The organism is Muricaecibacterium torontonense (assembly GCF_004793925.1).
In the GTDB taxonomy this organism is placed as follows: Bacteria; Actinomycetota; Coriobacteriia; order Coriobacteriales; family Atopobiaceae; genus Leptogranulimonas; species Leptogranulimonas caecicola.
This window is the reverse complement of sequence record NZ_SRYE01000003.1, coordinates 1-229,870: the sequence shown is the minus strand read 5'-3', so window position 1 is coordinate 229,870 and position 229,870 is coordinate 1. Positions and strand designations below refer to the sequence as shown.

General features: G+C 57.9%; 216 protein-coding genes, 14 tRNA genes and 2 pseudogenes (1 of these 232 cut by a window edge). 53 read left to right on the top strand and 179 right to left on the bottom strand.

The window, feature by feature from the left end; genetic code table 11:
- The 6 genes from E5334_RS06155 to rpsA form a co-directional block, all read right to left on the bottom strand.
- A protein-coding gene (locus tag E5334_RS06155) for an ABC transporter ATP-binding protein (protein ID WP_136012701.1) crosses the window boundary here: on the bottom strand, positions 1 to 367 show its start. 683 nt of this gene lie to the left of the window's left edge; the window shows 367 of its 1,050 coding nt (coding positions 1-367); its start codon is at positions 365 to 367; its stop codon lies beyond the left edge, outside the window.
- Positions 368 to 373: 6 nt separating this feature from the next.
- Positions 374 to 1,396 carry an ABC transporter ATP-binding protein gene (locus E5334_RS06150; protein ID WP_275438955.1) on the bottom strand — a complete coding sequence of 341 codons (1,023 nt, stop codon included), beginning with the start codon at positions 1,394 to 1,396 and terminating at the stop codon, positions 374 to 376.
- 13 nt (positions 1,397 to 1,409) lie between these two features.
- A complete protein-coding gene (locus E5334_RS06145; RefSeq protein ID WP_265591160.1) occupies positions 1,410 to 2,534 on the bottom strand; it encodes an ABC transporter permease in 1,125 nt (374 codons plus the stop codon).
- Positions 2,534 to 3,469 carry an ABC transporter permease gene (locus E5334_RS06140; protein ID WP_136012699.1) on the bottom strand — a complete coding sequence of 312 codons (936 nt, stop codon included), beginning with the start codon at positions 3,467 to 3,469 and terminating at the stop codon, positions 2,534 to 2,536. Before E5334_RS06140 ends, E5334_RS06145 begins: the two co-directional genes overlap by 1 nt.
- A 104-nt stretch (positions 3,470 to 3,573) precedes the next feature.
- Positions 3,574 to 5,193, bottom strand: coding sequence for an ABC transporter substrate-binding protein (locus E5334_RS06135; protein WP_136012698.1), 1,620 nt, complete (start codon positions 5,191 to 5,193; stop codon positions 3,574 to 3,576).
- Between the two features lie 294 nt (positions 5,194 to 5,487).
- A complete protein-coding gene (gene rpsA / locus E5334_RS06130) occupies positions 5,488 to 6,690 on the bottom strand; it encodes a 30S ribosomal protein S1 (protein ID WP_136012697.1) in 1,203 nt (400 codons plus the stop codon).
- 320 nt (positions 6,691 to 7,010) lie between these two features.
- On the opposite strand from rpsA, the gene E5334_RS06125 reads away from it, so the two are divergent.
- Positions 7,011 to 7,565, top strand: coding sequence for a LacI family DNA-binding transcriptional regulator (locus E5334_RS06125; protein ID WP_136012696.1), 555 nt, complete (start codon positions 7,011 to 7,013; stop codon positions 7,563 to 7,565).
- A gap of 117 nt (positions 7,566 to 7,682) precedes the next feature.
- Here the strand turns inward: E5334_RS06125 and E5334_RS06120 are convergent, their stop codons facing one another.
- The 8 genes from E5334_RS06120 to tig all read right to left on the bottom strand — a co-directional run bounded on the left by E5334_RS06120 (position 7,683) and on the right by tig (position 15,650).
- Positions 7,683 to 8,009 (bottom strand): PTS sugar transporter subunit IIA, encoded by a 327-nt coding sequence (locus E5334_RS06120; protein WP_136012695.1) that lies wholly within the window; start codon positions 8,007 to 8,009, stop codon positions 7,683 to 7,685.
- Positions 8,010 to 8,086: 77 nt separating this feature from the next.
- A complete protein-coding gene (locus E5334_RS06115) occupies positions 8,087 to 8,374 on the bottom strand; it encodes a DUF3284 domain-containing protein (RefSeq protein WP_275438963.1) in 288 nt (95 codons plus the stop codon).
- A 25-nt stretch (positions 8,375 to 8,399) separates the two neighbouring features.
- A complete protein-coding gene (rnhA, locus tag E5334_RS06110; protein ID WP_136012693.1) occupies positions 8,400 to 8,879 on the bottom strand; it encodes a ribonuclease HI in 480 nt (159 codons plus the stop codon).
- A complete protein-coding gene (locus E5334_RS06105) occupies positions 8,879 to 10,696 on the bottom strand; it encodes an ABC transporter ATP-binding protein (protein ID WP_275438954.1) in 1,818 nt (605 codons plus the stop codon). Before E5334_RS06105 ends, rnhA begins: the two co-directional genes overlap by 1 nt.
- Positions 10,697 to 10,829: 133 nt before the next feature.
- Complete coding sequence (locus tag E5334_RS06100; protein WP_136012692.1) at positions 10,830 to 12,233, bottom strand: aminopeptidase; 1,404 nt, start codon at positions 12,231 to 12,233, stop codon at positions 10,830 to 10,832.
- Positions 12,234 to 12,327: 94 nt separating this feature from the next.
- Positions 12,328 to 13,656: an ATP-dependent Clp protease ATP-binding subunit ClpX gene (clpX, locus tag E5334_RS06095; protein WP_136012691.1), complete on the bottom strand. Its 1,329-nt coding sequence runs from the start codon at positions 13,654 to 13,656 to the stop codon at positions 12,328 to 12,330.
- A gap of 4 nt (positions 13,657 to 13,660) precedes the next feature.
- Positions 13,661 to 14,278: an ATP-dependent Clp protease proteolytic subunit gene (locus E5334_RS06090; RefSeq protein WP_136012690.1), complete on the bottom strand. Its 618-nt coding sequence runs from the start codon at positions 14,276 to 14,278 to the stop codon at positions 13,661 to 13,663.
- A 64-nt stretch (positions 14,279 to 14,342) separates the two neighbouring features.
- Positions 14,343 to 15,650: a trigger factor gene (gene tig / locus E5334_RS06085; RefSeq protein ID WP_167604321.1), complete on the bottom strand. Its 1,308-nt coding sequence runs from the start codon at positions 15,648 to 15,650 to the stop codon at positions 14,343 to 14,345.
- 228 nt (positions 15,651 to 15,878) lie between these two features.
- On the opposite strand from tig, the gene E5334_RS06080 reads away from it, so the two are divergent.
- The 3 genes from E5334_RS06080 (at position 15,879) to E5334_RS06070 (ending at position 17,489) form a co-directional block, all read left to right on the top strand.
- Positions 15,879 to 16,958 (top strand): phage minor capsid protein, encoded by a 1,080-nt coding sequence (locus E5334_RS06080; RefSeq protein ID WP_136012688.1) that lies wholly within the window; start codon positions 15,879 to 15,881, stop codon positions 16,956 to 16,958.
- Positions 16,942 to 17,151, top strand: coding sequence for a hypothetical protein (locus tag E5334_RS06075; protein ID WP_136012687.1), 210 nt, complete (start codon positions 16,942 to 16,944; stop codon positions 17,149 to 17,151). The genes E5334_RS06080 and E5334_RS06075 overlap by 17 nt, the downstream gene beginning before the upstream one ends.
- Before the next feature lie 143 nt (positions 17,152 to 17,294).
- Complete coding sequence (locus E5334_RS06070; RefSeq protein ID WP_136012686.1) at positions 17,295 to 17,489, top strand: hypothetical protein; 195 nt, start codon at positions 17,295 to 17,297, stop codon at positions 17,487 to 17,489.
- 92 nt (positions 17,490 to 17,581) lie between these two features.
- Here E5334_RS06070 and E5334_RS06065 read toward each other — a convergent pair.
- Together E5334_RS06065 and gdhA are read right to left on the bottom strand one after the other, a co-directional pair.
- Positions 17,582 to 17,668 (bottom strand) — tRNA-Leu (locus tag E5334_RS06065).
- Between the two features lie 90 nt (positions 17,669 to 17,758).
- Positions 17,759 to 19,090, bottom strand: a complete 1,332-nt coding sequence (gene gdhA / locus E5334_RS06060; RefSeq protein WP_136012685.1) for an NADP-specific glutamate dehydrogenase — start codon at positions 19,088 to 19,090, stop codon at positions 17,759 to 17,761.
- Positions 19,091 to 19,350: 260 nt separating this feature from the next.
- On the opposite strand from gdhA, the gene E5334_RS06055 reads away from it, so the two are divergent.
- The 3 genes from E5334_RS06055 to E5334_RS06045 all read left to right on the top strand — a co-directional run bounded on the left by E5334_RS06055 (position 19,351) and on the right by E5334_RS06045 (position 20,631).
- Positions 19,351 to 19,427: transfer RNA gene (locus E5334_RS06055), tRNA-Pro, on the top strand.
- A gap of 7 nt (positions 19,428 to 19,434) precedes the next feature.
- Positions 19,435 to 19,508: transfer RNA gene (locus tag E5334_RS06050), tRNA-Gly, on the top strand.
- Positions 19,509 to 19,602: 94 nt separating this feature from the next.
- Positions 19,603 to 20,631, top strand: coding sequence for a diacylglycerol/lipid kinase family protein (locus E5334_RS06045; RefSeq protein ID WP_136012684.1), 1,029 nt, complete (start codon positions 19,603 to 19,605; stop codon positions 20,629 to 20,631).
- A gap of 138 nt (positions 20,632 to 20,769) precedes the next feature.
- On the opposite strand, the gene E5334_RS06040 is transcribed toward E5334_RS06045, so the two are convergent.
- The 8 genes from E5334_RS06040 to polA all read right to left on the bottom strand — a co-directional run bounded on the left by E5334_RS06040 (position 20,770) and on the right by polA (position 29,152).
- Positions 20,770 to 21,519 carry a sugar transferase gene (locus tag E5334_RS06040; RefSeq protein WP_167604319.1) on the bottom strand — a complete coding sequence of 250 codons (750 nt, stop codon included), beginning with the start codon at positions 21,517 to 21,519 and terminating at the stop codon, positions 20,770 to 20,772.
- A 458-nt stretch (positions 21,520 to 21,977) separates the two neighbouring features.
- Positions 21,978 to 23,681: a phosphoenolpyruvate--protein phosphotransferase gene (gene ptsP / locus E5334_RS06035; protein WP_136012682.1), complete on the bottom strand. Its 1,704-nt coding sequence runs from the start codon at positions 23,679 to 23,681 to the stop codon at positions 21,978 to 21,980.
- 125 nt (positions 23,682 to 23,806) lie between these two features.
- A complete protein-coding gene (locus E5334_RS06030) occupies positions 23,807 to 24,070 on the bottom strand; it encodes an HPr family phosphocarrier protein (protein WP_136012681.1) in 264 nt (87 codons plus the stop codon).
- 112 nt (positions 24,071 to 24,182) lie between these two features.
- The gene (gene pfkB, locus E5334_RS06025; protein ID WP_136012680.1) at positions 24,183 to 25,181 is read right to left on the bottom strand and encodes a 1-phosphofructokinase; all 999 of its coding nucleotides are present in this window, start codon (positions 25,179 to 25,181) and stop codon (positions 24,183 to 24,185) included.
- A 71-nt stretch (positions 25,182 to 25,252) separates the two neighbouring features.
- A complete protein-coding gene (locus E5334_RS06020) occupies positions 25,253 to 25,702 on the bottom strand; it encodes a PTS sugar transporter subunit IIA (protein WP_167604318.1) in 450 nt (149 codons plus the stop codon).
- A gap of 421 nt (positions 25,703 to 26,123) precedes the next feature.
- Positions 26,124 to 26,199, bottom strand: a tRNA-Lys gene (locus E5334_RS06015).
- A 26-nt stretch (positions 26,200 to 26,225) separates the two neighbouring features.
- A tRNA-His gene (locus E5334_RS06010) sits at positions 26,226 to 26,301 on the bottom strand.
- A 133-nt stretch (positions 26,302 to 26,434) separates the two neighbouring features.
- Positions 26,435 to 29,152, bottom strand: coding sequence for a DNA polymerase I (gene polA, locus E5334_RS06005; protein WP_136012678.1), 2,718 nt, complete (start codon positions 29,150 to 29,152; stop codon positions 26,435 to 26,437).
- Positions 29,153 to 29,409: 257 nt separating this feature from the next.
- Here polA and E5334_RS06000 point away from each other — a divergent pair, with 257 nt between their 5' ends.
- From E5334_RS06000 to E5334_RS05980, 5 genes are all read left to right on the top strand, one after another.
- A complete protein-coding gene (locus tag E5334_RS06000) occupies positions 29,410 to 31,497 on the top strand; it encodes a glutamine synthetase III family protein (protein ID WP_136012677.1) in 2,088 nt (695 codons plus the stop codon).
- A gap of 199 nt (positions 31,498 to 31,696) precedes the next feature.
- Positions 31,697 to 32,683, top strand: a complete 987-nt coding sequence (locus E5334_RS05995) for an ABC transporter substrate-binding protein (RefSeq protein ID WP_136012676.1) — start codon at positions 31,697 to 31,699, stop codon at positions 32,681 to 32,683.
- Between the two features lie 96 nt (positions 32,684 to 32,779).
- A complete protein-coding gene (locus E5334_RS05990) occupies positions 32,780 to 33,700 on the top strand; it encodes an ABC transporter permease (RefSeq protein ID WP_136012675.1) in 921 nt (306 codons plus the stop codon).
- Positions 33,700 to 34,515: an ABC transporter ATP-binding protein gene (locus tag E5334_RS05985; RefSeq protein WP_338041725.1), complete on the top strand. Its 816-nt coding sequence runs from the start codon at positions 33,700 to 33,702 to the stop codon at positions 34,513 to 34,515. The genes E5334_RS05990 and E5334_RS05985 overlap by 1 nt, the downstream gene beginning before the upstream one ends.
- 222 nt (positions 34,516 to 34,737) lie before the next feature.
- Positions 34,738 to 36,300, top strand: coding sequence for an L-lactate permease (locus E5334_RS05980; RefSeq protein WP_275438953.1), 1,563 nt, complete (start codon positions 34,738 to 34,740; stop codon positions 36,298 to 36,300).
- 265 nt (positions 36,301 to 36,565) lie between these two features.
- Here the strand turns inward: E5334_RS05980 and E5334_RS05975 are convergent, their stop codons facing one another.
- The 3 genes from E5334_RS05975 to E5334_RS05965 form a co-directional block, all read right to left on the bottom strand.
- Entirely contained in the window at positions 36,566 to 37,090 is a 525-nt protein-coding gene (locus E5334_RS05975; RefSeq protein WP_167604317.1) for an HdeD family acid-resistance protein, read from the bottom strand.
- A gap of 183 nt (positions 37,091 to 37,273) precedes the next feature.
- Entirely contained in the window at positions 37,274 to 37,846 is a 573-nt protein-coding gene (locus E5334_RS05970) for a manganese efflux pump MntP (RefSeq protein WP_136012673.1), read from the bottom strand.
- A gap of 135 nt (positions 37,847 to 37,981) precedes the next feature.
- The gene (locus E5334_RS05965; RefSeq protein ID WP_136012759.1) at positions 37,982 to 39,208 is read right to left on the bottom strand and encodes an MFS transporter; all 1,227 of its coding nucleotides are present in this window, start codon (positions 39,206 to 39,208) and stop codon (positions 37,982 to 37,984) included.
- A 352-nt stretch (positions 39,209 to 39,560) separates the two neighbouring features.
- On the opposite strand from E5334_RS05965, the gene E5334_RS05960 reads away from it, so the two are divergent.
- Positions 39,561 to 40,487: a zinc dependent phospholipase C family protein gene (locus E5334_RS05960; protein WP_136012672.1), complete on the top strand. Its 927-nt coding sequence runs from the start codon at positions 39,561 to 39,563 to the stop codon at positions 40,485 to 40,487.
- 100 nt (positions 40,488 to 40,587) lie between these two features.
- On the opposite strand, the gene E5334_RS05955 is transcribed toward E5334_RS05960, so the two are convergent.
- Positions 40,588 to 41,226: a DUF1287 domain-containing protein gene (locus E5334_RS05955; protein ID WP_167604316.1), complete on the bottom strand. Its 639-nt coding sequence runs from the start codon at positions 41,224 to 41,226 to the stop codon at positions 40,588 to 40,590.
- A gap of 269 nt (positions 41,227 to 41,495) precedes the next feature.
- Here E5334_RS05955 and E5334_RS05950 point away from each other — a divergent pair, with 269 nt between their 5' ends.
- Positions 41,496 to 41,783, top strand: a complete 288-nt coding sequence (locus tag E5334_RS05950; protein WP_136012670.1) for a hypothetical protein — start codon at positions 41,496 to 41,498, stop codon at positions 41,781 to 41,783.
- A 66-nt stretch (positions 41,784 to 41,849) separates the two neighbouring features.
- Positions 41,850 to 42,059: pseudogene (locus E5334_RS08915) on the top strand (B3/B4 domain-containing protein); the annotation flags it as partial.
- A 12-nt stretch (positions 42,060 to 42,071) separates the two neighbouring features.
- Here the strand turns inward: E5334_RS08915 and E5334_RS05940 are convergent.
- Positions 42,072 to 42,611 carry a HEAT repeat domain-containing protein gene (locus E5334_RS05940; RefSeq protein ID WP_136012669.1) on the bottom strand — a complete coding sequence of 180 codons (540 nt, stop codon included), beginning with the start codon at positions 42,609 to 42,611 and terminating at the stop codon, positions 42,072 to 42,074.
- A 110-nt stretch (positions 42,612 to 42,721) separates the two neighbouring features.
- On the opposite strand from E5334_RS05940, the gene E5334_RS05935 reads away from it, so the two are divergent.
- The 13 genes from E5334_RS05935 (at position 42,722) to E5334_RS05875 (ending at position 59,585) form a co-directional block, all read left to right on the top strand.
- Positions 42,722 to 44,095: a hypothetical protein gene (locus tag E5334_RS05935; protein WP_275438951.1), complete on the top strand. Its 1,374-nt coding sequence runs from the start codon at positions 42,722 to 42,724 to the stop codon at positions 44,093 to 44,095.
- Positions 44,071 to 44,205, top strand: a complete 135-nt coding sequence (locus E5334_RS08815) for a hypothetical protein (protein WP_275438950.1) — start codon at positions 44,071 to 44,073, stop codon at positions 44,203 to 44,205. The genes E5334_RS05935 and E5334_RS08815 overlap by 25 nt, the downstream gene beginning before the upstream one ends.
- Positions 44,206 to 44,786: 581 nt before the next feature.
- Positions 44,787 to 44,999: a hypothetical protein gene (locus tag E5334_RS05930; protein ID WP_136012668.1), complete on the top strand. Its 213-nt coding sequence runs from the start codon at positions 44,787 to 44,789 to the stop codon at positions 44,997 to 44,999.
- Positions 44,996 to 45,970, top strand: coding sequence for an HTH domain-containing protein (locus E5334_RS05925; protein ID WP_136012667.1), 975 nt, complete (start codon positions 44,996 to 44,998; stop codon positions 45,968 to 45,970). The genes E5334_RS05930 and E5334_RS05925 overlap by 4 nt, the downstream gene beginning before the upstream one ends.
- Complete coding sequence (locus tag E5334_RS05920; RefSeq protein ID WP_136012666.1) at positions 45,971 to 49,219, top strand: helicase-related protein; 3,249 nt, start codon at positions 45,971 to 45,973, stop codon at positions 49,217 to 49,219.
- 5 nt (positions 49,220 to 49,224) lie between these two features.
- Entirely contained in the window at positions 49,225 to 49,989 is a 765-nt protein-coding gene (locus E5334_RS05915; protein WP_136012665.1) for a DUF4391 domain-containing protein, read from the top strand.
- Positions 49,982 to 51,811: a site-specific DNA-methyltransferase gene (locus E5334_RS05910; RefSeq protein ID WP_136012664.1), complete on the top strand. Its 1,830-nt coding sequence runs from the start codon at positions 49,982 to 49,984 to the stop codon at positions 51,809 to 51,811. The genes E5334_RS05915 and E5334_RS05910 overlap by 8 nt, the downstream gene beginning before the upstream one ends.
- A gap of 2 nt (positions 51,812 to 51,813) precedes the next feature.
- Positions 51,814 to 54,846 carry a restriction endonuclease gene (locus E5334_RS05905; RefSeq protein WP_136012663.1) on the top strand — a complete coding sequence of 1,011 codons (3,033 nt, stop codon included), beginning with the start codon at positions 51,814 to 51,816 and terminating at the stop codon, positions 54,844 to 54,846.
- A gap of 61 nt (positions 54,847 to 54,907) precedes the next feature.
- Positions 54,908 to 56,911, top strand: a complete 2,004-nt coding sequence (locus tag E5334_RS05900) for an ATP-binding protein (RefSeq protein ID WP_136012662.1) — start codon at positions 54,908 to 54,910, stop codon at positions 56,909 to 56,911.
- Between the two features lie 200 nt (positions 56,912 to 57,111).
- Positions 57,112 to 57,498 carry a hypothetical protein gene (locus tag E5334_RS05895; protein WP_275438949.1) on the top strand — a complete coding sequence of 129 codons (387 nt, stop codon included), beginning with the start codon at positions 57,112 to 57,114 and terminating at the stop codon, positions 57,496 to 57,498.
- Positions 57,499 to 57,510: 12 nt separating this feature from the next.
- Entirely contained in the window at positions 57,511 to 58,524 is a 1,014-nt protein-coding gene (locus E5334_RS05890; protein WP_136012661.1) for a hypothetical protein, read from the top strand.
- Positions 58,525 to 59,004: 480 nt separating this feature from the next.
- Positions 59,005 to 59,199, top strand: a complete 195-nt coding sequence (locus tag E5334_RS08810) for a hypothetical protein (protein WP_275438948.1) — start codon at positions 59,005 to 59,007, stop codon at positions 59,197 to 59,199.
- Positions 59,196 to 59,585, top strand: coding sequence for a hypothetical protein (locus E5334_RS05875; RefSeq protein ID WP_136012660.1), 390 nt, complete (start codon positions 59,196 to 59,198; stop codon positions 59,583 to 59,585). Before E5334_RS08810 ends, E5334_RS05875 begins: the two co-directional genes overlap by 4 nt.
- A gap of 302 nt (positions 59,586 to 59,887) precedes the next feature.
- Here E5334_RS05875 and E5334_RS05870 read toward each other — a convergent pair.
- A tRNA-Val gene (locus E5334_RS05870) sits at positions 59,888 to 59,962 on the bottom strand.
- Positions 59,963 to 60,010: 48 nt separating this feature from the next.
- On the opposite strand from E5334_RS05870, the gene E5334_RS08650 reads away from it, so the two are divergent.
- Together E5334_RS08650 and E5334_RS05865 are read left to right on the top strand one after the other, a co-directional pair.
- Positions 60,011 to 60,289 (top strand): hypothetical protein, encoded by a 279-nt coding sequence (locus E5334_RS08650; protein ID WP_167604315.1) that lies wholly within the window; start codon positions 60,011 to 60,013, stop codon positions 60,287 to 60,289.
- An 82-nt stretch (positions 60,290 to 60,371) separates the two neighbouring features.
- Entirely contained in the window at positions 60,372 to 61,586 is a 1,215-nt protein-coding gene (locus E5334_RS05865; protein WP_167604314.1) for an aminotransferase class I/II-fold pyridoxal phosphate-dependent enzyme, read from the top strand.
- Between the two features lie 80 nt (positions 61,587 to 61,666).
- Here E5334_RS05865 and E5334_RS05860 read toward each other — a convergent pair whose 3' ends face one another.
- The 9 genes from E5334_RS05860 to nrdR all read right to left on the bottom strand — a co-directional run bounded on the left by E5334_RS05860 (position 61,667) and on the right by nrdR (position 68,662).
- Entirely contained in the window at positions 61,667 to 62,686 is a 1,020-nt protein-coding gene (locus E5334_RS05860) for a tyrosine-protein phosphatase (RefSeq protein ID WP_136012658.1), read from the bottom strand.
- 91 nt (positions 62,687 to 62,777) lie between these two features.
- Positions 62,778 to 63,815 carry a putative ABC transporter permease gene (locus tag E5334_RS05855; protein ID WP_136012657.1) on the bottom strand — a complete coding sequence of 346 codons (1,038 nt, stop codon included), beginning with the start codon at positions 63,813 to 63,815 and terminating at the stop codon, positions 62,778 to 62,780.
- Between the two features lie 488 nt (positions 63,816 to 64,303).
- A tRNA-Gly gene (locus E5334_RS05850) sits at positions 64,304 to 64,379 on the bottom strand.
- 259 nt (positions 64,380 to 64,638) lie between these two features.
- Positions 64,639 to 64,712, bottom strand: a tRNA-Cys gene (locus E5334_RS05845).
- A 44-nt stretch (positions 64,713 to 64,756) separates the two neighbouring features.
- Positions 64,757 to 64,832, bottom strand: a tRNA-Gly gene (locus E5334_RS05840).
- Between the two features lie 101 nt (positions 64,833 to 64,933).
- Positions 64,934 to 66,220 carry a solute carrier family 23 protein gene (locus E5334_RS05835; RefSeq protein ID WP_136012656.1) on the bottom strand — a complete coding sequence of 429 codons (1,287 nt, stop codon included), beginning with the start codon at positions 66,218 to 66,220 and terminating at the stop codon, positions 64,934 to 64,936.
- A 102-nt stretch (positions 66,221 to 66,322) separates the two neighbouring features.
- A complete protein-coding gene (locus tag E5334_RS05830; RefSeq protein ID WP_136012757.1) occupies positions 66,323 to 67,636 on the bottom strand; it encodes an NCS2 family permease in 1,314 nt (437 codons plus the stop codon).
- 134 nt (positions 67,637 to 67,770) lie between these two features.
- Positions 67,771 to 68,217: a dUTP diphosphatase gene (dut, locus tag E5334_RS05825; protein ID WP_136012655.1), complete on the bottom strand. Its 447-nt coding sequence runs from the start codon at positions 68,215 to 68,217 to the stop codon at positions 67,771 to 67,773.
- The gene (nrdR, locus tag E5334_RS05820; RefSeq protein ID WP_136012654.1) at positions 68,210 to 68,662 is read right to left on the bottom strand and encodes a transcriptional regulator NrdR; all 453 of its coding nucleotides are present in this window, start codon (positions 68,660 to 68,662) and stop codon (positions 68,210 to 68,212) included. The genes dut (E5334_RS05825) and nrdR overlap by 8 nt, the downstream gene beginning before the upstream one ends.
- A gap of 326 nt (positions 68,663 to 68,988) precedes the next feature.
- Between nrdR and lexA the strand changes: the two genes are divergently transcribed.
- Both lexA and E5334_RS05810 read left to right on the top strand, forming a co-directional pair.
- Positions 68,989 to 69,663, top strand: a complete 675-nt coding sequence (gene lexA, locus E5334_RS05815) for a transcriptional repressor LexA (RefSeq protein ID WP_136012653.1) — start codon at positions 68,989 to 68,991, stop codon at positions 69,661 to 69,663.
- The gene (locus tag E5334_RS05810; RefSeq protein ID WP_136012652.1) at positions 69,663 to 70,475 is read left to right on the top strand and encodes a heparan-alpha-glucosaminide N-acetyltransferase; all 813 of its coding nucleotides are present in this window, start codon (positions 69,663 to 69,665) and stop codon (positions 70,473 to 70,475) included. Before lexA ends, E5334_RS05810 begins: the two co-directional genes overlap by 1 nt.
- Positions 70,476 to 70,479: 4 nt before the next feature.
- Here E5334_RS05810 and hflX read toward each other — a convergent pair whose 3' ends face one another.
- The 26 genes from hflX to E5334_RS05680 form a co-directional block, all read right to left on the bottom strand.
- Entirely contained in the window at positions 70,480 to 71,850 is a 1,371-nt protein-coding gene (gene hflX / locus E5334_RS05805; protein ID WP_136012651.1) for a GTPase HflX, read from the bottom strand.
- A gap of 54 nt (positions 71,851 to 71,904) precedes the next feature.
- Positions 71,905 to 72,873, bottom strand: a complete 969-nt coding sequence (gene miaA, locus E5334_RS05800; RefSeq protein ID WP_136012650.1) for a tRNA (adenosine(37)-N6)-dimethylallyltransferase MiaA — start codon at positions 72,871 to 72,873, stop codon at positions 71,905 to 71,907.
- On the bottom strand, positions 72,873 to 74,180 hold the full coding sequence (gene miaB, locus E5334_RS05795) for a tRNA (N6-isopentenyl adenosine(37)-C2)-methylthiotransferase MiaB (protein WP_275438962.1): 1,308 nt from the start codon (positions 74,178 to 74,180) through the stop codon (positions 72,873 to 72,875). Before miaB ends, miaA begins: the two co-directional genes overlap by 1 nt.
- Positions 74,181 to 74,254: 74 nt before the next feature.
- The gene (locus tag E5334_RS05790; RefSeq protein WP_136012648.1) at positions 74,255 to 74,572 is read right to left on the bottom strand and encodes a stage V sporulation protein S; all 318 of its coding nucleotides are present in this window, start codon (positions 74,570 to 74,572) and stop codon (positions 74,255 to 74,257) included.
- A 145-nt stretch (positions 74,573 to 74,717) separates the two neighbouring features.
- A complete protein-coding gene (locus tag E5334_RS05785; protein WP_136012647.1) occupies positions 74,718 to 75,794 on the bottom strand; it encodes an ATP-binding protein in 1,077 nt (358 codons plus the stop codon).
- A 3-nt stretch (positions 75,795 to 75,797) separates the two neighbouring features.
- Complete coding sequence (gene rny / locus E5334_RS05780; RefSeq protein WP_136012646.1) at positions 75,798 to 77,360, bottom strand: ribonuclease Y; 1,563 nt, start codon at positions 77,358 to 77,360, stop codon at positions 75,798 to 75,800.
- Between the two features lie 308 nt (positions 77,361 to 77,668).
- Positions 77,669 to 78,409, bottom strand: a complete 741-nt coding sequence (locus E5334_RS05775; protein WP_136012645.1) for a regulatory protein RecX — start codon at positions 78,407 to 78,409, stop codon at positions 77,669 to 77,671.
- 3 nt (positions 78,410 to 78,412) lie between these two features.
- Positions 78,413 to 79,516 (bottom strand): recombinase RecA, encoded by a 1,104-nt coding sequence (gene recA / locus E5334_RS05770; RefSeq protein ID WP_136012644.1) that lies wholly within the window; start codon positions 79,514 to 79,516, stop codon positions 78,413 to 78,415.
- Between the two features lie 361 nt (positions 79,517 to 79,877).
- Positions 79,878 to 80,453: a CinA family protein gene (locus tag E5334_RS05765; RefSeq protein ID WP_136012643.1), complete on the bottom strand. Its 576-nt coding sequence runs from the start codon at positions 80,451 to 80,453 to the stop codon at positions 79,878 to 79,880.
- Between the two features lie 9 nt (positions 80,454 to 80,462).
- On the bottom strand, positions 80,463 to 81,077 hold the full coding sequence (gene pgsA, locus E5334_RS05760) for a CDP-diacylglycerol--glycerol-3-phosphate 3-phosphatidyltransferase (RefSeq protein ID WP_136012642.1): 615 nt from the start codon (positions 81,075 to 81,077) through the stop codon (positions 80,463 to 80,465).
- Positions 81,078 to 81,079: 2 nt separating this feature from the next.
- Positions 81,080 to 82,483, bottom strand: a complete 1,404-nt coding sequence (rimO, locus tag E5334_RS05755; RefSeq protein ID WP_136012756.1) for a 30S ribosomal protein S12 methylthiotransferase RimO — start codon at positions 82,481 to 82,483, stop codon at positions 81,080 to 81,082.
- A 75-nt stretch (positions 82,484 to 82,558) separates the two neighbouring features.
- Positions 82,559 to 83,056 carry a YajQ family cyclic di-GMP-binding protein gene (locus E5334_RS05750; RefSeq protein ID WP_136012641.1) on the bottom strand — a complete coding sequence of 166 codons (498 nt, stop codon included), beginning with the start codon at positions 83,054 to 83,056 and terminating at the stop codon, positions 82,559 to 82,561.
- A 16-nt stretch (positions 83,057 to 83,072) separates the two neighbouring features.
- The gene (locus E5334_RS05745) at positions 83,073 to 84,674 is read right to left on the bottom strand and encodes a helix-turn-helix domain-containing protein (RefSeq protein WP_136012640.1); all 1,602 of its coding nucleotides are present in this window, start codon (positions 84,672 to 84,674) and stop codon (positions 83,073 to 83,075) included.
- Positions 84,675 to 84,677: 3 nt separating this feature from the next.
- Positions 84,678 to 87,392: an FtsK/SpoIIIE family DNA translocase gene (locus E5334_RS05740; RefSeq protein WP_136012639.1), complete on the bottom strand. Its 2,715-nt coding sequence runs from the start codon at positions 87,390 to 87,392 to the stop codon at positions 84,678 to 84,680.
- A 4-nt stretch (positions 87,393 to 87,396) separates the two neighbouring features.
- Positions 87,397 to 89,061, bottom strand: a complete 1,665-nt coding sequence (locus tag E5334_RS05735; RefSeq protein WP_136012638.1) for a ribonuclease J — start codon at positions 89,059 to 89,061, stop codon at positions 87,397 to 87,399.
- A 261-nt stretch (positions 89,062 to 89,322) separates the two neighbouring features.
- Positions 89,323 to 91,566, bottom strand: a complete 2,244-nt coding sequence (locus tag E5334_RS05730) for a polyribonucleotide nucleotidyltransferase (protein WP_136012637.1) — start codon at positions 91,564 to 91,566, stop codon at positions 89,323 to 89,325.
- 137 nt (positions 91,567 to 91,703) lie between these two features.
- Positions 91,704 to 91,982, bottom strand: a complete 279-nt coding sequence (gene rpsO, locus E5334_RS05725; RefSeq protein WP_136012636.1) for a 30S ribosomal protein S15 — start codon at positions 91,980 to 91,982, stop codon at positions 91,704 to 91,706.
- A gap of 240 nt (positions 91,983 to 92,222) precedes the next feature.
- The gene (gene recO, locus E5334_RS05720; protein WP_136012635.1) at positions 92,223 to 92,993 is read right to left on the bottom strand and encodes a DNA repair protein RecO; all 771 of its coding nucleotides are present in this window, start codon (positions 92,991 to 92,993) and stop codon (positions 92,223 to 92,225) included.
- Entirely contained in the window at positions 92,994 to 93,929 is a 936-nt protein-coding gene (gene era, locus E5334_RS05715) for a GTPase Era (RefSeq protein ID WP_275438961.1), read from the bottom strand.
- A 287-nt stretch (positions 93,930 to 94,216) separates the two neighbouring features.
- A complete protein-coding gene (locus E5334_RS05710) occupies positions 94,217 to 94,600 on the bottom strand; it encodes a diacylglycerol kinase family protein (protein ID WP_136012634.1) in 384 nt (127 codons plus the stop codon).
- Positions 94,597 to 95,160, bottom strand: coding sequence for an rRNA maturation RNase YbeY (gene ybeY, locus E5334_RS05705; RefSeq protein ID WP_136012633.1), 564 nt, complete (start codon positions 95,158 to 95,160; stop codon positions 94,597 to 94,599). Before ybeY ends, E5334_RS05710 begins: the two co-directional genes overlap by 4 nt.
- Positions 95,161 to 95,167: 7 nt before the next feature.
- Entirely contained in the window at positions 95,168 to 96,112 is a 945-nt protein-coding gene (locus tag E5334_RS05700) for a PhoH family protein (RefSeq protein WP_136012632.1), read from the bottom strand.
- 222 nt (positions 96,113 to 96,334) lie between these two features.
- Positions 96,335 to 97,735 carry a MiaB/RimO family radical SAM methylthiotransferase gene (locus E5334_RS05695; protein WP_275438947.1) on the bottom strand — a complete coding sequence of 467 codons (1,401 nt, stop codon included), beginning with the start codon at positions 97,733 to 97,735 and terminating at the stop codon, positions 96,335 to 96,337.
- Positions 97,732 to 99,048, bottom strand: a complete 1,317-nt coding sequence (locus tag E5334_RS05690; RefSeq protein ID WP_275438946.1) for a DnaJ C-terminal domain-containing protein — start codon at positions 99,046 to 99,048, stop codon at positions 97,732 to 97,734. The genes E5334_RS05695 and E5334_RS05690 overlap by 4 nt, the downstream gene beginning before the upstream one ends.
- Before the next feature lie 143 nt (positions 99,049 to 99,191).
- Positions 99,192 to 100,304, bottom strand: coding sequence for a DnaJ domain-containing protein (locus E5334_RS05685; RefSeq protein ID WP_136012630.1), 1,113 nt, complete (start codon positions 100,302 to 100,304; stop codon positions 99,192 to 99,194).
- A gap of 182 nt (positions 100,305 to 100,486) precedes the next feature.
- Positions 100,487 to 101,032 (bottom strand): glutathione peroxidase, encoded by a 546-nt coding sequence (locus E5334_RS05680; RefSeq protein WP_136012629.1) that lies wholly within the window; start codon positions 101,030 to 101,032, stop codon positions 100,487 to 100,489.
- 361 nt (positions 101,033 to 101,393) lie between these two features.
- On the opposite strand from E5334_RS05680, the gene E5334_RS05675 reads away from it, so the two are divergent.
- The 3 genes from E5334_RS05675 (at position 101,394) to E5334_RS05665 (ending at position 104,178) form a co-directional block, all read left to right on the top strand.
- Positions 101,394 to 102,572 carry a WYL domain-containing protein gene (locus E5334_RS05675; RefSeq protein ID WP_136012628.1) on the top strand — a complete coding sequence of 393 codons (1,179 nt, stop codon included), beginning with the start codon at positions 101,394 to 101,396 and terminating at the stop codon, positions 102,570 to 102,572.
- Positions 102,573 to 103,444: 872 nt separating this feature from the next.
- The gene (locus tag E5334_RS05670) at positions 103,445 to 103,801 is read left to right on the top strand and encodes a hypothetical protein (protein WP_136012627.1); all 357 of its coding nucleotides are present in this window, start codon (positions 103,445 to 103,447) and stop codon (positions 103,799 to 103,801) included.
- Complete coding sequence (locus E5334_RS05665) at positions 103,798 to 104,178, top strand: hypothetical protein (protein WP_136012626.1); 381 nt, start codon at positions 103,798 to 103,800, stop codon at positions 104,176 to 104,178. Before E5334_RS05670 ends, E5334_RS05665 begins: the two co-directional genes overlap by 4 nt.
- 506 nt (positions 104,179 to 104,684) lie before the next feature.
- On the opposite strand, the gene hemW is transcribed toward E5334_RS05665, so the two are convergent.
- Genes hemW through lepA form a run of 3 tightly spaced genes read right to left on the bottom strand, consistent with a single transcriptional unit; the run spans position 104,685 to position 108,971 of the window.
- Positions 104,685 to 105,962, bottom strand: coding sequence for a radical SAM family heme chaperone HemW (gene hemW, locus E5334_RS05660; protein WP_136012625.1), 1,278 nt, complete (start codon positions 105,960 to 105,962; stop codon positions 104,685 to 104,687).
- Positions 105,955 to 107,163 carry a tRNA dihydrouridine synthase gene (locus E5334_RS05655; protein WP_136012624.1) on the bottom strand — a complete coding sequence of 403 codons (1,209 nt, stop codon included), beginning with the start codon at positions 107,161 to 107,163 and terminating at the stop codon, positions 105,955 to 105,957. The genes hemW and E5334_RS05655 overlap by 8 nt, the downstream gene beginning before the upstream one ends.
- Positions 107,163 to 108,971, bottom strand: a complete 1,809-nt coding sequence (gene lepA / locus E5334_RS05650; protein ID WP_136012623.1) for a translation elongation factor 4 — start codon at positions 108,969 to 108,971, stop codon at positions 107,163 to 107,165. Before lepA ends, E5334_RS05655 begins: the two co-directional genes overlap by 1 nt.
- 175 nt (positions 108,972 to 109,146) lie before the next feature.
- Between lepA and rpsT the strand changes: the two genes are divergently transcribed.
- Positions 109,147 to 109,410 carry a 30S ribosomal protein S20 gene (gene rpsT, locus E5334_RS05645; protein ID WP_136012622.1) on the top strand — a complete coding sequence of 88 codons (264 nt, stop codon included), beginning with the start codon at positions 109,147 to 109,149 and terminating at the stop codon, positions 109,408 to 109,410.
- A 636-nt stretch (positions 109,411 to 110,046) separates the two neighbouring features.
- Positions 110,047 to 110,661 (top strand): hypothetical protein, encoded by a 615-nt coding sequence (locus E5334_RS05640; RefSeq protein WP_136012621.1) that lies wholly within the window; start codon positions 110,047 to 110,049, stop codon positions 110,659 to 110,661.
- 125 nt (positions 110,662 to 110,786) lie between these two features.
- Here the strand turns inward: E5334_RS05640 and E5334_RS05635 are convergent.
- The 49 genes and pseudogenes from E5334_RS05635 to E5334_RS05405 form a co-directional block, all read right to left on the bottom strand.
- Positions 110,787 to 110,861: transfer RNA gene (locus E5334_RS05635), tRNA-Val, on the bottom strand.
- Between the two features lie 138 nt (positions 110,862 to 110,999).
- Positions 111,000 to 111,419, bottom strand: coding sequence for a hypothetical protein (locus tag E5334_RS05630; protein WP_136012620.1), 420 nt, complete (start codon positions 111,417 to 111,419; stop codon positions 111,000 to 111,002).
- A gap of 271 nt (positions 111,420 to 111,690) precedes the next feature.
- A complete protein-coding gene (locus tag E5334_RS05625; protein ID WP_136012619.1) occupies positions 111,691 to 112,743 on the bottom strand; it encodes a hypothetical protein in 1,053 nt (350 codons plus the stop codon).
- A 121-nt stretch (positions 112,744 to 112,864) separates the two neighbouring features.
- Positions 112,865 to 113,479 carry a hypothetical protein gene (locus E5334_RS05620; protein ID WP_136012618.1) on the bottom strand — a complete coding sequence of 205 codons (615 nt, stop codon included), beginning with the start codon at positions 113,477 to 113,479 and terminating at the stop codon, positions 112,865 to 112,867.
- A gap of 45 nt (positions 113,480 to 113,524) precedes the next feature.
- Positions 113,525 to 114,412: a hypothetical protein gene (locus E5334_RS05615; protein ID WP_136012617.1), complete on the bottom strand. Its 888-nt coding sequence runs from the start codon at positions 114,410 to 114,412 to the stop codon at positions 113,525 to 113,527.
- 19 nt (positions 114,413 to 114,431) lie between these two features.
- A complete protein-coding gene (locus tag E5334_RS05610; RefSeq protein WP_136012616.1) occupies positions 114,432 to 116,147 on the bottom strand; it encodes a 1-deoxy-D-xylulose-5-phosphate synthase in 1,716 nt (571 codons plus the stop codon).
- A gap of 436 nt (positions 116,148 to 116,583) precedes the next feature.
- The gene (locus E5334_RS05605; RefSeq protein ID WP_136012615.1) at positions 116,584 to 117,630 is read right to left on the bottom strand and encodes a GH25 family lysozyme; all 1,047 of its coding nucleotides are present in this window, start codon (positions 117,628 to 117,630) and stop codon (positions 116,584 to 116,586) included.
- Complete coding sequence (locus tag E5334_RS05600; RefSeq protein WP_136012614.1) at positions 117,611 to 118,315, bottom strand: C39 family peptidase; 705 nt, start codon at positions 118,313 to 118,315, stop codon at positions 117,611 to 117,613. Before E5334_RS05600 ends, E5334_RS05605 begins: the two co-directional genes overlap by 20 nt.
- Positions 118,302 to 118,586 carry a phage holin gene (locus E5334_RS05595; protein ID WP_114538742.1) on the bottom strand — a complete coding sequence of 95 codons (285 nt, stop codon included), beginning with the start codon at positions 118,584 to 118,586 and terminating at the stop codon, positions 118,302 to 118,304. The genes E5334_RS05600 and E5334_RS05595 overlap by 14 nt, the downstream gene beginning before the upstream one ends.
- Before the next feature lie 10 nt (positions 118,587 to 118,596).
- Positions 118,597 to 118,917 carry a hypothetical protein gene (locus E5334_RS05590; protein WP_136012613.1) on the bottom strand — a complete coding sequence of 107 codons (321 nt, stop codon included), beginning with the start codon at positions 118,915 to 118,917 and terminating at the stop codon, positions 118,597 to 118,599.
- Positions 118,914 to 119,354, bottom strand: a complete 441-nt coding sequence (locus E5334_RS05585; RefSeq protein WP_114538740.1) for a carbohydrate-binding protein — start codon at positions 119,352 to 119,354, stop codon at positions 118,914 to 118,916. The genes E5334_RS05590 and E5334_RS05585 overlap by 4 nt, the downstream gene beginning before the upstream one ends.
- A 70-nt stretch (positions 119,355 to 119,424) precedes the next feature.
- A complete protein-coding gene (locus E5334_RS05580) occupies positions 119,425 to 120,534 on the bottom strand; it encodes an RNA-directed DNA polymerase (RefSeq protein WP_136012612.1) in 1,110 nt (369 codons plus the stop codon).
- Positions 120,535 to 120,744: 210 nt separating this feature from the next.
- Positions 120,745 to 120,852: pseudogene (locus E5334_RS08805) on the bottom strand (DUF6273 domain-containing protein); the annotation flags it as partial.
- A gap of 42 nt (positions 120,853 to 120,894) precedes the next feature.
- Positions 120,895 to 121,302, bottom strand: a complete 408-nt coding sequence (locus E5334_RS05575) for a hypothetical protein (protein WP_114538739.1) — start codon at positions 121,300 to 121,302, stop codon at positions 120,895 to 120,897.
- Between the two features lie 63 nt (positions 121,303 to 121,365).
- Positions 121,366 to 122,271 carry a DUF6273 domain-containing protein gene (locus tag E5334_RS05570; protein ID WP_136012611.1) on the bottom strand — a complete coding sequence of 302 codons (906 nt, stop codon included), beginning with the start codon at positions 122,269 to 122,271 and terminating at the stop codon, positions 121,366 to 121,368.
- Positions 122,272 to 122,282: 11 nt separating this feature from the next.
- Positions 122,283 to 123,383, bottom strand: a complete 1,101-nt coding sequence (locus E5334_RS05565; RefSeq protein ID WP_136012610.1) for a BppU family phage baseplate upper protein — start codon at positions 123,381 to 123,383, stop codon at positions 122,283 to 122,285.
- Positions 123,380 to 123,778 (bottom strand): hypothetical protein, encoded by a 399-nt coding sequence (locus E5334_RS05560; protein WP_136012609.1) that lies wholly within the window; start codon positions 123,776 to 123,778, stop codon positions 123,380 to 123,382. Before E5334_RS05560 ends, E5334_RS05565 begins: the two co-directional genes overlap by 4 nt.
- Before the next feature lie 10 nt (positions 123,779 to 123,788).
- Positions 123,789 to 125,717, bottom strand: coding sequence for a phage tail protein (locus tag E5334_RS05555; protein ID WP_167604312.1), 1,929 nt, complete (start codon positions 125,715 to 125,717; stop codon positions 123,789 to 123,791).
- A complete protein-coding gene (locus tag E5334_RS05550; RefSeq protein ID WP_136012607.1) occupies positions 125,708 to 126,433 on the bottom strand; it encodes a distal tail protein Dit in 726 nt (241 codons plus the stop codon). The genes E5334_RS05555 and E5334_RS05550 overlap by 10 nt, the downstream gene beginning before the upstream one ends.
- Before the next feature lies 1 nt (position 126,434).
- Positions 126,435 to 128,990, bottom strand: a complete 2,556-nt coding sequence (locus E5334_RS05545; RefSeq protein WP_136012606.1) for a phage tail tape measure protein — start codon at positions 128,988 to 128,990, stop codon at positions 126,435 to 126,437.
- A gap of 280 nt (positions 128,991 to 129,270) precedes the next feature.
- The gene (locus tag E5334_RS05540; protein WP_136012605.1) at positions 129,271 to 129,678 is read right to left on the bottom strand and encodes a hypothetical protein; all 408 of its coding nucleotides are present in this window, start codon (positions 129,676 to 129,678) and stop codon (positions 129,271 to 129,273) included.
- The gene (locus tag E5334_RS05535; protein WP_136012604.1) at positions 129,678 to 130,316 is read right to left on the bottom strand and encodes a major tail protein; all 639 of its coding nucleotides are present in this window, start codon (positions 130,314 to 130,316) and stop codon (positions 129,678 to 129,680) included. The genes E5334_RS05540 and E5334_RS05535 overlap by 1 nt, the downstream gene beginning before the upstream one ends.
- Before the next feature lie 15 nt (positions 130,317 to 130,331).
- Positions 130,332 to 130,658, bottom strand: a complete 327-nt coding sequence (locus E5334_RS05530) for a hypothetical protein (RefSeq protein ID WP_136012603.1) — start codon at positions 130,656 to 130,658, stop codon at positions 130,332 to 130,334.
- Positions 130,655 to 131,035, bottom strand: a complete 381-nt coding sequence (locus tag E5334_RS05525) for an HK97 gp10 family phage protein (RefSeq protein WP_136012602.1) — start codon at positions 131,033 to 131,035, stop codon at positions 130,655 to 130,657. The genes E5334_RS05530 and E5334_RS05525 overlap by 4 nt, the downstream gene beginning before the upstream one ends.
- On the bottom strand, positions 131,022 to 131,330 hold the full coding sequence (locus tag E5334_RS05520; RefSeq protein WP_114538728.1) for a hypothetical protein: 309 nt from the start codon (positions 131,328 to 131,330) through the stop codon (positions 131,022 to 131,024). The genes E5334_RS05525 and E5334_RS05520 overlap by 14 nt, the downstream gene beginning before the upstream one ends.
- Before the next feature lie 2 nt (positions 131,331 to 131,332).
- Positions 131,333 to 131,656, bottom strand: a complete 324-nt coding sequence (locus E5334_RS05515; RefSeq protein WP_114538727.1) for a phage head-tail connector protein — start codon at positions 131,654 to 131,656, stop codon at positions 131,333 to 131,335.
- 22 nt (positions 131,657 to 131,678) lie between these two features.
- Complete coding sequence (locus E5334_RS05510) at positions 131,679 to 132,914, bottom strand: phage major capsid protein (RefSeq protein ID WP_114538726.1); 1,236 nt, start codon at positions 132,912 to 132,914, stop codon at positions 131,679 to 131,681.
- A gap of 4 nt (positions 132,915 to 132,918) precedes the next feature.
- On the bottom strand, positions 132,919 to 133,569 hold the full coding sequence (locus E5334_RS05505) for an HK97 family phage prohead protease (RefSeq protein ID WP_114538725.1): 651 nt from the start codon (positions 133,567 to 133,569) through the stop codon (positions 132,919 to 132,921).
- Entirely contained in the window at positions 133,550 to 134,830 is a 1,281-nt protein-coding gene (locus E5334_RS05500; RefSeq protein ID WP_136012601.1) for a phage portal protein, read from the bottom strand. Before E5334_RS05500 ends, E5334_RS05505 begins: the two co-directional genes overlap by 20 nt.
- A 4-nt stretch (positions 134,831 to 134,834) precedes the next feature.
- Positions 134,835 to 136,427, bottom strand: coding sequence for a terminase large subunit (locus E5334_RS05495; RefSeq protein ID WP_275438945.1), 1,593 nt, complete (start codon positions 136,425 to 136,427; stop codon positions 134,835 to 134,837).
- A gap of 118 nt (positions 136,428 to 136,545) precedes the next feature.
- On the bottom strand, positions 136,546 to 136,971 hold the full coding sequence (locus E5334_RS05490; RefSeq protein ID WP_114538722.1) for a hypothetical protein: 426 nt from the start codon (positions 136,969 to 136,971) through the stop codon (positions 136,546 to 136,548).
- Positions 136,972 to 137,137: 166 nt separating this feature from the next.
- On the bottom strand, positions 137,138 to 137,455 hold the full coding sequence (locus tag E5334_RS05485) for an HNH endonuclease (protein WP_136012599.1): 318 nt from the start codon (positions 137,453 to 137,455) through the stop codon (positions 137,138 to 137,140).
- A 117-nt stretch (positions 137,456 to 137,572) separates the two neighbouring features.
- Positions 137,573 to 138,019 carry a hypothetical protein gene (locus tag E5334_RS05480; protein ID WP_136012598.1) on the bottom strand — a complete coding sequence of 149 codons (447 nt, stop codon included), beginning with the start codon at positions 138,017 to 138,019 and terminating at the stop codon, positions 137,573 to 137,575.
- An 8-nt stretch (positions 138,020 to 138,027) separates the two neighbouring features.
- Positions 138,028 to 138,450 (bottom strand): dUTP diphosphatase, encoded by a 423-nt coding sequence (gene dut, locus E5334_RS05475; RefSeq protein WP_275438944.1) that lies wholly within the window; start codon positions 138,448 to 138,450, stop codon positions 138,028 to 138,030.
- 11 nt (positions 138,451 to 138,461) lie between these two features.
- The gene (locus E5334_RS08645; protein ID WP_167604310.1) at positions 138,462 to 138,632 is read right to left on the bottom strand and encodes a hypothetical protein; all 171 of its coding nucleotides are present in this window, start codon (positions 138,630 to 138,632) and stop codon (positions 138,462 to 138,464) included.
- On the bottom strand, positions 138,629 to 138,988 hold the full coding sequence (locus E5334_RS05470) for a hypothetical protein (protein WP_136012596.1): 360 nt from the start codon (positions 138,986 to 138,988) through the stop codon (positions 138,629 to 138,631). The genes E5334_RS08645 and E5334_RS05470 overlap by 4 nt, the downstream gene beginning before the upstream one ends.
- 24 nt (positions 138,989 to 139,012) lie before the next feature.
- A complete protein-coding gene (locus E5334_RS05465; protein WP_136012595.1) occupies positions 139,013 to 139,417 on the bottom strand; it encodes a single-stranded DNA-binding protein in 405 nt (134 codons plus the stop codon).
- Positions 139,414 to 139,737 carry an integration host factor, actinobacterial type gene (gene mihF / locus E5334_RS05460; protein WP_136012594.1) on the bottom strand — a complete coding sequence of 108 codons (324 nt, stop codon included), beginning with the start codon at positions 139,735 to 139,737 and terminating at the stop codon, positions 139,414 to 139,416. The genes E5334_RS05465 and mihF overlap by 4 nt, the downstream gene beginning before the upstream one ends.
- A gap of 140 nt (positions 139,738 to 139,877) precedes the next feature.
- Positions 139,878 to 141,080: a tyrosine-type recombinase/integrase gene (locus E5334_RS05455; RefSeq protein WP_136012593.1), complete on the bottom strand. Its 1,203-nt coding sequence runs from the start codon at positions 141,078 to 141,080 to the stop codon at positions 139,878 to 139,880.
- 1 nt (position 141,081) lies between these two features.
- Positions 141,082 to 141,795 carry a DUF2786 domain-containing protein gene (locus E5334_RS05450; protein ID WP_114538715.1) on the bottom strand — a complete coding sequence of 238 codons (714 nt, stop codon included), beginning with the start codon at positions 141,793 to 141,795 and terminating at the stop codon, positions 141,082 to 141,084.
- A gap of 1 nt (position 141,796) precedes the next feature.
- Entirely contained in the window at positions 141,797 to 142,120 is a 324-nt protein-coding gene (locus E5334_RS05445; RefSeq protein ID WP_136012592.1) for a DUF3310 domain-containing protein, read from the bottom strand.
- Positions 142,117 to 142,494, bottom strand: coding sequence for a hypothetical protein (locus E5334_RS05440; protein WP_136012591.1), 378 nt, complete (start codon positions 142,492 to 142,494; stop codon positions 142,117 to 142,119). Before E5334_RS05440 ends, E5334_RS05445 begins: the two co-directional genes overlap by 4 nt.
- 87 nt (positions 142,495 to 142,581) lie before the next feature.
- Positions 142,582 to 143,157 (bottom strand): hypothetical protein, encoded by a 576-nt coding sequence (locus E5334_RS05435; RefSeq protein ID WP_136012590.1) that lies wholly within the window; start codon positions 143,155 to 143,157, stop codon positions 142,582 to 142,584.
- A 14-nt stretch (positions 143,158 to 143,171) separates the two neighbouring features.
- On the bottom strand, positions 143,172 to 143,618 hold the full coding sequence (locus E5334_RS05430) for a hypothetical protein (protein WP_114538711.1): 447 nt from the start codon (positions 143,616 to 143,618) through the stop codon (positions 143,172 to 143,174).
- A gap of 522 nt (positions 143,619 to 144,140) precedes the next feature.
- Positions 144,141 to 144,578, bottom strand: coding sequence for a Lin1244/Lin1753 domain-containing protein (locus E5334_RS05425; RefSeq protein ID WP_136012589.1), 438 nt, complete (start codon positions 144,576 to 144,578; stop codon positions 144,141 to 144,143).
- Entirely contained in the window at positions 144,571 to 144,909 is a 339-nt protein-coding gene (locus tag E5334_RS05420) for a hypothetical protein (protein ID WP_136012588.1), read from the bottom strand. Before E5334_RS05420 ends, E5334_RS05425 begins: the two co-directional genes overlap by 8 nt.
- Entirely contained in the window at positions 144,906 to 145,304 is a 399-nt protein-coding gene (locus tag E5334_RS05415) for a hypothetical protein (RefSeq protein WP_114538708.1), read from the bottom strand. Before E5334_RS05415 ends, E5334_RS05420 begins: the two co-directional genes overlap by 4 nt.
- Before the next feature lie 186 nt (positions 145,305 to 145,490).
- Positions 145,491 to 145,883 carry a hypothetical protein gene (locus E5334_RS05410; RefSeq protein WP_136012587.1) on the bottom strand — a complete coding sequence of 131 codons (393 nt, stop codon included), beginning with the start codon at positions 145,881 to 145,883 and terminating at the stop codon, positions 145,491 to 145,493.
- A gap of 82 nt (positions 145,884 to 145,965) precedes the next feature.
- Entirely contained in the window at positions 145,966 to 146,169 is a 204-nt protein-coding gene (locus E5334_RS05405) for a helix-turn-helix domain-containing protein (protein WP_114538707.1), read from the bottom strand.
- Positions 146,170 to 146,331: 162 nt separating this feature from the next.
- Here E5334_RS05405 and E5334_RS05400 point away from each other — a divergent pair, with 162 nt between their 5' ends.
- Positions 146,332 to 146,574, top strand: coding sequence for a helix-turn-helix domain-containing protein (locus E5334_RS05400; protein WP_114538706.1), 243 nt, complete (start codon positions 146,332 to 146,334; stop codon positions 146,572 to 146,574).
- Positions 146,575 to 146,638: 64 nt separating this feature from the next.
- Entirely contained in the window at positions 146,639 to 148,108 is a 1,470-nt protein-coding gene (locus tag E5334_RS05395; RefSeq protein WP_136012753.1) for a recombinase family protein, read from the top strand.
- Here E5334_RS05395 and E5334_RS05390 read toward each other — a convergent pair.
- From E5334_RS05390 to E5334_RS08640, 6 genes are all read right to left on the bottom strand, one after another.
- A tRNA-Ala gene (locus E5334_RS05390) sits at positions 148,071 to 148,146 on the bottom strand. The genes E5334_RS05395 and E5334_RS05390 overlap by 38 nt on opposite strands.
- A gap of 153 nt (positions 148,147 to 148,299) precedes the next feature.
- Entirely contained in the window at positions 148,300 to 148,527 is a 228-nt protein-coding gene (locus tag E5334_RS05385) for a hypothetical protein (protein ID WP_275438942.1), read from the bottom strand.
- Between the two features lie 672 nt (positions 148,528 to 149,199).
- Entirely contained in the window at positions 149,200 to 149,697 is a 498-nt protein-coding gene (locus E5334_RS05380; protein ID WP_136012586.1) for a hypothetical protein, read from the bottom strand.
- A gap of 368 nt (positions 149,698 to 150,065) precedes the next feature.
- Positions 150,066 to 150,560, bottom strand: a complete 495-nt coding sequence (locus E5334_RS05375) for a hypothetical protein (RefSeq protein WP_136012585.1) — start codon at positions 150,558 to 150,560, stop codon at positions 150,066 to 150,068.
- A gap of 69 nt (positions 150,561 to 150,629) precedes the next feature.
- The gene (locus E5334_RS05370; protein ID WP_136012584.1) at positions 150,630 to 151,211 is read right to left on the bottom strand and encodes a hypothetical protein; all 582 of its coding nucleotides are present in this window, start codon (positions 151,209 to 151,211) and stop codon (positions 150,630 to 150,632) included.
- 3 nt (positions 151,212 to 151,214) lie between these two features.
- The gene (locus tag E5334_RS08640) at positions 151,215 to 151,379 is read right to left on the bottom strand and encodes a hypothetical protein (protein ID WP_167604309.1); all 165 of its coding nucleotides are present in this window, start codon (positions 151,377 to 151,379) and stop codon (positions 151,215 to 151,217) included.
- A gap of 528 nt (positions 151,380 to 151,907) precedes the next feature.
- On the opposite strand from E5334_RS08640, the gene E5334_RS05365 reads away from it, so the two are divergent.
- Both E5334_RS05365 and E5334_RS05360 read left to right on the top strand, forming a co-directional pair.
- Positions 151,908 to 151,983 (top strand) — tRNA-Ala (locus E5334_RS05365).
- 43 nt (positions 151,984 to 152,026) lie between these two features.
- Positions 152,027 to 152,102, top strand: a tRNA-Ile gene (locus E5334_RS05360).
- Positions 152,103 to 152,466: 364 nt separating this feature from the next.
- Here E5334_RS05360 and E5334_RS05355 read toward each other — a convergent pair.
- The 27 genes from E5334_RS05355 to rpsP all read right to left on the bottom strand — a co-directional run bounded on the left by E5334_RS05355 (position 152,467) and on the right by rpsP (position 180,732).
- Positions 152,467 to 152,844 carry a hypothetical protein gene (locus tag E5334_RS05355; protein WP_136012583.1) on the bottom strand — a complete coding sequence of 126 codons (378 nt, stop codon included), beginning with the start codon at positions 152,842 to 152,844 and terminating at the stop codon, positions 152,467 to 152,469.
- A gap of 141 nt (positions 152,845 to 152,985) precedes the next feature.
- The gene (locus tag E5334_RS05350) at positions 152,986 to 154,689 is read right to left on the bottom strand and encodes a proline--tRNA ligase (RefSeq protein ID WP_136012751.1); all 1,704 of its coding nucleotides are present in this window, start codon (positions 154,687 to 154,689) and stop codon (positions 152,986 to 152,988) included.
- Positions 154,690 to 154,788: 99 nt separating this feature from the next.
- Positions 154,789 to 155,973, bottom strand: coding sequence for a flavodoxin-dependent (E)-4-hydroxy-3-methylbut-2-enyl-diphosphate synthase (ispG, locus tag E5334_RS05345; RefSeq protein ID WP_275438941.1), 1,185 nt, complete (start codon positions 155,971 to 155,973; stop codon positions 154,789 to 154,791).
- A gap of 1 nt (position 155,974) precedes the next feature.
- A complete protein-coding gene (locus E5334_RS05340) occupies positions 155,975 to 157,384 on the bottom strand; it encodes a site-2 protease family protein (protein ID WP_136012582.1) in 1,410 nt (469 codons plus the stop codon).
- Positions 157,378 to 158,574 carry a 1-deoxy-D-xylulose-5-phosphate reductoisomerase gene (gene dxr / locus E5334_RS05335; protein ID WP_275438940.1) on the bottom strand — a complete coding sequence of 399 codons (1,197 nt, stop codon included), beginning with the start codon at positions 158,572 to 158,574 and terminating at the stop codon, positions 157,378 to 157,380. Before dxr ends, E5334_RS05340 begins: the two co-directional genes overlap by 7 nt.
- Positions 158,571 to 159,557 (bottom strand): phosphatidate cytidylyltransferase, encoded by a 987-nt coding sequence (locus tag E5334_RS05330; protein ID WP_265591233.1) that lies wholly within the window; start codon positions 159,555 to 159,557, stop codon positions 158,571 to 158,573. Before E5334_RS05330 ends, dxr begins: the two co-directional genes overlap by 4 nt.
- Positions 159,554 to 160,339, bottom strand: a complete 786-nt coding sequence (locus E5334_RS05325) for an isoprenyl transferase (protein WP_136012581.1) — start codon at positions 160,337 to 160,339, stop codon at positions 159,554 to 159,556. Before E5334_RS05325 ends, E5334_RS05330 begins: the two co-directional genes overlap by 4 nt.
- A 2-nt stretch (positions 160,340 to 160,341) precedes the next feature.
- Complete coding sequence (frr, locus tag E5334_RS05320; protein WP_136012580.1) at positions 160,342 to 160,887, bottom strand: ribosome recycling factor; 546 nt, start codon at positions 160,885 to 160,887, stop codon at positions 160,342 to 160,344.
- Positions 160,887 to 161,645 (bottom strand): UMP kinase, encoded by a 759-nt coding sequence (gene pyrH, locus E5334_RS05315; protein WP_265591234.1) that lies wholly within the window; start codon positions 161,643 to 161,645, stop codon positions 160,887 to 160,889. Before pyrH ends, frr begins: the two co-directional genes overlap by 1 nt.
- A gap of 153 nt (positions 161,646 to 161,798) precedes the next feature.
- Positions 161,799 to 162,671, bottom strand: coding sequence for a translation elongation factor Ts (gene tsf, locus E5334_RS05310; RefSeq protein WP_136012578.1), 873 nt, complete (start codon positions 162,669 to 162,671; stop codon positions 161,799 to 161,801).
- A 177-nt stretch (positions 162,672 to 162,848) separates the two neighbouring features.
- Complete coding sequence (gene rpsB, locus E5334_RS05305; protein WP_136012577.1) at positions 162,849 to 163,706, bottom strand: 30S ribosomal protein S2; 858 nt, start codon at positions 163,704 to 163,706, stop codon at positions 162,849 to 162,851.
- 295 nt (positions 163,707 to 164,001) lie between these two features.
- Complete coding sequence (locus E5334_RS05300) at positions 164,002 to 165,006, bottom strand: tyrosine recombinase (RefSeq protein ID WP_136012576.1); 1,005 nt, start codon at positions 165,004 to 165,006, stop codon at positions 164,002 to 164,004.
- A 14-nt stretch (positions 165,007 to 165,020) separates the two neighbouring features.
- Positions 165,021 to 166,370 (bottom strand): methylenetetrahydrofolate--tRNA-(uracil(54)-C(5))-methyltransferase (FADH(2)-oxidizing) TrmFO, encoded by a 1,350-nt coding sequence (gene trmFO, locus E5334_RS05295; RefSeq protein ID WP_136012575.1) that lies wholly within the window; start codon positions 166,368 to 166,370, stop codon positions 165,021 to 165,023.
- A 91-nt stretch (positions 166,371 to 166,461) separates the two neighbouring features.
- Positions 166,462 to 167,349, bottom strand: a complete 888-nt coding sequence (locus E5334_RS05290) for a DNA-processing protein DprA (protein WP_136012574.1) — start codon at positions 167,347 to 167,349, stop codon at positions 166,462 to 166,464.
- A 1-nt stretch (position 167,350) separates the two neighbouring features.
- Positions 167,351 to 168,853 (bottom strand): YifB family Mg chelatase-like AAA ATPase, encoded by a 1,503-nt coding sequence (locus E5334_RS05285; RefSeq protein WP_136012573.1) that lies wholly within the window; start codon positions 168,851 to 168,853, stop codon positions 167,351 to 167,353.
- Positions 168,853 to 169,347: a YraN family protein gene (locus E5334_RS05280; RefSeq protein ID WP_136012572.1), complete on the bottom strand. Its 495-nt coding sequence runs from the start codon at positions 169,345 to 169,347 to the stop codon at positions 168,853 to 168,855. Before E5334_RS05280 ends, E5334_RS05285 begins: the two co-directional genes overlap by 1 nt.
- 241 nt (positions 169,348 to 169,588) lie before the next feature.
- Entirely contained in the window at positions 169,589 to 170,347 is a 759-nt protein-coding gene (locus E5334_RS05275) for a ribonuclease HII (RefSeq protein WP_136012571.1), read from the bottom strand.
- A gap of 78 nt (positions 170,348 to 170,425) precedes the next feature.
- Positions 170,426 to 170,767 carry a 50S ribosomal protein L19 gene (gene rplS, locus E5334_RS05270; protein WP_136012570.1) on the bottom strand — a complete coding sequence of 114 codons (342 nt, stop codon included), beginning with the start codon at positions 170,765 to 170,767 and terminating at the stop codon, positions 170,426 to 170,428.
- Between the two features lie 194 nt (positions 170,768 to 170,961).
- Positions 170,962 to 173,724, bottom strand: a complete 2,763-nt coding sequence (ppdK, locus tag E5334_RS05265; protein ID WP_136012569.1) for a pyruvate, phosphate dikinase — start codon at positions 173,722 to 173,724, stop codon at positions 170,962 to 170,964.
- A gap of 338 nt (positions 173,725 to 174,062) precedes the next feature.
- Positions 174,063 to 174,968: a pyruvate, water dikinase regulatory protein gene (locus E5334_RS05260; protein ID WP_275438939.1), complete on the bottom strand. Its 906-nt coding sequence runs from the start codon at positions 174,966 to 174,968 to the stop codon at positions 174,063 to 174,065.
- Positions 174,969 to 175,158: 190 nt separating this feature from the next.
- Positions 175,159 to 177,240: a glycine--tRNA ligase subunit beta gene (glyS, locus tag E5334_RS05255; protein WP_136012567.1), complete on the bottom strand. Its 2,082-nt coding sequence runs from the start codon at positions 177,238 to 177,240 to the stop codon at positions 175,159 to 175,161.
- Positions 177,241 to 177,243: 3 nt separating this feature from the next.
- Entirely contained in the window at positions 177,244 to 178,131 is an 888-nt protein-coding gene (locus tag E5334_RS05250; protein ID WP_136012566.1) for a glycine--tRNA ligase subunit alpha, read from the bottom strand.
- 96 nt (positions 178,132 to 178,227) lie between these two features.
- On the bottom strand, positions 178,228 to 178,827 hold the full coding sequence (gene lepB / locus E5334_RS05245; RefSeq protein ID WP_136012565.1) for a signal peptidase I: 600 nt from the start codon (positions 178,825 to 178,827) through the stop codon (positions 178,228 to 178,230).
- 13 nt (positions 178,828 to 178,840) lie between these two features.
- A complete protein-coding gene (gene trmD / locus E5334_RS05240) occupies positions 178,841 to 179,584 on the bottom strand; it encodes a tRNA (guanosine(37)-N1)-methyltransferase TrmD (protein ID WP_136012564.1) in 744 nt (247 codons plus the stop codon).
- Entirely contained in the window at positions 179,581 to 180,093 is a 513-nt protein-coding gene (locus E5334_RS05235; protein WP_136012563.1) for a ribosome maturation factor RimM, read from the bottom strand. Before E5334_RS05235 ends, trmD begins: the two co-directional genes overlap by 4 nt.
- A 2-nt stretch (positions 180,094 to 180,095) precedes the next feature.
- Positions 180,096 to 180,383 carry a KH domain-containing protein gene (locus tag E5334_RS05230; RefSeq protein WP_136012562.1) on the bottom strand — a complete coding sequence of 96 codons (288 nt, stop codon included), beginning with the start codon at positions 180,381 to 180,383 and terminating at the stop codon, positions 180,096 to 180,098.
- 1 nt (position 180,384) lies between these two features.
- Complete coding sequence (rpsP, locus tag E5334_RS05225; protein WP_136012561.1) at positions 180,385 to 180,732, bottom strand: 30S ribosomal protein S16; 348 nt, start codon at positions 180,730 to 180,732, stop codon at positions 180,385 to 180,387.
- Positions 180,733 to 181,141: 409 nt separating this feature from the next.
- Here rpsP and E5334_RS05220 point away from each other — a divergent pair, with 409 nt between their 5' ends.
- The 3 genes from E5334_RS05220 to dinB all read left to right on the top strand — a co-directional run bounded on the left by E5334_RS05220 (position 181,142) and on the right by dinB (position 184,630).
- Positions 181,142 to 181,816 carry a response regulator transcription factor gene (locus E5334_RS05220; RefSeq protein ID WP_136012560.1) on the top strand — a complete coding sequence of 225 codons (675 nt, stop codon included), beginning with the start codon at positions 181,142 to 181,144 and terminating at the stop codon, positions 181,814 to 181,816.
- A 146-nt stretch (positions 181,817 to 181,962) separates the two neighbouring features.
- On the top strand, positions 181,963 to 183,219 hold the full coding sequence (locus E5334_RS05215) for a sensor histidine kinase (protein ID WP_167604308.1): 1,257 nt from the start codon (positions 181,963 to 181,965) through the stop codon (positions 183,217 to 183,219).
- A 13-nt stretch (positions 183,220 to 183,232) separates the two neighbouring features.
- Positions 183,233 to 184,630 carry a DNA polymerase IV gene (dinB, locus tag E5334_RS05210; RefSeq protein WP_275438938.1) on the top strand — a complete coding sequence of 466 codons (1,398 nt, stop codon included), beginning with the start codon at positions 183,233 to 183,235 and terminating at the stop codon, positions 184,628 to 184,630.
- A 90-nt stretch (positions 184,631 to 184,720) separates the two neighbouring features.
- Here the strand turns inward: dinB and rsfS are convergent, their stop codons facing one another.
- The 22 genes from rsfS to E5334_RS05100 all read right to left on the bottom strand — a co-directional run bounded on the left by rsfS (position 184,721) and on the right by E5334_RS05100 (position 209,878).
- Positions 184,721 to 185,119: a ribosome silencing factor gene (gene rsfS, locus E5334_RS05205; RefSeq protein ID WP_136012558.1), complete on the bottom strand. Its 399-nt coding sequence runs from the start codon at positions 185,117 to 185,119 to the stop codon at positions 184,721 to 184,723.
- The gene (gene yqeK / locus E5334_RS05200; RefSeq protein ID WP_275438937.1) at positions 185,116 to 185,805 is read right to left on the bottom strand and encodes a bis(5'-nucleosyl)-tetraphosphatase (symmetrical) YqeK; all 690 of its coding nucleotides are present in this window, start codon (positions 185,803 to 185,805) and stop codon (positions 185,116 to 185,118) included. The genes rsfS and yqeK overlap by 4 nt, the downstream gene beginning before the upstream one ends.
- Complete coding sequence (gene nadD / locus E5334_RS05195; RefSeq protein ID WP_136012557.1) at positions 185,802 to 186,650, bottom strand: nicotinate-nucleotide adenylyltransferase; 849 nt, start codon at positions 186,648 to 186,650, stop codon at positions 185,802 to 185,804. Before nadD ends, yqeK begins: the two co-directional genes overlap by 4 nt.
- The gene (locus E5334_RS05190; RefSeq protein WP_136012556.1) at positions 186,647 to 187,945 is read right to left on the bottom strand and encodes a glutamate-5-semialdehyde dehydrogenase; all 1,299 of its coding nucleotides are present in this window, start codon (positions 187,943 to 187,945) and stop codon (positions 186,647 to 186,649) included. The genes nadD and E5334_RS05190 overlap by 4 nt, the downstream gene beginning before the upstream one ends.
- Positions 187,946 to 187,979: 34 nt before the next feature.
- The gene (gene proB, locus E5334_RS05185) at positions 187,980 to 189,101 is read right to left on the bottom strand and encodes a glutamate 5-kinase (protein ID WP_136012555.1); all 1,122 of its coding nucleotides are present in this window, start codon (positions 189,099 to 189,101) and stop codon (positions 187,980 to 187,982) included.
- Positions 189,101 to 190,498, bottom strand: a complete 1,398-nt coding sequence (gene obgE, locus E5334_RS05180; RefSeq protein ID WP_136012554.1) for a GTPase ObgE — start codon at positions 190,496 to 190,498, stop codon at positions 189,101 to 189,103. Before obgE ends, proB begins: the two co-directional genes overlap by 1 nt.
- Before the next feature lie 138 nt (positions 190,499 to 190,636).
- Positions 190,637 to 190,891 carry a 50S ribosomal protein L27 gene (gene rpmA, locus E5334_RS05175; protein WP_136012553.1) on the bottom strand — a complete coding sequence of 85 codons (255 nt, stop codon included), beginning with the start codon at positions 190,889 to 190,891 and terminating at the stop codon, positions 190,637 to 190,639.
- A gap of 35 nt (positions 190,892 to 190,926) precedes the next feature.
- Positions 190,927 to 191,271 (bottom strand): 50S ribosomal protein L21, encoded by a 345-nt coding sequence (rplU, locus tag E5334_RS05170; protein WP_136012552.1) that lies wholly within the window; start codon positions 191,269 to 191,271, stop codon positions 190,927 to 190,929.
- Between the two features lie 165 nt (positions 191,272 to 191,436).
- A complete protein-coding gene (locus E5334_RS05165; RefSeq protein WP_167604307.1) occupies positions 191,437 to 192,138 on the bottom strand; it encodes a TIGR03936 family radical SAM-associated protein in 702 nt (233 codons plus the stop codon).
- On the bottom strand, positions 192,138 to 194,012 hold the full coding sequence (locus E5334_RS05160; protein WP_136012550.1) for a TIGR03960 family B12-binding radical SAM protein: 1,875 nt from the start codon (positions 194,010 to 194,012) through the stop codon (positions 192,138 to 192,140). The genes E5334_RS05165 and E5334_RS05160 overlap by 1 nt, the downstream gene beginning before the upstream one ends.
- Entirely contained in the window at positions 194,012 to 195,064 is a 1,053-nt protein-coding gene (locus tag E5334_RS05155) for a hypothetical protein (RefSeq protein WP_136012549.1), read from the bottom strand. Before E5334_RS05155 ends, E5334_RS05160 begins: the two co-directional genes overlap by 1 nt.
- An 82-nt stretch (positions 195,065 to 195,146) precedes the next feature.
- Positions 195,147 to 196,403 (bottom strand): FtsW/RodA/SpoVE family cell cycle protein, encoded by a 1,257-nt coding sequence (locus E5334_RS05150; RefSeq protein WP_275438936.1) that lies wholly within the window; start codon positions 196,401 to 196,403, stop codon positions 195,147 to 195,149.
- Positions 196,404 to 196,416: 13 nt separating this feature from the next.
- Positions 196,417 to 198,444 carry a penicillin-binding protein 2 gene (gene mrdA, locus E5334_RS05145; protein ID WP_136012548.1) on the bottom strand — a complete coding sequence of 676 codons (2,028 nt, stop codon included), beginning with the start codon at positions 198,442 to 198,444 and terminating at the stop codon, positions 196,417 to 196,419.
- A 35-nt stretch (positions 198,445 to 198,479) separates the two neighbouring features.
- Complete coding sequence (mreD, locus tag E5334_RS05140) at positions 198,480 to 199,043, bottom strand: rod shape-determining protein MreD (RefSeq protein WP_136012547.1); 564 nt, start codon at positions 199,041 to 199,043, stop codon at positions 198,480 to 198,482.
- Positions 199,044 to 199,051: 8 nt separating this feature from the next.
- Positions 199,052 to 200,122 carry a rod shape-determining protein MreC gene (gene mreC, locus E5334_RS05135; RefSeq protein WP_136012546.1) on the bottom strand — a complete coding sequence of 357 codons (1,071 nt, stop codon included), beginning with the start codon at positions 200,120 to 200,122 and terminating at the stop codon, positions 199,052 to 199,054.
- A gap of 8 nt (positions 200,123 to 200,130) precedes the next feature.
- Positions 200,131 to 201,174, bottom strand: coding sequence for a rod shape-determining protein (gene mreB, locus E5334_RS05130; protein WP_136012545.1), 1,044 nt, complete (start codon positions 201,172 to 201,174; stop codon positions 200,131 to 200,133).
- 107 nt (positions 201,175 to 201,281) lie between these two features.
- The gene (locus E5334_RS05125) at positions 201,282 to 202,700 is read right to left on the bottom strand and encodes a tetratricopeptide repeat protein (RefSeq protein WP_136012544.1); all 1,419 of its coding nucleotides are present in this window, start codon (positions 202,698 to 202,700) and stop codon (positions 201,282 to 201,284) included.
- Positions 202,701 to 202,739: 39 nt separating this feature from the next.
- Entirely contained in the window at positions 202,740 to 203,288 is a 549-nt protein-coding gene (locus E5334_RS05120; RefSeq protein ID WP_136012543.1) for a peptidylprolyl isomerase, read from the bottom strand.
- Positions 203,289 to 203,392: 104 nt separating this feature from the next.
- Entirely contained in the window at positions 203,393 to 204,397 is a 1,005-nt protein-coding gene (locus tag E5334_RS05115) for a zinc ribbon domain-containing protein (protein ID WP_136012542.1), read from the bottom strand.
- Positions 204,398 to 204,572: 175 nt separating this feature from the next.
- Entirely contained in the window at positions 204,573 to 207,254 is a 2,682-nt protein-coding gene (gene acnA, locus E5334_RS05110) for an aconitate hydratase AcnA (protein ID WP_136012541.1), read from the bottom strand.
- A complete protein-coding gene (locus E5334_RS05105) occupies positions 207,241 to 209,712 on the bottom strand; it encodes an HAD-IC family P-type ATPase (RefSeq protein WP_167604306.1) in 2,472 nt (823 codons plus the stop codon). Before E5334_RS05105 ends, acnA begins: the two co-directional genes overlap by 14 nt.
- Positions 209,713 to 209,801: 89 nt before the next feature.
- Positions 209,802 to 209,878 (bottom strand) — tRNA-Arg (locus E5334_RS05100).
- A 216-nt stretch (positions 209,879 to 210,094) separates the two neighbouring features.
- On the opposite strand from E5334_RS05100, the gene aroF reads away from it, so the two are divergent.
- The 8 genes from aroF to E5334_RS05060 all read left to right on the top strand — a co-directional run bounded on the left by aroF (position 210,095) and on the right by E5334_RS05060 (position 219,454).
- Entirely contained in the window at positions 210,095 to 211,114 is a 1,020-nt protein-coding gene (gene aroF, locus E5334_RS05095) for a 3-deoxy-7-phosphoheptulonate synthase (RefSeq protein WP_136012539.1), read from the top strand.
- Positions 211,111 to 211,962: a prephenate dehydrogenase gene (locus tag E5334_RS05090; RefSeq protein WP_136012538.1), complete on the top strand. Its 852-nt coding sequence runs from the start codon at positions 211,111 to 211,113 to the stop codon at positions 211,960 to 211,962. Before aroF ends, E5334_RS05090 begins: the two co-directional genes overlap by 4 nt.
- Positions 211,959 to 213,107 (top strand): 3-dehydroquinate synthase, encoded by a 1,149-nt coding sequence (gene aroB / locus E5334_RS05085; RefSeq protein WP_136012537.1) that lies wholly within the window; start codon positions 211,959 to 211,961, stop codon positions 213,105 to 213,107. Before E5334_RS05090 ends, aroB begins: the two co-directional genes overlap by 4 nt.
- Positions 213,108 to 213,127: 20 nt before the next feature.
- Positions 213,128 to 214,438 (top strand): 3-phosphoshikimate 1-carboxyvinyltransferase, encoded by a 1,311-nt coding sequence (aroA, locus tag E5334_RS05080; RefSeq protein ID WP_136012536.1) that lies wholly within the window; start codon positions 213,128 to 213,130, stop codon positions 214,436 to 214,438.
- Positions 214,435 to 215,553: a chorismate synthase gene (gene aroC, locus E5334_RS05075; RefSeq protein ID WP_136012535.1), complete on the top strand. Its 1,119-nt coding sequence runs from the start codon at positions 214,435 to 214,437 to the stop codon at positions 215,551 to 215,553. Before aroA ends, aroC begins: the two co-directional genes overlap by 4 nt.
- A gap of 8 nt (positions 215,554 to 215,561) precedes the next feature.
- On the top strand, positions 215,562 to 216,707 hold the full coding sequence (locus E5334_RS05070; RefSeq protein ID WP_136012534.1) for a bifunctional chorismate mutase/prephenate dehydratase: 1,146 nt from the start codon (positions 215,562 to 215,564) through the stop codon (positions 216,705 to 216,707).
- Positions 216,708 to 218,108: a shikimate kinase gene (locus E5334_RS05065; protein ID WP_136012533.1), complete on the top strand. Its 1,401-nt coding sequence runs from the start codon at positions 216,708 to 216,710 to the stop codon at positions 218,106 to 218,108. It begins immediately after the preceding gene.
- Between the two features lie 368 nt (positions 218,109 to 218,476).
- A complete protein-coding gene (locus tag E5334_RS05060; RefSeq protein ID WP_136012532.1) occupies positions 218,477 to 219,454 on the top strand; it encodes a type II 3-dehydroquinate dehydratase in 978 nt (325 codons plus the stop codon).
- A gap of 109 nt (positions 219,455 to 219,563) precedes the next feature.
- On the opposite strand, the gene E5334_RS05055 is transcribed toward E5334_RS05060, so the two are convergent.
- The gene (locus E5334_RS05055; RefSeq protein ID WP_136012531.1) at positions 219,564 to 219,773 is read right to left on the bottom strand and encodes a hypothetical protein; all 210 of its coding nucleotides are present in this window, start codon (positions 219,771 to 219,773) and stop codon (positions 219,564 to 219,566) included.
- 581 nt (positions 219,774 to 220,354) lie between these two features.
- Here E5334_RS05055 and E5334_RS05050 point away from each other — a divergent pair.
- Positions 220,355 to 221,188, top strand: coding sequence for a M48 family metallopeptidase (locus E5334_RS05050; protein WP_136012530.1), 834 nt, complete (start codon positions 220,355 to 220,357; stop codon positions 221,186 to 221,188).
- 19 nt (positions 221,189 to 221,207) lie between these two features.
- On the opposite strand, the gene nrdG is transcribed toward E5334_RS05050, so the two are convergent.
- From nrdG to E5334_RS05020, 6 genes are all read right to left on the bottom strand, one after another.
- The gene (nrdG, locus tag E5334_RS05045; protein ID WP_136012529.1) at positions 221,208 to 221,792 is read right to left on the bottom strand and encodes an anaerobic ribonucleoside-triphosphate reductase activating protein; all 585 of its coding nucleotides are present in this window, start codon (positions 221,790 to 221,792) and stop codon (positions 221,208 to 221,210) included.
- Positions 221,793 to 221,878: 86 nt separating this feature from the next.
- A complete protein-coding gene (nrdD, locus tag E5334_RS05040; RefSeq protein ID WP_136012528.1) occupies positions 221,879 to 224,101 on the bottom strand; it encodes an anaerobic ribonucleoside-triphosphate reductase in 2,223 nt (740 codons plus the stop codon).
- A gap of 557 nt (positions 224,102 to 224,658) precedes the next feature.
- The gene (gene trpS / locus E5334_RS05035) at positions 224,659 to 225,708 is read right to left on the bottom strand and encodes a tryptophan--tRNA ligase (RefSeq protein WP_136012527.1); all 1,050 of its coding nucleotides are present in this window, start codon (positions 225,706 to 225,708) and stop codon (positions 224,659 to 224,661) included.
- Positions 225,709 to 225,941: 233 nt separating this feature from the next.
- Positions 225,942 to 227,531, bottom strand: coding sequence for a YfcC family protein (locus tag E5334_RS05030; protein WP_136012526.1), 1,590 nt, complete (start codon positions 227,529 to 227,531; stop codon positions 225,942 to 225,944).
- 513 nt (positions 227,532 to 228,044) lie between these two features.
- Positions 228,045 to 229,172, bottom strand: coding sequence for an aminotransferase class I/II-fold pyridoxal phosphate-dependent enzyme (locus E5334_RS05025; protein WP_136012525.1), 1,128 nt, complete (start codon positions 229,170 to 229,172; stop codon positions 228,045 to 228,047).
- Positions 229,173 to 229,295: 123 nt separating this feature from the next.
- A partial coding sequence (locus E5334_RS05020; RefSeq protein WP_136012524.1) for an amino acid permease occupies positions 229,296 to 229,870 on the bottom strand: 575 nt, incomplete at its 5' end.

The window sequence follows — 229,870 nt, the reverse complement described above, 5'->3', positions numbered from 1 at the left end:
CGGCAATGATGTCTGCCACCGTCATGCGAGGATTCAAAGAGCTATAGGGGTCCTGGAAGATGAGCTTGAGCTTTTTGCGAGCTTCTGTGAGCTCATTGCCTTTAAGCTGGGTGAACTCCTGGCCATCAAGCAACACAGAGCCAGAGGTGGGCTCGGTGAGACGCAAGACGCACTTGCCGCAGGTGGATTTGCCGCAGCCGGATTCGCCCACGATGGCGAAGGTCTCGCCGCGATGGACGTCGAAGGAAACGTTTTCCAATGCGTGGACTACAGACTCAGAAGTGCCAAAGACGCCCTTCTTGATGGGATAGTGCTTGGTCAAGCCGCGCACTTTTAGAACTATGTCTTTCTCGTCAAAGGAAGCCATGGCTTTTTACGCCTCCTTCCAGGCATCGGTGTACATCCAACAAGCTACCTGGTGGTTCTCGTCGCCCTCAACCGGAGTGAAGCGGGGGCACTGCTTGGTGCAGATGCCTTTGGCATGAGGGCAGCGAGGATGGAAGAGACATCCCGAGGGAAGGTCTGAGAGCATAGGCACATTGCCAGGTATGGCATAGAGCTCGCCACCAGAGGACTCCATAGAGGGAATGGAGTCGATGAGGCCTTGGGTATAGGGATGCGCCGGATGCTTGAAGAGCACTGGGGAACGGGTGTATTCCACTTGGCGGCCTGCATACATGACCAAAACCCAATCAGCCATCTCGGAGACTACACCCATGTCATGGGTGATAAGCATGACGGCAGTGTTTGTCTCCTCGCGCATCTTGTCGATGAGCTGGAGCACCTGGGCCTGAATGGTGACGTCCAAAGCGGTGGTGGGCTCGTCGCAGATAAGCATGGCAGGGCTGCAAGCGAGAGCCATAGCGATCATGATACGCTGGCGCATGCCGCCGGAAAGCTCAAAGGGATAGCTGTGGGCAACCTTCTCGGGAGCAGGAATGCCCACGAATTTGATCATCTCAAGAGCGCGCTCATCAGCCTCTTGCTTGGACATCTCCTTGTTGTGCACCAGGAGTCCCTCGGCGATCTGCTTGCCACAGAGCATCACGGGGTTAAGCGAGGTCATAGGCTCTTGGAAGATCATGGAGATGGCGTTGCCGCGATAGCTGCGCATCTGCTCTTCGCTGAGCTGCACCAAGTCAGTGCCCTCAAAGCGTATGGCGCCGCCCACTATCTTTGCAGGAGGCTTGGGAATGAGATTCATGATGGAGAGGGCGGTCATGGATTTGCCGCAACCAGACTCCCCCACCACGGCCAACGTCTCTCCACGGCGCATCACAAAGGAGAGGTTCTGGATGCAGGGAAGCTCGCCTGCATCGGTGAAAAGAGTGACGCAGAGGTCATCCACCTCTAAGAGGTTCTCGCCCTGCGCGCCTCGCAAAGTGCTTTCTGCCACAGATCCTCCCTCCTTAGGAACGCAGCTTGGGGTCAAGGGCGTCACGCATGGCGTCGCCCAACAGATTGAAAGCCATTACCGTGATGATGATGGCAATACCAGGAATCACAGAGAAGTAGGTAGAACTTTGAATATAAGGCTGAGAAGCGCTAATCATCTGACCCCAGCTGGACATGGGAGGCTGCACGCCCAAACCCAGGAAGGAAAGGGATGCCTCGCTCATAATGGCACCAGGAATGCCCAAGGTAGCCATAACGATGATGGTTGAAACGCAGTTGGGCAGCAGATGGCGCATGATAATACGCAGAGGCTTTCCTCCAGAGATGATGCACGCCTGGATATACTCTGACCCCTTGAGGCGCTTAACGTCGCCACGCACCAATCGTGCCATAGAAGTCCAGCCCAAAAGACCCAGTGCTACATAGAGGTTGGCAAGGCCCGGGCCCATAACGAACATGACAATAATGGCGAAGAGCAGGAAGGGGAAGCTGGAAAAGACTTGGATGATAAAGGAGATCACCGAGTCGACTTTGCCACCAAAGTAACCTGCAGCCACACCGGCGAAGAAGCCGATGGCCAATGCCAGAAGCTGAGAGACCACGCCTACAGAAAGAGATACGCGGCATCCGTAGATCACACGGGAGAACAGATCGCGCCCGTAATTGTCGGTGCCAAACCAGTGCTCCGCCGAGGGCGGCTGCAACATGGCTTGGAGGTTTTGGGTGTCTGGATCATAGGGTGCCAGAAGCGGGGCGCAGAGGGCAATGAGCACCAGCAGGCATACCACCACGAGGCACACCATGCCCAGCTTGTCCTTACGGAAGATATTCCAGGAGACGGCCCAGTAGTTTTGAGCGACTTTCTTCTTTTTGCCGTGGGCCTCCGCCTTGAGAGAGGCGTCTAGGTTCTGGCGCGAGATTTCTGCGGAGAGCTTCTCGGCTTTTTGACGCTTGGTCTCAGGCACCCGATCGATATCGGGGTTAGCGTCATCAAGCATCTCAGGATAGCTTTCGCTATTGATGGGATTGGTCTCAGAGTTATAGCCATCGAACGAGCTGGGGGGCACGGCGACACCGTTATCCTCTAGCACTTCTTTATCTATGGCCTCTTCGAACTTCTTTGGATCATTGACGCTCATCAGTTTGCTCCCTCCTCTCCCAGACGAATGCGGGGATCGACCACGGCATAGAGCACGTCTACTACGAAATAGACCACCACGCAGATAAGGGCGATGTACATCACGCCGCCCTGAATGAGAGGAAGGTCGCGAGCATTGATGGCATCCAGCATCATCTTGCCCATGCCCGGCATCGAGAAGATAGACTCGATGAGTATGGAGCCAGTGAAGATATCGCCGAGCTGGGTGCCGGCAATGGTAATGATGGGGATCAATGCGTTGCGCATGGCATGGCGGATCACGATGACCCAGTAGGCCAGACCTTTGGCCTCCGCCGTCCTCATGAAGTCTTGGGAGAGCACTTCCAGCATGGAGGTGCGGGTCACGCGAGCGATGGATGCCGCATAGCGCACTCCCAATGCCACTGTGGGTAGCACAAAGTAGACAGGCGTTTTGATGCCTGAGAGCGGGAACAGGTGTAGATGCAGGGCAAAGATGATCTGTAAAATGATGGCCACCCAAAAAACCGGCGCCGAGATGCCAAAGATGGAAAGGCTCATGAGGGTTTTATCCACCCAGGTACCGCGTTTGGCAGCAGACACCACGCCTATGATAAGGCCCAACACAAGGGCGAACACATAGGCAGCAAGTGCCAAGGCTGCCGTCACTTGGAAAGCCTGGCCCATGAGCATGCCCACAGGTTTGCGCTGGGTATAGGAGCTTCCAAAATCTCCGGTGAGCATTCCTCCAAGCCAGGAGAAGTACTGCTCCACTACGGGACGATCAAGACCCATATTATGACGTACAGTCTCGATGGTAGCCTCGTCCGCCATATCGCCCATCATGATGCGCACTGGGTCGCCAGGCACAATGTTGAGCATAAAGAAGGTAATGGCGGAGATGCACAGGATAATGCCAATGGCCTGTAGCAGGCGCTTGACCAAGTAATCCCGCATGGTTCTCCTTCCCCCATGGAAAACAAGCCGGGCGCCGAAACCTGTGGGATCGGCACCCGGCCTGCAACGTTGGAGCTCAGACCTCAGCCCTTATCACTTTGGCCTTACTGCTCAGCATCCATATCGATATCACGGAAGTGATAGATCAGATTACCAAGCTTAGCATTCTTTACATTAGGTTTGGTCACAAACATGAGCTGCGGGTAGAACAGCGGCAAGCAAGCGTAATCGGTACGAGACATGATGTTGTCAGCCTCGCGATAGAGCTCTGCGCGGTGCTCCTCGTCAGCAGAGCGACGAGCCTCATCCATGAGTGCGTCAAACTCTGGATTGTTGTAGAAGCTGCCCTTGCCAGAAGCATTGGAGCTGTGGAAGTAGGTGTACATCTGGTTGTCGGCATCGGCATAGAGGGGATACCACGCCAGAGCGGTGACCTCATACTCGCCGGCCACCCAGTCGCTGGCCCACACGCCGTTGTCCACCGTCTGAACGTCCATGTCGATGCCTACCTCTTTGAGATAGTTCTGGACAGCCACCATGATGGACTCGTACTGGCCGGTGCGCACAACGCAAGAGAGCTTGACGTTGGAGGCACCGGCCTCAGCCAGCAATGCCTTGGCCTTATCGGGGTCATAGGGGAACGCCTCGGCAGAGGAATCAAAGCCGGGCACGCCCTGGTTAAGGAAGCCAGAGGCAGGTACGCCGGCACCGGAGAGCATGTTGTCGATGATGGCCTGACGGTCGATGGCCAAGCTCATGGCCTGACGCACGCGCACATCCTGGAGAGCAGGGGTATTGAGGTTGAGGTTTACAAACCAAGTGCCTAATCCGGTGGAGTAATTGATGCAATCCTTCACATCGGGGTCCTGCTGATAAGTAGGCAGAAGGTCGATGGTGAGATCGCACATGTCGATGTCACCGTTCTTGAACTTCATGAGCTTGGTGTTGTTGTCATCCTCGAAGGTGACGTCGATTCCGTCCAGATGGATCTCGTCGGCCAGGTGATACTCAGGGAAACGCTCGAAGACCATGTGGGTGGAATCGTCGTTCTCAACCAGCTTGAAGGGGCCGGAACCTACATAGTTGAGCTCATAGCCCCACTTGTCGCCCGCCTCCTCGCAGGCCTTCTGAGGGAAGACATTGGCATAGTTGATGCCAAGGTTCTTCACGAAGGTTGCCATGGGATATTGCAGGGTGATGGTGAAGTGGGTGTCATCCTCAACCGTCACACCAGCGAGATCGGTAGTGGTGCCGTCCATGACCTCCTGTGCACCCACGATCATGTCATACATATAAGTGGAAAGGCCGGCAGTCTGAGGCAGGAACATACGGGTGAAGGAATACTTCACGTCATTGGCAGTGAGGATGGAGCCATCGTGGCACTTGATGCCCTCTTTAAGGGTGCAGTGATAGGTCACCCCGTCATCTTCGACGGTAGGAATCTCGGTAAGCAGGCAAGGCACAAGCTCGTTGTCCTCGGTGAAGCGCAGAGGGGCTTCGACCACAGGGTCGGACACCGCGCTCATGCCGGAGTTGGTGCTCTTTTGCATGTCCAAGCCCTGCTTGGCGTTGGACTGAGCCCAACGAAGGACCTTTTTGGCCTCGTCTGCCTCTGCAGCAGGTGCTCCCCCGCAACCAGACAAAACCGCAGAAGCAGCAGCACCGCAGGATAGCAGCCCGGCGCCCTTTACAAAGGAACGACGGGAAAGGTTGGTGAATGCCATGAGTTTCTCCTTGTCTCTCCCCTTCGGGTGATGCAAAAACTATGCTTGAAGCCACCTGAATATGGGGCCTTTCACTCCACTGCGTTACAGAGGATTAACAGCTTATAAGTACCTGAGAAATCTCTGTCCTAAGAAATGCTATTTTGCCTTCTACCTGCGTTGCATTGCTGAAATTTACGGTCATTCCCATTGATAGATGCAAATGAATTCGCATTCATTACAGCAAAAGGCTCCAGAGATACGGATCTCTGGAGCCTTTCAAAGCTCGCTTAGCTATGCAGATGTCGACAAGAGCTACTCGGCGTCCTCAGAGGTTTCAGGACCATCCTCGACCTCTACAACCTCAGCCTCTTTGGCCTCAGGAGTGTCGAGAGGAGTGACCTCTACGTCGAAGCCCAGCGTCTCTGCAGCAGCCTTCATGGAGAGGGAGATGCGACGGCGGTCCAGATCGATCTCCATAACCTTGACCTGCACCTCATTGCCCACAGAAGTGACCTGTGCGGGAGCGTCGACGTGTTGGCGCGCCATCTCGGAGATGTGCACCAGGCCCTCGATGCCGTCGCCCAGATCCACGAATGCGCCAAAGGGAACCAGCTTGGTTACGCGACCCTCGACGATAGCGCCCACAGGGTACTTCTTGACCAGGGTGCGCCAAGGATCCTCGGTGGTCTGCTTGAGGCCCAGGGAGATGCGCTCGCGGTTGAGATCGACATCGAGCACCAGCACCTCGACCTCCTGACCCACCTTGACCACCTCAGAGGGATGATTGACGTGGTTCCAAGAGAGCTCGGAGATGTGGATGAGGCCGTCGATGCCGCCCAGGTCCACGAAGGCGCCAAAGTCCACGATGGAGGAGACGGTGCCCTTGAGGCGCATGCCAGGCTGCAGCTTGGAGAGGATCTCAGAGCGCTCGGCCTTGCGGGCCTCCTCGAGCACTACGCGGCGGGAGAGCACCACGTTGTTGCGATTGCGATCCATCTCGATGACGCGGGCCTCGATGCGGGTGCCCAGGTAGGCATTGAGATCCTTGACGCGACGGAGGTCGACCAAGGATGCGGGCAAAAAGCCGCGCAGGCCGATGTCCAGGATCAGGCCGCCCTTAACGACCTCGATGACCTCGCCCTCGACGTTCTGGCCATTGTTGAAGTCTTCCTCAACACGGTTCCAGGCACGCTCGTACTCGGCACGCTTCTTGGAGAGGATGAGACGGCCGTCCTTGTCCTCCTTCTGGAGCACCAAAGCCTCGATGGTCTCGCCCATCACCACGATATCGGAAGGATTGGCATCCTTGCGGATGGACAGCTCGCGCACAGGGATGACGCCCTCGGACTTGAATCCGATGTCGAGCAGCACCTCATCGCGCTCGATCTTAACGACGGTACCAGTGACCAGGTCGCCCTCGTCGAAGTCGGTGATGGTGCCGTCGATGAGGCTGTTCATTTCCTCATCAGAGACATCATCGAAGGAAAAGACGGACGAGTTTTGAATCTCACTCAAGAGTGGACCCCTTTCAGAACACGGGGCCCCGATGGTCATGGTCATCGAATTGCAAAGCTCACGGGGTGGGATGCGCCCATAGCTCGACGTCTGAATTGCATGCTCGGGGGCCGACAGATACTATGCATGAGCATCCGGCTCATGCACCCACTAGATTATCGTTACTCCCCACAGATTTTCAAGCCCAGATCAACAATCATGTATTGAATTCACGGTCTTGTCGGCACTATTGGCGTTGCCAGCGGGTTTCTTGACCTTCAAGGCCAAAAGCTCGCCTAAAAAACAGGGGAATTGAACCGATTCTACCGAGAAGAGACCCCATGGCCACCATTCAGCAGGCTGCCGCCCTGGCAGGCGTGTCGACAGGCACAGTGTCGCGCTATCTCAACGGAGCGAAAATCAAAGAGAGCAACCGCCAGCGCATCGATGCCGCCGTAGCCGAGCTGGGTTATCACCGCAATCTTTTGGCCGGAAGCCTGAGGAGTCGAAAGAGCCGCTCGGTAGGCTTGCTGGTCAACAACATGCTCAACCACTTCGCCACCAGCGCCATCGCTGCCATCGAGCGCGAGATGGAGCTGGACAACTACATCATCTTGCTGGCTGGTTTTCGAAACGACCCTGAGGTCTTCGAGCAAAAGTTAGAGTTGCTCTTGGATCGCCAGGTGGATGGGCTGGTGCTTTTTGAAGGCGATGCTTCCTGGTCGCCCTCTAAAATCCTCGAGCGCTCAGGGGTGCCGGTGGTCTCGATCTCTGCGCTCTACGACTCCCCTTGCGTCGACTCTGTGCTGGCCGACAGCCGCACCAGCGCCAAACGCGTAGCCACCGAGATGCTTCGCGCAGGCCATTGGCACCTATGTGGCCTCGCATCTGCTTGAGCTGATCGAGGCCGGAACTCCTGCTTCGGGACAGGTGGCCGCCTTCCCCGATCTCATCACTTGGCAGCCCTCTTTTACAGGCCTCGATCCAAGGCTGTTGGGAGAAAGTGAAAAAGCCTAGCGCTTGGCGCAGGCTTGTCGTGCCATGTTGATGAAGCGCTCGGTCAAAATCTTGAATTCCTCGGCGCTCATGAGCTGATCCTCTGCATGCACTAACAGGATGTCTACTGGCACCGGCTCGCCTTGAGCTGCCTGGGTGATCAGTTGGGCATGAACCGTATGGCCTGCCGAGAAGAACCCGTCCCCTTCTGCAGCTTTTGTTCGAACCTGCTCGATATCTCCTGCAGAGGCCAAGTCCATGGCCTCTATGTAGCAACTTCTGGCCATTCCCACTTGAGAGATGATCTCGAAACAGGACAGATGCAGCTGTTCGTTTACTTCCATGGAGAGCTTTTCAATCTTTTGTGTCAGGGTTTCTCGGTACCTAGGCGATGAGGCAGAAGGCACGGGATGCAGCTCTCTTAGGGGCGCTGGGACGATTTGAGCTGAGCTTCGAGCGCACCCAGCTGAGCGCACATGCGTCTCTTGGAGCTTCGGGACAGAAGGCTTTGCATGAGCTTCTGGTTGAAGGCGCCTGGGGTGGAGGGAGTGCTAAACGTCTCTTCGTAGGCCACGAGCGATCCTTGGGGGCAAGGGGTGATCTCATAGCGAATTGTGTTGGCGCCCTTGGTGCTTTCGAACAAGGCTTGGTAGAGCTGGGGCTCCTCGTAGGCATCGATGCACACCGTCACCATACGGGTTGCGCCCAGCTTGGTACACAGGGTTTTGGCGTCGCTAAGAGTTAAACCCCGCGTCTTCTTCGAGATGGCCTCCTAGGGCTGCCTCTACTGCCAGCTCATCGCAGCGCTCGTTGAGCTCTTCTCCCGCATGGCCCTTGACCCATACATAGTGCACGTCGTGTGGGGCTTCGGCAGCTATGAGCCGCTGCCAGAGATCGGTGTTTTTCACAGGCTGCTTGGAAGCAGTCTTCCAGCCATTCCTTTGCCAGCCCTTGATCCAACCCTTTTCATGAGCGTTGACTAGATATTGCGAATCGCTGTGAAGCTCTACCTTGCAAGGGCGCTTGAGTGCTTCGAGCGCTGCGGCGGCAGCCATCATCTCCATGCGATTGTTGGTGGTGCAGCGAAATCCCTGGAACAGCTCCAAGCGATGTTCACGGCCTGTCGCATCCACAAAGAGCAGCACGGCGCCATAGCCGCCTGGGCCAGGGTTTCCACGGCTGGAGCCGTCTGTGTATATGGTCACCTGGTCCACTAGTCTTCGCCTTTCTCGTCCAGGAATGCACCGGTTTGCCGATCCCACAGTTTCTCATAGGGGCCGCCTGCTGTCACCAGCTGACTATGGGTGCCATCTTCAACAATAGCGCCGTCTTGGAGCACCACAATGCGATCCAGGCTCGCTACCGTAGAGAGCCTGTGGGCGATCACGATGGCCGTGCGCCCCTCCATAAGCGAGGCCAACGCCTCCTGAATCAGCCGCTCGCTCTCAGAATCCAGCGCACTGGTGGCCTCGTCCAATACCAGAATAGGAGCGTTGGTGAGGATGGCGCGAGCAATGGCCACACGTTGGCGCTGACCTCCCGAGAGCTTGACCCCTCGCTCCCCCACCATGGTGTCAAACCCCTGCGGCAGCTGCTGGATAAACTCCAGCGCGTTGGCCTTTTTGGCTGCCTCGATGATCTCTTCCTCTGTGGCCTCGGGCCTGCCGTAGGCGATATTGTCCCTGATAGACCTATGGAACAGCAGCGGCTCTTGAGGCACATAGGCGATGGAGCGCCGCAGGCTCTTTTGAGTGGCGTCGGCGATGTTTTGCCCATCCACCAAGATCTCGCCGGCTTGCAGGTCAGCCAAACGCAAAAGCAACGTGGTAAGGGTGGTTTTACCCGATCCGCTCCTGCCCACCAGACCCACTCGCTGCCCTGCAGGAACCGAGAAGTTCAAACCCTCAAACACCCTGTCGTTGTCCTGGGCGTCAGGATAGTGGAAGGACACGTCCTTGAACTCCAGGGCACCACCGTCCACGTGCAAGTCAGGGGCGTTGGGTTTATCGGCAACCAACAACGGCTCTCCTAAGGCAACCGTGAGGTCGTAGGCATCGCCAAATGATCGGTTGAGGGTGGAGAAAGTCGAGGAGAGTCGGTTGAACTGCATGGTGAGGCTATAGGTGTAGTTAAACATCATCACCAGCACGCCGGGCGTGACCCCAAACCAGGCGTTCCCGCCAGCCACAAAGATGGTGCAGGCACTCATGATGAGCACGATGATGGAGCTGGTGGCCGCTCCACAGCGGATGTTGGCCCGCATGCGCTCGGAGTCGGCGGAGCGCACCTCTTGGCTCGCTTTATCAAACCGAGCACGCTCAAAATCCTCGCGGCCTGTGGTTTTGACCGCCAAAATGTTGGTGATGGAGTCTGCCAGCTGACCTGAGAGCCTATTGCCCGCCGCCGCAGCCTTGGCGTTGGCCGGAAGTATTTTGCTGTAGAGCTTATAGACCACCACCACGTAGATCACCAAAAAGATGGAGAGCACCGCCACATAGACAGGCACTTGAGCAGCCAAAAGGGCGATGGTGAAGATCACCGAGGAGCAAATGGGGATCACGGCATACTGCACGCAATCCATCAAGGTGGAGTAGGCGCCGCAAAAGCGCTGCACCTGGGAGACCAGCGATCCACCGAACCTATTGGCATAGAAGGTCATAGATTGGCAGGACAGCGTGTCGAATGCCTGGGTGGTGAGGTCATAAGTAGTAAGGATCTCGATCTTTGCGGTGAAGTAGTCCTGGAGCTTTGAGCAGACCTGCCCTAGCGCATTGACCGCCACCAGAGCCACAATAATGGGCCCAAAGACGTTCATGACCTGATTGGCCGCAGTGCTCCCCTCGCTTACCCGGTCGATGACCAAACCCATGAGATAGGGGTTCATATAGGACAAGAAGAATACGAAGCCTAAACTAGAAAGTACGGCCCCTAGAAACCATGGCCAATGTCTCTTGGTGGCCGCCCAATAATAGCGAAGCGTCTGAGCAGTCACCTTTGCCGAACCCTTTTGATTTGAAGACACACCGCGCACTGGCGCCTCCTCCTTCTCGCCGTTGCGTGACCCAATGTTGAGAGCTCTTCCTATACCCTTGCATACCGAGAAAAGACCCCATCGGCCAGGGCAGCCGATGAGGTCTTGCCAAATTCTTATAACTGTAAAGTCTCTAGGCCTCAGGAGAGCTCAAGAAGGCTTTGTAGCCCTTGAACGCCTCGAAGACATCGGCCTTATTCACCACTTCCCAGAGGGAGTGCATGGAGAGCACCGCCACGCCAGAATCGATGACCTTCATGCCGTAGCGAGCGAGGATGAAGGCGATGGTGCCACCACCACCCGCATTTACACGGCCCAGCTCACAGGTTTGGAAGGCTACCTGGGCGTTGTCCATGATGGCACGAATTTGAGCAACGTACTCGGCATCAGCATCGTTTGACCCGGTCTTACCGCGTGAGCCGGTGAACTTGTTAAAGCAAAGGCCGCGGCCCAAGAAAGCCGAGTTCTTCTCCTCAAAGCGATCGGCATAGGCAGGGTCGAAGCCCGCAGAGACGTCGCTGGAGAGCATACGGGAATTAGCCAGGGCACGGTGCAGCTTGAGAGAGCCGCCCTCCCCTGCCAGCTCCATGAGCTCCGCCAGGGCATTCTCAAAATAAAGTGCCTGCATGCCGGTGGCGCCTACAGAACCGATCTCCTCTTTGTCTACCAGCAGGCAGGCACTGGTGCGAGAAGGAGCCTCCACTGCCAGCATTGCTTCCAGCGAGGTATAGGCACATACGCGGTCATCCTGGCCATAGCCTAGGATCATCGAGCGGTCAAAGCCCATTTCGCGTGCCGGGCCAGCAGGAACCACTTCGAGTTCTGCAGAAAGCAGATCCTCTTCTGCGATGTCGTAGCGCTCCCCAAGAATGGAAAGCAGCAAATTTTTGACAGCTTCGCCCTTCTCGGCATCTTTGTCGCCCTCTTCCACCAGAGGACGACCGCCTACGATGATGTCAAGGTTCTCGTGATCCACAGCTTCGGCATGGGTCTTTTTCATTTGATCTTGGGCTAGATGGATGAGGATGTCGGAGATGCAAAAGACCGGGTCCTGAGGATCCTCTCCCACGCATACATTCACTACCGAGCCATCTTTTTTGGCCACCACGCCATGGATGGCCAGAGGGGTTGCCACCCAAAGGCTGCTCTTGAGGCCACCATAGTAATGGGTGTCCATAAAGGCCAGATCTGCCTTCTCATAGACGGGGTTTTGCTTGATGTCCAAGCGAGGAGAATCCACATGGGCGCCCAGGATATTGAGGCCAGACTCTAAAGGCTCTGTGCCGAGACAAAAGAGCGTGAGGGCCTTGCCGCGAGTGTTCACATAGAACTTGTCTCCGGCCGCTACTGGCTGGCCTGCTGCTACCGCCTCAGCCAAATCTTTATAACCGGCATCCTTGGCCATTTTCACTGCAGCAGCAACACACTCACGCTCAGTCTTGTTTTCAGAGATAAACCTGCGATAGCGCTCGTTAAGAGCCTCGAGACACGCAAGACTATCTGTGTCGTAGGAATTCCACGCGCAAGGACGTTCCATAGGATGGTTCCTTTCTCTGGAATCGTGCTCACAAAAAGCAATGGGACGGCTCTAGGATAAGAACCGTCCCTTAAATGTACCTCACTTCGCTGGCTTAACTGGCCAGGTGATGGGCTTCTTTTGCCGTTATTCTGCGGGGCTGCTCAAGGCCGTCCACTGCCTCTTTGGTCACCACTACCTTGATTACGTTTTCCTCTGAAGGAATATCGAACATGGTTTGCTCTAACGTGGTCTCCAGAATGGCACGAAGGCCACGGGCGCCAGTGTCACGTTCGAGGGTCTTGGCCGCAATCTCTCGCAGCGCGTCCTCCTCGAACTCCAGCTCCACGCCCTCCAGCTCGAACATGCGCTTGTACTGCTTGATCAAGGCATTCTTGGGGCGTGTGAGGATGTCGATGAGGTCGTCTTCTGTGAGCTCCTTGGTGGAAGTGATCACAGGGATACGGCCAATGAACTCGGGGATGAGGCCAAACTTGTGCAGGTCTTGAGGGGCTACCTGGCTCATTAGTTCATCTTCGGAATCCTCGATGCGGGCGCCAAGGTCATTGCCAAAGCCAATACCCTTCTTGCCAATGCGGTCGGCGATGATCTTATCGAGCCCCACAAAGGCGCCGCCACAAATAAAGAGGATGTTGGTGGTGTCTATATGGATAAGCTCCTGTTGAGGATGCTTGCGGCCACCCTGCTGAGGCACTGCGGCATCGGTGCCCTCGAGAATCTTCAAGAGGGCTTGTTGCACGCCTTCGCCTGAGACGTCACGGGTAATAGAGACGTTCTCTGCTTTGCGGGCGATCTTGTCGATCTCATCCACATAGATGATGCCGGTTTGGGCACGCTCCACATCGCCGTCTGCAGCATTGATAAGCTTAAGCAGGATGTTTTCCACATCCTCACCCACATAGCCAGCTTCAGTAAGCGTGGTGGCATCTGCGATGGCAAATGGCACCTGCAAGAAACGCGCCAGCGTTTGAGCCAAAAGCGTCTTGCCGGTACCCGTGGGGCCTAAAAGCAGAATGTTGCTCTTGGCAAGTTCCACGTCGTCAGTGTCATCCCCCGAAGGCTCCTGAGGCATCTGCAGCTCGTGGATGTCATTGTCGTCATTGTCGTTTTGGCATTGGACGCGGCGATAGTGGTTGTAGACCGCCACTGACATGGCACGTTTGGCCGCCTCTTGCCCCATGACATACTGGCCCAGCTCCTCATAGATCTCATGGGGAGTAGGCAGCTCGTCAAAGATGGGATTGTTCTCAGAAGGGCCTTCTGACTGCTCTGCCTCATTGATGATGTCTGCGCAGGTCTCTACGCACTCATCGCAGATGTAGATGTCATCGGGTCCCTGGATTAGTTTGTTCACCTGATCGCGCGTCTTCCCACAGAAGGAGCAGCGCAGATCGTCAGAGTGAATGTCGTCGAATCGGCTCATAGCATTAGGCCTCGTTGACGTTGGCGCGGGCAGAGATGACCTTGTCTACCAAGCCGTACTCCAGAGCTTCCTGGGCGCGCATATAGTTGTCGCGCTCGGTATCTTGCTGGATGCGATCGAAGGATTGCCCAGTGGCATCTGCAAGCATCTGATTGAGGTGCTCGCGCAGGTAGGTGGTCTCTTTGGCCACGATGTTGATGTCTGTTTGCTGACCCTGGACGCCGCTCGAGGGCTGATGGATAAGCACCATGGAGTTAGGCAGTGCCAAACGCTTGCCCTTGGCGCCCGAGGCCAGAATCATGGCGCCCATGGAGGCTGCCATACCCACGCAGATGGTGGAGACATCGGGTTTGATGTAGTTCATGGTGTCGATGATGCCCAGGCCAGAATAGACATCGCCTCCGGGTGAGTTGATGTAAAGGGAGATGTCCTTATCGGGATCTTGGCTCTCCAAGTGCAGCAGCTGGGCGATGACCAGGTTGGCAGAGTTGGAATCTACCTGCTCGCCCAAAAAGACGATGCGGTCATTGAGCAGACGGCTATAGATGTCGTAGGAACGCTCGCCACGAGGGGTCTGCTCGATGACGTAGGGAATATTAGGGATGTTAGTGGGATTGTGCATGCCCACTCCTTTCGTGCTTAAGAAAATGGCCGGATGTTTGAGGTCCGGCCATTTCCATCAAAGGTTACTCAGCGGAGTCGTTTTTCTCCGCCACTTCGTCGACCTCAGTAACATGGGCGTTATCCAGCAGCCACTGAAGCGCCTTGGTGCGCTTGACCGTCTCGCGCACGGCAGGCATTTGGCCGGACTCTGTAAACTCTTTAAGCGCCTTGTCGAGATGCTTCTCGTCGTAGACGTTCTCGAACTCAGCGCGCACGTCCTCCTGAGTAGCCTCGACATTGAGGTGGCGTGCGAGGGCATCCAGAGCGATGGACTGACGAGCGTGCTCCACAGCCTGTGCCTGGAGGTCAGCCAGAAGCTGATCCATGGTGACGCGACGAGCTTTGAGGAAGGAATCCACCGTCTGGCCGGAAGCCTGGAGATCTTGAAGGAAAGAACGGGTGATCTCGCCGTTGATCTGCTTGACATAGTCCTCAGGAACGGTCTCAAGCTCCAGGCGCTTCTCCAGCGCAGCCACAGCGCGATCCTCTTTGAGGGCAGGGAGGTTCTGATCCTTGTCCTGCTGGATCTCCTTCTTGAGGGCTTCCTTCAAGGCATCGATGTTGTCGAAGCCAAAGACGTCGCTCACATACTCATCGGTGAGCTCGGGCACGGTCTTGACTTTGACGTCGTTGACCTTGACCTTCATCTTGATCTGGCTGCCGTCGGCGCCTTCGTACTCCACCTCTTTCTCGCCGGCGGGCTTCATGCCCACCAAGGCCTCTTCGAGAGCCTGAGGAAGCATGCCGGAACCAGTGGGGAGCATACGGCCTTCGCCTGCAAGCTCAGAGGCGTTCTCGATATCCTCAATGTCTACGTTCACAAAGTCGCCAGAGGCAACCTGGGTGTTCTCGTCGCCGTCCTCAAAACGAGCCTGGTAGCTCATGAGAAGATCCAGCTGAGAGGCCACCTCTGCATCCGTAGCCTCTGCAGGAGGCATCTGGATGTCTACGGGATCATAGGAGGAGAGCTCAGCGGTGGGAATGAGGGTGACGGTGACCTCTACCTCATAATCCTGCTTGTCGACCACAGGCTGGAGATCCTCGCCAAAATCCAGCTCGCCCACAGGCACAACGCCCAACTCATTGATGATGAAGGGCTCAGCCTTGGACAGAAGCTCATTGGTGGCATCTGCCATCACGGCCTCTTTGCCCACAGCAGAGTCAATGACAGGACGAGGGGCGCGACCTTTGCGGAAGCCAGGGAAATTGTAGCGACCGGCAATCTCCTTATAGGTGGCAGCCACGGCTTTCTTAACCTCGTCTGCGGGGATAGCGACACGGGCAACCAGCTTAGAATCCGCGGGCTCACCAGCGGTAACGGTGATATCCAACATTCCTCCTGTTAATCTATGAGCCGCCCCTATGGCGGCGTTAGGGAACACAAGGCACCTAACTTTACGAACGTACATTCTGATACTAAAGCGCGTTCAGGTCAAAGCAAAGTTGCTCAATGCGTGCACGCATCGTGTAGCTACCTAGAAGCCCTTCCATCGCGCACTGCTCAACAATGTCGTGCGTCCCGGCTTTTACCCTTTTCACATTAGATCGCTTCTTGAGATATCCTCACCGGCTACGGCACGGTGACGGGTCTCGCCGGCGCCAACTGCCGCCACACCATGACGCCCTACGTGCCCGGTCTCTCCAAGCTCCCACGCACCGACTTCTCAGAGGAAGAGAAGCTCTTCGGCAAGACATCCGAAGAGTACTACGAGGCCACCCAGGTGCAGCGCCGCCTGGAACGCAACGTGCGCAAGTACAAGCGCCGCATCGCCCTAGGCCAGGAGCAGGGCTTGGACATGACAGGCGACCGGGCCCGTCTCGGCCAGGCTCAGAAGCGCGTCAATGCCTGGTGCAAGCAGAACAAGCTGCCACGCCAGTACGAGCGGGAGAAGGCCTACGGGGTGGCCAAACAGCCGAGAGCACTTGGCAAGCTGCAGCGCGACATAACCTACCGCGAGAGCGGCTCTGAGCGCAGGAAACGCCTGGCTGCAAACGAGAAAAAGAAGCTAACCGACCCCCAACACGCTACCGACAACAAGCGCCGCCCAGAAAACCGAGGCCTTGAGTATCAGCGAGACTGCGCGGTGGATTTCGACAAGGTGGACAGCAAGGGCTACCTGAATGCCCTGCGTAAAGCAAGGATAGAAGCTGACGGCGGTGCTCAAATTAGCAGCATGGCCGATACGATCTACGAGGATGTCAAGCGGATCCTGAAGGCCACTGACAAGACTCCCTATGAGCAGCTCTTCTACTACGATCTCACCGCACAGAAGCGCATCACGTCGGTAGTGGGCCAGAAAACCAAGTTCGGGGTTACCCCGGGAGCGAAGCAGAAAAAGAAGGTGCAAGAGGCGCTAGAGGAAGGCCATGTGGTTGTGAGCCTACACAACCACCCAAAAGGATCGCCGCCATCCGCCGCAGACATCCGGAGCGGGATCGCCAATGGGCAAACATCGGGCTTCATCTGTGGGCATGACGGGTCAATCTACCAGTACACCGTTGTCCATAAGCCCATCGCAGGGTATGATCTGAGTGATGACAGCTGGGAGGATGCGTTGCTTGAAATTGCAACCAATCCAGATGCGGCAACAGAGTCAGTACTTATGAAATGGGGTGTTCTCGTTGACCGTCTATTCTAGAGTTACCAAGGCCGTTGAAAGAACGGGCGCCACTGGTGACGAGCGTGCCGCCATCCTCATAAAGGTCATTGAAGGTCTCTCTGAGGATGACCGCAAGCTTCTCGGAGAACAAACTCACCTGGTCGTAGAGCTTACGGGTGAATATAAGGACCGTAAGCAAGCCATCGCCGTCATGGAAGAGCTCTACGCCTAGCCCCTCAAATCAGCGCGCAAAAATTAACCGGATCCCAAAGGCATCGGAATCGATGCCTTTTCTTTTGCCGTTACAGCTCCCCCATCATCTCGGCTCAGAAGGGCACAGGATAGGCCCGTGCCCCAAACGGTCGGGAGGTATCCATGACTCTGAACGGTGCGCAACAGCAGGCCCCAGGCGAGAGCGGCCAGCTCCAAGACCCTAAGGGCGGCGAGGGCAACAAGCCCCAAGACCCCAAGCCCGGCGAGGGTGATCCCCAAGAGCCCAAGGTCGACCACAAGCTGGAGGCCGACAACCGCCGCCTGCCAAGTTATCTACATTCAGTTGTTTATGTTTAAAGGCAGATCATCTGTCACGATCTGTCGCAGAAGGCCAAAATGCATAATAAAAAAAGGCAAACGACACAAGGTCGTTTGCCCAGCTAGATGACTGGTGCGGGCAAGAGGGCTCGAACCTCCACGGACAAAAGTCCACAAGAACCTAAATCTTGCGCGTCTGCCAATTCCGCCATGCCCGCGTCAAGAGTTTCTATCTTAGCGCTTGAACGCCTTCAAGAAAACCCATCCCTCCCAGAAGGAAGGATGGGGTTTCTCGGCAGACAGAAGGATTAGACGATGCCCTGGGCATACATGGCCTCGGCCACCTTGGCAAAGCCGGCAAGGTTGGCGCCCACTACCAGGTTGCCTTCAAAGCCTGCAGAGGCGGCAGCGCTGGAAGCAGCAGTGTAGATGTTTTCCATGATGGTCTTTAGGCGAGCGTCAACCTCGTCAAAGGTCCAAGAGAGGCGCTCGGAGTTTTGGCTCATCTCAAGGCCAGAGACGGCCACTCCACCGGCGTTGGCAGCTTTGCCGGGGCAGAAGGCCACCTTCTTATCGATGAGATACTCGGTAGCGTCGCGAGTTGTAGGCATATTGGCGCCCTCGGCTACCACCTTGCAGCCGTTCTCCACGAGCGCCTTAGCGTCGTCCAAGGAGAGCTCGTTTTGGGTGGCGCAGGGCAGCGCCACGTCGCAGGGCACAGACCAGACGCCGCGACCCTCATGATATTGAGCAGAAGGACGTGCTTCAGCATAGGCGGTAAGGCGAGCGCGCTTGACCTCTTTGACCTCTTTGAGCAGGGCTACGTCGATGCCCTCGGGATCATAGATCCAACCGGTGGAATCGGAGCAGGTAACCGCCTTGGCACCTAGCTGCTGGGCTTTTTCGATGGCGTATATAGCCACGTTACCGGCACCAGAAACCACCACGGTCTTGCCTTCTAGGGAATCCTTATGATCCTCCAGCAGAGTGGCCACAAAGTAGACTAAGCCGTAGCCCGTGGCCTGAGTGCGGCAAAGGGAGCCGCCAAAGGAGAGGCCCTTGCCAGTGAGGACGCCGGTGAACTCGTCGCGGATACGCTTGTACTGGCCAAACATATAGCCAATCTCGCGACCACCTACGCCAATATCGCCAGCGGGAACATCAGTGTCCGGTCCAATGTAGCGCTGGAGCTCGGTCATGAAAGATTGGCAGAAGGCCATTACCTCGCGATCGCTCTTGCCCTTGGGGTCAAAGTCGCTGCCACCCTTGCCGCCGCCCATAGGCAGGCCGGTCAAGGAGTTCTTAAAGATCTGCTCGAAGCCCAAGAATTTGAGGATGCCCAGATTTACCGAGGGATGGAAGCGCAAGCCTCCCTTGTAGGGGCCTATAGCACTGTTGTACTCCACGCGATAGCCGCGGTTCACCTGCACCTGACCCTTGTCATCCACCCAAGGCACGCGGAACATGACGATACGCTCAGGCTCTACCAAGCGCTCCAGCAAGCCAGCAGCCTCATATTCAGGATGGGCGGCTAGAGCGGGTTCTATGGAATCCAGAACCTCAGTAGCAGCCTGCACAAACTCCGGTTGGTCTGCATAGCGAGCCTTGAGCTCCTCTGCCACTCGTTGGGTATAACTCATAGCGCTCCTCTCAAAAAACCAAGCTCACCTTGGTAAAAACTCTGACAGTGTGTCTTTAGGCCAAAGCGTTTTCATAGACGCTTAAGCTCGTCGAGCACCAGTCTATAAAGCGTGCACGAAGAGCTTTTGCTTGAAAGGTGGGCGGTAACAATATGGACACCGGGGATGATACTAATCGCACTATCACTCAAAATTGGCTTGTGGCTTTTGCACACAAGGGTAGATATGTCGTCAGATTTCGCTATACTTTCTACCTACCTCGGGGCGTAGCGCAGCTTGGTAGCGCATCTGCTTTGGGAGCAGAGGGTCGCTGGTTCGAATCCAGTCGCCCCGACCAGGGTCTTGCGGGTGTAGTTCATCGGTAGAACCACAGCCTTCCAAGCTGTTGAGGCGGGTTCGACTCCCGTCACCCGCTCCATCACACGTAAAGGGCCCAGGCCGCAGTGCCTGGGCTTTTTTCGGCCGATTTTTGGGTATCTTCGCACCGTCAGCATATCTTTAGAAGGAGCCGCATGGCTACAAGCAAGTTGGGGCGCACGCTGGTGATTTGCAATCCCGCCGCCCAAAGTGGCAAGGGTGCGCAAGGTGGCGCCTTTGTAAAGCGCACATTGGATGCCTATTCCAGCGCCGTATCTGGTTACAGCTATTATGAAACCACCTCGCCTGGCGACGGCCTGCGCAAAGCCAAGGCTGCCAAAAACTACGATACTGTGATCGCTGTGGGTGGCGATGGCCTCATCCACGAGATCGTCAACGGCTTGATGGCCATCCCTGCCGAGAAACGCCCACGCCTAGGCTTGGTGCCTATGGGTTCTGGCAACGACTATGCGCGCACCATGCATCTGGCATTGAACGACCCCATGGCAAGCCTGGGCCAGACCATCAACGGCACTCCCGTAAAGCTTGACTTGGGCCTTGTGAACGGCGTCTATTTTTGTGAGACCTGCTCTTTTGGCCTGGATGCCGCCATTGCCCTCGACACCATGAAAATCCGTGTTCCCGGAGGCCCCCACGGCACCCGCCTCTTCGCTCAAAGCGGCTACCGCATCTTCAAGAACTTCACTCACGGCTACAAATATAAGGCCACGGTGGATGGCACGTCCTTCTCGGGTGAAGAGATCGCGTTCGCCTGTCAAGTGGGCCCCACCTATGGGGGCGGTTACCATATCTGCCCCAAGGCCTCCCCGGTAGATGGACTACTGGACCTGTGCTACAACACCAAGATTCCTTCCAAACCAGCCATTTTGGCGCTTTTCACAGGTGCGCGCATGGGTCTCCACGCCAAGAGCTCTGCTATCGCCTTCAAGCAGTTCAAGAAGCTCAAGGTCACCTTTGAAAAACAGCCGCCTTGCCAGGTAGACGGCGAGCTGCTTGAGGGCAGCACCTTTGAGATCACCTCAGTGCCTGCCGTCCTCGAAGTGCTGGTGCCAAATTCCAGCCAATGGAATCCCAACCCCACCAAGGTGGATCGTCCTTCTGTGACAGACGGTCTTTTGGGCACCAAGCTTGCCGATAAACTCCGCAACTCCAACCAGGGATAACTGCAAAGCTCATATCCTGACTTTGCTGCACCGAGCACGCCTTGACTGCCGCGCCTAAACACTTCCCTCTCATGGATATGCCACCTGAACAACTACAGGCTCAGGTGGCATTTTTTCTTAAGAGCTATGTCTGAAAGATTAGCGTCCAGTTTTATTTTTGAACATGACGCCAAAGGTGGCCAGAAAGATCTCCACGTCAACCTTTAAACTGGCATGCTCTGCATAGCCAAGCTCTGCAAGCTGACGTTGGCCATTTTGGAACGTAGCCTCATTGCGAGGTCCCACCTGCCAAGCCCCAGTTATCCCCTGAGGCACCGAAAGCAGCTTGTAGACATCGCTGCCAAAGTTGGGGAGCTCTTCTCGGGTGATAGCGCGAGGTCCAATAACGCTTATCTGCCCCAGCAGCACATTCACGAATTGAGGGATCTCATCCAGGCTAGTCTTGCGGAGCACGCTCCCCAACCGGGTGATACGGGGGTCGTTGGTCACCTTATGCTCGAGACGCCATTCCTCCAGCTGCTCCCGGTTGAGATACTTCTCCACATCGTCAGCGTCTGCCACCATGGTGCGAAATTTATAAAACGGCAGCGACTTGCCCAGGCGTCCGACGCGTTCTTGGGAGTAGATGGGAAACCCCTTGGTGTCTACAGCAATTACAATTGCGAGGAGTATGCATGGAACCAGGGCTACTGCGATCACAATGAGACTGAACACAATATCAAAGGCACGCTTGAAGGCTCGATAGCCCAAGTTGCGAGTATCCTGCGCCCTGCAGGCCTCAGCAAGCTCCGGTGTATCGATCTCATCCACGATGTTCTTAGTCACAGGGAGCGCTGTGACTTCCATGGATGCTGGCCTAATTGGGTCCCCCATTGTGTTCTCGAACAATCTCCAGTCTCCTTGGGTGAGTCTCAAGCGCATACTCTCGAATCAGGGCCAAGTTGCAAGTTAACCCGCCTGCATACCCAAATTAGACATGCAGTGCTATCAATTCATTATTGATAATAACACCACCGTAAGGTACATCTTACGTTAAGCCTAGTTTTATTTTACTGAAACTATCAATGGAGCAATCAACCATACGCTCGTCATTCCTAAGTCTTTCTTGCCGATAAGAACCTGCACCCACTTTATGGGCTTATCCTCGCATTATATCGATTACCATTCATGTGTTAGGCATCATATTTGATACCGCCTACTCTTTCATCTATGTGCAGATTGTCTTGCGCTCTTTAATAGATGCAGGAGCTAATAGGTACAGAACCTATCCCTCTTTTATAAAAGAGGTCCCCGCTTTTGATGCGAGGACCTCTTAAATTGAGTGCATGGCTTCAAAGGGAAAAGACTTACTTGGCAGCCTTTGCCAATGCGTCTTTCACTTCGCCGGCAGTCTTGAGTTTCATGACCTTCTCGGCCAGCTCATCTGCCTCAGCCTTGGACCACTCGGAGATGATCTTGCGGGTACGTAACACCGAGGGGGCGGACACGGAGTACTCGCCCAAGCCAAAGGAGATCAGCAGAGGGATGAGCAGGGGGTCGGCAGCAGCCTCGCCGCACATACCCACCATGATGCCAGCCTCGTTGCCGCACTCGATGACGCGCTTGATGGAGCGAAGCACGGCAGGGTTGTAGACGCTGTAGAGGTAAGCAATGCGGTCGTTGCCGCGGTCGGCACACATGGTGTAGCCAATGAGGTCGTTGGTGCCAATGGAGAAGAAGTCGCACTCGGCAGCTAGATCGTCTGCGATAAGGGAGGCGGCGGGGGTCTCGATCATAGTGCCAACCTCGATGTTGGGGTTGTACTTGATGCCCTCTGCGTCCAGCTCCTTCTTGCACTCCTCCACCAGAGCCTTTACGTCGCGGATCTCCTCAAGGGAGGTGACCAGCGGCACCATGATCTTGATGTCGCCAAAGGCGCTGGCGCGAAGGAGGGCGCGCAACTGCACCTTGTACTGATCAGGATTGGCCAGGCAGTAGCGCACAGCGCGATAGCCCATGAAGGGGTTCTCTTCCTTTTGGAGGTCGAGGTAGGGGATCTCCTTGTCGCCGCCCACATCCAAGGTGCGGATGATGACAGGCTGATCCTTCATGCGCAGAGCCACCTTCTGATAGGCAGCGAACTGCTCCTCCTCAGAAGGAAGCTCCTTGGAGTCCATGAACAGGAACTCGGAGCGGAAGAGGCCTACACCCTCAGCGTCGTGCTCGATGGCGGCAGTGGCGTCATCGGGGTTGCCAATGTTGGCCACCAGCAACACCTTTTCGCCGTCAGCAGTCTCCGTGGGCTTACCACGATAGGCGTTAAGGGCGGCCTTGGCCTCAGCAGCGGCCTTGGCCTCAGCCTCGAAGTGAGCCAGGTCCTCCTCACTGGGGTTCACAAAGACCTCGCCACGGGTGCCGTCTACCACCACAGTGTCTCCAGAGCGGCAGATGGTGCAGGCATTGGGCACAGAGAGCACGGCGGGGATCTCCAGAGCACGGGCGATAATGGCAGAGTGGGAAGTACGGCCACCGGTCTCGGTCACGATGCCGGCCACGTTCTCCTTGTCGATGTCAGCGGTCATCGAGGGAGTAAGATCCTTTACCACCACGATGGAGCCCGCAGGCAGCACGGAGAGGTCGACGACCTCTTTACCCAGCAGGTTGGCCAGAAGACCCACACGGATGTCCTGAACGTCTGCAGCGCGCTCGCGCATGAGAGGATCATCCATGCCGTCGAACATGCCATAGAACATGTCGCAGACCTCATCCACGGCCTGCTCGGCGCTCATGCCGTTGTTGATGCGGTTGGTGATCTCGTCGATCATGAAGGGGTCGCGGGCCATGTTGATGTGGCCGATCATGATTTGCGACTCTTCCTCGCCCACGGTCACGGCCATGCGATCGGCCTGAGCCTGGGTGTGATCGCAGAATGCGTCAAGAGCGCTGTTGTAGCGCTCGCGCTCTGCTTCAGGGTTATTGTGGGCCGTGGGGGTATAACTCAGGTCAGGCTCGATAGCAACCTGTGCCTGGCCAATACCGATGCCATCGGACCCGTTAATGCCCTGGAACATGTAAGCCTCCTCTTAAGAGGGGACCTTGCCCCTCTAAATAAAAAGGGCGTGCCCAGCCTTGGCTTTCTGCGCACGCCCTTATGGTCATAAACTCTATTTATGGCACTAAAGAAACCAGGCGCCGTTTACTCGCCAAGACCAGACTCAACCAGGTCCACGGCGGCCTTCAGGGCCTCTTCCTCGTCAGCGCCGTCGCACACGATCTCGATCTCAGTGCCAGCACCGAGGCCACCGGCCATGATGGCCATGGGGGACTTGCCGTTGATCTCCTTGCCATTGCCCTTGATGGTGACGTTGGAGGAGAACTTGCCCATGGTAGAGGCAAAGAGGCCGGCGGGACGCATGTGCAGGCCGGTGGGGTTAATGATAGTAACAGTCTGAGAAACCATAATCTTCTCCTTTGGGCGAGGGGCCTTGGGACAAGGCCCCGATTTTCTATGCCTTGGGAACAGTACGCTCCCTAAAAGCCGTAATGATTGTACCAGTTAGCTTACAGGTGACTTAAGACTCCTGGTCGTCCTCATCGTTCTCATCGAGAGTCTCCACGACCTCGACAACTTCCTGACCCACCTTGTTCTTCTCGTCTGCCAGCAGGTGGTTGAGCGCGGCGTAGAAGCGCTCGATGGTGGAGCGGTTGGCCAAGCCATTGGAAGCGGCAGTGGCAGAGCCGCAGGCAGAGGCAAAGTTCAAAGCCTCCCCGTAGCTCATGCCGCGATCCAGAGCAGCCAAAAAGCCAGCAACCATGGAGTCGCCGGCACCGGTAGCATTGACCAGACGGCAAGGCGGGACCTTGGTGGTGTGCTCGTTGCCCTCAGCATCTACCAAAGCAGCGCCGTAACCGCCGCAGGACACCAGCACGTTTTGAGCACCCTGCTCGTGGAGCTTGTGGGCGTAGGGCAACACTTCCTCTGGAGTCTCAGGGTTAGCGCCAAAGATGCGGCCCACCTCGTGATTGTTGGGCTTGATGAAGAAGGGGTGCGCTGCCAGCGCGTTCATGAGCAGGTTGCCGGGAGCGTCCACCACGAAGCGGATGCCGCGGTTCTCGAAGCGGCTCATCATGATGTCGTACATATCCTCAGGCAGGCAGCTGGGGATGGAACCGGTGAGCACCAGGGTGCTCCCCTCTTGAATGCGGTCGATACGACGGAACAGCTCATCCACCTTGGAGATGGGGATGTTGGGACCCATGCCATTGATGATGGTCATGATGATGCCGTTGAGCTTCACGTTGATACGGGTATTGCCCTTGTCTAGGAACACGAAGTTGGTGTTGATGCCCTGAGACTGCAGAGTCTGCAGCACAAACTCACCGGTGAATCCGCCAAGGATGCCCATGGCCACGTTGTCGATATCAAGCTCGGTAAGAATGGTAGACACATTGATGCCGTTGCCGCCAGCATAGACCTCCTCGCTGGTAGAACGGTTGGTGTAGCCCATGTCCAAAGTAGACGGATGCATCACATAGTCTACGGACGGATTGAAAGTGACGGTGTAGATCAACGGGCTCCCCTTTCCCTAGGGTGGCTCATACTGCAAGGGGCCTCAAGACCCCAGAATTCCTAATACAGCGACTAAAGACGTTCGTCGATGGTGTCTGCGATCTTCTCGGCATCATCGCTGGTGAGAAGCACCTCACAAAAGTCCGAAGACATGAGAGCCACCGCGAGCTTGGAGAGCAGGCGCAGATAAGGCTCGCCGGCGCTGGAATCAGGGATGAGAAGGGCGATGGCGCAGGTGACCGGCTGCTTATCCATGGTCTCCCAGTCAATGGGATGAGTGAAGCGTAGTACCATGACCAGCGGCTTCTGTACTGCCGAAGACTTGGCATGAGGAATGGCGATGCCGCTCACCATGCCCGTGGAACCCTCTGCTTCACGGGTGTTGAGCGCCTGCACAAGCAACGGGGCATCGGTGGCATAGCCCAGCGAAACGGCCTCTCGAGCAATGAACTCCATAACCTCTTCCTGCGTGGTCGCAGGATTATGAAGAAAGACGTGATCTGCCGTAATGAAGTCGCTCATGCCCGAATGCATCCCTTCTTAGCGTGGCTCAAGAGGGAGCCACTCCAACTCACTCCTCCTATCCTACTCGCCACAAACTTTTAATCCGACCAAGATAGGACCTGCCAAGCCAAGCGGCGCAAATATCCCAAAATCTGTGAATAAATGGCCAGCAATGCGTAGTCATGTTTGGAGATTATGCCAATGCTCGCAGGGCCTTCTCAGTGCAACCCTGCTGCCGATAAAATCCCACGCCTTCATGGAGGTAAGAGATTGCAGTCATCGGCAGCCCGATCTGGCTGCCGTCGCTGGTTGCGGATCTTGGGGCATCACATGGCATCAGGAGGGGTGATTATGCATAAAAGAGGTCACCCATTTTGCAGCACAAGCGCGACATAAACGAAAAAAGGTAGAAGCCTTAGAGCTTCTACCTGGGATTTCATGGTGGACCGGCAGGGGTTCGAACCCTGGACCTTGGGATTAAGAGTCCCCTGCTCTACCAGCTGAGCTACCGGTCCGTGCTATGTCATGGCACCAAAAAGAATGGGGTGGGCGAAGGGGCTCGAACCCTCGACCTACGGAGCCACAGTCCGTCGCTCTGCCAACTGAGCTACACCCACCGTCTCCCACCTCGCGGTGCGTTGAATATTGTGCAACGAGCGCCCACGGGATGCAAGACCCAATTTTGGACAGGTTGTTTACAGGTATCCCATAGAGGTCGTCGCACTATGCAAGGGGCGCTTGCACTCGGCTTTACTTGGCTTCGGCCCAAGTGTTGCCCCAAGAAACGTCGGCTACCAAAGGAACCCGCAGGTCAACCACCGATTCCATAGTGGCTTTCACCAATGCCGCAACCTCCTCGAGCTCTGTCTCGGGCACCTGCAAATCCAGCTCGTCGTGGATTTGCATAATGAGTTCGCTTTGGTAATTGCCCTGGTTAAGCGCCTGTTCCACGCGACTCATAGCTATTTTGATGATATCGGCGGCACTCCCCTGCATAGGATGGTTCATAGCAGTGCGTTCGGCGGCCGATCTCACCATGGCATTGTGCGCCCCAATGTCCGGCACCAGGCGCCTACGACCCCACATGGTGCTTACAAACCCCAGCTTACGAGCCTCTTCCACCGTTTCATCCAAATAAGCGCGAACCCCTGGATAGGCACGGTAATAGGAGTCGATGATCTCCTGAGCTTCCTTCTGAGGAATGTGAAGGGTTTGTGCCAAGCCATAGCCCTGCTGCCCGTAGACAATGCCAAAGTTCACTGCTTTGGCCCTAGACCGCAGCGCGGGAGTCACCTCAGACACAGGCACGCCAAAGACGCGAGCCGCAGTCTCTGCGTGGAAATCCTCCCCTTCCACAAAAGCCTTTATAAGGTGCTCGTCGCCCGAGAGATGCGCCAGCAGACGCAGTTCGATTTGCGAGTAGTCCACCGCCAGGAACTTCCAGCCCTGAGGCACGGTGAAGGCGGAGCGCACGCGTCGGCCCTCTTCAGACTTCACGGGAATGTTCTGCAAGTTGGGATCTGAGCTGGAGATGCGCCCCGTAGCCGTCACCGTCTGGTTGAAAGTGGTATGGATGCGCCCGTCAGCCCGAATCTCTTGGGGCAATGCCGCCAGATACGTGCGTGCAATCTTGGATTTCTCACGCCACTCGATGACCTGAGCCACTACCGGATAGGTTTGCGCCAGCTCCTCAAGCACCTTGGCATTGGTGGAATAGTACCCGCGCTTGGTTTTCTTAAGCCCTGCCGTAGGCAACCCCAGACCATCAAACAGCACATTAGACAATTGCGAGGGAGAGCCGATGTTGAACTCTTGACCCGCAGTCTCGTAAATCTGCTGGGCCAGGATTGATAGTTGGGCCTGCAGTTGTGCGTCCTGCTCGGCAAAGACGGAAGCGTCTGCATGCATGCCAGTACGCTCCATCTGTGCCAAGACGGGCAACAGGGGCATCTCGATCTCAAAGAAGCAGGGCTTGGACCCCGTTTTGTCCAAAGCTACCGATAAGGGCTCCACGCAGCGCTGGGCCACCAATGCCGAGAAGGGCGCATCCTTCACATCCTGAGGGCGGGAGAGCTCCAGCCACTCTTGGGCGAGGTCGTCGGGGGTGTATTCGGTCTTGGTGGAGTCTAGCAGGTAAGCAGCCACCCCGCAGTCGAAGATGGCATCGGGAGCCACCCGGTCGATGTCTAGAGCGGCTGGCTGCGAGGAGTCCACAGGATAGACCTGGTGAATGAGATCTTTTAGGGCGCAGGAAGCCACCCGGTGAGAGCTCAGGGCATCCACCAGGCGATCGGCGGCCTCGGCGCCCTCGAAGCGCAGCAGATGAGTGGGCGTAGCCACCCAGAGGCGCGAAGAAGGCTCAAAGAGACTCTGGGTCTCTGGCACTTCCAGCGCACAGCCTAACCAGGCACCCTCAGTTATCGCCTTTTGCCACGCCTCCTGGGCAGCCTCGCCCTCCAGAGTCTCAGGGACCTCCAGGGTCAGGGAGGCCTCAGAGACCTGCCCGCCGTCGGCCAAGCTCAGAAGGCGCGTGGCAATGGACGTGAAGCCCAAGGCAGTCAGCGCCTCTTTGGCAGTTGACACATCAAAGGTGGGAAATCTGGTCTCTGCAAGGTCCACATCCAGAGGGGCGTCGGTGCGGATGGTCGCCACCTTGCGCGAGAGCAACGCGTCCTCTTTGTGGGCTCGCAAGTTCTCGCCCATCTTACCCTTGACCTCGTCTGCATGAGCCAGAACCTCGTCAAGAGTGCCATAGGTGGCCAGCAGCTGCTGGGCCTTCTTGGGACCAATGCCGGGTACGCCTGGGATATTGTCTGAACTATCACCTTTAAGGCCATAGAAGTCCGGCACCAGCTCTGGTGTCACGCCGCCATACAAATCTTCTACTGCGGCGGGAGTCATTATCTGCACATCGCTCATGCCCTTGCGGGTGGAGACTATCTGCACGTGCTCATTGGAGAGCTGGTACATGTCGCGGTCGCCGGTGACCAGAAGCATGTCATAACCTTCGGCAGCTCCTTGGCGAGCCAGCGTACCCAGAAGGTCGTCGCCCTCCCAGCCTTCCAGCTCGAAGACCGGCACGCTTAAAGCAGCCAGCACATCTTTGATCTCGCCAAACTGAGGCGCCAGATCGGGGTCCATGGGCGGTCTCTGGGCTTTATAGCTGGGGAGCATCTCCATACGCACTTTGGGCTTGCCCTTGTCAAAGCACACCGCGACGCCCCAGGGTTTGAAGTCCTCCACCAGCTTGAGAAACATGGAGAGAAAGCCAAAGACGGCGTTGGTGGGCACCCCTTGAGGAGAGGTCATCTGGGCAGATATGGCGTGAAAGGCCCTATGCATAAGGGAGTTGCCGTCCACCACCGCCACTTTGGGGCGACCGTCTTGAGGAAGCGAAGAGGAGCCTGCAGGAGCTGCGTGGCTTGAAGTCTGAGTAGAGCTGGTGCTACCCGTGTTTGATCCAGTCATCAGGGCACCTTTCTTGTGAGAAGGTGTGTAGGTGCAAGCTTCATGCTATCAGGGCCTGCAAGAGTTTGGTGCTCTTTTGGCAAGCTATTGGTGTTAATTCGGCAAGCTTCCGTTGCCAATTTGGCAAGCTGTTGGTGCGTTTATGGCCCCAAAAACGTGCTCAGTTGGAAAACGAGGGGAAACAGAGGGTGCGTAGGCTTCTTAACTATGAGTTGTGCCTAACCCCTAAAACCTCCTAAGAGAAATGAGGGAATCCCATGGCATCTAAGGTGAGTCAAGAGTACGGGACCTTGGTGTTTAACGACGCCGTCATGCGCGAGCGTTTGCCCAGGCCTACGTATAAAGAACTGGAGAAGGTAATCAAAGAGGGCCGCCGCCTCGATCTGGACATCGCCAACGAGGTGGCCCATGCCATGAAAGAGTGGGCTTTGGAGCAGGGCGCCACCCACTATGCCCACTGGTTCCAACCCCTTACGGGCATCACCTCCGAGAAACACGACTCCTTCCTGGCGCCCCAAAAAGACGGCACTGCGCTCATGACCTTCTCGGGCAAAGAGCTGGTCCAGGGCGAGCCTGATGCCTCCAGCTTCCCCAACGGCGGTCTTCGCGCCACCTTCGAGGCTCGCGGCTACACCGCCTGGGACCCCACAAGCCCCGCATTCATCAAAGACGAGGTTCTGTGCATTCCCACCGCCTTTATCGCCTACACAGGTGAGGCCCTGGATAAAAAGACCCCCTTCCTGCGCTCCACGGTGGCCTTGAACGACCAAGCCAAGCGTGTGTTGGCGCTCTTTGGCAAGCGCCCCAAGTCCGTCGAGTGCACCGTAGGCCCTGAGCAGGAGTACTTCCTCATTCAGGAGAATGACTTCGCCTCTCGTCCCGACCTCATCATGTGCGGCCGCACGCTCTTTGGCTGCGAGCCGGTGAAGGGCCAGGAGCTCGAGGAGCATTACTTTGGCGCCATCCGCCCCACGGTCAATGAATACATGAAAGAGCTGGATGACGAGCTCTGGAAGCTGGGCATCCCTGCAACCACCAAGCACAACGAGGTGGCTCCCTGCCAACATGAGCTGGCGCCGGTGTTCGAGCGCGCCTCCATGGCCATCGACCACAACCTGCTCACCATGGAGAAGATGAAGGTCATCGCCAGCCACCACGGCCTCACCTGCCTACAGCACGAGAAGCCCTTTGACTACGTGAACGGCTCTGGCAAGCATGACAACTGGTCCATCGCCGCAGACGGCAAAAACCTGCTGGACCCCTCGGACACCCCTGAGGAGAACCTCCAGTTCCTGGTCTTTTTGACCGCTGTCATCGCTGCGGTGGACAAGCACCAGGACCTCATGCGCTGCTCGGTGGCTTCTGCGGGCAACGACCACCGTCTGGGCGCCAACGAGGCTCCTCCCGCCATCATCTCCATCTTCCTAGGCGACGATCTGGCCGGCGTGGTGAACGCCCTTATCAACGGCGAGTCCTATACGAGCCACGGCCATGAGATCTTTGATGTTGGTGTGCCGCAGCTGGCAGACGTGGTGCTCGACACCACCGACCGCAACCGCACCTCCCCCTTCGCCTTCACCGGCAACAAGTTCGAGTTCCGCATGTGCGGCTCCCAGCAAAACCTCTCCGACCCCAACATGGTGCTCAATACCGCCGTGGCCGAGATGCTCGATGAGTTTGCCACCCTCATGGAGCAAGTGCCTGAGGAGGAGTTTGCCAGCAGCGCCTTGGCCTGGATCAAAGACACCCTCACCGCTCACCAGCGCATCATCTTCAACGGCAACGGCTACTCTGAGGAATGGCCCAAAGAAGCCGAGAAACGCGGCCTCCTCAACCTGCGTACCACTGCAGACGCCCTGCCTGCCATCACCAAGCCTGAAAACCTGGCTTTCTTTAGCAAGTACGGCGTGCTCGACGAGGCAGAGTCCACGGCCCGCTATGTTGCCAAGGCCGAGCAGTATGCCAAGCTCTTGAACATCGAGGCAAACACCATGGTCTACATGGTGCGCCACTACTACCTGCCCGCCCTCTATGACTACTCCGGCGACCTGGCTCAGACGGTGGCTACCAAGGAAGCCATTGGAATCCAGTCCCCGGCAGAGCGCGGGCTTTTGGCTGAGCTTACCGATGGCATCACCCTCATCACCCAGCTGGCCGACAGCCTGGAGGTCAAAAACAAGGAGGCTCAGGCCATCGAGGATCCCGGCCTTCTGGACGACGCCTATCGCGACGTGGTGATTCCTGCCATGGAAGCCCTGCGCGCTCCTGTGGACGCCATGGAGCAAGTGGTAGGTCATGAATATTGGCCCTTCCCCAGCTACAACCGCATGCTCTTCTACGTCTAAGGTTGCTTGCATCCTGTAGCCCCTTCATCGGTCTATGTACCAAGGCCAATGAAGGGGCTTTTTCATTTATCCCTTAATTTTCTTTTATTAAGGCGCCGTGACAGATGTACCAATGTTGGCGATAACCACTTGTGGGTGCTGTAAAAAAGCTGAATATGTATACGCTCCCTCCCCGAGGGACACACCATTAGGGGGACCTATGAAACCCATCAAGACCCTTGGCGCCACCTTGGTGGCTTGCGTCTTGGCACTCACCTTGGGTGCCTGCGGCTCGCAGCCTGCCGCCACTCCTGAAGCAGAGGCTTCTCAAGCCCATAGCGGCTCTTACAAGATTGGTGTTATCCAGCTTACCGAGCACCCGGCACTGGACGCTGCCAACGAGGGCTTTGTGGCCGCGCTGAACGACTCTGGCTTGGACTACACCATCGACCAGCAAAATGCTCAGGGCGACCAGTCTGCCTGCCAGACCATCGCTTCCAAGCTGGTAAACGATCATGACGACCTCATCCTGGCCATCGCCACCCCCGCTGCCCAGGCAGTGGCCGGCTCCACCACCGATATCCCCATTGTGGGCACAGCCATCACCGACTTCGCCGAGGCCGGCCTGGTAGAGTCCAACGATGCCCCCGGCGGCAACCTCACCGGCTCCAGCGACCTCAATCCCGTAGACGAGCAGATCGACCTGCTCAAACAGCTGGTCCCTGATGCCAAGACCGTGGGTATCCTCTTCTGCTCTGCTGAGGCTAACTCCGAGATCCAGGCTCGCATGGCAGAGGAGGCCTGCAAGAAGGCCGGCCTGGCCACCGAGCGCTACACCGTCTCCAGCTCCAACGAGATCCAGCAGGTAGTAGAGTCCATGGCCGGCAAGGTGGACGCCGTCTACGCTCCCACCGACAACGTCATTGCCGCAGGCATCGCCACCGTCTCCATGGTAGCCAACGAGAACAACCTGCCGGTGATCTGCGGCGAGGAGAACATGGTGACCGGCGGCGGTCTTGCTACCTACAGCCTCAACTACTACGACCTGGGTTACCGTGCCGGCGAGATGGCAGTGAAGATCCTCAAGGGCGAAGCCAAGCCGGCCGACATGCCCATCGAGTACCTCTCCGGCGACGATCTCAAGCTGGTCGTGAATGAGGAGACCGCCAAGACCCTGTGCATCGACGTCTCTGGCCTTCAGAGCTAAAGGCCTTAAGGCCCAAGTGCGCGTTTCATTTTGACCGTAGTTTTGGGCGTCTTGACCTCTTGCGTCAAGGCGCTCATTTACCATGAAAGGGGCTCTATGGCCGCCGCTCTTTTCAGCGCCATCAACCAGGGCGTCCTCTGGGGCGTAATGGTGTTGGGTGTCTATATCACCTATAAGTTGTTAAACATCGCTGACCTCTCTGTGGACGGCACCTTCGCCCTAGGCGGCTGCGTCGCGGCAACAGCCATGGTGACCGGCGGCATGGATCCCTGGCTGGCTGTGCTTTTGGCCTTTTTGGCAGGCGCCGTAGCCGGTGGCTGCACTGGCCTCATGCATGCGCTGCTCAACATCCCAGCTATCCTGGCGGGCATTCTCACCATGATTGGCCTGTGGTCTGTGAACCTGCGCATCATGGGCAAGTCCAACACTCCCCTGCTCAACACCCGCACAATCTATAGCGATGTGGCAGACCTCACCGGCCTTCCCCGCGACGTGGTGGTGCTCCTGGTGGCTGTGGCCATCGCCGCCGCTCTGGTAGGCCTTCTCTACTGGTTCTTTGGCACCGAGATTGGCAGCTCGCTGCGTGCGACCGGCGACAATCCCGACATGGCAAAAGCCCTCGGCGTGGACACTCGCTTCACCATCCTTTTGGCCCTCATGCTCTCCAACGGCCTGGTCTCCATGTCTGGCGCGCTGGTGTGCCAGAGCCAAAAGTACGCCGACGTAGGTATGGGCACCGGCGCCATCGTCATTGGCCTTGCCGCCATTGTCATAGGCGAAGCCCTGGGGCGTCTGACCCCTGGCAAGCTGCGCTCCTTTGGCAGCCGTCTCATCGCGGCTGTAGTGGGTTCTGCTGCCTATTTCCTCATTCGCGCCATCGTGCTCCAGCTTGGCCTGGACGCCAACGACATGAAGCTGCTCACCGCCCTTATCGTGGTCATCGCCCTGGGAATCCCTTATCTGGCTGGCCGGGTCAAGCAGCGCAGCTCCTACCAGCGGGAAGGGGTGGATGACTAATGACCGCTCAAAACCAACCCATGCTTCAGCTCAAGAACGTCTCCAAGACCTTCAACCGCCATACGGTGACCGAGAAACGCGCCCTCCACAAATGCGACCTCACCGTGGATCGTGGCGACTTCATCACCATCATCGGCGGCAACGGCGCCGGCAAGTCCACGCTCCTCAATATCATCGCCGGCATGTTCTTGCCTGACGGCGGCACCATCACCCTGGATGGCCAAGACGTCACCTTGCTCTCAGAGCCCCAACGAGCCAAGTACCTGGGCCGCGTCTTCCAAGACCCCATGCGCGGCACCGCAGCCGACATGCAGATCGCCGAGAACCTGGCCATGGCCTACCGCCGTGGCAAGCGCCGCACCCTGGCCTGGGGCGTCACCAAAAGCGAGCGCGCCCTCTTCCAAGAACGCCTCGCCGGTTTAGGCTTGGGACTGGAGAACCGTCTCAGCGACAAGGCGGGGCTCTTGTCGGGAGGCCAACGCCAGGCGTTGACCCTGCTCATGGCAACCCTCCAAAAGCCCGATCTGCTGCTCTTGGACGAGCCCACCGCCGCTTTGGACCCCTCCACCGCCACCAAGGTGTTAGGGCTTATCCGCACCATCGTGGACTCCGAGCAGCTCACCACCTTCATGGTGACCCACAACATGTCCGACGCCCTCTCCATGGGCAACCGTCTCATCATGATGTGGGAAGGCAAGATCATCTACGACGTCAGAGGTGCCGAGAAGGACGCCCTCACTGTGGAGGACCTGCTCAAGAAGTTCGAAGAGGAGTCCGGCAGCGCCTTGGACAACGACCGCATGCTTCTGGGCTAGTTCGCCTTGAGGACCTATAGTACCCATCCCTAAAGCCGGCCCTCGATGAATTCCCGCAGCTATTCCATCAAGTATATGAGAGCTTAAGGGTTCCGCGAGGACTTGGCGTAGGCTTTGGCGTACTACAATTCCTTAGGCGAGCAGCGCGAATCATCATCACAAGCACTCCAATGGCTTGCTGTCATTGGAGTGCTTTTTTGAGCTTCGCACCTACCTTGGGAGATGGTTACGATTTTTGGAATGTTCCTTCTGGCGCTTCTGCCCATCATCGTGCTCATAGTGGCACTTACTGCCCTTAAATGGGAAGCCTATGCCGCAGCCTTGAGCGCGTTGGCCGTGACCCTTATAGAAGCGCTCTTCATCTGGCACATGCCGGTGGTCAATGCGGCCACCGCTACTGCCGAAGGCTTTGCCATGGCCCTCTGGCCCATTTCCATCGTCATCATTGCGGCGGTGTGGGTCTACAACCTCACTGTGCATTCGGGAGCCATGGAAATCATCAAGGCCCAACTCATGGGCGTGTCTTCTGACCAGCGTGTGTTGGTGATTCTTATCGCCTGGTGCTTTGGCGGCTTTTTGGAGGGCATGGCCGGCTTTGGCTCGGCAGTGGCTATTCCTGCATCCATGCTGGTGGCGCTGGGACTCAATCCTGTCACCGCCATTTTAGCCTGTCTGCTTTCCAATGGCGTGCCTACTATGTTTGGCTCTATTGGCATTCCCACCAATACCTTGGCTTCCATCACCGGGCTCGATGTGATTCAACTCTCCCAAGTCCAGGTGATCCAGGTGGCACCCTTTGTGATCCTCACCCCCTTCCTGGTATGCATCGTGGCCGGTGGCGGTCCCAAGGCTCTCAAGGGAATGGTGCCTCTGCTGCTGGTGACCTCCCTCTCCTTTTTAGGCGCCGAGTTTGTCACCGCCTCTTTCATCGGCGCCGACTTAGCGGTAGTGGTGGGTGCGGTGGCCGCCCTTATCTGCACCATTGGCTATGCGCTCTCCCAAAAGAAGAAGCCTGTGCCCCAGGAATACGCTATCGACGCACTCCCCCAGGGAGACGATGGCGAGCCAATCGATGCCACCAGCGCCCTTATCGCCTGGTCTCCCTTTGTGCTGATCTTTGTGGTGCTGTTGCTTACCTCGCCGCTCTTCCCGGGGATCTCGGTGCCTTTGAGCTCGCTCTCTTCCACCGTGAACATTTATGCAGGCGATCCAGAAGCCACTCTCACCTTCAAGTGGCTCAACACTCCTGGCGTCCTCATCTTCTTTTGCGGCATTGCAGGCGGCTTGATTCAAAAAGTGAGTTTCAAAGACATGATGGGCGTCCTTGGCGCCACCGCAAAGCAGATGAGCAAGACCGTGATCACTATGCTCTCTGTGCTGGCAGTGGCAAAGCTCATGGGCTATTCTGGCATGACCAGCGCCATATCCGCCTTCTTTGTGGGCACGCTGGGTGGCCTCTATCCGCTCATCGCCCCTGTGCTGGGCGCCCTGGGCACCTTTGTCACCGGCTCCGGCACAAGCTCCTCAACCCTCTTTGGCAACGTGCAGCTGGAAGCCGCCCAAGCCATTGGCGCGAACCCCTATTGGCTGGCTGCCGCCAACTCCGTGGGCGTGTCTGCCGGCAAGATGCTCGCCCCGCAATCCATCGCCATCGGTTCTGCCGCCTGCGACTGCAACGGGGAAGACTCCACTATCTTCTCCCGCATCCTTCCCTACTTCGTCCTCTACGTGGTGCTCATGATGGTCTGGTGCTATCTGGGATCGTTCCTGTTCCCTGCTGCCTAGCGGCTCCACAGATACCCTTGCTTGCAAGCCCCAGCGCCTACGTCATCGCCCACTTCGCTGGGGCTTTTTGCTGCCGAGAATACCGTGCCCCAAGACTTCTAACGTATACCTAGCTTCCCTGGGCAATTGCATCACAAAAGCGCCGGAGCTCCTCGTTTCTTAGAGGAGCTCCGGCGCTTTTGCATTGACAGGGAGCCTGCCGTTCTTTATGCCTGCCGCTCAGAACTTGCCGATTGGAGGGGCAACGGTTTCTCGGCAAAAAGGGTTAAAGGGCGATGCCCAGGCAGATCTCGGTGACGCCGTCGAAGATCAGGCAGATGCCGCCGACGAGCATGATGGCCTCGGCCATGGAGAACGGGGTGATGAAGGTGAGGATGCCGCAAAAGACGGTAAGGATGCCAAGCACCAGCCAGAGGCCCCAGCGAGAACCCTCGATGTGACGGATGCTGAAGGCGTCGAAGATATCCCACACGCCGGTCATGAAGATGACGCAGCCCAGAAGGATGACCAGGTACATCATGGACCAGCCGGGCCAAACCATGATGAAGATTCCCAACACGATCTCGACCACGGCAAGGACGATGTTGGCAGCGCCGCGATCGGCAGGGTCATGACGGAAATAGCCCACAATGGTGCCGATGCCGGCGAAGATGAACGCCCACCCACATACGTAGACGAGGAAGAGAGCCGAGGCGGCCGGAGCAATAAAGAAGCCCATGCCCAACAGGGTGAGAGCCACGCCCAAAATAATGATGGACGCTTTAGTGCGCTTGAAAAGCGACTGATTCATGGTTACCTCCCATGGAATAAAGCCATTGATGTCTTCACTTGTGCCCATTAGGGACATACATCAATACCCATAATTCACGACTGAGGTACCAGTGGTATCCAAATGCCCTTTTCGCGCTGCTCAAAGTCCTTGCCGATAAACCCTGCCGCCTATTCTGCGAGCCGTCCTTAAATTCGATCCCCTCTAGCCCGGGAAAACGCAGGCTTTAAGGCCAATGCAAATAAGCACGATTCCACCTAGGATCTCGGCCTTGTCGCCCATGGCAGAGCCTACGCGCTTGCCCAGCGCAAGTCCGACAATGCACACGCCAAAGGTAGAGAGGGCAATGACCAACGAGGAGATCCAGATGTTGGCACCCATGGCACGCAGCGACACGCCCACTGCAAACGCGTCGATGGCGGTAGCCACTGCCTCGAAGAGCAGCTGGGTCACGCTTAAGTGCTCGCTGGCAGGCTTCGACTCCTCAGGCTCGCCCACTCTGAGCGCTGCAACCCCTTCGCGCACCATGTTACCGCCGATGATGCCAAGGATGATAAGGGCCACAATGCCCGAGTAGGTCTCGATGAGATCGCCGCAGACGCCGCCCAAGAAGTAGCCCAGCAATGGCATGAGCCCCTGGAAGAGGCCAAAGAGCACGGGCATCATAACGAGGCGCCGCCTGGGCTCGCTTGCAAAAGCGATGGAGTTGGAGATGGTCACTGCAAAGGCATCCATAGCAAGCGCGATGCCCAATACCAGCATGGCCGACACATTCATGCATTCTCCCTGCTCACTACCAAAGTCCTCCTAAGATGCCCCATGCCACGCCAAAGCGCAACCCGCCCCGGACACCTTCACGTGCCAGGCAGGTTGCGCCCCAGCTCAAGCCTATGAAAGCGACGGCTGCTTGATTTAAGCAGCGGCCACTGGATGCTCTGGCTCACCCTTAGGCATGATGAGAAGCATCACCAGGCCCACTACCAGCAAGATGCCGATGGAAAGCACACCCAAGTTGGCATTGCCCGTCATCGTGGTGATGACCGACACCAACAGGGTTCCCATTACGCTGGCATAGCGACCAAAAATGTCGTAGAAGCCAAAATACTCGTTTGAGCGGTCTTTGGGGATGATCTTTCCAAAATAGGAGCGAGAAAGCGCCTGGATCCCGCCCTGGAAGAGGCCCACCAAAATGGCCAGGATCCAAAACTCGGTAGCGGTGCGAAGAGCTGCAGCCGCAAAGAGCACAATGCCGCAATAGGCCACCACGGCCACGATGATCATGGTGAGGGTGCCAAAGCGGTCGGCCAGCTTGCCGTAGATGATGGCCGAGGGAAACGCCACAAACTGCGTCACCAGCAACGCCATGATGAGGTGCGTGTTGTCGATACCCAGGGCGCTGCCATAACTGGTGGCCATGGAGATGACGGTGTGCACGCCGTCGATGTAGAAGAAGAACGCCACCAAAAAGAGGAACAGGCGCTTGTCGCGGGCGATGTCTTTCAACGTGCGGCCCAGGTTGGCAAAGGTGGCAGCCACCTCGGCACGGACGTCATGGGACTCCTTGTAGTACTTCTGCTTGTAGGAGCGCACCAAGGGGACAGTGAACGCCAGCCACCAGATGCCCGTGATCACGAAGGCGATCTGAGCGCAAAGGCCCGTGGGGAGCCCCAAAAGCGCCGGGCCCCCAAAGATCAGCGCGATGCAGGCGATGAAGGGGATGGTGGAGCCAATGTAGCCCCATGCAAAACCTGCCGAGGACACGTCGTCCATCCGCGCGTCATCGGTGACGTCGATGAGCATGGCGTCATAGAAGGTCATCGACGAGTTAAGGCCGACGGTGGCCACTACATAGATGCCGAGAAACACCGCCGCCGACACCGGCAATGCCTGAGCGAAGCAAGCTACCAAACCGGTGAGGAAGAACCCCAAGAAGAACTTGATCTTGTTGCCCTTGAAGTCTGCCAACGACCCCAGGATGGGCATGAGCAGCGCCACGATGAGCGAAGCGACGGTCTGAGCCATGCCCCACTGAGCCACAAGCCCTGCGGCATCGGTGGTCTCTGCTGCCAGCGCGTTGAAATAGATGGGCGTCACCGTGGTGCTCAGCAGGACCAAGGCCGAGTTTCCCACGTCGTACATGATCCAATCGCGTTCTTGCCGGGTATGGCCGCCGATGAGCTTCACGCGGTCTCCTTTCGAGGAGGATAGCGAACATCAAGGTAAATGATGCTTCGTAAGATTGCTGACGATAACCTTAGAGCACCAAGGCACCCATATTTGTTCTATCTGTGAACCATCACTTAATTCCCCCATGACCACACATTCTTAAAAAGTTGTCCTTTATTTCTTACATGGATGAAAGGGGTAGGTACCTGCTGTTGTGCGCTACACTTTTATCTCACCGAGAAACCCTCGCCATCGGTGCTCGTCTATCTAATGTGACAGTTGAACCTTTATGTTCAACGGGTCTTCTTCTAAAAAGGAGTCAGCTATGCCCGCTCTCATCACCCACCATTTGTTTGGGGAGAAATGCGTCTCTGAGCTCCCCGATTCCATTATCGAAGATCAAGAGCAGCTCCTGGCCTTTCTGCTGGGAAACCAGGGGCCCGACCCCTTCTTCTTCCGCTTTCGCGGCCTGCCTCAAGACCTCTCTGCCTGTCACGAGCTGGCCAAGCGCATGCATTGCGAGCGTGTGGCGCTGGCCTTCAACTCCCTGCGCGACTCTGTAGGCCGCCTGCCTTTGCCAGACCAAAAGGTAGGCCGCGCCTTTGCCCTAGGCATGCTGGGCCATTACACGCTCGACCGCACCACGCATCCCTTCATCTTCGCCGAGCAAATAGAGATCATCGCCCAATCCAACGGCGAGCTTGACGGCCTTGACAGCCAGGTCCACGCCATCATAGAGGGCCGCCTGGACTCCTGGCTCCTCTGGCGCGAACGCCACTCCACCGTCCTCGACTGCCCTCCCGCCTACGAGCTCTGCCGCACCCCGCGCATCGACCGCGTCGCCGGCGCCCTCTTCTCCCAGATCGCCTGGCAGATCTACGGCATCTCTTTGCCTGTTGAGGCCTACGGCGCCTGCGTCAACGACATGCAGACGGTCTACAAGCTCATCGAGCCCGCCGGCTCCCCCAAGGGCGAAGTCCTCGCCGTCATTGAGGAGTCTCTGCGTGGCACCACCTCACAAATCCAAGCCATGGCCCACGAGGTGCTCCAGACAGACGACTGCCCCCTGGCCAACCCCGGCCACCTGCCTTGGAAGAGTCCTGCCACCGGCAAGGAATCCACCGCGAGCTTCCTGGACCTCTTCAACCTGGCCGTCACCGACTACGGCGTCCTCGCCCAGGCCTTCGTCAAGGGCGGCGACGACATGGAAGCCGCCATCGACCGCCTCAACTACAGCGGAGAGACCTACTGATCCTTCAGCTCTCCCCCACTCATTTCCTTGCCCAGAAGATCGTGCAACCAAAGGGGCCCCGCACATTCCTTATTGGGATATGTACGGGGCCCTCGTCTAATCACTGCATCCTGTAATGGCCTACCAAGTCAGAACGTGCAGTAAGGATGTCTTCTTCAAAAGCTCTTTGGAGAGGACCTTCGTGGTGGATGAGATACGGCACTCCATCTGGACGCCTTACGTCAGAGACCACGGCCACATGATCCCTGAATACCGCTATGTCACCTGCACGCCAGGCGGCCGCATCATGAAGATCCAGCGATAGCGAAGTGGTATGCCGCTCAAGGTACACCGCCACATTGCGCACCCGACGATAGTCGATATTGGGATCTGGCACATCTACTTCATAAGCCTCTGGATCGGCTTTAATGTCCTCATCTACCAGAGCTTGCAGATCCCATCCCGCCCCTTTTAGTGCAGCTGCTAGAAGATCGGTGCATACACCTCGACCATCGGTAGGCACTCCGCCTTCATAGTAGGCGCTGCCATACCGAGGTCGCGTAGCAGTATACGCACGAGCCGAAACCACAATGTCCCGCGGATCAAGAATGCCATCGCCGTCATGGTCGAGGATCTTTGCAGAGATGTCTATGAACTCCGACTCTGGCATGCCTGAGACCGGACTAGGATCTGGGCCAAACATCAGGGGCCAAAACAACCAAACTGCGATCACAAGCACGTATGCAGTGACAACTGCCACCACAAGCGCTCGCCTTTTATAGGTGTTTTGGGTCTCCCTCATGGCTACCTCGATTTCCTACATGCAAAAGTTTGGCTAATGCTTGCACGCCTCCTGCTAAGGTTACATTGTGCTTGATCTTTTAACTATCTCTCATAGACCTGAACCCTCCTTACCAAACTTCGTTTTCATCGTAACAAGACGCCCAATGGATCTTTTATAGAGACACAATGGTCTCTAGAGTTAGGCGATTTAGAGCTTATTGGAACAGTAGAGATCAGGGATTAATAATGAAACGTCTTGTAGTTGAAGATTCTTTTTGGCAGCTTTACCCCACTGCACAAATAGCCTTTGCGGCGGGCTGCGACATGAAAACTGCCTCAGAAGTGTCCCCTGAAGATGCTGCGAAGATTGCCGCGCTCCTTGAAGAGACCAATGCCTTGGCAAAGAACCGCTATCAAGATGAGATATTTGCCACAATTTCTGAGATTACCATCTGGAGGCAAGCCTTTAGCAAGTTTAAGCGCAAAAAAGGTGCCCGAAGCACTGTGGAAAACCTTATCAAACGCGCAATCTAAGGAAACCCGGCCCCCTCTATCGAGCCTCTAGTAGACACCTCTAACACCATCGGCATCAAGTACACCATGCCCGTAGGCGCAGAAGTTATTGACGCCATTGAGGGTGATCTGCACCTGGGCGTCGATTTAGAAGGCGGTAAAGAATATATAGGCATCGGATCAGATAAGAATGATCCCACTCTGCCTGGAGAGGTCTGTTATTGGGACGACAAGGGTGCCGTGAGTCGCTGCTGGAACTGGCGAGACACTATACGCACCACGGTTCAGAGCAATACTCGGGCCTCCACCCTATCTATTGAGAACCTTGATCCTGCTCGTGCTAAAGAACTCGAGCAGGCTTTCCATGAATTCTGCGATCTGGCAGAGCGCTATCTGGATGCCAATATTGTCTCCCGTGATATCGCCACCAAAGACCATCCAGTTATCCCATTGGGACGTTGATGTTCGTGTTGATTGTGCGGATGAGGAAGCCCGTACAAGAACAGCGAGCCTTAACTTCGCATTCTCATCGTCGGCGAAGCGGAACAGGTCTTCGAAATATGACTCGATGGCACTGAAGTCGGCGCGGCCGATTCTGCCCAGGGCGTTCGCCGCGCGTTCGCGCAGGAGAGGTTCCGGGTTGCTGATGAATGCGGCTATCGCGGGAATGGTGTCATGAACGGATTCGGGATGCGCGAAGCCCATTTCACCGAGAAGCCAGAGCGCCTTCGCCCTTATCTTCACCGAATCATGGGAAAGGAGCGACGAGACGTACGGGGTCTTCTCTCCCCACCTGCTCTTGTCTTTGGACAGCTGGCCAAGCTCTCTGTAGAGTTCCGTTTCCCCCAAGACCGTTTCCCCTTCGCCTCGTTCTTTTTGGCATTTTAAGGCACGGGCGAGGTTGTGACGATGTCGGAAACTTCACCGTGAACATCAGCGTTGTTTACGGAGGTGTCCGCATGAGCGTCAACAGCTTGGATGAGTATTGGGTGCCCGAGCACGTGAAGGAGTACCTGCGGGGGCTCGGGTTTATTCTTCCCCTGGACGACATGGAGCCTTGGATTCGCAGCTGGGACGACTGGATGGGGGCTCGCGGGGATTTTTATGACTATCACGACCGCGACGGACTTGGGCGTGTGTACGAGGTGCATCGGCGTAGCATTCATCCGGCAATGCGCATATGCAAAGAATGGGGCTCTCTTCTTCTCAACGAGGATGTCAAGGTTGTCTGCGACGACCAGAAGGCGACCGACTGGATCGGGTCGTTCTTCTCCTCTACGAACTTCATGGCACAGGCGCAAGCAACCGTGGTAAGGGCGTTCGGGCTTGGGACTGGTGCCTGGGCGCTGTGGGTGAACCTCGACAGGAAGAAGGTTCGCATCCGGCATTACGACGCTAGGATGGTGATACCGCTCACGTGGGACGAGGACGGAGTGACCGAGTGCGCCTTCGTCACTCGGGCGTTCTATCGCGGTAAGACCGTCGACCAGCTGCAGATGCACCTCAAGGGTGACACGGGTTTCTCGGCAGGCTCTTCCTCACCTTCCAAATCTTCGCCTGAACACCCAGACGGTCTTCTCGCCATGAACGACGAGGAGACCTATCGGATCGTAACCGTGTGCTTCGACCATGAGGGGAACGAGCTCGCGCCCGTGGGCGTCGCGCCATTCTTCGACACGGGCTGTGCTTTCCCCACCTTCGGTATCGTGAAGCCAGCGATGACGAACACGCGCGTGGACATGTCGCCGTACGGGCAATCGGTGTTCGCGGATGCGGTGGATGCGGTACAAGCGGTGGACCTCACCTTCGACGCCCTCACCAACGAGGTCGACGTGAGCAAGATGCGCGTGTTCCTCTCAGACGTGCTGTTCGACCGTGAGAAGACTGGGGACAAGGCCATCTCCATACCGTTCGACAAGCAGGATTGCACCGTATTCCGCAAGGTCATGTCGACCGAAGACACGATTCAGGAGTTCGCGCCGGCGCTGCGCACGGCCTCACAGTCAGAGGCTTTCCGAATCGCCCTGCAGATGCTCGGCGATTTGACGGATTTCGGCATCGGCTACTTCGACTTCGACGAGTCTCATGGATATGTCCGCACGGCGACCGAGGTCTCCTCTGACAACTCCGCCCTGATGCGCAATATCCGAAGGCATGAGAACGCGCTCGAGGGGCTATTACGGGCATCGCTAGGGCTGTCATGGGTGTCTCACGCGGCTTTGGGGAGAGCATCCCTGACGAGGGCACGATGTGCGTCATGTTCGACGACTCCATCATCTAGGACGTGGCGGCCGAGAAGGCGCAGGACATGGCAGAGGTGGGCGTTACCATGAACGCCTGGGAGTATCGCACCAAGTGGTATGGCGAGGACGAGGCTACCGCCCGAAAGCTCGCTGCCGAGATTGGAGCTAGCGGTACCGTCGGCGACAAAGGGTCTTCGTAGGCGCTCTCGGGTCGCTGGGACAGGTTTCTGGTGGGGTTTCGTCGCAGGTTGACAATTTGGTTTCGAGCCGGGTGTCGCGAGCCGGATACGGCCGCATGTGAGGTTGTCAGGAGCCCGTTTTCGGTTTCTGGTGGAGCAGGTGCGGTTTGGGTTTCGAGCGGGGCTGTCACGGCCCTGTAGCGGCCTCCTGTGGAGCTGCAGTGGTGACGGGTGCGGGACGTGGGAGAGGCCGCTGGTGGCTTGCGGTGACTGTCGGAGTGACGCCCGTGGTGTGCCTTTGCCGCCCGCGCTGGCTGATGGACTGGACGTGTGCGGACATCCCGGCCAGCGGCGCACACCCTTCGCGTGGGCGGCCGGGCTGCGGACAACCCGAGGTTGGTAGCGCACGGCCAGGTCAGCAGCCAGGGATGGCGGCAAATAATTCTGAAGAGTCACAAGCACAGAAGCGTTGTGCGTGAGCTAAGCACTGTTATCGACCTAAGCGAACGACTCATAGAGACGTTGCGGGCTGGAATAGTGGCTACCCCTGTTGGTGATAGAATGTATTCATTTGTAACGCACATGGCTTTAAGGAGGTTCCCTTGACGTATCGCGAGCTTGTCGATCGTGGCGCTGACCGAACCGAAATCCAGACGTTCCTTTCGGGCGGTGACATGCATTCGACCACCATACGGATTCCCGACAACCTGCGCGACGCAGCTGCCGAGGAGGCGAAGCTGTCCGGCATGAGCTTCTCCGCATACTTGCGCATGTGCCTTATGGACAAGCTTTCCAGCGAAGGGAGCGCACGATGATCGGATACAGCTTCCGCGATTTGGCTCGTGACGTCCTGAAATCGACCGAGAGGCCGATGAGTGCAGAACAGATATGGGATGAGGCGAATGCCCTCGGTATCGCGGCGAAGGTCGGCTCGAAGGGAAAGACTCCCTGGCGCTCCATCCAAGCACAGCTCTACACGGACATAAAGGACGGTTCTAACTCCGCGTTCGTACAGCTCAGCAAGCATCCTGTCCTCTTCGGGCTCAAGTCGTTGAGCTACGGCGACGTTCAGCTGGAGCTGGCGAGCGAAGACGTGAGCGACGGTGACGACAAACCGGCGACTACGGCGAAGGCATCCAAACCGCAGTGGGGAGAGCGGGACCTTCATCCGCTTCTTGCGACCTACGTTCGCAGCGACCCGCATTTCCGCTGCTACGCCAAGACCATCTACCAGGAGAAGTCGTCGAAGAAGCCCAAGAACGCCGACATGTGGACGCATCCGGATATGGTGGGCGTCTACTTCCCATTCAAGGACTTCGAAGCGAGCACCATCCAGCTGCAGGACACCCTCCGCGTGAACCCGTACCGCATCTTCTCCTTTGAGCTGAAGAAGAGTCTGACGACTAGCCACCTTCGCGAGTACTTCTTCCAGGCGGTCTCTAACTCGAGCTGGGCGAACGAGGGGTATCTTGTGGCACCATTGATATCGAGCGACTCGGACTTCCTCGACGACCTGCAACGGCTCTCCAACGCCTTCGGCATCGGCGTCATCCGGCTCGACATAGAGCACGCCGAGCAGAGCGAGATCCTCTTCCAGGCGCAGACCCACGACGCGCTCGACTGGTCGACCGTGGACAGGCTTTCGAGCATCAACCCGGACTTCAGGGACTTCCTCACGGGAATAAGCAACACTGCCAAGATCCATACGGTGAGCGGCAGCTACGACAAGATACTTGAGGGCGATGCATACGACGCCTACCTGAAGAAGCATGGGATGGCGTTGTAGATGGAGTTTCTTAGCAACGAAGGCGTAAACGCGCTGGGAGACAAGCTTCGTGCGGCACTTTCCGCAGGCGACAGGCTTTCCATTATCAGCTCGTATTTCACCGTGTTCGCTTTCGGCGAGCTGAAGGACGAGCTCCTAAAGGTTGACGAGCTTCGCTTCCTCTTCGACGAGCCGACTTTCGTGGAGCAGATGGCCGAGTTAAAGGACCCGAAGGAGTTCGTGCTCTCGAAGCGCGGGCGCGAGCGTGGCATCGGCGGCACGGGGCTTGAGCTTACGCTTCGCAATAACCTGAACCAGCGGGCTCTCGCTCATGAATGCGCCGAGTGGGTTCGAGCTAAGGCGTCCTTCCGTTCCGCACGCTCGCGCGGCATGGTGCAATCTGGCTCCGTCTACCACCTTTCGCATGCTGATGGCTCCGCTGACGGCTTCCAGGGATTCAACCTTCCCTTCACGCTTGAGGGACTGGGCTACGAGCGCAAGGCGGGCGTCGTTGGCGGCTATGGCTCGTATTCGGGAGCTGCCGAGGCGCAAGGTTTCAAGGTGATGTTCGACGGCATCTGGGACAACCCCTCCATGGTGGCCGACGTGACCGAGCAGGTCGCCGAGCAGATCGGCACGCTCTACCGCGAGAACGCGCCCGAGTTCGTGTACTTCCTGACGCTCTACCACGTGTTCCGCGACTTCATGGCGGACATGGAGGAGACCGACCCCATCAAGCCGGGGCTTTCCTTCACCGACTCGGCGGTGTGGAACAAGCTCTACGACTTCCAACGCGACGCCGTCGTCGGCGCTATCCGCAAGCTGGAGAAGTACAAGGGATGCATCATCGCCGACTCGGTCGGCCTGGGCAAGACCTTCGAGGCGCTGGCAGTCATCAAGTACTACCAGGAGCGCAACGACCGCGTGCTGGTGCTGTGCCCGAAGCGCCTGCGCGAGAACTGGACGCTCTACACCGGCAACGACGAGCGCAACCCGCTCGTGGACGACCGGCTCAACTTCGACGTGCTGAACCACACCGACCTTTCCCGCTACACGGGGTTCTCGGGCGACATCAACCTGGAGACGCTCCGCTGGGGCAACTACGACCTCATCGTCATCGACGAGAGCCACAACTTCCGCAACAAGCCGACCGACCGCACGCAGCATAGCCGCTACGACCGTTTGATGCAGGACATCATCCGCGCGGGCGTGCGCACCAAGGTGCTGATGCTCTCGGCGACGCCGGTGAACAACAAGCTCCTCGACCTGCGTAACCAGATCGAGATTATCACCGAAGGCGACGACGCCTACTTGGCCGAGACCGACGGCATCGGCTCCGTCACGGCGGTGTGCCGCCTGGCACAGCAGCGGTTCGGGGAATGGAGCGAGCTCCCCGACGAGCTTCGCACGACCGAGCGGTTCGTGTCCATGGTGAACGCCGACTACTTCAAGCTGCTCGATATCCTGACCATCGCACGCAGCCGCAAGCACATCGCTAAGTACTACCGGGACGAGACGGCAACGTTCCCGACGCGCCTCAAGCCGATATCGCTGCACCCTCGCTTCGACACGCAGGACGAGCTGCCGAGCATCGCCGATATGAACGACCTGATTGCATCGCTCTCATTCGCGCAGTACCAGCTGCTCTCCTATGTGATGCCGGGCAAGCAGAAGAAATACGCCGACCGCTACGCCGACACGTGGGGCAACGACTTCGAGAGCCAGGTGAACCGCACGCACGCTGTGGCGAACCTGATGCGAGTGAATCTGCTAAAGCGCATGGAAAGCTCCATCAACAGCTTCCGGATAACGCTCGAGCGCGTACTGGGTGGCGCTCGGTCGCTGCTCGATCAGCTGGACAACCTGAGCATGAACGCGGCATACGTGGCAGACGAGCTGGCCGAGGGCTTTGACGACGACGATGACGCCGAGGAGTTTGAGGCCGGCGGCAAGGTGCGCGTGGACCTGCGTGACGTGGACGCCATCCGCGTTCGCCAGGAGCTGGACTACGACATCCGAACGCTCGAGGAGCTGCTGTACTACGCCAACGAGGTGACTCCCGAGCGCGACGAGAAGCTGGCCGAGCTCCGCCGCTTCATCGATCAGAAGGTGGCGCACCCGTACAACCCCGGCAACCGCAAGCTTCTCATCTTCAGCGCGTTCGCCGACACGGCCCGCTACCTCTACGAGCAGCTGAATCCGTACCTCAAGAAGACGTACGGCATGGAGTCGGCGCTCGTCACCGGCGCGAAGGGAACTGCCGCCACCGTCAAGCTCAAGCACACGACCTTCGACGCCGTCCTGGGACGGTTCTCGCCGAAGAGCAAGGAGATATCGGAGCGCGAGCGCAAACAGGGCGAGATAGACGTCGTGTTCGCAACCGACTGCATCTCCGAAGGCCAGAACCTGCAGGACTGCGACTGCCTGGTGAACTACGACATCCACTGGAACCCGGTGCGCATCATCCAGCGTTTCGGGCGCGTCGACCGACTCGGTTCCGACAACACGTGCGTTCAGCTCGTGAACTTCTGGCCCGACATCGAGCTCGACGAGTACATCCAGCTGGAGGGTCGCGTCAAGGGCCGCATGGTGCTCCTGGACACGTCGGCCACCGGCGAGGAGAACGTCCTTGAGAGCAAGGCCGCCGACGAGATGAACGACCTGAAGTACCGCCGCAGCCAGCTCGAGCAGCTGCAACGCGAAGTCATGGACCTTGAGGACATATCGGGTGGCATATCCATCACCGATTTGGCGTACGACGACTTCCGCGTGGAGCTGGAACGCTACGCCAAGGCGCACCCCGGACTGCTCGAAGGCAGCCCGTGCGGCCTGCATGCGGTAGCTGAGATACCGAACACGCTAACGGACAGCGTGGAGCCCGGCGTCGTCTTCTGCCTGAAGGCGAACGACGAGGGGGCGAATCCGAAGGACGGCAACCCGACCTGGCCGTTCCACCTGGTCTACGTGACCAATACAGGCGAGGTACGCGGCACCCACACCAACCCGAAGTCGGCGCTCGACATCATACGGGCGGCGTGCGCGGGCGTGACCGAGCCCGTGATGGATCTCTGCCGGCAGTTCAACAAAGAGACACGCGACGGCACGAACATGGGCGCATACACCAAGCTGCTCGATGCGGCGGTGAGTCAGGTGTCCGGCGTTCAGGCGCAGAAGGGCATGGAATCGCTCTTCAGTCTCGGCGAGGTCGGCTCCGGCACGACGCTCGCTTTCGACGACTACTCGCTCATGAGCTTCGTGGTTCTGAGGTGACAGGCATGGACTGGGCCACAACGCTAAACCTACCAAGCGCCACGCTTGCTGGCGGCAAGACCATACCGAAGACGGTGCTCACGTCGCGGGGCGGCCTCACCAAGGCGGAAGAGAAGCTGCTCAAGCAGTACTCGCGCTTGACACACTTTGCTACCATTCAACGGGGGACGGCGCATATAGCCCCCGTCTCCAACGATGAGCACGAGATCGGCAGCGTGATATACCTGAACTGTGAGCTGGTGCGCCCTAGCGGATTCGGAGGGCTTGCAGCCGTACTGCACAAGACGTTCCCCAACCCGGTCGTGCTGCTATTCGAGGAGCCGGGCGGCAAGGTTGGTGTATCCGTGTCGCTCAAGCGCAAGAGCCATGCGGAGAAAGGCGCGGTGGTGATCGAGCGCACCGAGACGGCGCGCCTGTTCGACCCGGCCGAGCAAGCGTATGCCGACTACCTGGCCGACATCCGCCACGCGGCGCTGCCGCAGTCGGACCTGCTGTCCTATGTGACCGCTCTCTGCGACCGCACGGCGAAAGCAGCGGCAATCGTCAGCATCGGAGAGTACCCGCGCTGCAAGGACGCCGACACGTCGCAGCTGATGGCGCTTCTGGCCCATCTGAGGGACTCGCAAAGCGAGATTAATGTCCTACGCTCGCAGTATCGTGACAAGGAGGCGACCCTTGCCGAGTCGTCGCGGCTGCGCATGGCGCTGAAGAAGAAGGAACGCGAGCACGACAGGCTCGCAACCGAGATAAAGGAGCTATGCCATGGCTGAGTTCGAGAAGATGGACCTTACGTCTGCCAACCTGGTGGCGGAGCGCATTGAACAGTTGAAGCAATTGCTGCCAGAGATTGCCACCGAGGGTGGCATCGACTTCGACAAGCTGCGCCTGGTGCTGGGCGACGAAGTTGACGAGGGCACAGAGCGATACGCCTTCACCTGGCCCGGCAAGACCGATGCCGTCCGCCAGAGCCAGACCCCTAGCACGGCAACGTTGCGTCCTTGTCCTGAAGAAAGCGTGGATTGGGATGAAACGGAGAATCTCTGCATTGAAGGTGACAATCTAGAGGTACTTAAACTTCTACAGCATTCATACCACGGCCGCATTAAGTGTATTTTTATTGACCCCCCATATAACACTGGTACGGATTTTATATACCCAGACAGCTTTGGCGACACAATTGAGCATTACCGTGAACAGCTGAATCTAGGGAAACAATCAAACGCTGATACCAGCGGGCGCTTTCATGCAAACTGGTGCTCACTCTTATATCCGAGGCTACGACTTGCTCGAGAGCTCCTGTCAGAAGATGGCGTAATACTGATAACCATTGACCATGTTGAGTTTGCGAACCTAAAGAAGCTCTGCGACGAAATCTTTGGAGAAAACTGCTTTGCAGCGCATCTTGCATGGCGATCTAGCGATAGCAGCAACAACAATGCTCTTTCCTTTTCTGAAGATTTCAACGATGTGCTTGTATACTGCCGCACACCAGGTTGGAGGCCAAACTTCCTTAATGACCCTGAGAAAAGAAAGCACTACAAGAATCCCGATAACGATCCGAGGGGCCCATATTATGACGGCGGTGATGTAAGCAATCCTGGAGTACGCCCCAATCTTCAATTTGACATCACTACACCCAGCGGCAATGTTATTAAGCATCCAGCAAATGGTTGGCGTTGGTCACGCGAGCGCATGGACGAAATGTTCAAAACGGGTGAGCTACGTTTTTCACCTGACGAAACCCGTGTAATAAAGAGACGTTATTTGGCGGACATGAAAGGACTACCGCCATCGACATTGTTGATAGACCTGAATAAAACGGGACATACGCGTGCAGCCAAATATGAACTTAAAGCACTGTTCCCCGAACTCCCCGTTGCAGACCTGTTCAGCACTCCAAAGCCAACTGCTCTTATGAAATATCTGCTTGAGCTTGTTATCGACCGCGATTGCATAGTCATGGATTTCTTTGCTGGATCAGGAGCGACTGCCGATGCGGTTATGAAATTCAATACCGAATCGCAATTTCGTGTTAGCTGCATCTCTGTCCAAATACCCGAACCAGTCGGTGATGGCAACGACACATTCAACAGCATATTCGACATGTGTAGGGAGCGGATTAAACGAGCTGGAGAGCAAATATCGGCACGCAAGTCAGATAATCTCCAATTGCCTATTGACGGCGCTTCGGAAAGAGAGGTAGACACCGGCTTCCGCGTGCTCAAACTTGACGAAAGTGGAATCGAGCGCCCGAAGCCCGGTGAACTTCTCCTCGATGTGGTCAAGCCCGACCGCAGCGACGAGGACATTATCTTCGAGATGATGCTCAGATGGGGTCTCGAGCTGACCCTTCCCATCGAGAAGGTGAATGCAGCAGGCTACCCCTGCTACTCCGTTGCCTACGGCGAGCTCGTATGCTGCCTGGCAGACGGTCTGAACATGCAGGCACTAGACGCCATCGCCGACATGGAGCCGAGACGCGTGCTCATGCTCGACCGCATCCTCGACGACACCACCAAGCTCAACGCCGTGCAGGCGTTCAAGCGCGTTGAGGAGAAGACGGGCCGCGAGGTCGAGCTGAGGACGGTGTAGCTATGGCGACCCTAGAGCTCAAATACTCCGCAGACCAGAGGCACCAGGTTGAGGCCGTGGAGGCCATCACCGACCTGTTTCGCGGGCAGGAGTTCCTAAAGAGCGAGTTTACTGCCGAGGTTGGCGCCGCCGGCACGCTGATGGAAGGCCAGGTTCTCAGCGTTGGCCACGCCAACGGCCTTCGCCTCTCGGCCAATCAACTGTTGGAGAACCTGCACGACATCCAGGAGGAGAACAGCTTACCAGCCACGAACGTGCTCACCGACGGCAAGCTGCGCGACTTCACCATCGAGATGGAGACGGGCACGGGCAAAACCTACGTGTACACGCGCACCATCTTCGAGCTGAACAAGAAGTACGGCATCACCAAGTTCCTCATCGTGGTGCCGAGCGTGGCCATCCGCGAGGGCGTGCTGAAGAGCTTCCAGAGCACGAAGAAGCACTTCGCCACGCTCTACGACAACGCGCCGATGGATGTGTTCGTCTACGACAGCAAGGACATGGGACCGGTGGGCAATTTCGCTACCAGCAGCTCCATCCAGGTGATGATCATCAACATTCAGGCGTTCAACCGCGACTACTCCGACGAGGGCAACGCTGAGAGCAGCTCGCTCTTCCACCGGCCAAGCGAGCGACTCATCGGCGGGCGCAGCCCGCGCGAGGTCGTTGCCGCATGCAACCCCATCGTCATCATCGACGAGCCGCAGAGCGTGGACAACACCGCCAAGGCAAAGGCGGCAATCCGCAGCCTTAACCCTCTTTTCGTGCTTCGTTACTCCGCCACGCACAGGGAGGGCTACAACAAGGTCTACCGCCTGACGCCGGTGGACGCCTTCCAGCAGGGGCTCGTGAAGGGCATCTGCGTTGACTCGGTGCTCGCACAGGCCGACCTGAACGGAGCATACGTGCGGCTGAACTCCACCAGGATGGGAAAGACGCCCGGCTCCATCACCGCACGGCTGACCATCGACGTGCGACAGAAGGACGGGAGCCAGAAGCGCAAGGCCGTGACCGTAAGAACGCACGACTCGCTCTATGACAAGAGCGGCGAGAACACAGACTACGAGGCCGGCTGGATCGTAAGCAACATTTCAGCCGCCGAAGGCGACGAGTGGATAGAGTTCACCAACGGCGAGTGGCTGGAGAAGGGCCAGGCCGTGGGCGACGTCGCCGACGAGGCCGTGAAGCGCGCCCAGATCCGCCGCACCATCGAGGACCACCTGCAACGCCAGCTGGAGCTCGCGCCCAGGGGCATCAAGGTCTTGAGCCTCTTCTTCATCGACAAGGTGGAGAAGTACCGCCTGTACGACCCGGTGAGAAACGGCGAGTACGCCGAGATGTTCGAGCAGGAGTACGCCGACGCCGTGGCGAGCCCGCGCTGGCAGAAGAAGTATGCCGCTGCTGGACTAACACTCGACACCGATGCAGCTGCCGTCCACTCGGGCTACTTCGCTCAGGACGGCAAGGGACGCATCAAGAACACGAGCGCGGCGGCGAGCACTGCAGCCGACATATCTACCTTCGAGACCATCATGCGAGAGAAGGAGACGCTGATCTCCTTCCCGGCGGACGGGGACGACGAGGAGACGCGGGGCAAGAAGCGCATCCAGTTCATCTGGAGCCACTCGGCGCTCAAGGAGGGCTGGGATAACCCGAACGTCTTCCAGATCTGCACGCTGGTGGAGACCAAGGACACCATGACCAAGCGCCAGAAGGTCGGGCGCGGCCTGCGCCTGTGCGTGGACCAGAGCGGCGAGCGCTGCTACGACGAGGACGCCAACGTGCTCACCGTCATCGCCAACGAGAGCTACGACGCCTTCGCTAGCGGGCTGCAGACCGAGTTCGAGAAGGACGGCCTGCGCTTCGGCGTGCTGACGCCCGAATCGTTCACGAAGGTGACCATAGAGCTGCCTGACGGCCAGGAGGTGAAGCTGGGCTTCGAGCAGAGCGCCGAGGTGTACCAGAGCTTTGCCGCAAAAGGGCTCGTAGACAAGAAGTGCAACATCACTCCCGAGCTCAAGGAGGCGGCCGAGAAGGGCTGCGTGGAGATGCCATCGGGACTCGAATCCGCGCAGTCGCAGGTGGAGGACATCATCCTGCACAAGGCGCAGAAGCTGCAGATCAAGGACAAGGCCAAGGAGGTCGAGGTCGAGCTGTGCAAGGACGTGACGGCCGACCCCGCCTTCCAGGAGCTCTGGGAGCGCATCCGTCAGCGTACGCGCTTCGAGGTGGACGTGGACAGCGAAAAGCTGATCGCCGACGCCGTGGCGGGCATCCAGAGCATGCCGAAGGTGAAGCCGCTCGAAGTGCTATCGACCCGAGCCGACCTGACCGTTGGCGACGGTGGCGTGAACGCGCAGGCGACGGGCACCTCGTTCTTGAAGACGGGTGGGGCCCGCGTGTACGACCTGCCCGACCCCATCGCAGAGCTGCAGGATGCCGTGGGGCTCACCCGCGCCACGCTCAAGCGCATCCTCGAGGAGTGCGGGCGCTACGACGAGTTCGAGGTCGACCCGGCGACGTTCCTTGCGCAGGTGGCGCAGAAGATAGAGAAGGCCAAGGGCGAGGCCATCGCCGAGGGTATCAAGTACACGAAACTGCCCGACGAGGACTGGTACACGATGGAGGACCTGGACCCCGGCGAGCTGAAGGCGTACCTGGGCCAGAACGCGTGGATGCCGAAGAGCGGCAAGAGCCTGTACAGCTACGTGGTCTACGACTCGTCGACCGTGGAGCAGCCCTTCGCGGTGGAGCTGGACCTTGCCGAGGAGGTGCGCGTATTCGCCAAGCTGCCGAACAAGTTCAAGATCGACACGCCCCTGGGCAGCTACAACCCCGACTGGGCCTACGTGGTTGAGGAGGACGGCGAGCGCCGCGTGTACTTTGTTGTGGAGACCAAGGGCGGCGGGAACAACAACATCCGCGTGAGTGACGCCGAAAGGACAAAGATTCGGTGCGCGAGGCGACACTTCGCGGCGCTGCAGGTGGATGTGGAGTACGACGTGAGGACTACGTATCACACGGTAAGCGTGTAAGGCAAAGCAGTTAGTGACGATAGCTTAGGATGCAGCTATCAGTACCAAGGAAGGAGGCAGGATGGCTCGCGATTTCTCAGTCGATTTTGCTGGTAGGATACGCAATTTTACCCTGAAGAAAAAAGACGCGCTCTTGCCGCTCTTTGAAACGATAGTCAATTCGCTTCAGGCTATCGAGGATGCTGGGAAAGCATCCAGCGAAGGACTTATCGAGGTAAAGCTCAATCGCTTGCCCGTTCTTGATGAGAACATGTCTCGTGGCGAGATAACTGGCTTTACTGTTACCGACAACGGCATTGGCTTCGATAACATTAATTTCGAGTCCTTCTTGACCTCAGATTCACAGCTCAAGGGAGATCGCGGCGGCAAAGGCATCGGACGTTTCTGTTGGCTCAAGGTTTTCGGCGACGTGAGTGTAGACAGCACTTATCGAGAGGGCGAAGACCTTTATCGGCGGCAGTTCTTATTCAGCTTGGGAAGCACGAGCATCGATGATTCTGTAACTGACGCCGTCCAGAAAGATACGGGCACGCGTATTGAGCTAAGGCATGTCAAACGTGAATATCTTGGATACATCCCCGCGACAGGCAGGGAGATAGCTGAACGTGTGATGCAGCATTGCCTTGTATACCTTCTTTCCAAGACTTGCCCCACGATTATTGTGGATGACGAAGGCGATAAAACTGACATCAATCAAATGCTGGCAGGCATGCTCGAAACAGACAGCGATAACGACGAGCTACACCTCAGTGGCCGCGTCTTCAATTTGCTGCACATCAAGATGAAGGTCCCAGAGGCTACTAACAAACGCAGCATACCTTCATGCCGCCTCATCCTATGTGCTGACAATCGTGAGGTGCTGACGAAGAAGTTGACTGGACTTCCCGCCGGCCTGGACAAATGGCTCGTTAATGAATACGGCTTCTCTTATGTTGGTGTACTGACCAGTCCATATCTTGACCAGCATGTAAGTGCGGACAGGCTTTCGTTTGATATCTCCGCAGACGAAGACGGAATGTTTGACGAGGTCGGCATGAATGAGATTACTGCGGCGGCATGCGCATCCGCCCGTGGTTTCCTGAGAGACTTTATCGATGCAGCGGTGTCTGGACAGCGTAAGCAAGTTGAGCAATACGTAACCGAAGAAGCCCCTCAGTTCCGCCATCTGCTGCAATATGCTCCAGAAGGAGTAGCGGCGATCGGCATCGGAGCTACACGAGAGGAGATGGACGATTCCCTTTACAAGCTCAAAAGAGAGGTTGAGAAATCAGTTCAAGCTGACAACAAGGAGCTCATCAGGAAACTCGAGAGTAGCCAAATTGACAGCGATGAATATCAAGAGGAATTTGCTCGGCAAGTACAACGCGTAAGCGATGTGAATGAGTCTATGCTTGCAGAGTACGTTGTCCACCGGCGCGCAATACTCAACATATATCGAGCCGCCCTGAACAGGCAGGACGACGGCAAGTTCAAGCGCGAGGCTTATCTCCACGAGCTGATTTATCCGATGAGGACAACATCTGAGGACGTAGCGTATCCAGCTCACAACCTTTGGTTGATTGACGAACGGTTGACCTACAGTAGTTTCATCTCATCGGATAAGCCATTTGATGGCAGCGCCCATGAGAAAAGACCGGATGTCATGCTCCTTAACTATCCGACCTTTGTCTCTGCTGATGAAACCGACGGCTTGCCATACGACACAGTGACAATACTCGAACTCAAACGTCCAGACAGGGATGACTATACAGACAGCGAGAACCCCATTGATCAACTCTTACGTTACGCGACTAAGATTCGTAATGGCGAGGCACGAGATTCAAGGGGTCGTTACATTGCTGTCAATGAGAACACCAGGATGTATCTCTATGCCATCTGCGACATGACTCCTAAACTACGGCAACTCATGGAGATGCGCGGATTCGGGGAGACCGCTGATGGCCAGGGCAGGGTCTTGTACAACCCCAATCTCAAGGCAACAATCGAGGTTCTGCCTTTCGACAAGATTTACCGCGATGCGAATATGCGAAACCAAGTCTACTTCCGGACGCTTGGCATCGAATAGCTGTTTTGCCATCGACTTTGTGACGGCCTCTTAGCCTTGTAGCAGGTTAAGAGGCCGAATTCTTTGTCGGCCACGACACGAAAGGTGGCTGACATGGCCGGTGATAACCATGGCGACAAGACGCAGGAAGTCGCGGAAACCGCGCAAGACAACAGGCACGAGCAGGCGACGCAAGACCAGCCGCAGGTGAGCGGCACCGATTGGGAAATGCTGTCGCCGAGCGCGACGAGAAGATTGCCGCGCTCGAGGAGCAGGTGGCAGAGGCCTCCAAGAACGCAGAGACGGCCGAGCAGCTGCGCGGCGAGATCGCCGAGCTCAAGGCCCAGGGCGAGAGCGACCGCATCGACTTCAGGCTGCAGCTCGCGGGTGTGCGCAACCTGAAGGCTGCCCGTGCGGTCTTGGGCGACCACGGCGGCGACGTCGACGCGCTAAAGGAGGCCGAGCCGTGGCTGTTCGCAGACGCCCCCGCAAAGCAGCAAGGCGGAAAGACCGGTCTTCCCAACGCAGGCACGAGCACGGACGCCGGCAAGACCATGAGGCGCTGGCGAAAGCTCGCCGGCCTTGACGATTCCAACGACAAAGCATAGGAGGGCTGACAGATGGCTAACAGCATCGAGTTCGCGAAGAACTACACCGGCATTTTGGACGAGGTCTATCAGAGGGCGGCGGTGTCGCGCCGCCTGAACAGCGGCGGGCGCATGGTCCGCGCGGGCCGCAACGCCAAGGAGATCCTCATCCCGAAGATCTCCGTCACGGGGCTCGGGGACTACACCCGCAACGTAGGGTACAAGACAGGCTCCATCACCTACGAGTACGAGACGCACAGCTTCGGCTACGACCGGGCCATACGGCTCTTCGCCGACGTGATGGACGTGGAGGAGAGCGGCGTGCTCGACTGCTTCGTCGAGGCTGGTGCCGAGCTTCAGCGCACGCAGGTGGCCCCCGAGGGCGACGCCTACACCTTCAGCCAGATCGCCTCGACCGAGGGCGTGACCGTGAAGGCCGAGGACCTCTCCGAGGCTTCTGCCGTGGACGTGCTCGCCGCCCTGCGCGCCGTGACCAACGACATGGACGAGAGGCAGGTCTCCACCGGCAGCCGCTACCTCTTCATCACGCCGACGCTGCGCGGCGTCCTGGACGACTTCTCGCTGGCGAACCCCACGCGCTCCAACCGCGTGCTCGAGCGCTTCAGCCGCATCGTGGAGGTGCCGCAGGTGCGCTTCTACACGGCAATCGACCTGCTCAGCGGGGACGACGACCAGTTCGGCTACCAGAAGGCGGCCGGCACCTACGTGGCCACCACGGACACCGAAGTGGATTCCAGCAAGACCTACTACACCAAGAGCGGCGACGAGTACACGGCCGTGGCGTCTCCCACCAAGAGCGGGCTCGCCAACTACTACGAGCTGAAGGGCGCGGGCGCGGACATCAACTTCATGGTGGTGGAGAAGTCGGCGGTCATCAAGTACGACAAGCACGTGGCTTCGCGCGTGTTCAGCCCCGACGAGCTGGAGGCGCTGGACTCCTACATGCTCAAGTATCGCAAGTACGGCATCGTGAGCGTGCTGGAGAACAAGCTCGACGGCGTGTACGTGAGCGCGAGCACGGAGTAGACTCGTGGCCGCTGCTGTGACGTACCAGTTCTATTCGCAGGTTTACGGGGGCGGTCTTTCTGAGGCCGCCTTCGGGCTTGCGCTGCCTGCTGCAACTCGCCACGTGCGGTGGCTTGTGGGCAGGCGCGAGCCTTCCGATGACGAGCTGGAAGCCTACCAGCGGGCCGTGTACGCGGCGGCAGACGCCTTCGCCGAGTTCGGCGAGGGGCAGGTCGGCGGGTTCTCGCTCTGGGGACTTCAAGGTAACCCACTACGAGGAGGAGGGCACAACCGGCGAGGAAATCGCCACCGCCGACGCGCTCAGGGAGCTTGTGGGGACCTCGCTGGCGTTCTGCGGGGTGCGATGATGCGGGCGCTGAGGCCGATACCGCTGCGGCTGCTGGCCGAGGACGCCGTGGTGAGGGTGCCCGACGGTGACGGCGGCTATGCGCCGAGGGCGTGGCCGTGTCGCACGTGCGGTTCGCCAGGATGCAGAACGTTGTGGACGACGAGCATCGCTCGGCAGATGCTGGAAGCGGCAAAGTCTATGTCGACGCGCTGAACAGTGGCGGAGCCTTCGAGGTTCCGGCTGGGTCGCGCATCGACATCGGCGGGCATTCTTATTACGTGGTCGAGTGCAAGCGGTGCGAGGACTTCAACGGGCACGTGCACCACTGGGAGCTGGTGGTGAGATGAGCTGCGCGGACTCCATCGCGAAACTGCTGGCAGATGCCCACTTCTCATGTTACTTCTCAAAAGCTTTGCCTTCGGCGCTGGACTGCGAGGAGCCCATCGTTGTCGGTGAGGGCACGTTTTCGCGCGACTCTCAGATGGCCGAGGAGGAGCGCGGGTCTGTCGTGGTGACCGTGCTGGTGGTGCGGGAGGTCATGGCCGATGCGGAGTCCGTCACCGCTGCCGCCGAGCTGGCGGTGCGCAGGGCTGACTGGGAGCCGTATGCGGATGTTGGTGGTTATCGGATCGTGAGCATCGACACCGCGGCACCTGCCTTCAAGGAGCGCGATTCGAGCGGGCGGTACGTGTGGGCGTTCGACGTGGCGTGCACGGTGGTGAGGTTGCTATGAAAAAGAAGGATGCAAGCAAGTGCGAGGATGGCCGTGGCGACGAGCTGCGGCTCCTCTCCAAACTGCGACTTCCCGGACACCATGGCTTGTCCCGAGGGACACCACGCAGGACACCAAGCCCGACGTGGACACCATGGCCCCGGCTTTACGGTTCGTGATTCAGCCTGTCGATTGTTTGGCCAGGTAACCGGCCGAAAGAGAAAAAACGCCCAACTTTTGACGAGACTCCCGTTTTTGGTGTCCCGTTTAGTGTCCTAAACAAAAGCAGGTAGACGGTTTATGCCATCTACCTGCGTCTTTCGTGGTGGGCGTTACAAGATTTGAACTTGTGACCTCTTCCGTGTCAGGGAAGCGCTCTCCCCCTGAGCTAAACGCCCATAGGCTGCTCGGTTGCCCTTGCAACGAAAAATTACTATAGCGGTGCCGTGGGCCAGATGCAAGAGCTGCTCGCAATCCAATTTGCTCCACCGGTCCTCCACGAGTTCAAGGCTGTCAAAGGCAACCATGTGAAGCAATGCCTTGCCGCAAAGCCCCAGATAATCAGTTATAAACTCGCTGAAATTGGTATCTACCTGCATCTATTTCCACCAGGATTCCCAGCGGTGTTCGGCGCGTATCTCACTGGTTTTGCTCCGGTGTCAAAGGCGCAAATAGATGAGAACAGCTTTTCTCGCTCCCCGCTCAAAAGGACACACTGGCTTTAGCGACCACGCGACCCGGGATGCAAGGGTTTCTCGGCAAGGAGAGATTGTTGCAGCTGGGGATAGGGATCAAGGAGCGGCGGCTATGGCATCTGAGATGAGCTTTGTGGCAGAGCGCAATGTGCTCGATGGCGAATTGGCAGAGATGATTGCGGCAGGAGATGCTCAGAAACCGGTGGATACCATCGATTTGGCCATCGGGGATCCGGATTTGGCGACCGATCAGCGCATCATCGACGCCGCCTTCGCCGATGCCAGCTGCGGGTTCACGCATTATGCGAGTCCTTATGGGGATTCGGAGCTTTTGGCTGCCATCAGGCGCGTGTGGCAAGAAGATTATGATGTTGAAGTTGCCAGGGATGAAGTGATGGTTACCGCCAGTGCCACCCACGCCATGTATCTGCTGCTAGACACTGTGGTGGATCCTGGTGACGAGGTGGTGCTCTTCTCCCCTTACTTCACGCCTTATAAAGCTCAGGTAGAACATGCGGGCGGCGTTCCGGTGGTCATTGAGTGCGATCCTGATGCCGGCTTTAGACTCAGTGCCCAGGCGCTGGAGGCGGCGGTGACTTCTCGTACCAAGGCGGTCATTGTGAATACGCCCAACAATCCTACAGGTGTATGCCTGAGTTTGGAGGAGCTGCAGGGCTTGGTGGATGTGTGCCGCGCCCATCATATGCTGCTTATCGCCGACGAGATCTATACCTCCTTCTCGTTCATGCGACCCTTTGCTCCCGCGCTTTGGTGTGAGGGAGCACAGGAAGTGTGCGCGACCATCCGGTCCTTCTCCAAAAACTACTGCATGAGCGGCTGGCGGCTGGGTTACGTGATCGCTCCAGCCGACGTCATCGAAGCCATGCGCTGCATCAACGAGTCGCAAGTCTATACGGCTCCCACCCTGTCGCAGCGGGCAGCCATCAGGGCACTGGAGCTGCGCCAAGACATCCGAGAGCGCGTCCATGAGATCTACGGCGATAGGTTGCGCTTTGGCATGAGGCGTGCCTGTCAGCTGCCAGGTGTGAGCGTGCCCACCACCCAAGGAAGCCTCTACCTGTTCTTGGACGTGCGTGGCACCGGCATGGACGGCGCCCAGTTTTGCTCGCTCATGAAAGACGAAGCCCATGTGCTGATGCTCTCTGGAGCCAGCTTTGGCGCGGCAGGCACGGGTTTCGTGCGCCTGGCACTGCGCGTGGACATCCCCCAGCTTGGCCAAGCCTTCGACCGCATGGAGCGCGTCTTAGCCGCTCATAGCGCCGCGCCCGTGGTGATGTTTAACGAGTCCCAAAGCGTTTCTGCCTAGGATCGCCCGGACGGCCTCAGCCGCCAAATCCAATGAGAGCCCCCCGCCTTCCCCGCGAAGCGCTCGCGGGGCAGGCGCATTTAGGGATGCACCAGATAGGCAGCCCGCAGTTGCGCGATCTTCTCGGCATCGAGATCGAGCTCCTGCTCGCAGTAGGCGTAAAACGAGCCCCACTCCTGCTCGATGGCATCAAACGCAGCCACGATGCTCTGCTCCTCCACGGTATAGAGCAGATGCAGCAAATTGTAAGGAGCCGAGGGAAGCATCCCGTTGCGGCCCAACGCCATAAGCGCCTTGGACCATCCTGGCTGGATGTAGCGGTTGGACGCCAGGTAGTCCTCCAGCACCAATGCTGGCGACACCCCCAGCACCAGCTCTAGGAAGGCCGCTGCGATGCCCGTGCGGTCCTTCCCTGCCGAGCAGTGCCACAGTACGCATCCTGGACGCTTCTGTGGCTCCTGGGGCACTTGAGCCGCCTGGGCCTGCGTCGACGTCCCTTGCGCCAGAGCTCCTGCGGGCTTTTGGATGAACAGCGGCACGAAGGTCTTGGGATTGGTGGCCTGCTCCAGCAGAATCTCAAAGAAGCGGCGATAGCCCTGGCGGCCCAGCTCGCTGGTGACAATGGTGGCATAGAGGCCGGAGATCTTGTCCTCGCCGCCCAGGTCGTAAGACTTGGCCTCGGCGATGAGGGAGCGCAGCGACTTGTCCTGGGTGATGCCCGCAGTAGACTGGCGAATCACCGGCACGAACTCCATGGAAGCCTCGGGCAAAAGGTGCATGGGCTCCGGCGACCGAGCTCGTTCGGACTGGGTGCGAAAGTCCACTACTACCGATAAACCCATTCCCCTTAAACGAGCTGCATCAGTCGCAGTGACCTTTCCCAACTGACCTGTGCGCAGCAGCACCCCGTGGCGGACGACATGGCCGTCCTGAGTGGGCATGCCGCCCAGATCGCGAGCGTTGCGGACACCAGAGAGCCCCATATAGCCGTAACCCGACCCAATGAAGGCGTTCTCCAGCTGAGCCACCCGTGGTGACACCGGACGATCCTTTACGCGGGGATCTTTTTGAAGTGCTGCTTCACGTGTATCTTGGGTCATAGAGACGATTCCTTAGAAGTCGAAGTATCTTGCCTGAACGGGTTCGCCTGCGGGAGATGGCTGCGACCTTCTCTCACGGCGTTGCGCTCCGCTAGGCGTTTGGCGCCAGCTGGCTTCCTACCACCAGGTTTTGAAACCTGTCTTGGATGAAGTCATTGTTAAAGTGAGAGTCCACGTAGACATCCACCGCGTTTTGGGGTGGTATGCCCAAAGCGCGCTGCTCCATGCGGTAGAAGCAATAAGCCGTGGCCAATAAATCTATAGTAATAAATGCCACAAGCACTCCCACCAGAACCGCTTGAGTTTTGCTGGACGGCTCCCCTATGAACCATACGAACTCCGGTAGCACCACCTTAGTAAAGATCACGCCCAGCACCGCCCAAAGGACGATGGAGCGCCAACAGACCCACTGAGTGATGGCATCCGGAAGACCCAAGTACGTCCAGCTCTGCGCATGCCAGAAGAACTCCATGCACATGCCGGTAGCCTGCTCGATAGCCGCTCCCGCTCCCATGGACACCAGCAAGATCTCGTACCACTTGCTATCGCGGAAGTTCCACAGCACGATGGCGAACATAAGGCCGCCGAATCCATAGAGCGGCGAGAATGGGCCCCACACCACACCCACTCGACTTTGGGTGAGACCCTGGGAATGCCACATCCAGATCTCCTCGCCCACGAGACCCAGTAGGCTGCAGACCAAAAAGATCGTGATGTAGTGTGTGATCCCCAAGCTCGCCTGTTCCAAATACTGATGCTTCGCCATGCGCTCCGCTTTAAGCGTTGCTTTGCGCTGCTCCTTGGACATGGGACGCCCCGTGCGAGTTCTCAGCTCATAGTAAGCCGGATCGTGCCGAGAAACCCCCACCCTCTTGCGAAAGCGCTCCTGTCGCTGAGACTCCTTGCGCGCCAAGCGGGAAGCGATCCTGCTTTGCAAGCTGTCAGAGCTTGAAGCCTTATACGCAAGCGTCGACGCATCCACTACATCATCTGCATCGAAGCGCTCCCGACCCATGGCCTCTGAGTAGCTTCTGCCGCTCATGAAGCGCCAGCTCACTTCTGAGATGGCCCAGGAGGTCAACAGACACACAAACACGAAGAGCAAGATGAGAAGCAAGGTGTTGATCAAGAGAAACCCCAAGGTGTGCTGGATGGCTTACAGAGCGATGAAGCGTATGGGATTGAGACATTGTAGTCAACTGTAGAGGAATGTACCTATACCTGCATAGACTGCAGGCTATCTACCCCATCTAAAGGAGAGTGCGCTTACGATGCGCTGTAATTCGCGAGTGCAGCGGATAGTACATCTTGCAGAAATGTGAAGGCCAGAGTAAATGCAGACTACCGGATCCTAAGGACGAGAAGGATATTGGTATCCTCAGAATTTATACTTCATTAGTAACGAGAAAATAGCCTATTTTTACTTAGAATGCTACGTTATTGTAACCATCGTAGTTCTTTTTCTGAGTGTGTCAGAGACATCTTTAGCAGCAAAACCACCGCTTTAGCAGCTAGCCCGCCAATTCATCATCAAGCCCACTAATCGTGCGTGCATTCATATGCATACCAACCAAAAATGAAAAAAAGCCACCCCGTAAAGAGTGGCTTGAAAAATTCTGGAGCGGACAACGGGATTCGAACCCGCGACCCTCACCTTGGCAAGGTGATGCTCTACCAACTGAGCCATGTCCGCGTCAACGGAGAATACTATACCCAGAGCCTCTATCTGGCGCAAGGGGTTATTTTCAAGGCTCGCAAGTTTTGGATGCCTGGTGAATCCAAGGGACACATGAAGAAGGCGCACTCTCTATTTGTCATCTCTACCTGCTATCTCTACCCGCCCTTAAACGCCTAGCCTTTAGAGCCTTCGCTCGCACCTTCCCGCTTCTCACCGCCGGCGCTCCCCTAGTCAAACAAAAAGCCGACTCCCAAAAGAGCCGGCTTGAATGTACTGGAGGCGACGCCCAGATTCGAACTGGGGGTAAAGGCTTTGCAGGCCTCTGCCTTACCACTTGGCCACGTCGCCAGTAATTGAAAAGGCCGGTGTGGGGCCGGCCTTAGGAAGATCACTGGAGCGGACAACGGGATTCGAACCCGCGACCCTCACCTTGGCAAGGTGATGCTCTACCAACTGAGCCATGTCCGCGTGCGGTAGCTACTATAAACCAGCGAGCAACTGGGTGCAAGTCTCAATTTCCAAGAACTTACAAGCCTTGAGTGCCGCGAGCCCACAGACGCCAGTGAGCCTTAACGCTCCTCGATATAGACCGCGGGCTTCTCGTCATCCTTAGGATGACCAGGAGCCGCGGGGAGCACGAGGTTCATGATGATGCCCACGATAGCCGAGAGTGCCATGCCAGGGATGGTGTAGTCACCCAGAGGCAGCGAGAAGCCGCCACACTCCATGCCTACGCCCAAGATGATGACCACGGCGGCAATCATGAGGTTTCGATTCTCGCCAAAGTCGATGTTGTTGGTCACCAGCATGCGCAAACCGTTAGAAGCAATAAGGCCAAAGAGCAGCAGACTTACGCCGCCCATGACAGGAGTGGGTATGCTCATGATGAGCGCTTCGAGCTTGGGGCAGAAGCCGCCTACGATGAACGCGAAGCCCGCAGCATACCAGAAGACCTGGGTGGAATAGACGCGGGTAACGCTCATGACGCCGATGTTCTCGGCGTAGGTGGTGGCAGGAGGGCTACCCAAAAAGCCGGCGATGCAAGTGGCGATACCGTCACCTGCCAGCGAGCGTGGCAGCATGGGGACGAAATCCTCCCCTACCACCTCAGAGACTACCAGCAGGTGGCCGATGTGCTCGATGACCACTACCAGCGCCACCGGAGCGATGAGCGCGATGGCCACAGGGTCGAACTCTGGGAACTGCAGATGGGGCAAGCCAATCCAAGCAGCCTCGGCCACAGGGGCGAGATCTACCAAGCCGCAGAAAGCTGCGACGATATAGCCCACAATAATGGCCAAGAGCACTGGGATAGTGCCGATAAGGCCCTTCATCGAGGAGAAGATCACTGCCGCAAACAGAGTGATGCCCGCAACCAGAGTCGCAATGCCGTTGAATTCTCCCGTGGAGCCTGTGAGCGCCATGTTCACTGCGGTAGCAGAAAGGCCCACACCAATGACGATAATGATGGAGGCAATGAGCACCGGGGGCAAAATGCGATCGATCCAACCGGTGCCGATGAGCTTGATAATGCCGGCCACTGCCAGAAAAACTAGACCAGCCACAACCACGCCGGAGAGCGCCGCTGCGGTGCCCTGTGTAGCGCCAACCGCAATAATGGGGCTGATAAAGGCGAACGAGCTTCCTAGGTAGCTAGGAATCTTGTTCTTGGTCATGAGCAGGTAACACACCGTGCCGATACCTGAACACATGATGGCAGCACTGGGATGCAGACCCGTGAGCATGGGCACCAGTACGGTGGACCCAAACATTGACATCATGTGCTGGATGCCAAGAGGGATCGCTTTGCCCACCGACACGCGGTCGGAGACTCCAATCACTTCTCTTTCTGCCATGAAACTCCTTTCTCAAAAAATGCAGGCCCTCGCCCTCTGGTGGCGGGACCTGCATCATTAACAACAAAGCTGATGAAAAGAGGGTGCAGCCCTTATCGGCAATTATGAGATGAGGAAAGATACCAAGAAGGCGACTGCAGCCACCCACATGAGAGGCTTGACCTTTTTCGCATTGCCGGTGGCGCAGGCAACCACCACGTAAGTGATGAAGCCCAGGCCAATACCGGTGGAGATGGAGTAGGTCAAGGGGATGCCGGCCAGAGTGATGAAGGCGGGCAGGCCATCGAGCTTGGAGTTCCAGTCGATGTCTTGGACCTGATCCATCATGAGGAAGCCCACGAGCACCAGAGCGCCGGTGGTGGCAGGAGAGCTCACCACGGCAATGAGAGGTGCGAAGAAGGCGGCTAGAACGAACAGCACGCCGGTGGTGATGGAGGTGAGGCCAGTGCGACCGCCATCGGCAGCGCCGGAAGCAGACTCCACAAAGGTGGTGATTGAGGAAGCGCCCACCAGGCCGCCTACGGCAGCTGCGCAGGAGTCAACAATGAGGATGGGGCGAATGTCTTCCACTTTGCCATCGGCAGTAAGGAAGTCACCCTGCTTGGCCACTGCGAAAGCGGTGCCCATGGTGTCGAAGAAGTCAGACATCATGAGGGAGAACACGAACATGAGAAGGACGGGGCTCGCCACGACCTTGGCGATACCCATGACACCGGACTCGTCGGTGAGGAAGGGGGCGCCAAAGGTGGAGAAGTCCAGCGAGGACACGATGCCAGTGGGAGTAGCGGTGACACCCAGAGGAATGCCCACGATCACGGCAATGACGATGCCAATGAGGATCTCGCCGGGCACATTCATGCAGTAGAGCACGAAGGTGGAGAAGATGGCGATCATGGCCACGATGTAGTTGGGGTCGCTCAGGGCTCCCATGGTGATGAGGGTGGAGTCATCGTTTACCACAATGGACCCGTTGATGAGGCCGATAAGGCATATGAAAAGACCCAGGCCAGCGGCGATGGCGTGGCGCTGAGATGCGGGGATGGCATCCATGATGGCCTCACGCAGACCGCAAAGCACCAGAATAAGAATGGCGATACCCTCGATAAAGATGACCGCCATAGCGGCGTGCCAATCGCCGTCGCAAAGGCCGGTGAGGGTGAAGGCGACCACCGCGTTGATGCCCATGCCCGAGGCGCAGGCCAAAGGACGATTGGCGAAGAGGCCCATGAGGATGGTCATGATGCCAGCGCCAATACAAGTAGCAGTCACTGCTGCCCCCGAAGGAATGCCCGCAGCCTCCAACAGGGACGGATTGACGGCGATGATGTAGGCCATCGCCAGAAAGGTTGTGAGACCAGCACGTACCTCCTGGCCCACAGACGATCCACGGGCGCTCATATGGAAGAAGTTTTCCAGCGCGCCTCCTTGGGCTTGATTTGCCATAGACAAATTCCTCTCATGTATTCTCTCGCTTTGGGAGGCCGATCCTCCCCCACTCCGACGCGCCAGCCTCACCTACAAGACGACTCGCACGTCTATCCCAGGCGTATTTAAGAAACGCCGCTGGAACCAAATCCCCCTGTGCCGCGATCGGTCTCATCCAGCTGATCCACCTCTAAGAGAGTTACCTGAGGCACCGGAAGGATGACCAGCTGGGCGATGCGATCGCCCCGGGTAATGGCGATGGGTTTCTCGTCATCTAGATTGATAGCGCAGACTTTGAGCTCGCCACGATAATGGGAATCCACAAGACCGGGAGTATTGGCCATAGAGAGCCCTTGTTTGAGGGCCATGCCGCTGCGAGGCTGGACAAAGCCGGCATAGCCATCAGGGATAGCGATGGCTAACCCGGTAGAAATCAGGCGACGCTCATGAGGAGCCAACACTACATCCTCTGCGGAACGAAGATCCAACCCCGCATCACCCACATAGGCATAGGAAGGAAGCTCCACTGCAGGGTCCAGTCGCTGAATGGGCAGGGTGATACCGCTATTCATTGGCAAGCCTCCGAAGCTCTTCAGAAAACTCATCAAGGTTTTTAAACTCGCGATAGACTGAGGCAAACCGCACATAGGCCACGTCATCTATATCTCGTAGATGTAAAAGGACCATCTCGCCCAGACGCTTGCTGGGAACTTCTGTGATGCCGCCGTCGCGAAGCTCGTTTTCTACCGAGTCGATAAGAGCGTCCAGCTGAGCCACGTCCAAATCGCGCTTGACCGTAGCGGCCACAAGACCGCGCATGATCTTTTGCCGATCGAAAGGCTCGCGACGGCCATCGCTCTTAATTACTACGAGAGGCAGCTCTTCTCGGCGTTCATAGGTGGTAAAACGACAACCACAGGCAGTGCACACGCGCCTGCGACGGATAGCTTCATGGGATTCAGAAGGCCTGGAATCAATGACCTTGGAATCATCACACCCGCAATTGGGACAGCGCATCGACCAATCTCTCCTGTCGCTAGGATTTATAGAGCTTTAGAGTCCTATGCAAAAGACGTCGCGAATTTACCGGATACGTAAGGCGTCGAACCTTGAGACAGGCTAATGCCCAACGTCATGGATGCCAACCGGTCAAGCCAAAATAGCTGCCGATTAACCTGTGCGGCGTTACATTACCACAGATTCTTCCAAAGTGTTTCACATAGTCTCCACTATTTCGCTTATCGGAAACAACTTGCCTATTTTCTGCGAACATCTGTTTGCGCCCGAACGTTCGTTTGGCTATGATAGGGACACAGGAGCAAGACCTACTGGCAGGAGTGCCCATGTCACGGCCACAACTGAGTCATCGCGTTCAACAGATCTATGACTTTCTGGTTACCTATAGCCAGGAGCATGGCTATCCGCCCTCAGTGCGCGAGATTGGCGCTGCGGTAGGTCTCAAATCTCCCAGCACTGTGCATATGCATCTGCAAACCTTGGAAGATCTCAACCTCATTAGGCGCACTGCCAATAAATCCAGGACTATCGAGATCATCAGCGGTGCCGAGAAGAGCACACCTCAGCCGGCAGCACCTCATTCTTCCCATGCACAGGTAACGGTGGAACACGATCCTAACGACGGAGTCATTAGACTTCCAGTGGTAGGCCGCGTAGCTGCAGGCGTACCCATCCTGGCTGAGCAAAACGTCGAGGATGTACTGCAGCTTCCCACCAGCGTAGTGGGCGATTCCAGCTCCTTCGTGCTGCGTGTGCGCGGAGAGTCCATGATCAATGCCGGCATCTTTGATGGCGACTATCTAGTGGTCTCTGAGGCGCATGATGCAGTAAACGGAGAGATCGTTGTGGCCCTTATCGATGATGGCGCCACTGTAAAGACTTTCTATCGCGAGAAGGACCGCTGTCGCCTGCAACCTGAGAATGACTCTATGGACCCCATCTATGTGCGTGAACCCCATATCATTGGTCGTGTAACGGCTCTTATGCGTTCTATTGTCTAATGGCTCCTCAGGATCACGCCTTAAAGACAACGGATACATCTTTTAACGTAAGCCCTCTCCATCAGGGTTGGTCCCACCCCTCTGGCCGTGTCGGTCTCTTTGACGCGGTGAGGGGTCTTTCTGTGACCTCCATGGTGCTCTTTCATCTTTGCTATGACTTGGTAGTGCTTACCTCGGTCTCCTTGTTTTGGTTCAAGCCGCCCTTTGAAGATATTTGGCGCGCCTCTATCAGCTGGACCTTCCTTTTGGTCTCTGGATGGATGTGTTCTTTTTCCAAAAACAATCTCATTCGCTCGCTGCGCTACCTAGTGGTAGCAGCTGCGATTTTTGTTGTAACTTCTCTGGCTGCAGTAGATGATCCCATCAATTTTGGCATCATCTACTGCATAGGGGGAGCTACCTTGATAGATGCACTGCTAGAACGGGTGGGCCTAGAGCCTTCTGGGCCTCTGGCTACCACCGTCCTCTTTGTGCTCTTCCTCGCCTGTCTCCATGTGCCTCAGGGAAGCTTTGGATTCCCTGGCTTCACAGCAGAGCTCCCAGCAAACCTTTACGCCATCTCTTGGTTTTCTTGGGCGGGGTTTCCGGGTCCTGGCTTTATCTCTGGCGACTACTACCCGCTGATACCGTATGCCTTAATCTATGGCGTAGGCATTGCGGCGGGTCGCACATTCTTGCGCACAGGATATCCAGCATGGTTCTTACGAGCACAATGCCGCCCTCTCCAATGGATTGGACGGCATGCGCTCGCTATTTATATAGTGCACCAACCAATTATTCTAGGCTGCCTGACGCTTGCGGGACTGTTATAGCACCCTAGGTAACGGGAGACTCTGAGACATTCCGCTCTGTATCTGGCTCTGACTCGGAGTCTTCTTTGGATTCCAAGTTGTCACCGTCTACGCGATAGGGAGCCAACGTGCCTGCAAGGCGCACGGGAACCTTTGCGGTGATAAGCAATCCCCCGTCCTCATAGGTTTCACGAAGTACTTGCCCACGCTCATGAACCATCTTCATGAGCAGTCCCTTTTCGTAGGGGATGCGCGCAGTTACCGTGCAGTCATTCTCAGAGGCGATAGTTGCAATCTCATGGAGTAGCCCCGGAAGTCCTTGGCCGGTAAGTGCAGAAACCTGCAGTGCTTGAGGGTGCATGATGCGAAGGGTGTCCTTCTCGGCAGCAGATAACTCATCGATCTTATTAAGACACAAAAGGTTTGTGATAGATCCTGCATCGATTTGCTCGAGAGTATCGCGCACAGAAGCCACCTGGGCAGGCCAATGAGGATCAGAGGCGTCAGCGACGATGATGATGAGGTCTGCAGCAGCCACTTCGGCAAGTGTGGACTTGAAGGCCTCCACTAGCGTGGTGGGGAGCTTTTGAATGAACCCTACAGTGTCAGTGATGGTGATCTTGCGGCCTTCCGCCAAATCGAGGGCGCGCGTGGTGGGATCAAGGGTGGCGAATAGCTCGTCTTTGGCGTAGACGTCCGAATCTGTGAGAGCGTTGAGCAACGTTGACTTTCCCGCATTGGTATAGCCCGCAAGGGCCACTCGATAGACACCAGAGTCCCAGCGCGCTTTGGATTGCACCTCTCGGCGCTGAGCCAAGCGCTTGAGCTCTTCGCGCAGTTTTGAGATGCGATCGCGCACCAGTCGACGGTCCACCTCTAACTGGGATTCGCCTTGACCAAAACGGCTTCCAATGCCGCCACGGGTTTGCTCGCCCATCAGGTGGCTCCACATGCCACGAAGACGTGGCAGTACATATTGGAGCTGGGCCAATTGCACCTGCAGACGCCCCTCGCGGGTTTTAGCATGGTTGCCAAAGATATCTAGGATGAGGGCAGTGCGGTCAATGACCTTTACGGGCTCGCCCACCGCTTTTTCGATATTGGATTGCTGGGAAGGTGTGAGCTCGTCATCAAAGATGACCACATCTACATCCAGAGCATGAACAAGGTCTACCAGCTCACGAGTTTTGCCCGACCCAATAAAGGTCTTAGGAACTGGTCTGTCCAGACGCTGTGTGAGCTCCCCCACCACCTGAGCGCCGTCGGTTTGAGCCAGTCGCGCAAGCTCTGCCATGGAATCTGTCATGGCCCAATGATTGGTGCCCGGTAAATCAACGCCTATGAGAAGCGCTCTTTCCTGAGGAAGAGCCGTAGGTTGAGACGTTTTGCGTGCCATGAAACCTGCTTCCTCAAGCTCTGATATGTATGACGTACTTAGTAGTGCGAGACCTTAGGAAGTCTCATTCACATTATGATAGGTTGCCAATATTACGTCACGTGCCTGGGGAATAGAAAGTTGCTCGAGATCGAGTGTTGCGGCTCGCCCATCTCGCCTGAGCCAGGAGAGTTGACGCTTGGCATACCTGCGGGTATTGCGCTTGATGAGGTCTCTGGCCTCATCCATGGTGATTTGACCCTCTAGTGCGGAGAGCACCTCTTTGTAGCCAATGGCCTGCCGTGCAGTGAGGTTTTGCTGGATCCCTTGGGCTTTGAGGGCTTGTACCTCATCTACCAGGCCTTGTTCAAACATCTGATCCACACGGGTGTCTATGCGCGAGTAGAGCTTTTCTCGGTCGCGGACGACAGCATAGATGCGACATTGATAATGAGGGTCGCGATGCCTGAGATGCTGAGTGCGTTCCCCATAGCTCTCCCCCTTCTCATGGAGCTCCAGGGCACGGATGACACGCCGCGAATTGTGAGGGTGAATGAGCTGGGCGCTTTTGGGATCGGCAGCATTCAAGAGATTCCAGAGGTAGTCTTCACCTCTTTGAGTCAAAAGAGCCTCGTATTTTTGGCGATCAGAAGAGATCGAGCCACCCTCAGGAAAATCCATCTCGTCGATAACGGCATCCAGATAAAGCCCAGTACCCCCACAGAGCACGGGGGTAAGGCCTGCGGCTAACTGCTGGTCTATCTCACGCCGGGCGTCTTTTTGGAAGAGAGCTACCGAGTACTCCTCAGAAGGCTCTACCACGTCCACCATCTTGAGGGGTACTTTTCGCTCTGCCTCAGGAGTTTTGGCAGTGCCTATGTCCATACCTCGATAGACCTGCATGGCATCGATGGAGGTGACACAGGAGTTAAGAGCCTGTGCCACCTCATCTGCTAAAGCAGACTTTCCCGAAGCCGTAGGCCCCACGATGGCAATCATTGGCTGCGAGGCTAGATGAGCTTGTGGCAAGGTGGCCCTATCCATCAGCGTGGCTCACTGGCCACAGTGCCGCGAAGATACCAGGTGCGCGCTTCATCTACATGGACATCCACAATGGAGCCAATGTAGTCGCTGGCACTGCGCCCTTGAGGAATGGGAAAATGCACCGTGACGTTTTCTGGGCTATGGCCCACAAGCACTTCCGCCGACTTCTTAGAGGGGCCTTCTACCAGCACCGCCACATTGCGCCCGGCTTGAGCCTGGTTATACTGCCAGCTCATCTCTTGCACCAGCTTGGCCAGCCGGTCGAAGCGCTCCCGAATCACCTCGCGAGGCGTAGGATCATCAATCTTTGCAGCCGGCGTACCTGGACGCTTGGAGTAGATGAAGGTGTAGGCGCTAGAGAACCCCGCCTCACGTACGAGCGAGAGGGTATCCTCAAAATCCTGCTCGGTCTCCAGAGGAAATCCCACTATGAGATCTGTGGAGAGGGCGATATCTGGCATAGCCTTCTTGATGCGGCTCACCAAGCCGAGAAACTCTTCCCTCGAATACTTGCGATTCATACGCCGCAGCACGTCAGTGGATCCCGATTGAGCAGCAAGATGAAGCTGAGGCATCACTGCGGGGGTTTCAGCCATGGCGGCAATAGTTTCGTCGGTAAGGTCTTTGGGATGGGAGCTTGTGAAGCGAATGCGATCGATGCCGGTCTTGCCCACTGCCCTTAAAAGCTCTGCAAAGCGAGGCTCGCTGTAGAGATCACGCCCGTAGGAGTTGACGTTTTGACCCAACAAAGTCACTTCGCGCACGCCATCTGCTACCAGGGAACGTACCTCGTCCACTACCTCCTCAAAGGCACGACTGCGCTCTCGACCGCGCACATAAGGCACAATGCAGTAGCTGCAAAAGTTGTTGCAGCCAGTCATGATGGGCACCCAGGCATGAAACTTCTGGGCACGGTGGCTGGGAAGATCGGTAGAGAAAGACTCATAGGGCTCTTCGACGTCCACCTCGAGGTGCTCGCCTTTCTCGGCACGTGAAGCCTCGATAAGACGAGGAAGCTCAGAGACTGCTTGAGTGCCAAAGACCACGTCTGCATTGGGGGCAAACGACCTCATGGCTTCACCCTCGCGCTGAGCGATGCATCCACCTACGCACACCGTGCGTAAACCCGAGGGAGGCGCCGGAGCGCTCACCATAGAAGAGATTTGCCCCTGAAGGTGGGTATCGGCTTTTTCACGCACACAGCAGGTCATATAGACCACAATATCTGCATCCTCAGGCTCAGAAACCTCCAAGCAGCCGCAGGAATCCAAAAGACCCGAGACGCGCTCGGAATCATGGAAGTTCATCTGGCAGCCAAAAGTGCGCACATGATAGGTAAGGCCGGACAACGAGCGGTCTAACAACAAACTAAATGCCTCCCTTAGGCGTTGAGGATACTCACGCCGGGCTCTGAGAGAGGAGTTTCTTCGGCAGAGATCCTATGGACGAAGACAGCGATGCGAATAGCAGTGCGCGAGTCGCCGTTGATTTGAATGTCGGAAAACGAGGGAGCAATGGAGATATCGAGGCCCACTGGAATAAGAAACCCTCGTGCGATGGCCACTGCCTTGATGGCCTGATTGACTGCGCCTGCACCTACTGCCTGCAGGTTTACAGGTACGCCGTCTTTGACCATACCAGCGATGGCGCCGGCCACCGAGGCCGGGGAAGATTTACTGGAGACCTTGAGAAAATCCATGTCGATGGCTCCTGGATGTTGTAGTGCGGGTGTCGTTCGTTGGTTGTGTGTACCGTATCTCTTAAGCATGGTACCCGAGCACAGGATCTAAAGAAGACAGGTCAGACAGCTCCCGTCAAATATACGCAGGAGCCAGAAGATGCGCCTAGCCCTCATCCTCTTTTGCGATACGAAAGGTGACCGTAATCTTGTCCTTGCCGCATCGCACCGTGGGCTCGTCTTCCAGAGCTACATAGTAGCGATCAGAGATAAATGAAAAGGCCCTCTCCATACGCCGAGAAAACTCTTTGGAATCCCCTTCGTCGAGCTTGAGACCCCGATGGTCTTTGGAAAGATCCACCGGAGAGGAGGTCTGGCCCTTGTCAGTGCCGTGGGTGAGCCTTGCCATCACAGAGCGTACGGGGCGAATGGCTCCCGAAAGAATACGATGGGCAGTACGCTCTGAGAGTTCCAAGCCGAGAGAAGATGCAACCTCCACCAGCTCTTTTGCGTCCACTGCTGCATAGAGGCGTTCCAAGAGCGGCAGCGAGTCGATGCTGTCAAGGAAGAGCAGCGAGACATCATCCATGGCGCTGGCCATACGGCTGCGAATAGTTGCCACGATCTCTGCAGGAGAACCCAAGAACACTGTGACACTATGCCTTTCTTCGAAGGCAAACTCACAGCAGGTACGAGGAATGTTGTGAGGCCCTCGCGCCACAGTGGTCTCGTCGTCTTCTGTGGTAGAGAGTGTTGGCCAGGTAGACTGATCTGCTCGTTCAGGAAGTTCTGGGCCTGTGATCACCTCGATTGAAGTACCCATGCGCTCACCGGAAGCCCTTACACGGGCGATACGGGCATTCTGCCGAATGGAAAAAAGCGCCATGCCGCGACCGTGCACACCCCATCGATCCTCGTGAATCGAGTCTAGCTTGGAAGTCACGCGAGCTTCAAAGATACGTTCCTGCATAGACAAGGGCACACCGGAACCGTCATCGATCATAGTGAGATGGCGTTCGTCGTCTTGCTTAGTGGTGGCGAGATAGATCTGGGTGGCGCCAGCATCACGGGCGTTGCGCAGAAGCTCCACTACCACGTCTTCCACACAGCGGATATCATGACGCGCTTGACGACGCTCAGCCTCATCTACTACCAGGCGCACGTAGCCCGCACCAAAGTTTTCTTCGACGCGGGCTACAGACTCCCCTGTGACGTCTGCGATGAAATCGCTGAGATCTCCCATGGGCTACTTGGCAACGTCGATTGCGCGAGATTCGCGGATGACTACTACGCGCACCTGGCCGGGATACTCCATCTCATCCTCGATCTGCTTGGCGATGTCGTGAGCAAGTACTACTGCCTCGGCGTCAGAGATCTTTTCAGGCTCAACCATGACGTGAAGTTCGCGGCCTGCCTGCATGGCATAAGTGCGTTCAACGCCCTCATGGGCATTGGAGATCTCCTCAAGCTTCTCAAGACGCTTGATATAGGCCTCAGCAGACTCGCGCCGTGCACCAGGGCGCGCAGCGCTGATGGCATCTGCAGCCTGCACCAACACATCCAGTACAGTCTCAGGCTCGATATCTGCATGGTGAGCCTCGATAGCATGGACAATCTCAGGCTTCTCGCCATATTTGCGCGCAAGGTCAGCGCCAATAACGGCATGAGGGCCTTCCACTTCACGATCGATGGCCTTGCCAATGTCATGAAGCAGACCAGCACGCTTCGCCATGGCAGGATCGCTGCCAAGTTCGGCTGCCATAAGCGAGCAGAGCTCAGCCACTTGCTTGGAATGCTGAAGCACGTTCTGCCCATAGGAAGTGCGATAGCGCAAGGCACCCAAGGTACGAACAAGCTCAGGATGGAGATCATGGATGCCTAGGTCGAAAGCAGCTTGCTCGCCGGCGTCCAAAACACGCTGGTTTACCAGCTTCTCTGCCTTGGCATACATCTCCTCAATGCGCGCAGGATGAATGCGGCCATCTGCTACCAGGTTTTCCAGCGCCACACGGGCAGTTTCGCGACGCACGGGATCATAGCTAGAAAGGCCAACGCTCTCTGGAGTGTCATCGATGACTAGCGTTACGCCAGAGATCTGCTCGAAGGAGCGGATGTTGCGGCCTTCGCGACCAATGATGCGACCTTTGAGATCATCGGAAGGAATATGCACGGTGGTTACAGTGATCTCAGAGGCTTGATCCGCCGCACAGCGCTGAATAGCCGTAGAGATGATCTCTCGAGCAGTTTTTTCTGCAGTAGCGCGAGTGCGCTGCTCGCTCTCACGAAGGATTTGTGCCTCTTCACGCACTGTATCCTTGCGAACGCGCTCCAGAAGCTCTTCATGCGCCTCGTCTTTGGTGAGGGCAGCAATGCGCTCGAGCTCAGTGGACTGCTGGGCTACCAGTTTTTCTACGTCATTGCGGCGACGATCCAGCTGGCTCTGATTCTCAGAAAGCTGATGCTCTTTGCGATCCAATGCATCGTTTCTGCGGTCCAGCGACTCCTCGCGCTGCATAATGCGAGATTCGAGGTCACGAAGCTCGCCTTTACGTGCGCGATTTTCAGCCTCTTGGGCCTGCTTTAGCTTAAGAATCTCTTCTTTCGCAGAGAGAATGGACTCTTTCTTTTGGGTCTCTGCATTTCGGGATGCCTCGGCTTCAATTTGAGTAGCACGACTCTCTGCATCGCGCACTTTTTGATTAGCCTCGATCACCTTGGCATTGGTCTTGCCATTAGCAAGATTCCAGGCCACCAGGGCGCCTACAACGATCCCGACGATGCAGAGTACCACGGGGAGTGCGATGTCCATGGTATCTTCCTCGTCTTCTCTAATCAGTGCTCTTATCGTTTGATAGCTGCCACCTAAATTTCAGGTGGCCACCGTAAGAGCGACCGTGTGCCCCCAAGGGGGTCCTCGGAAGCGAGGGGGCTCATGACCTCGATAAATAGCGACATAACCTGAGTTTGAGGTTGGGTCGTTGGCGGTCTATGAAAACCTAGGGCAAAAGCCTAGGGAGGACGCTCTGCGGCTCTTGCATTTTAGTTTATGTAGGCTGACTCGTAAAGCTAAGGAGCGCGCCTTGATGCATAAATCAGAGGAATCTTTGAGGTGGTTGACTATTCCTCTGATTCTTCTTCCACGCGACGAGAGGCGCACTGGCGGGCGATTCCATAATCAAATCCTCGAGAGACTAAGAATCTCACAAGCTTTTGATAGCCGTTCTTCTCTGAGACAGGCTTTCTAGCCACCAATTCCCAGGCACGCTCAAGCTCTTCCCCTTGAGCAAAGTACTCTTCTGGCCACCCCGAAACAGATTCTGCTGAGATGCCTCTACGAGCAAGCTCGCGCTTGATGCGCCCCTGGCCCCAACCAATAGAGATCTTGGCGCGAATGAAGGTCTCTGCAAAACGATCGTCATCTAGCAGACGACCCCGTGTGGCACGCTCCACTACATCTTCTATAGCAGAAGCAGAATACCCTGATCTTTGGAGTCGCTCCTGAGCTTCTTTTGTTGCGTAATCGCGACGGTTCACAAGATCTGTGAGCCGTTTAGCCGCACAGGAGATCTGAAGGCCTTCAAGGACTGTCTCCATGGCATGAGGACTAGTAGGGACCCCATCTTCCTTCACCTGCTTGAGCAGAGCCTTAGCCACATCCTTAGGCACGTTAAAACGGCATGTACTCTGAGTGCCTACCACATCCTCTCCCACCACAGAGACGAGCGGAGCTCTAGAAAAGCTCACTGCATCTTTGGGGGGAAAGTAGAGGGTCCAGCTGGCCCCAGAGCCCGAGAGACGCTCGATTCTCTGTGTTTTCGCGGTCTCTGAGCTCTGGGAGCCTCCTGTGCCATAACGCATGGATTACTCGTCTGCCTTTGCTTGAGCATCTTTGGATTCAGAAACCACAGGAGCTTCTTCATCATCAAACTCGAGGTCACAAGCTATGCGGACCTTGTGATCGATCTCATCGAACAGATCCGGATTGGTGCGCAGGAACTCCTTGGCTGCCTCGCGACCTTGGCCCAGTCGCTCACCCTCATAGGTATACCAGGCACCGGATTTGTTGACCACATCGTAGTCCACCGCCATGTCCAGAGTGGAGCCTTCTTTGGAGATGCCGGTGCCATACATGATGTCAAACTCAGCAGTTTGGAAGGGAGGAGCCACCTTGTTCTTGACTACCTTGACGCGCACGCGATTGCCCACTACCTCGCCATCTTTTTTGATGGAGTCGATCTTGCGGATGTCCATACGCACCGAGGAGAAGAACTTGAGCGCGCGACCACCGGTGGTGGTCTCAGGATTGCCAAACATCACGCCGATCTTCTCGCGCAGCTGGTTGATGAAGATGCAAGTGGTGTTGGACTTGCTTAGAGAGCCAGCGAGCTTGCGTAAAGCCTGGCTCATAAGTCGAGCCTGAAGACCCACCGTAGTCTCGCCAATCTCACCCTCGATCTCTGCGCGAGGCACCAAGGCTGCCACAGAGTCGATGACGATGACATCCACAGCACTAGAGCGTACCAGCATGTCGCAGATCTCCAATGCCTGCTCGCCGGTATCTGGCTGAGAAATGAGCACTTCATCGATATCCACGCCAATGCGAGCGGCATACCCGGGATCCAACGCATGCTCAGCATCGATAAAGGCCACTACGCCGCCTTGGGCTTGGGCCTCTGCCAGAATCTCCAGCGACAGGGTTGTCTTACCGGAGGACTCCGGACCATAAATCTCTACGATACGGCCACGGGGAACACCGCCAATACCCAGAGCGGCATCCAGAGCGATGCAGCCGGTAGGAATAGCCTCCACCTCTAAATCGTTGCCTGAATCTCCAAATTTCATGATGGCGCCGGCGCCAAAGCGCTTGCGGATCTCGGCCGTAGTAGCCTCAATAGCGTGATCGCGCTCTTCGCCCGTAGTACGCTCTGCCACTGTCTTGCTGAGAGCGGTTTTGTTTTTAGCCATGAGGCTCCTTCCCTGGTGCTCTTATCGTCGAACATACTACGCGAACACCTGTTCGTAGTCAATACTCACGACCTATAAAACCACCGGGGTCTGACCGTTTTCTGTCCCGTTTTTGGCACTTTTCTGTCAATTGGTTCGACTATTTTTGTCACTTTTCTATACTGCCAGCTTATGGCTTTAAGAGCTATGAAGGAGCCTTCATAGAAGCTCATGCATCCCTCTCAGGCTCACAGCTTCTTCAAACAAGGGCAGCTGCAGTCTCTAAACGCCATATCCGTCCTTAGAAGGATCTTTCAAGACGGATGCTGGAACATGATTCAAGACGGATGCTGGAACATGAGTGCTGGAGCATTTTTGCAAACTAGAGACAGGCCTTTGTCAAAAGCGCCAGAGCCGTGGCTACCGACTTTGTGCGAACTTGCGCCCGATCGCCAGAGAAATGCCTAACGAGCGATCTGCACTGATGATCAGATCCCTCTATGGTAGTGCAGGCACAAAACCATACAGTACCTACGGGTTTACCGGGAACGGCGCCTCCAGGGCCGGCAATGCCAGAGATGGCTACAGAAACATCGCATCCCAACACGCGGCAGGCCCCCAGCGACATGGCGATAACGCAGGGCTCGGAAACAGCTCCCACCGTATCCAAAATGACAGAGTCGACGCCTAGCACACGCTCCTTTACCGAGCAGGCATAGCTCGTCACCCCTCCCATGACCACATCTGAGGATCCGGGCACTTCTGTGAGTGCCCCAGACACCAAGCCTCCCGTGCACGATTCTGCGGTTCCCAAGCTATGGCGGGTGCGCCTGGCCACCTCAAGAGCGTCAGCTGCAAAAGCGTAGATCTTCTCGGCAGAAGGGGCCCAACCTGTCTCAAAAGAAGGATCCAACACCTGGTCGCACCAGGACACCAAAGGCTCAAGATCCAAATCCATGGGCTCCTCCTAGCGAATATAGGCCCAGCATTTCATGAAGTAATCGGCTCCAGACCAAAGAGTGAGCACGACGGCGGCGGCCATGGCGATCCAAGAAGCTCCATAGAGAAGCGAGGTGAGCGGGCCTTCAGGCAGTGCCATAACCACCAGATAGCCGGCAATGGCGCCCATGGTGGTAGCCGTCTTCCATTTGCCCAACTGGCTTGCAGCCACCACTACGCCCTTAGAGGCCACCACCATACGCAAGCCGGACACCAAAAACTCTCGGGCCACAATGACCACGATGACCCACAAAGACACCAGCGAAGCATCCATAAGGTAGAGAAGGGCAGCCACTACCACCAGCTTGTCGGCTATGGGGTCCAAGAACTTGCCAAAATCGGTGACCTCGTTGCGGGAGCGGGCCAAATAGCCATCCAGAGAATCGGTGCCAGCAATGAGTCCATAGAAGGCTGCCAGGCCCAGATGCGCCCAGGAGACCTCAGTGGTGGCCGCAGGGCCGCATAGACCTGCGAGGAGCAGCCATACAAAGATGCAGGCTACACGCACTAAGGTCACAATGTTGGCCGCAGTCATGAGCGTGGAGGGCTTTTGCGGCTCAGGCTGCCGAGAAGATGCCGCCATAGCTACCGGCTCTCTTTGGGGCTGTCTAGGGGCTCTCCCACCAGCTCATAGCAGAAGGCGTCTACCAACTTCACGGGCACGACGTCGCCAATGGCATACTCTCCCTCGGGGATGTGCACGGCACCGTCGCTGTCGGGTGCTTGGAACCAGGCGTGGCCAATGAACTCAGCCATATCGCCCTCTTCCTCGATGCCGTCGATGATGACGTCCACCGTCTCGCCCACATGGGCTGCAGTGGCGGCAAAGCCTAGGTCTTCTGCCGTATCCACCAGGCGCTGAGTGCGCTCCAGCTTTGTATTGGTAGTGATTTGGTTATCCATCTTGGCGGCCAGCGTGCCCTCCTCGGGCGAATAGGCAAAGACTGAGACGTAGTCAAAACCCACTTCGCGCAAGAACTCATCCAGCTCGTCGAATTGCTCGTCGGTCTCTCCGGGAAAACCCACAAGCCCCGTGGTCCTGAGCACCATATTGGGGATCTCTTGGCGCAGACGGCCAAAGAGCTCTCGCAGCTCCTGAGCATTGCCTTGACGCCTCATGGCCTTGAGCACCGGCTCGGAGACATGCTGGATAGGGATGTCGATATAGGGCAACACTGAAGGGTTGTCGCGAATAGCAGCCACCAGCTCGTCTGTCATGCCTTCCGGCTGCAGATAGAGCACACGAAGCCAGGCGCCCTTCTCGGCAACGACGGGATCCAGCTCGTTCAGAAGGTCTGCCAACGTAGAGGGTTCGTCGAAGTCTGAACCCCAGACGCCAGTGTCCTGACCGATAAGCACGATCTCCTTGACCCCGCCGTCGAGAAGCCCCTGGATCTCTTGTTTGATCTCTGCGGCAGGCCGTGAGGCATAGCGACCGCGAATATTGGGGATGGCGCAGAAGGAGCAGTAGCGGTCGCAGCCGTCGGAGATCTTCACATAGGCGCTGGCAGACTCCACCGTGCGAAGCACCTGGCCAGCCCCCTCCATCTGAGCAGCCTCTGGCACAGTGGAAACATCCTGTCTGCCCAGCACCTCATCTACCACCTCGACAATGCGGTCTTCCTCGTCGGTGCGCACAAAGGCGGCCACCTCCGGAAGCTCGGTGGGGAGCCCATCGCCATAGCGGGAAGGCACACAGCCACACATGATGATGGGCAGATCCAGCGATGCCTGCTCGCGTTCTTCGGCCAGCTCCAAGGTGGCCTCGATGGACTCCGAAGTGGCGCTGGCCAAAAAAGAGCAGGTGTTGATGAGGGCCACATCCGCCTCTGCGACCTCTGCCGCCTCCCTGTAACCCGCACGCTCCAGAAGGGACTTCATGCGGTTGGTGTCCACCTCGTTTTTGGCGCACCCCAAGGTGATGTAAAGCACAGCAGGGGCGTGGGTATCGAGAGCTTCTGCAATTGTGTCTTGCTCCTCGCTTGCCATCGGAAAATCTTCGAGTGAGGCAAGCTCATCTTGAGACTGGGACATATCCACTGCTTTCAGATTAGCGGCCATAGATTAGCGATAGTTGGTGAACTGCAGCGGCACACCGTAATCTGCGTCGCGCATCATGCCGATGACCTGTTGCAAGACATCTTTGGAGGGGCTGGAGACGCGCACTTTGTCGTCTTCTACCGCGGCCTTGCATTTGAGCTTGGCGTCGCGGATGTCCTTGGCAATGCGCTTGGCGGTCTCTTTGTCTATGCCGGTCACAATGCGGCCTACGACGCGCACCGAGCCACCGCTTGCGGCTTGGGGAGCATCCCACTGCACTGCCTTGAGGTCGATGCCGCGCTTGACCAAGCGGCCGCCCAACACATCGATCACTTGACGGGCTACGAAGTCTGCCGGAGCCACGACGGTAATGGCGCCTTCGCTTTTGGCAAGATCGATAGTGGCGCCGGAATTCTTGAGGTCATAGCGCTGAGTCAGCTCACGGGCAGTCTGCTGGTAAGCGTTGTCTACCTCTTGCATGTCCACCTGGGACACGATGTCAAACGATGAGTCCTTAGCCATGATGCTCCTTATAAATCTAGTTGGTGGTGCCAGCGGAGGTGCCGGAGGACGCAGCAGAAGAGCCAGATCCTGCGCTTCCAGTGCCAGAGGCGGTGCTGCCAGAGCCCGCGCTGCTCGAACTGTCATTACCCGCAGCGGCAGTGCCGCTATCAGAAGTTGAACCCTCCCCGCTCTGGGCCATGCCCTGGGAAGCAGACTCGTCCACTTTGGGACCGTCGATGGTGGCAGTGCCCACGCCTGCAGCGGAGGTGTTGAAGGGCACCGTTTGCCCATTGGCCGTGACGGTCACCTGGGCAGGGTCTGCAGTGCGAACCACCAGCTGGCCGTTAGACACCACATTGAACGTCTTGGTCCAAGGGCCGGTGACGGTTTGTGCCACCTCGTTGGTATCGCCGTTCTTGACCTCCACCCACACGGCTGCACCGTCAGGCACCGATACCTCCACCACTACCGGTTCTGCGGCTTTTTGGGCGGCTGCGGCTGCCGCTGCTGCCGCAGCATCGGCAGAGTTGTCGTTGGCAGGGGCGCTAGAAGTATCATTAGTGGAAGTATCTGCAGAACTGTCAGAACCGCTGTTGGCAGCAGTTTGGGTCTGCTGTGTCTCAGAAGTCTTGGGGGCAGGGTCTGCAGTGCAGCTCCTCACACCAATGACGATGATGACGATGAGGGCGATGGCCACCGCCACAAAGATGGTGGCCATTGTACGTCGCTGGTCAGAAAACCAGGCGCGAATGACATCTCCTACGCTGGCGCCTCCTTGGCTCTGGCCGCGAGAGCGAAGATTGGCCTGGGCTTGGCTGGAAGGGCGCCTGCGCACATTGGGGCGCTGCGCCGCGCTTCCCATAGAGCGTGCCGCCTGACGCACCTCGCTGGACGTGGCTTGCCGATAGCTGTCAGAAGCCAGCCCGTAGCGCAGGTCGTCCTCATAGGCATCCTGAGACACCCTGCGCGTTTGGATGGCACCTTCCCCAGCATACCTGCGAGCATCGCTTGCAGCTCGAGAGCTTCTTTGCTGCCGAGAAGCCCGTGGCGCCGGCAATGCAGCTCGTGTGCTGTTGGTGCGGGGCGCACGGGCAGTATAGGGGCGCCCCTGGGGGTAGCCCTCTTGGGTGTTTTGTAAGTCGCCGGTGTATTGGCGCAGGTAGCGCTCAGAGTACCCGGCGTTGCGCCCGTTGGTGATGGCCTCGGAGCGTCGAGTGGAACCGTTTCGCAAGCTATGTCCTAATGCTGTGCCTGTAAGAATCGATCCGGCTGGGCCGGCAGAGCCATAAAGGTCGATGTCTGCGCCCTGGCCCCTGCGAGAGCGTCCATGGGCAGGAGCAGCTCCTGCTTCGTAGGGCGCGGTTTTATCGGCAGGAGACACATGCCCATGGGTGTAGGCGTCCAGGTCGTCCTGGAACATGTCGATGACCTCTCGGGGATTGAGCCCCAGATAGCGCGCATAGCTGGAGAGCATGCCCAGCGCATAGCCCGAACGTGGAATGCGCTGCCAGTCTCCCTCCTCAAAGGCCACAATGACCTGCTCTTTGAGCCTCAGGACTCGGGCAGCCTGAGGGACGGTGAGGTTGAGCTGACGCCTACGCTGGGCCAGATACTCGCTAAAACGCGGCTTTGCCACCTGCTATACCTCCCTGTAAAGAGCTTCGGCCTGACGGAGCTCCTCCAGCCCCTCCGGCTGAAGCAGCACGTCACGAGGCTTGGAGCCATTGGGGGGACCCACAATGCCCTTGTGCTCGAGCATGTCCATGATGCGGCCAGCTCTAGCGTAGCCCACCTTGAGGCGCCTCTGGAGGGTAGAGGTAGAACCTAGCTGGGAATCCACGACGATCTGAGCCGCCTCCCATACCAAAGGATCGTCCTCCTCATCTAGGTCGCTCGCCTCAGAGGAGCCTTCTAGCTCGGCAGGAGCCACGGCAGAGAGGACCTCCTCGTGGTAATCGGGTTCGCCCTGATCTGCCCAGTAGCTCACCACATTCTCCACCTCGTCGTCAGAAACGTAGCAGCCCAGGATGCGGCGGGGCTTTAAGCCTCCAGACTTGAAGAGCATGTCGCCGTTACCCAAGAGACGGTCGGCGCCCTTCTCGTCCAGGATGATGCGGGAGTCGTTCTTTTGAGCCACCGTGAGGGCGATGCGGCTCTCTATGTTGGCCTTGATGAGGCCGGTGACCACATCAGTAGTGGGGCGCTGGGTGGCCAGCACCAGATGGATGCCAGCGGCACGGGCCAGCTGGGCGATGCGCACGATGGAGGCCTCCACCTCCTTGCCCGAGACCATCATGAGGTCGGAGAGCTCGTCCACCACCACTACCAAATAAGGCATGGGATCTGGCGATATACCCTCGTCATCGCCCAAGGCCCCCGATTTCACCTTCTTGTTGTAGCCGGCGATGTTGCGCACGCCCGCCTTGGCAAAGATCTTGAGGCGCCGCTCCATCTCGGTAGTGGCCCACTGCAGGGCGCTGGCCGCTTGTTTGGGCTCAGTGACGACCGGCACATAGAGGTGTGGCAAGCCCTCGTAGAAGGTGAACTCCACGCGCTTGGGGTCCACCATGATGAGGCGCAGCTGGTCAGGTGTGGCCCGCATGAGCATGGACATGATGATGGTGTTGATCATGACGGACTTACCGGAGCCCGTGGTACCGGCGATAAGCAGGTGGGGCATCTTGGCCAGGTCTGCCACCACAGGCTTGCCCTCGGAGTCGCGGCCAATGGCAAACTCCAGCGCGCCCCCTTTGGCAAAGGGCACCACATCGCCCAGATAGACGTTGCGACGCTTGCTATTGGGAATCTCGATACCTAGATAGGTGGAGCCCGGAATCACAAAGATACGCACCGATTTGGCGGCCAGCGACAAGGCGATGTCGTCTTCCAGGTTCATGATCTTGCTTACGCGCTCGCCCTCGCCCATCTGGATCTTGAAGGTGGTGACGATGGGGCCGGCCACCCAGCCGACCACCTGGCTGGTGGAGCCAAACTCGATGAGCTTGGCTTGCAGGCGATCGGCCGTAGCTTGAAGCTCTTCCTCCGAGCTGGCCGTGACCGAGTTGTCCTTGGAAGTATCCAAGAGCGAAAGGGGAGGCAACTCGTAGTGCGCAGAATCCTCGCCCGGACGCTTGGGTTTGGCAGGGGCTTTGGCCATGGCGGCCTTGGAGATGCCGCCGGAAGGAGCGGTGGGCTTCTCGGCCGAAAGACCTGCAGACTCCGCAGCGTTCTTGGGCTTTTGAGTGGCAGGCGCCTCTTCCCAGGGAGCCGTGAGATCCAACTGGGGAGTGTCAGGACTGTCCCACTGGTCGACGTCGCGGGCATCTGGAGCCTCCTCGTTGCCGAGAAGATCTCCATCCTCTACCAGCGCGTCTTGAGCCTCTTGGGCCTTTGCGCGACGGCGGCGCTGCGGGCGCTTCTTGTCGTGGGAGGCCGGAGTCACCGGCAGCGGCGCGGTGACCGTCTGACCCTCCAGATCCTCCACGGTGTCATGAAGGGCGCCGGGAACCTCATCGGCGGCCATACGGGGATGCTGGTAGGGTTTCTGGGCTTTGTCGCCTCGACGCAACACCGAGGTCTTGCGATTGCCCAAGAAGGTGGTGGCAGGCTCGCCGGACTTGGAGCGACCGCGGCGAGGTAGAGCGGTAGTGGGGTTCGCGGCCAAGACAGCGGTCCCCTCCCCTGCCGCAGCCCTGGCGGCCCGTGCCTGAGCACGGCTGGTAGCGCGCTCGCTCGCGCGCTCGGCCAGGTGCTCATGGGCAGCGCTGGAGGCGTTGCGGATCTTTGCCACCAGGCCTGAGATGGAGAAACCGCAAATCACAATGCCGGCGATCATAAGGCCTACCAACACGATGAGCGATATGGTGCGGCCCAAAAGGGTGAGCAGCACCCAGGCCACAGCTCCGCCTAGCCATCCGCCGGATGTCTGGGCGATGGCATCGGTAAAGACCATATCCGCATTGGCAGAGGCCAGGCCATCTGGGGTAGCCAGCACAGAGAGCATTGCCAAAAGAGCCGCCACAATGAGCGTGAGTCCCAAGGCGATGCGCAGGGAGAAGGGGCCGTCTTGTGGCACAAAGTAGGTGATGGCGTAAAGCAACAGGGCACAGGGAACCAACGGGGCGCCTGCTCCAAAGCCCATCACCAGACCAGTGCGAAAGGCCTGGGCCACCAGGGCGTCGCTAGGACTCATCAACGCCACCAGCAGCGCCACTGCCAACACGACCAACGCCACTCCGGCGATGTCGTGCCATGCAGAAGGAGCCACCACCGCCTGATGGGCGGCGGGCTTTTGGTTGTGGGTGTTTGTCGGTGCCTTGCGCTTGGGTGCGTTGGATTTGCGTTGCGACGGCATCGAGTTAGACCTCCATCACGACCGGGATGATCATTGGACGGGTGCGGGTTTGCGACCAGAGATAGTTAGACAGAGCACTGCGAACAGCCTTGCGAATAGAGTCTGTGGTGGCCCCAGCCTTCTCGGCAGTACGGTCTACCGTAGCAAATACCGTGCTTTGAGCGCCATCCAGGGTCTCAGGCTCGTCGGCAAAGGAGACGCCGCGGCTGGAGATGTCTACCTCCAGGGCCTTATGAGTGCGGCTGCCCACTGTGACCACGCAGGTCACAATGCCATCGTTGGAGAGCTTCTGGCGGTCGCGCATGACGCCGGTGTCTGCCCCCTGGATGCACATGCCGTCCACGTAGACCACGCCAGACTCCACCGGTGTTCCCAGCTTCACCTGGTGGTTGCGCATCTCCAGCGTGTCACCGTTGTCCAACAAGAAGATGTGGTCTGGTTCCAGACCCATGGATTCTGCCAGGGAGGCATGGGCACGCAGGTGCACTGCCTCGCCGTGCACCGGCGCGAAGTAGCGGGGATGCACCATGGCCAACATGAGCTTGAGCTCTTCTTGGCTGCCGTGACCAGAGACGTGCACCAAGGCATTGGACTTGTCAAAGACCGCGCAGCCGATCTTGGAAAGCGAGTTGATGATGGACTGTACCGACTTCTCGTTGCCGGGAACCGGCGTGGCGCTGATGATCACCGTGTCGTTGGGGCCAATGGACAGGGAGCGGTGCTCGCCGTTGGCCATGCGGGCCAGAGCGCTCAGAGGCTCGCCTTGGCTACCGGTGCAAAGCACCACCACCTTGTCATCGGGCAGCTCGTCGATGTCGAAGGCATCCAGGATGTCGTCTGCAGGAATGTTGAGGTAGCCCAGCTCCCGGGCGATCTTGGTGTTGGTCACCATGGAGCGGCCTGTGACCACCACTTTACGGCCCACTGCCACCGCAGCGTCGCAGACCTGCTGCAGACGGTGAATGTGGCTGGAGAAGGAGGCCACAAAGACGCGGCCAGGCGCATTCTTGATGATATGGCGCAGGCTGGCCCCTACCGAAGCCTCAGAGCCCGTGAAGCCCGGACGAGTGGCATTGGTGGAGTCAGACAGCAGCAAGTCGACGCCCTTGGCGCCGTAGGCGTTGATGGCGTGATAGTCAGGGCACACGCCGTCGATGGGCGTTTGGTCCAGCTTGAAGTCGCCGGTGTGCAACACCGTGCCCTGCGGGGTCTCGATGTAGATGCCCAGAGCGCCGGGAATGGAGTGGGTCATGGCGAAGAAGTTGACACCAAAAGCCCCCATGTCCACATGCTGGCCCGATTGCACTTCGATAAGCTTCTCGTTTTGCAGCTTGTGCTCGTTGAGCTTGCCCTCGATGAGACCCAGCGTCATGCGCGAGGCATAGATGGGCACGCGACGGGTCAGGTCGCGCAACAGATAGGGCAGCGCGCCGGTATGGTCTTCATGACCGTGGGTGATGACGATGCCGCGCAGTTTGTGCTCGTTTTCCAACAGGTAGGTGTAATCAGGAAGCACCAGGTCGATACCGGGCTGATCGTCATCGGGGAACATAAGGCCTGCATCTACCAGCACCATATCGTTGCCGTATTCGAAGGCGGTCATGTTCTTGCCAATGCCGTCCAGTCCGCCTAGGGGAATTATCTTGAGAGGCGGTTTTTTCTTTGGCATGGAATTACTAGTTCCTTTCTTAATCGCAACCAATGCGAATCTATAAATACGGCCTCTTGGGCCGTTGCGTCACAAATCAATAGCTTCTTATGATAGCCGGGGCCTATGGATTCTCTGTTAACGCCAAAAGCCCCTCTCGCAGATACACAAAAACAGACACCCGCCTGCGCCGGGCAGGCAGGTGTCTTGTCTATGCAGCTTGAAGTCTCAGCGCCCTAAAGGCTGCCGAGAAGCCCACACCCTCGAGGGCTGCACCTTTGGTTAGCCCTCGTGATGGCGGCGGAGCTTGCGGGCAGGAGCCTCGTCTTGCCCCTTGGCGCCGCGATCGCCAGGCTTGCGGGTGCGAGGCTTGGGTTTTGAGTCGCCCTTGCGACCGGCGTGCTCGGGCCCCTTGTGACCGTTGCCAGCCGGCGCCTCGGGCTTGTCCAGACGATCCAGGGAGATCTTTCCCTTCTCGTCCACCTCGAGCACCTTGACCTTGACTTCGTCACCCACGTTGAGGACGTCTTCCACCTTGTCCACGCGACCCTGGGCCACACGGGAGATGTGCAGCAGGCCGTCCTTGCCAGGCAGCAGCTCCACGAAGGCGCCAAAGGGCTGAATGCCCACTACGCGGCCCACGTACTCCTCGCCTACCTCGGGCACCTTGACGATGGCCCTGATGCGATCGGCGGCCTCTTCACCGGCAGCGCCTACGCCGGCGATAAAGACAGTGCCGTCTTCCTGGATGTCGATGGTGGCGCCGGTGTCGTCTTGAATGCCGCGGATGACCTTGCCGCCAGAGCCAATGACGTCGCGGATCTTATCGGGAGCGATGTTGAGGGTGATGATGTGAGGAGCGTTGTCCTTCACCTCTTCACGGGGCTGGGGAATAGCCTCGAGCATAGCGGCCAAGATGTGGGCGCGCCCCTCTTTGGCCTGATGTAGAGCCTGCTCCAGGATCTCAGGGGTAAGGCCTGTGGCCTTGTTGTCCATCTGCATGGCGGTGATGCCGCGCTCGGTGCCGGTGACCTTGAAGTCCATGTCGCCCAAGAAGTCCTCGAGACCCTGGATGTCAGAGAGCACCACGGTCTTGCCGTTCTCTTGGATAAGGCCCATGGCGATGCCGGAAACCGGGCGCTTCAAAGGCACGCCGGCATCCATCAGAGCCAAGGTGGAGCCGCAGGTAGACGCCATAGAGCTGGAGCCGTTGGACTCCATTACCTCAGAGACCACGCGAATGGTGTAGGGGAACTCTTCCTCTGAAGGGATCACAGGAAGAAGGGCGCGCTCAGCCAGGTTGCCATGGCCAATCTCACGGCGCTTGGGAGCGCCCATACGACCGGTCTCGCCGGTGCAGAAGGGCGGGAAGTTGTAGTGGTGGATGTAGCGCTTGCCATCCACAGGCTCGATGGTATCCAGGCGCTGCCACTCGTTGAGCATGCCCAGGGTGCATACCGAGAGCACCTGGGTCTGGCCGCGCTGGAAGAGGCCGGAGCCGTGCACCAGCGGCAGATAGTCGCCCTTGACCATGAGGGGGCGAATCTGAGTGGCAGTGCGGCCGTCCACACGCTCGCCGGTCTCTACCACCATCTCGCGCATGGCATGCTTCTCGAGGTTCTTGAGCTCGACGGCGATGGAGCGATGCTCGCTCTCGCGCTCCTCCCCGCTAAACTCGGAGACGATGAGATCCTTGAGCTCTGCCACCTTGGCCATACGGGACTGCTTGTCCGGGTCTTTGAGGGCTGCGGACATCTCGTCGAAATGGGCGAAGACCTTCTCGTGCACAGCGGCGTTAGGTTCGTCCAGCACATACTCCTTGGGCTGGATGGGGCCGTTGACCTCGACCCACTTGGCGATGAAGGCCTCTTGCTCCGCGCAGAAGGCGGCGATGGCGTCCTGGCCAAAGGCCATAGCATCCAGCATGTCTGCCTCGCTCACCTCGTCGCCGGAAGCCTCCAGCATAGAGATGAAGGTGGAGGTGCCGGCAAGCTCCAGGTCGAGGTCGGAGTTGTCGCGCTCCTTATAGGTGGGGTTCACCAGATACTCGCCGGTGTCACGGTCGCGACCCACGCGCACGCACGCCAAAGGCCCCTCGAAGGGCACGCCGCCGATGGTAAGGGCGGCGCTGGCTGCCATGACGCAGATGGTATCCACAGGATCTACCTGGTCTGCGACGAGAGGCATAGCCACTACCTGGACCTCGTTGCGGAAGCCGTCAGGGAAGCTGGGGCGCAAAGGACGGTCGATCATGCGGGCGGTGAGGGTGGCCTTCTCGGAAGGGCGAGCCTCACGCTTGAGGTATCCGCCGGGAATGCGGCCCACGGCATACATCTTCTCGATGTAATCCACCGTGAGGGGGAAGAAATCAAAATCTTTGCGTTCCTTGGACACCACGGCGGTCACGAGGACCTCAGAATCGCCTTGACGCACAATGCACGCACCGGTGGCCTGCTTGGCGAGCTCGCCGGACTCCAGCGCATAATGTTTGCCATAGAGGTCAAACTCGTGGGTGACTTTGGTCATGTACTACCTCTCGATCTCCACCTGCCCCTTGCAGGCGGTTCCGCTTTGGCCGCTCGCAGGCGGCTCAGGACACTTGTATGCAAGTACCCTTCCATATAAAAAGGAGCGCCTTGAAAGCGCCCCTTAATTCCCGCTTCTTACTGGATATTGTCGCGAATACCCAGGCGACCAATAAGCTCACGGTACTCGTCGATGTTGTTGCTCTTGATGTAAGAGAGCAGACGACGACGCTTACCAACGAGCATCAGCAGGCCACGACGAGTGTGGAAGTCCTTCTTGTGGGACTTCATGTGCTCGGTGAGCTCGCGGATGCGGTCGGTCATGATGGCGACCTGCACGGGAGCAGAACCGGAGTCCTGGTCGTTCTTGCCAAACTCACGGATGAGCTCAGCCTTGCGCTCCTTAGAGATGGTCATAGGAATCACCTTTCTTAAGAAAGATTCGCCTCGAACTGGGGCGCTCGCCGGTGACGCGAAGCGCCAAGTAGGAGGTAGGGACCCAAAGAGAGTACCACGTTTAGTGCCGCACATCTCGCAGCGGCTAAATCCCCACATCCTCTGGGAGTTAACTGAAGTGCTGGGGAGAAGCGGTAGCAAAAGGTCGACGGCACGCAAGAACGTTGCCGACCGTCCCGCGCGCAACCTCTCGGCTGCGCCTTAGACTCCCCGCAAAAACTCGAAGGCCTTGAGGCGAGCGTCCAGATGGGTAGCAGCCCAAAGATGCGCCTGCTCCAGCAACAGACACGCGGTATCCAAGCTGGCTGGCTGAGCCAAAAGATCGTCGAACGTGAGGCTCACCAGCGCTTCGATCCAGCCCAAAAGCGCAGGGTCCGCCAGTTGGGCTCCGGCCACGTCGCGTGCACACGACTCGCAGAGGGCGCCTCCGGCGGCTACCGAGAAACGCGTCACCTGCTCGTCGCCACATTCGATGCAGTTGGAAGTCTCCGGTCGCCATCCCTCATGGGAGAGCGCCTTGAGGGTGTAGGCAGCAACCACCTCGAACAAGAGTGCCTGCCGCTCTCCCTCCCCTTCCAGCTCTTGAACCTGAGCAAGCGCCAGCAGGCTCCGCACAAAGAGGCCATAGAGATAAGGGTCTGGCGACTCCTCGAAACTCACCAGGCGCGCAACCGAGCAAATTGCCGCAGCTGCCTCCGAGGCATCCGGGTCATAGGCGATCTTTGCCCGGGCATCGGTAAGGGAGGCCTCGCACACCACATCCAGCGTGCGCCCTTTGGCGATGAGGTACTTTCCTTCCGAGAAAAGCTGCGTGCGGCCTGCCAGCTTTCCCGTGGGCTTGCGCGCCCCCTTGGCCACAGCGCGCACCAGGGAGCCGTCCGAGGAAAGCAGCGTCAAGATAAGGTCTGCCTCCCCGAGCTTCACTCGGCCGATGACGGTGGCCACCACCGGATAGGTGCGTGCCCTCGCCACCTAGGCCTCCGCGTTGTAGCCAAAGCGGCGGATGGCTTCCTCGTCTTTGCGCCAGGAGGGCTTCACCCGCACCTCCAGGTCCAAAAAGACCTGGGCGCCCAGCCATTGCTCGATCTGTTTGCGGGCTTGGGTGCCTATGCGTTTGATCATGGAACCGCCTTTGCCCACCAGGATGCCCTTTTGGCTGTCGCGTTCCACAAAGATGGTGGCTTTGATGGAGGCATGGCCCTCGTCTCGCCACTGGATGGAATCGCAGAGCACGCCTACGGCGTGGGGCACTTCCTGGCGGCAGTTGAGCAGCACCTTTTCGCGCACAAACTCAGACACCTGCTCGGAGTCCGTGGCGTCCACCGGCATATCCTCCGGGAACCAGCGCGGCCCGTAGGGCAGATGCTCGATGACCAGCTGGATGAACGCCTCGGTATTGAAGCCCTCCTGAGCCGAGGTCACCAACACATCGTCAAAGGTGGCCATGGCTTGTGCAGCCTCGATTTGTGCCTGCACTTGTTCCGGCGTGGCGAGATCCGCCTTGGTGATCACCAGCAGGCGCACCGCCGAGCTGGCGTTCACATGGGAGGCCACCCAGGCATCTCCGGTGCCGGCAGGCTTGGTGGCATCCAAAAGCATGGCCACCACGTCCACGTCTGCCAGCTCCCCCAAGGCGGACTTGTTGAGCTCCTCTCCCAAGGCATCCTTGGGCTTATGCAAGCCGGGGGTATCCACGATGACCACTTGGGCGCCTGGCCTGTTGACGACCGCCCTCATGCGCCGGCGCGTGGTTTGAGCCACCGGGCTTGTGATGGCGGCGTGCGCCCCCAGGCAGGCGTTAAGCAGCGTGGACTTGCCGGCATTGGGGCGACCCACCAGCGCCACGAAGCCGCTGCGAAAATCATCAGGCACGCTCGCCATGGGAGCCGGAGCCCCAAACTGCTGCATCAGCAGCAGCTCTTCCTCGTCCAGATCGAGGTCTTCGTCAGCCTCTAGCTCCACATCGCCTGAGGAGGCGGCATCGTCTGTTCCAGCCACCAAGCCCTGCTCAATGGCCCCAGCGGCTGCAGCCACCTGAGGGCCGTCCTTCTCGGCAGCGGCAGTTTCTAAATCAAAATCATTCGAGGACGAGGGAGCTGTCACCACGTCGCTCCTTTCTGCGAGATGAATGGGGGTAAAGCCGGGCTCATGCTAAGAAACCCGGCCATGAGCGGCTGCCATAGCTGTCTTGTGCCCTACCCAAAGAGGCGCAGGGCGGCGTTTACAAAAATCACGACTCCCATGATGCCCACCAGGGTGCTCAGGATGTAGACGGCTGCAGCTGCCACATCCTTGGCGTGGCCGGCCAGGGTGTTGTACTCAGGGGACACCAGGTCGACGATGGTCTCGATAGCGGTATTCATGAGCTCGGCAGAGAGCACGGTGCCGCAGCCCAAAAGCAGGCAGCCCCATTCTCCGGGAGTGCACTGGAGCGCGAAGCCCATGACCACGGAGAAGACAAAGCCGCCCACCATGATTTTGATGTTGCGCTCGGTGGTGAAGGCGAAGACGAAGCCCTGGATGGCGAAGGCGAAGCTTTTGAACAGCGTGGGGTGGTTCTTGTCTGAGCCGGGAATCATGGGGAGACCCTCCCCTCCTGGGACGGGGAGCCCTGAGGCTCTGCGCCTGCCGCCACCTGCGGGTCATGGCGATGGCGCGTAGTGGGGGCAGAGATCGCCGGCTGCCCCGACACCTGCGCCAACAGTGCGTCTTCCAAAGGCTCCATGACGGCAGCGTCTTCTTCTGTCATATGGTCGTAGCCCAAAAGATGCAAAAGGCCGTGGATGAGCAGAAGACGGGTCTCCTGAGCTGGGTTGTTGTTAAAATGAGGCGCCTGCGCTGCGATGAAAGCTGGGGCCAGCGCAATGTCTCCCAAAGAGCACGGCTCGTCGGGGGCCAGATCTGGGTCGTCCGGGCGCTCGCACTCTACCGAGATGACGTCTGTTGGTCCTTCGACCCCGCGCCACTGGGCGTTAAGGTCTGCCATGGCATCGTCGTCTGCGACGGTCACGTCCACCAAACACAGGCGGTCCACCTGCTCATGGGCCAGCACCACCTCGAAGATGGAAGCGACTTCATCCCAGCTCACCGCCAAAGGCGCGGCGTCGGACAGCTGGTTGACAGAGATCTCCACGGCCATAGCAGCTTCACGCTCCCTGACGTTCGTAGGCATCCACGATGCGGCCCACCAGGCTATGGCGCACCACATCGGTGCGATCGAGATCGCAAAAGGCGATGCCCTCGATGCCTTCGAGCACGCGGCGCGCACTCTCAAGACCGCTTTTACCCAAGAGGTCCCGTTGGGTTGAGTCTCCGGTAATCACAAAGGTGGACCCAAAACCCAGTCGAGTGAGAAACATCTTCATCTGCTCGGGCGTGGTGTTTTGCGCCTCGTCCAAGATGACGAAGGCGTCGTTTAAGGTGCGCCCACGCATGAAGGCTAAAGGAGCAATCTCCACTACCCCTTGCTCGATGAGGGTATGGCTCTTCTCGGCATCCAACATATCAAAAAGCGCATCATAGAGCGGACGCACATAGGGGTCGAGCTTCTCCTCCAGCGTGCCCGGCAGATAGCCCAAAGACTCGCCGGCCTCCACCACCGGGCGGGTGAGCACGATATGGGAGACCTCTCGACGCTTGAGCGCTGCCACGGCACAGGCCATGGCCAGGTAGGTCTTTCCTGTACCTGCAGGACCCTGCACAAAGGTGATGGTATGGGAGAGCAGCGCGTCCACATAGCGCTGCTGGCCTGCGGTTTTGGGACGCACAGGCTTGCCGCGCTGGGTGGTGAGGATGTCGTTTGCCCCGGCGCGCGGCGCAGGCGTTCCCAAAGACGCCTGGTCCAAGATGATGTCCACGTCGGAAATGTCTGGCGTCTCGCCCGAGAGCACGGCGTCCATCAAGCGCGTGAACACGCGCACCATGGCGTCAACCTCGCCTGGCTCGCCCACCAGGGTGATATGGTTGCCCCGCACCGCCACCGAGGCGCTCGTCTTCTCTTCGATATGTCGCAGCAGGCTGTCAGCCGGCCCCATGAGCCGGCACACATCCACCGATTCCGGAATGCTCAAACGCAGTGTAGTGGGCTCCACGTTCCTCCCCTGAATGCGCAGATGCGCAATGGCTACAAATACCGGACGCTCAAGGGCGCCCTTGGGGCTTCTATGGTAGGTCAAAGCGGCCTTAAGCGCTTGCGCTGTCTTTGTAAGCCCCAGGCCCTCCTTGCCGAGAAACCCATGCCTCAGAAGCCGTCTTTGCCGGCTTTTGCCGGCTTTTGCCGGCTTTTGCCCCAGCATCAGCCGAGCTAGAGGCTTCTAGGCTGTGGCGCTGCGCCCGTCCAACTGACCTGAGGGCAGAAGGCTGTGAGGCGCCACCTTCACAAAGGAACCAGGGGCAAAGCCTGCGCCTGAATCCACCAGCACCTCTGCAAGGCCGCCAGTGATGGCGCGGCCAGGACGCTCGATAAACGCCAGCTCCTGCCCGCCAATACAGCTCGCAAGGTAGGAGGTGCGGCTTTGGCGGGCCATCTGGCGCATAAGGTGCGAGCGCTCATGGGCCACCTGAGGATCCACCTGATCTGGGGCAACGGCGGCTGGGGTTCCTGGGCGCTTGGAATAGCGGAAGACATGCATGTTGGCATAGTCCATGGAACGGCAAAACTCCAGGCTTTGGTTGAACTCCTGGGCCGTCTCCCCAGGGAAGCCCACGATAAGGTCGCAGGCCAAGGCAAGGCCCGGCACCAACTCGCGCGCCCGCTCAACGATGGCACGATAGCGAGCCGTGTCGTAAGGTCTGCCCATGCGAGCCAATGTGGCGTCGCAACCAGACTGCAGAGGCAGATGCAAGAAGGGCGCCACACGCCCGCTGGAGTCGCCCATAAGGCGCAGCAGGTCGTCAGAGAGCTCCACCGGCTCCACGGAACTCAGACGGATGCGTCCTACCTTGGTTTTAACAAGCAGCTGATCTAGCAGGCCCGCAAGGCCAATGCCCCCGTCATAGCGGCCAAGATCGATACCGGTGAGCACCACCTCGCCGGCACCTTGCTCCACTGCCTGACTCACCGCAGCCACCGCCTCATGCGGCGACAGCGAGCGTGCAGGCCCGCGCGCTTTCCATACGATGCAATAGGTGCACCGATTGTCGCAGCCATCTTGGATTTTGATGCCCGGCCGCATGCGGCCTGTAGGCGTCACCGTGCCCTGAGCTTCTGAAGTCACCGGGAGCAACGAGTTGTCCACGGCGATTTGAGAAGCGCTGGCAGAAGGTGCAGATTCGTGCACCTGCAGGCTGCCCCCAGGCCTATCCTGCAAACCCTTTCCTGCCCCTGCAACGGCATCAGCCAGACCCAGGCGTCCTGCCTCTGCCAAGACACAGGATGCCACCTGCGTCTTGAGAACTTCGACTTGCATCTTTTCGCCCAAAGACGCTACTTCGTCTGCAAAGAGCGTAGCCATGCAGCCGGTAGCCACCACGCTCTGCACCTGAGGGAGCGACGCATAGTGGCGCAGAGACTTGCGGGCTTTGGCCTCGGCCTCGCCAGTGACCGCGCAGGTGTTCACCACCACGATGGAGGCTTCGTCCTCGCCCACCAGCTCGCAGCCTGCCTGCTCCAGAGAAGCGGCGATGGCATCGAGTTCTGCGCGGTTCACCCGGCAGCCCAGGTTTTTAAGGGCCACCTTGAGCGGCTTGACCCCTTTGTGCTGCGCCGCCGTCACGAGCGCTTCTTCTTACGCTTGCCAAAGGGCTTGGGGCGCGGCTTCTTGCGGCCAGAGGCGCCATCTCCCCCAAAGAGCGAACCCTGTTCCTCATCGCCAAAGAACGACGAGGACCCAGAATCTGCCTGGCGGGAAGGCTGGGGCTTCTCGGAAGCAGAGGCAGTAGAAGCACCTGCAGCCTGCTGGTCTTGGGCGAAGGTCTCGTCCAGCAGCGACTGGGCGGTGTCAGCGGTGGAAAGGCGGCTGCCGCGCTCCAGAGCCACAGCCTCCAACTGTTGGGTTTGCGCAGGAGTGAGGTCCTTGGGGACCGTGAGGTTCACGATGCATACCAGGCTTCCGCGCTGGGAAGGATTGTAGAGGTTGGGCATGCCGTAGCCAGGCACCCGTATATGGTCTCCAGGCTGTGTACCTGCGGGTATGTTGACCTCCACCTGCTCGTGGGGCATGATGCCCTCCATAGTGAAGGTGGCGCCCAACATGGCCTCGAAGCAATCGATGTCGACGGCGCAGATAAGGTCGTCGCCCTGGCGCACCAGGTCTGGCTGCTGGGCCACCTCGATGCGCACGATGAGGTCGCCCGCCCTGTCGCCGCGCACACCTGCCTCGCCGGCGCCCTCGATAGAGAGCTGCATGCCCGAGGCCACGCCCGCCGGAATATGCACTGTCACCTTTTCATGGGACGGCGTGCGGCCCTGGCCGTCGCAAGTCTCGCAGGGATGCTCGATGACCTGGCCGGTGCCGTGGCACTCCGGACAGGTGGACTGGGTTTGCATGCGACCCAAAATGGTGTGCTGCCAGCTGGTGACCACGCCGGTGCCGCCGCATTCGGGGCAGGTGACGGGGGCAGAGCCATCGGCAGAGCCGGTGCCGCCGCAGTCCTCGCAAGGCGCCAACCGATCATAGGTAATGGTGCGGTCTAGGCCGGTGGCCGCCTCTTGCAGCGTGATGGTGAGCGTCACCGACATATCGCGGCCTCGCGTGCGCACCCGCCCGGCTCCGGCGGCCCCTCCCCCAAAGAACTGGGAGAACAGGTCGCTCATGTCGAAGCCGCCGCCAAAGAAGTCATCCATGCCGCCAAAGCCCGCCGGGCCGTCGGCAGTGCCATAACGATCGTAGTTGGCGCGCTTGGTCTCATCGGACAGCACCGAGTAGGCCTCGTTGAGCTCTTTGAACTTTGCCTCGGCATCGGGATCATCCGACACGTCCGGATGCAGCACGCGCGCCTTCTTCAAAAACGCCCGCTTGATAGTCTTGGCATCGGCATCGCGCTCGACGCCGAGCACCTCGTAGAAATCCCTTTGCGACTCTGCCACGGTAGACCTCAGACCTTTCATCCCTCGAGGTAAACCCTACATTGTTGGCAGCCGTTCCCGCTGCCGAGAAACCCTCGCCCCAGGCGCTCGCCCCCTTTGGGCAGGACGCAAGCGAACCTGAGGCGAAAGGCGTGCGCTACGTGCTAGAAGCGCATGGCCGCCCGACCAGCGCCTTGGGCGCAGCTGATCATGAGCGTCATGAAGAGCGCCAGCATGAAGCCGTTGGAAAGGCCGGCCACCACATGATTGCCGGCGTTCTTCCACCAGACGGAGTTATGCTTGGCAAGGCCTCCGCGCGCCACCATGAAGAGACCCATGACAAGCGGCACAGCGATGATGAGGCTCACTGCGCCCAGCACCTGGAAGAAGAGTCCCATGGCGATGAAGGGCAGCGCAAAGCCGATGAGCTGGAAGCCCATGGCGCTCTCTGGCGCCAGGCGCTCTGCAGGAATGCCTACACGCACCAACAGATCGCCTGTCTTGCCGCCATTGGTGCCCGCATTGCCCATGCCGGGCACGCGGATCATATCGCCATCGTGGGAGTCGGCAGGAATGTCTACCACGGCCTCGCTGGCAGAAAGGATGCGGCCGGTGCCCTTGCATCGATGGCAAGGATCCGCCACCACTTTGCCGGTGCCCTCGCACTCAGGGCATTGCACGCGCATAGCGCCAAAGCCCATGCCGCCAAAGACTGCCGAGAGATCGACGTCGATAGAGCCTTTGCCATGGCAGGTGGGGCACACCTTGGCGTGCTCGGACTCTTCCGAGCCAGTGCCATGGCAGACGTCGCAGACTACGTAGCGGTCGTAGGTGATGCCGCGGCGAGTGCCTGTCGCAGCGGTCTTGCTATCCAGTTCGATGTCATAGACGACGTCTGCGCCGGAGCGGGGATTATAGGCAGTGGCCCTGCCGCGCTGGGCGCCAAAGCCTCCAAACCCCCCGAAGCCGCCAAAGGGCATGCCGCCATAGCCGCCAAAGCCTCCGCCAAAGGGAGACTGGGGAGCACTGGATGTCGAAGAGCCCATGAAGGGTGCCCCCGAGCGCATGGCATCGTAGCGGCGCCGCTTGTCCTCGTCTGAAAGCACCGCGTAGGCCTCGGAGACTTCTTTGAACTTCTCCTCTGCATCCGGCGCCTTGTTCACGTCTGGATGGAGGGTGCGGGCTTTCTTTTGAAATGCTTTACGAATCTCCTCTGTTGTGGCGTCTGAGGAGACGCCAAGGATTTCGTAGTAGTTCTTATCGGTCATCGCAGACATGCGGTGAGAACTCCTGTCGTCGAGTCAAGCCACGGTATTATTCCGTGGCACAAACGTTCGCAATCTCATATCTTAGCGCGAACGACGCAGATTTCTCTGGGCATCATGGTTTGTGCGCAAACGTGAAGCGCCCGAACTCCAAAGAGCCCGAGCGCTTCGAGACGTATTAGCAGTTGTCGATGTTAGAGGGCCTCTTTGACTGCCTCTTCAACCAGCGCCATATCAACCGTGGGCTCGAAGCGAGCCACTACGTTGCCGTCGCGGTCGATGAGGAACTTGGTGAAGTTCCACTTGATGTCGTCGTTGTCTGCGTAGTTGGGATCGACGTTCTCCTTGAGGTAGTTGTCCATGAAGTCGGCCTTCTCGCCAGTGAAGCCCTCGAAGCTCTTCTGCTCTTTGAGGAAGGCATAGAGGGGAAGCTGGTTATCCCCGTTAACCTCGGACTTCTTGTACTGCTGATAGGGCGTGCCAAAGGTCATGGTGCAGAACTCGTGGATCTCGTCGTCCGAGCCGGGAGCCTGATGGCCAAACTGGTCGCAAGGGATGTCGATGATCTCGAGACCCTGCTCGTGATAGTTGTTGTAGAGGTTCTTGAGGTCCTCATACTGCGGGGTAAAGCCGCAGCCGGTGGCCGAATTGACGATGAGCATGGGGCGGCCGCGGAACTCGGAGAGGCTGACCTCGGTGCCGTCTGGCTTCTCAAGAGTGAAATCATAAATGGTAGGCATAGGTTGCTCCTTTGTTGGAGTGTCTTGTAGTCTGCGCCTATTCCTACCCATGCAGTGGGATTTTGAGTACGGAGAAGGCAGAAAGCTCAAGTTAAACAAATAGATCTTTATGGCTGATCCATATCCTGCCGAGAAGCCCACCGCCCCTCATCAAGGACTACGTTTGCAACATACTTCCCTTTTCCTATGCTGAGATCTTGAAGCGCATCTTCAGGAGAAGAGAAACCGGCTTCTTTATCAACCAGATTGTTACCCCTGTCATAAGACCAAAACCATCCATCATCGTCTTTTGCGATGGTATAGAGATTGCCCTTATAACCCCTATGTCTGTATACAGCATGATCCAAATCACCATCTACCGTTGGAGCATGACTATGGGCTTCTGGTCTCAGAGGACCAATACGAGAGCGACCATGCCCACGCCAATGCGCTGCAACGGCTGCGCTGTGACCTGGTGACGCTTAACAAGCTGTTCGCCCGTCGAGATTCGCTGACTCATCCAGATGCTGAACCCCAGCGTGCCGTCACCACCAAATCTCAGGGACAAAACTGCTATACCTACCACGCGGAGCGGCCCTTCTCAGCAGAAGAAGCGTTTATATTGGCCGATGCGTTGGCCCACTCGCGCCTAGCCGACTCCCAGGAAAAAGAGCAGCTTCTGGAAAAAGTGAAGTCTCTCCACTACCGAGAAGACCATCGCCCTATAGCCCCTTGCATTACTTATAGGCCCAGGCCTGAGGCTTCGGCAGCTCTGCTGGCGAATTATCGTGCGGTGGCGCGGGCGGTGGACAGGCTGAACGAGATGGGCGACCGCCGAGGCGGCAAGCTGGCCCCTATCTCGCTTATCTACGGGACGCTGGGGCCGGATTTTGATTTGGTGGCGCAACCTAGGCAAGGCGGCTTGCTAGAGCGCGAATTGCTGCCCATCGCGGTGCATGAGGATCGCGGGCGCCATTACATGAGCTCGCGGTTCATCGATCTGGAGGAGACCCCAGAAGGCCCCCGCTACGTGGTGCACAATGATGGCTATTTGAACTATCGGCTGGATCGCATCATTCCCGGGAGCATCAAAGACTATGCCGATGAGGGCTATCCTGGCTTGCTCCCCTACCGTCTGACAGATCCAGCTCCTCAGAAGCACGCCGACCTCACCGAGCAGGAGCTTTTCACGCTGGAGGCCAGTTACGAGATGTATGCTACCTCGGATCCTCTGCGCCTGGAGCTCGAAGCCGAAGGTCCCGTGCTCAAAGCCATCGCGGACGCCTTCAATCCTGACAGCGAGGATTCTCCCCTTGCCGATAAGAAATCCGTCCGCGAGCTGCCAGGTGGCAAGACTCGTATTGAGGTACCGGTTTCAGATGGCGCCGCCCTCATGGGACGTCTGGCAAGCTTTGGGCCTTCTGCCCACGTGGTAGGTGAACGCAGGCTCAAGGAGACTTACGTCCGCTTTTTATGCGATGTACTGGGCGCCTACGCTGACGACCCCCAGGTAGGAGAAGAAGTGAGAGCTTGGGCGAGAGGTGCTATTGACGAAGGATAAGCGATCAAAATAGCGCACCTTCGGTTTATAGGACAGATAGTGTGCTGTGATAAGGGGTGTTGGCCTGCGCCAGACCTGCGTCAACACCCCATAATCTGTAGGCCAAAAACCTGTAGACCAAATTTACCTTCATTATTTATAAGCACTCTTTGCGGCTAAAAGGGAGCGGTGTGAAAGCAGGGCTGCTTTCACACCGCAAGCCTCAGATAAATCCTGGAGGGCCAAAAGCAGACCTATCTGTGAGATGGGGATGCAGGGCAGACGAGGTTTGGACTGGGCGCCACCTCATGCCTACTAGCCATTTCATACCTACTAAGTACTTAGTAGGCCAATTTTGCCCAAAATCTGCGTCACTTTTTATTTTAGTATTACATCACCCAAGCTCACGGTGTTGGTTTCATATTCAATTGTACTTAGTAGGCACATGCCGAAGGAAATGTACTTAGTAGGCGGAAGCGTTGTCGCTCTTCTTATGGTCACTCTTCTGCATCTTGGCCCCGCAGACCGCCTTTTTCATCGGGCCCTGCAAATCCTGGATGTAACGACAAGATTTTGCTGTCTTCAGCTGGGGCACCACTGCATTGGACAGCACATCTTCTGTGCGAGTTCCCGTGTTCAAATGAGCCTTCCGTATTTAAACACCCAAAAAGGGACGTTGACCTGCGTCAACGTCCCCATTCACAGCACGCTTCTTGTCCTATAAGCCGCACCTTCCTTAGAGGAAAGCACGCTTGACTCTTCACACTATTGAATACATGAGTTGGCTGCATCCGCTTATCATGTTGAGTTTGGAAATTTGCACTTTATAAGCCATACTTCTACACAATAGGTTACAGTATATTTACTACACATATTGTGTTAGGAGTTGTCCAATGATTGCAGATGCAAGCCACAGCCTCCCCGTTATGCCAGAACGAGTAGGTCTCGCTGAACTTGGACGGTCTTCCAATTGGCGAGATGCAGTAAACCGCGATGGCATCATTGAAATATCCGAGCATAATCGTCCTCGCTATTTTGTTGTCACACCTGATTACCTAGCACGCAATGATGCTTATATACAGGCTCTTGAATTAAAACTTAGTGAGATTGAGTCAAAACTTGATCGTCTCGATATAGAACATGCATTACTACGCGATAAAGCCTTAGCTGAGCAAGGCGAACTGCCTCTTTCTGGTCCTGAACTCAAAACTGCTGCGTTAGACCTTATGGAAAAAGCTGGTCTTATATGACAAGACAAGAGTTATTTCTTGAACTAATTGACGCTCTTTCCAATATACCTGGCTTGACTATTGAACCTATCGTTTTCGTAGAGGAAGCAAGAGCGCTTGATGAAGCTTATCCGGCGCTAGAGGATCTTACACCTGTTGTAGTAGCGATAATTCGTGCCATGAAAGATTTGGCCGCCGGACGCGTGTCAAGTTCTTCCCTCTCTCTCAAGCTTGAGGGTGCGCGATCCTATCATTTTCAAAAAAACCGTTCGCAAGGTGAAAAGGCAGAACTAAGAATTGTTTATCGCATCTTAGATAATGGTGCTCTATACATCTTGGCTTTTGGCAATCGTTGGAGACCCGAAGCCATTTACAGAAGAGCTGCAAAACACATGTAATGAAAAAGCCGTTTAAGCTCCAGTGGATAATTGAGAGGATGCACCACGAGGAATTCACTTAATTTGTTGAAGATCGAAGACCATCGGTCAAGAAAGGATCTCGCAGAAGCCGTACTCCCTGCCCTCGCCACAATAAACACCAGAATATAATCTATATCTTGATATGCAGATTCAGTTATAACGACTTTATAGTTCATATTTCTCCCGAAGCTGATTCACAGCAGCGCCTGCTTCGGAATACGAGCCTTCTGCGACCTCTTTCTCCCCCGTCACTTCACGTGCAAGAAGATTGGCCTTTGCAAGCTGGGGCTGTAGGCTTTCCCAGTACTTTGTTGACATAGACCACCAATGCACCTGCCCTATTGTGCGTTACCGTGACAGGTCCGTCTCTTGACCTCACTAACTCGGTAGACTTCACTGTATTATTCATGTCATGCATCGAAACGCATTTTGGCATTATTACCTTCTTAGTGGTCAAATCGCAGTATATAAAGGCAAAGTTCGATTTAGTTATCAGAGGCCAAATCCCAGAGCGCCCCATAGACTTCATTGCCCAAAAGCCAGCCCTGCTGAGTGGGCACGTAGGCGCCAGAAGCCACTTGCTCTATCAATCCACGCTCGCACAGATCATCAATCGTTGCATCTACTGCCTCTTGGCCAATGGCTTTATAGGCACGTTCCTGCAGTTCGCGCCCAATGCCATAAGTAGTACGAGCCGCAAGCATCAGATCTTCTGCCGCAGCCTCACGAGCAGTCATCGACTCTACTTCAAACTGCAGCGCTTGCAAATTGCCACAAGCCTCAGCGATTTCTGTTGCAGAAGAAGTGCAGCTAAGGCGCAGGCGCGCTGCGGCGGAGGCGTTTCTCGGCAATTGTGGCATGAGCTGACGCAGCCTCTCATAGCCCGCAGCATCAACCATGGAAGCAGCAGCCACGCCAAGTCCCAGGTAGGGGATGCCGTTCCAGTAAGCCAGGTTGTGCAGGCACACCTCACCGGGCCGAGAATAGCTGGCCACCTCATAACGCAAGAATCCCTGGGCTGTGAGCATGCGTTGGGCGCAGAGCATGGCGTCTGCCTCGGAGTCTTCTGAGGGCTGGGCCATCTGGCCCGACTCCACTGCGGCATAGAAAGGCGTGCCCTCCTCGATGATGAGGGAGTAAATGCTAGTGTGGTCCACGCCAAGCTGCACCGCTTGCTCTACCGAATAGGCAAAGCTTTGTGGCGTTTGGTGAGGTATTGCGCCCATGAGGTCGCAGGATACCCGCAGGCCAGAGGCCACCGCAGACTGAAGGGCTTCGCGGGCGGTCTGCGCGTTATGGACTCGGCCTAAGGCCTGCAATTCGTTGTCGTTAAATGATTGCACTCCCAATGACAGGCGGCTGGCGCCAGCCTCGCGCAGTGCAGCCAGGTGGGCAGGAGTGAGCGACTCAGGATTGGCCTCGCAGCTGAGCTCCTGGATAGAGCCGTAGCGACGAGCGGCGGCGATAAGGGCGCCCAAGTCCTGAGGGGCGAGCATAGTGGGAGTGCCGCCGCCCACATAGGCAGTGGCCAGATGGTCGAGCAGGCCCGCCTCGCCCATGCGGCGCACCATGGCCTGCAAGCTCTGGGCGTAGTCGTGCATCAACGGAGCTTGGTGAGCGGTAGCACAGGACGCGAAGTCGCAATAGGCGCACTTGCGCAAGCAAAAGGGAATGTGCAGGTAGAGAGCACCCACGGGGCCAGGAGTCCAAGTGCGCCAGAACTTCTGGGCGTCTGCGGGACCTAGGTAGTGGGTGCTAGGCATGGTGGGAGTGTTTCTCGGCACCTGGGGTAACGGACGTCTCCTGAGCGAGCTGGAGCGCCTCGCCTACCATCACAGACGCGGGATCCAGCGCGTTGGCTTGAGCAACCTGGGCGATGAGGTGCAGGTAGTCAGAGACTCCCACGCAATGCATGGCGCGTTCGCGCCAGGAGGCGGCCTCGGGCATGCCCTTGAGGTACCAGCCGGCCAAAGATCGGGCGCGAGCAATGTGGGCGCCCGTGGCAGACAACAGTTGCACGTGGAGGGCGAAGGCAGCCAAGCGCTGCGCGGTAGTGTGAGGTGCGGGAGTGCAGCCGGCGCCCAGGGAGCGAGCATCGGCGAAGATCCAGGGGTTACCGTAGGTGCCTCGGGCACAAAAGACCGCCGCGGCACCGGTGGACTCCTTGAGCTGCACTGCCTGAGCTGCGCTAAGGGCGTCGCCGGAAGCGATCACAGGAATACTCACCGCGCTTACCACCTGGGCGATGGCGTTGGCGTCAGAGGTACCCGTATAGAACTGGTTGGCAAAGCGTCCATGAACCGCTACAGAAGAGACCCCTGCGCGCTCCAACGCCTTCGCAAAGGCTGGCGCCACGTAATCGTGCTGCTTGCGCCCAATGCGAATTTTCGCAGTGACCGGCAGGCTGTAGTCTGAGCCCTCGCGCACCGAGCGCACGATGTCTGCAGCGCGAGCCGGGTCGTCCAGCAGCGCCGAGCCCTCCCCTTTGCGCACTACCTTGGGCACCGGGCAAGCCATATTGATATCGATGGCTACCAACTTTTGCAGCCATCCCCGCGACTCATAACGGTCGATGACGCTCTTGGTGGCCTCATAGAACTGCTCGGGGTCGCTGCCAAAGAGCTGGACGATGAGGTCGGGCTCTGCAGGATCGGGATCCACCAGCTGCCAGGTCTTCTCGTTGGCATAGTGGATGCCAGCCACGCTCACCATCTCGCTCACCGCGCAGGCTGCGCCTCCGGCTCTGGCCATAAGCCGATAGGCCTGGTCAGACACCCCCGCCATAGGCGCCATGAGGTAAGGGTTGGCAGCCAAGCGCTGTTCCCAGCTTCCATTTGCCGAGAAGGGCGCCAACGTCGCAGAAAGCCCTGCAGCAGCTGCGCCTTGGGCAAGGAGCTGGGAGGTAGAAGGCGCATCCTGGAGGGGATGTAAGTGTTTCTCGGCAGAATGAGCGTGCGCAGCCACTATTCGTCCACCTTGAGGATGGCCAAAAATGCCTCTTGGGGCACCTCGACGCGGCCGATGGACTTCATGCGCTTCTTGCCCTCTTTTTGCTTTTCCAGCAGCTTGCGCTTGCGGGAAATGTCGCCGCCGTAGCACTTGGCCAGCACGTCTTTGCGGTGCGCCTTGACGGTGGAGCGGGCGATGATCTTGTTGCCGATGGCGCCCTGGATGGGCACCTCGAACTGTTGGCGCGGAATGATCTCTTTGAGCTTGTCGCAGAGGGCGCGGGCCATGGCGTAGGCCTTGTCGCGATGGACGATGAACGAGAGGGCGTCCACGTCGTCGCCGGAGAGCAGGATGTCCAGTTTGACCAGGTCTGAGGGGCGGTACTCGGAGAACTCGTAGTCGAGGGAGGCATAGCCCTTGGTGCGGCTCTTGAGCTGGTCGAAGAAGTCCAGGATGAGCTCGGCCAGGGGGATCTCGAAGTGCATCTCCACAGACTTGTCGGTGAGGTAGACCATGTCGGCCATGATGCCGCGGTGCTCCACCGCCAGCTGCATCACGGCGCCGGTGTACTCGGGCGGCACGATAACCTTGGCTTTTAGGTAGGGCTCTTCAATGCGCTCGATGCGCGTGGCGTCAGGCAAGTCCTGAGGGCTGCGCACATCGCGCATGTCGCCGTCGGTAAGATAGACGTGGTAGTCCACCGAAGGGCTCGTGGCAATAAGATCCAGGTCGAACTCGCGCTCCAGGCGCTCCTTGATGACCTCCATGTGGAGCAGCCCCAAGAAGCCCACGCGAAAGCCAAAGCCTAAGGCCACCGAGGTCTCTGGCTCCCAGGTAAGCGACGGATCGTTGACGTGCAGCTTTTCCAACGCGTCGCGCAGATCCTCATAGTCTTTGTTGTCTATGGGGAAGATGCCGGTGTAGACCATGGGCTTGGCCTCGCGATAGCCCGGCAGCTCCTCCTTGCAAGGGTTGTCGCGGTAGGTAAGCGTGTCGCCTACGCGTACGGACTCCGGATCTTTGAGACCTGTCACCACAAAGCCCACTTCACCCACGGTTAGCTCGTCGAGCAGCACCTCTGAGGGACGTTTGACCCCCACGCCGTCTGCCAAGAAATCCTGGCCCGTCATCATCATGGTGAGCTCGTCGCCCTTTTTGATGGAGCCGTCAAAGACGCGCACCATGGCCACCACGCCGCGGTACTCGTCGAAGTAGGAGTCCAGCACCAGCGCCTTGAGCGGAGCGTTGACATCCCCTTTTGGCGGCGGGACGAGAAACACGATGGCCTCCAGCAAGTCATGGATGCCCTCGCCGGTCTTTCCCGAGACGCACACCGCATCGTCTGCAGGGATTGCCAGCTCATCCTCGATCTCCTGCTTGACCTCCTCTGGATGAGCACTGGGCAGGTCGATCTTGTTGATAGCCGGCACGATCTCCAGGTTGGCGTTCATAGCCAGGTTGGCATTGGACACCGTTTGTGCCTCTACGCCTTGGGTGGCATCCACTACCAGCACTGCGCCTTCGCAGGCGGCCAGCGAACGGGACACCTCGTAGGTGAAGTCCACGTGGCCCGGAGTGTCGATAAGGTTGAATTGGTAAGTCTCGCCGTCGTCCGCGTCATACATCACGCGCACAGCGTTGGACTTGATGGTGATGCCGCGCTCCCGCTCGATATCCATGGAATCTAGGAGCTGCGACTCCATGTCGCGCTCTTCGACGGTGTTGGTCATCTCGAGGATGCGGTCTGAGATGGTGGACTTGCCATGGTCGATGTGGGCGACGATGGAGAAGTTCCTGATGTGGGAAAGGTCTGTGGTATTCATAGCTGACATTGTATAGCCTACAGGTGGGTTCTGTGGAATGTACGCCCTCCATGGAGAGATTTCTTCATAGCTGCAGCACGGTACCCTAGCACGGGTTTCCTATGTTAGTATTTGGAAGTTGCCTCACCGTGTCTCACCGAAGAGGCCTCATAGATCGCATTGAAAGGAATTGCACGTGGCTAACATCAAGTCGCAGAAGAAGCGCATTAAGACCGCCGAGAAGGCACGCATCCGCAACAAGGCCGTCCGCTCTGAGCTGAAGACGGCTGTCAAGCACGTTCGCGAGGCTGTTGAGGCCGGCGACGCCCAGCTCGCTCAGGAGAAGTGCAACAAGGCTTGCCGTCTTCTGGACAAGGCTGCCAGCAAGGGCATCATTCACAAGAACCAGGCTGCCGAGCGCAAGAGCGGCTGCCAGAAACTGGTGAACACCCTTAGCTAATTCGAGACAGTTACCTCTCTTTACTTGTGGCCTACGCTCCAGGCCTCATTCTAGGGAGTCTCTGTAATCCTTGAATCCTTGCTCCCCGTGGCGCCAATGGGTGCCACGGGTTTTTTTATCGTGCTGCACCACAGAGGTTGTCAGTTGAGGAGGGCAAGACCTTATCGGCTCACTAGGCCCTCTCTTATCTTTAGACCCCGCTGCAAAAGGCGCATCCCTTCATAGGCTCGAGCGCCTAGAGAATCACCCTACATTTTTATTGATAAATTATCAATGTTTCTCCACATTTATATACTCATAAGCGCAGCAAGGATTTAGAGCGTAGAGGAGCACGGATGCAAAAAGAACCTTGATGACCCTGAATTTTACTGTGGTTTTGGCGTTGGCCGGATGTAGTCCACTCTTGGTTGCGTCAGCGCAAAACTCCTCCGACCAGATGCAGAACACAAGCGCTTGGGCGCAGGAAACTATCTTGTTTCTGCCCTCGGGAAAGATGAGAGCACAGAGGATCTGAGCAATTGCCAAAAAGCCCTTGATGATGCTTTGGATGATTATGCGCGCCGGAATAGCGCCGTTCAGACTGCACCGTACTGATAATTAATAAATGTACTATCGAGATACTCTTAAGGACCTCCCATGAAAAAGAATACCGTCTTAACTGTCGCTTTCACTGTCATGCTCGTTTTGGGCGGCTGCTCGCTTCAGCCCACTGGTGCTTGGCAAGGCACCGACCTGAAGGATCAAGGCCAATCTCAGCAGGATACAGCACCACAGGATCAAACCCCTGACCAGCAAGATCAGGACACCTCCCAGGATTCCTCCGGAAAGGAAGGTGCCACCAAGGACTATGGAGGATATGACACCAATACCATCTCGACCAACGTCCAAAATATGTACAACACAAACCGGACGATGCTCAACCTGCTCCATGACTTTGCCTATGAAGGAGGATCGAAAGAGGAAGTGCAAGCTCAGTTTCAGCAGTTAACCAATGAGCTTGACTCCTACGCGCAGACGATGCTCTCTGTCGATGTCACCAATGCGCCAAAGGGATTTATTGTCGCGCAGGGTTATTTAAAAGAATGCGCCGACAGCTATAAGCAGGCCGCCAGCGACCTTGCGACGGCCTTGGACCAGGAAGATTACCAAGATCCCCTTGATAACTACGACACTCATCTAAGCGAAGCTGCCTACGCCTATTACCGCTGGTATGGCGCCACGGAAGCCACCATAGAATCCCTTAAGCAGTAAGGAGGTTCGAGGACGCAGGAGTTCGCCTCTTAGGCAATTTCACGTTAACTTTCGGCACAAGTTCGGCACAAGTTCGGCACGGCAAGAAAAAAGGTAGACGCTCAATGCGTCTACCTCGTGTTTTGTGGTGGGCGATGCTGGATTTGAACCAGCGACCCCATCCGTGTGAAGGATGTGCTCTACCCCTGAGCCAATCGCCCGTAGGTGATTCTCTGCGAATCACAGGAATCCATACTACCAGAGCCTGTCGTCATTGCAAGACCCCAATAGGAATTCATTTGCCATGCATGACTCATAATGCCATGCACAACTTCACAGAGGCTTCCTATTTAGGTCTCCTATTTCTTGGAAGCCTCAAAGACGCGCCGGCCAAGAATCCAGCCAGCGATGCAAACGATCAAGGGCACCACAGTAAGCACCAAACTGGGGATGTCGGAGCCTAGGGGGCGCCCACCAAAATCAGCCTGCACCACGATGGTGTAGATAAGCGAGATAAGCTCATAGATGCCCAGGATGGCAGCTTGAATGTTGTAGGTGTTGGCGCGGGATGGCGCATTGGCGCCGCGAACACCGGCCATACCACAGCTGATGCCAAAGAAGCCCTGGAAGCTGTAGAGAGCTACCAACACGATGCCCTGCCACTGCCAGCCATTCTGGGCCACGACGGTGATGCAGATGGCGTCGTAGACAAAGATCAGTAGAGCCCAAAACAGAAGAATGATGCTCATGACTTTCATGAGCTTGCGATCTTGGGACATGACACTCCCCTTTCAATCATTGCCAGGTGACAATGCATTCTTTGAATAGCAACGCTTCCTAAAAATGCGAGCACTCACATAACGTGCAAGATGGGATGATCTGGAAAGGAAAAGTCCCATCGGCAATTTACAGTTCTTATTAGTGTGCCACGTCTTTCTCGGCAGAGTGGGCAGAGTTGCCACTTCTATGGATGTTGGATGACTCTCGCCCCCACTGTCACGCTAGTTGGGTGGGGTTTGCGACAGATATGCCCAGCGCACGGTGTTCGTTTTACTGGAGCTCGCTGGCGAGGCGCAGGACGCGCAGGCGGCGATCGGTGCAGCTATAGACCGCCCCCAGAAGGCCACAGCTCAAGACGGAGCAAAAGACCTGCTCGACGCCATCGGGAGAGCCCATAAGAAGTCCGATGGAAACCAAAAGCAGCACCGAGACGCTAAGGAAGAGGCCGGCAATGCATAGGCCAACGCCAATGCGTCTGCAGGATTGATCGGTGGCGCCCTTCACTGTGAGCACGGTGAGAAGAATGAAGAAGGCGCCCTGGATGGCTAGCAGAGCCCCGGTAACGACGGCAGAACCCATGACGGTGACGAAGTTGGACATATGGGTGTCCATAGAGGTGATGCGCGCCAGATAGGTCATGGCCATGAGCAGCTCTAACGAGCCCCAGACAGCCATGAGCTGGCTGTATCCGGTGATACGACGTTGAAGCTGTACCCAACCGCCGCGGCTCAAAGAGACCGGCGCGTCTTCGTCGATGGTAGGCTCGATCACTGCATCGATGAACGCTTCGCCCATAGAGGCAAGATTATTCTCGGCATCGAGGGCATTGGCAACGGCAGTGTCCTCGAGATAGGCGTCGGGGGTAGTGCCATAGTGATCCACCACCCAGCGAAGGGCGAAGACCATGAGGGCAGAGAGCATAAAGACCAGAAGTACGACGGCGTCGCCCTGGGAGAAGGCCCAGAGGATACCTGTGGTGGAGAGATAAAGAAGAGCAGTTGCTACTCGGCGAACGGCGGGGCGTCGGCGAGCTTTGGGACCACGAAGCACCGCGATGCCAACCACATAACCGCCCGCGCCCACCGCAGCAGTGAGGAGACCTAGGAATACGAGGCCCGTCCAAAGAGGAATGGAAAAACCCAGCACAGGAATGGCCGCGTAGCCGTTGCCAGAAGTGCGGCTGGCGATGGCTGCACAGGTGAGCACGTAGGTCATGAAGAGGCACATGACGGTGTTCCAGATGATATAGGCCATGGCGCTCACTCGAACGGCACTGGTCTGGCGTGGACTGAGGGGCTCTTTGAGACGAGTGGGAAGATTCATAGAGCGGGAAGCCTTTCTAAGAAGTACAAGATGTTTCTGCTAGGCAAGCTTGGGACCATTGCCATAAATACTGTCATCGATTCTGAGGGCATTTGGCCGATGGGCAATTGGACAAAATAGACTATTGGATCAAATAGGTGTTCTTTTTATACATGGTCACCGTGGCAGTAGGGCTGTTGCCCGCATATTGGACGGCCTCCACCGTGTGATAGCCAGAGGTGATCTGCGAGCCCGAGAGGGTGATGACGGTCTTGTCTTGGGGCTGCTGTGTAGCTACCACAGTGCTGCCGTCTACATAGATGTAGACGGCTCGCGAGGTCGAGAAATCCTGGGTAAGCACCGTGACATCATAGTAGCCACTGGAATCGCCTACCGCAATTTTGAGTGGGGTGTCTGCGGAAGAGATGGAGCTTTCAGTGCGCATAATGAGGACAGAGTCGCTGTCTGGCATGCGCCCATGAGTGACGCCGCCTAAAGTGACGTGGGACTTATCAGAGCCAAAGGCTGCAGGGCCACCAGTGGTTACCATCGCGATGCATACCATCACCGAGACCACAATAGCGGCGCAGGCCACCAAAATGGTGACAGCTTTGCGCGAAAGACGATGGGAGTCTGCCAAGGCTCGTTCGGCAGCGGAGCTGGCTTTTGGAAAAACGTCTGCTTTTGGAGCTTCAGCATCCATCATGGGAGAACCAGACGATGGTGGTTGACGGCGTCTTTCATCGAGGTGTCCCATACTGCCCCTCCTTGGGTTTGAGGGGCGCTCAAGATGCCCCGTCTGCTACTGGTACTGGGCGAGGCAGCCGGAGAGCTTGAGATACTGGCCTTGGGCCACGTCTACTTGCTGGGCAGCGGTGACATCCAAGGTGGCAATGGGCTGCGCGCCGGGAGCGTCGGAGTCGTAGACCGTGCACCTACCCGAGCTTTGGGTGGGGCTCACAAGGTAGGAGCCTTCAGGGGCGTCGACGCCTATTAAGTAGGTACCCCCATCCTTAAGATCAGTGACCAACTTCGATGTGATATCTGCGGCAGCAACAAAAGTCGCGCCGTCTACCGCCAACTGCTCCCCATCAGAGAGGGTGAGCCAACAGGTTTGGGTAAACTGATCCACCACCTCGCCATTGACCTTGAGGACAGCAGGATTTGATGGGTCCTGGCGATCTTGGGTAGCCAAGAACTTATATTGGCCGGCATTGAGGTTGGTGCCCACCGCATACTCCCCGCCCTTGTAGACGAGCGTGGTGCCTTTGGCGGCGCGAGCAGGCACATCTTCGCTTTGAGCCACAGGGGTCTTGCCCAAGGGGCTTGTGGGAGAGCCCCAGGTAAGCTTGAAGACCACCGAGCCCACAAACAAGACGGCCAGCACCACGATGAAGGCTACAGACTGCTTCCGTGTAGGCGTGGGAAAGAGCTTGCGGCCTCCCTGGCGCGCGGCGATGCGACGCTGGCGAGCCTTCTCCTCTTTTTCGGCCTTCTGGCGGGCTTTGCGCTGGACTCGAGTCTCTTTTTTGGGCTTCTCGGCTGAAGGCGTGCCCTTGACGGCCGCCTCTGCCTCGGTAGCCTGGGCGGCGTCTTGGGAAGCGGTCTCCTGATGGGAAGGTACGGGTTTCTCGGCAGCAGAATCTGCGGCAACCTGTGGGTTGTCCTGCGAAGAAGAGGTAGCAGTCAAGGAAGATCCTTTCGATGAGTTATGAGTGCAGGGCCTCAAGGGCGTCGGCTGCAATTTGCGCGGCCGTGAGGCGTGCCTGCGAAATGCGGTCTTGGGGATCCATTCGGTCAGTATAGGTGGACTCGAAGGCGCGTACGAGCACCCGCGTAGGGGTAGCCGCCAGCGCACAGGCCACCTTGGCCCCATAGCCGCCGGCGATCATGCCGTCTTCGAGCGTCACAATCACCTTATGCGCCTTGAGCGTCTCTGCAAGCTGGGGCGACACGTCGGAGATCACTTGAGGGTTGATGAGCGACGCCTGGATGCCTTGAGCCTGTAGCGCCTGAGCGGCCTCTTTGGCTACCGAAAAGAACGTGCCCACGCCCACCAGCGCCACCTGGGCGCTTGGGACTACCTTGCTGGAGACATCTCCTTGATAGGGCTCGCCACCAGGAATTTTGATAGCCACAGGGCCTTGGGTGTAGTCCACCGCCCAATCCATCATGGACACGTACTCCTGAGGATTGGCAGGCGCCAGATAGAGCATGTTGGGCAGGTTGCCCAAGAGCGCCATGTCTTGAAGGCCCAGATGGGAGACGGGGCCAGACCCATAAACCGAGCCTTTGTCCACCAGAATCACCGCAGGCAGCGAGTTTACGCAGAGCTCTTGGATAAGCTGGTCTGCCGCACGGGGCAAGAAGGTGGAGTAGATGCAGAGCACCGGCTTGGCGCCTCGCTGGGCGAGGCCTGCGCAAAAGGTGACGGCGGTTTGCTCGGCGATGCCCACGTCCACAAATTGACCAGCGGGGATGGCCTCGCGTTTGTCCTGAGTGAAGCCCAGGCCAGTAGGGGTAGCCGCACATACAGTGACCACCTGGGGATCGTGCTCCATAAGTTCTGTGAGATGAGACACGGTGAGGTCGCTCCAGCTCACGGCCTGCGCATGCGGTTCGCCAGAAGCGGTGAGCCCGCGCACGTGGTGGTAGCGCTCGGGGTCCTTCTCGGCAGCCTCAAGACCCAAGCCCTTGGTGGTGTGGATATGCACCACCACTGGATGGGTGGCGTCTTTGACCTGGTTAAAAGCCTCGATGAGCGGTGCGAGGGAGTTGCCCTCCTCCACGTAGCGATAGTCCAATCCCAAGCTTTTGAAGTAATTGTTGGCCGAGGCGCCTTGAGTCTTTCTGAGTTCTGCCAGGTTTTGGTAGAGGCCGCCGTGGTTGGGGGCGATGGACATCTCGTTGTCGTTCACCACTATGACGAGGTTGCCGCCAAGCTCGGCCGCCAGATCCAGGCCCTCGAAGGCCTCCCCGCCCGAGAGCGATCCGTCGCCGATAAACGCCACTACCCTACCTGTGCCCTGCGCCAGATCTCGGGCATGAGCGATACCTGCGGCCAACGACACCGAGGTGGAGGTATGTCCCACAATGAAAGGGTCATGGACAGACTCAGCCGGGCTCGCAAAAGCCGACACATCGTCATAGTGGGCCGGATCCAAGAAGGCCTCTTTGCGCCCGGTGAGCATCTTGTGGGCATAGGTTTGATGGGAGACGTCAAACACCAAGGTATCCCGAGGTGAATCAAACACGTAATGAAGCGCAATGGTAGCCTCTACCACGCCCAAATTGGCGCTTAGATGCTCGTCTTGCGTCTTAGCTCGAGAAATCAGCGCCTGGCGAATCTCTTGGGCCAGTGCCTCAAGCTCATCCAAAGACATCGCTTTGAGGTCTGCTGGAGAATCGATGGTCTCGATGTACATGCGCCGTTCCTTAAAAGTTCAATAGAGTCTATGTGTGCAGCAGCCTCTAGGTTTGCTGCCGATAAGAACTACACCCTCACTCTCAAGGATATCCACCCTTGGACCCTTTTGATCCATCAGCCCCACCCAGTGGCACATCCTCACTAAAAAAGGCGACTGCATGGAGAGCCTATGCCCAAGGCTTGAAGAGGGCCGGCGCCCCCGAACCTAGACAATAAAAAAGGCAACGGCCAAAAGCCGTTGCCTGCAATGAGTGGTGGAGCCTAGTATAACTAAGGCGAACACGGTTATAAGCCTTGAAACCTGTTATTTGCAGATTAACCGCAATTGGTTTGCGGTCATAGGCAACCTGCAAAATACCAGATAGGCGGCTTGCGTATTTGCCCTGTAACGCACGAAAACGGGGCACCCCTTATCAGGGTGCCCCGTTTTAACGTCAGATTTTGAGCCGTTGACCCGGATAGATGATATTCGGGTTCGTGATGCCGTTTTTGGCGGCAATCTTCTGATAAGTCGTGCCGAACTTGGCCGCAATGCCTGAAAGCGTGTCACCAGATTTGACGGTGTACGTCTGGCCGCTTTCAACGTTGCCGTTGATAATCGCCATGACTTCATCATAGCGGTGCGCCAAGATCGCTTTTCGCTCTGAACCGTTGCGGTAATCGCCAGCCCACGTCTCTTGCGCCAAGGTTTCAGCCGAAGCGCTGCAAATGTGGTTGACGATCTTTTGCACCTCGTCATAGCGTGAGCCAAGCGCCTTGCGCCGGTCATCGTCCTTGCCGTATTCGTCGCGGAACACCCCGGCCACAAGGTCTAGCGCGTCCATGTTCTCAACGCCGGTTGCTGGCGCGGTCGGTGTTGGCGCTGGCTGCGCCGCGCCGCCGACGGCTGCGAACTGCTGCCATTTCGCCGCGTCCATATAGGCTTTGTTCAAGTCAAGGTTGCCGCCCCAGCCGTCCAAGCGCCCGCAACTAGAGTATTGGCGAATGTCGCATGAATATGCGCCCTCGTTCCATGGGTTGCCTTGAAGCCCGGTCGTGTTGTTGTTGGCGTATTGCGCAACCCACGTGCCGCAACCGTGCTTCTTGGCAATATCCCAAGGGAAGACGCTTTGGCTTGCGTAGATCAAAGGCGTTAAGCCGGTAAGCGCCTTTACCTTCGCAACCAGCGAATCAAGATAGCCGGTGTTGCCCCGCGCGGCATTGTCGCCCTGCTCCCAGTCAAGCACGATAAGCGCTTTGCCAAGGTAGCCTTTAATGCTGTTGGCGAAGTGCTGCGCTTCCGCGTCAACGCCAGCGCCGTTAACGTAGTGGTAAACGCCAACCAGAAGCCCGCGTTTCATCGCCTGTTGCATTTGCCGGTCACAATCCGGCGAAACGTAGCTTGCGCCCTGCGTCGCTTTGCAGATCGCAAAATCAATGGCAAGGGCATCAAGATTGATGCCCTTCTGCCAATTGCTAATGTCAATGCCCTGTAGTGCCATAGAAACCACCTTCCAAGCATACGAAATAGAAAAGGTTTGCCGTTTGAAGTTCTTCAAGCGTCCATGGCCGCGCGGAATTGACGGGGCTTGCCGGGTCGCGAACCCACCACATACCGTTTTCATCGTGCCGCCAGATCGTTATAACGTGGCTGCTGTATTCGGTATCGCCGAACGCACCGCGCACGCCAGCAAAGCAGACCGCGCCAGCGTCAACCTTGGCAAGCGCTGATTGCAAACTGTAAATCTTGCCTGTGTGCGTAATGCCGTATGGCTCATAGGTCGCGGCAATCCACTGCGCGAACTTCTCCATGTCGTTTACGCCGTCAGTCAGACACGCGGTGCCGACAGCGCCCGCAACGGTGAGCGGCGTAACGTCCTGTGTCGTTATGTACTTGATAGCCATTGCGGCGCAGACAAGCCCGCACCCGCTGTCACCGATGGTGCCGCCCGCGTATCCGATATGTGACCACTGCACATCATCTTGAAGGTAGAGCGGCATATGAGTGCCCGCAGGTATAGGCTTGTACGTGGGTTCATCAACCGCAAAAACGATTTCGGGCGCTGCCGCTTCGCGCGGCTGGTCGCTTGCGTAGGCAACCATGAGCGCGAAGCAGACAACTATAGCCATGAGTGCCCCGCACGCAAACGCCAGAATCTCGCGCCACGTCCGTTTACTCGCTTCCATGGGTGGCTTTCTTGGGTTCGGTGTAGGTCATCGCCTGTTCACTGTCGCACAAACCCTCGGTGGTCGGGTCAACCACCACGCCAAGGATTACCAGCACGGCAAACAGCGCATCAACGGCGGCAACCACTCGGCCTTGCAGTTCCGACAAGTCGAAATTGAAGCCGAAAATAGCGGCCACCATCTGCACCAGCAGGAACAGCGCAGGGATTAGCGCCATCCAAAACAGCTTGTTCTTTGCACGTGCAAGAAAGTTGATTTTCAGATCGTTCATAATGTCCCCCTTAGTCGATTATTAGATAAGGCTTTAGTGCCTTAATCTCGTTCATGTAACGCTCACCAGTGCCATTGCCGCCTAGAAGCTTGTATGCTTCGTATTCCTCTAGCAGTTCGTCATAGGTCAAAATGCTCATTTTCTTGCCATCTATGACGTACTTTTGATAGGCGGTTTTGATATGCTCTCGCACTGATGCTTTGTCGATAATCAGCCGCGCCCGCTGGTACTTGGTCAGGTTCTTAACTTGCGCGATAAGGAAGCCTATAACGCCGCTGGCCAGCAGCCCAACGATTGACGTTATAAGCTGTTCGGTGGCGGCGCTAATCATTCGTCCACCACCTGCCAAAGCGTTTCAGTTCCAGCCGCCCCCGGCTCCCAAACGTTGTTGTCAACAAGCGATTGCCACTTGCTGCCGCCGTGGGTCACCACCGCGCCGGTTGGGTATCCGTTCGTAGCGTCCGGCTGCTCCCATGCGGGCACATCCGTTGCGTCCGGGCTGTCGGCTGCGGCAAGGTTACGCGCCCAAAGGCTCGGCGCGGCTGCTGGTGTCCAGTCCGCTTGCGACGTGTGCGGCTGCAAGCACACATAGAGCGTGCCGCCATGCTCCACGCGCTCACCGGCGGTGTAATAGTGGCCGTCGCCCGTCCACTGGTCGTAGAGCGCTGGGGCAATCTCTGCCACGTCATCGGACAATGACGGCGCTTGCGTCTTGTAAATTGCGATGATGCCGCGCAATGCGGCTTCCTCTTCGGCTGTGAATGCCATGTTTTGCCCCCTAACAATAGGAAAGCCCGCACAATGGCGGGCTTGGCTTGCTGTTGGTGTGTTTGTGCTGCTATCCGAAAAGCCGGGTAAACAGCGCATCCATGTTCGCGACGGTTCGCCGCGCGTCAAGGCGCATCATCGAACCGCGCCAAGATTGATAGCTTTGCAACGCCTGATCGCGCGTCATCTCGCCGCGCTCCACGAACGCCGCAAGCTTTTTCAGCTTGCGCCGCTCCCGCGTTACGGCGGAACGGCACGGGCGCACAATGACTTTGCCAGTCTCGCCATAGTTGAACCTCTTCTTTAGGAACGTGAAACCGCGCGTCAGCTTCACGATTCGGATTTTCTTCTCGTTAACGACAATGCCAAGCTTCGCGCACTCGCGCCGAATGTCGGCAAGCACGCCGCGTAAGTCCGCCTTGTCAAGGGCGATGCAATAAAGGTCATCCATGTAGCGCCCACTTGCCAGCACGCAAGGCGTGCGCAGCAACATATGGTCTACGGGGCTTGGAAGGGCAACGGCTAGTATCTGGTTCGGCTCGCTGCCAAGCCCAAGGCCACGGGTGCCGTGGGAATCAACTTGCGCGTACATAAGCGCCTTGATTCGCTCGTCATCTAGCGCCCTGTCAATTAGCCGCTTGGTGGCCGCATGGTCGATGTTCCCGAAGAAGTTAGAGAAATCGACAAGCAGCACGTAACCTTCTGCGCCGTGCTTCTGGTAGTGCCGTGCAAGCTGCTGTTTCAGGCGCGATACGGCAAAGTCGGTTCCGCGCCCCTTGATGTTGGCGGTGCAACCCGGCGCGAGCGTCGGCCAGATCGCCGGTGCCAGCGCGTAGCGGTTAAGCGCCTTATGCACGACGCGTTCAGAGTAATGCACGGACGTGATATGCCGAAGCTTGCCCCGCTCGAATATGTCAAACTCAACGAAGCCGCGCCGAATGTCCTTGCCCGCCATCAAGTCGGCGTGCGTCTTTAGGACGTTCGGAAGGATGTTTGCAAGGTAGCGTTGAACGGCAGACTTCCACGCCACGCCGTGGGCGCAGTCGCGGGCGCACCTGTAAAGGTTGTCAATGTCGGCCACCTCTTCAAGCGTGCATGATTCAATGCGCTTGGCGCGGTTCGCCGCCCGCTTGGCATCGCGGCGGGCACGCCTTGCCGCCTGCCGCTCCTCGGATTTCATGGGCACCCCGCACGGCTTGCAATCGGCATCCAATAGCCGCTTAGGCACCGGCAATGAAACGCAAGCGAATGCCGAAACCTGCGCCATGCAAGCAGCGGTCTGCGGTACCTGCGGGGTGCATATTTACGGCCATGTGGCCGAACGTTGTACCTTCCTTCCTCTTGCGCACGGATTGCGGACGTGTCCGCAATGACTGGCAGTGCAAAGGAATCACGGGCGCGGGCGAATCCAACCATTCGTGGCCGAATTGTTGTTGGCATTGCCGTTGCTGTTGACATTGCACACGTTGGAAGCCGAACCGCCCATGACGGAACGAAGCCACCAATTGACGCGCTAAACAAGGCACAACGCGACGCTATTTTACCGCTGCCCAATGAGTTTCACACCCTTTCTTGCGCCCTTTATGAGCTTCGCCGCCGTTTCCACATCATCGGCGATGCGCACGCACCGGCTAACCTTGATGATGCCAAGATCAATCAGGCATTGTAGGTCTTGCAACAGCTGTTCGCAGTTGGCAACGGCAAGCGTCATGTAATGCCGCCGCTGCGTCACGTTGTGTTCGGTGTTGGGGTAGAACGCGTTTGCCGTCACAAGGTTGCTTACAAGGCTTCTTGCCGTCTCTGCCATAGGCACGGCCAGAACGAAGCGGTATGACTTCGGCATTGCCGCCGAAGTCACAAGCGCCGTTATCTCCTTGCGCACCCTAGTTGCGGTGGTGAAATACTCGAAGTTGCTTAAATCGCGGTAGCGTTCCAGTACGGTACTCATTAGCTTGCCTTTCCAGTGCGCCCGCGCAAGGCGGGCGCGGGCATAGCGTCATGCAACGGCTTGTCAGCCTATGAGGAAGCACGGGCGCGGGCCAACCCAACCATTCGTGGCCGAACGGCTGTAGGCAGTGCCGTTGCCGCTGACATTGCACACGCTGGAAGCCGAACCGCCCACGACGGAACGAAGCCACCAACCGACGCGCACGCCCATGATGCGGCTTGCCGTGCTGTCGAACAGCGGGAAATGGCAATCCATGCCCACCGAATAGCCCTTTGAACCCCATACGGCGCACCCGTAAACTTCCATTTCTGACAACGACCACACTTTACCAAGGTCAGCCCAGCCCCACCCGCTCGCTTCGGTCAGCGCAGAAGAGCCGTAGCGCTGTTCACACAACGAACGGTGGTTGATAAGCACGTTGCGAAGCGCCGCCGGAAGGGCTGGCAGATAGTCGCTGATCTCCCAACCGTGAAGGTGGCTGGCAAGGTAGGGTTCTTTGACAGTGGCGTTTCCGTTGTTGGTGGCCGTGGTGTTCCACATGATATAGCTTGTGTTGGTGGCCTTGCTGCCGCTCACAAGAACCGGCGCGGCGGGCACGAACGCAAGGTGGTGCGGCATCGGCGAATCTGAACACTGATAGTACGGGTCAACAGCCGCCAGAAGATAGCGCACCGTCTGCGCGGGAACGTTGGAGCCAGCGGCAACGGGCACGTCCATGTAATCGCCGATGCGCAAGCCCGAAAAGTCAGCGTCCTGCACGCGCGAATGAAGCCACGCGTAAATATCGCCCTTCGCTGCAATCTCCGCCGCGAACGCGTCAGCGAGCGAGCGCCCCGGATACTGCCCAATGCTCTTTTGCCGGTCGAACTCTTCAAGCACCGTCGCGGCGCTTGCCGTCTCGCGTGCCGTATCGTCAACGACCCCGTAAAGTTCGCCTTTGATTCTGAATGCTTCTGCTGCGTTAGCCATGTCATGCACCCCTATTCAAGTGTGATAATCCCGTTTTCGTAGCTTGCCCGGTCAAGTTCGATGGTTCCGCCGTCCGTTGAGATAACGCGGCTTGCGGGCGTGAAAACGGTGTTGTCAATAACTATGTAATCGTCGGTCAGATCGACAAGCGCGGTTGCGAGCGTGGCCGCATCCTCTTTAAGCTTCTCAACCTCGGCGCTGTCAGCGCCGCCGCCGGACGAAGCGCCGCCACCCATCCCGCTGCCAATGACGCTAAGCGCCCGTTTTGTGGCTTCGCGGGCATCGTCTGCCGCCGTGTGAGCGTCAGCAGCCGCCTTGTCTGCCTTGTCTGCTGAACCGTTGGCCTTTTCCGCCGCTTGGTTCGCGCCATTCGTGGCCGCTTCCGCGTCCGCTATTGCCTTGTCCACCCTGTCCGCTGCTTGGTTCGCGCGGTTTGCGGCGGTGTTGGCGGCTCCTGCCGCGTCGTTCGCGGCACTTGCCGCGCTGGTGGCTGCTTGCGCCGCGCTGTTGGCCGCGCCCGTGGCGGTGTTCGCCGCCGTGGCTGCGCTGTTGGCGGCTTGGGCTGCGCTTGTGGCCGCGCTCGCCGCGCTCGCCGCGCTGCTCACCGCCGTTTCAACGCGGGCGGCTGCCTTGTTGGCCGCATCGGCGGCGGTGTTGGCCGCGCCCGCTGCCGTGTTCGCGGCGCTGACCGCTGCGTTGCCGCGCGAAATGAGGTTGTCTATAGCGTCATCCCAGCTTTGCGCGGGCTTCTGCCCCTCGGTGACGCATCGCAAAATCTCGATTGCGAAGCGCTCCGTTGAGTAGCGCACGCCGTCTTTCTCGAACGCGAAATAGGCTTCGTCGGTGTAACCGGCGACACTGCAAAGCTTGTTTTCGTCCACGGTCACCGTGGCGGCGTTGCCCGAAATCGCGGCGGCTGCTCGGTAGTAGTTTCGCTTGTTCGGCAACAGCACTTCAAGGTAGGCCGTGAACCCCGTTAGCGCGGCTTCCGCGCCGCCGTCGTAGATAAGCGCCTTGATGGTCGTTCCGTGCTTGTCGCCCTGTCCGACCCTCACAAGGCCAGCGCCCAAGCCGTCCTTGCTAAGGTCTAGTTCAAGGGTGTGCGTGTTCATCTGCTCTCACCTGCCTTGGTGATCTCGCGCAGGGCTGTAAGCTTCTCGCCGAAAACCTCTATGGGGTCGCGCGGCGGCGCGGTCGCGCCCTCTGATGCCGACAGCGTGGCGGATTCGGGCAGTATGAGCGCGGCCATAGCGTCGAACACGTCTAGCACCGCGTCCATGCGGTCATCAACGTAGACGGGTTCAACCAGCGTGAACGAACCTTCAACGCCGCTTGGCGGTGTCACATCGCACGCCCTCACAATTTGGCGGTCGCCCGCCGCGTCAACCGCGACGAAGATAACGCCCTGCGCTTCCGCTGCGGCGAGCAACGCCGGGTCGAACTCCGACACCTGCATTTCGGTGTTGCTCAAAGCGTCATGCGCCATGTACATAACTGGTTTGTCCAATTGAAGCCCCCTAACCTGTGCCGACAGTTACACAAGACGTGCAAAGCCCGTCAGAAAAGTTGATCTTGAATGTTCCGTAATGCCAGCTAACGCAACCGTTGCCGTTGCCGTGAACCTCGGTGACGATTGGCTGTTGCATGGTGCCTGATTTGCAGATGGTCGCAACAACGCTTCTGTCTCCGCTTTCTGCCACGGATATTTGCGGGGTCGAAATCCTTATGCCGTGGTTGCCCAGAAGCTGCAAGCCGGTGTACTGCTCGCCGGTCTGAATGTTTCGGAAGTGCGCCGAAAAGTCGATTACGCCAATCTGCGTGCCGTTTTCAAGCCCCCGAATCTCACCGGCGATAAGCTGCAAAAGGTTTGACGCGTAGCCGCATGAGAACTGCCCGTCCGCGGTGATGTTGTTAGCGGTCATGTAGTTTGTCTTCAACGTGCCGTTGGTCAAATCCCATGTGCTGCGCCCTAGGTCATCCGTCAGAAGCCCCGCGCGTATGCGGTCGGCTCGCATCGTCCCGGCGTTGATGCAATCGGCTGTCACGCTCGCGCCGGTTATAAACGTCTTCCAGTTCCATTGCCCGCTGCTCGTAAGGCTCGAAGCAAGGCGGATGCCGCGCCCGGAAATGTTCACGCACCACATACCCGACACGCTTTTGAGGGGCAAGCCGGTTTCGGGGTTCAAGGGCACGTTGCTGTACAAGCTGCCCAACTCAAACGTTTCAAGCTTGTACGTCCCAACCGCGTTGAACTGGTCGTTAAGCGCGTCTTGAAGCTGCACGAGCCAGCTAACCGACGTGCCCGCCACCGCGTCATATGTCGCCGCCGCGCGGCTGCTGTTCTTTAGGGTCTGGCTCACGCTCTGCCACATATCGGCCATGCTGTTAATGAGGTTGCCGAAAGTAACGGTAGCGTCGCCGCCCAGCAAGTCGCGTTCGATCTGCGACACGCGCCCGGTAAGCCTTATACCCTCTTCGGTAAAGCCCTTGTCGATGATCGCCACGCGGTCACCCACCGCCACGCCTTCCCAGCTTCGCCCGAACGCGTACAGGTCAAGCACGCTTGCTTCATAGCTAACCTTCGGTTCGCTGACCTCTGCAAGGTACGCTTTCGTTTCCTTTAGAAGCTGCGCGGCATCCTCGCACTGCTCGTTCACGTAGCTTGTGCAAGCCGGAAGCGCCGTGCCGCGTGCGTCCGGGTGCCCCCAAATCTTCGTTGCGGCGGCATCCTCAACGTAGGCTTTGCCGCCGTTGACAGATGCGAAGGTCAAGCGTCTGCCGTAAGCGCCCGAATCGGTTTCAACGCCCTTGCCGTAGCCGTAGACGCGCGTTTTCGGGTTATCGGCTGACACCGTGCGCGTGATGGTCTTAATGTCCTTCGTCCACGTGAAGCGCTTTGGGCTTGACTGGTTGCCGCGCAGCTTGCGCACGCCCACCTTGCGCGAAACCACCGAAGAACCGTTGGTTTCTATGGTGGTTTCCAACTCGCCGCCCCACGCTTCCAAAATCTCTGCCACGGATTCGCGGGCGCTCTGGTGGTACAGAACGACGCTTGCGCTTGCGGTCACGTCGCACGTGCCCACCGTCCAGCGCGTGCCCGTAAGCACGCGGGCAAGAGCCGTCGCAACCTGCCCCGACGGCCTTACATCGTCCGTCCAATCGTCCCAAAGTTCGGCGATTGAGTTAACGCCCGTGAACTCGGTTTGCAAGGTGCCGTCTTCGCCGTGGGTGCGGCTCGCATCGTCAACAATGTGTTCATGGGTCTTGCCCTGCGCGTCAACCCAAACGATATAGTCACCCTTGTTCACGTCATCGGAACACGTCACCTTGATTTCGTCTGTGCCGTCCAGCGCTTCGGTGTGCGTCGCCGCCGTAACGTCCAGCCGCCCAAGGTTCACGCCCCAGCGCGAAAAGCGCGTGAAGCCAACTTTTCTGATTAAAGCCATCGTTCCCGCCATTCCAGCACCGCGCTGCCGCCGCTTAGTTGCAGGGTCGTGCGGCCATTGATCGTGAAGAAATCCGAATCAAGCGTGACGGCGGCGGCTTGGCTGTTGACGGTCGCCCGCTCTAGCGCCATGTCAACGCGCACGGTGCTTGTGCTCGTGACGCTCGACGCAAGCTTTACTTGCTCGCCCGTGTCAACGTTCCTGATATACCAAGCCGCGCTTGAAGACGGCTTGGCGGTGATTGCCAGATGCGCGGGACGGTTGCCGCCCGCGTTCACCGTGAACGTTCCCGCCTTGACCTCAACGCGGCGCTTGTTGCCGTAATAGAACGGGTCGCCGACGTGGAACGTAACCGTTGTGCTTGGGCAAGCGTCCGTGATCTCGCCCAAGTCCGTTGACCCGCTCACGATTGCCAAAAGGTAGCGCGTAGGGTCATCCGGCAGCACCAGCGGCGCGGGTTCGTCGGTGCATAGCAGTTCTGCCAGCGCGTGCCGAACCGTCGCCGCGTCGCGCCTGTCATCGCTTCTTAGCCAAATGTCAACCGGCAGGTCATAGCCGCCGAAGAAAGCCGATTTGAACAACTCCCCGTGACGGCCTGAAACGCTCTCGAAGTTCGCATTTACAGGTGCCATGATTGGCCGGTTGACCTTACAGCTTACAAGGGCGCTTAGATCGTGCCCGTTAAATATAACGCGGTCGGTCTGCGCCCGCTTCATCCTACGTTGCAACGCTCACACCCCTTTGCTTTAGCTTGCTTGCAATCCCAAGGCCGATTTGCTGGCCTGTCTGGTACGCGTCCGCGTTGCCCGCAACCGTCGCGTTTACCTCTACGCTGACGGCGATTTGCTGCGCGGGCTGTCCGCCGTTGAACGCGTTGTTAACCGCACGTTCTATGAAGTCCCATAGCTGCTTTTCTGGTGCCACGTACTCGCCGCCAGCTTCGCCAACGCCGATGATTGAAGCTTTGTCGAAATAGCCGCCCTTCGCGTACCAGTCAACGGAAATGCTAGGCAGCTTCACAATGCCGCCTATGTCATTCCAAGAAACGTTGAAATGCGGCATCTTGATTTTCGGCAATGAAATCTTGATGCCGCCAAAGGCGTTCATAATCTTGTTCGGAATGTCCTTAATCCAGTTCCACGCGTTTTCAATGGGGTTCTTCATGAAGTCGCGCACGCTGTTGAACACGCCGTTGACCTTCTCGCCCAAGCCCGGAAAGCCAAGCTTGTTGCCTATGGCATCGGCGACGCGCACGGCGTTTTGCTGCGCGTTGTCCATCTTCTGGCTGATGTTGTCCCTGATCGCGTTAAAGGCGTTGGCGGCTTCGGCCTTTGCTGTTGACCAGTCGCCGGACAGGGCGGCTTGCAGGGCGCTGCCCGCGCTGCTGCCCACCTGCTTTGCTGTGTTCATATCGTTTTGCACGGTGGAAGCGATGCCGCCGAAGTACGTTTGCGTGGCGGTCTGTAGGGTGTTCCACTTGTCGGAAACCCAATCAGCCGCCCCCTGTGCCTTTTCGGAAACGGTGCTTTTGATGTTCTCCCAAGCGTTGCTTGCGTCTTGCTTGAACCCTTCCCATTTGCTCGCAACGTCGCTTTTAAACTGCTCAACGCCGCTTGTCACGGTATCCCATACACCGCCCCAGAACTCACCGGCACCGCTAAGGAAGTCGCAAACGCCCTGCCACTTCTCCGAAATCCAGCCGGTGAAGTCAGCCCACATCTGCTTGCCCGTCTCGGTCTGCGTAAAGAACCATGTAAGACCGGCTACCGCTGCGCTTACCGCAGCGATGCCAAGGCCGATAGGGTTAGCGGTGATAAGCCCGGTTAGGCTCTTCCAGCCGCCGCCAAGGCCGCCGAACTTACCGCCCAGACCGTCGGCCTTTCCGCCAAGGTCAACGAAGCCGCCCGCAATGCTCTTGATCGCGCCGCCGATGGGCGCGGCGCTCTGCATGAACTTGCCAACGGCGGTAGTAACCCCGCCGAACGCCAGCACGCCCAACCCAAGGTTCTTGATAAGTTCCTGCTGCTCCGGCGACAGCGATTTGAACCAGTCCGAAGCGGCTTGAAGCGCCGGTGTCAGCTTGCCCAGAATCTCGCTTCCGATCTCGGTTACCATCTGTTTTACAGGCAACGCCGCTTCGCCCATTTCGCGCATGGACGTTTCTAGTTCGTTTTGCGCGTCGCGGCTTGCTAGCAAGTCTTTGTTGGTTTCCTGAAACGCCTTGCCAGCATCCCCGTAAACGCCCGCCAAAGCGTCCGTTACAAGTGTCGCGCGTTCCTGCTCGGTCTTGCACGCCGCCAGCGCTTCGTTAAAAGCGTCTTCTTTGGTCTGACCCTCTGCAATGGCCTTGTTGAACGCCGCTTGCGCGGCAGAGTTGCCGGACAGCGCGTTGCTCCACTGCTCGGCGCTCGCCGTTGACCAATTGAGCGCGTCGGCGAAACTACCGGTTACCGCGCCGGTATGTGCGGTTTCCTGCGCCGTCTCTGCCAAGTTCTCCAACGGCAGAGCGTCGCCGAACGTCGCATAGGCACCGGCTGCAATGTCAGTCCACTTCTTCAATTCCTCTTCGTCTTGCGTGAGCCTGATTAGGTTCTGGCTCGCTTCGGTGGCGGTGTCGCCATCGCCCAAGATGCGGTAGAAGTTCGCATAGGTGGTCTGCGCTTGCTCAACAGTACTTCCGGCGCTGGTGAAAGCGGTTTCAAGCTGGTTGTTTTTGGCTATGGCCTCTTCCTGGCTCTCCGCAAGTGCGGTCAGGCCGGTTGCCGCCGCCGTGATGCCGCCGGAAATAGCAAGACCGCCGCGCTCAACGCCCTTGCCCGCCTTTTCCAGCTTGTCGGCGTTGTCTTCGATGGTCTGGCCGAACTTATAAAGCTTGGTTTTCGACGCTTCGGCTTCGCGTGATGTTTCGGCAAGTTCCTTGCCGTATGATTCAAGCTGGTTTTCGCATTGCAGGATAGCGCGTTTAAGGCTGTCATATTGCCGTTCCTCTTCGGCGGTCAGCCTAGCGCCGCTCTGTTGCTTCGCTTCAAGCTGCGCAAGCGCCTGTTTGTACGCGTCCAACTTCTGTTGCGTCTCGCCATAGGCGCTGTTTAGCGCCTTGACCTTCTGTTGCAGCAAGTCGGTGTTGCCGGGGTTGAACTTCAAAGACTTGTCAATTTCCTTCAAGTCCGCTTGGGTCTTCTTTGATTCGCTCGAAACCTTTTTCAAAGCCCCTTGAAGTTCGGTAGTGTCGCCGCCGAACTTGATAACAAGTCCTTTGTAGCTTACCGCCATGCCGGTTCACCTTCTTTCTGTTTTCAAAGTGCATGAGCGCTTCAAACACCGCGCCCGCGCGGGTGCGGTGCCGTGAAACGTTCACTAGCCCCAAAATGCCGCTTCGGCCTTACGCGCCTTTTCGTCGTCTTCGTAGTTGGCGGCGGCATCGGCATAGAACGCGTGAATCTCCAACAGGTCTTTGACCTGCCGGAAGCTAAGTTGCTGCAAATCGGTGATGGAAAGCCCGCATTGCTGGCAGTTGTACAGATAACGCGCGTCGCACGCGTCTGACAGACTGCTAGGCAGTGGCGGCGCTGGCTGCTTCGGCGGGCGTGGCTTCCACTCCATCGGGCGTTGAAGGAAAAAAGTTGTCTTCAACAATGCCCATCACGTCAGCCGCCCAACCGTCCCCCTTCTGTAGGTCGAACGCGGCGGGCGGAAGCGATTTCACCCACTTGTCAAAGCCAAGCGCCCAACGCGGCTTCGCGGTCTTGATGCACGCATAGGCGATTTCAAGAAGCGCCGTCATCGACGGCATACCGCAAGACTTCATCGTTTCAACGATCATGCCCACGTCTTCGTTTATGTCCTTGGGGCGCGTCGCGCCGTTGGGCTTCTCGACGCTGAACGAACGTGAAAACACAATGGGCGTGAATCCGTTGAAGACGGCTTCAAACTCCATGTCCTCGCCGAAGTCGATAACCATTACTTGCCCCCGTTCTCGGCGGGCGTGCCGGTGTCTTCCGCTTCGGCCTTGCGCTCTAGCAGCCCGTCAGTGTTGACGGCATCGAAGAACGTTTCATAGTCCGGCAGACCCGTGAAGCTGTCATAGCCGCTCGTGCGGTCATCAGCCGTGCCGCCGGGGGGGACAACGGGCTTCCACGTAAAGGGATAGTCAAGCTGCGTGATCTCCGGCGTGTCGCTGTTGGTGGTGAGGGTCTGCGACGGCTTGGCAAGCTGGCACATCAGCAGACAGCGGCGGCGGCCTGTGACGTGTCCGGGCTGCTCGCACATGAAAGCGAACTTCTTTGGCTTCTTGTTAGCTTTCAGGTTGGTGCGCCCGTCTGCCGTGATCTCGTAGCCCACCAGATCGGCGATAAGCTGCCGAAGCTCCGGGGTGCCCTCGGTATCGTAGAAACTCATAGTGCCGCTGCCGCCGTTGTCCTGCTGCTCTTCCAACCAAACTTCGTTGTCCGCGTGGCTGGTGCCAGTCTCAACGCTCGGTTCCATGCCGATTTCAACGGTACCGGCAACATGCACCGGCTTTTCATAGGTAAGCTTGTCTTCGTCGGTGACAATCGCAAAATGAGAATTGCGAACGCCGAAAAAACCGTTACGTGCCATTTTCAAGGCTCCTATCTACTCGGTTACGTTGACGGTGAACGACGCTTCAATGAGCCGTTCGCCGTCTAGGTGTGTTATTGCTTTCTCGAATGCGCAGCCCGCAGCGTCCAGCGCGTCGGCAATCTTGCTTTCAAGGTCATATGAGCGATGCGCGGTGTAAAGCAAGATTTCGTAGGGCATCCAACGCGCCCAAGCGTCGTTGTCGGCATAGGCCGTTTCGCCAAATCCCGCTTCAAGGCTCATATAGGGCGGCGCGGGCTTGTCATCGTCTGAAAAGCCCTCGTTAGCCCAAGGGATGTTCAGACCGTCAAGCACGGCGCAAAGTTGGTCAAGCGTGATCACGTCGCATCACCGCCCGCCATGAACTCGCGCCCCACCTCTTCGGCCACGGCTTCAATTACCACGTCGCCCGGTGCAACACCGTATGTCTTGCCGGTCTGGTTCTTGATCTTGTGGCCTTTTTCAAGCAGGTGCGTTAGCTGGTATTGCTTGTTATGCACCGTCACTTCAACGCCCTGCTCCAAGCTTGCGTGGTCTGTGGTGCTAGTCCAGCCCTTCGCGTACTTGCCGGAACGCTTGCGGCTCTCGGCTTTCAGGCGCTTAACCGCCGCTTTTCCAGCGTCGGCGGCTCTCTGCTCCAACACCGCTTCGTTTTCGCCTATGCAGTCGCGCATGGCGGCGGCAATCTCGCGTTCAATGTCGTTGCTAACCCTGCTCACGGTCGCCCACCCTCTCAACAAGCGTTAGCCGCACGTTGTCCGGCGAACGCTCCGCACGCTCAACGGCAAGCAACGCGCCGTTGAACTTCACCAGCGTTTCGCCGCGATAGGCGCACGCCCTCAACTCGATTACCGCTTGCGGCTTGATGCCCGCCGCGCTGGCGGCGTAGTAAGCTGCCGCGCTGATGCTGTAGACGTTGCACGGAACGTCCCGGAACGCAAGCGAAGTTGACACAACGCCGCGCTTGTCGCGCGTCTGCGTCTCGGTGGCAAGCTGGCACGTGCCAGCCCACATACTCATTGCGCGCCCGCTTCGGCCTTGCCGCCATGCTCGGTGCTTCCGGCCATGCGGCATAGCATTTCGCCGAATGAGCGCATGAGCCTGTCAGCGTCCGGGTTGTCCATGCCGAAGTTAGCCTTGACGTAGGTTTTCACGGCGACGCGCACGCTTGCGTCATCGTCGCTGTTGGCCTTAGCGTCGGAAACGCCGCCCGCAACCAGTGCGGAACGGGCGGCGCTCACAAGGTCGGCTATCTCTTCGTCATAGCCGGTGTAATCGGCAGGGATGCGCAGGGCGCTACGGCAAGCCGCCAGAAGGTCGGCTTTGTTTTCGTCTGCCATCGGTGGCACCCCCTTAGATCACTTAGGCGGATGCGCCGCCGATGGTAAGCTGCGTGAAGCCCTGCGGGACGGCAAGGCCGCAATCATAGAGCAGGTAGCCATCGAAGCAATGGCGCTGCGTGCCGTCGGTGGCGACGTAGCCGGTAACGTCGATGCCGTCAAAGACGTTGCCTTTGACAAGATCGGGATAGCCAGCGCGGATAACGCCGTCAGGAACGCTATCGTCCTGCTTAACGTACTTTCCGAAGATGCGGCCTTGCACGGCGGGGTCTTCGGTCTTCTCGTCAACGAAGTAGCTATTGCCGTTCTTGTCCTCAACCATGGCAATGTAGTTCCAAATGGTGTCATTGTTGGCGTAAACAATTGCGCCCTTCGGAACGGGATTGCCAAAGGTTTTCAGAAGCCCGAACATCTTAGTAATGTCGGCCTTGGTCAGCGTGCCAGCCTTGGCACACGTAATGAGGTTTGCGGCGGCAATGCCAAGCTTCGCATCAGTCAGGCGGTCATGGACAAAGGCGTTAGCCGCAACCGCGATGCGGGCGGCAACCTCTTTGATAAGCCATGCTTCGAAGCCATCCATAGACTGAACGGCCATCTTGCGTGAAAGCTTGGCGGTCTTCTTGATCTCTTCGCCAGCAAGCGCGATGGTGTCAAATTCGTTCTGCTCGTCGGCGGGCGCTTCGCCCTCTTTGGTCTTCGCCGCATCGCCCTGCGCAATGCCGGTGTGGCGCACCAACTCATACTGATGCTTGAAGTTGTCGCGGCTAACGTCGCCGAACAGCACCGCCGAATTGTCAACAAGGCTGATGATCTGACCTTGAATCTCCTTCGGAATGACGGCATCGGTGTTGGTGGTAAGCGCGGTGAACGCCGCACGCTCCTGAGGGGTCATGTCGTTGCCACCGCCAAGCTGCACGCCCGCGCGGGTCGCAACGTCTTTGAGCCAACCGCGCTTCGCGGCAGCGTCGTAGTCGGTCGTGTCGCGCACGACGGCACCGGCAGCGCTCGCGCTGCGTGCCAGCGGCACGGTGGAAACCTTCGGCGCGGCTCCGCTCTCGATAGCGGAACGGGCGGCGGCGACAGCGGCGGCGCGGGTCTTGCGCTGCTCGGCCTGCTCGGTGGTCTTGCGCTCGATCTCCGCCGTAAGTTCGGCCATGCGCTCTTCGTCCTGCTTGGCCTCTTCCTCGGTCACGCCCTCGGGGGTGCCCTCGGCGTACTTGTCAATCAGCGCTTGCAGTTCCTTCAACAGTTCATCCATGGTTCTAGCCTTTCTTTCTTGCGTTTGCAATTGCCATTACGGCGCACGCCCTCGCGTGCGTCATGCGCCGCCGCGCAAACTCCTTGCGCGTCTGCTCAATCTCTCCGTTAAGCAAGTTGCGTGCGCTAATCTCGGTGTTGGGGTCAGCCGGAAGGCTCACCGCCGACACGTCGAAAACCTTTTTGACCCGCGTAATAGTGGTGGTGCGGGTTTCCCTGTCGAACTCGTCAGCGGCCACGGTGAACGCCCATGACATACGCGTGATAAGTCCGGCGGCTATCTCTTCGTAAAGTTCGCGCGATGCTTGGCTGCGCGACAGGTCGGCGGCGATGAACAAGCCGTGTTCGTCCGGCTCGATAAGCAGCGTGCCGTTACTTGTGCGGGCGTACACGCGCCCTTCGTGGTCGTACTGCAAAATCACGTCCGACATATCGGCTTCGCGGAAAGCATCGGGGCTGATGATCTCCAAATACTCGTTGCCCGCGAAGTCGCAATAGATGGGGTAGGGGTCATTAAACGTGCTTGCGTAGCCCTCGACGTAGTAATCACTGTCAAAGCGCTTCTTCGGCTCTTCGCCGCCCTCGTCTGCGCGTTTGAGCGGCGCGAGCGTGGCGGTCAATGTTCGGTACTGTCTTTCATTCGGCTTGCTTGGCATCGTTGCCCCCTTGTCCCTCGTCCTTTGGTGCGCCTATCTGCTCCGAAAGCGCAATGTTGGCGTTGGTCTGCGCGGCGCTCGCGGCTTGCTCTGCCGTATGCTCGCTAATCAACCCAAGGTCGATATACTCGCCACGGATTACGTGGCGCTCTCCGCCCTCGTAGTGCGGCGATTGGAACACGTCGGCAACTTGGTTTCCGTTCCAGATTCCACGGTCGAAAAGCGCCGTTGAAACGGCAAGCTTCGTGGTGTTGCTGGCGAACTCCAAGCGGTTTGCCGAAAACATGATTTCGTTTCCGTGGGCAATCTCGTTCCTGCTGTAGGTCATCGCGGTTAGCACGTAGCCAAGCTGAACGGCGAACGTCTCAATGTTCCCTTCGTAGAACGCGTTATAGGTGTCCTCGTTCGCCTTGTTCAGCACCACATCTTCGTTGGTTCCGAAGAACCTATAGGCGCTCTTCTCGATGCGCTCCATCTGCGCCGCGTCAACCGTGTAGCTTGACGGCGTAATCTGCTTCACATCGTCAAAGATGCGGTCATACACGGCGATGCCGCCCGCGTTGGACGGGTCAAGCTGCTTGTTGAAGTCCTTTGCGGCCTGTTCCCTGTCCTTGTCGTTGCGGTTCTGCGAAAGCTTGCCTATGAAGCGGATGAAAGCGCCTTGCTTAATGGCGTTCATTTCCCCTTCGGTCTGCGCGTGCATCAGTTCTAGCGTTGGATTAAGCACGTTGGTGCCGTCGCCGAAAAGGTCACTTCGGTACTGGTGTCGCGTCATGACGCCGACGCGTGACCACTCCACGTAGACGCTTTCAGACGTTGGAAAGTCAAGCTTCAACCAAAGTTCGCCGCCCACGTCGTAGGCCGTGCATTTGCTCGGCAACACCGGGTAATAGCCGACGTGCGTTGTGTTGTCATCGGCGAACAGCGGAATGATTAGCGCCGTGTCGTTCACCTGCAACATGGTGTATATGCGCTTGATGAACTGCGGCGTTGTCATCCACGGGTTGGGCTGGTAGGCCAGCGAAGCCGTGGCGTGGCTCTGCGCCGTTCCGCTCACCTCTGGTTTCAGCTTGCTTGCGTGGTTCGCGCCGCTCTCGATGATTGAGCGCGTCAACTCCGCTTCGTAGATGCCGCCCGTCCAAGTGGTGAAGCTTGGTTGGTAGGCCGTGAACGTTGAGAAGTAGCCGTTTACGGCTTGCATCTGCTTGCCGTGAAACACGGCATCGAACATTGAGCGCAAGCGCGGTTTCAGTCTTGCCAAGGTTTCAGCCCCCTATCATTGATTGGTATTCGTCGGCCATGTCTTTAAGGACTACGAACGCGTCACACTCCGCCGCCCAAGCGTCAATGCGGTTGCGCGGGTCTTGGTTCTTCTTGTCCGGCGCAATGTTGCCGTTCGCGTCCGATCTGACGGCCACGTTTGAGCGGCACCACTCCGCAATCGGGTTGGCGTTGTCAACTATTCGGTTCTCCCGGTAAAGCGCCCGCAGTTCCTTCATGGGCATTGACAGGGTTTGCGCACCCTGCACAACGCGCCTGAAATAGTCAGCGCCGAAGTAACCTTCGTAAGCTTCCACGGTCGGCACATCGCGCATATGCCACGGGTCATAGCCGCAAGCAACGGCATAGATGCCGTATTTCTGCTGAATCTCGGCCACCCAGTCAAGCACCGTGCGTTTGTCGATAATCGGCGTTGGGCACGTGCGCAAGTAGCCGTTGGCAATCCACGCATCATATGGCACGCCGTCACGCCCGCCGCGCCGCCCCTCGCGCTCCGCTTGCTCTAGCGCACGTTGCGGAATCCACGCCATGTGCAGCGCGTATATGTGCGGGTCGTTCGGGCGCTGCATGAGCAGACACGCCGCCGTCAGGTCGGTTGTGTCCGAAGCGTCAACGCCCAAAATCGCGTAGGTGAAGCCGTCCGACGGGTCAAAGGTCGCGTCGTTGTGTATCTCTGACCACGTAAGCCAAGCTTGGCTTTGGTTCTCAATCAGGTTGAAATCCTTAACAAGCAGCGTCGGCAGAAACGTAGGGTCGTTCTTCGCCTTGCTCACGTTCTTGCGAAGCGCTGGCAGTGATTTGATGGTGCCTAAGCCCGGATTGGCCTTGACCCACGCCGGTTCATGCTCCCATTCGTCGCGTTCGTCCAATTCGTAGATGAACGCAATGAAGCGCTCCGCGTCAACGCCGGTTGCCTGACCGTCAAGCCACTTGGCGGCGTACTGGTATTGCGCATCGAAGATGCCAGCGCGGACGAAGCCGTTTGTTGTGATCTCCAACACAAGCGGTTGCCTACGCGCCGACGTGCCTTGTATGGTCAGGTCGTACAAGTCGCGGTTTCGCATGGCCGCCAACTCGTCAATGATCGCGCCCGACACGTCCAAGCCGTCAAGGTGGTTCGTGTTCGCGCTAAGCGCCTTGATGGTGCCCATGTTCAAATCGCAATACAGGTCGCTTACGCGCTTGCGGATATGCTTTGACAGCGCCGGGGACGTTTTAATCATGCGCCAAGCGTTGTTGAAGCCCTTAGCTGCCTGATCGTGGGCGGTCGCCACGTTGTAGACCTCTGGTGCGCCCTCGTCATCGTTCACCTGCAAGTCAATTTCGATGCCGGACGCAAGCGCGGTCTTTCCGTTCTTCCTGCCCATGACCCAAAGCACTTCACGGTACTGCCGCAAGCCCTCTGCGTCTACGAAGCCGAAAATCACGGACAGAATGGCAAGTTGGAACAATTCCAGCTTGAAAGCGTGCCCAAGCTTGCCGGATGGTAGGCGGCAAAAGCGCTCAATGAAGTTAACGTGCTTGCTCGCGTACTCTTCGCGGAAATGGTACGGATAAAGCGGGTCTTTGTTGTCCATGTCGCGCAGAATCTTTGCAGCTACCTGCTTGATCTTGCGGCACGCCGTTATAGACCCGTCAAGCACGCCGCCGAAGTATTCACGTATAGCTTTCTCGCACCGCCCAGCCTTAGCGGCCTTAGTCATAGCGCGTTTCAGCTAGGTAATCCGTGAGCGCATCAGCAGCCGCCGCGCCGGTCGGCATCAGATCGCAAAGCTGCTTGATGCCACGCTGAAACGTAGTGAATAGCTTGTTGTAAGCGGAAAAGCCGGGATGCTCTCGCAAGCCCGATTGACCGCCGCCGTTGTCATACTCGGTGAAGATGCTTTCATAAAGCAGTTCGTGCCGCGCTTCGTCAAGCTTGACTTTCAGAAACGCGATGTTGTGGAGCATCGGCAACACAACTTTGCGCTTCTCGTCTGGTATTGCGTCCTTCGTGATGCGTTGAAGGTTGCGCACCTCGCTTTCGACACGCGATTGCATGGAAGCGGGCTTGCGCTTCGGCTTACTTTTGCCAACTTCGCCCGAAACTTGCGAACTATCGCATAGTTTTTGCTTCTGCACAAGACCACCCCCCTTTGAAAAGTCGGCACGCGAAAGAAATTGACTCCCGGCGTTGGTGCCCTAGGAATCGTTGCGCAGATTCAAACCGGGGGGATTTCCCGCCGCTCTGACCTGCTGTTTTGTGTTCGGTAATTTTTTCTTTGGTTCGCGTTTCCCGTCGCGCCGATCACTCGGCTAGGCAAATCAAGTTGCCGTCGGCATCAAACGCAAGCCCTTGACGCGTCGCACCGGCACGCGCCCACCCGTGCGTTTTCTTGTGGCATAGGTCGCAAAGGCTGACCAAGTTATCAAGGCCGCAAGCAATGTCCGGGTTGTCGATGTTGGCCGGTGTCAGTTCTTCGATATGGTGAACCATCGTTGCCGGTGTGATCTCTCCACCGGCAAGGCAGCGTTGGCACAAGTAGCTATCGCGCTTTAGCGCATCTTCCCGCGCACACTCCCAAGCCTTGGAATGATAGAACGCGTCACTAAACGGTTTAGCCATGCGCCACCACCCCAAAAGAAAAAGCGCCACGGCTCTAAGTCCGTGACGCTTTGCATAGTTCTAACCACCTTAGCGAACTTTAGCAGAAGTCGGAAAGTGGACGCAAGTAAAATCTTTTCAAGCGTTCTTCAATTTCGCAATGCCCGCTTCGTCAATGTACTTGAATCCAGCCCGCGAAAGTTCGCGGCACCACTGTTGCGAACAGCGCATAACCTCGGCAACCTCATGCCACGCCATGGCTTGGCAATAGGCCATGCAAAGCACGTCGGCGTAGCGGTTGCCTTTCAGCTTCGCCAAGCCGCCGTGGTCATCCTCGCCGTAAAGCAGCATGGTTGCTTCGTCCAGCATTTCCGATGCTTCGTTGATTCTGCGTTGTAATCTCTGCTCAAACTCAATGCGCCGGTTCACCCTGTCCATTGCATCGCTTTTGCCGTTGCCCTGCTGCTCACCGTAGCGCTGTACCTTCGCGCCCTCTGATGCCAACATCCGTGCCAACATTTCCTTTGAGCGCTCAATCCCCAACACGGCTTCGCGCACCTGTTCAAAGTATTCTTGCGCTCGCATGGCTTCACCTACGCAATGCCGGTGCTGCCGAAGCCAGCCGCCCCGCGCTCCGTCTCGGTCAACTCTTCGCAGGGCACCAACTCGCACGGAACGAACGGCATAACGATAAGCTGGCAAACGCGCGTGCCCGCTTCAAGCGTGGTGGTTTCGTCCGACTGGTTCAGCAGCGTTGCGCCGATCTCGCCGCGATATCCCGAATCAATCACGCCCACGCTGTTTGATAGCGTGATGCCGTGCTTGCTGGCAAGGCCGCTGCGCGGGAACACAAGCCCCACGCACCCTTGCGGAATCTCAACCGCAAGACCCGTGCCAACGGTAGCACGCGCCCCCGGCTCTAGTGTCACGTCGTGGGTAATGCGAAGGTCTAGCCCTGCGTCACCCTCATGCGCATAGCGCGGCAGTTCCGCGCCGTCCGAAAGTCTCACGTTCATTTTGCGTCCAATCATTCTTCAATCTCGCTTTCGTCAAATAGCGTGCCTTGCTTGGGCTTGCGGCATTTCTCATAGACGCAATGCCCAACTTCAAGGCAGTTAGTCCAGCAGTTCCACGGCGTGCAAAAGCACTTCTTGCCGTCCAACACCGCGCCCCGGTTCTCGCAGTCTTCAAGGCTCATTGCTTGCCCTTCCGCTTGCGTGCCCTGCGCCATGCGCGGAACAGGTCAAGGAAGCCCATTGCTTCAAGGTCTGGCATTGCCGGGTTCATGGCTACGCCGTCGATTGACGCGGCCACAACCTTTGCGCCCAACACGTCTTCAAGCACTCCGCCCGCTTCGTCCACGATCACTTGTCTTGGGCGCTTGCCTAAAAGCTTTTGCGGCTTGCAAATCGGCTTCGGTATCGTCACGCCCAAGGTTCTTGCCTGATGCTCCACGAACGCCGCCATTTGCGCGGTGCGCGTGTAAATCGGTATGCCGGTGTCGTGCGAAAGCATGATTAGCAGCGTGGTCTTGCCGGTACGCCTACCGCTCACGAAACATTGCATAAGCCACCACCACTAAAACGGTATGTCGCTGTCATAGACGCTGGCAGCTTCCACGGATTGCGGCGGCATGGCTTCCGGCGCTTGGGCTTCGCGGCGCGTGTTCATCAATTCCACTTCGTCAACGACGATTTCAACGCGCGAATACTGCCGCCCGTCCTTCTCCCACTTGTTCTGCCGAAGGTGCCCAGTCAATGAAAGCTTGGTGCCCTTCGCAAGGTAGGGTTGCAGGGCTTCGGCACGCTTGCCGAACATGACGCAATCGAACCAATGCGGCACGTCCTGATAGCTTCCGTCCGCTTGCCTCGCACGTTCGTTCACGGCCACCGAAAACGTGACCACGGCAAGTTGGCTGTTCGTGTACCGAAGTTCAGCGGCCTTGCCAAGGTGGCCGGATATTGCGCAGGTGTTCAGGCTCATAGCGCCACCCCGTCCAGCTTTTCAATGAGCGCGTGGGCTTGGTTCACTCCAAGACCGCCAACACGCTTGCTATCGGCGATGCTCAACGCGTGCATAAGCGCTTGCGTCTTCTTGAAGCCGTAGCCCGGAAGGGCGCTAATCATCTGTTTCACGCGCATACCAGATGCCGCCTTGTCGCCACGCTCTGCAAGGTAGATTAGATCGCAGACGGTCAGCACGCCGCTTGCAAGCTGGCTGCGCAACTCGGTGCGTTCCTTGCGCATCTGCTTTGCCTTTTCAAGGTTGGCAATCCTCTGTTCTTTGGTCAGTTCGGGAACCATCGTTTTACCCTCTTTCTTCCTATGTGCTTGATAATTACTTCTTATCAGTCACTTGCTGTTTGTCTTGAAAGCCTTTTCGGTGTCGCACCTGCGCGTTTACGGTGGTGCGCGGTGCGCGTTCAAAATGCGCCATTGCAACTTCATTGCAACACCTCTTCAAGGTCTGCCGTGGCTTCCATGGCCGCTTGCTCGAAGACGCTTGCGGCGTATGCGTCGCGCCCCGGCAAGACGTGGGCGTAGATGCGAAGCGTGGTTGCTTCGTCCGCGTGCCCCAATCGCTCCGAAACGGTTTTCAGGTCTACGCCGTGGGTCAGAAGCCACGTTGCGTGTGTGTGCCGCAAGTCGTGGAAGACGAAGCCTTGCGGCATTTCGATTTTTCCGGCAAACGTCGTGAATGCGCGTGAAACGCTGTTAGGGCGAAGATAGCCGCCGTCAACCGTGAGCAACGGCGCGTTGCTCGGCAGATCGCCGCAGAACAACCGGCGAAGTTCCATGAACGCATCAATGGTTTCAATGTCGCTTGTGGTAATGCCGATGTTGCGGCACTTGCGGCCTTTGGTAACGTCGCGCCTGTAGGGCTTCATGCCCTTCTTCTCAATGACGGTGCCGCCTACGTGGACGTACTTTGCCGCGCGGTAAATCTCGCCCGGACGCAACGCGCACACCTCGCCAACCCTCATGCCGGTTCTAAGCGAGAACCACGCGGCAAAGGCGTTCAGCGCCTTGCGCCACGTCCGCTTGTTCAAAACCTCTGGTTTCAGCAGTGGTTTTAGCTGCGCGTCCAGCTTGCGGAAATCGCCGATGTTGAGCGCTTGGGCTTCGTGGTGTACGGGGCTTGGCTTCTCAACGTCAATGATCGGGTTTGTGTCGCATATGCCCGCTTTCACGAAGAACTTATATGCGCCGCGCATGAAGTTGTGGACGTTGATAACGCTATTGCGGGACAAGCCTTGCCCGCCTAGTTCCTTTGGCACCATCAAGCGTTGTTCGTAGCGGTTGAAGTCGGCGACGCGCAAATCACGGGCGTTTGAGGTTGCAAGGTACTTCCGGGCGTATTTGGCGAACAGCCTATAGCTGCGCACGCTGTTAGGGCTTGCGCCGTTGCGCTCCCTCATGGCCGTGTAATCGTCCAGCAGGTCGGCAATCAGCGCACTTGCTACCAGACCGTCAGCCGTGAGGTGAGCCGCCCAAGCGTTAGCCATTTCCTGCGCTTCCGCTTCGTCGTGCGCCGCCGGGAACTCCCTATAGGGCTGAATCTTCTTACCTTCTGGCGTTTGCCCAAGGTAGGGGCGTGCGTACCAGACTTCACGCGCCTTGCTCCATTTGACCTTGCAAGCGCTCATGTCATGCACCCATCAGCGCCGGGGCATCTGCCACGTACTCGGTTTCAGGCTCTTCAAATCGGTGTGACCTGACCGCTTCGCGGCCATCCATGAAGCCCTGCGATTCGGCGTTGTGAGCGTCCCACCCGCACCCAAGCTTCAAGGTGGTGTCAACGCCCTTGATTCCGTTAAACCGCTCTTCGTACTTCTCCTTGACCTTTGGCGGAACAACGATCATCAGCGCTTCGGTCTGCTTCTCCAACTCTGACGCGATACCTGCAACGAAACCCACGACGTAGGCGTTATAGGTGCCGTATGCTGCGCCGCGAGAATACCGGGAAGCAAGGCGGTTGCCGATTTTGTACAGGGTATTAAACGTCATTGCCGCCGCCGTGGCATCGGTCTTGTAGCCGTAGAAGGTTATCAGGTGTTCATTGCGCCAATTCGTCTTATGAAACGCGCTCTTGGTCGTTTCAAGGTATTTGCAGCGGAATGCGGGCGCTATCACGCGTGCAAGGTGCCAGCGCCACCGGCGCGGGGCGTGGCTTGCGTAAACCTCTTCAATGGGTTCTTCCTCGGCGGTGTGAATCTCCCATTGCTCAACGTCGTATTGCACAATCAGGCGTTGAGCCGCGAGCGCCGCCGCTGCCGCTTCATGCTCGGTCGCCCCTCTGTCCTCTGCAACCGCCATAAGCTTTTTGATGCGCTCAATGATCTTTTCGCGTTTGTTATCCATATCAAAAACCTTTGGTTTCGGTGGTGGTTTTCGGCTCGATTTCCTCAATCAGAAAATCAATGCACTGCTTGCACTTTTTCAGGTCTTGAACGCCGTTCTTGCGAACCCAGCGCCATAGGTACTTGAATGCGCAGCCCCACCAATAAAGCGCTATGGGCGCAAGGTTCACGGCCTTGCCGTCGTTGGCGCACGGCTGCAAGCAATAGCCCGTGCCCATTATTGCCGCCATAGCGTCCTTGCACTCAATGCCGCCGCTGGTGTAGTGGCTAGGGTGTGAAACCGCATCTTTGGCGGCTTCGATCTGCTGCAAGCTAACGTCGCTCATAGCGCCACCCCCAGCGCCCGCAGCCGGTCGCCGTACAAGGCACGTTTGTCATCTGCTGGCGGTACTTCGTCCGGGTGCTTCGCGTCGTGGTCGATGATTTCCCGGTACATATCGCGGCAAACCTTTTCCACGCTGTCAGCGCCCGCGCGGCGTTGCTGGTATTCGTCCAGTGGTGCCGCTATGTGTTCGCGCCTGATCTCCATGGTAGGCATGGCATCGAAGCGGAAACGCGCGGTTATGTCGAACTCGCAAAACAAGCTTGGGTACTCTCCAAGCAGATTGCTTGCGTGGTCGCGTATGTACTGCCCTGCTTGCTCAATGGCTTCAATGAAGCCTTGCCGGGTGCTCAAATCCGGCCAAGTGTCTTTTGCCATCTTCTGACCTTCCTAGATTTCGCCGCATTCGCGGTTCTCGTGGCCGCTGTGGCCGTCTTTCGGTGTTTTGTGGGTATCTGTAGCCCTTTACGCCTTTTTGGCGCTTCTGCGCGGCTCTGGCTCGCTGTCGTATTCCTCAATAAAGCTGCCGTCGTATGAAGTGACCTCTTCCGTTTCCGGCAGGAAACCGCCCAGGAATCCAAGAACGCGGGCTTTTGACCAACCACCGCTTGCGCAGACGGCTTGCCGCTGCATTTCCTCAATCAGTTCACGCCGGTAAGCCGCCATGCGGCCACGGCTGGCGTTCTCTAATTCCTCAATCCGCACTTCAAGCGTGGCAGCGCGTGCCTTTTCCTGCTTCAAGTTGGCTTGAAGCTGCTTCTTGCTCTGCTCCAAAGGCTCAATTTTTGAAGCGGTGCTTTTCCGCTCTGATTCGCTTTGCCGCGCGAACTCTTCCGCCGCCCTAAGCTTCGTTGTCTTTTCCTGCAACGTCTCTTCAAGCGATTCAATGCGGGCTTTCGCGGTGTCAAGCTGCTTCGCAAGATCAAGCTTTTCTTGGTAGGTCGCATAAACCATCTGTTCAAGTTCGGCGGCGCTCATGTCCGGCTGCTCTATCTGCGCCGCCACTTCTTTTGCCGCTGCGCGTGCGTTGAAAAGTCCCATGAGATACCCCCCCCCTAGCAAGCAAGTGCGGCAGCGTATGCCGCCGGGTCGGCAATCGCGCTGCGCGGTACCCCGCGTGCGCATCCCATCCACTCTTTGAGCCATCGCATGAGTGCCCTTAGAAACGGCTGCACGTTCGTGTCATCAGCCCAACCGGCAATGCCTATGAAGCCGTCTGCGTTGAAACTGACCGCTTCACGCCCCGAAAAGTAGAATCCCGAAACGCGCAAGTAGGCATCTTCAATGCCGCCCGTAGATGCCGGGTTGATTACCGGCTGCGTAGCCTTGCGATAGCTAGGGCGCATTTCCATATGCTCGCCCATGCGCTCATGGTGTGCGTATTCGATGCAAAGGAAACCTTCAAGCGCCCTAATGTCGTTGGGCTGAATCTGCGAATAGGTCAGATTGGCCGTTATAGCGTCGCGCACCTGATCGCGCGTCAACTTATCCGATAAGGTCATCACAAGCCCCCTTCGCGTGCTTTCCGTGGCGCTTGCTGATGGAGCCAAGCAAGCCATCTTCGGGCGTGCGCTTGTCCTTCCATGCAAGGTTCTTGCACTTCCAGCACGGTTCACCCTCGTTGGCGAACCAATCAAGCGGACGTTGAATGCCGCACTTCGGGCATTCCCGCGTCTTAACGTGGTTTTCGTAATGAACTGGCATGGTCAAAACCTCCAATCTTGCCGAATGTGTAAAACTTTGTGGAAAACGCGTTGAAAACTGCAAAATCAGGCTTTGAGGAACGCGAAAGCGATTTCATGCCCAGAAAGAAGAACCAAGAAAGAGAAACTTTCTTGTTAGTCAATGCCACAAGCAACAGGGATTCGGTTTCGGTTTCGGTTATGACCGAAACCGAATCCCTTAGACCTAGACATAGACTTAGACATAGATATTGCTTTCGCAGTTTTTTAATGGTCGGTTTTGCATATCGGAAACCCTCGGTTTTCCGTGTGGTTTTCGTTCTCGCGCTTTTCATGGGTCTATCAGGCGTTTTGGTTTGGCTGTGGGTTTTTGCGCGGTCTGCCGCCCTTGCGTCCGGCTGCACGTTTCTTGCCGAAACTAAGCGCGTTTTCGTGCATCCGGGTATTTTCCAAGCACCCGTTTTCATCGGTCTGCAAAAGCCCGATGCTTAGCAACTGATCTACGAACGCCGTAACCTCTTCGATGCAAAGCAGTTCGCAGAAGTTGGAGCCGTCGCCGAATTGCAGCACGTCACCCAAGATCAACTTATCTTCTTCGGTGCTGAACGGGATTACGTGCCCTTTGTTGGATGCCAGAAGTTCGCACACGCGCCACCAACGCCCGTAGCCGCTCCAACCAAGCCGCCTGATAAGGCGCTGGCACTTAATGTCATTGGACGCGTTGGAATCGTGCGGGAAGTACGCCAAGCGGTCTTGCGCAAGTTCGCTTACGTTAGGCATCTTCGCACCCCTCTGCTTCGGCGTGCATTGCGGCAACCCTCGCGGCTACCTCGTCGTGCTTGCTGTCCTTGCGGCGAAGGTAGATTGCGCCAGCTTGCTTGATGCTGCCGGTGACAGCGGCCATTTGGCGCTGCTCGGTCAACTTGGGTTCTTCGATGATCGCCGCCGCGAGAACCAAACCGGCTTGCAGACCGGCGAACAGCGCCGTTGAATCAAGCTTGATGGTTTCGCCGGTGTCGGCGTTGACTATGGCAACATCGGCACCCACGCAATCAAGCAGCGCGAAAGTGTCCGTGATGCGCTCTTTGGCTTTCTTCGTGTTGGTCATCATTTCTTTTCGTCCTTCCTGTCGAACATGGATTTGCGCGTCTCTATGCGCAAGTCGGGGTTGTTTTCCAGCAGCCACCGCGCAAGCAGCGGGGTAACTGTGTTGTTGATGCTGTAGTGGTGCGTGATGCCGTGCTGGTCGGTGTAGGGCACCGCTACAAGCCTGTAAGCGCTCTCGTAGCGCACGCGCTCAATTAGGTACTTCGTGGACACCCGCAAGCCGCGCCGGTGAATGGCAAGCGCCGTCAACTCAATTTCGTGCGCCGCCTTGGGATTGACCCGCAACCACTCGTTGAACAATTCGCGGTAGCTTTCGGCTTTGAGCGGCACCGGGAACACAAAGGCGCGTTCTTGGGCTATGACGGCTTCCACGGGCTGCGTGTAGTCATCGACGTTCATAGTTCACCGCGACTTTCCAGCCGCTTTAGAAGCTGCCTGAAAGCCGCTTCGGCTTCGTCAATGGGCGCGTTCCACCGAATCGGCAGCGGATGCCGCACGCGAACGCCGCCGCCTTGGTCTATGTAGGCGTTCCAGAAGCCGTGAACGTCCATGGAAGCGCTGTGCGGCGGCTGCGAAATGGCTTGCCTACCCATGCCGCACCACCAGCCACACGATCACGGCAGCGTCAGCGGCAAGGCAAAGAGCCGTCAGCCCAAGCCCGTAGGTGTCGCCAAGCCAAATTTGGAAAGCGGCAACGGCCATGGGCAGAATGCCGGACATTGTGAGCGCCAGCAGAGCGCCAACGGCGATGCGCTGCCAAAGGCGCAGCCAACGTGCTAAGATTTCTTCGTCAAATTGCTGTCCGCATTTTTGACGCGCAACCGTGCGGGTACCAGCCGTGCGGTTGCTTCGTTTCTGGGGCGGCATCGTAAAGCGGTTGCAAGGCTTTGAAAGAAAGCCATTTGCACTGCGTCCAGCTTGCCGCCGGGTTCCTCGCAAACCATCGTTGTAACCAATGGTTTTAGCGGTGGTTTTCATGGTGGTTAACCTCCGCCTTCGGTCGTGGTTTGGTCATTGGTTTTTCTCCTTTCTTAGAACCAACGCGCTAGACCGATGCCCGTTAAGCTGCTGCAAAAGGCACGATGCCTAGCAATTCATCTGCCGTGCATTCGTACAACTTGCAAAGCTGAATCAGGCGTTGCGCAGTGGGTGACGTTTTCCCGTTCTCCCATGAACCAAGCGTGGTGATGGATACGCCAAGGCGCGTTGCCGCTTCTTGGGCGGTATAGCCCTTGCGCTCGCGTGCTTTGCGATAGTTGCCCATAATTCCTACCCCCTTTCTTTCTGCTCGTATAAGCCTTTGTGTTTCCAAAATAAACCAAACGGCTTACTTTGTGGTTTAGATAATAAGCCGAACGGTCTAGCGCGTCAACAATATTTTGTATACAATTATCCGCAAGGCTCACAAGCGGGAAAGGTTAGGCAAATGGATAACGAAAATGTAAAACGCCTGATTGGTTCGCGTATAGCGATTGCACGCAAAGCCGCTGGCTTGAATCAAGATCAAGTAGCGGAAGCAATCGGCGTGCATAAACAGACTATTTCACGTTGGGAAAGCGGGAAACGTGCGCCCAATGGTGAGGAAATCAGGTTGCTAGTTAACCTGCTTCATTGCTCCGCTGATTTCGTTCTTGGTCTGTCAGACACAATCACGATTCCCGAACAATAGAAAAACCCCGCGCAGGTTTGACGGCTGGCGCGGGGCAATACCAAATAGGCAAGGTGATTTTATCATGGTCAAGCGCAGGGCTGCTATATATGCCCGGTTTTCGTCGCACAATCAACGTTCGGAAAGCATCGAAATACAGGTTGATGCTGGCACCCGCTACATAGCTGAAAACGGCCTTGAACTGGTGAAGATATATGCGGACTACGCCAAGACGGGGCGCAACACTGACCGGCGCGAATACAAACAGATGATGAACGATGCCCGGTTAGGGCTGTTTGATTACGTGGTGATCTACAAGGTGCCGCGCATCATGCGCAACCGTGACGAAATGGCGCTAACGCGCATCATGCTGCGCAAAGCCGGTGTTGAAATACTCTACGCCGGTGAGGAAATCGCCAGCGGTTCGGCTGGCGTTCTGCAATTGGGAATGCTCGAAGTGCTGGCCGAATGGGAAAGCGCCATAGACAGCGAACGCATCATTGACGGCATACAGAAGAACGCGCAAAGGTGCATGGCGAATGGCCGCACGCTCTACGGTTGGGACATTGTAGAAGGGCGCTACGTTATCAATGACCGCGAAGCTGCGGTGCTGCACAAAATGAAAAACATGGTGTTTGCAGGTTCGATAATCGCCGAAGTGGTCAGGGCTGTTGCAAACGTGCGCACACGTCAGGGAAAGCCCATTAACCATGATCGCGCTAAGAAGCTGTTGTTGCGCCCGCAAAATGGCGGCACGTATAGCTACGCTGGCCACGTGGTTGAAGGTGGAATGCCCGCGCTCTGGCCGAAAGCTGAACAAGATATGCTAATAAGCATCCTAGGAAATCCACGCCCGCGCCGCCGCGTAGACCACGCCGCAGAATGGCCGCTAACCGGCAAGCTGTATTGCGCAGAATGTGGCAACACTCTTGCCGGAACGTCCGGCACCGGCAAAAGCGGCACGGTCTATGCCTATTACAAGTGCAAGAAGTGCAAGCGCACGTTCAGGCGCGACATTTTGGAAGATGCCATAGTTGATATGACCATATGCGCCCTAGAGCGCACCGACGTGCGCAAGCGCATTGCCGACGGCATGGCAACCTATGAAGCCACCATGGAAGATGCGCAGCTTGAAAGCGAGCGCCTACGCAAGGAAATAAAAAGGATTGATGCCGCGTTTGAACGAATCTGGCAAGCCATCGAAGACGGCATAGCGCCACCGGGCGGCAAAGAACGCATTGAGGATTTGAAAGCCCGCAAAGATGCGTTGGAAACCGAATATCAGATAGCCAAGGCCAATGAAAACATTGAACCGGGCTTTTCGGAATTGATGGACTGGCTAGACAATGTAGCCGAAGAAATGAACCCGCAAGAAATCCTAACAATGTTTGTGCGGGCGGTGCAGATCGACAAAGCCGAAGTGCGGTTGTACTTCGCCTTTGACTATTACGGCGACAATTTCACGCCGCCAAAAAAAGACGAACACCAGTTAAAACGGTGTTCGTCTAATTCTCCTATGGTGGAGATAAGGGGGATCGAACCCCTGACCTCATGACTGCCAGTCATGCGCTCTCCCAGCTGAGCTATATCCCCGTGGGTTGGTGCGGAAATCACTATACCAAAGATTGGCTCGAATGCGCCAAAAACTTTGGCAACCTGCCAATTGCTCCCTTCTTTAGACGCTTCCTTCACAATTAGCCTGCGGCTAGAGCCGTTGGGAAGCCATGCCATAGGGGTGTCGCGACTTCAGAGGGCAACATTCGCCATCATAGAGTTAAGGCCGCTGAAGCACCCCCCCCCCGCATGTTTTGCCAGGTCCTGACGGATAAGGTCTTTGATATACCCTGCTTTGTTGGGGTGCTGGTTAACCCAGGCCAGGATTTTGGCATCGGGAGGGTAAAACGCCACTACAACGCGTTTCGTCTTCTCCTTGGCATACTTGGCCTTCGCCCTTTTAGAAGCTTCCGATATCATGATTATGCCTTCTTCGCTTCGACGGTGCCTATATATCGGCACAGGCTGCTGAAGGAGCCAGCTCCGTAGTAGACGCATGAAAAAGCACAGTGGCCACCCTCACTCCTTCAAGATCCAAGCTAGAGGCATCATTAGAGAGAAATACCTTAAGCTCTTGCTCTATTTGTATATGTATAGCTTTCACATTTCATGATAATAGTAAATCATCCAGAATCTGACTACTCCCTAAATTTCATACAGGGGATTCATTTGGGCTATCAGTGGCATTTTTAATATTTAATTAAGTGACAATCCGTTATTTATGCATATATGATGGCCTATATGCTTAGAGCAGCTCATGCGCATAAAAAAGCGCCCCATAGGGCGCTTCATATAAACCCGCAGGTATTCTAGGGGAGCAACCTAGAGCCGGCTGCCTTTTGCCTTGTACATCAGATCAGTTGGAGAGACCCTCTTTCTAACTGTTGCGCTTCGAGACGCTGCGAGCCGAAGCAACCAGGGTTTTGCCTGATGCAAGCAGTACGGCAAACAACGGCTGCAAAGAGCCGGTGCCGCCCGTTTGTGGCAAAGCAATCTTGTTTGTGGCTAAGGAAGCGCCACAAACTGTGCACCTGCCATCCACGTAATGGTGGCCAGCCGCCCGAACCGCAGTGCTCTCGGGCTCGATCTCCATCATGCCATCCTTGTCGTCAAAAAAACCTTGCCGCATGCCTCGCACGTCAAGTACTCGGTGTTGCCCGCTTCGGCGCAACTAGCCGCATTCGCTTCTGTTCGTATGAGCTTGTGTCCTGTAGCGAGGATGTTTGCGACAGTCTTGGTTTGCCTGTGTGCCCAATCTTCAGCAAATATAGCCGCATAAAGGGCCTCCCCTACGTTCGTGCAGTCGGCAGCTTTTGAAACCTGGCCGCTTACTGCAGCGCGGGCCGATTCTATATGGCTTGCATCTATAGTGCAAACGCGGGTTGCCATGTAGGATCTGCCGTCTTCTCTCCACTCATAGAATGTCTCCCAGTTGTGACTATGGTCACCAGCCGATGCGCCACGCACCGTTACACCAAAGATGACTTCGAGAGGAATATTGTCCGGGTTGGCGACTTCCTCAGGCAGGGCTATGACACCTTTCACCTGAAATGCCTGCTCTTTTGGACTTGAAGGATCATAGCTGCCCATTACCTAATCATCCAGATCCCAAGTGACTGCAGCAAAGTGGATGCTCTGCGATTCAGTATCTATATTGACTGTGGAAGGAAGCCCGAGCGCTGAGGCAGTCTTTTCTGTGCCACTTGCCACACCGAAGATGTCCTTAGGCTGCGTGATGCCAAGGAGCTTTACCCGGTTGGAATAGTATGGGCTTGCGACCTTCAAGGTACCGTCAGCATCGAGTGCTCTCTCTTCTATACCTTCGCTGTTCACCGATACCTGGGTGGAACCCTTCCATAGGCACAATCATCATATGAGCCTTGTAGCACCAGGGATAATAGCAAGCATTTCCGGCGACAGGATTGTTCTCAGTACCAGTCCAATAGAGCGCGACGTTCTCAATGCCCTCTTGCCTCTGTGGCAAGAGGCCTCTCTCCTTGGGGCAAAGCTATCGTGACGCCCACTTCGTTTATGGCAACGGCGTCAGCAGCTGAAATGGTGATGGCCCCAGTGATTCCAGATCTATCGATCGTAAGTCTTCCTGTAGCAGAATCATAGGAATACGCGCCGCTTCCAGCCTCCAGTGCTTTGCCTCCCACACTCGCAGCGATTCTCAACGGCAACAGGCGGCCATTAGTTGCAGTCAGCGTAGTGGAGTAATTTATCCCCTGTGTGATATAGTCGCTCCCATTGTCGGCCACAAGATTGGTGAATTGTTTTGTAACCTTGCAGAGAATGGTCCCATTGTTGATGATGGAGCCCTCTCTGATGACAATGCCGTTATCGTATATGGTCCCTTCATTGGTTAGGGACACTCCTTCCGGCATGGTAAAGCGCATGTTCTCTGGAACGGTCAGAGTCTTGCCTCTGTCGATAGTCAGGCTTTTCGCCAACGTCTGGTCTTTGTAGACGGTTCCAGAATTACCAATGAAGATGATCCCGCTCCACTGGCCCTTCCTCGACTAATCTCCAAGGGCACTGGCAAAGATAACTGCACTGCCGTTTTCCCCGGTTGAGAAGCTGCCGTGATTGTTTGAAGAACCACCGGCGCCGATAGATGGCGCACTGCCGCCACCAGTTGCGGTCACGATGCCACCACGGACAACGACATCGGCACCGTTGCCGCCATAAGGCCCCTTAGTATAGCTCTGATCCCAGCCGCCACCGCCTATTCCGGCGCCGTTCTCCGTTCCTCCGACGGCGGTAACCGTTCCGCCGTAAATTCTGACGGTGCCCCCATGACCGCATGAAGCGTTTCCACCTATTCCTGCGCCCTCCTTTCCACGCTGGGCATAAACGATTCCACCATATAAATTGATGTTCCCACCGTTTTTGAAGCGTCCTCCGCCAATGCCAGGAGCCGTGTTATGCGATATCCTTGACGTAAGCGAGCCAGTATTACCGCTCTGACCGTATACCGAGAAGGTGTTGTCCTCGTTCACGCAGATGTTCTTAGTGGTCAGCTTCGCTCCGTCGCACAGGATCAGTCTAACGTCGCCCTCGACGGTTATCGTGTCGATAATATCGACTGAGCCGTCCACCACATATCAGCCATCTTTCCAGGTGCTTGCCGAAGCTGCATTGGTAACGGCTGTATAGGGCTCCGTCAGGGTAGCTAGTTTATTGTTTTCATCAACATAGGAAATATCTGCATGAGCCAAAAGCCCGGTATTCCCATCCGAGGTGCTGTTATAGCTGCCGATCTTGCCCATTTCCAAAGCTTGTGCCCTGGTATCTATTGGTAGGATACTCATGCAAAGGGCGGTGCAGATTAGCAAAAACGGTAGCCTTCTTTTCATAGGGAAGCCCCGTCGCATATGCGCATAGGTTATACCAGGCCTTAATAGCTTTGCATTGCATACGGGGCCCTCTCTCTAGGGAGACATGTTTGACTTGCAGGAAGCCGCCATCGCGGATATTGATAATGTTCGAATCCTACTTAGCTCCTAAGTGCTTCTTTAACGTTAGGGCTTCGTAATTAAGTATATCTATTTGTTATTCTGTTTGTTTTCAGTTGTTTAAATTATGCCTGAGTTCCTAAGTAGCGCTCCCCAATTCATTTCCCTGGCTCTCCCGATAGTGCATTGCCTATGCATTTCTCTATGCCATCTCATCCTCCAAGACAGCTTGACCTCAAGGACACGTGTATACGAGGAGTTCTTATCCTCGATCCAAACAAAAGCAGATTCGGGTTTGCATGAGCGCGCGCTTCTGTTAATATAGCTCTCGCACCAACCCACGGGGATATAGCTCAGCTGGGAGAGCGCATGACTGGCAGTCATGAGGTCAGGGGTTCGATCCCCCTTATCTCCACCACGCATTGCAGGCGGCGGTTTGACCGTCGCCTTTTTTCGTATAAGGGCCTATAGCACAGCGGTCAGTGCAGAGGACTCATAATCCTTTGGTCGTAGGTTCGAATCCTACTGGGCCCACCACAAAAAAATAGCCTCCTAGCTGCGAACATAGCAACTAGGGGGCTTTTCTCTCACAAGATCCTGTTTCTTGGTTCGAGGCTTTTAGGACAAAAAGCGTGCTGTGATAAGGGATGGTGGCCTGTGTCAGACCTGCGTCAACACCCCTCAATCTGTAGGCCAAATCTACCTTTATTATTTATAAGTACCCTTCGGGCTCAGAAGGGGGCAGTTTGAAAGTAGAGCTGCTTTCAAACTGCAAAGCCCCCAGGTAAATTCTGGAAAGTCAAAAGCAGATCCACCTGCGAGATGGGGACGCAGGGCAGATGGAGTTTGGACTGAGCGGCATTTCATGCCTACTAAGTACCATTCCATGCATTCGCGCCTACTAAGTACTTAGTAGGCCAATTTTGCCCAAAATCTGCGTCACTTTATATTTAAGTATCACATCACCCAAGCTCACAGAGTTGGTTTCATATTCAATTGTACTTAGTAGGCACATGCCGAAGGAAATGTACGGAAGAAATGTACTTAGTAGTCGCAAGCGTTGTCGCTCCTCTACATCTTGGCCCAGCAGACTCCATAGATCACCTTTTTCATCGAGCCCTCCTGCCTCTAGGATGTAACGGCTCGATTCTGCAGCCTTCATCTGGGGTGATAGTGCTTTTGATAGCACACCCTCTGTCAGGGTCCCCGTGTGAAAATAGCCTTCCAGATTTAAAAACCCAAAAAAGGGACGTTGACCTGCGTCAACGTCCCAATTCACAGCACGCTTTTTGTCCAGTAAGCCTGGTTCGAGACCGCACCTCTCATAGCGCGACCGAGAAGCCCCTACCCTTGGCAGCAGGAGTTTCTCGGTAGCAAGATAGTTAAAAGGCTGCGCCGGCAGGCCTGCTATTTCGAAGGTTTAGGCGCGCTGAGGGATGACCAGCGATGCCACGTGGGCGGCGACGTCGGCGATGGGAAGCTCAGTGCGCTCGCCAGTGGCGCGATCCTTGAGCTCGCAGACGCCGTTGGCCACCGCGCGCTTGCCAAAGATGATCTGGTAAGGCAGGCCCAGAAGGTCGGCATCGTTGAACTTGACGCCCGGACGCTCCTTGCGGTCGTCCAGCAGGGTTTGGATGCCGGCGTCTACCAGCTGGTCACACACGCCCATGGCGGCGGGCCACACCATATCGTCGTTGATGTCGAGCGCGAGCACCTCCACCTCGAAGGGCGCCACCGATACCGGCCATGCAATTCCAGAGTCGTCATGATGCTGTTCAACGATGGCAGCCAGCGTGCGGCTCACGCCAATGCCGTAGCACCCCATCTGGAAGTACTGCTCTTTGCCGTCCTTGTCCAGGAAGGTGGCGTTGAGGGCGCGGCTGTATTTGTCGCCCAATTGGAAGATCTGGCCCATCTCGATACCACGGGCTGCCGATAAGGGCTTCCCGCATACCGGGCAGCCATCGCCGGCTTGGGCGCTCGCCAAGTCCTCCCAGGCGTCGGGAGCGAAGTCGCGCTCAGGACGGGCGCCAAGATAGTGGGACTCGGGCTTATTGGCGCCCACCACCCAGTTAAGGGATTCCTTGAGGGAGATGTCGCAGATGCAGCGAATGCCCTCAGGCAGCCCCACGGGGCCAATGCAACCCTTGTAAAGACCAAAACTCTCCAGCTCCTCGTCGGTCATGAGGTGATATGAGCCAAAGGCGTGCTCAGCCTTGATCTCGTTGAGCTCATGATCTCCGGGAATGATGCACACCACAGGATCGCCCTCGCCATCTACCAGCGCGATGGCCTTGCGGGTGCTCGAAGCCGGGACATCGAGGAATGCTGCCAGCTCGTCAATGGTGTGGACATTGGGGGTGTCCAAGAGCTCCAGCTCATGATTGTGGGTCTCCGGGCCGTCGGTGACGGTGATGAGCGCGGTGGCCGCTTCCTCATCGGCAGCGTAGCCGCATTCGCAGTAGACCAGCGACGCCTCGCCAGACTCAGAAAGGGCCATGAACTCGATGGAACCCGAGCCTCCGATCTGGCCGGAATCCGCATCCACAGGCACTGCCTGGATGCGGCAGCGGTCGCACACGCCGGAGTAGGCGTCATACATCTGGTCGTAGGTGCGCTTCATGCCCTCGACGTCTGCGTCGAAGGAGTAGGCATCCTTCATGATGAACTCGCGGCCACGCATAAGGCCAAAGCGAGGACGAAGCTCGTCGCGGAACTTGTCCTGGATTTGATAGAGGTTCACCGGCAGCTGTTTGTAGCTGCGAAGCTCCCCCTTTACCAGATCGGTGATGGTCTCCTCGTGGGTAGGACCTAAGGCAAAGGCGCGCTCATGGCGATCGGAAATGCGCATAAGCTCGGGACCGTACACATCCCAACGCCCCGACTCTTCCCAAAGCTCTGCGGGAGTGAGGATAGGCATGAGCAGTTCTTGAGCGCCGTGGGTGTCCATCTCGTCGCGCACGATGGCCTCGATCTTTTGCAGGGAGCGCCAGGCCAGCGGCAGATAACTGTAGAGGCCGGCTGCGGTCTTTCGAATCATGCCGGCACGAAGCAGCAAGCGGTGGCTTGCCAAGTCTGCATCCGCAGGATCCTCTTTTAAAGTGGGCGCATAGAGGGCGCTCATTCGCTGAAAGGTGTTCACAGCTTTCTCCTATCGCGCATGACTTGCGCATCCATCGGCTGAAGTCTATCTCCAACCGGCACTTATCCTACCCGGTAGAGCCTAGGATTGATCGTTGGCAGAAAAACGCGCCTCGATCTCTTCCATCAGGGCATCCACGATGCGATCTTCTGTCACCTTGCCCACCACCTCGCCGCCGGCGATGAGTAGGCCTTGGCCTCGACCTCCGGCAATGCCTATATCGGCTGCCTTGGCTTCGCCCGGGCCATTGACCACGCAGCCCATGACTGCCACCGATATGGGAGCTTTTACACTCTTGAGACGCTCCTCTACCTCAGAGGCCAAGCCGATAAGATCGATCTGGCAACGCCCGCAGGTAGGGCAGCTCACGATCTCTGGCGACCGGCGCCTAAGGCCCAACACCTGAAGGATGGACCAGGCGACACCGATCTCTTCCAGCGGGTCTGCAGTGAGCGAAACGCGAATGGTATCCCCGATGCCCTCTGCTAAAAGCACTGACAGAGCGCTGGTGTTTTTGATGGTGCCCGCTTGCAGCGTGCCTGCCTCGGTAACGCCTAGGTGCAAAGGGATATGAGGTAGCACTCGAGCCAATTCACGGTTGGCTTTGATGGTGGAGGGCACCGAGTGGGTCTTGGCCGAAAGAACGATGGAGGTAAACCCACGCTCTTCAAAGTGGCGGACAAAGGACACCGCACTTTGAGTGAGCTTTTGGGGTTGAGTGAGATCTTCGCGGGCATCGATGGCAGGGTCGAGCGAGCCGGCATTCACACCTATACGAATGGGCACAGAAGCGTTGCCGGCCGCATCGATTACCGCATCCACTTTGTCCCAGGAGCCAATGTTTCCGGGATTGATGCGAATGGCAGAAGCGCCACGGGCAATGGCTTCAATAGCCAAGCGGTGGTCAAAATGGATGTCTGCCACTACCGGCAGCGGACTCTGAGTACAGATCTCGCCAAAGCCGTCCAGGGCATCTTTGGTAGGCACTGCCACGCGGACAATCTCACAGCCTGCCTCTGCCAGCGCATGAATTTGCGCCAGCGTAGCCTGAGGATCCTGGGTTTTGGTGTTGGTCATGGACTGCACCGCCACCGGTGCCCCTCCCCCTACCTGCACCCCACCCACAAATACCGGGCGCGTGAGGTCACGGCAGAAGGGCGCCTCTGCCGCTGAATGAGATGCAGGAGGCTGAGGAGAGGATTTCTCGGCAAGGGCAGGATGGGCGATGATCGCTGCCTGAGCAGGTGTGGGACGAAGGTCTTCCACGTTAGCCTCCAAAGACAAATCGGATGATGTCTTGGCGCAAGAGCACGAAGAACAGCAGCATGAAGAGGGCGATACCCACCATAGAGACGGTGCTTTGGAGCTTGAGAGACACCGGTTTCTTGCGGATGGCCTGGATAGCCTCGATGACGATCTTGCCTCCGTCCAAGGGAGGGATGGGCAAAAGGTTCATGAAGCCCAGGCTCAGAGAGACGGCAGCGGCCAAAATGGCGAAGGAAGCCAATCCTTGGCTCGCCGCTTGGCTGGCCATGACCGAGATGCCCACCACCGAGGAAGAATTCTCGATGACCTGGGAGAAGTGTGCCGGTTGGAAGAGCTGGGAGATGTAGATCGCGGTAGTGGCCACATAGTTGGCAGCGTAAGAGAGTGCCTCGCCAAGACCTAGACGCACTTGCTGAGTTTGCGCCTGGACGCCAATACGCTGGGTCTCAGGGTCTGCCATCACTGTCACAGAGCGCTGCTGGCCATCGTGCTCATAGGAGATGTCCATGGAGCTTCCCTGATCGATGGCCTCTTGCAGTTGGAGCGCAAAGGCTTCCCACGTGTCTGTAGGAGTGCCATTGACAGAGACCATGCGATCCCCTGCCACAAGCCCTGCCTGAGCCGCCGGCGACCCTTCTACAACTGCTCCCAGTACAGGCTCGTTGGTAGAGGTGGTCACACCCCAAAGGGTAAGCACCAGTACCACCAGCAGCAGTCCGCATAAAATATTGATGGTTACACCGCTCACCAGCACAAAGGTGCGGCCCCAAAAGCCATGGGCCAGATAGGTATGTGCGCGCTCGTGAGCCAGAAAAGCCGCCGGATCATCGATGGGATGAGGCTCGCCTGCCTGGGTGGTGCCAGAGGCGTCAAAGTCATGGCCCTTGTCGTAGCAGGTGAGAAGCCGAGGATCGCGGGCCAGGGTTTGGAAGAAGTCCTTCTCGGCAGCAGTGGCATCGGGGTCTTCAGAGCTGGCAGATGCTGGAAGCGTATCGTCCTGTTGAGGCTCGAAGGGCTCGATGGAACCCCAGTCTGTGAGGGTCATGAGGGCGTCGCCCGCCTCTGCGGGAGTGCAGCCCACCTCGCGAGCTACCTGGGCTACCGAGACGCGCCCGTGCTTCATGACACAGGCCAGCGCCTGAGCCAGATAGGGGCTCTCTTCGCCCTCCATGCCGCACACCATGGTGTAGCCGCCCAGCAGAATGGGGGTTACGCCATAGACGGTGCCGTAGCGCCTGGAGGCTTTTGCCAGCCTAAAGCGACAGGGCATGCCCAAGAAGAACTCTTTGACGCGGATGCCCAGGATGCGCGCGGCCAGAAAATGGCCGCCTTCATGGACAAAGACCAGAACAGATAGCAGCAGCAGACCCCAGATGATCGCGGAGACCGCTCCCCCCAATCCCGCTAGCATGAGAGACCTCCGATGACCTTGCGGGCTTGCTGGCGTGCAGCGGAGTCCACCTGTGAGATTTGCTCCAGCGAGACTACCGGCTCTACCTGGGTGGTGTCTATGACAGACTCCACTACCGAGGCGATGTCGGTAAAGCCAATGACGCCATTTCTAAATGCGCCATTAGCCACTTCATTGGCCGCATTCATAGCACAAGGCAGCGTGCCCCCAGCCCGGCCTGCCTCGAGCGCCAAAGCCAAGCAGCGGAATACGCTAGTATCAGGCGAGCCAAAGGTAAGGGAGCCCGCGTCGCGCCAATCCACATCAGGACACGGCGCCTCCCAGCGATCTGGATAGGAAAAGGCGTACTGAATGGCAATGCGCATGTCCGAGGGGCCCAACTGAGCGATGGTGGAGCCGTCGCAAAACTCCACCATAGAATGAACCTTTGATTGAGGATGGATAAGCACTTGAATGTCATCCACCGGCACGTCAAAGAGATGATGGGCCTCGATGACCTCTAAGCCCTTGTTCATGAGAGTGGCCGAGTCAATGGTGATCTTTGGCCCCATGGACCAGGTGGGATGGGCCAGCGCCCTCTGAGCGGTGACCTCTGCGAGCTTTTGGGCGTCCCAGCCATAGAATGGACCACCCGAGCAGGTGAGCCAGATGCGCGCAAGCTCTTTAGAATTAGCACCTTGGAGACACTGGAAGATGGCCGAGTGCTCAGAGTCTACCGGGATGAGCCTGCCGGGGGCAGCCATGGGCATGAGCAGGTCGCCGCCTGCCACCAAGGACTCTTTGTTGGCCAAAGCCACGATTTTGTGTGCCGCCAGTGCTGCATAAGCCGCATAAATGCCGGCTTCGCCCACAACAGAGACGAGCACGCAATCCACGTCGTCGCGCTGGCAGAGCTCGGCAACTCCGTCAGGCCCCGACAGCAGCTCGCAACCAGAGGGCAAGTTATCCAACGCGCCGTCTTGCGCATGGGCCTTGTCTGCCACCGCAACAACCCGGGGATGGAACTTACAAGCTTGATCTACCAGCTCTGCAGTGCGAGTGGCAGCGGCAAGGGCCACCACCTGCACTTTATCCGAATGCTGAGCACAGACATCCAGGGCCTGGGTTCCAATGGACCCGGTGCTTCCCAGGATGGCAACGCGCAGAGGCTTCTTACGTCTCACGAGTGCGCGGTCATCGATGATATTCACGCGAGGCCTCCCAAACGAAGAATGAAATAAGCAGTCATTACGCCAAAAAGAATGGAATCGGTGCGATCGAGCATGCCGCCATGGCCAGGGATGAAATTGCCTGAATCTTTGACGCCTGCCGAGCGCTTGAGCCTGGACTCAAAGAGGTCGCCGATGACACCGATGGTTCCTACACCCACACCCCCCAACAGGGCGATGGGAAGGCTCACTCCAGGCAAATGAATGGCATACATAAGCAGCCATACCCCAATGGACCCCACGATGCCGCCGGCAAAGCCCTCCCAAGTTTTATGAGGGCTGATCTTTGGAGCCATGCGATGGCTCCCCCAGCGAGATCCCACAAGGTAGGCCACCGCATCGTTCATCCAGATAGAGGCAATGACCCCAAAGCAAAGCACTGCCTCGGCACTCACGCCAAAGTAGGTGGCGCTACCGTGCATGAGTCGAATGCTGGTGACAGCGCTCAGCAGATAGCCCGTGTAGATTGGAGCAAAGACGGTGACTGCAGCATCGGATACCGAAGCCCTCGCTGTCCACACGTACCACACGCCCGTGGCCAACACCAACACAGAAAAGATGGCGGTGAGCGTAAGCGGCGGGAACAGCGGCGAAAGCGCGAAGGCTACCGCAGCCGCCAGACCAATGAGTTCGTTGGGCATACGACCCATCATGCGAGACATGCGGAAAAACTCCGAGCAGCAAAGCCAAGCCATTGCCGAGAAGAGCAAAGCCGTGGGAATGGCTCCCCAAAAGAGGCAGATAATCACCACGATGGAATAGAGAATGCCCGAGAGAGTACGGGTGAGCATCTTTTCTGAGAGCCTGCGGACCTTGCTGGAGCGGGTGGCACCCTCAAGTCTCAGAGTCTCCCGACGCTCGCGATTTTGCTCATAGTGATGAATGGCAGTATCGAGGCCTTCGGTCTTCTCGGCATCTGGAATATCCGGTTTTGGCTGAGAGCGGGAATCAGAGGGATCGATCACGCCTCTTCCACTCCCCCGAAACGCCGGTCTCGACCCTGGAAAGATGCGATGGCGCGCAAGAGATCCCAGCGATCAAAGTCGGGCCAGAGCACGGGTGTGATATAAAACTCTGAATAGGCTAGTTGGAACAGCAGATAGTTGGAGAGCCGCAGCTCGCCGGAGGTGCGAATGAGCAGATCCGGGTCTGGAAGCCCTGCGGTGTAGAGATGAGAAGCAATAGCTTCTGGATCGATGGAGTTGGCATCGCGCTCGCCATTGACCACCTCTAAGGCAAGCTCGCGGGCAGCACGGGCAATCTCTGCTCGCGAACCGTAGTTCACCGCCAAGGCCAGCACCATGCCTGTGTGGTCGCTAGTGTGGTCGAGTCCCTCTTGGAACACATCGCGAGTCTCTTGCGGCAGCGAGGTAAGGTCACCCAAAAAGACGAGCTTGACGTTCTCCTGGTCAAAGAGCGGCAACTCGTTGATGAGCGTGGTGGCAAAGAGGTGCATAAGCATATCCACCTCTTCTTGAGGTCTATGCCAGTTCTCAGTGGAAAACGCATAGGCGCTCAGCACGTCGATGCCCAAACGCACGCAAGAGGTGATGATCTCACGCAACGCATCGACGCCTGCCATATGGCCAGCTGCGCGCTTGAGTCCTTGCTTGGTAGCCCAGCGCCCGTTGCCGTCCATGATGATAGAAATATGAGCTGGCAGATGATCGAGATCGATATCTGCCAGCGAAATGTCTTGGGGAGCCTCTGCGTAGTGAAGCTCCAGCTCTTCTGCCTTAGGCTGCACCCTTAGATCTCCATGACCTCGGCTTCTTTAGTCTTGAGCAACTCGTCGATCTTCTTGATGTAGGAATCGGTGAGCTTTTGGACGGCTGCCTGCTCGCGGCGCACACCATCCTCAGAGTTTTCCTCGTCGCGCTCGATCTTTGCATTGGCGTCGCGGCGCACATTGCGCACTGCCACACGAGCTTCCTCTGCGTAGCCCTTGCAGGCCTTGACCAGCTCGCGGCGGCGCTCCTCGGTGGGAGCCGGGAAGGGCAGGCGGATGGCCACACCGTCATTGCTGGGGTTGATGCCTAGGTCCGAATTACGAATGGCCTTCTCGATGGCATTGAGGACCGACTTGTCCCAGGGCTCCACCAAAAGCATGGTGGCCTCAGGCACCTTGACGCCAGCCAGCTGGGTCACAGGGGTCTCTACGCCATAGTAGTCCACCATGATGCTATCGAGCACATGGGGGTTGGCACGGCCCGTGCGCTCTTTGGCGAAGTTGGCCTTGAGGGCATCTAGGCACTTGTCCATCTTGGACTCGGTCACAGACATAATGTCGCTCATTAGAGGGTCTCCTCCCCCACCACAGTGGTTCCAACCATCTCGCCCAACAGGGCCTTTTTGAAGACATGCTCGTCATCAATGTTGAAGACAATGATAGGCATATCGTTGTCTTGGCTCAAAGCGGTTGCGGTGGCATCCATCACCTTAAGGTTTTTAGCAAGCACGTCCCTATAGCTAATCTCATCGAAGCGCACGGCATCCTGATGTTTCATAGGGTCTTTATCATAGATGCCGTCAACCTTGGTAGCCTTCATAAGGCAATCTGCGTCGATCTCGCAGGCGCGCAGGGCAGCTGCGGTATCGGTGGTGAAATAGGGATTGCCGGTACCGGCGGCAAATATCACCACGCGGCCCTTCTCTAGATGCCTGATGGCACGACGGCGAATATAGGTTTCTGCCACCTCATGCATCTCAATAGCGCTCATGACACGAGTGGTCATGCCCGCCTTCTCAAAGGCGTCCTGCAAGGCCAAAGCATTCATCACCGTGGCCAACATGCCCATATAGTCTGCCTGTGCGCGATCCATACCGGAGGCGGCACCGGCCATTCCGCGGAAGATATTGCCTCCGCCTACGACGATGCCAATTTGGATGCCATCGTCATAGATGGATTTGATCTCTTGAGCGAGGTGTTCAAGCATGGCTGAGTCGATGCCGTAGTCGCCTTGCCCCATAAGGGCCTCGCCAGAGAGTTTAAGAAGCACGCGATGATATTTGTAACGATCGTCTTTTTGAGTCGAAAGAGCAGTGGTATCCACAAGTAGCTCCCCTAGGTATTGGGATAGGCACATTCCGCCCTATTCTAGCCCAGATGAGAAAGCGGGACCGACTGATGCCGGTCCCGCTTGCTAAAACCATGGAATGAGACCCTTGAATCCAAGAGCTCAATCTAAAAAAGATGCCCTTAGGAGCTACTCACCAAAAGCAAAACGATCGAAGGCGACGATCTCGATGGTGTCGCCCACCTCTTTAGAGGTCTTCTCGGCATACTGGCGAATGCTCATGTCGCCATCCTTGATGAAGGCTTGCTCGGTGAGGACGTTCTCTTTGTAGTACTTATTGAGACGGCCCTCAGCCATGCGCTCCTGGATGGCCTCAGGCTTGCCGGACTCAGCAGCCTGCTTCTTATAGATGGACATCTCATGCTCGATGGTCTCGGCGGGGACGTCCTCGATGCGGGCAGCCACGGGCTGAGCGGCCGCCACCTGCATAGCTACGTCGTGAGCGAAGGTCTTGAAAGCCTGGGTATCGAAGGTGTCAGGCTTGGTGAAGGAGAACTCCACCAGGTCTGCCAGCTTGCCGCCGTGAACATAGCCAGCCAAAGCGCCGTCAGCAATCTCGCGACGAACGATGCGGGCGATCTTCATGTTCTCGCCCATGGTGTGGATGAGCTCGGTGAGAGCGGCGTCCACCGTCTCGTTCTCATTCATGGGCAGAGCCTTGAGAGCCTCGACGTCTGCGGGGTTCTTCTCGGCAACGACCTGGGCCAGCTGTGCCGCGAAGCCGGTGAACTTGGGGTTAGAACCCACGAAGTCGGTCTCGCAAGAGACCTCGACCAGCGCGCCAGCGTGGCCATCGGGGGTGACATAGGCGCCCACGGTGCCCTCGTTGGTGTCGCGGCCAGCTTTCTTCACGGCCTTGGCGATACCCATGGTGCGCAGCACATCTACGGCCTTTTCCAGGTCGCCCTCAGCCTCAACCAGGGCCTTCTTGCACTCCATCATGGGCGAATCAGTCATCTCGCGCAGGGTCTTAACCATCTGAGCGGTGATCTTGGTTGCCATAGGGCAGACCGCCTTTCTTTAGGTGATAGGAAGATGCCTTATAAAGTTCATCTTCTAGGGGACTAAAAGGATGCCGATGCATCCAAGAAGGGCTGCAGTCGCAGGAATCCTTGTTAAAAAGACCTACTGCAACTGCAGCCCGCAAAGCCTGGTAGATCACCAAGCCACACTAACGGGTTAGTTGCCGGCAGGAGCCTCAGCAACGTCAGGGGTGGTTACAGACTCGATGGTCTGCCCCTCGACCTCAACGGGGGCTTTGTCAGCAGAGATCTCAGGTTGCACGTCGAGGATCTGGTTCTCTACGGCGCTGGTGACGGCAGGGGCGGCCATCTCCTCAGCGGTGATCTGCTCTTGGCCCTTGCCAGCCAAAATGGCGTCAGCGATGAGCTCGCACATAAGGGAGACGGAGCGGATGGCATCGTCGTTGGCGGGGATGCCGTAATCCACCACGTCAGGATCGGAGTTGGTGTCCAGCAGGGCCACTACGGGGATCTTCAGGCGACGAGCCTCGCGGATGGCGATCTCCTCGCGCTTGGTGTCCACCACAAAGAGGGCCTGGGGCAGAGCCTTCATGTCGCGCACGCCACCCAGGTTGCGCTGAAGCTTGTCCAGCTCCTTGTTGAGCAGAGCCTGCTCCTTCTTGGGGAGCAGAGCCATGCGGCCGTCCTCGATCATAGCCTCGAGCTCCATCATACGGTCGATACGGGAGCGCATGGTGACAAAGTTGGTGAGCACGCCGCCCAGCCAACGGTTGTTGATGTAGGGCATGCCGCAACGCTCAGCCTGAGTAGCCACGGGCTCCTGAGCCTGCTTCTTGGTTCCCACGAAAAGGACGTTGCCACCCTTGGACGCCAGGTTCTTGAGGAAGGTATAGGCCTGGTCAGCATCGATCACGGTCTGCTTGAGATCGAGGATATAGATGCCATTGCGCTCGCCAAAGATGTAGGGCTTCATCTTGGGGTTCCAGCGGCGGGTCTGGTGACCGTAGTGGCAGCCGGCGTCGAGCAGGGTCTTAATGTTAATCTTGACAGCCATTGTTCTCCTTCGGTTGTTCCTCCGCGTGACGTCATCCCTGACCCACCACTCACACCCTGGCTTAAAGGTGTGAGCACCGCGGCGGCCAAGTGATCACGCGTGTGATGTATCGCCGTACTTTTGCACAGCAAGACCACAGTATAAGCCATCTCTTGCGCCAGTGGCTCAAAACTTTTAGACGGCCCACTTTTCGCAGACGCCCCACAACCATAAAGAAGCTTCTGGATGAGAAGGCTGTGCTTCTCGGCACGATGAGATTCGACGCACGAATTAGGCACCTTTAGAGAGACTGATGCTAGTCTGCCTTGCCTGACCGAGGGTTTGCCTGCTTTGCCGCCTCTTTTATGGCATCCATGGAAAGATGCGTATAGATCTGAGTGGTGGAGATTGATGCATGGCCTAAGAGCTCCTGGACGCTTCTGAGGTCTGCGCCGCCGTCAAGAAGCGATGTGGCAAACCCGTGGCGAAGAGAGTGTGGAGTGAGCGTGGGTGAAAGACCGGCTGCTGCCACAGCGTCCTCCATGCGAAGGCGCAGGCTATCGGCGCTCATGGGATTGCCTCGAGAAGACAGGAATAGTTGCGAACTGGATCTCTTTGCCTGCTCGGCCAGGAGAGGCCGGCCTCTATCCAGATAGGCTTCCAACGCCTGCAATGCCCGATCATGAAGAGGCACCAGACGTTCTTTGGACCCCTTTCCAAAGAGGCGCACCTGTCGCTGAGATCTATCTATATCTGTCACTTTAAGGGCAGCGACCTCGGCAATTCGAGCGCCACAGGCAAACATGAGCTCTATCTGAGCCGCATCGCGAAGCCCCTCTGGTGTCGAGGTGTCAATGGCCGCGAGCATGGCAACCACATCATCCACATTGGCTGCCACCGGCAGCTGCCTGTGAGTCTTGGCTCCAGCCACCGCATCCATGGCATCGGAGCAAGAGAGCTCTTCTCGGCGAAGCCACCCGTAAAACGTCCGAAGCGACGAGAGTTTGCGTGCACGGGTGCGCTCCGCATAGCGGGCTTGCCTAAGGTTGGCCAAATAAGCCCTTGCTTGTCTGTGATCAAGGACGGCAGGATCCACCTCTTCATGCTCACACCAACGGGAGAAGGCTTCCACATCGCTCCTATAAGCCTTCACCGTTTGAGGTGACAGGTTTCTCACCAGGGAAAGATGGTGCAAGAAACCCTCGATCCAGGCGGAGGGAACCGCAAAAGGGCTTTCCTGAGCATCTGGTGCTTTCGATGCCGAGAAGCCCTTTCCTTTGGTCGGTGAACTCTCGTTGTGGGATGCGCGCTTGGGAACCATAAGACTGTGCACGCCTAAAATAAGAGATCTGGACGCGATTGGATGTAGTTCTTCATATCTTTAAGCGCTCGGTCTGCGTAGGCTTGGTAGCGCTCCTTTTTCTTAAGCCGTGGACCCTCGAGCGGAGGCACCAGGCCAAAATTCACATGCATAGGCTGGTAATCCACGGTATTTGGGTTGGTGGCATAGGCTACCAAAGAGCCCAGCGCGCCTGTAGCGGGAAGCTCTACTTTTGGTGCTCCGGTCAAGGCTGCATAGGTGTTGAGCGCCGCCAAAAAGCCTGAAGCAATGGCCTCCGTATAGCCTTCTGTGCCACAAATCTGACCTGCAAAACGCACCTGTGAGCGAGTTGGCACCGCAAAGGTTTCATCTAACGCTTTGGAAGAGTCGATAAAAGTGTTTCTATGCATCACTCCATAGCGGAAGAACTCCGCCTGAGCGAGCCCGGGAATCATCGAGAAGACTCGACGCTGCTCAGGCCAGGTAAGGTTGGTTTGAAAACCCACAAGATTGTAGGCAGTGCCCTCCCTATTCTCTGCCCGAAGCTGCACGGCAGCCCAAGGGCGCCGCCCTGTCCTAGGATCGGTAAGCCCCACTGGCTTCAGGGCGCCAAAGCGAAGGGAATCTAGGCCCGTACGAGCCACTTCTTCTACAGGCTGGCAGGCCCTAAAGAGATCTTTTTGTTCAAAGTCTTTTTGCACTACACGTTTGGCATTTACCAGCTCATGGATGAATGCTTCGTATTCCTCCTGATTCATAGGGCAATTGAGATAGTCACCTACTTCGGCTTCTCCATAGCGCGACTGTGTGAATACCACTTCTCGATCTATTGTGGACGCGTCCACAATGGGCGCTGCCGCATCAAAGAAGGAGAGGGCCTCAGCGGCGCCAGACTCTGCCAACAGTGCTTGCACCGAAGCAAAAAGGGCCTCAGAACAAAGTGGGCCAGCCGCGATCACCACGGGGCCTTGAGGGATTTCTGTCACCTCTTGGCGAACGAGCTCTATCAAGGGGCTTTCTTCTATAGCTTGGGTCACTGCCTGGGCAAAGGCTTCTCGATCTACCGCCAACGCACCGCCAGCAGGCACTGCTGAGGCCTTTGCCAATGGCAAGAGCTTCGAGCCCATCAGGTCGAGCTCTGCCTTGAGAAGCCCTGCCGCCGAATCTACCCGAGTCGATTTAAGCGAGTTGGAGCATACAAGCTCAGCCAAATCGCCTGTTTTATGAGCAGGAGAGGTGCGCACAGGTCGCATCTCTATGAGCTTTACAGGGACTCCCCTCGCCGCCAGTGACAATGCGCATTCGCTTCCAGCAAGACCACCACCTACTACAGTGACCTGCTCAAATGCCTGTTGCTGATCCATGGAGCCCCCAGTCCAAACTACCTCTTGAAGTCATCCCATTGTAGACCGGGGCTAAAGAAGGCCAAAGACATCTGCGATCAAGCCATAATCCCTAGGCAATCTTGGCAGTCTTCAGCGTTTTCTCTGTAGGAGCATAGCAACCGTCAGGCAATCGAGTCACATAACCCGCCAGCTCGTAATCTCCCAAGGAAGACATGATGGCAAGCACTCGCTCCCCAAGCGAAGCCGCCAAGTCGTCGGGGCGCATAGGTTGAGCCACCAATGCCGATAAAATCCTCCCCCTATCAGGCATTTCTTGAAAGATCGGATGTCTTAACTTGCCATAGCAGGTAGAAAAGATCTGCTCTAAATCCTCTTCGTCTTGGATGATCTCAGCACCGTTTGCAATCAAGTAATTCGTACCTTTAGAGTAAGGCGAAAAGATCGATCCTGGCGCGGCACAGATGGACTTCCCAAAAGCAGTGGCTGCATCTGCAGTGGAAAAAGTCCCCGAAGGTTTGCCGGCTTCTGCCACTACCAAAAGAGGAGACAGCGCCGCAATGAGGCGATTTCTTCTGGGAAACGCCCACTTGGCAGGGCCAGAACCCCAAGGAGACAAAGATATCACGGCTCCCCCGCCCTCCATAGCCCTCTCAAAGACGTCTTTGCTCGTTGCAGGATAGGTACGATCAGCTCCAGTACCGGCACAGACAATGGTTTTACCTTTGGCATCCAAGCAAGCCCGTGCTGCTGCGGCATCAGCGCCCATGGCTCCGCCAGATACCACAGTGATGCCACTCTCTGCAGCCAAACGCCCGGCCATAGAGGCTACGGCAATGCCATAGGGAGTGCCTCTGCGGGCGCCAATGATAGAGACGCAAGGACTATTGAGAATCGCAGGATCCCCTAGCCCATAGATCTTGGTTATCTCACTGCCTTCGATTACCATCTCCGGCCAGCGGGGATCATCTGGAGTCAGCTCAAATCTTTGAACAGCCATTTCACACCTCCCGAGGACGATAGAGTGCAGCTTCGGCCACATCGCCTGCCTCTACCTGTTCGCGCTCTTCGAGATCTGCAAGCGTGCGCGCCACACGAGCAATGCGCACCACCGCACGACCACCCAATGCAAAGGTATGGGAGATATGCTCCAGCTGGCTTTGAGCCTCTTCATCAAAGTTCATGCCGGCCACCGCCCCCTTGGAGACAGCAGCATTAAGCGTTCGCTCGTCGGTGGATTGTGCCTGACGCCAACTGGCAAAGCTACGTGCCCTATTCACAAGCTGGCGCATTTCATAAGAACTCATGCCTTCTTGACCTCGCACCATTGAGGAGGCGCTTGGACGTGCCACATCAACCACCAAGTCAATGCGATCCAAAAGAGGGCCGCCTATTTTGCTCTGGTATTTGCGAATCCTATCTGGCACGCAGGTGCACTCGTGACCGGGATCGCCCAAATGGCCACAGGGACAAGGATTTGCTGCAGCGACCAGCTGGAAGTGCGCAGGAAACCGGTAGGATCCATCAGCGCGCACCAAATTGACTTCGCCGTCTTCTATAGGCTGGCGAAGCGCCTGTAGCACTGGATTTTGAAACTCAGGAAGCTCATCTAAGAACAGCACGCCGTTATGCGCCAGAGAGACCTCGCCAGGAGTGACGGGTCTGCCTCCACCAATAAGGCCTGCCATAGAGACCGAATGATGGGGTGCCCTAAAAGGCCTTTGTCCAGCGAGAATACGAGAGGGGTCTAAACCTGCCACAGAATGCAGCACAGCAGATTCCACTCGCTCCTTTAAGTTCAACTCTGGCAAGATTCCTGCAAGCCTTCGGCTAAGCATGGTTTTACCGGCTCCTGGAGGGCCTATCATCAGCAACCCATGGCCTCCGGCTGCCGCGATCACGCAAGCGCGCTTGGGCATTTCCTGATCAACCACATCGCTAAAGTCTTCACTATCCCCCACATTCACTGGGGGCCTCTCTAGAATCGGCTGCCTTTGTGCGCTTGTGCCAAGACCGGCTTTGAGCTGCGCCAGCGAAGTGAGACATAGGGGTGGCTTTCCCAAGAAAAAATGGTTGTGTGCCCCGCAATAGCCAACCAAGGTAAGACCTTGGTCTTTAGCCAAAGCCTCATAGGCCAACATGCCTCGCACGGGGTTTACCTCGCCAGACAGACCCAACTCTCCCACAAAGAGGTACCTGTCCAACTCCATTAAAGAGATTTGGCCACTGGCTGCCAACAGGCCCACCGCAATGGGCAAGTCTAGGCCAGTCCCCGTCTTTCTTAGATCTGCAGGTGCCAGATTTACGGTGGCTAAAAGCCGAGGAATAATGAATCCTGCTGCTCGAAATGCGCACCTTACACGAGCCCTGGCCTCAAGCACAGCCATATCAGGCATGCCTATGATATTGATGCCGGGTATTCCGCCAGAAAGCTCCACTTCCACCGATACCGGCAACGCCTCACAGCCATGGATCACCCCGGCTTGCACACGTACGGCTGTCATCAGCCCTCATCCCAGCTAAAGGCACCCACCAGATGGCGCAAGCGTGCCATGCGCTCCTGGATGATCACGATGGCGATCACATCGAATCGCACTGAGCTAAACTCTGGATGCTGTCCTAGGTAAGCCAGAGCGAGCTTGTGATAGCGGGCGCGCTTATCGGCATCTACTGCCAGCTCGGGCATCACAGGATCTTTTTCCCCTAGCGCCAATCGGGTCTTTACCTCGACCAATACGGCTTCTTGACCATCCTCGGTGGCAATGATGTCCGCCTCGCCGGACTTGATGCGCCAATTGGTTTCACAAATATCGTAGCCGCGCCTCATAAGATAAACCTGTGCCAGGTGCTCACCCTCCTGACCCACTTCTTGGGTGGTGTATTGAGCCACTGACTTTTGAGGACGTGGAAATGTGTCCCAGGGAGGCACTGAGGCATCCTGGGCTTTCGTCTTTTGATCACCCTCTAAAAGGGCGGCGCCTTTCTGAGCTGGATTCATAGTGTCTCCCCTAGTCGTGACCGCGGCGCCTCCTTAGCGCCGGGTTCTTAGAAGGGAGCATCTGTGAGGCGTCTGTCAGAAAACTGTCCAGGCTCTAACAGATTTCTGACCATGAGACCTCTTCTTGTCACCATCGAAGATAAAACTATCCAAAAAGCCTTGGTCCTGCTGGCAATTCCCATAAAGGACCGTATGAATACAGGATGGAGCCAGACAAGCCGCTGGTATACCCGATCAGATCTCACAAGAAACGGCCACAAAAGGATCGGCGATGGAGAGGCGTGAGGCCCATCTGCCTAATGGCTGCCATGTGATCTGCCGACCCATACCCTTTGTTATGGGCAAACCCGTAACCGGGATACTGTTGGTCATAGGCCACCATTAGAGCATCGCGCTCGACCTTTGCCACAATGGAGGCCGCTGCAATAGCAGCCACTCGCCCATCGCCCTTCACGATGGAAATCTCTTGTGGGTGCACATGAACCGGATTGCCGTCGATAAGCACCGCTGCGGCCCTATCTCCAAAACCGGTAGCAGCGATTGCCTCTGCCATAGCATCCTTGAGCGCGCGGCCGATACCCACCTCATCGATTACTTGAGGCTCCTTATAGATCACCGTCCAACTCAGGGCCACTTCTTTGATTTGGGCAGCAAGTTCTTCTCGGCAGGAAGGCGAAAGCTTTTTTGAGTCATCGAGCCCTAGGAGCTGCGGCTCTGGCGGAAGCACCACTGCACCCACGGCCAGAGGACCTGCAAGGGGGCCTCGACCCACCTCGTCTACGCCTATGGAAGGCTCTCCAAAAGATGCTTGATACCGATAAAGGGCCGCCACCCGCTCCCGCTCTTTCATATAAGCCTCGTAGCGTTTGATGGCCCGAGTCACAGCAGTCTGCACTGACTTTCGAGGGTCGGCTATGTGAATCTCGATAAGTTCTGGAAGTTGTTCGAGCGGAGCTTCCGCAAATGCCTTTGCGATGGACGTCGCTGTGGTCTGAGCCATCAAAACTCCCCATGAATCTAAAAGAAAACGGCACCCACCACTTGGCAGATGCCGTTTTTGGCTTCATAGGATAAAAGCTTAGCGCTTCTCGCGGATGCGAGCGGCCTTGCCCACGCGATCGCGCAGGTAATAGAGCTTGGCGCGACGCACGTCACCGTGACGCACAACCTCGAGCTTGGCGATCTTGGGGCTGTAGAGCGGGAAGGTACGCTCGACGCCTACGCCAAAGGAGATCTTACGAACGGTGAAGGTCTCGCGGGCGCCCTCGCCGGACATACGGATGACGTCGCCCTGGAAGACCTGGATACGCTCACGGTCGCCTTCCTTGATGCGATAGTGCACCTTGACGTTGTCACCAGGGATGACCGTGGGGATGTCCTCGCGGATCTGCTGACGCTCGATGGCACGAATGTAGTCCATGGTTCCTCTTCCTAGAGGTGCCGTCGCACTCCGCGAACGACACATAGCTTTACACACGATGGAATATAGTAACCCTGCACCTCACATCCCACAAGGGCAAGCCCGCAATTCACGGGAGATGCAAAGAAGCGACCATTCCACTTTGGCAGAATGGTCGCTTGAAGTGTGAGAGTTCAGAGAAAGCTCACCTGAGGCTACTTGTCCTGGTGACCCATGTTGCCCGCAGCCTTGATCTTGGCCTGTGCGGAGGTGAGGCGCGCAATGGGCACACGGTAGGGCGAGCAGGAGACGTAGTCGAGACCCAGGTCATAGTAGGTCATGATGGAGTCGGGATCGCCGCCGGTCTCGCCGCAGACGCCGCAGGTGATGTCGGCGTGGGCAGCGTGGCCACCGGCAACACCCATGCCCACGAGCTTGGCCACTGCGGGATCCAAGGTCTCGAAGGGGTTGGTAGGCAGCAGCTTCTTGCGCAGGTAGGTGGGGATGAAAGCGCTCTCCACGTCGTCACGAGAGAAGCCGAAGGTGGTCTGGGTGAGATCGTTGGTGCCAAAGGAGAAGAAGTCGGCGAACTGTCCGATCTCCTCGGCCTCGACGGCGGCACGAGGCAGCTCGATCATGGTGCCGATGGGGATCTCCAGAGACACGCCGGTCTCCTTCTCCACCTGAGCGATGGTGTTCTCCACCTGGTGGCGCACCACGGCCAGCTCGGCGGCAGTGGAAACCAGGGGGATCATGATCTCGGGCTGAGGATCGAGGCCCTTCTGCTTGAGCTCGGCAGTGGCAGTGGCGATGGCGTGCACCTGGAGCTCGTTGAGCTCGGGATACATGATGCCCAGACGGCAGCCGCGCAGGCCCAGCATGGGGTTGGCCTCAGCCATGGCGTCGATGCGGGCGAGGAGGGCGGTCTTCTCGGCAATGAGGGCAGGATCGGCCTGAGCAGCCTCCAGCTTGGCGATCTCGACGGCCAGCTCGCGGGGGCTGTCCAAGAACTCGTGCAGAGGGGGATCCAGAAGACGGATGATCATGGGGTGGCCGCTCATGGTCTCGAGCATCTGGAGGAAGTCACCCTCCTGAGCCTCGGTCAGAGCCTTGACGGCGCGATCCTTGACATCCTTGTCCTCGGAGAGGATGTAGTCCTGGATGATCTGCTTGCGGTCGCCCAGGAACATGTGCTCGGTGCGGCAAAGGCCGATGCCCTCAGCGCCAAAGTCAAGGGACAGCTTGGCGTCGTCGGGGTTATCGGCATTGGCGCGCACACCCATGACACGACCGGTGGAGCCGTCGAGACGGATCTCGTCAGCCCACTCGAGGATGGTCTCCAGGTCGCCGGCGAGCTCAGGTTTAACCAACTCCACAGCGCCCAGCACTACGCGGCCGGTGGTGCCGTCGATGGTGATGACGTCGCCCTCGTGGAGCACCACGTCGGTGCCGGAGATCTTGACCTCTTTGTTGGCGGCGTCGATCTTCAGGGCCTCAGCGCCGCAGACGCAGGGGGCGCCCATGCCACGGGCGATAACAGCGGCGTGAGAGGTCTTGCCACCGTGAGAGGTGAGGATGCCCTCGGCGGCAACCATGCCCTTGAGGTCGTCGGGGTTGGTCTCCCAACGCACCAGGATGCAGGGACGGCCCTGCTCGGCGAAGTCCACAGCGTCGGCGCTGGAGAAGACGACCTCGCCCACCGCAGCGCCGGGGCTGGCGTTGAGACCGGTGGCCAGCACGTCCAGCTGGGCGTTGGGGTCGATCTGCGGGTGCAGGAGCTGATCGAGCTGCTGGGGATTCACGCGAGTGACAGCCTGCTCCTTGGTGATGTGGCCTTCCTTCTCCATCTCGATGGCGATGTGGAGGGCGGCCAGCGCGGTACGCTTACCCACGCGGGTCTGAAGCATCCAGAGCTTGCCGTTCTCGATGGTGAACTCGATGTCCATCATGTCGTGGTAGTGGTTCTCCAGAAGCTCGAAGATGTCGTCCAGCTGCTTGCCGGCCTCCTCGAGACCCTCCATCTCCTTGAGCTCGGCGATGGGCTGGGTATTGCGGATGCCCGCCACGACATCCTCGCCCTGGGCGTTTACCAAGAAGTCGCCGTAGTACTCGCGGGTGCCGTCGGCAGGGTTGCGGGTGAAGGCGACGCCGGTGGCGGAGTCGTTGCCCTTGTTGCCGTAGGCCATGATCTGGACGTTGACGGCGGTGCCCAGGTCGTCGGGGATCTTGTTCTGCTGGCGATAGAGGATGGCGCGCTCGTTCATCCAAGAGCCAAAGACGGCCTCGATGGCAAGCTTGAGCTGCAGGTAGGGATCCTGGGGGAAGGTGGCGACGCCATCTACCACGATCTCGGGATGAGCTGCGGTATCCACGTTCTCAGAGAAGATCTTCTTGAACTGGGCCACCAGCTCCTGGAGATCCTCAGCAGTGAGGTCGGTGTCGCTCTTGACGCCCTTGGCCAGCTTGCGCTGGGTGATGGCGTTCTCGAAGAGATCGGCGTCGACGCCCATAACCACGTTGGAGAACATCTGGATGAAACGACGATAGGAGTCCCAGCCAAAGCGGGGGTTGTTGGTCTGCTCAATGATGCCCTGGACAGACTCGTCATTGAGGCCCAAGTTGAGCACGGTGTCCATCATGCCAGGCATGGAGAAGGGGGCGCCGGAGCGCACAGATACCAACAGGGGATCCTTGGGATCGCCCAGCTTCTTGCCCATGCGGTTCTCGAGGTCCTCGCGAGCCTCGTCGATCTCGGCATAGACGCCCTCAGGCCAGGTATTGTCATTGCCAGAATAGGCAACACAGGTCTGGCAGGTGATGGAGAATCCTGGAGGCACAGGCAGGCCAATCTTTGCCATCTCGGCCAAGTTGGCGCCCTTGCCGCCGACCACGTAATTCATTGAGGCGTCTGCCTCAGTGATGTCATTACCGTTGGCATCGATGCCCCAGCGGTAGACGTGCTTATTTGGATCAGCCATAAGTCTCCTTCGATTCTTACGGACGCTTATAGCGCCCCACGGCGGCCTTCAGATTGAAGGCAGTCAACTGAACACGTTCAATAAGGTAACACTGAAATGACAGTAATCACAGAGGGAAATTCAACTCAGAATACATAGTTTTTTAACGGACACCTATCGACCTGCGGCGATATTGCTCGAGGTGGTCGATACTTTTAGTATTCAGAGGTCTTAAATGACTGTGAATGGGTCCAAAAACAGAATTGTCGGCCGTTTTCATGAGGAATCTACGGCTGGCCTTGCGGAGGGGACACAAAAGCGCTTTCGTCCCCTCCCTTTGCAAGATTTTATTTCACTAGTTATTTGCCGGCAGCTTCACGGGCGGCATACTCGGCGCGAATGCGCTTGAGCTCTTCAATTTGATTAATGATATCATTAGCGGTTTCTTCCACCGCTTTGCCGCTGGTGTTGATGATCATGCAGCCCAAGTGACGCATGAGCTTGCGAGCCTCTGCCTGCTCGGCCACCACTTCTGCGGGATCCGCATAGGAGGCGGCGTAATCTGAAGCGCCGTCTTTAGAGAGGCGGCGAGTGCGGATGGACACCAACGTATCGGTAGTGGACATAAGGCCAAAGATGCGGGAAGGATCCACATTCTCCAGCTCAATGGGCGGCTCGACTCCCAACGCAAGGGGGACATTGGCCACTTTGTAACCCATGAACGCCAAGTACATGGAGAGCGGGGTTTTAGAGGTCCGGGATACGCCGATAAGAACGATGTCTGCCAGATCGAGCTCTTGAGGGTTACGGCCGTCGTCGTGCTCCACAAAGAATTCCATGGACTCGATCCGGCGGAAGTAGCGATCATCTGCCTCGTGATTGATGCCGGGCACGCCTGCAGGCTCCTTGCCGGTGAGCGAAGACAGGATAGCGATGCCCGGTCCCAGCAAATCTACCGAGGGAATCTCCAGCCTATCGAGCTCGCGGCGCACTTCTCGGCGAAGAGAGGGATCGACAATGGTATGGAATACGGCAGTGGGATGGTTTTTGGCATCGTCGCTCAGGCTGTCAAAGTAATCGATCACTTGACGCACGTGGGTGAGCTTGGGCAGGCGCTTGATGTGCACATCGCCTAGGGGAAACTGCGCGGCCGCAGCGGTCACCACCGAAGAGGCGGTCTCACCCAAAGAATCTGAAATAACATGGATAACGGCACAATCGCGGGCGTAGTCGATGGACTCGCCCTCAAAGCTGTACTTAGGCACTGAGCCTCCTGAAAGGTCGGGGTTAGGTCCAAACCATTCATAGAGTCTACATTTACAACAAGGCTCCCGACAACCTAAAGCTGTCAGGAGCCTTAAAAAGTTGAGTTGTCGGGAGCCCGCCTCTCGCAATAAAGCTCCAGGTGCTCCCTTCTTTTTGTTACCGAGAAACCCCCAGTTTCCCGAGTTGGGACTAACGTTTGGCCAGCTCGGAGAAGTCTGCCACGTTGGTAAAGATGGCAGCAAAGGCATTGAGGAGCTTCAGGCGGTTAGCACGGATGGCAGGGTCATCGTCCATGACCATGACGTCCTCGAAGAAGCCATCGATGGGCCCGCGCAGCGCACCCAAAGCAGAGAGGGCTGCCGGATAATCTCCGGCCGTCAATGCCTGAGAGACCTGCTCCTTGCCAGCGACGCAGGCATCCAGCAGGCGGCGCTCGGCGTCGCCCAGCATGGACTCATCCACCTCTTCGCCCAGCTCACGGTCGGCCAGGTTGGCAGCGCGGGCATAGGCGGTAGCCAGATCCTCGAAGAGCCCCGCTTCTTGAGAGCGGGCCTGCTCGAGAGCCTGGGTCCGAGAGAAGAACTCTGCAGGATCGATGATCGACACGGCAGAGACTGCAGCGACGGTATCGGGAGAGATTCCTTGCTCTTTGGCCATGACCGCCAGACGACCAAGGAAGAACCCGCGCACCGCTTGGGCCACCTGACCATGGTCAAAGTTAAGCCCCTGATTGGCATAGCCATCCAGAGCGGCGTCGATGAGGTCAGACAGGGAAACCTGGGGGAGGTCTTCGAGCATATGGATGATGCCAATGGCACTGCGGCGCTGGGCGAAGGGGTCGGAAGAACCGGTGGGCGGCTCGTCGATGGCGAACATACCGGCGATGGTGTCGAGCTTATCGGCAATGGCTACAGAAGCGCCTATCAGCGAGGAAGGACCCTCATCTCCGGCAAAGCGAGGACGATAGTGCTCGGTGATGGCGGTGGCCACAGCCTCGGGCTCGCCGGCGGCAGAAGCGTAGTAGCCGCCCATGACCCCCTGCTGGCTGGTAAACTCCACCACTGCCTGAGTCACCAGGTCTGCCTTGGCCAGATGAGCAGCACGCTGGGCCCAGGCGATCTCGTCTGAAGTGCCGCCTGCCTCGGTAGCCACTACAGGCGCCAGAGCCTCCATACGCTCGACCTTTTGTCGCAAAGTGCCCAGCTTCTCCTGGAAGGTGACCTTCTCCAGCTGAGGCAAGTAGTAATCCAGCGGATGCTTGAGGTCCTCTTCATAGAAGAACTTGGCATCGTCCAGACGGGCACGCACCACGCGTTCGTTGCCGTCGATGATGGTCTCTGAGCATGCAGGGTCGCCATTGCCCACCACGATGAAGTCGCGAGTCAGATTGCCGTCCTTATCGTAGGTGGGGAAATAGCGCTGATGGGAGAGCATGGATTCGCAGATGATCTCGTGAGGAACGTCTAAGAACTCCTCGTCGAAGCGGCCCACCAAGACCGTGGGCCACTCGCAAAGGTTCACAACCTCGCTGAAGACCTTCTTGGGCGTGTCCACCTTAAGACCTAGCCGCTCCTCCTGCTGGGCGATGCCCTGACGGATTGCTTCTTCACGCTCCTTTTGAGTGAGCACGTAGGCATCACGGAGCACATTGAGATAATCGCTGGGATGCGCCACCTCATGCTCGCCAGGCCCCAACACGCGGTGGCCGCGGGTGGTAGTGCCACTTGCCACGTCTGCATAGGAGACCTTTAGAGGCTCTTCGCCATAGAGGGCCAGGATCCAGCGCACCGGACGCCCATAGCGCTCATGGGTGGAACCCCAGCGCTGGGAGCGCGGCCAGTCCAGCTCGCCAATGACCTTGGAGGAAAGCGCTTCCAAAAGGGGCTTGGCAGGTTTGGCGGGGATGTCTATCTGGGCAAAGACGTACTCTTTGCCGCCCTCTTCGCGTACCACCAGATCTTCTGGTGCGACGCCGGCGCCTCGAGCAAACCCCACGGCAGCCTTGGTGGGCTTGCCCTCTGCGTCAAAGGCGATGGAAGCTGCAGGACCGCGTTTGACAGTGGAGATGGCCTGGGTTTCTGAAGGCACATCGTGCACGATCACAGCCAGGCGACGAGGAGTGGAATAGACCTCGGCCTCATGGGCGCCAAGGCCTGCTTGGGCCAGGCCGTCTGCAACCAATTGCCCCAGTTGCTTCTGAGCATGGTCGAGCGGGGCCGAAGGCAGCTCCTCTGAACCGATCTCAAGCAGGTAATCGCTCGTGTAAGGCATAGGTTATGCCACCTCCTTGGAGGCTACGCAGGCCAGATAGCACTCGCAGGCAGCCTTGGCCAGGGTGCGGACGCGCAGGATGTAATTGGTGCGCTCGGTCGCCGAGAGGGCCCCGCGGCTGTCCAGCAGGTTGAACGCATGGCTGCACTTGAGCACGCAGTCGTAGCCCGGCAGCGGCAGGTTGGCCTCGAGACATGAACGGCACTCCCGCTCATAGTCGTCGAACTTCTGACGCATCATCTCGACGTTGGCCACCTCAAAGTTATAGGCAGAGAACTCACGCTCGTTCTCCAGGAAGACGTCGCCATAGGTCATGGCCGAGCCATCGGGCAGATAACTCCAGATGAGGTCGTAGACAGAGTCGACACCCTGGGCATACATAGCGATGCGCTCCAGACCATAAGTGATCTCCACCGGCACAGGATCGCACTCGATGCCGCCCACTTGCTGGAAGTAGGTGAACTGAGTGACCTCCATGCCATTGAGCCATACCTCCCAGCCCAGACCCCAGGCGCCAAGGGTGGGGCTCTCCCAATCATCCTCTACAAAGCGCACGTCGTGCTTGGCAGGATCAAGGCCAATGGCCTCAAGGCTTCCCAAATAGAGCTCCTGGGCATTCACCGGACTGGGCTTGATAAGCACCTGGAATTGATAGTAGTGCTGCATGCGGTTGGGGTTCTCGCCATAGCGGCCGTCGGCAGGGCGGCGGCAAGGCTGTGGATAGCAGCATGCCCAAGGCTTTGGCCCTAAAGAGCGCAGCAGCGTGGCGGTATGAAACGTACCAGCGCCCACCTCTGAGTCATAAGGCTGCATCACCGTGCAACCCTGATCTGCCCAGTAATGCTCTAGGGCCAGGATCATATCCTGAAATGTTAATGCGTCACGATTCATGAAGGGATTCCTCCCCTGCTCGTGCACCGACGAAGACGACAGGGTCGACCTCATCCAGCGCGCCGTCATAGATGAAATGCCTTAGTTAGTCTACGCTCACGAAGCCCTGCCGGGAGCGTCGGCCAACGTTCCAATATCGTTAAGAGGCCAAAAGATGAACCAGCCCCTAGAGGTGATGGATTGACGTTTGATAGGACCAAAATAGCGAGAATCCAGCGAGTTGGTGCGGTTGTCCCCCATCATCCAGTACTCGTCTTGTCCCAGAGTGTAGGGATAGATGATGTCTGAGGACAGAAAGTCTGCATGACGCTCGATAGGATTAGTGGGTTTTCCCTGGGTATAGGGCTCGTCGAGCTTGGTGCCGTCCACGTAGACCTCGCCGTCTTTGAGATCGATGGTCTGCCCAGGCGTTGCAATAATTCGCTTGATAAGGGTGGTAGAAGGATTCTCTGGATCCGAGAAGGTCACCACATCGCCCGCCTGAGGGTCGTGAGCCAGGTAGCTAATCTTTTCTCCCAGAAGCCGATCTCCCACCTGAATAGTGGAGATCATCGACTCGGTAGGCACCTCGAAGGGCTCGACGACAAACGCCCTTACCGCCATGGCGCAGGCTACTGCCAGCACCACGATAAAGACCCATTCCAACACCGAGCGCCAGGGGCGATTTTGCGGGGTGTCTTTTGTAGGTTCAGGCATAAAAGACTCCTTGCTACAGGTCCTGAGCAGAGTGGGCTTTGAGCTCCTGTACAAATTCCTGCTCGTCAGGGCTTAAGGCTGCGGCATCCAAAAGGTCAGGGCGCAGCAGAAACGTTCGCTCGATGGCATTGCGACGACGCCATTGATCTACTTTAGCGTGATCGCCTGAAAGTAGCACGGAGGGCACTTCTCGGCCTTCAAAAGAGGCGGGCCTGGTGTATTGGGCGTATTCCAAAAGACCGTCCGAGAAGGACTCGGACACCGATGAGGCATCATCGCCCAAAGCTCCAGGCAATAGGCGCACCACAGCATCGGTCACCGCCATCGCAGCCACTTCCCCACCTGTAAGCACATAGTCGCCCAAGGAGATGCACTCGTCTGCCAGCTCATAGACGCGGTCGTCCATGCCCTCGTAGCGGCCACACACCATAAGCAGGCGATCGTAGGTGGCCAGGCGCGCTGCAGTGGCCTGAGTAAAGGGGGCGCCTGTGGGTGTGAAGAAGATGCAGCGAGCATGGACCGGCTCTTGGGCCTGTACCGCGCGCACAGCCTCAAAAAGCGGTTCAGGCTTCATAAGCATGCCAGGACCGCCCCCAAAGGGGGCATCGTCTACGGTTCTATGGCGGTCGTGAGTCCAGTCACGCAGATCATGGGCACGAAACTCAAAAATTTGACGAGCCTGGGCACGCCCCAAGATGGAAGCCTCCATATAGGGGCCAAAGACCTCAGGGATGACTGAGATGGCCTCGATGATCATCTGGAAGCCTCCACCAAACCCGAGGGCAGATCCATGGTGATAAGGTCGTCGTCTGCCTGCACCAAAAACTCCGGCACCGCAGGCACCAATACCGTGCCATAGGGCCCTTGGATCTCCCAGACATCTTGAGCAGGGCCGCTCATCACCGCGCTGATGGAGCCAAGATCCCCTAGAGTCGCATCTACTACCTTGAGCCCCACCAAAGCCTGGGGATCATGAAGCAGCAGGTCGCCAGGAAGATCTGCTTCGCGGGCTAACAGGTAGCGGCCGGCGATCTTCTCGGCAGCGGATAGGTCGTCAATTCCAGAGAGGCGCACTTGCTGGCCACGGGGGCCGTCCTTGGTAGAGCGCACTTCTACTTGGCGGGGCCCGCGAAGGGTAGGCGGCACGATCCAGAGGGCCATACCGGGTTGTAAAAGAAGGGGAAAGCCGTCCACCGGACAGCAGACGACCTCCCCTTTGGCTCCGCGGGGCTTATCCACGGAGGCTATGATGCGATAGCGATCCATGCCTAACCTAGCACGTCAACCTCGACAGAGGTGCCCAGGCGCGAGCCCAAGGCACGAGCCAAGGTGCGAATGGCTTTAATGGTGCGACCACGCCTGCCTATGATCTTGCCGGCGTCTTCTTGGGCACAGCTCACCTCTATAAGGGTGCCGTCCATGGAGTCCGTGACGTCCAAGGACACGGCGTCGATGTCATCCACCAGGCCACAGACGATGAGCTCTACCAGATCGCAGACCTGATCAGAAGGCAGTTCCTGAGGAATGGCCTCCACCTGAGAGGTCTCCTGAGCCATGTTACTCGGCATCCTCAGCAGCGGCGGCAGCGGCTTCCTCAGCAGCCACGCGATCCTTCTCCTGCTGCTTCTTGGACTTCTTCTGAGGCTTCACGGGAGCAGGCTTGTCGCCCTCGCGAGCGATGTCGATGAGGTGAGACACCGAGTCGCTGGGCTTGGCGCCCTTGGCCATCCAAGCGTCGATCTTCTCGAGGTCGAGATCGATCACGTGGGGATGGGTGAGGGGGTTGTAGACGCCCACCTGCTCGATGAAGCGGCCATCACGAGGCATGCGCTCATCAGCGACAACTACACGGTAGAACGGACGCTTCTTGGCGCCGTGACGGGCCAGACGAATCTTGACTGCCAATGGAAACTCCTCCAGACGAATGCACCCCAAGACCTTCCTTGAGGCGCAGACAACACACAAGCATGGTCAATCATAGCGCACTGAAGGCACCTAAGCCACGAAAGGGCAGCAAAGGCACAGAGAGAGCGCCATAACTCTCACACTATAAGCCACTCACCTTACTCTGAGAAGCCAAGAGTTTCATACCCAAGGACCCTCCACAGGTTGCAGTCCTGAAGATTTAGCCCCCGGCTGCCCAAGAGGTCTTCTGCCACCAAAAAGAGCGCACTTACCGACCTTTTTATGGTATTTGAAAAAAATCTCCTTTGAGATTGTCTTGATTTCAGATTTCGGGTACATCCTTGAAACCACAAGACAGTACTCACGTCTGTCTTCGCGCCTGTGCGCGTCTTGCCAAAAAGGAGGATCTATGAACATCTTGGTTGTGGAAGACGAGAAAAACCTCAACGACGCCATGTGCCACATTTTGAATGAGGACGGCTATCACACCAAGGCCGCCTACGATGGCAAAACCGGTTACGAGCTGGCTCGCACCGATGAGTACGACGTCATCATCTTAGACGTCATGCTGCCTGCCATGGACGGTTTTGAGGTAGTCCACCAGCTGCGCCGCGACGGCAACGCCACCCCGGTGATCATCGTCACCGCCAAGACCTCGACCACCGATAAGATCGAGGGCCTAGACTGCGGCGCCGACGACTATATGACCAAACCCATTGACACCGATGAGCTTCTGGCTCGCATCCGTGCCATCTCCCGCCGCAAGGGCGAGGTGCCCATCGACGAGATGAAGTTTGGCGACCTCACCTTGGACCTGCACACCCATGACCTTTGCTGCAGTGGCCGAGAAGTGCATCTCTCCCAAAAGGAGTACGAGGTCATGCGCATGCTTATGAGCTCCACCGGCCGCGTGATCTCCAAACATGACCTTTTGACCTCCATCTGGGGCACCGAGGGCGACACCTCCGAGAACTCGGCCGAGGCCTACATCTCGTTCCTGCGCAAGAAGCTCTCTCACCTGAACTCCGAGGTCCAGATCACCACGCTTCGCATGCTTGGCTATCGCTTGGAGGAGTTGGGCTGAGAGCCCATTAGGCAACCTTTAGCAGCAATAGATGAACCACGTCGCTCAGGACTTTCCTGGGCGACGTTTTTTTAGCCCGCCTTGAGCTAAGTGAGATGCTGCTGAGCGTTACCATAAGAACGACAGGAAAGGAGTGGATGCCGCCCATGCTCAAATCGCTACAGCGCAACTTCCTCATTCTTACTATGACGCTTTTGGCCATTGTGCTTTTTGGCGCTTACGCCTTTAGCTACACCATGACGCAGCAGCAGCTCAATCGCTTTGTGACCGCCTCGCTCGACCGCGTGCTCGACACCACTACCCCAACCCGGCCCTACATTGGCGTGCTCACCGCTTCTTCTGACGGCTCCGACCAGCACTTTTATGGTCAGATGGCCGTATTTTGGGTGGATATCGATAGGTCCGGCAAATACTCCAGCAACGATACCGCTGCCATCATTGGCCACCGCGCGCTCTCAGCCGTGCTCAACGTGGCCCAAGACTCCACTGAGGACATGGGGTATCTGCCCGATTACGACATCGTGTGGAAGCGAGGGGCACTCCCCCATGGCACCCGCATTGCCATCGCCAACACCACAGGCATTGGCGCCGCCTCCTCCGCCCAGCTCAACGTCAACATTATGGTAGGCCTAGGAGCTTTGGGGGTGCTTGCGGTGATCATGTGGCGCATCTCCTGTTGGATCGTGCGACCGGTGCAGCTTTCCTGGCAAGCCCAGCGCCAGTTCACAGCCGACGCATCTCATGAGCTCAAGACCCCTCTCGCGGTCATTTTGGCCAACAGCCGCATCCTCAAAAGCGACCTTCCCAAGATCCCCGAAGAAGATCATCGCTGGATCCTCTCCACAAACACCGAGGCTGAGCGCATGCGTGGTTTGGTCACCAACCTCCTTGAACTGTCCCGCGCCGACGAGAACCACTTCACCGGCGGTTCCATCTACAGGCATGAGGATATGGATCTTTCTGAATTGGTAGAGGGCATGACCATGCAGTTTGACGTGGTAGCTTTCGAGTCGGGCTGCATGATCGATGAGCATATAGAGTCCAATATCCACGTGACTGGCGACGCCCAAGAGACAGAGAAGGTCGTCAAGATCCTGCTAGACAATGCGGTGAAGTACTCCCACAAAGGTAACTCAGTAGATGTGACAGTGGCAAAGGATGGCTCGCGAAACCGCGCTCGGGTCTCGGTGCGCAACTTTGGTGAAGTGCTCGACCCCAACGACGTTGTCCACATCTTTGACCGCTTCTACCGTACCGACAAAGCCCGCAGCCGCTCCACCGGCGGTTATGGGCTAGGTCTCCCCATCGCCAAGGCCATCATAGAAGGCCAGGGTGGAACCATCAAATGCGAAAGTTCAGCCGAGGGGGGCACGGTCTTCTCGTTTACCCTACCTCTCGCTTAGGAAGGAGGCGCCCGTGGTCTTTGACAAGTGCCCAGGCTCTGCCTTTGACCGAGATTTCGCCTCCCTTACCCCCTCCTGGGAGCTGCCCCAGTTCACCTGGCAGGGACCTGCCATTGGCTTGTTGGACTTGGACGCCTTTTTTGCCTCGGTGGAGCAGCTGGACCATCCTCAATGGCGGGGCAAGCCGGTCATTGTGGGCGGCGATTCCCACAGGCGTGGCGTGGTGTCCACCGCCAGCTATGAGGCACGTGCCTTTGGCGTGCACTCGGCCATGGCCAGTGCGCAAGCTGAGCGCCTATGCCCCCAGGCTATATGGACGCCGGGACGCCACGAGCGCTACCGGGAAGTGAGCCGTCAGGTGATGGCCCTCATCGAAGCCGAGACTCCCCTGGTAGAGCAGGTCTCCGTAGACGAGGCTTTCTTTGACATCACCCCTGGCCGCTATTCCAACGAGCATCCGGTGGCCATCGCTCGGCGCATCCAGGAAGCGGTGGCAGCCCTGGGCGTCACCTGCTCCATTGGCCTGGGAACCACCAAATCGGTAGCCAAGATCGCCTCGGAGCGCGAGAAGCCCCGAGGCCTCACCTGCGTGCCTCCGGGCACCGAGCATCTCTTTTTGGACCCCCTTCCCGTGCGCGCACTCTCTGGCGTAGGCACTGCCACCGAGAAAACCCTCCATTCCGAGGGGATCTTCACCTTAGGGCAGCTCGCCCGTGCCAATGCAGAAATGCTGCGCCGCCTTTTGGGGGTCCAAGGGCCCATGCTACAAGCACGGGCTCAAGGCACCGAGGCGAGCCCCGTAGTGCCTCCAGATCTTCAGGAGCCCGCCAAATCGGTGAGCAACGAGCGCACCTTTGCCACAGACCTCCATAGCGCAAAGGACGTAGAAGCTGCAGTGCGCTCGGTGGCCTCCATGGTGGGTAGCCGACTTCGCAAAGCACATCTGGCAGGGTCTGAGGTCACCCTTAAGCTCAAGTTTGATTTTGGCCAGGGACGCACTGCCCAAAAACGACTGGCCTGCTGCACCGATGACGAGGCGGTCTTTGGCGCAGCCGCCATCGAACTGCTTCACGATGTCTGGCATCCCGGCATCGCGGTGCGGCTGGTGGGGGTGGGCGTTTCTCGGTTTGGAGAGATCCCCGCAACCGAGGCCCAACCGTGCCTCTTCGATGTGGCGAGTCTGGAAGGCGCGTCCCTATCGGCAGCTCAGAGACCAGAAGCTGCATCCAAGCTAGAGGCCGCAGGAGCCCGGGCCCAAGACGCAGAGGCACAGCGAAAGCTCCATGTGGCCGCAGATTCCATTAGACAGCGCTTTGGGAGCGACGCCATTGCCTATGGACGCGACCTGCGCCTTAGGGAGCAGACGGTCAAAGGAACAGACCCCCGTCCCCAGGACGAAGGTCTGCAATAGTTTATTATATTGATATTTAGACTTCCCCGGCAAAAGGCTCATCGAGACTGGTTCCTCAGAGGCCGGAGCGCATAGGGTTGTGTATCGTCTCTAGAACTGGACCTGAGGCGCGTCGCCCCAAAGCTTTTCCAAGCGATAGTAGTCGCGCAGGTCCTGCTGGAAGATGTGGACAATGACCGCCCCGTAATCCAACAAGATCCAGTGGCCCGACTCGCGTCCCTCGATGGAGAAGGGTTTCTCGGAGAGCTGGGCCGACACTTGGTCTTTGACCTCCTCGAGCACCGCCTGGGTTTGCGGGTTGGAAGTGGTGGTGCATATGACCAGATAATCGCTCATGTCTGAGAGCTCGGTGACATCTAAGACCACTATGTCTTGGGCCTTCTTGCTGTCGGCAGCGCAGGCGGCCACCTGAGCCACCGAGAGCGCCTCGACCGCTCCGCCATAGGCTGCCTCGAAACGAGGGGTCTGATCATTGGAAGAATCGCTCATTTAGACTCCTTCGACGCCTGGATGAGGGCGTTGTAGATATCCACGGTACCCGGCCAGAGATAGCGCCGAGTAGCAATAACGTAAACCATGCCGTCGCAAAAGCTGGTGAGATAGAGCTCTGACAAGCTTGCCTTTCCCACCAGGCAACGCTGGGCGTCCAGCGGGCCCTTGGAGCCCCTGAGAGGCTCGATGCCGTCGGCCACGAAGAGCACTTGAGAAAGAGGGCCGGGATCTTTGACTCCTGTGGTATGGCACGCAATGGCATCAAGGGTCTCCTGATCGAGCCAGGGGTAGCGATCCGGAAGACGCTGAGCCGCCAGCACTCCATGAATCAAAGGTTTTACCTTATAAAGGTCTACCCCAAAGTCGATCTGGGCCTCTTGGGCCTCCTCTACCAACGTGTCGTCTGGCAGGACCTTCTCCCAGTCATGAAGTATGCCAGCCACCCGCGCCTTGTAGGGATCTGCTCCATAGAGTTGCGCCAGCGCCTCTGCCGTATGCCCCACAGAAAGCGAATGAGCCAGGCGCCTGGGCTTTGAGGCCATATGCTCCGCCAAGTCTGCCTCTAGCTGGGCCACCTGGGCCTGTTGGGCCTCATCAAGCCGAGAAGGAGCTGCTACCAGCGCTTGGAAGTAATCCAGCGTCCCCGGCTCTTCGCAAGTCTCTTTGGAATGATTCGCGGTCAATGGAGCTCCTTACCTGTCTCCCGAGCAGAAGGGCTTTCCGGCGAGACGGGAGGATCTAGAGGGGACTGAGGCAAGATGGCTGAGATCTTCTGGCTTGGCATGGTCTCGCCGGTGACCTGTTCCCAGCCATAGAGATGGTGCTTGCGAATGTAGCCGCATACGGTGTCGGGGGTCAGATAGCGAAGCGACTGGCCTGCAGCACAACGGCGGCGCAGGTAAGAGGAGCTTATGGCGAGAGCCGGCACTTCTAGATAGATCACCTGAAAGTCGATGGGTGACTCGTTGATGGCCTGCCGCGCACGCTCTAGGTCGTAGCCGGGCCGAGTGGCGCCCACTAACGTGGCCAGCGAGGCAATGCGCGCCGCGTCGTGCCAGTGGACGATGTCCACCACGGCATCGGCACCGGTGATAAAAAAGAGCTCCACCGAGGAAGGATAGGCCGCAGCGATTTGGGCCAGCGTATCTGCGGTATAGGTGATGCCTGGACGCTCGATCTCCAAGCGAGAGGCCACAAAACGGGGGTTGTCCGCAGTTGCCAGAAGGGTCATGGCAAAGCGATCCTCAGAACTCGAGACCCTCCGGTCTTGCTTGAAGGCAGGAGATCCCGCCGCCATGAAGATCACTACGTCGAGCTCCAGGTCTTCTGCCGCCTGCTCTGCGGCCACCAGGTGCCCGTAGTGGATAGGGTCAAAGGTGCCTCCCATGATGCCCACACGACAGGGATCCCCCTCTTTATAAGGCAGTGCAGGGAGATCGATGCCGTTGAGATGCAGCAGCCCTGAAGCGCCGGCAGCCTGCTGGGCAGAAGCTACCAGATAGGCGGGGGTAGAAGAAGGTGCGGTCATAGGCGCACCTGACCCGTGCCTCGCAACAGGTACTTGGTGGTGGTGAGTGCCGAGGCGCCCATAGGTCCTCTCACACCGATCTTTTGGGTGGAGATACCGATCTCTGTGCCTAGCCCAAACATGCCGCCGTCGGTGAAGCGCGTAGAGGCGTTTACATACACGCACGCTGCATCCACCTGGGTCAAGAAAACCTGGGAAGCCTCGTAATCGTTGGTGACAATGCACTCGGAGTGCCCAGTGCCGTAGCGATTGATATGAGCGACGGCTTCTGAGACGCCCTCCACCACCTTGACCGACATCTTAAGGTCCAGATACTCGGTGCCCCAGTCGTCGGCAGTGGCAGCTTCCATGGGTATACCGGAAGCCTCTGCCACCGCACAGGCTCGAGCGTCGCCCACAAGCTCGACTCCTTGCTCATGAAGGACTGCCAGCACGGGAGGCAACAGCAGCGTAGCGGCCTCGCGATCTACCAGAAGACTCTCGGCCGCATTGCACACACCGGGGCGACTGCACTTGGCATTGAGCACGATGGAGGTGGCCATGGAGACCGAGGCTGTGCGTTCCAAGTAGATATGGCAATTGCCGGTGCCGGTCTCGATGGTGGGCACCGTGGACTCCTGCACGCAAGTGTGGATAAGAGAGGCCCCGCCGCGGGGAATCAAAAGATCAACAAGGCCGGCAGCATGCATGAGATCCACCGAGCTCTGGCGATCACCGGAATCCACAAACTGAATCACATTGGGATCTACCTTGACATTCTCGAGTCCTTGGCGCGCAGCCTCTACAATGGCCCGGCAGGTATTGATGGCAGCCGACCCCGACCGCAGCACACAGGCGTTGCCGGAACGCAGGCAGAGAGCAATGGCATCGCCAGTGACGTTGGGGCGGGCTTCATAGATCATGGCTACGACTCCCAAAGGCACCGTAACCTGTTCCATCGCCACTCCGCTGGGAAGCCTGCGACCTCCCACCACTTGATCGAGAGGGTCATCAGCTGCTGCCACCTCTTCCATAGAGGCGCACAGTGCCTGGATGCGATCTGCGCCCAAACGCAGCCTGTCTTGCAGGGGCAGCGCCATGAAAGCCGCTTGGGCCGCTTTCATGTCTTGCTCGTTAGCGGCAGAGATGGCATCTTGGGCCCGGCGAATAGCCTCAGCACAGGCTTGGATGGCCCGTGAGCGGCCAGCGGCCCCAAGAGCTACCAGCACATCCTTGGCCTCCCGAGCACGGGTGGCGCACAGGATGGCAGCCGAGGGTTTCTCGGCAGTGGAAGCGGTACTGTCATCGAAGACCATAGGGCCTCCCTTCGAGTAGGCAGCAAAGGCGCTGCTAGAAGACTAAAAGCTCGTCTCTGTGAATGGCGGGCTGGTCTGACATTTGAGGCAGGAAGCGGGCGATGACGTCCAAGGTGAGACCTCGGCAACGGCCCAGATCCTCGGCACTGTAGCGAGTGATGCCGCGCGCTACCAGCGAACCCTCAGGACCCACCACGCTTACTACATCGCCGGGCTCAAAAGTGCCTTCCACCGCCACAACGCCCACAGGCAACAGCGAGGCCCCCTCGTCGCGCAAAGCCCTCACGCAACCTTCATCTACCTCCACTGTACCAGCTGCCCTGTTGGCAACGCCAATCCATAGCTTGCGTGCCTGCTCACGAGGAGCGCCAGGGGTACCAAACTCGGTACGCCTGCCGCAACCGAGAACCGCATCCACCAGCGAATGGGGCCGCTTTCCTTCAGTGATAGTCATGGGGATGCCAGCCGCCAACAGCGCACGGGCTGCCCGAAGCTTGGTGACCATTCCGCCGGTACCCACCTGCGACCCGGCGCCTCCGGCAGTGGCCATGAGCTCTGGGGTGATAACATCCACCTTTTCTACCAGCCTCGCCTCTGGGTGGGTCTGAGGATTGGCATCGTAGAGCCCATCGATATCTGAGAGGATCACATAGCGCTCTGCGTTTACCAGCGACGCCACGATGGCTCCCAACATGTCGTTGTCGCCAAAGACAAACTCGTAGGCTGCCACGGTGTCGTTCTCATTCACCACGGGAATGGCGCCCAAAGTAAGCAAATAATCAAAGGTGTTGCGAGCATTGAGATACCCGCGGCGATCGGTCACATCGCGCCGAGTAAGCAGCACCTGCCCGCAGGGGATGCCCTGCTGTGCAAGCTTTTCTGCATAGACCTCGGTAAGCGCTGCCTGGCCCGCAGAAGCGCAGGCTTGAAGAGCCGGGATCTCTTGCGGCCGAGAAGCGATGCCCAAGCGCTCCATGCCTACGGCCACAGCTCCGGAGCTTACAAGCACCGGCCGATACCCCAGCCGCGCAAGCTCTGCCAGCTGGTCCACTAGGTTAGAGAGATACTCTTGGTCTATGGCGCCCTGACCATTTACCAAGGTAGAGGAGCCTACCTTGGCCACTATGACATGATCGAGCTGGTCGGGAGCCTTCATTAGGCCTCCTGCTCTGAGTCGTCGACCTCAAAGCACAGAGCCTCGGCCTCGTCCTCTGAAGCCATTTCTTCATCCTCCTCTGGGGCGCCCTCATATTCGAAGGCGAAATCGAGGACACGAACCTCGTCGCCTCCCTTGACGCCAGCTTTGGCCAGTAGGTCGTCGAAGCCCATGCGGCCAAAGCGATGCTGCAGGTAGGTCACCGCCTCCTCGTTGTCCCAGTCTGTTTGCACCACCATGCGCTCCAGGTTGGTGCCCGAAGCTCGCCATACGCCACCGCCCAGATTGGTGATGCGGATTTGACGATCGTGTTTTTGGCGACGCTCTTCCCAGATAGGGGTAAAGCTGCGAGGCTCGGGTGATCCCACAATGGCGGAGCGCAACTCGTGCACCTGACGGGCAGCCCCATGCTCAAGCTCGCGAATGCCGGCGCCGGTCACTGCTGACACCGCATAAAACTCGTGGCCGTCTGCCAGGGCGCGCTCTCGCAGGCGAGCCACTGCCTCTGAGGTGTTGGGCATATCCACCTTGTTGGCCACCACAATCATGGGACGATCGGCTAGCTCGGGGCCATGGGCTGCCAGCTCGCCATTGATGATCCCGTAGTCCTCCACAGGATCGCGGCCCTCAAAGCCGCCAGTGACGTCTACCACGTGAATGATAAGGGCAGTGCGCTCGATATGGCGCAAGAACTCATGGCCCAAACCCTTGCCTTGGCTAGCACCTTCGATCAGTCCGGGAACGTCTGCTGCCACGAAGGAGTCATCCCCTACCGACACCACGCCCAGGTTGGGCACGAGGGTGGTAAAGGGATAGTCTGCGATTTTGGGGCGAGCGGCGCTCATATGCGCAATGAGGGAGCTCTTGCCGACGGAAGGCATGCCTACCAGCGCGGCATCGGCCATGAGCTTCATTTCCAGCTCGATCCAATGGTCCCTGGCAGGCTCACCCTTCTCGGCAAAAGCAGGTGCACGACGCACCGAGGTCACAAAATGGATGTTGCCCCGGCCCCCCTTGCCGCCAGGAGCCACTACCACCCTATCGCCGGGCTGTGTGAGGTCTGCGATCTCATAGAGAGGCTCCATGGTCTCAGGGTCGAGCTCGCGCACCTGGGTACCCAAGGGAACTCGCAAGAAGAGGTCGTCGCCATTGGCGCCATGCTTGCGCGCGCCTTGGCCATGGGTGCCGCGAGTAGCCCGAAAGTGATGCTTGTAGCGATAATCGATGAGCGATGAGAGCTGAGGGTCGGCCACTAGGATGACGTCGCCGCCATCGCCGCCATCGCCGCCATCGGGACCGCCCTTGGGCACGTGGGCTTCACGACGGAAGCTCATGCAGCCTGCACCGCCGTTGCCGCCGCAGACATTGATTCGAGAAACATCGGTAAATTGAGGCATGGGACCCTCCAAAAGACCGGGAGCTAAAGGTCTCTACCCGCTCTAGCCATCCTCAAGCGGCGAGCCTGAACAGAGATAAAAAAGGACCTCCGTGCGTGCGGAGGTCCCGGATGCGTGCTGGATTGAAGATCCGAGGCCTTAGGCCTCGACGGGGCGCACGTGCACCTTGTGCTTGTCGCCCTGGGTGAACTCTACCACGCCGTCTTTGAGAGCGAAGAGAGTGTCGTCGCGGCCAATACCCACGTTCTCACCGGGGTGGATGTGGGTGCCACGCTGACGGACGATAATCTGACCGGTCTTGATGGACTGGCCGCCAAAGATCTTGGTGCCCAGACGCTGGGCGTTGGAGTCACGGCCGTTACGAGAAGAACCGAGACCTTTCTTATGTGCCATGGTGCTACCTGCCTATCTGGTGAGGGTTCTCAAAGTTACTCTGCGGTGGAGGCGGAAACCGGAGCCTCAACGTCACCGGGGACCTCGACGATCTCGAGGGTGGTGAGCTGCTGACGATGACCGCGAGTGCGCTGGTAGCGCTTACGCTTGTGGAACTTAAACACAGTGACCTTGGGGGCCTTGTGCTGGTCTACCACCTTGGCAACGACCTTCTCAGAGGCCAGGGCCTCAGGATCAGAGGTGGTGGTGGAGCCATCAGCGAGCAGGAGGACGTCCAGGGAGACCTGATCGCCAGGCTGCGCGTCGAGCTTCTCGACGTCGATGACGTCGCCCTTGGCAACCTTATACTGCTTGCCGCCAGTGGAAACGATTGCGTACATGTGATCGAACCCTTCATTGCGAGGTGAGTGCAACAGTTGACCATAATAGGACCGAACGGGGGCACAGTCAATGAAACCGGCAAGGAATACTCCGGTTTCACAGGACTTTCCCACAGGCAGTCTCCTACTTGTCTATCCGGACTATTCTAGCCCGGAATCTGGCTCTCACAGAGCTTTCACAAGGCTGCCGTCTTTTTCTTCGTGCCATTGGCCTAAACGCTCTACATGACAGGCTTCGAGAGTCTCGCCGGCCAACGCCGCATCATCGAAGGCAGCCCTCACCAGCACCTCAGGACGCAGCGCCCCTTCATTGGAAGAGCGGGTGTCTACCACCACTCTCAGCCAACCAGGCTGCCGAGGCTCTACCGTCCAGCCTACCAGGGTAGACGTCAGGTCAACTTTCTTCTCCTTGCGGCCTCGCAGGTAGGTAAGCTGGCCCTTCTCGGCCAGTGCAGTCAGGGCCTCTGCAAGGGCGTGGGCAGAAGCCTGGGTAGCCAGATCCAGCTGCCACCGACTGCGATCGAGCCAGGCGCCCAGCGCTGGGGAGTGGGGGTCCACGTAGGCAGCCGCGATGGGAGCCAGGTCTTGGGGAGTGGAGCGCTGAAGCCTGGCAAGGGCCTCCTCCGGCTCCAGGTAGCTGGAGAGGGAAAGGTCGAAATACTCATGCTCCGAAGCCGCCCCTACCGGCAGCGCCGCCGAATAAGCACACTTCATGCGAGGCGAATAGCCCTGAGTAAGGCAGAACGGCAGCGACGCCCGGCGAATGGAGCGCTCCTGTGCCCTCAAGAGATCTAGGTGGCCCAGATGGCGCAGGCGACCGGTCTTTTTATAGTTGACGCGCAGGACAAAACGAGTGGGCTCTTCCATCAGCGCTCCTGTGCCAGTAAGTTGTCTACCTTCAAAGTGGGACACACGCCGCACCCAGCGCAGCTGTCGCGAGTGCAGTCCTGGGTGGTTTTTCCCTCCAGCGCCCGACGCCATTCGCGCTTGAGGAAGCCCTTGGACTCGCCAGGGCTGGTGTGGTCCCAAGGCAGCCGCGCATCTAAAGAAAGCTCGGTCTGTGCGATCTCATCCAGGTCAAAGCCGCAGGCAGAAGCCGCCGCGCACCAGGCTTCAAAGTCAAACTGGTCGCTCCAGGCGTCGAAGCGGCAGCCCCTCTTCCAAGCGTTGTAGATAAGATCGAAGCCCTCGCGGCCCATCTTTGAGAGGGCCGACTCCAACACCGCCGCATCCGAGTCGAAGGTATTGACTTTGATGGCACGGTCATGAACCGAGGAGAGCAACAGCTGCTGGCGCCTTTTGACCTCGGCCTGAGAGAGCTGACCCACCCACTGGAAGGGTGTGTGGGCTTTGGGCACGAAGACGCCTACCGAGATGGTGACGCCCAAGCCACCGCGCCTTCCCTTGGGAAGGATCTCGCGGCCAATGTCTATCACCCTTTGGGCCAGCTGAGCGATGGCCACGATATCCTCGTCGGTCTCGCCGGGAAGGCCCATCATGAAGTAGAGCTTCATGCGCTGCCAGCCATTCTCAAAGGCGTTGGTGGCAGCCCGCTCCAAGTCTTCTTGGGTGACGTTCTTATTGATTATGTCGCGGAGTCGCTGACTTCCGGCCTCCGGAGCAAAGGTGAGCCCGCCGCGCTTGGCGCCGGCCACCTCCAAGGCCATCTCCACGCCAAAGGAATCCAAACGCTGAGAAGGAATAGAGACACGCACGCCCTCGCCAGCAAGCCGCTGATTCAAGCGGTGGAGAATCTGGGCGCACTGGGAATGGTCGGTAGTCGAGAGGCTCATGAGTGAAACCTCTTCATACCCGGTCTTTTGAAGTCCCTCTACGCAAGCCGCCACGACGCTGTCTGCCGAGCGCTCCCTCACCGGCCTATAGGTGATGCCAGCCTGGCAAAAGCGACAGCCACGAGCACAGCCTCGCAGCACCTCAACCGAGAGCTTGTCTTGCACCGTCTCCATTGCCGGCACAATGGCCCCGCAGGTAGCGTCACTGGCCGCAAAATCATTGGCCACACGCTTATAGACCACCTCAGGGGCGCCAGAGCCCTCTTTGGGAACCGCGTAGCCAAACCTGGTACCCGCCTCGTCATAACGATAGTCATAGAGCGAAGGTACATAGGTGCCTGGCACGTCTTTCAAGCTTGCAATGATTTCTTGCCGAGAAAGACCAGCCTCGCGACCAGCCTTTACCTTCTGGGTCACCTCGACGATAGACTCTTCGCCCTCTCCTAGGAGAAAAGCGTCGATCATAGGCACCAGAGGCTCGGCATTCCAGATGCCGGGGCCACCCGCAATGATGATGGGATCATCCTGCGCTCGATCAGAGGCCAAAACAGGAATGTGGGCTAGGTCCAGGGCTTCCATCACGTTGGTGCCTGCCAGTTCATGGGCGATGGAGAAGCCCACCACGTCGAAGGAGGCCACCGGGTAGGCGTTCTCCAAGGACATAAGGGGCACGTCGTGTCCGCGCATGAGGTCTGCCATGTCAGGCCAAGGCAGATAGCAGCGCTCGCAGGCAAGGCCGGGAACCGAGTTCACCGCCCTATAGAGAATAGCTACACCAAGATTTGGCAAGCCGATCTCATAGACGTCGGGAAACACCATGCACAGAGAGAAGGCCTCTGGCTCTATCTCTTCGAGGCCCCATTCGTGGCCAAGGTAGCGAGCAGGCTTGCTCACATGCTCTAGCAAAGGCTCGATTTGGGCGAAGCTATTGGTTTTGGGGAGACGCATTAGGCGTTGCCTTCCTGTCCAATCTCAAACCATTGGGTTGGCTCGGGAGCCACCACCACATCGATCACATCTGCAATGCGGGCCAAAGAAGACCCCTGTGACCCGTCAGAATAAAGGGCGCCAGGCTCGACCTCCACCAGCGAGCCGGTAAGAGTGCGCGCACGCTGGCCCATCTCATAGGCCACCTCTTTAAGGCGCTCCAAACCCCAGGCCAGCTTCTCGTCAAAAGCTTCGCCTGCCTCATAGCGCGCCAAAAGCAGCTGGCCCGTGAGGTAGGTGCCTCCCCAACCAATAAAGCCTTTGAGAACCCAGGAGATCTTGGGGAAGCTATGGGTGGCAGCGCGTGCCACCGAACGCATGAGCAGGCCCCCTGCCACCACGCAGGCGATCTCCGGGGTGCGCGCAGGGCCAGGGGCATAGCCGTAAAGCGCAGCGATACGCAACGCCATCGAAGACTCAGTGGCACACATTACCGGAAAGTCCGCACCCTTGATAAAATCCACCGCGCCTACTCCTGCATTGGCAGCGGCACAGGAGAGGATATCAGAGTTTGCCTGGGCTTTTCTACAAAAGGGAAATGCCATGGCCAGAGAGGGGCCCTTCTCGGTAGCTCTTACCATCCATTGAGACAGCAGGGCCAGCGCGCGGTTGGGATCTGTGGCGACAGCACAGGCAGGCTCAACGCCCGCAGAAATGCCGGTCTCTGGAACGTCCAGCGAGCTCTCCGCCAGAAGGCACACAGGAACGCCCGCCTTGGCCCAGCCCCTAGCGCAGGTCCGGGTGAGGGAGGTTTCAGAGCCGCAGAGGATGATGCAGAGATCCGCTTCGGGGTTTACCAGGATGGGCTCGTTCGAAGCCAGCGCGCCTACATGGATCATGGCCTGAGCCGTCTGGGGAACTAGCGCGTCTTTCAGGGCAAAGACCAACGAATCAGGAGCGCCGGGCGAGAGTTCCACGGCGATGCGCACGGCTTCCTTGCGGGCTGCCTCAGCCTGCTTGCCGGCATCAAACACCTCTTTAATCCTGTCAAACGACATGCCACGAGAGGCCATAGACAACTCCTTTAGACGTCAATCGTCCTAGAAAACGGGCCTGAATCTATGAATCATAGCGCAGCCGGTTGCCGATACCCACCTAGGCTGCCTTGGTGCGGTGGCGATAGACTGACTGCACCATCCCTACTGCTGAGAGCTGCACCACCATAGAAGAGGCACCGTAGCTGATAAAGGGCAAAGGGATGCCGGTGATAGGCATGATTCCTAGGCACATACCCACGTTTTCCAGCAGCTGGAAAGCCCACATGGCCACCACGCCCACCAACACGAGCTTGCCAAAGGGCAGCTCGATGGTTTGGGCCAGGCGCACTACCGAGAACATGAGCCAGCCAAAGAGCGCCAACAGTACCATGGCGCCCACAAAACCAAACTCCTCTGCCAGAAGGGCAAAGACAAAATCTGTATGGGCCTCAGGCAAGAATCCCTGTCCGGCCTGAGAAGCGTGGCCTATGCCTTTTCCCAGAAAACCACCGGATCCTACGGCGATCTTTGCTTGCTGAAGGTTGTAACCGTCGCCTGAAGGATCCACTGAAGGATCCACAAAGACGATGAGGCGCTTGAGCTGATACTCCTTGAGGATGTTTGGGAGCCCCGGGGTAAGCGAGCAAAAGATCACCAGTGCCGCCACCACCACAATAAGGATGACAGTAGGAATAACCCATTCCTTTTTGGCCCCTGCGCAGATGATGATGGAGGCCCCTGCCACCAACACGATAAGGGAAGTGCCCAAATCTTGAGTGAGCAGCAAGAGAAAGGGAATAAGCAGGGTGCCGCAGAGCTTGCAATAATCAGAGAACGCTTTGATCTTGCCGTTGTACTGGGCCGCCACAGAAGCTATGAGAAAGATGGTGACAAGTTTCATGAGCTCTGAGGGCTGAAAGCGCAGGCCAATACCGGGTATTTGGATCCACCCGGCCATGCCTTTGGCCGAGTAGCTCAAGCCAGGGATCATGGGCAATATAAATAAAATGATGTCCGCGATGAGTAGCGCAGTGGTGTAATTTGCCAGATTGCGATAATCGTAGTGCCAGATGACAGCAGCTGCCACAAGACCCAGAGCGAAACCCACCAGTTGACGGGGCAAAGACGCCTCTGCAATGGTAAGGGAGGCAGACCATACCACCAACAGGCCATAGGCCACTAGCGCCAGAGAGCTAAAGAGCACTGGGCGATAAATTTCTGAAAGAATTCCCTTAGCTCGAGGCATGCGAGCCTTGGCGCCTCCCGGACGCTTTCCCGCCTCGCCTCCAAAGAGGCTGGAGACCATCTCTGAGAATCCAGGGTCTTGAACGCCAGTCCCGTGACGTGGTGTCTTTCTTTGCCGTACCGAAGCCATAAACTCGCCTCCCCTACCTCACGCTGGCCGACGAAGTGACCGTGGCATCGTCGGGACTGTTATAGATGGCGCCCAGAGTATCGCGCACAGCATACATGGCACTCGTAGAGCCAAATCCGCCCTCTTCAATGACGGCACAGACGACGTATTTGGGATCGTCAGCTGGGGCATAGGCACAGAACCATGCGGTAGGGTCTTTGCCCGCTTTCTCGCCCGTGCCGGTCTTGCCTGCAACCTTTACCGGCAGATTGGTGAAGTGGGCGGTGACTGCTGGATCTTCTTCGTAGATCACGCCTTCCAGAGCACTTTGAACATAGGCCAAGTATTCTGCGTCTTCTTCTACTTCGCGGAGCTTGGAGGGCTGATAGTCCACCAACGTGCCACTGCCCTCTTTAGAGCCTACCGATTTGAGCACGTGGGGAGTCCACATGGTACCCCCATTCGCAATGCCCATGTACACACAGGCCATCTGAAGCGGGGTGACCAAGATGTCGCCTTGGCCGATAGCCAGGTTGGTGGTATCTCCACCTCGCCATGCCCGGTCATCGGCAGAGTAGTCTTTGAAATAGTCTTGCTTCCACTGAGCCGTAGGCACACGGCCTACCGCCTCGCCAGGCAGGTCGATGCCCGTGCCTTCTCCCAAGCCCCAGCGGCTGTAGGTCTTTTGGAGGCCCTCTTTGTCATCTGACTCGAAGAATGCCTTGCCTATTTCGTAGAACACCGTGTCGCAGGAGAAAACGATGCCGTTTCGCACGTCCATGATCCCATGGCCGTTGTGATCCCAGCAATACTGGCCGTAAGCTTCGCCAAAGCCAGTCCAAAAGCCGGTGCAGTTATAGGTGGAACCCTCCGTGGCCAGCCCTGCATTGAGCGCTGCGAGTGCGGAAAGAGGCTTGATGGTCGAAGCAGAGGCATAGGTACCGGTAACCGCGCGATCCATGAGAGGATAGCCCGACGCCTCGTCAGAGAGGGCCTGCCAGTCGTCATTGGAGATGCCACCCACAAAGATGGAAGGATCAAACTCTGGATAACTGGCCATAGCCAACACGTCGCCATTGGTAGCATCGAGCACCACCACCGAACCTGCCGTAGCCTTATTGTTCAGAGCATGGGCCTTGTCGATGGCATGAAGCAGCCCTTCCTCGGCTGCCTTTTGAATATTTATGTCGATAGTCAGCTCAACATCTGAGCCTGCAGTGGCAGGCACCGAGGTGGCATAACCGGTAACATCGCCATTGGCATCTACAAAGACCTGCTGCTCACCGCGGATGCCTTGCAACACAGACTCATATTGGTACTCAACACCTGCTTGGCCGGTGATATCGCCCGACTCATACTGGATGGTCCCCTCGTCCTCATTGGTGGCCTCCAGCTGGTCTGGGCTCACAGTGCCGGTGTAGCCCAACACATGGGCCGCCACCGTGCCGTAAGGGTAATAGCGCTGCGTGCGCTGTTGCACAGTAACACCAGGAAACAGGTCAGGGTGAGCTTCCAGGTAAGCCACCACCCGGCGAGGCACGTCCACCGCCACCGTGCGTGCGCTTTGAGCACCCTCAGTAGTGTCTTGGATCTTGCGCTTCACTGCCATGGCCGGCATGCCCAAAAGATCGCCCAATAATACGATTTCCCGCTCTTCGTCGGCCACATCCGCCTGAGCGACTACAGTGAGTGAGGGGCGATTGGTCACCAGCTCATTGCCATTGCGATCCAGAATACGGCCGCGAGGAGCAGAGGTGGTCACTGTGCGGGTGCGGTTATTCTCGGCCTGTTTGACGTACTCGTCGCCGCTCATGAGCTGCATGGCCCAGATACGCCCTGCCAACACGGCGAGCACGCCTCCAGCCGCTAAACCCAATCCAGCGATGCGACCCTTGAAACCGGTTTCTGAGGAAGTGTCGCTACCGCCGGCAGCACGGGGGGTCTGACCACCAATGTCCACCTTGAAGCGGCCGTTTTTAGCAGACACCACCACCAGTACCGCCACGATGGCTGCCAGGGCGATGATTGCGATAATGACAATAGTGAGAGTACCGAGCTCCATAAACCAATCCCTTGAGGGGTGCGGACTCTACGTCCCTAAAGACCCCGGGTAGAAATCTTGCTGCGCTTAAGGGCACCTGTCTTCTTTTTCCCGAGTTGAGGTGAGCGCGAGCCGGTGCGGGACAAGAACAGCAAAAAGGGCAGAAAGAAGACTATGTCGAGCACCGAGGCCGGAAGCCAGCGAAGACCAAGCGTATCCAAAAGCGTGCCCCCCTGCCCAATGGCCATGAGCACCAGCTGAGAGGCCAGTTCCACCGCAGGTGCCGCCAAGCAGAAGATGCGTAGGGCCTGAGGAGTGGCGTCAGCTATGACGTTGCGGTCTTCTCGGCCAATGACGGCTGCCATCAGCGTGAACAAGAAAGCCATCAGGCCTACAGGACCCGAGCTCACAATGTCAAAGAAGAGTCCGGCTCCAAAGGAGGCTAGAATACCAAACGTGCCTCCGTAGCAGAGAGCCATGGAACCAGCAAAGATGAGCATGAAGTTGGGGCGCCCATTGGCAAGAGGCAGGTTGGGAGCCAAGATCACTTGGCATGCCGCGCAGATGGCAAAAGAGACAAGCGCTACCTTGCGACGCGCATTGGTGTCATTGACGACCATGATCCCTCCTAACCTTGGCTCTGCGATCCATCGGAGCTCGACTGAGCGTCGCCATTGCCTTCGCCGGCAGCTCCGCTTTGAGCTTGGGCTGCACTCTGAGCGCCCTCTCGAGAAGCCCCTGTAGAAGAGGCAGCGCCTCCAGTTGAGGCGGGCGCGTTGCTTTGCGCGGGGGCTTTGCCGGCCTCTTGGGCGTCAGCAGCGGCCACATCGCTGGCAGAGGCTGTCTGGTCGTCAGTCAATGAAGTGATGACCAACACTTCCTCAAGATTGGACACCGAGGCCGCCGGTTTTACTAAAATGTTGTAGTACAGGGCACCAGAAGGCTTGTCGGCAGAGGTGATGGTGCCTATAAGCAAGCCTTTGGGAAAGACCCCGTCAAGGCCGCTGGTGACCACCAGGTCGCCAACCGACACCGATTGGTCAGCGCGTACCAGATTGAGCTGGAGCATATCGGTCCCCTGGCCTTGCGCCTGCCCTTGAGCACGGCTCTCTTGCACCATGGCCGAAACCGAGGAGCGATCGTCGGTGATCAGGCGCACCTGCGAAGAGGTGGGGCTCACTGCCGACACTTGCCCTATGATGCCCATGGAGTCTGTCACAGGCATGCCCACCGCGATACCTTGCAAAGACCCCTTGTCGATAGTGATGGTGGAGCTAAGGGAGTCAAGCGAGCCCGAGATAACCCTGGCCCCGGTGGATTTGAGGTTGTAGTTGTCCTGGAGCTCCAACAAGCCCTCGAGCCTGTTGGCTGCCTGTGCCGACTCTTTGAGCTGGGCGTTCTCTGCCAACAACTTCTCGTTTTGAGCTTTGAGCTCAGAGAGCGTCTCGGAGTCCGCCGTAAGGTTGGCGCCCAGGTTAGAGAGACCAGTGAAAGGAGAGCAAACCACTGCTCCCACATAGCGCAAGGGCGCGCATACCACTTGCACCGCTCCTTCAACTGTAGAGATAGGCCCAGTGCCGCCTTCTCGCACCGAAAGCGTGAAAAGCACCAGTGAGATACCGAGAAGAACAACCACTAGGCGCACAGGCGATGAAGGCTCCCGCTTGACGCCAGGAGCCTGGGGCATTCTAGAAGCCATGCTGCCGCCTACTGAGCCGAGCTTTGCACGAAGCCGCCGGACAGGGCGTTGGCCTCGAGAACCTTAGCGCAACCGTTAACCACGTTTTCCAGAGCGGTAGGGCTCACATTTACCGGCACGCCGGTCTCTTCTCGCAGACGCTGGTCGAGGCCGCGCAGCATGCCGCCACCGCCGGTGAGCATAATGCCGTAATACATCAAGTCACTGGCAAGATCTGGCGGAGTGACATCCAAGGCATCCTTCACTGCCTTGGTGACCTCATCGAGAGGGCGGTTGAGCGCACGACGAATTTCCTCAGACTCGATGCGCACGGTCTTGGGCAAGCCGTTCATTACATCGCGACCGTTCACCTCGACGTCAAGTTCTTCTTTGAGAGGTGCAGCAGATCCCACCTTGATCTTGATATCTTCTGCCGTGCGCTCGCCAATGGAGAGGTTATAGGCATTGCGCACGTGCTCGAGGATGGTTTGGTCAAACTCGTCACCGGCAGTGCGGATGGATTGGGACACCACGATGCCGCCCATGGCGATCACTGCCACCTCAGTGGTACCGCCGCCAATGTCTACCACCATGGATCCGGTGGGGTCTTCGATAGGCAGGTCTGCGCCGATGGCAGCTGCCATAGGCTCTTCGATGAGGTACGCTTGGCGAGCCCCCGCCTGAATGGTGGCCTCGAACACGGCGCGCTTCTCTACAGAGGTGACGCCCGATGGCACGCAAACCACCACTCGGGGCCTAGGCGACCAGGGATAACGGCGCTCACGGGCCTTCTCGATGAAATAGCGAAGCATTACCTCTGTAACATCAAAGTCTGCAATGACGCCGTCCTTGAGCGGGCGGATAGCAGTAATGGAGCCGGGAGTACGCCCCACCATGCGCTTGGCGTCAACGCCAACCGCAAGCACGCGCTCCTCGTTGCGATCGATGGCGACCACGGAAGGTTCGTTGAGCACGATGCCTTCGCCGCGTACTGCCACCAAGGTGTTGGCAGTACCCAAGTCTATGGCGAGGTCGCCACCGTATTCGCCGAAGATGTTGTCGAGAATCGACATAGCACCAATCCCTTGGGAACATGCATTAGGAAGAAATCCTAATAAGAAGATACAACGTGGGTGAGGTAGCTTGCTGCGTGCTAGATAAGCGCCAGATGAGCTACCTGCTAGTTTGTGGGTGTTGCAGCGTTAGAACCAGCGGTAGAGGTATCGCTGGCGCCCGTAGAGCCAGCGTCGCTGGATGCATCAGAGCCAGTGGCCACTGTGCCTGTAGTAGTGGTGGTACCGGAGGTTGCAGAGGACTGAGAATCAAAGGATAGCTGCACGTCAGAGACCTTCCAGCCCAAGCCGTCGCGCACCAGCGTGATGGTGTAGGCCTGAGAGCCGCCTTCGGGCAGTGTGGCAGTGCAGGCCACCGTGGTGGAGTTGGTGGAGCGGTCAATGCCATCGATCTTGAGCTGGGCATTGCTGGGCAGGATAGCCTCGATGGACTTCTTTTGATCGTCAGAGAGCGAAGGGGCCAAGTAGGCGGCGGTATCTGTGCCGTCGGTCTTGGCATAGAACAGCTCGTTCACCGTGTCTTCTGCCATAGGCCAGCCATAGCCCCTCCAATAGGCAAAGCCCAGGCCGCCACCCACAACTGCCAACACGACCAAGATGATGATGGCCACCTTGAGACCCGTGTGCTTCTTTTTGCGGGACTGCTCGGCCTGCTTCTTCTCGGCAGCCACCAGATCTTGCTCGGAGACCTCGAAGAAACCGGTGTCTTCAGGCGAAGGGATGAACTCGCCAGACTTGCCCAGAGGATCCAAGGGGTCGATGGCGCCGCTGCCGCCATAGCCGGCTGCGGCCAGCATAGCGTCAGTCTCGCCGCCATGCTGCCCTGTAAGGGCAGCTACTGCGTTTTGGGCCGCCGTATAAGAAGCGCGCTGGGCAGGGGTGAGGTTATAGGAACCGTCTTGAGTAGCATGGTTGAAAGCGTCCAAGGCCTCCTGCATGCGGCTTGCAGCAACAAAAGCCTCGCCCAGAAGCGCATAGATCTGAGCCTGGGAGGTTTGCGGGGCAGAAAAATCGAGAGCGGTGCGGTAGGCCTCCACGGCATCTACCGGCCGGCCCAGCTCCATAAAGCAGCGGCCCAACGAGAGCAGCGCCACTGCAGGATCGGGATTGTTCTCATCGATGGCGGCGGCACGATAGGCTGCGCCGGCTTCGCGCATCTGCCCCTGGCGCTCGTAGATCTTGCCCAGGGCGATCTTGGTCTTGTACTGGTTGGTGTAGGAAGAGTCTGCCATGGCAGCGGTGAGGGCTGCGATGGCAGCGCCATCCTGGCCTGCAGCGGCAAGGGCGCGGCCGCGGTTGGTGTTGAGGGCACCGGCTTTGCCGTAGGAATGGTCCTCCAAGGCCGCGGCATAAGCCTCAGCAGCCTCCTCGTAGCGACCCAGCTTCATCAAGGCATTGCCACGCATATGGTCTGCGGCGCCATAGATCTCGCCGGGGTTTTTAGCTGCCGAAAGCATGGTGACCGCCATGGCATAATCGCCATTCATATAGGCGGTACGTCCTGCTTGATAGGCTTGCTGATCCACTCTAATCTCCTCTGGAATAGTTCTCGCTACATTTAGTGGTTAGAGTACAGGCTCACCCGAAGCGCCATGGGTTACCCGCACTGACTCGATAACGTCGCCTGCACGCAGGGCGCCGATGGTGTCCTTGCCTTCAACGGTTTGACCAAAGACTGTATACCCGCTGTCCAAACCATGCTGGGGACCCAGACAAAAATAGAACTGGGAGCCCGCAGAGTCTGGCATGGCCGAGCGCGCCATGGCCAGCGCGCCGTCCTCATGGCTGTTGCGGGGATTGCGATCATATTCGTGCACGATGCAATAGCCGGGACCGCCAGTGCCAGGCATGCCGTCGGGGCCAGGACGGCCAGCGGCCACATCTGAAGGATCCATCTCGCGAGTGTTGGGGTCACCACCCTGAATCACAAAACCAGGAACATAGCGATGAAACTTCACATCATCGTAAAAACCGCTGTTGGCAAGCTCTGCGAAGTTGCCCACATGCACAGGGGCACCCTGGCCGTCGAGTTCTACTACGATGGTGCCCTTGTTGGTGGTAAAGGTAGCTACTTCATCGCCCACGGGCGTATAGGCAGGCTGGTATAGCGACATAAAAATCAACTCCTCAAGGCAGTCTCTGTGAGATTTTACCAAGCGAGGATGGGGTTCACAGGAACGGCATTACCCAAGGGAGTCCACCACAAAGCCTAAATACTCTAGGAGTTGGCCTGAGCCGCAGGTTCTGGCAGCGAGAAATTGGCGTAAGCGCTCTCAAACATCGTGCTCCAGGAAGCAGCCTCGCCACGAATGGAGCTCAAGGCCTGTTCGCGCACCGACTGCGGATTCTCGCTCTGAGCCGCCTGCTTCCAGGCAGTCGTCACCGCATCCGAACGGTTGCGCAGCCAGTTAGCCATCTTCAAAAGCTCGTCTTTGGAATCTTGATAGGAGCCAGAGGTAGTGTCCACCTCTTGAATCTTATTGATGGTGTTGGAAATCTCGACGCCCAAAGTAGAAGCATTGGAAAAGCCTTCAGAACGCTCCTCAGAAGTACCCGAGAAACCCCTGGATTCCAGGGCTGTCACCGAATCGTCGAGCTGCTTTGCATAGGCGCCTAGATTCTCATAGGCCTCTTGCAGAATGTCATGTGAGGTCTCGTCGCCGCTTTTGACCTCCCCTGTCGGCCCCTTGGTGTCTTGGCCGGTGAGCGAGTCGATGGCCCCAGGAAACCCCGCCTTGGAAGTGTCTGCCGGCTGGGTGGCTGCACCCAGATCTGCTCCCGGGTTCCAGGGGTGGGTGATAAGAAGGATGGCCCCGCCTACGATGGCCAAGCAGGCGATGGCAGCCACGATCACGGTACGCATGCGAATGGGACGCTCCCGCAGATAAGGGTCGCGCAGGTCGTGCTCTGAGGGAACAGCCGACTCGATGCGAGGTAGCTGGTTGGTCTCATCGGGAGCAGGAGCCGCATTTACCTGACGATCGCCTGGCAGAGGATCGGTAAGGGGGATATTGGTAGGCACACGCATGGGCTCCCGCTTTCCCACCCACATGCCGCATTTGGGGCAAGTGTCTGCACCTTCGGGTACGAGCGCGCCGCAGCTGGGGCAGTAGGAACCCGTAAGCCTGGGAAGCGCCGCGGTGAGGTCTAGCTCGGCATGACAGGCGGGGCAGACGCAGGCTGCATCTGACACCAACGCATGGCAATGAGGACATTGTTTCACTGTTTAGGCACCTCCCTTACCTACCTATCAATGGCCATAGATCTCGCAAGGATAGAGAGCTTCGTCCAAGATTTCAAGGCGCATGACCGAGGCCCCACACATTTAAAAGCCTCCCCTGCCCCTTGCTCTCAAAGAATGCCGGGGCAGAGGAGATCAACGCTGCAATGTCTACGGCCTAGCTCAAAGACTTCAGCACAAAAGGAAGAATACCGCCTTGGGCCATGTAGGCGCCTTCGGTAGGAGTATCTACACGAACCCGGCAGGCAAAAGCGGTGGTCTCTCCCGCCTTGTTAAGTGCGCTGACCTCGACTATGGCGGGGCTGGGCAGACCGCAAGAAAAGTCTACGGGCGCTACCGAGAAAAGCTCCGATCCGTCCAGCCCCAGCTCCTGCGCCGTGGTGTCCACAAACTCCAGCGGCAAAATGCCCATGCCCACCAGGTTTGAGCGGTGGATGCGCTCGAAGGACTCCGCTATGACGGCACGCACCCCTTGGAGCAGCGGGCCCTTGGCGGCCCAGTCACGGCTGGAGCCGCTGCCATACATGGCGCCGGCCAACACCACCAAAGGGACCCCGGCCTCCTCATAGGAGCGGCTGGCATCCCAGATGCTTTTGAGGGTGTCGTCGGTAAAGTCGCGGGTCACGCAGCCCTTCTCGCCCTCGGCCAAGCGATTCTCAAGCTTGACGTTACCAAAGGTGCCCCGCTCCATGACTTCGTGGTTGCCTCGGCGTGCGCCATAGGTGTTGAACTGGGCCGGCTCCACCCCATGGGCCTCAAGATAGGCAGCCGCAGGCGAGGCAAGCGCGATGGCGCCCGCAGGAGAGATGTGGTCGGTGGTGACAAAATCGCCCAGAGACACCAGGCAGCGAGCCTTATCGAGCTTTATGGCATCTTGTGCGGTGGCGATCTCAAAATAGGGAGGACGGCGGATATAGGTGGAGCTTGGATCCCAGTCGTAGGTGGCAGACGGCGATGCCTCGATGAGCTTCCAGGCGGCCGAGCCCTCCATCAGGTGCGCAGTGCCCTCCTCATAGAGCGACTGGTCCACCACTTGCGACAGGATTTGGTCTACTTCCTCGGTGGAGGGCAACAAGTCGTCAAGCAGCACCGGCTCCCCTGCTGCCGAGAAGCCCACAGGCTCCGTGGCAAGGTCCACATCCATGGTGCCCGCCAACGAATAGGCCACCACCAGCGCAGGGGACGCCAGATAGTTTTGCGCCACATCGGGAGAGATGCGCCCATCAAAGTTGCGATTGCCCGAAAGCACGCTGGTAAGCTCGGCCTCGGAAGCCCACTGGCGCAGGCAAGGCAGAATGTCTCCCGAGTTGCCAATGCAACTCATGCAGCCAAAGCCGCAGGTATAAAAGCCCAAAGATTCCAGGGGCTCTCGCAGGCCGGCCCGCTCAAGCAAGAGCGAGGTGGCATGGGAGCCAGGAGCCAGCACCTTCTTGACCCAGGGCTTGGGAGCCAACCCAAGCTCAGAGGCCTTCTTGGCCACCAGGCCGGCGCCGATGACCATGGCGGCGTCGGTAGCGGTGGTGCAGCTGGTGATGGCAGCGATGGCAAGCGCCCCATGGCCCAGCTCAAAGGTGCCCTGGGGAGTCTCTACCGTGAACTTCTCCGTCAGATCGCCATGGCCGTTTTTCTCGGCAGCGGATTCGAAGCGAGCCTTGAGAACTGCCGGCGTCACCTTGTTGTGGGGCCGAGAAGGGCCTGCCAGGCAGGTGACTACATCGGCGAGGTCGAGAGTGACGGTGCGCGAGTAGACGCGGCCTTGTGGTGCGCCCAACAGCCCCTGGGCCTCCACGTAGTCGTGGGCGAAGGCCACCTGGGCTGGGTCGCGGCCGGTGAGGAGCAGGTAGTCGAAGAGGCGCTCGTCGGTGGGGAACAGCACGGCGGTGGAGCCATATTCGGGGCACATGTTGGCCACGCAGGCGCGCTGGGTGACCGAGAGAGATTCGACACCGGGACCCGTGACCTCGACAATGGCACCCACGACCTTGGCCTCGCGCAACAGCTGGGCCACGGTAAGCGCCAGATCCATGGCGGTGACGCCTGAAGCCAGCTTGCCGGTGAGGCGGAGCTCCACGATGGCGGGCACGCGCATGGGGATGGGCTGGCCGAGGGCTGCAGCCTCGGCCTCGATGCCGCCCACACCCCAGCCCATCACGCCCAGGCCGTTGGCGGTGGTGGTGTGGGAGTCGGTGCCTACCAGAGTGTCAAAGCAGGCCATGGTACCCGGGCCATCCCAGAGGGTGTCGGTGCCCACCACCGAGCTAAAGCGTTCCACGTTGAGCTGATGGCAGATGCCCTGACCAGGCGGCACGATCTCCACGTTGTCAAAGGAGGCGCCTGCCCACTTGAGAAAGGCGAAGCGCTCGGCGTTGCGGGCGGCCTCGATGGCCAGGTTCTCCTGGGCGGCTCCAGGGGTGCCGGCAACGTCTGCACAAACCGAGTGATCCACCACCAGCACGCAGGGGATCTGGGGATTCACACGCTCAGGGTCGCCGCCCGCAGCCGCCATGGCATCGCGCATAGCGGCGAAGTCCACAAACACAGGCACGCCGGTGAAGTCTTGGAAGAGCACCCGAGAAGGCATGAAGTCCACCTGGTCGCCCGCCTCGCCTGCCAGGCCGGCTGTGAGGATGGCGCGGGCCTGCGCAAGGGCAATCTCGTCGGTGGCAGCTCTGCGCACCACGTTTTCCAGCAGGCGCACCAGGGCATGAGGCAGACGTAGCGCCCCAGGAATGCGTCCCACATCGATGAAGGAGCGGCTCAGCTCGCCTGACGTGAGTGTCTTGGGTACACGGGCGGCGCGCACCGCACTCTCAAACTCGCTGGTCTCATGAAACGCCATGATCTGCCTCCTGAATCTTTTTAGCCAGCTCGACATAGGGGCCAGAGCCATCCTCGGTGGTATCTACTCCTCGGTTATAGAGGACCCAGAACACAAAGGCAGCGAGAGCCAGCGCAATGGCAAGGAATAGCAACATAACCACTGTGAACTGCGCGATCTCGAAGATCCAGCCAAAGAGGAGGATGCCTGCGGCGCAAAGCCCGCAGATCACGACGATGAGGACGAAGCGCAGAGGTGTGAGCGGCTGGGAGATGCGCCACACCAGCAATGCTCCCATCACTGCCACCAGGCAGGTAGCGATGGTGGACACCTGGCCGTCTGTAAAGCCGAGAAGATCGCGCAACAGCACCAAGGCAGCCAACCCTAAGGTGATGCCCGCAGAGGCCGGCACTGAGCGAGCCAACACATTGGCTAAGAAGTGTCCTTTGACCCGGTCGCGGTTGGGCTCAAGGGCCAGCACGAAGGAGGGGATGCCTGTCATGGTGCCCGAGACCAAGGTGAGCTGGATGGGCAACAAAGGATAGGGCGGGAAGAAGATGCAGAGAACCGCCACCGCCATAGAGAACACCGTCTTCACCAGGAAGAGCGAGGCGGAGCGCTGGAGGTTGTTGATGGAGCGACGCCCTTCTGCCAGCACATGGGGCATCGAGGAGAAGTCATTGTCTACCAGCACGATCTCTGCCACTGTGCGTGCGGCGTCAGAGCCTGAAGCCATGGCCACCGAGCAGTCGGCCTCGCGCAGGGCCAGCACGTCGTTGACGCCGTCGCCGGTCATGGCCACCGTATGGCCCTGAGACTTCAAAGCTTTCACCAAGTCGCGCTTCTGCTCAGGGGTCACGCGGCCGAAGACCCTATAGGCCTCTGCCGCCTTCGCAATGGATTCCGGTGTTGCAAGGGTGGTGGCATCCACGTAGTCAGAGGCATCTGGGACTCCAGCTTGACCTGCGATGGAGGCCACGGTGGCAGGATCGTCGCCAGAGATCACCAGCAGCTTGACCCCCTGTTCTATAAAGTACTTAAGGGTTTCCGGCGCAGTGGCGCGTATCTCGTCTGCCAGCGCCATGACTCCCAAGGCCACCACCGCGCCTTGGACCTCGTCTTTGTCAGAGAAGCCGTCCACCTGGCAGATCACCAGCTTGCGAGCGTCTTTGGGAAGCGTCGCCAAAGCAGCGTCTACCTGGTCCTCGTTGACAGGCTTCAAAAACTGGCGAGCACCTACGGCAAAGGCGCCGTGCTCGGTCACGCAGCCCGAATACTTGCGCTGGCTTGAGAAAGGGATCTCCCGCACGATCTTGCCAGGAGAGACCTGGCGCCTTGACAGATAGTCCAAAGCCGCCTTGGCTGTCTCATTGGCATCCTGGGCATTGGCCCCCATGACGTCTGCCAAAGCCTGCAGGACGCGAGAGAGTCCCGGCTCAGAGATAGCGAGGGCATCCTCAGCCGATAAAGGCGCTGCACCAGAGAGTGCAAGAGGTGAGGGAGGCACGGGTTTCTCGGCAGCAGAAACGTGGGGAGCCAGAGGGATGAGGCGGGTGACCTTCATGGCGCCCGAGGTGATGGTGCCGGTTTTGTCGAGGCACAAGACGTCCACTCGGGCCAGGGTCTCGATGCAGTAGAGCTGCTGGACAAGCACCTGGCGCTGGGCCAAGCGGAAGGTGGCTATGGCCAGCACAGTAGAGGTGAGCAGGATGAGGCCCTGGGGAATCATGCCCACCACCGCCGCCACGGTGGACAAGATGGAGACGCTGTAGGACTCGCCGGAGAAGAAGGAGCGAGTGAAGAGGATGAGGCCCACCGGCACCAACACGTAGGTGCCCAGCTTCACAATGAAGCGAAGGGTGGCCATGATCTCGGAGCGGACAGGCTTGGACTGCTTGGCCTCAGCCCCTAGGCGGCCGGCATAGGACTTCTCCCCCACGGCAACCGCAGTGGCTTCCACCGCGCCAGACACCACAAAGGAGCCTGAGAGCAAAAGGTCGCCGGGGCCTTTGGCCACCGCGTCGGACTCGCCGGTGAGCAGCGACTCGTTCATGAAGCAGGCTCCCTTTTGCACTTCGAGGTCCGCGGGCACCTGGGCTCCATGAGAGAGGCACACCAAATCGCCTAAGACAATGGCATCCACAGGGATCTGCACCTCTTTGCCGTCTCGGATCACCGTGACAGGGCGAGCAGCGATGAGCGCCAGTTTGTCGAGGGCTCGCTTAGAGCGCACTTCTTGATAGATGCCAATGGCGGCGTTGGCCACCACGATGAGCATGAAGAGCATGTTGCGGTAGGAGCCGGTAGTGAAGACAAGCACCGCCAAGAACAGGTTGACGGCATTGAAGAGGGTGCACAGGTTGTCGCGCACAATCTGGCCCACCGTGCGGGTCTTGGGGGATGGATCAACGTTGACGTTGCCTTGCGCTATCTGGGCCTCCACCTGAGCTGTGGTGAGCCCTGCTAAGAGACGGTCCATCAAAACACCTCTCAGAAGATGTGCCGTGCATCTACTTGTATAAAAAAGGACGGCGCCGCCCACTGCGAAGCCGTCCTCTGTGTGAGAGCTGGTGCCGACTATGGGGCTCGAACCCATGACCTTTCGCTCCGGAGGCGAACGCTCTGATCCACTGAGCTAAGTCGGCGTGCCAGCCCATGATAGCAGAGCGCACCGGCAGGTGCGCGATAGAGAGGCCAAGAAGCGTTTCCATGGCGCAACAGAAGGCCTCAAAACGAAAGATCGCAGGGTGGCTGTGTTAGGCTTTCTTGAATGCTTGCGCAAACTTTAAAAATCGCTGCATCGCCATATATAGGCCGCTCGATGATAGGCCGCTCGATGAGACCCGTGAGGAGCCACTTTGATGATAGCCATAGTCAAACAGTCCGCCACGCCAGAGCAGCTGGACCATTTTGTGTCCTGGCTGGAAGGCAAAGGCTTTTCTACCAACGTGAGCCAAGGCGACCACGAGACCGTGGTAGGCATCATTGGCGACACCACCACCATCGACCCCTTTCTCTTGGAGTCCATGGACATCATCGAGCGTGTAGCCCGTGTCTCCGAGCCCTTCAAACAGGCCAACCGCAAGTTCCACCCCGAGGACTCCGTAGTGGACTGCGGCCACGGCGTGCTCATTGGCGGCGGCCACTTCCAAGTGATGGCAGGCCCCTGCTCGGTGGAGGGCGATGGCCTGTTCACCATCGCCCGCCAGGTGAAGGAAGCCGGCGCCACCTTGCTTCGCGGCGGCGCCTTCAAGCCCCGCACCTCGCCCTATGCCAACCAGGGCATGGGCGCTGAGGGTTTGCGCCTGCTGCGTGAGGCCGCAGACGAGCTGGACATGCCGGTGGTTTCTGAAATCATGGATGCCCGCGACATCGAGCTATTCGAAGACCTGCACATCGAAGTCTTGCAGGTGGGCGCCCGCAACATGCAGAATTTCACCCTCCTAAAAGAGCTGGGCAAGCTCCGCCGCCCCATCCTGCTCAAGCGCGGCATGGCAGCCACCATCGACGAGTGGCTCATGAGCGCCGAGTACATCATGGCCGGCGGCAATGAGAACGTGATCTTGTGCGAGCGGGGCATCCGCACTTTTGAGACCCGCACCCGCAACACCTTTGATACCAACGCCATCGCGGTGGCTCACCATCTGTCCCACCTGCCTGTGGTGGGTGACCCCAGCCACGCCACCGGCTACACCCGCTACGTGGTTTCAGCAGCTCTGGCGGCCACTGCCGCCGGCGCCGACGGCCTTGAGATCGAGGTGCACGACCAGCCCTCCCAAGCCTGGTCAGACGGCGCCCAAGCCCTCACGCCCCACCAATTCAGAAACGCCATGCGCCGCATCCAGCTGGTGCGCGAGGCCGTGACCATGGAGGACGAGTGATAGAGCCAGGACGCATTGGCATTGTAGGCCTCGGCCTCATTGGTGGTTCCTTTGCCCGGGCGCTCTATCGCGGCCCCGGCGAGGTCTATGCCTGGAACCGCAATCGCGATGTGCTTGAGATGGCAGCCATCGATGCCATCGATGGCGAGCTCACAGATGAGATCGTTGGCACCTGCGAGCTCATCATCCTCACCACCTACCCGGCCCATTCTCTGGCCTGGTTCAAAGAGCACGCCCATCTCATCTCCCCTGAGGCCATCGTCATCGACGCCTGTGGCACCAAGCGAAAGCTCTGCCAAGAGGCTCAAGAGATCGCAGCCTCCCATAACCTCACTTTTGTGGGCGCGCACCCCATGGCGGGCACTCAGTACTCGGGCTTCGGCCATGCCAAGGCCACACTTTTCGAAGGGGCCCCTCTCGTGCTATGCCCACCGGAGATGGAAGACTTGGAAAAGCTGGATCTGCTCCATCGCATCCGAGACCTTTTGGCCCCCTGCGGCTTTGCCTCGGCTACCGTCACCACCCCCGAGGAGCACGACCGCATCATCGCCTACACCTCCCAGCTGGCCCATGTGGTAAGCAGCGCCTACGTCAAAAGCCCTACGGCTCTGGAGCAGAAGGGCTTCTCGGCAGGCTCTTGGCGCGACCTCACACGGGTGGCCAGCCTCAACGCCCCCATGTGGTCTGAGCTCTTCTTGGAAAACGCCGACTATCTGGTGGCCGAGGTAGACGAGGTCATCACTCATCTGCAGGAGTATCGAGACGTGCTGGCCGCAGGCGATGGCGTCAAACTGGAAGCCCTCTTAGATGCCGGCACCGCTCAAAAACAGAAGGCAGACGCTCAATGAGTGACGTGGTTTGTATTCCTGTGAACACCCCCTCCCGCTCCTATGAGGTGGTAGTGGGCATCGGTCTTTTGGACTCCTTGGGCGAGCGCGTACGCCGGGTCCTGCCCCGCTGCCCCCACGCCCACATCATTACCGACACCCATGTGGGCCCTCTCTACCTGAAGCCTGCCCAGCGAGCATTGGAGCAGGCCGGCTTTGAGGTGACCTGGGACAATTTTGAGGCCGGAGAGGCCTCCAAAACCCCTGCCGCGCTGGCCCGCCTGCTGGAAGGCATGGCCCTTGCGGGCTGCGATCGCGACACCTGCGTGGTGGCGCTTGGCGGTGGCGTCACGGGGGACATGGCTGGGCTTTCTGCCGCCCTTTACATGCGCGGATGCCCAGTGGTCCAGGTGCCCACCAGCCTTTTGGCCATGGTGGACTCGTCTGTAGGCGGCAAGACCGCAGTAGACCTTCCCCAGGGCAAGAACCTCATGGGCGCCTTTTGGCAGCCCTGGTTGGTAGTGGCAGACATCGCGTGCCTTACGACCGTGCCGCCAGAGCTCTTGGTGGACTCGGTAGGCGAGGTCATCAAGCACGGCATTCTCGCAGATCCAGACCTCTTTGAAGACGTTGCCTCCTCCCCCATTACCGCCCAGCCGCTGGATCTGGAGCGTTTGGCCCGCATCGTGGTGCGAAACGTGGAGATCAAACGCGACGTGGTGGCGGCAGACGAGAAGGAGCGCGGGCTGCGCCAGACCCTCAACCTGGGCCACACCTTGGGCCACGCCATCGAGGCGGCCTCAGACTTCGCCCTGGGCCATGGCTCTTCGGTGGCAGCCGGCCTCTGCTGCGTGGCCCGGGCCTCTGCGGCTCGCGGCTGGTGCACCGGCGAGCTAGCGTCCCAAATCGAAGCCTGTGTGGCCAGCTACGGGCTGCCCACCTCGACCGATGCTCCGCTGCCCAGGTTGCTGGAACTGTCCTTTGCCGATAAAAAACGCCATGGCGAGCTGGTGAACGTCGTGATCCCCGAAGCCTTAGGGCAGGTGGCGGTGCACCCCATGGACCTGGATGACTATGCCCGCTTCTTCCAAGCCGGCCTTGAGGGCGACCCGTCCACCGGGATCCCAACGCCTTCTTCGCCCGACCCTACTCACCCGGTTTCCTAAAGGAGGCCAGACGCCGTCTTATGGACATCACCCTTTTCCCCAGACTTCTCAAAGGCACCGTCCAGGCGCCTTCCAGCAAATCGGTGGCACACCGGGCGTTGATCCTGGCTGCCCTGGCAGATGAGCCCACCACCGTTGGGTGCACTTCCACCTCCCAAGACATCGATGCCACCGCCGGGTGTCTAAACGCCCTAGGGGCAACCATTTCCTATGAGGAGGGGCAGGGTTTCTCGGTAGCGCCTTTGCCTCGAGCAGAGGACGGATCCCCTCTGCCTGTCCGCGATGCCACCCTCTGGTGCGGCGAGAGCGGAAGCACCCTGCGCTTCATGATGCCGCTGGTAGCAGCCCTGGGAGGCGGGGCGCTTTTGCAAGGGGCCCCTCGTCTTTTGGAGCGTCCGCTGTCCCCGCTGGACGCCCAGCTCACCGCCCACGGGGCCACCTGTGAGCTTACCTCGGAAGGTGTGGCCGTCTCCGGGCAGATGAGCGGCGGCACGTTCAGGCTGCCGGGCGACGTGAGCTCGCAGTTTGTCTCAGGACTGTTGCTGGCCGCCAGCGCCTTGAAAGAGCCTGTGGCCATCCAGGTGGAAGAGCCGGTGGCCTCGGTGCCCTACATCGATTTGACCTGTGATGGATTGGCTGCCTTTGGCAGCGACGTCGCCCTCACCACCTCGCTGGAGCAGGAGGGCGCACTCTATACCCTCTACCAGGCAGATCCTTTCGTGCCGCATCTAGCAGAACCCCACTATCAGGTGGAGGGCGACTGGTCCGGCGCCGCCTTTTGGCTGGCGGCAGGAGCTCTGGGCTCTCAAGTGGCGGTCCAGGGGCTCTCCCCTACCTCCGACCAGGGAGATCGCGCAGTCCTAGGAGCGTTGGCACTTCTCGGCAGCCGCATCACCCGCAACAGCGCCTCTGTCAAAGCCGAGGCAGACGCGCCTCAAGGCCACGACCTCTCCATGGAGCAGATCCCCGATCTGGTGCCCCCTGTCGCTGCGGTGGCCGCCCTTTGTCCAGGCGCCACTCGGCTCTGCGGGCTGTCCCGGCTGCGCATCAAGGAGTCCGACCGCATCGAGACCGTGCGCGCAGGCTTGAGCGCGCTGGGCGCCTCGGTGAGCGTGGAGGGAGACGACCTGGTGATCTGCGGTGTGGAGGCGCTTTCTGGCGGCGTGGTGGATGCAGCCAACGACCACCGCATCGCCATGATGGCCGCTATTGCCGCCACCCGAGCCACAGCGCCCGTCACCATCCGCGGCGCCCAATGCGTGGCCAAAAGCTATCCCGCCTTCTTCGAGTCTTATAGGGCTCTGGGGGGCTCATTGGAGGTGCGCCCATGAGCTCCACCATTGGCGCCAGCCTGCGCTGCTGCGTGTTTGGACAGTCGCACTCAGAAGCCATAGGGTGCGTGATAGAAGGCTTCCCCGCCGGCTTCAAACCCGACTTCGACAAGCTTCGCGCCTTTATGGCTCGTCGCGCCCCCGGGCATGCCGCCTGGTCCACGCCCCGCAAAGAAGCCGACGAGTTTCGCGTGCTCGCAGGTCTGAATCCTGACGGCGTCACCTGCGGGGCGCCCATCGCCTGCGTCATCGAGAACACCAACACGCGCAGCCAGGATTACGACCAGCTGCGCCGGATCCCACGGCCCGGACACGCCGACTTCACCGCCCAGCTGCGCTACGGCGGGCACCAAGACGTGGCAGGGGGCGGCCATTTCTCTGGCCGACTCACCGCGCCCCTCTGCTTTGCCGGAGGCCTCTGCGCCCAGCTTTTGGCTGCCCGCGGCGTGACCATTGGGGCCCACCTGGCAGAAGTGGCCTCCATTGCCGATAAGCCCTTACCCTCCTGGGATGGCACCCGCGCCTCTCAAGAGCGGCTCGCGGAAGTGTTGGCCTCTGTGTCCCGCAAGCCTTTCCCCACCATCGACGATGAGGCAGGGCGCGCCATGCAGCGGGCCATCGAAGATGCCCGGATGAGCCTAGACTCGGTGGGCGGCATCATTGGCTGCGCAGTCACAGGCTTTGAAGCCGGCGTAGGCTCTCCCATGTTCGACGGGATAGAGAACCTCTTAGCCCGGGCCCTCTTTGGCATCCCTGCGGTGAAGGGGCTCTCCTTTGGCGACGGATTCGAGGCCGCCAGAAGCCGCGGCAGCCTCAACAATGACTCCTATGGCCTGATAGATGGCGCATGTACTCCCCTTTCCAACCATGCGGGAGGCATCTTGGGAGGTATCAGCACTGGAGCGCCCCTCACCTTCTCGGTGGCCATCAAGCCCACCGCTTCCATAGGGCGAGAGCAGGCTTCGGTGGATCTAGAAGCCGGATGCCCTCAATCCCTTATTATTAAGGGCCGTCATGACCCTTGCATCGCCCCGCGCGCCGTGCCGGTAGTAGAGGCAGTTACCGCCCTGGTATGCCTTGACGCGCTCATCACTTGGCCGCCCACCCACCTTTAGGAGGACCTATGGCAGATTTGACCAACATCCGAGACCGCATCGACTCGGTAGACGCGGAGATCCTCAAGCTCTTTATCGATCGCATGGCCCTCACCGACGAGGTAGCTGCCTACAAGCAGGCCAACGACCTGCCCGTGCTCGACCGCAGCCGCGAGCGAGCCAAGCTGGCTTCTGTGCTTGATGAGACCCCCGATGAGCTCAAAGACTATGCCACGGTCCTCTTCAACCTGCTCTTCGAGGTATCCCGTGCCAATCAGTCTGCCTCTATCACCGGCCAGGCCAACCTGGTGGCCTCCATTAAAGAGGCTCTCGAAACCACCCCTGACCTCTTCCCCCGCCAGGCCTACGTCGCCTGCCAGGGTGTGGAGGGCGCCTTCTCCCAGATCGCTGCCGACAAGCTCTTCAAGCACGCCAACCTCTCCTTCTTCTCCACCTTCGAAGGGGTCTTCCGCGCAGTGGAGCAAGGCTTCTGCAGCTACGGTGTGCTGCCCTTCGAAAACTCCTCGGCAGGCACCGTCAACCAAGTCTACGACCTCATGAGCCAGTACGACTTCCATATCGTGCGCACCGTGCGTTTGAAGATCGATCACAACCTGCTGGTCAAAGAGGGCGTCGAGCTGGACCGCATCACCGACGTCTACTCCCACCAGCAGGCCATCGACCAATGCGCCGACTTCTTGGCAAGCCTGGAGGGCGTCACCGTGCATATGGTAGAAAACACTGCGGTGGCCGCGAAGCTGGTGGCCGAGTCCGAGGATCCCGGCGCCGCCGCCCTGGGCAGCCGCAGCGCCGCAGAGACCTACGGTCTCGACATATGCCGCCACGCCGTCCAAGACACTGCCAACAACTACACCCGCTTTGCTTGTATCTCCAAGAACCTGGAGATCTACCCCGGAGCCGACCGCTCCTCCCTCTCTGTAGTGGTTGCCGACAAGCCCGGCGCCCTCTACAAGGTCTTGGCTCGGTTCTATTCGCTGGATATCAACCTGGTGAAGCTGGAGAGCCGCCCCATCGCCGACCGCAACTTCGAATATCTCTTCTACTTTGATGTGGACTGCCCGGTGGCCGCCCCTGAGTTCTTACGCCTCATCGGCTCTTTGGACGACGTCTGCGAGGAGTTTCGCTACCTGGGCTCCTACAACGAGGTGGTCTAGATGGACAAGTGGGAAGACATCGCCCCGGCAGCCGACGCGGTGGCCCGCGAACTGGCGGCAAAGCACGACAGCCGCAGGCAGGTCGCTCAAGGCGTCTCAGAAAGCCCTTTGGACAACCCTTCTTCTGAAACCCAGGCCCCCTTTGGCCTGGTAGGCGCCTCGTTGGCCCACTCCTGGTCCCCGCGCATCCACAATACCTTAGGGTCTTCTCCCTACGGTCTCTTTAGCTTTTCTCACCCCGAGGACGCAGCGGACTTTTTTATAAATGGCGACTGGCAGGGCTTGAACGTCACCATCCCCTACAAACGCTTGGCAGCCTCCTGCGCCCAAAAGCGCACCCCCTTGGTGGAGGAGCTGGGAGCCGCCAATACCCTGGTGCGTTTAGGCGACGGCACCCTTTTAGCCGATAATACCGACCTCTGGGGCTTCGATTATCTGCTACACCGGTTTTGCGAGACTGAGTTGGTAGGCGGCATAGAGGCTTTGGCAGGCCGCAAGGCATTGGTCTTGGGAAGCGGCGGCGCGAGCCAAGCGATCCAGGCTGCCCTGCGCCTGGCAGGCCTTTCGCCGGTAGTCATCAGCCGCAGCGGGGGACCTCAGAACTCCTACGAAGGCCTTGCGACCTATCACCAGGATGCCTGCTTGCTCGTAAACACCACCCCGGTAGGGATGTATCCAGAATGCCAGGCCGCTCCAGTGACCAAAGAGACCCTCTCGCGCATGCCCGGGCTTCTCGGCATCCTCGACCTTATCTACAACCCCGCTAAAACCCAACTGATGCTAGAGGCTGAAGCCTTGGGCTTGCCTGCCATGGGCGGTCTGCTGATGCTGGTGGCCCAGGCGTTCAGGTCCAGCGAGATTTGGCAAGACACCTCGCTTGACCTCACGCTCATCGACCGCATTGCAGCTCAAATCACCACAGAGACACGCTCTGTCTATTTCATTGGCATGCCTGGTTGCGGCAAGACCGGCTGCGCCCGTCGTCTGGCCCGCATGGCCAACCGTCCCTTCGTTGACCTTGATGATGCCTTTGAGATCGATTGGGAGATGACCCCTAGCCAATGCATCGCCCAGGAGGGCGAAGAAGCCTTTCGCACCAAGGAGACCCACACACTGGCTGCCACTGCCAAAGAGCCGGGCCTCATAGTGGCCTGCGGAGGCGGCGTAGTGTGCCGTGAGGCCAATCTTGATCTCATGCGCCACAACGGCATCGTGATCATGTTGGATAGGCCTCTGGACCAACTCTCTTTAAACGACCGCCCGCTCACAGCCTCCAAGGGGGTGGAGGCCATCGCCGCCGAGCGCATGGAGCTCTACCGCCAGTGGGCAGACATCCAAGTGCCCTGTACGGGTACCGCCGAAGGAGACGCCATTTTGGTCAAGGACATGCTGGGCTTGTAAGGTCTGTACCTACTCTTACAATACCCGTCCGAGCAGGCCCAAGCCTTTTTGCACCCTTCTCTACCAATCACTTGTTTAGTGAGTTTCCCAGGGGTAGTTCATCGATATTTATCGATTTATGGGCTGCTGCTTTTCTTGAAGCGGGCTTAAGGGCATACCAAAAGTCAACTGACTACCACTCATCCTATTTGTCAGCGCACTCATGGAGTACAAGACTCAAAAGGGTGCTATTCAGTGGCATTGTTTGCTGTTAGAGATTTCATGCCTAATGGGAACATTATGCAGAGCGCCGTGCTTTTATAAGCAACACGCTTCCATTAGGTAGGATAGTGAACTCGTACTAACGCAGACCAATAAGGAAGGGTCTCATGGATACGGCAGCCACAGCCCAGGAGGTGCTTGAGGCATGCGGAGGCAAGGACAACATCCTGTCCACCTCGGTGTGCATGACTCGTTTGCGCCTGGAGCTTGCCAATCCAGATGAGGTGGATGAGGATCGCCTCAAGACTCTCCATGGCGTACTAGGCCTTAGAGGCCGTAACGACCATGGCCTTGAAGTGGTTTTTGGCCCTGCCATCATCGACTCCATTGCCACAGAGTTCAGTGCTCTTATCGAGCGTCCCTTGGTGCGCAAGGCAGCCAAGGCCATCACGCGTATGACTCCTGCCCTTCCCAGCCAGCCTAAAGACGCGCGCAATCTACGCGGCGACAACCCCAGCCGCAAGGCCAGCTATGCAGCTCAGCGCAAAGCCAACCGCTCTCAGGCGCAAGCCAAACAGGGCACCTGGGATCAGGAAGCGTCAGAGGATGCAGACCTCGATGAGCTGCGTCGTCTTCTAGAAGGGCCTGGCGCTCTACTGAACACTCTCGAGAACGATCCGGAAGCCCCTGCGGCTTGCGCTCGGCGCCTACTCGTAATCAACGGTCCTAACCTCAACATGCTAGGCGTGCGCGAGCCCGACATCTATGGCCATGAGACCTATAGCGATCTGGTAGACCTCTGCCATTTGGAAGGCGCCAGAGCCGGTTTCTCTGAGGTGCGATGCTTTCAGAGCAACCACGAGGGTGCCATTGTAGACGTCATCCAAGATGCGCTGGATGTCTACGATGCCATCGTGATCAACCCGGCAGCCTACACCCACACTTCCGTGGCCATTTTGGACGCCCTCAAAGCAGTGGCCATCCCTGCCGTCGAGGTACACATCTCTGACGTCTCCGAGCGCGAAGACTTTCGCCAGGTAAGCTATGTGCGCTCTGCCTGCGTTGCCACAGTGATGGGCGAGGGCTTTGCGGGATACGGCCACGCCATGCGAATCCTTGCGCGCTGCCTAGACGAAAATGCCTAGGTGCCCTCTCTTCCCCTCCTGCAAAAAATGCCCCAGCTCCTAGGGAGCCGGGGCATCCGAGTCATCCGGATACTTGTCTAGGTTGCCTTGCGCCTAGGCTTTCGTCTCCTCAGCGCACTGCCGCATAGGGAACCTCGAGGCCAAAGGCCTCATAGCCGTTACGACACACATCTCCTTCTAGCACGCTTTTGATAGCAAAGATACCCTCCGAGATGGATATGCCGCATCCAGCGGGAATCCAGAACCGCTCGCCGAAGCGCTCCTCGTAGATATCGCACAGGTCATAGTAGCGTTGTAGTTCCGTGGATTTAGTGCCCATCAAGCTCGCCTGCCCTTCTGCCGCTTGCCCGCACTACGTTCCTTAAAGGAACCTAATAACAAGATAGAATATCCCGTCAAAATCTTCTCTAATCCACTAAAGAGATAAGGCAGACGGTAGCCATTGACCTGCCACCGTAGATGGTTCCTTATTTCTTCATATATCTGCAGAATCATGCATCGCATCTGCTATAAGTCATCTTTATATCTTATTGATAGCTATGAATCTTCTTTTCTATTTCAGTCTCATTAAAGCGTTTGGATTAGCAACCTCTGTCTGCACTTAACGTCCCATCCCTTGAATAAGTGCCAGTTCGTCACTGATTGTCCTTGTTGCTATACCATACTACAGTATCTATACTTATATGTATATTTAACTATAATGAGCCAAGCAGTCTCAAAATCTATTGCGATAATTTGTTCTGATAATGTAGCCCAAAGATCAGCTAGTTCACTGTAATTATTCAATATTGCGATTTGCACACAGATATTTTTTAATTGCGTGCCATTGCCTTAATATCCATCATAGTAAATACTAATTGTCTTCTTACTCATCACTATCTTAAATGTGAGCCCGTGCCTATGCCTTCTGCTAAAAGCTACGAATTTGATCTTAACGGCCTGCCAGTGTACATCACCCGCCGACATACCTCCCACATCACCCTGCGTGTACTTCCCGACCGCACGCTATCTCTGTCTGCTCCCCTCTCTGCCACCAAGCGTTCGCTGGCAGAGTTTCTCTACTCCCATGAGCGCCACGCAAACGACCTGCTGCAAGATTACGAAGATCACCACGACCCCGCGCTTCCCCGCCTTCAGCACGCCTTTTCGCACCTCGAGCCCCAAGAAGAGGTCGTGTGGTGGGGTCAGCCCTTATCGGTAGTTTGGAGCCCAACCCCTGTGCCTATCCTCCGCAGCAGCGCTTCTCCTACCGAGAAACCCCTCTCTCCAGACCATGAAAACCCCTCGAGAGCAGGGATTTCCGTGGACGAACTGCGAGGCCAGGTGACCTTTTGGGGCCCAGCTGCTCAAGAAGGCTCGGAGGCCCGCGTCCTGAGACAAAAGCTATTGCGAGTAGAGCTTTCAGCGGCGCTCAGCTCTGCTGCATCGAGGCGCATCCCCCAGGTTGAAAGCGCTCTGGGGGTGACCGTCGAATCCCTAAGCTTCAGGGCCATGACCAGCCGTTGGGGATCATGCCGCTACGAGAAAGGTCGCATCTCGCTCAACCTGGATTTGGCTACCCATGAGCTCTCGGCGCTAGAGATGGTGCTTTGGCATGAGGCCTGCCATCTGCGAGTGCCCAATCATGGATGGGAATTCAAAAATCTTTTGAGCTCGGTGTATCCGCAGTGGAAGACGGTCTCTGACCAGCTGGACTACGAGGGCATGCGCCTCCCCAAGTCCATTGCGAGATAGCGCAAGAAGCAGCTAAACCCTAAGAGCGCTGGGAGAGCGGCCGAGTATCTTGGCGCCCCATGGAGTGCTGGGCAAAGAGAGGATCGTCTTCCCAAGGGCAGCCTCGGCCGGCCTTGAGTGACGCAGGCACGTCTAGAAGACGCTGGTTTTGAGAACCCCTGAAGCGCAGGGTGATGTCTTTGAGCTCTTGAATAAAGGGGCCATCCACTAGCACGTCTATGGAGGAAAGCAGGTCAGAGGTGGCCTCGGTATGGCGAGGGCTTTGAGGGTCTATCAAGTCTTCGAAGATGTCGCCGGTATAGACCCAAATGGTCTTCTTGGGATAAACGCGCTTCACGCGCTTCAAGAAGGGTGCCAGCGCCCGCTGGTTGGCAGGCTCCATGGGCTCCCCACCCAGCACGCTTAGGCCGGCAATGTAGTCGGGGGCCAACGAGTCAATGATGGCTTGCTGCTCCTCTTCATCAAAGGTGTTGCCATAGTGGAAGTTCCAGGCCACTTCATTAAAGCATCCGGGGCAGGCATGGGTGCAGCCTGATACAAAGAGGCTGGTACGCACACCGATGCCGTTGGCGATATCGCAGTATTTTATGGTTGCGTAGTTCATAGAATGCTCCAGGGTTCAAAAAGGCACCCCGCCCTCGCGTTGGGAGTGGGGTGCCTTATAAGAGGCTCAAGGGATGCAGGGGGCTCCTAGAGATGCAGCACGCGGTCGCGAATCTCCTCGGTACGGCCCTGATTCCAGAACTGAGTGCCAATGTAGCCGCAGGTGCGACGGGCAACATTGAGGGTGTTCTGGTCGCGGTTGCCGCAGTGGGGGCATTCCCATACCAGCTTGCCGTCGTCTTCAACGATCTGGATCTCGCCGTCGTAGCCGCACTTCTGGCAGTAGTCGCTCTTGGTGTTGAGCTCGGCATACATGATGTTGTCGTAGATGAAGCGCAGCACGCTCATCACGGCCTCCAGGTTGTCCTGCATATCGGGCACCTCCACATAGGAGATGGCGCCGCCGGGAGACAAACGCTGGAACTCACTCTCGAACTTAAGCTTGGTAAAGGCGTCGATCTCCTCCGACACGTGGACGTGATAGCTGTTGGTGATGTAACCCTTATCGGTAATGCCGGGAATGATGCCAAAGCGGCGCTGGAGGCAGCGTGCGAACTTGTAGGTGGTGGACTCCAACGGCGTGCCATAGAGAGAGAAGTCGATGTTGCTCTCCTCTTTCCACTGAGCGCACTTGTCGTTCATGTGCTGCATGACAGCCAGGGCAAAGGGGGTCGCAGCCTCGTCGGTGTGGGAATGGCCGGTCATGTAGCGCACGCACTCGTAGAGGCCGGCATAACCCAGCGAGATGGTGGAGTAGCCGCCATAAAGCAGGGGGTCGATGGTGGCACCCTTGGGAAGGCGCGCCAAGGCACCGTACTGCCAGAGGATAGGCGCCGCGTCGGAGACAGTGCCCTTGAGGCGGTTGTGGCGGCAGAGCAGCGCGCGATGGCAAAGCTCCAGGCGCTCGTCGAAGATCTCCCAGAAGCGATCCATATCTCCACCGCTGGAGAGGGCTACGTCAGGCAGGTTGATGGTGACCACGCCCTGGTTGAAGCGGCCGTAGTACTTGGGCTTGCCCGGCTCGTAGTTGCCTGCATTGGCCACGTTGTCATAGCCATTGCCAGAGCGGTCAGGGGTGAGGAAGCTGCGGCAGCCCATGCAGGTGTACACATCGCCCTCACCCGGCTGCTCGCCGCGGGAGAGCTTGAGCTGGCGCATGATCTTCTCGGAGATGTAGTCGGGCACCATGCGCTTGGCGGTGCACTTGGCAGCCAGCTGGGTGAGGTAGTAATACTTTTGGCCAGGCTCGATGTTGTCATCCTCGAGCACGTAGATGAGCTTGGGGAAGGCCGGGGTCACCCAGACGCCGGCCTCGTTCTTGACGCCCTCGAAGCGCTGGCGCAACGTCTCCTCGATCACCAGCGCCAGATCGTGTTTCTCTTGCGCGTTGCGGGCCTCATTGAGGTACATGAAGACCGTCACGAAGGGGGCCTGGCCGTTGGTGGTCATAAGGGTGACCACCTGATATTGGATGGTTTGCACGCCGCGGCGGATCTCGTCGAGCAGGCGCTCCTCCACAATGCGGTCCACCTGCTCTTGGGTAGGCCCAAAGCCCAGCTCGTCCAGCTCTTGGGCGACCTCGCGACGAATGCGCTTGCGGCTTACGTCTACAAAGGGAGCCAGATGGGTGAGGGAGATGGACTGGCCGCCATACTGACTGGAAGCCACCTGGGCGATGATCTGCGTGGCAATGTTGCAGGCGGTGGAGAAGGAGTGGGGCTTCTCGATGAGGGTGCCAGAGATGACGGTGCCGTTTTGCAGCATGTCTTCCAGGTTCACCAGGTCGCAGTTGTGCATATGCTGCGCATAGTAGTCTGCGTCATGGAAGTGGATGATGCCCTCTTTGTGGGCGTCAACAATCTCCTGAGGCAACAGTAGGCGGTTGGTGAGGTCTTTGGACACCTCGCCCGCCATGTAGTCGCGCTGGACGGAGTTGACCGTGGGGTTCTTATTGGAGTTCTCTTGCTTGACGTCCTCGTTGTTGCACTCGATGAGCGACAGAATGCGGTCATCGGTGGTGTTGGAGGTGCGCTTGAGACTCTGGATATAGCGATAGGTGATGTAGTTGCGAGCCACGGAGAAGGCGCCCTTGGCCATAATCTGATCCTCGACCATGTCCTGGACTTCTTCTACGGTGACGGTGTGGCCGCAGACCTCGCACTCAGCCTCCACCGCGGTGGCTGCGTCATCGATCTGCGCGGCGGTCAAACGAAGATCCTGAGGCACGGTGATGTTGGCTTTGGTTATAGCATTGATGATCTTGGTAACATCAAAGGTGACCTCTGAGCCATTACGCTTGGTGATCTTCATGGGCGATCTCTTCTCATTGGTTGCAGGAATAGTGTCGAAATCTTAGGCCATAGGCCCAGTACTAAATATTGTGGTAGCCGCCGGATGCACTCCAGAAGACGGGAGGTGCAAATGTCGCAGCGCACATCCCACTATAGGAAGGAAAAAAGTCGAGATTAAGCCTTGACTTTTGTTTGCAGCCGTTTTTCTTTCCTGAGCCTGTATACCATTTATAGACTGTCATTAGGCTTGCTACCACTATATGTTGTATCCACTGGCAACATTTCTATTCCTCAAGAATGTAAGGCCCCTCGAGATCTTTGAAGGTCGCTTCTAGGGAAAGTCCTGCATAGCCCCACCAAACGGCCACCTATAGCCAGGTGGATCCGGCTTGAGACAACCACAAGATATAGGGGTGACAAAGGACGCATATTATTAAGAGACCATGCATATGATTCGATGTTTATAGATATATAGACATTCCTCATAGAGCTGTGGCGTCCATGAAAAAAGAGGACATCACCGGACGACCGGCATGTCCTCTTACGCAGGTGTGTAGAAAGGGTTAATGGAATGCGTTAGTAAACCATTCCCATAGCCTCGCGCACCTGGGCCAGCGTCTCATTGGCGATGGCATTGGCGCGGCGGTTGCCCTCGCTTAAGACCTCTTTCACAAGATCGGGGTTCTGGGCAAGCTCGGCACGACGCTCGCGGACCGGCTCCAGATAACCGTTGACAGCCTCGGTCACGTAGCGCTTGAGGGCGCCTGAGCCGTCATTGCCAATGGACTCGGCGATCTCTTGGGGGTCGCGGCCGGTGACAGTGGCCGCAGTGGTGATAAGGGCAGAGACGCCTGGGCGGTTCTCGGGATCGAAGGTGATAAGACGCTCTGAATCGGTCTTGGATTTCTTGATGAGGCGGGCGGTCTCCTCGGCAGTCATAGAGATGGCAATGGCATTGCCATAGCTCTTGGACATCTTGCGGCCGTCGAGACCTGGCAAAAGGGGCGTCTCCGAGAGCAGACCCACGGGCATGGGAAACACCTGGCCATAGCGCTCGTTGAAGCGGCGGGCAATGTTTCTGGTTTGCTCGATGTGCGGCAGCTGGTCGCGGCCCACGGGTACCACGTTGGCTTTGCAGAAGAGGATGTCGCAGGCTTGGTGTACCGGATAGGTGAGCAATAGGCCGGTCAGCGCATGGCCAGAGGCCTCCTGCTCGGCCTTGACGGTGGGATTGCGCAAAAGCTCGGACTCGGTGACCAGCGACAAGAATGGCAGCATCAGCTGGTTTAAGGCGGGCACCGCCGAGTGGGTGAAGATCATGGTCTTCTCTGGGTTGACTCCCAGCGCCAGGTAGTCCAGCACCATGTCATAGGTGTACTGACGGATGTGCTCGGTATTGTCGCGATCGGTGATCACCTGATAGTCGGCGATCAGGATGTTGGTGTGCACACCCATGTCCTGCATGCGGATGCGCTCGCGAATAGTGCCAAAGAAGTGGCCCAGGTGCAGGTGACCAGTGGGACGGTCGCCGGATAGCATCGTGAAGCTTTGAGGGTCTGCCTTGAGTTTCTCCCAGGTAGACTCAGAGCGCCTATGAGCCTCTGCGTAGCTGTCCTCGTTTGCCATGGGTCATCCACTCCTTAACGCGTGTGGGTCTCTAACCCGTCAATAATACCCCGTATCTTGCAGGCAGAAACCCCGCAAAGCGCTTGCCGAGAAGCCTGGGGCACCCAGGCTCACGGCCCATCCCTGGTGCCCTAAGAAAAAAGGAGCCGCAACCCTCACGAGTTGCAGCTCCTTTATCGATTCGTACCTAGGCTACCCAGCGGTAGTAATAGCCTCAGTCTGCGAGCGCTCCCTTAGGCAGCAGCTGGCACGATGAACATGCATGCCAGGGTCACGATGACCACAAGCACGATGAAGAGCACCACCAAGAGCTTGGTGGCGAACTTGAGCCAGGTAGAGTACTCCACGCGTGCCAGTGCCAGGCCGCCCATAATGGCGCCGGAGGTGGGGGTGAACAGGTTCACAAATCCGTTGGCGGAGGAATAAATCTGCACCATGACCTCGGGGGAGAAGCCCAGATCCACAGCCAGGGGCCCCATGATGGGCATAGAGACGGTGGCCATGCCGGAGCTGGAGGGGATCAGGAAGGACAGCAGCACGTAGAGGATGAAGGACAGCGGCGCGAAGACGATGGCGCTCATGCCCTTGAGGCCTTCAGCGGCAGTGGCCAGGATCCAGTCGGACAGACCGGTGACGCCCATGAGGACGGAGACGCCACGGGCCAGAGCAATGACGAGCACAACGCCCATCATGTCGCCGGCGCCGGCGATGAAGCCGTCCACCAGCTCGCGCTCGGAAAGGCCGGCCACGATGCCGATGATGATAGCCATCAGCAAGAACCAGGCAGTAGCCTCGGCGAAATACCACTGGCCCAGAGGGGTGCCGGTGAGGAATGCGGACCAGCCGTTGGAGGTGGTGGTCTCGGTGGTGATCACCGCGTCAGGCTCGGTGTTGAAGGCCAGCACGCCGTCGGCGCCAGCGTCGGACCAGCCAGCCACGATGTCGTCGCCGGTGATGGGGGCCATGGCCTCCTCGGAAGCATAGCCTACGTTGAAGGCGTCAACACCCAGGTCCTCCCAAGGGATGAAGCCGATGATCATGACCAAGAAGGTGAGGGCGAAGAGCACCAGAACGGCCTTCTGGCGGCCGGTGACCTCAGTGGTGTTGGAAACGGCAGCAGCGGCCTCGCCGTACTCCTTCTCTGCAGCCTCGATCTCGTGGCCGGTGAGGATGGACTTGCCGGTGTCGGCCTTGACCTTCTTCGCGTACTTGTAGACATACATGATGGAGATGACGTTGGACACCACCATGAGGATGAGGCCCAGCACGATGATGATGGTCTGGTTCACTGGAATACCGATGGAGGTAAGCGTGGCAGACGCAACACCGGTGGCGAAGGGGTTGACGGTGGAGCCAAGCACACCGCAGCCGGCGCCCAGAAGCACCATGGCAGCGCCAACGAGCACGTCGGTACCAGCAGCCATCATGGTGGCAGCCAAAAGCGCGTAGAAGCCCACGGACTCCTCGCAGAAGCCGTAGGTGGTACCCATAATGGAGAAGATGATCATGAGGATGGGGATGAGACGAAGCTCATTGCCGCCCATGGCACGCACCAGAGCAGAGATGCCCGCATTCAGCGCGCCGGACTTCTCGACCATGGCCAAAAAGCCGCCGAGCACCATGACGAAGAGGCATACGTCAACGGCGTCAACGAAGCCCTCGGCAGGAGCCATGACCACATCGCCCAGAGATGCGGCGGTGATGTCAGGGATGCCGGCAGCCATGGCAACGGAGATGAGAGCCACGATAATCAGCATAATGATGAGAATCGTGTAAGAAGTAAGCATCTCCCGCTTCTTCTTAGGCTTTGTCACATCTGACATGCCTGGTTCTCCTTTCTTTTTCATAGGCCGCTTGTGTCCTATGAATACGGAAGTTACAAACCGCTGTTTTCAAGCTGTTTGAGATTAGCAAAAAGATAGCTTTATGTAATGCAAAAAAGGCCAGTTATTACACGCTTTTACGCTGAACGGTTTATGTTTACCAACTATTCGGGGAGTTTTTATACATAAATATAGTTGGTTATGCAACTTGAGACATAGTAGGACGCTCATAGTTCTGACGGATGCATATACGCACCTTTTAGGCCAGCGGAAACCTCATAGTAATCAAAGACTAACCGCCGAAATCTTCTTGCAATTATCTGTCATCAGGAGTACTAAGAGGCGTTCTGTCAGGGAGGGATGTTTTTCTCGGCAACAAAAGGGCCATAACCCTCTGCTTTTGCTCTCCCTTTCTGCCGACAAACGCCACCAGGGCACCCAGAATCTCTTCTGAGTGCCCTGGTGTTGGGTGCATGGAACGAGCTTAAGTTGGACTAGCGTGAGCAATGCTCTTTAAAGCGCTGCGAGGGCCTGTCCCAAAAGATCCAAGCCCTTGTGGAGCTCCTCCTCGGGACAGCAGTACCCCAGACGGGCGCCCCCTGGCAAATCGAAACAGCTGCCAGGAATCAGCAGCAAGCCATAAGTGTCCAGCAGGTCCAGACAGAATCGCTTATCGTCCAACCCCTCTGGCAAGTCCAGCGACAGATAGGACACCGGCACTCCGCTGGGCGCGCACCAATGGGCCTTGGGAGTCTTGGCCAGCCACCCCTCTACCACCTTCGCGCGGTCGGAGATGATAGCACGGTTGCGAGCCAGCACTTCCTGAGCATGGTCGAGTACCAAGGTGCCTAGCAGGTCGTTTTCCACGCCAGCGCAGATAAGGGTGTAGTCGCGCAGGGTGCGGATGCGGTCCGCCACGGGCTGCGGAGCGATGACCCATCCCATGCGCAATCCCGGTGCCGAGAAGGACTTGGAGAGCGAGTTGGTAACCACTGCCTTCTCGTAAACGTCCAACATGGAGACGTAGCCCTGGTCTTGAGCCACCGGCAGGTAAACCTCGTCAGAGAGCACGTAGGCATCAACACTGCGAGCTATCTCTGCAATGGCCTCCAAATCCGCTTTGTCAAAGATGGCGCCCGTGGGATTGGCGGCATTGTTGATGCAGATGAGCTTGGTTGTAGGTTTCACCAGCCACTCAAGCTGCTCGATGGGCGCCGTCCAGCGGGCGCCGTCGCAAGTGAGCTCCCAATAGTCCACCTGCGCCCCTAACATGCGGGGTATCTCCCAGAGCGGCTGGTAGGTGGGCCACTCGCAAACCACATGGTCGCCAGCGTCGATCAGCGCCACCAATGCGTCACGGTTCGCACCGGTTGCACCGTTTTCCTGAAGGATGAGGGAGGGATCGATCTCTTTCTCATAAAGACGCGCTACGCCGGTCTTGAACTCTGCCGAGCCTTCGATCCACCCATAGTCTTGGCGCGCACCATCGATGGCGGCGCTGATGGCTTTGCCACCCTCGCCGTCCAATGCGACGAGCTCCTCATAGCCCATGGCGGAGACAGAGGACTGCGCGATGTCAGTAGTGGCGCGCTTCTCGTATAAGTTGAGCCATACTTCGTTAGCGATAGGCACTATATTCATTGCTACCTCGCACTTCTTAGGCAGTGACACCCTGAGGTCATCGAACCTTTCACAGCAGCGTCTTTAGGAATGCCAAGAGGGACTCCTCTTGCCTAAGAGTTGTCCCTCTTGATGTGTGCTCATTTAGAACGTGATGATGCCGGTGGCTACCATCACGAGAGCGGCAATACCTGCAGCAACAATGACGCCCATGATGCCCATCTCGGCGCCGGTGAAGGGCTTCTCGCCCGCTTCTTTGCGTCCTGCAATGTAGACAAAGACGCCAGGGATATAGCCCACGCAGGTGAGCAACAAGAAGCTCATTCCGTTCAAGATGACGCCTAGTATCAAGAACACCGTGGCGATCAGGCCGCAAATGCCTTGCCCTGTCTTGCCAGCGCCAAAGGATACCTTCATGTTGTAGGCAGAGGCCAAAGCCCAGGTAATGACGATGGCGACCGTGCACATGGAATAGGCGAAGTTATAGGCGTCCTCGGTGAAGATGAGCGTGAGCATGAAGATCTGAGTGCAAAGGCCCACGATGATGAGCGAGAACTGAGGAGCGCCCTTGGAATTGAGCTCGCCCCACTTGGCGGGAATGAGCTTGTGGTCCGCCATGAGCTGTGTGGTCTCAGCCGGCAAAATGGTAAAGGACAACCAAGAACCTGCCACAGACACGATCATGGCGATGGTGATGAAGGCGCCGCCCCAGCCGGGAG

Bases quoted from the DNA above. Each gene is read 5' to 3' on its own strand.
- E5334_RS06145 (WP_265591160.1), bottom strand. From the start codon at position 2,534: ATGAGCGTCAATGATCCAAAGAAGTTCGAAGAGGCCATAGATAAAGAA.
- E5334_RS06140 (WP_136012699.1), bottom strand. From the start codon at position 3,469: ATGCGGGATTACTTGGTCAAGCGCCTGCTACAGGCCATTGGCATTATC.
- E5334_RS06135 (WP_136012698.1), bottom strand. From the start codon at position 5,193: ATGGCATTCACCAACCTTTCCCGTCGTTCCTTTGTAAAGGGCGCCGGG.
- E5334_RS06125 (WP_136012696.1), top strand. From the start codon at position 7,011: ATGGCCACCATTCAGCAGGCTGCCGCCCTGGCAGGCGTGTCGACAGGC.
- E5334_RS06120 (WP_136012695.1), bottom strand. From the start codon at position 8,009: ATGGAAGTAAACGAACAGCTGCATCTGTCCTGTTTCGAGATCATCTCT.
- E5334_RS06100 (WP_136012692.1), bottom strand. From the start codon at position 12,233: ATGGAACGTCCTTGCGCGTGGAATTCCTACGACACAGATAGTCTTGCG.
- clpX (WP_136012691.1), bottom strand. From the start codon at position 13,656: ATGAGCCGATTCGACGACATTCACTCTGACGATCTGCGCTGCTCCTTC.
- E5334_RS06090 (WP_136012690.1), bottom strand. From the start codon at position 14,278: ATGCACAATCCCACTAACATCCCTAATATTCCCTACGTCATCGAGCAG.
- E5334_RS06070 (WP_136012686.1), top strand. From the start codon at position 17,295: ATGACTCTGAACGGTGCGCAACAGCAGGCCCCAGGCGAGAGCGGCCAG.
- gdhA (WP_136012685.1), bottom strand. From the start codon at position 19,090: ATGAGTTATACCCAACGAGTGGCAGAGGAGCTCAAGGCTCGCTATGCA.
- E5334_RS06045 (WP_136012684.1), top strand. From the start codon at position 19,603: ATGGCTACAAGCAAGTTGGGGCGCACGCTGGTGATTTGCAATCCCGCC.
- ptsP (WP_136012682.1), bottom strand. From the start codon at position 23,681: ATGTTCCAGGGCATTAACGGGTCCGATGGCATCGGTATTGGCCAGGCA.
- E5334_RS06030 (WP_136012681.1), bottom strand. From the start codon at position 24,070: ATGGTTTCTCAGACTGTTACTATCATTAACCCCACCGGCCTGCACATG.
- E5334_RS06020 (WP_167604318.1), bottom strand. From the start codon at position 25,702: ATGAGCGACTTCATTACGGCAGATCACGTCTTTCTTCATAATCCTGCG.
- polA (WP_136012678.1), bottom strand. From the start codon at position 29,152: ATGACTGGATCAAACACGGGTAGCACCAGCTCTACTCAGACTTCAAGC.
- E5334_RS06000 (WP_136012677.1), top strand. From the start codon at position 29,410: ATGGCATCTAAGGTGAGTCAAGAGTACGGGACCTTGGTGTTTAACGAC.
- E5334_RS05995 (WP_136012676.1), top strand. From the start codon at position 31,697: ATGAAACCCATCAAGACCCTTGGCGCCACCTTGGTGGCTTGCGTCTTG.
- E5334_RS05990 (WP_136012675.1), top strand. From the start codon at position 32,780: ATGGCCGCCGCTCTTTTCAGCGCCATCAACCAGGGCGTCCTCTGGGGC.
- E5334_RS05985 (WP_338041725.1), top strand. From the start codon at position 33,700: ATGACCGCTCAAAACCAACCCATGCTTCAGCTCAAGAACGTCTCCAAG.
- E5334_RS05980 (WP_275438953.1), top strand. From the start codon at position 34,738: ATGGTTACGATTTTTGGAATGTTCCTTCTGGCGCTTCTGCCCATCATC.
- E5334_RS05975 (WP_167604317.1), bottom strand. From the start codon at position 37,090: ATGAATCAGTCGCTTTTCAAGCGCACTAAAGCGTCCATCATTATTTTG.
- E5334_RS05970 (WP_136012673.1), bottom strand. From the start codon at position 37,846: ATGAATGTGTCGGCCATGCTGGTATTGGGCATCGCGCTTGCTATGGAT.
- E5334_RS05965 (WP_136012759.1), bottom strand. From the start codon at position 39,208: ATGTACGACGTGGGAAACTCGGCCTTGGTCCTGCTGAGCACCACGGTG.
- E5334_RS05960 (WP_136012672.1), top strand. From the start codon at position 39,561: ATGCCCGCTCTCATCACCCACCATTTGTTTGGGGAGAAATGCGTCTCT.
- E5334_RS05950 (WP_136012670.1), top strand. From the start codon at position 41,496: ATGAAACGTCTTGTAGTTGAAGATTCTTTTTGGCAGCTTTACCCCACT.
- E5334_RS05935 (WP_275438951.1), top strand. From the start codon at position 42,722: ATGAGCGTCAACAGCTTGGATGAGTATTGGGTGCCCGAGCACGTGAAG.
- E5334_RS08815 (WP_275438950.1), top strand. From the start codon at position 44,071: ATGGCAGAGGTGGGCGTTACCATGAACGCCTGGGAGTATCGCACCAAG.
- E5334_RS05925 (WP_136012667.1), top strand. From the start codon at position 44,996: ATGATCGGATACAGCTTCCGCGATTTGGCTCGTGACGTCCTGAAATCG.
- E5334_RS05920 (WP_136012666.1), top strand. From the start codon at position 45,971: ATGGAGTTTCTTAGCAACGAAGGCGTAAACGCGCTGGGAGACAAGCTT.
- E5334_RS05915 (WP_136012665.1), top strand. From the start codon at position 49,225: ATGGACTGGGCCACAACGCTAAACCTACCAAGCGCCACGCTTGCTGGC.
- E5334_RS05910 (WP_136012664.1), top strand. From the start codon at position 49,982: ATGGCTGAGTTCGAGAAGATGGACCTTACGTCTGCCAACCTGGTGGCG.
- E5334_RS05905 (WP_136012663.1), top strand. From the start codon at position 51,814: ATGGCGACCCTAGAGCTCAAATACTCCGCAGACCAGAGGCACCAGGTT.
- E5334_RS05900 (WP_136012662.1), top strand. From the start codon at position 54,908: ATGGCTCGCGATTTCTCAGTCGATTTTGCTGGTAGGATACGCAATTTT.
- E5334_RS05890 (WP_136012661.1), top strand. From the start codon at position 57,511: ATGGCTAACAGCATCGAGTTCGCGAAGAACTACACCGGCATTTTGGAC.
- E5334_RS05875 (WP_136012660.1), top strand. From the start codon at position 59,196: ATGAGCTGCGCGGACTCCATCGCGAAACTGCTGGCAGATGCCCACTTC.
- E5334_RS05865 (WP_167604314.1), top strand. From the start codon at position 60,372: ATGGCATCTGAGATGAGCTTTGTGGCAGAGCGCAATGTGCTCGATGGC.
- E5334_RS05860 (WP_136012658.1), bottom strand. From the start codon at position 62,686: ATGACCCAAGATACACGTGAAGCAGCACTTCAAAAAGATCCCCGCGTA.
- E5334_RS05835 (WP_136012656.1), bottom strand. From the start codon at position 66,220: ATGGCAGAAAGAGAAGTGATTGGAGTCTCCGACCGCGTGTCGGTGGGC.
- dut (WP_136012655.1), bottom strand. From the start codon at position 68,217: ATGAATAGCGGTATCACCCTGCCCATTCAGCGACTGGACCCTGCAGTG.
- nrdR (WP_136012654.1), bottom strand. From the start codon at position 68,662: ATGCGCTGTCCCAATTGCGGGTGTGATGATTCCAAGGTCATTGATTCC.
- lexA (WP_136012653.1), top strand. From the start codon at position 68,989: ATGTCACGGCCACAACTGAGTCATCGCGTTCAACAGATCTATGACTTT.
- E5334_RS05810 (WP_136012652.1), top strand. From the start codon at position 69,663: ATGGCTCCTCAGGATCACGCCTTAAAGACAACGGATACATCTTTTAAC.
- hflX (WP_136012651.1), bottom strand. From the start codon at position 71,850: ATGGCACGCAAAACGTCTCAACCTACGGCTCTTCCTCAGGAAAGAGCG.
- miaA (WP_136012650.1), bottom strand. From the start codon at position 72,873: ATGGATAGGGCCACCTTGCCACAAGCTCATCTAGCCTCGCAGCCAATG.
- miaB (WP_275438962.1), bottom strand. From the start codon at position 74,180: ATGAACTTCCATGATTCCGAGCGCGTCTCGGGTCTTTTGGATTCCTGC.
- E5334_RS05790 (WP_136012648.1), bottom strand. From the start codon at position 74,572: ATGGATTTTCTCAAGGTCTCCAGTAAATCTTCCCCGGCCTCGGTGGCC.
- E5334_RS05785 (WP_136012647.1), bottom strand. From the start codon at position 75,794: ATGGGAGATCTCAGCGATTTCATCGCAGACGTCACAGGGGAGTCTGTA.
- rny (WP_136012646.1), bottom strand. From the start codon at position 77,360: ATGGACATCGCACTCCCCGTGGTACTCTGCATCGTCGGGATCGTTGTA.
- E5334_RS05775 (WP_136012645.1), bottom strand. From the start codon at position 78,409: ATGCGTTATGGCACAGGAGGCTCCCAGAGCTCAGAGACCGCGAAAACA.
- recA (WP_136012644.1), bottom strand. From the start codon at position 79,516: ATGGCTAAAAACAAAACCGCTCTCAGCAAGACAGTGGCAGAGCGTACT.
- E5334_RS05765 (WP_136012643.1), bottom strand. From the start codon at position 80,453: ATGGATTTGGATCTTGAGCCTTTGGTGTCCTGGTGCGACCAGGTGTTG.
- pgsA (WP_136012642.1), bottom strand. From the start codon at position 81,077: ATGGCGGCATCTTCTCGGCAGCCTGAGCCGCAAAAGCCCTCCACGCTC.
- rimO (WP_136012756.1), bottom strand. From the start codon at position 82,483: ATGGCAAGCGAGGAGCAAGACACAATTGCAGAAGCTCTCGATACCCAC.
- E5334_RS05750 (WP_136012641.1), bottom strand. From the start codon at position 83,056: ATGGCTAAGGACTCATCGTTTGACATCGTGTCCCAGGTGGACATGCAA.
- E5334_RS05740 (WP_136012639.1), bottom strand. From the start codon at position 87,392: ATGCCGTCGCAACGCAAATCCAACGCACCCAAGCGCAAGGCACCGACA.
- E5334_RS05735 (WP_136012638.1), bottom strand. From the start codon at position 89,061: ATGCCAAAGAAAAAACCGCCTCTCAAGATAATTCCCCTAGGCGGACTG.
- E5334_RS05730 (WP_136012637.1), bottom strand. From the start codon at position 91,566: ATGACCAAAGTCACCCACGAGTTTGACCTCTATGGCAAACATTATGCG.
- rpsO (WP_136012636.1), bottom strand. From the start codon at position 91,982: ATGACCATCTCTAAGGAGCGCAAGGCTGAGCTCATCCGTGAGTTTGGC.
- era (WP_275438961.1), bottom strand. From the start codon at position 93,929: ATGCAGCAGTTTGGGGCTCCGGCTCCCATGGCGAGCGTGCCTGATGAT.
- E5334_RS05710 (WP_136012634.1), bottom strand. From the start codon at position 94,600: ATGATTCCCGGCTCAGACAAGAACCACCCCACGCTGTTCAAAAGCTTC.
- ybeY (WP_136012633.1), bottom strand. From the start codon at position 95,160: ATGGCCGTGGAGATCTCTGTCAACCAGCTGTCCGACGCCGCGCCTTTG.
- E5334_RS05685 (WP_136012630.1), bottom strand. From the start codon at position 100,304: ATGTCTGCGATGACCGATAAGAACTACTACGAAATCCTTGGCGTCTCC.
- E5334_RS05680 (WP_136012629.1), bottom strand. From the start codon at position 101,032: ATGCCTACCATTTATGATTTCACTCTTGAGAAGCCAGACGGCACCGAG.
- E5334_RS05670 (WP_136012627.1), top strand. From the start codon at position 103,445: ATGATTGCAGATGCAAGCCACAGCCTCCCCGTTATGCCAGAACGAGTA.
- E5334_RS05665 (WP_136012626.1), top strand. From the start codon at position 103,798: ATGACAAGACAAGAGTTATTTCTTGAACTAATTGACGCTCTTTCCAAT.
- hemW (WP_136012625.1), bottom strand. From the start codon at position 105,962: ATGCCTAGCACCCACTACCTAGGTCCCGCAGACGCCCAGAAGTTCTGG.
- lepA (WP_136012623.1), bottom strand. From the start codon at position 108,971: ATGAATACCACAGACCTTTCCCACATCAGGAACTTCTCCATCGTCGCC.
- E5334_RS05640 (WP_136012621.1), top strand. From the start codon at position 110,047: ATGAAAAAGAATACCGTCTTAACTGTCGCTTTCACTGTCATGCTCGTT.
- E5334_RS05630 (WP_136012620.1), bottom strand. From the start codon at position 111,419: ATGTCCCAAGATCGCAAGCTCATGAAAGTCATGAGCATCATTCTTCTG.
- E5334_RS05625 (WP_136012619.1), bottom strand. From the start codon at position 112,743: ATGAATCTTCCCACTCGTCTCAAAGAGCCCCTCAGTCCACGCCAGACC.
- E5334_RS05620 (WP_136012618.1), bottom strand. From the start codon at position 113,479: ATGGGACACCTCGATGAAAGACGCCGTCAACCACCATCGTCTGGTTCT.
- E5334_RS05610 (WP_136012616.1), bottom strand. From the start codon at position 116,147: ATGTACATCGAGACCATCGATTCTCCAGCAGACCTCAAAGCGATGTCT.
- E5334_RS05605 (WP_136012615.1), bottom strand. From the start codon at position 117,630: ATGGCACTACAGGGCATTGACATTAGCAATTGGCAGAAGGGCATCAAT.
- E5334_RS05600 (WP_136012614.1), bottom strand. From the start codon at position 118,315: ATGGAAGCGAGTAAACGGACGTGGCGCGAGATTCTGGCGTTTGCGTGC.
- E5334_RS05595 (WP_114538742.1), bottom strand. From the start codon at position 118,586: ATGAACGATCTGAAAATCAACTTTCTTGCACGTGCAAAGAACAAGCTG.
- E5334_RS05590 (WP_136012613.1), bottom strand. From the start codon at position 118,917: ATGATTAGCGCCGCCACCGAACAGCTTATAACGTCAATCGTTGGGCTG.
- E5334_RS05585 (WP_114538740.1), bottom strand. From the start codon at position 119,354: ATGGCATTCACAGCCGAAGAGGAAGCCGCATTGCGCGGCATCATCGCA.
- E5334_RS05580 (WP_136012612.1), bottom strand. From the start codon at position 120,534: ATGAAATCCGAGGAGCGGCAGGCGGCAAGGCGTGCCCGCCGCGATGCC.
- E5334_RS05575 (WP_114538739.1), bottom strand. From the start codon at position 121,302: ATGAGTACCGTACTGGAACGCTACCGCGATTTAAGCAACTTCGAGTAT.
- E5334_RS05570 (WP_136012611.1), bottom strand. From the start codon at position 122,271: ATGGCTAACGCAGCAGAAGCATTCAGAATCAAAGGCGAACTTTACGGG.
- E5334_RS05565 (WP_136012610.1), bottom strand. From the start codon at position 123,383: ATGAACACGCACACCCTTGAACTAGACCTTAGCAAGGACGGCTTGGGC.
- E5334_RS05555 (WP_167604312.1), bottom strand. From the start codon at position 125,717: ATGGCTTTAATCAGAAAAGTTGGCTTCACGCGCTTTTCGCGCTGGGGC.
- E5334_RS05550 (WP_136012607.1), bottom strand. From the start codon at position 126,433: ATGAAGCGGGCGCAGACCGACCGCGTTATATTTAACGGGCACGATCTA.
- E5334_RS05545 (WP_136012606.1), bottom strand. From the start codon at position 128,990: ATGGCGGTAAGCTACAAAGGACTTGTTATCAAGTTCGGCGGCGACACT.
- E5334_RS05540 (WP_136012605.1), bottom strand. From the start codon at position 129,678: ATGGTTATCGACTTCGGCGAGGACATGGAGTTTGAAGCCGTCTTCAAC.
- E5334_RS05535 (WP_136012604.1), bottom strand. From the start codon at position 130,316: ATGGCACGTAACGGTTTTTTCGGCGTTCGCAATTCTCATTTTGCGATT.
- E5334_RS05520 (WP_114538728.1), bottom strand. From the start codon at position 131,330: ATGTGGGCTGGCACGTGCCAGCTTGCCACCGAGACGCAGACGCGCGAC.
- E5334_RS05515 (WP_114538727.1), bottom strand. From the start codon at position 131,656: ATGGCAGACGAAAACAAAGCCGACCTTCTGGCGGCTTGCCGTAGCGCC.
- E5334_RS05510 (WP_114538726.1), bottom strand. From the start codon at position 132,914: ATGGATGAACTGTTGAAGGAACTGCAAGCGCTGATTGACAAGTACGCC.
- E5334_RS05505 (WP_114538725.1), bottom strand. From the start codon at position 133,569: ATGCCAAGCAAGCCGAATGAAAGACAGTACCGAACATTGACCGCCACG.
- E5334_RS05495 (WP_275438945.1), bottom strand. From the start codon at position 136,427: ATGGACAACAAAGACCCGCTTTATCCGTACCATTTCCGCGAAGAGTAC.
- E5334_RS05485 (WP_136012599.1), bottom strand. From the start codon at position 137,455: ATGGCTAAACCGTTTAGTGACGCGTTCTATCATTCCAAGGCTTGGGAG.
- E5334_RS05480 (WP_136012598.1), bottom strand. From the start codon at position 138,019: ATGCGAGCGCAAGAATACTTTGAACAGGTGCGCGAAGCCGTGTTGGGG.
- dut (WP_275438944.1), bottom strand. From the start codon at position 138,450: ATGAACGTGAGACTTTCGGACGGCGCGGAACTGCCGCGCTATGCGCAT.
- E5334_RS08645 (WP_167604310.1), bottom strand. From the start codon at position 138,632: ATGAGCCTTGAAGACTGCGAGAACCGGGGCGCGGTGTTGGACGGCAAG.
- E5334_RS05465 (WP_136012595.1), bottom strand. From the start codon at position 139,417: ATGAGCCTGAACACCTGCGCAATATCCGGCCACCTTGGCAAGGCCGCT.
- mihF (WP_136012594.1), bottom strand. From the start codon at position 139,737: ATGGTTCCCGAACTGACCAAAGAACAGAGGATTGCCAACCTTGAAAAG.
- E5334_RS05455 (WP_136012593.1), bottom strand. From the start codon at position 141,080: ATGAGCGCTTGCAAGGTCAAATGGAGCAAGGCGCGTGAAGTCTGGTAC.
- E5334_RS05450 (WP_114538715.1), bottom strand. From the start codon at position 141,795: ATGGATAACAAACGCGAAAAGATCATTGAGCGCATCAAAAAGCTTATG.
- E5334_RS05445 (WP_136012592.1), bottom strand. From the start codon at position 142,120: ATGAGCGACGTTAGCTTGCAGCAGATCGAAGCCGCCAAAGATGCGGTT.
- E5334_RS05440 (WP_136012591.1), bottom strand. From the start codon at position 142,494: ATGGCAAAAGACACTTGGCCGGATTTGAGCACCCGGCAAGGCTTCATT.
- E5334_RS05435 (WP_136012590.1), bottom strand. From the start codon at position 143,157: ATGGGACTTTTCAACGCACGCGCAGCGGCAAAAGAAGTGGCGGCGCAG.
- E5334_RS05430 (WP_114538711.1), bottom strand. From the start codon at position 143,618: ATGACCTTATCGGATAAGTTGACGCGCGATCAGGTGCGCGACGCTATA.
- E5334_RS05425 (WP_136012589.1), bottom strand. From the start codon at position 144,578: ATGCCTAACGTAAGCGAACTTGCGCAAGACCGCTTGGCGTACTTCCCG.
- E5334_RS05420 (WP_136012588.1), bottom strand. From the start codon at position 144,909: ATGATGACCAACACGAAGAAAGCCAAAGAGCGCATCACGGACACTTTC.
- E5334_RS05415 (WP_114538708.1), bottom strand. From the start codon at position 145,304: ATGAACGTCGATGACTACACGCAGCCCGTGGAAGCCGTCATAGCCCAA.
- E5334_RS05410 (WP_136012587.1), bottom strand. From the start codon at position 145,883: ATGAAAACCACCGCTAAAACCATTGGTTACAACGATGGTTTGCGAGGA.
- E5334_RS05405 (WP_114538707.1), bottom strand. From the start codon at position 146,169: ATGGGCAACTATCGCAAAGCACGCGAGCGCAAGGGCTATACCGCCCAA.
- E5334_RS05400 (WP_114538706.1), top strand. From the start codon at position 146,332: ATGGATAACGAAAATGTAAAACGCCTGATTGGTTCGCGTATAGCGATT.
- E5334_RS05395 (WP_136012753.1), top strand. From the start codon at position 146,639: ATGGTCAAGCGCAGGGCTGCTATATATGCCCGGTTTTCGTCGCACAAT.
- E5334_RS05385 (WP_275438942.1), bottom strand. From the start codon at position 148,527: ATGATATCGGAAGCTTCTAAAAGGGCGAAGGCCAAGTATGCCAAGGAG.
- E5334_RS05380 (WP_136012586.1), bottom strand. From the start codon at position 149,697: ATGGGCAGCTATGATCCTTCAAGTCCAAAAGAGCAGGCATTTCAGGTG.
- E5334_RS08640 (WP_167604309.1), bottom strand. From the start codon at position 151,379: ATGGGCAAGATCGGCAGCTATAACAGCACCTCGGATGGGAATACCGGG.
- E5334_RS05350 (WP_136012751.1), bottom strand. From the start codon at position 154,689: ATGAGCGCCCTCTATGCGCCCACTTTAAAAGAGGATCCTGCGGATGCA.
- E5334_RS05340 (WP_136012582.1), bottom strand. From the start codon at position 157,384: ATGCTAGCGGGATTGGGGGGAGCGGTCTCCGCGATCATCTGGGGTCTG.
- frr (WP_136012580.1), bottom strand. From the start codon at position 160,887: ATGAGCGACATTATGTCTGTGACCGAGTCCAAGATGGACAAGTGCCTA.
- tsf (WP_136012578.1), bottom strand. From the start codon at position 162,671: ATGGCAACCAAGATCACCGCTCAGATGGTTAAGACCCTGCGCGAGATG.
- rpsB (WP_136012577.1), bottom strand. From the start codon at position 163,706: ATGGCTGTCAAGATTAACATTAAGACCCTGCTCGACGCCGGCTGCCAC.
- E5334_RS05300 (WP_136012576.1), bottom strand. From the start codon at position 165,006: ATGGTTCCCAAGCGCGCATCCCACAACGAGAGTTCACCGACCAAAGGA.
- trmFO (WP_136012575.1), bottom strand. From the start codon at position 166,370: ATGGATCAGCAACAGGCATTTGAGCAGGTCACTGTAGTAGGTGGTGGT.
- E5334_RS05290 (WP_136012574.1), bottom strand. From the start codon at position 167,349: ATGGCTGTTCAAAGATTTGAGCTGACTCCAGATGATCCCCGCTGGCCG.
- E5334_RS05285 (WP_136012573.1), bottom strand. From the start codon at position 168,853: ATGACAGCCGTACGTGTGCAAGCCGGGGTGATCCATGGCTGTGAGGCG.
- E5334_RS05280 (WP_136012572.1), bottom strand. From the start codon at position 169,347: ATGAATCCAGCTCAGAAAGGCGCCGCCCTTTTAGAGGGTGATCAAAAG.
- E5334_RS05275 (WP_136012571.1), bottom strand. From the start codon at position 170,347: ATGGCTCAGACCACAGCGACGTCCATCGCAAAGGCATTTGCGGAAGCT.
- rplS (WP_136012570.1), bottom strand. From the start codon at position 170,767: ATGGACTACATTCGTGCCATCGAGCGTCAGCAGATCCGCGAGGACATC.
- ppdK (WP_136012569.1), bottom strand. From the start codon at position 173,724: ATGGCTGATCCAAATAAGCACGTCTACCGCTGGGGCATCGATGCCAAC.
- glyS (WP_136012567.1), bottom strand. From the start codon at position 177,240: ATGCCTTACACGAGCGATTACCTGCTTGAGATCGGTTCAGAGGAGCTG.
- E5334_RS05250 (WP_136012566.1), bottom strand. From the start codon at position 178,131: ATGAATCGTGACGCATTAACATTTCAGGATATGATCCTGGCCCTAGAG.
- lepB (WP_136012565.1), bottom strand. From the start codon at position 178,827: ATGCCTGAACCTACAAAAGACACCCCGCAAAATCGCCCCTGGCGCTCG.
- trmD (WP_136012564.1), bottom strand. From the start codon at position 179,584: ATGATCATCGAGGCCATCTCAGTCATCCCTGAGGTCTTTGGCCCCTAT.
- E5334_RS05235 (WP_136012563.1), bottom strand. From the start codon at position 180,093: ATGGATCGCTATCGCATCATAGCCTCCGTGGATAAGCCCCGCGGAGCC.
- E5334_RS05230 (WP_136012562.1), bottom strand. From the start codon at position 180,383: ATGGCTCAGGAGACCTCTCAGGTGGAGGCCATTCCTCAGGAACTGCCT.
- E5334_RS05220 (WP_136012560.1), top strand. From the start codon at position 181,142: ATGAACATCTTGGTTGTGGAAGACGAGAAAAACCTCAACGACGCCATG.
- E5334_RS05215 (WP_167604308.1), top strand. From the start codon at position 181,963: ATGCTCAAATCGCTACAGCGCAACTTCCTCATTCTTACTATGACGCTT.
- rsfS (WP_136012558.1), bottom strand. From the start codon at position 185,119: ATGAGCGATTCTTCCAATGATCAGACCCCTCGTTTCGAGGCAGCCTAT.
- nadD (WP_136012557.1), bottom strand. From the start codon at position 186,650: ATGACCGCACCTTCTTCTACCCCCGCCTATCTGGTAGCTTCTGCCCAG.
- E5334_RS05190 (WP_136012556.1), bottom strand. From the start codon at position 187,945: ATGGTCTTCGATGACAGTACCGCTTCCACTGCCGAGAAACCCTCGGCT.
- proB (WP_136012555.1), bottom strand. From the start codon at position 189,101: ATGAAGGCTCCCGACCAGCTCGATCATGTCATAGTGGCCAAGGTAGGC.
- obgE (WP_136012554.1), bottom strand. From the start codon at position 190,498: ATGCCTCAATTTACCGATGTTTCTCGAATCAATGTCTGCGGCGGCAAC.
- rpmA (WP_136012553.1), bottom strand. From the start codon at position 190,891: ATGGCACATAAGAAAGGTCTCGGTTCTTCTCGTAACGGCCGTGACTCC.
- rplU (WP_136012552.1), bottom strand. From the start codon at position 191,271: ATGTACGCAATCGTTTCCACTGGCGGCAAGCAGTATAAGGTTGCCAAG.
- E5334_RS05165 (WP_167604307.1), bottom strand. From the start codon at position 192,138: ATGGAAGAGCCCACTCGTTTTGTCCTGCGCGTCAACTATAAAAAGACC.
- E5334_RS05160 (WP_136012550.1), bottom strand. From the start codon at position 194,012: ATGCGTCTCCCCAAAACCAATAGCTTCGCCCAAATCGAGCCTTTGCTA.
- E5334_RS05155 (WP_136012549.1), bottom strand. From the start codon at position 195,064: ATGGCCTCTCGTGGCATGTCGTTTGACAGGATTAAAGAGGTGTTTGAT.
- E5334_RS05150 (WP_275438936.1), bottom strand. From the start codon at position 196,403: ATGGCTTCGGTACGGCAAAGAAAGACACCACGTCACGGGACTGGCGTT.
- mrdA (WP_136012548.1), bottom strand. From the start codon at position 198,444: ATGGAGCTCGGTACTCTCACTATTGTCATTATCGCAATCATCGCCCTG.
- mreD (WP_136012547.1), bottom strand. From the start codon at position 199,043: ATGGTCGTCAATGACACCAATGCGCGTCGCAAGGTAGCGCTTGTCTCT.
- mreC (WP_136012546.1), bottom strand. From the start codon at position 200,122: ATGGCTTCTAGAATGCCCCAGGCTCCTGGCGTCAAGCGGGAGCCTTCA.
- mreB (WP_136012545.1), bottom strand. From the start codon at position 201,174: ATGTCGATTCTCGACAACATCTTCGGCGAATACGGTGGCGACCTCGCC.
- E5334_RS05120 (WP_136012543.1), bottom strand. From the start codon at position 203,288: ATGTCGCTATACCAGCCTGCCTATACGCCCGTGGGCGATGAAGTAGCT.
- acnA (WP_136012541.1), bottom strand. From the start codon at position 207,254: ATGGCGTTTCATGAGACCAGCGAGTTTGAGAGTGCGGTGCGCGCCGCC.
- E5334_RS05105 (WP_167604306.1), bottom strand. From the start codon at position 209,712: ATGGACCGTCTCTTAGCAGGGCTCACCACAGCTCAGGTGGAGGCCCAG.
- aroF (WP_136012539.1), top strand. From the start codon at position 210,095: ATGATAGCCATAGTCAAACAGTCCGCCACGCCAGAGCAGCTGGACCAT.
- aroB (WP_136012537.1), top strand. From the start codon at position 211,959: ATGAGTGACGTGGTTTGTATTCCTGTGAACACCCCCTCCCGCTCCTAT.
- aroA (WP_136012536.1), top strand. From the start codon at position 213,128: ATGGACATCACCCTTTTCCCCAGACTTCTCAAAGGCACCGTCCAGGCG.
- aroC (WP_136012535.1), top strand. From the start codon at position 214,435: ATGAGCTCCACCATTGGCGCCAGCCTGCGCTGCTGCGTGTTTGGACAG.
- E5334_RS05070 (WP_136012534.1), top strand. From the start codon at position 215,562: ATGGCAGATTTGACCAACATCCGAGACCGCATCGACTCGGTAGACGCG.
- E5334_RS05065 (WP_136012533.1), top strand. From the start codon at position 216,708: ATGGACAAGTGGGAAGACATCGCCCCGGCAGCCGACGCGGTGGCCCGC.
- E5334_RS05060 (WP_136012532.1), top strand. From the start codon at position 218,477: ATGGATACGGCAGCCACAGCCCAGGAGGTGCTTGAGGCATGCGGAGGC.
- E5334_RS05055 (WP_136012531.1), bottom strand. From the start codon at position 219,773: ATGGGCACTAAATCCACGGAACTACAACGCTACTATGACCTGTGCGAT.
- E5334_RS05050 (WP_136012530.1), top strand. From the start codon at position 220,355: ATGCCTTCTGCTAAAAGCTACGAATTTGATCTTAACGGCCTGCCAGTG.
- nrdG (WP_136012529.1), bottom strand. From the start codon at position 221,792: ATGAACTACGCAACCATAAAATACTGCGATATCGCCAACGGCATCGGT.
- nrdD (WP_136012528.1), bottom strand. From the start codon at position 224,101: ATGAAGATCACCAAGCGTAATGGCTCAGAGGTCACCTTTGATGTTACC.
- trpS (WP_136012527.1), bottom strand. From the start codon at position 225,708: ATGGCAAACGAGGACAGCTACGCAGAGGCTCATAGGCGCTCTGAGTCT.
- E5334_RS05030 (WP_136012526.1), bottom strand. From the start codon at position 227,531: ATGTCAGATGTGACAAAGCCTAAGAAGAAGCGGGAGATGCTTACTTCT.
- E5334_RS05025 (WP_136012525.1), bottom strand. From the start codon at position 229,172: ATGAATATAGTGCCTATCGCTAACGAAGTATGGCTCAACTTATACGAG.